Here is a 230,686-nt window from a genome sequence, read left to right as displayed (position 1 = left end):
AGGCGTCAATTGATCAATTAATCATTAGAATCAGCAGCGTATATGGATATTCACAGGCTTTTATCTATGGATTAAGCCTTCTTTATGGTATTTTATGAAGCAGTTAAACAGATTTCTAAATAACTGTAATTGCATTTTTAGTGTATACTGTCTGTTTGATTCTGCAAAGTATATTTCGGGTATATCAACCAAAGTTTATAAGGGGGCATAGTGCGGGAAAGTCGGTTCTACTTTGCTAATCCTGATAAAGTTGGTCGATATATAAATCGTTGGGATTTACTGCTTCTTATTCTTATTTTTTCTATCTTGTTTTTTTTAGGTTGGGCCGGCTCGCAAATGGCTACCCCATATCAACTGGGAGAGCAGATCCCGATTTCTTTAGATCCATCCAATCTTCCTTTTTATGCGTTACGTACTGTGTTGCGTATGTTTATCGCATTATTTTTTCCATAATTTTTACGTTCACTGTCGGTCTTTGGGCTGCTAAAAATCGACGTGCAGAGCAGATAATTATTCCTGCTATTGATATCTTACAATCCATACCTGTTTTAAGCTTTTTATCGATTACCGTAACTGGATTTATTCATTTATTTCCAAATAGTTTGTTAGGTCCTGAGTGTGCTTCGATTTTCGCTATTTTTTGTGCACAGGTATGGAATATGACTTTTGGTTTTTATCAATCCGTAAAAACACTGCCTCATGATTTAAAAGAAGTCGCTTCTATGTTTCGACTGTCGGCATGGCAGCGTTTTTGGAAACTGGAAGTCCCTTTTTCCATGTCGAGTTTATTATGGAATATGATGGTTTCTATGTCTGCAAGTTGGTTCTTTGTGGTCTTATCTGAAGCTATTTCTGTTGCACATCAAAATATCCGCTTACCCGGAGTAGGCTCCTACATCGCTTTAGCCATACAGCAGCGCGATTTACATGCTGTAGGTTATGCAATTTTAACGATGGTTATTGTTATTTTTTTGTACGATCAGATTTTCTTTCGTCCTTTAATTGCATGGTCAGAAAAATTTAAAGCTGAGACTTCACATGATGAAGTGGAATATCAATCTTGGTTGGTGGATTGGATGCGTGGCAGTCGCTTAATGAAGCAATTCGCTGAGATTATTGGCGTTTTTACGGATCATTTTGTGAATGCACGTTGGTTACGCCTTAATGAGTCTAAAGCAATTAAAGAAGTTGATTTAAAAAAGCAACGGCGCCTTGATAGATTTTGGGGGGCGTTTGTATTGTTATGTGTGTGTTCTGGGACATGGTTTTTACTGCGCTTTATTCTTGCTGAGTTGAAAATTGCTGACATTATTCATGTGTTTTTGCTTGGTGCAGCAACAGGGACACGGGTGATATGTTTAATTATTCTAAGTTCATTAATTTGGATTCCAGTAGGTGTATGGATAGGTTTGAGACCAAGAATTGCACAAAAAATTCAACCAGTGATTCAATTCGTTGCCGCTTTTCCAGCTAATTTATTCTATCCTTTATTTGTTATTGCTATTGTTAAATTCCATTTAAATGTAGAAATTTGGGTCACTCCACTGATGATCCTCGGGACTCAATGGTATATTTTATTTAATGTGATTGCTGGTGCATCGGCCATTCCCCGTGAACTTTATCTGGCAGCAGATAATTTTGGTTTGAAAGGATGGCTTTGGTGGAAAAGATTGGCAGCACCGGGGATCTTCCCTTTTTATATTACTGGGGCCATAACTGCCGCAGGTGGTGCATGGAATGCCAGCATCGTGGCAGAATTTGTAAGTTGGGGAAATACTACGCTCAGAGCCACGGGTTTAGGTGAATACATTCAAGCCAGTACAGCAACAGGAGATTTCCCAAAAATTGCTTTAGGTACAGCAATGATGTGTTTGTATGTACTCGCTTTTAACCACTTGATTTGGCGTCCGTTATATCGGTTAGCGGAAGAACGTTTTAATTTTAATTAATAAATCATCATGTCTGAAACCATTATTTCTATAGAAAGTTTAAGTAAGTCATTTAAAAAATCATCAGATCAAAATTTGCTGGTACTTGAGGATGTGAATTTTAAACTGCAAGAAGGTGAAATTGTTGCTTTGTTGGGTAAGTCTGGCTCGGGAAAGTCGACGTTGCTTCGAATTATTGCCGGTTTAGTTGCTCCAACAAGTGGCTCAATCACTTACAGAGGAAAACCAGTTACTCGACCTGTGGATGGGATTGCGATGGTTTTTCAATCTTTTGCGTTGATGCCTTGGCTAACTGTATTAGAAAATGTAGAACTTGGTCTTGAAGCTCAAGGCGTGAGTCGCGAAGAGCGCAGACATCGTGCGATTGAAGCTATTGACATTATTGGCCTTGATGGTTTTGAATCTGCTTTCCCAAAAGAATTGTCTGGTGGTATGCGCCAACGTGTTGGTTTTGCACGAGCTTTAGTTATTAATCCTGATGTTCTCTTAATGGATGAACCCTTTTCTGCCTTAGATGTGCTTACTGCTGAAAACTTAAAATCAGATTTATTGGAATTATGGAAGGAAAAGAAAACCAATACGAATGGAATCTTATTAGTCACTCATAATATTGAAGAAGCTGCTAATTTAGCAGATAGAATCGTTATTTTTGGTAATGATCCCGGGTATATTCGCGCTGAGTTACCCGTAACTTTACCTCAGCCACGCGATCCCGAATCTTCTGAATTTCGAGCTTTAGTAGACAAAATTTATACTTTAATGACCACAGGGCCTAAGGAAAAGGCAAAACGTGCGCAAAGAGAACGACAAATTGGTTTAGGTTATCGTTTGCCTGAAGTAGAGCCTTCAGAGTTAACGGGTTTGATTGAAACAATGACTTCATTTGAAGAGCGTATTGACTTGCCAGAGCTTGCTGATGAGCTCATGATGAACATTGATGATCTATTCCCTATACTTGAAACATTAGAAATCTTGGGTTTTGCTAAAGTTTCTGCGGGAGATATTCAGTTAAGTGATTTAGGAAAGCAATTTTCAGAGGCGGATCTCCAAGAACGTAAGCAATTATTTGCCCAGAGATTATTGGAGAAAGTACCTCTTGCCCGTTACATTCGCAGAATTTTGGATGAAAAAGTAGGTCATAGAGTTTCTGAAGAACGATTTTTAAGTAAACTTGAAGATTACTTAAGCGAAAAAGAAGCCGAGCGTGTTTTACGGACAATGATTGATTGGGGGCGCTATGCAGAGATTTTTGCTTATGATTTTAATACAGGTATTTTAAGTTTGGAGAATCCAGGCATAGGCGCATAGTATGCGTCATTAACGCTTCTTTTCCAAAAAATCAATTTATTTGCTAAAGAATACTTATATTCAACTGATTTATTTATTATTATTTGTTCAAATTGATTTAAGGTTATTTAGCATGGAGCACAAAGAAGAATATGATGAACATATAAAAATAATCCTTCTTGGTGATAATTATGTTGGAAAATCCTGTTTATTAGCAAGTCTTTTTGGCAATCCAGATTTTGATTACTATGTCGACACCATGGGTGTTGATGAGAAAATAAAGTTTCTTAGAACTTATAATAAAACAATAAAATTACGCATTTGGGATGCTTCTGGAGCCCCAAGACTTCAGAAGATTGTTGCATCTTATTTTCATCATGCTGATGGTGCCTTTATTTGTTTTGACCTTACTAACTTGCAATCCTTTCAGAATATAAAAGTCTTAGTCGAGCGTTTTAAGGTAAGTAATCAACAGGCACCCATTCTTCTTGTCGGTTGTAAAGCTGATTTAATTGACTTGAGAAACGTATCTCGCAAAGAGGCCAACGAACTGGCAGACCAATTAGGTCTTACTTATATAGAGGTTTCTGCGCGCAAAGAAATTAATGTTAAGGAGGGATTCAATGTATTAGCGAAACAAATTTACTTTTTGGCACAAGTGAAAAAAATTAAGCCCATTTTGGAAGAACAATATCATAATTATTTATTAACGATGCAGAGATCCCGTCCAGGTTTGTTTTCCGCGTGCAGTCCATATCGTACTAAAGAAGGTTTATTAAAAGAGGAATATCACAGCAGCCTTAAACAGTTTCTTAAAGCCACGGATCCTTCAGCCTTGAATGTATTCTGTATCAAAGTACTAGATCTCATTGAACAGGTGGATCAAGTTTATAAGCATGAAAATCCTTATTGGAGTATCATCTCTCATAGTCCTTTATCTAAAATTTTGAGGCAGGCATTGGATGTTCTATGCAGTATGCCGTTGGAAATTATTGAATTGTCTGATATTAGGGAACTGATAAGCAAGGATAGGGTTTTCTGTAAAACCACACGGTAAGATCCTTAAATTTGCGGAGAAGCCTTGAAACACGGCGAGCATCTCCTTAAGGCGAATTTAGTTTTTTAGTAGGGAACAGATACAAGTCCGTGAGCTTTTTTTATTGAGTGTTTCGACTTGATTTGCTGTGTTTTGGAATTTTTCAAATATGCTATACTCACTAACGCGAGCCGTTTCCGCAATAGGTTTAAAGTCTTCTTTTGATGTTTCTTGATAACTACTTAATTGCTTTTGTGTGGCCATTTGAGCAATATTTTCTTTGATTTTAGGGTATACACAATTATAGAAAAATTTACCATCTACTTCGATACTGCGTTTTTCATCGAGTTTAGTCGCTTGTGCTTCATTCCCACTTTTATATAAAGGGTATTCTTGATTTTTAAAAACAAAACATGGGTCTGATACAGTAGAAAAAGATGATTGTCCATCAACTATAAAAGCAGTCTCATCGCCGAGATGATGCATGCATAAAACTATTTTATTTATATTTTCTTCGTTAATATTTTTAAATGTGATCACCAATCGAGCGTGATCTTCTCCGGGGGCAAGCTGCAATAAGTTTGCAGTGTGAATTTTTACATCAGCTAAAGATAAAATGACATTCCCAAGCAAATCACATTTTTCTGGGGTAATGCGATAAGGAATTAAAAACTCTTTAAATTCTTTATGTAGTCCAGTATTACTGAGAACGGACTCATTGCGGTGATAATGCTCAAATAAAGAAATACTATCCAACAACATTATAAGTTGCGCATATAATTTTTGATTTTCATTAATTTCTTGCACTTGCATAAAACGATTAATTTCTTTTTTGCTATCTACGATATCTACATATAAATGTGGGAAACTCTCTAAATCATGGATACGTCCGGATAAAGTTGATATAAAACTGATGAAGTTTTTTATCGTCAGTGTAAGTGGTGTGTTGAGGTAATTAGCCATTATTATTAGCTTGACCTCATCAAGATGTTTTTCGAGTATATTTTTAGCCTTTGCTTCTAAAAGCGGGGCAGATAGTGCTTTATATCGGGCAATAATTTGAGGTGAGGTTTCTTTTAATGCTTGGAAACGGTTTTTAAAATAAAAAATAAAGTGCTCAATCAAGGTTTCATCGTTGATTGATATCGGTTTGCCATGCAGGTACTTTTCTTCGGGGATCTTAAAGAAATTGAGTATTTTTTTGATCTGAGAAAAATCGAGTCCTGTTGCAATAGAAAATGTTATTTTTTCTCTATCCGTTGTTTCTTCATTGTCAAAAGAAAAGCCTTGATTGAGCTGCTCTGCATTGACGTTAATATCCGCCAATTGATAAGTAATGTAGTTGACTATTCCTGAATTAAGACTTATCCGTTCCTGCTCCAGAAATTGCTGCAGCTCTCTTTTTAGCTTTGATTTCATAATGCATCCCTTCATTATTACGAAAACACCGTTACAAGTTTAAGCTGATTTTCGCGATAGAAAACTTAATATTTCAAGCAAACGATCTGGACTGCCAGCCATTTGTAAATCCGTTTTATATTTATGATTCACAACGAAGGCAGGAACTGCATTAATTTGATAGCTTGCCATCAAGCTCATACCATTTTGTACACGCATGTCAATGGTGGGCGAATTCTCAAAGGCGCTTTTTGCAATTTCTCTATCCACACCTTGTGCTACAAAAAACTGGATCATCGCTTGTTTTGAATCTAATGGTTTTTTGTCTTCTTGTATGGTTTTAAATAATAAAGAATTCATTTTATCTGAAAGAGCAAGAGTTTTTGCCGTGTAATAGGCTTTGGCATAGAGTTCCCAGGAAGGTTTAAATATTACCGGAACACGTTCGAATTGAATGTTTTTTCCTGTTGCGTTTACCCATTCATCTAAAGGTCCTTCGATTTTATAACACCAAGGACAACCATAACTAAAAAATTCTTCAACAACGGGTGTTTTACTTTTGTCATTTGCGGCATTTGGGTTAGTCACAATTTGATAATCTTTACCTTCAACAAATGATGCAGCCAAGGCTATTGCTGGTAAAAGAAAAAATAAAGCAATTAATTTTTAAACATAATTTAGTTTCCTAATGTAAACCTTCAATATAATGTGCTACAGCTTCCATGTCCTCTTGGCTCATTCTACTGCTAATGTCTTGCATAATATGGTTCAAATCGTTTTTCCGTTTGCCCTCTTTAAATGCATTTAATTGTAAGACAGTATAAGCAGCATGTTGGCCAGAGAGAACTGGAAAACCCGCTTGGGCGTTGCCAGTGCCTTTAGGACCATGGCACGCGATACATGCCGTGATTTTTTTGGCAAAATCTCCTCCTCGGTAGATTTGTTCACCCCGCTTCAGATAGTGTTCAGGGGTACTGCCTTGAGCAAGTGGCATTTTAGCATAATATGCAGCCAAGTCATCCATGTCTTGAGTGCTCAATGTAGAAACTAGGGCTTTCATGGTTGGCGCGTCGCGCAAAGAGCTATCCCTCATGTCTTTAAGTTGCTTCAGAAAATACTTAGGGTGTTGCCCCGCAATATTAGGCCATTCGGGATTTGTACTATTACCTTGTTGTCCATGACAAGCGCTACATACAATCGCCTTATTGGCTGTGGATGCATTATCCTCCTGGGCAAAAAGGACGATGGGTATATATAGAATAAAAGCGAGTACAAATTTTTTCATCGATTTCTCATCATAAATTCTCAAGTAATGGTACACTGTCTTGGTTGAAATCCCAAAAAGTATTATGTTCATGTTAGAAAACCCTTATTCTAAAGCAGTATTTCTAAAAAGTGCTGCACGCGTATCTCAGCTGCCTGATGATTCAGGTTATGAAGTTGCTTTTGCTGGACGTTCTAATGCTGGAAAGTCTAGTGCGTTAAATTGTTTAACAGGGATTAAAAATCTTGCTCGGACAAGTAAAACTCCTGGGCGCACTCAGTTGATTAATTTGTTTCAATTGGATGAAGCGCGTCGCCTTGTTGATTTACCCGGTTATGGTTATGCAAAAGTTGCTTTACGAGTGAAGATGGATTGGCAAGAAAATTTAGCGCATTATCTTGAAGTCAGAAAAAGTTTAAAAGGTTTGATTCTCTTGATGGATATTCGGCATCCTTTAAAGGACTTGGATGTCATGATGGTTGACTGGGCTTTAGATCGGGGATTGCCCGTACACATTTTATTAACCAAATCAGACAAATTAAGTCGAAGCGAAATAAAAAACACCCTATTCAAAGTTCGTAAGTATTACGAATTGGCACAACATTTAATTACAGTTCAATCGTTTTCGTCTTTAAAGAAAGCGGGGATAGAGGAGTTGATTGCACTATTAAATCAATGGATGGAGTTCAACTAATCCTGAATTGACCCATTCTTATCGTGATGTAAGGATAATAAATGTTCACTGGGTTAAGTGTTCGATAAAAAACAGGCGTGATTGCGAACGAAGAGAAGCATTCGAGTTCGATACGTGCAGGTTCTGGATTGGATGGCGCAAAGACAAAGGAAACTTTAGCCGAGGACACTGCGTTTAATAGATGTGCAGAGCGCAATCAAAGATTGCTTCTGCACATTTATCAGGATGCTTGAATCATCAAGAGCCACAAAATAATCATCCTTTAATTTCTGAATTTTCCAATACTTTTTCTGCTTGGGCTGCGCGATAATTTTTAATCGCTTCACGGTATTCAGGGTATTTATTGCTCAAGATTGTCGCTGCTAAAAGGGCAGAGTTAATGGCTCCAGCTTTACCCACTGCAAGGGTACCTACTGGAATACCTGCAGGCATTTGCACTATAGAAAGAAGTGCGTCAAGCCCATTAGTAAAAGTAGAGGAGGGCATGGGCACTCCTAAAACTGGCAATAGGGTTTTTGCTGCAACAACACCTGGTAAATGGGCGGCACCACCTGCTGCTGCGATAAATATTTCGACGCCACGTTGTTCTGCTGATTTTAAATAATCAAATAAGGCGTCAGGTGTGCGATGGGCTGATAAGGCGCGCACTTCATGAGGAATATTTAATTTTTCCAGGGCCAAACTGGCCTCTTCCATAATTGTCCAATCGGATTTAGAACCCATTAATATAGATACTAGCTTATTTGACATATCCCCTCCATTATTAATTTGCTATCGCTAAGTGTTATTTAAGATCTACAACGACAAATGGTTTTTATTGCCTCAACCAAGGCTACCCCTTCTAACTCTTGTACCCTGGCTTTTAAAAGCTCTGGCGTATCATTGAGTTTTACGGGACATTTCTTTTGTAAAATAATAGGTCCTGCATCTACTGCTTCAGTGACATAGTGTACGGTGCATCCTGTTTCAATTTCATCTGCGTCTAAAACAGCTTGGTGCACTTCAAGATTCATTAGCCCTGCATAGGCGGGTAAAAGTGACGGGTGGATGTTAATAATTTTATTTTTCCAGGCTAAAACAAACTCGGCGGATAAGATACGCATATAGCCAATGAGCACAATAAGTTCAATTTGATGTTGCTTCAGAATATCGGATAAACAATTATCAAATTCAGCTCGGCTTAAATCGCGTGAATTAACAAACATCGATTTAAGACCAAAATAGGTTGCTTTTTCTAGAATGAGCGCATCTTCCTTATTGCTTAGTACCAATTCAATCGAGGCAGCCAGATTTTTTTGAGCAACAGCTTCAACAAGTGCATTAAGGTTAGTTCCTCGGGTTGAACCTAAAACAGCAATGCGAGTCATAACCCACGGATCCTTAACATCTGCTCAATGCGTTGTTGAATTAAGGGTTTGGTGCCTATATCCTGCCTATGAAATAACGGACCTTCAATTAATGAAATTTCATGTTCGGCTTTTTTTTCTGCTGCAAAAATTGAATCGGCAATACCCACATAAGCGGCTGTTCGAGAGCCTACAGCAATGATTTGCTCATTCACTTGATTGACTGAGGCAAGGTATAAGTTGTTTTGACAACTAATTTTTGAAAAGTTAACAACAAAGTTCTTCTTGGGTGAATCAGGATATCCTTCAGGAACCGTATATTTACAGACGGTAGCTTGTTTGGCAAACGTCACTTTATCTTCCTGCAAATGACCATTTACTTGAGACTGGCAAAGAGTTACAAAATCAGATTCTAAAATCGAGAGCACATTTAAGGCCTCTGGATCTCCAAAACGAGCATTGAATTCAATGACGTAAATTCCATTTTTAGTAGCGATAAAACTTCCATACAAAATGCCAATGTATTGCTCATTACATTCATGGGATAAGGCACGAAAAACGGCATTGTTAATCGCTAAAGCATCGTGTACTTCGTCGGTAGTTAAAAAAGGCAAACTATGATTGGTATCTGAATAACTGCCCATTCCACCAGTATTTGGACCGCGATCGCCATCATAAGCACGTTTGTGATCTTGGACTAACGGCATGGGAATGAGTTGCTTTCCGTCAGCGAAACACATCAATGAAAATTCCTGGCCAATAAGTTTTTCTTCAATGAGGATGGTCTGATTTTGATTAAGAATTTCCTGGCAAAAACTCATGGCTTCCGGGATTGAGTGCAGATGTTCTCCTGCCACTTTTACACCCTTACCACTCATTAAGCCGTTTGCTTTAATTACATAATTACCTTCGCCCAACTCATTAAGAAACGATTCTATATGATTTAGGCTGGTGAATTTTTTATAAAGAGGCAGGCCTGGGATATCGTATTTTTGCATGAGGTCGCGAGCAAATTCTTTTGATGTTTCAATTTGAGCCAAGACCTTTTTGGGCCCGATTGTAGGTATGCCTTCTTGCCATAATGCATCAGCCATTCCTTTTTCTAAAGGTGCTTCGGGCCCTACAATTGCTAAATCAATCCTCCAAAGCTTTGCTTTAGATACGACAGCCGTACAATCCGTAATATCACCAGTACAATATTGGATTGTTAATGGATGAATGCCTGGATTCACTGCAGTACCATAACAAAATAAAGATGGATTTTGTGGCGAGCGATTTAATGCTTTGATGAGAGCATGTTCCCGGGCGCCAGAACCTATAATAAGAATATTCATTCCATCAAGTCCTCTTTTTGTGACGGGTTATCATGTCGTCCTGTTTCGCGTAGTAGTTCCAATTGCTGCATTTTTTCTTGAGTTATTTTTTTGCAGAAATAATCGCCATCCATACATGCCATACATGGTTTTTTGATTTGATGTTCACCACGACGTGTGACGGCTTCGACCAAATCTTCCTGCGTTTGATACATTAAGACGTCAACACCCAAATAATTTGCGATTTCTTCCTCTGTTTGATTTGCTGCAATGAGTTCTTTACGTGAGGGGATGTCAATACCACTGAAACAGGGGTTTTTAAGCGGGGGGGCGGTCGAAGCAAAATAAATTTTCTTTGCTCCAAATTCGCGGACCATTTTGACAATTTCACGAGAGGTAGTTCCTCGTACAATACTGTCATCAACAATCATCACTACTTTATTCTCGATTTCAGTGCGTTGAGGGGTTAATTTATAGCGAATGTTTCGAGTTCGAGCCTTTTGATTCGGCATAATAAATGTTCGGCCGATAAAGGGGTTTTTATACAAACCTTCGGAATATCTTACGCCTAACTCATGTGCAAAAGATAACGCTGCTGTATTTGCAGTAAATGGTGCTGGAATCACCACATCAGGAGTCAAAGTGGGATAATTTTTTTCCATTGCAGGGCTAGATTTTGTCCCATACGCAAGCGGGCTCGGTATACGCTGACATTATTCAATGTCGCATCAGGCCGAGCAAAATAAACATATTCGAAGACACAAGGTCTGAATTGCTCTTCTTTAAGCACACGACGATGCAATTTTCCATTCAGGTCAACATAGGCTACTTCACCAGGTAATATATCTCCTTGTGGCTCGAATCCCAATGCATAGAAGGGTGTTGATTCTGAGGCAAAAATGGTGTCTATTGTGCCATCGGCGTTTTGCCGAGTGCCCCAAACCAGGGGGCGAATGCCATGCGGGTCGCGGAAGGCAACAAGTCCTTTGCCAATGACTACGGAGACAATGGAATAAGCTCCTTCGATTCGTTTAAAAACATAGGACACTGCTTTGGTGAGCAGTTCAAAAAAGCTCTCATAATTCTCTTCAATACTGTAGGCACTACTGGCGAGTTTGTCGGCAAACAGAAGCAATAAAGCCTCTGAATCCAAAGAAGTATTGAGGTGACGATGTTGTTTTAAACGAATTTCATCCGCAAGTTCCTGATAATTTGAGAGATTGCCGTTATGAGCCAGCGCAATCCCGCGTGGACTACCAATCCATAGGGGTTGAACATCAGCTGCGGTATATCCTCCGGCGGTGGGATATCGGACATGACCAATCCCTATATTACCTTCAAGCGATAGGATGTTTTCGGGGGTAAAAATTTCTCGTGCTAAACCTAAGCCATGTTTTGTATAAAATCGCTGATCACAGGTAAGTATACCCGCAGCATCTTGTCCTCGATGCTGCAAGTGAATTAGGCTCTCATACAATTCAGAGGCCACTGGTTCATGACTGTAAATACCCACAATTCCACACATGGATGAGCTTACCTTAGAAAATTAGCAATATGGCGCATAATACGTTGTTCGGCCGGCTCTTTATGCGCGGTAAAATTAAAATTTTTACCGGTAATTCGTTCATAGAGTTGGATATAGCGAGTGGAGAGCTCTATAACCAATTCTTGAGGTGCTTGGGGGAGTTTTTCATCATTGTAAGGGTCTGAATTTTTCGCAAACCATAAACGTAAGAACTCTTTGTCTATGTTTTCAGGTTCTAATCCTGCGGCGATTCGTGTTTGGTAGCTGTCAGCCAACCAGTATCGACTTGAGTCAGGAGTATGAATTTCATCAACGACTCTAATTGTTCCCTCAGCATCACGACCAAATTCGTATTTGGTATCTACTAAAATCAAACCATGATCACGAGCGATTTCAGCACCACGCTGATAGAGTTTAAGTGCTAAGGCACTTACTTCTAACCAATCTTCCTCGCTCATCCATCCTTCAGAAATAATTTCAGCTGGAGAAATAGGGCGGTCATGAATTTTTTCTTTAGTCGTTGGTGTCAAAACAGCTTGTTCCAGTTTTTGGTTCTTTGTTAATCCTTCTGGAAAGCTAATACCACAGTAGTCGCGTATGCCATTTTGATATTGAGTCCACAAAGAAGTGCTTGTTGTGCCGCTAATATATCCTCTCACTACAAACTCAATCGGAAAAACAGTACATTTTTTAGCAATAACCACATTGGGATCGGGAACGGCAATAATATGATTAGGGACAAGATTTTTTGTTTGTTCAAACCACCATGCGCTGGTTAAGTTGAGTACGGCTCCTTTATAAGGAATTAGAGCCAAATGCCTGTCAAAAGCGCTAAGCCTATCTGTTGTCACAAGCATGATGGAATCACCAAGATCATAGGCATCTCTTACTTTCCCTTGATATTTTTCTCCTACAGGCAAGTTTGTTTGGTCAAGGCAAAAAGCCAAAGCTTCTTGAATTTCATCACTATAGTGAGTAGTTGTAGTATTCATGAGCATGTGGGTTCCCAATAATGTGAGTTAACAAAATACGATCAGTAAGCGTCGCTACATCGACTTCATCGCTGGTAAACTGCCATAAAACACCATGATTTATGTTATTGATTTCTGGCGCTGTGTAATGGGTTTTAAGTGTTTGTAAGGTTTGTTTTCCTTTCAAGTCTTCTTGAGGGCGAACGAGATAAGCTGAAGCATTGGGGGCGCGAAACTCGTTTAATAAAATTTCTCGTTCTTTGCGATCAGAATACAAAAGCCCGGTTTTTTTCAATAATTCAAAACTTTCTAGCGAATCACAATCAATTTCCCAATGTTCAAAACGGTGTACTGTGACTGGGAGTCCTAAGCGTCTTAATGTTTTTTGCACGGTTAATGCTTGATTATCAGTAATAATAAGCTTGACTAGACATAGGTAACTATTTGAACCCTTTCTAAAATGATGTAATTTTTGATGTGGTCTTGAAGGGGGGAGGCCTATAATCTGAGATGCCAAGTCATTGGTTTGTACCTTATTTGCATCCAGATAACGCTTATCTTTTATATAATCGCGCATGGAAGTAAAAATGGGGTCTCCATTCACGGTACGCTCAGGGTGTGGCATCATTGCCATCACATTACCTGCCTGGTTTGTAATTGCGGCAATATTGCCAGCAGAGCCATTGGGATTGATGGGGAAATCATCAATAACAGTGCCTTCAGCATTACAATATTGAAAAAGATTTAAGCCTTGCTCTTCGATTTGATTTAATAGAGGGGTTGGCATAAGAAAACGCCCCTGGGCATGTGCGATGGGGAGGTGGATTAAATCAGAGCTTGAAAGATGGCGTGTAAATGCATTATGTTGATGCTTGTCAGACAAGCGCATATGAACCCAAGCATTATAAAAACCGGTTCCTATGATTTTTTGATTCACAATCCGTTTATTTTCGGTAAGAGCCATATGGACATCATGACCCTCAAGCCCGGGCACCAAACCAGATTCAACTAAGATTTGTGCGCCATTGCAAATTCCTAGCACGGGTTTACCTTGTTCGCTTTGGGCTTTGATTTCTTGGATTACAGGATCAAGTGCAGCAATAATTCCGGCCCGAGAACGATCTTCATAAGAAAAACCACCAACAAGGATATAACCATCCAAACGGCGTAATTTTTCTAGAGGTTCATTCCATAGAAATTCAACAGGCTCCATTCCTGCACGTTTTACCGCAAGCGCTGTTTCACGTTCACAATTAGATCCCGGAAATTGGATTAAGCCTATGCGTATCATAAAAGCGTCACCTTTTGCTCTCCCCCTATGACTTGTCCTATTTCATACAGAGGGTAGGATGGAAAATCCCGTAATACTTCGCGAATGGCAGGGAGTGTTTCTGGTGCTATGAAAAGAACTAAACCCGCTCCCATATTAAAAGTGCGGTACATTTGTTCATCATCAAGATGCCCTAATTTGCGTAATAAATTAAATATTGGAAGCTCGGGAATTAATTTTTTGTGGATTTCAACAGCGCAATTTTTAGGTAGAATACGGGGAATGTTCTCGAGTAACCCCCCTCCAGTAATGTGTGCCATGCCCTTAATACGGATGTTTTTTTCCAAAATGCTTAATATAGGGCACGTATAGTTAATATGGGGAGTCAGGAGCTCTTCACCAATAGTGCGGGGAAAATCTTGAAATTGTGACTCTACTTTATAACCAGCAACATCAAACAATAATTTTCTTGCCAGTGAATAACCATTGGTGTGTAAGCCACTTGAAGGAAAGGCCACCACAATGTCCCCTGCATTTATTTCTTTTCCTTCGATTGCTTTATTTTTTTCCACGACTCCAGTGATTACTCCCACTAAATCGTGTTCTCCAGGAAGGTAAGTTCCGGGCATTTCGGCAGTTTCACCGCCCACTAAAGAAATTTGATTTTCATGGCATGCTTTTACCATACCATGAATAATCTGTTCGATAATTTCGGGTCTTAATTTATCATTGGCAATATAATCAAGAAGGGTAAGCGGCTTCGCCCCCAAAACAATAATGTCATTGGCTGTAGCACTCACCAGATCGATGCCGATAGTGTCAAATTTTTGCATCATTTTAGCCACCATCATTTTGGTGCCTACTCCATCAATGCTTTGCACAAGAACAGGGTGCTCATAATGCTGGAGAATGCTTTTAAGGTCATACATGGCCCCAAAGCTGCCGATTCCCGTAAGCACTTGTGGTGAAAAAGTACTTTCTACAGCGTTTTTAATACTGCGAACCGCTTCGTTACCTGCTTCTATATCTACACCTGCAGCTTTATAATCGATAATTGACATTTATATGAGCCTCTCAACTAAACCATTTTTCCAGGCAGTTTTTGCTGCACTAATAGATACATGAACTACGGAATTCATTATCAATGTTGGGGTTGCTGTTGTTTCACCTATTGCTTGAAATGCTATTGAATGATTTTGAAATAGTGCTTCTATTTCGTTTTGATTTTCAGGGGAAATTTCAAGGATAAACCCCCCGCTTTCTGAGAATAGTTTTTTATCGTGAGGCAACTCACCAGGAATAAAAACATCCACCCCAATTTCATTTTTAAAACTCATTTCAGCAAGAGCAACAGCGACTCCCCCCTCGGAAATGTCGTGAGCTGAAAGTATCAACCCTTTTTGCATGGCGAGATGGATGGCGCTAATTTCGTTGGCAAATGAAATAAGATCAGGTTTGGGCAATTGGCTACCGAGGTGATGATGCAATTGGTAATAGACACTGCCCCCGCATTCATCCTTACGTTCCCCAACCATGAGCAGCACAGAATGGGTTTGCTTCAGGTCGTAGGTTATTGCTTTCGAATAGTCACTGAGTGCACCTACACAACTAATAATAGGGCTTGGAGGAATCGCTCCTTGAGCTGATTCATTATAAAGAGATACATTGCCCGAGATAATGGGCAAACAAGCATCATGATCAATCATTTTTACTGCTTTACATGCATCGGTGATGCCTTGTACTGAAGCAACAAACTCCCCCATTTGAAATTCATTCTCTGGATTGCCAAAACAGAGACAATCAGTCAGTGCAAGAGGCCATGCGCCCACTGCAATAATGTTACGGACTGATTCTACAACTGCGTTAACAGCCCCCCAATAAGCATCAATTTTATTGTAACGAGGGTTATGATCAACAGATAATGCAACACCTGTTTGGCGAATTTCTTCAGGATACTTATCTTCATTAAATGGTGCAATCAAACCTGCATCAGCCCATCCTGGTTCAAGAACGGAGCGACCTTGAACTTGCTTATCATAGCTTTCATAAATAGGGGCACGCGAGGCAATGTTTTCATGAGAAAGTAACTGTAATAATTGCTCATTGAAATTATCAATGACAAAAGGTGCTGGTTCTTTATGAGTTGGTTGTTTTATTTGGTAAGGCCTATCGTAGAGTATGCCTTTAGTAATGTCTTTTGCTTGCGCGGATACGATCTCTTTGCCTTGTGATTTAACCACATACAAGCCATCAGTTCTTATTTTTCCTACAACCGTTGCTTGTGCGCCATCACAGATTTCTGGAAGCGCAAAACGTTCGTTGTAATGTTTTAAGAAGGTATCTACAAGTTCTTGAGGAACGACCCACATAAAACGTTCTTGTGTTTCAGAACATAAAATAACCGCGGGAAGCAAATTATCCATGCTGGTAGGGACCAAATCCAGATTAATTTCAGCACCATAATCACTTGCTTCCGCTAATTCAACACTGGCACAAGCAATTCCTCCTGCACCTAAATCTTTAAAACCCACCCGATCAATCAGGTTATTTTCACGTAGAAATTCAAACATGGCATAATTTGCTTTAAGAATATGCCGTTGTAAAAACGCATTAGGTTCTTGTACTGCGCCTTTATTTTGCTCTTGCTGTTCTTCACTGAGGGTCGCTGAAGCAAAAGCCGCACCGCCAAAACCACTATTATCTGTTGGTTTGCCAACTAAGATAAATTGATAGTCTTCTGCGTGAGAGGGTGCATAAGAATGAATAATATGATCCTCGCGTACTACACCTAAAGTGACTACCGTGACCAGGCAATTTTCATTATACGCTTCATCATAATAAGTATCCCCGGCGAGATTAGGAATCCCAAGAGGATTCGCATATCCAGCAATACCCTGAACTACCCCTTGATGAATCCATTTTGTTTTCGCGCGATTAATATCTCCAAAGCGTAAGCTGTCTGCAACAGCAATCACTTCTGCTCCCATGCAACAGACATCACGTACATTACCTCCTACTCCAGTAGCTGCCCCCTCAAAGGGTACAAGTTGAGAGGGATGATTATGTGACTCATGGCTTACAACAATACCGTAACGTCGCTCTTGTTTGTCAGTAGCTACAGCAACAATCCCTGCATCCTCTTTGGGACCTAAGATCACGTGAGGCGCTTGGGTAATGAATTGATTGAGGTGTTTTCGACTGCTTTTATAAGAACAATGTTCCGAACCTTGAATGGACCATAATACGCATTCTGCATAAGTAGGCGGGCGTTTTAATAACGAGTTCTGGATGGTGAGTGCTTCATCAGGAGTTAGGCGCAGGTTAAAACGTTGGAGTAAATGAGCTATTTCATCCAAGGACAATTGAGAAAAATCAAAACAATCCGGTGTTTCTAGCATTTTAAGTAAAGACCATCAGCTAAAACGTCAACGAATTGTAATCGTATTTCTAACAAAAAGCAATAATACTTTTATCATTTAATTGTCAAATTGGTCAAAATTTTTCTGAAAAATAAGATCTATTTCTCCATAAAAATTCAGATGGGTATTTTTTAAACTTAACCTAAATTTATGAATAGAAATAATAAATTTATTAAGAAAAGTTCGTTATTCCTAATAAAGGGTGCAATTGATACTATTGAAACACTTGGCATCACCTGGTAAAACAATAGATGGATTTATAATGGACACTTTGGTTGAAAATAAACAATGTATTTAGATGCTGCGAAGAGGATTTATATTTTCCTATTTTAAAACTTTAAGTGTGTAAGAAGTTTTAATCTTTTAAGGTATAACTGCCTTAGATCACTGCCTCGGATGTAATGGGGTCCCCGTAAGCAGAAATCCCTTTTTATAGGAGCATTGAGTCCTCATCACTACAGTATCTGCTGGCGCGAATACGACTATAAAATTACCTTAAGCCACTGCCAATGGTCTCACCATGGACGCGGTTGCGTTATAGTGAGAATTCTTGGCTCTTTATCTGTTCATGGGGGTGCATGGATTTGTCCCGGTTAAAATTGGGCTGACTCTTCCCATAACTTCGCGACAATCTGAGGGTTTGCTAAAGTCGAAATATCACCTAATTCATCAAGGCTTTGTATTTCTTTTCCTGCAATTTTTCGCAAAATACGTCGCATGATTTTACCTGAGCGCGTTTTAGGTAAATCAAGAGTAAAATGGATAACATCTGGTTTGGCTATAGGGCTTATTTCGTGATTCACTTGTTTGATTAACTCAGCCTTTAAAACATCACTCGCAATGAAACTGTCTCTTAAAATGACAAAAGCATAAATTCCTTGTCCCTTTATCTGATGAGGAATACCAACGACAGCTGCTTCAGCAACGGCGGGATGGCTTACCAACGCACTTTCAATTTCTGCAGTACCTAGGCGATGGCCTGAAACATTAATGACATCATCCACACGGCCGGTGATCCAATAATCTCCATCTTCATCACGCTTCGCGCCATCCCCAGTAATGTAATAGCCATTATGTAAATAGGTAGTACAGTAACGATGGTGATCTCCTGCTATAGTTCTGGCCATAGAAGGCCAAGGATATTTGATAGCCAAGTAACCTGCACCAACCCCAATGATTTCATGGCCATGCTCATTGAGTAACACTGGGACCACTCCCGGAATGGGTTGGCATGCAGCGCCAGGTTTGTTGCTAGGTGCATCTGCTCTGGGGCTAATCATTATCGCCCCGGTTTCGGTTTGCCACCAAGTATCGATTATTGGACATCTCTTTTGACCTACTTTTTGATAATACCATTGCCATGCTTCGGGATTAATGGGCTCTCCTACTGAACCGAGTAAGCGTAACGAACTGCGCCTGCTGGATGCGAGCCAGTTATCTCCTGCACGCATTAAAGCACGTATCGCAGTAGGTGCGGTATAGAAAATATTCACTTGATACTTATCTATGATTTGCCAATTTCTGGAAGGATCCGGCCATGTAGGAATCCCTTCATAGATAAGCGTGGTGATTCCATTGCAAAGAGGGCCGTACACTAAATAGCTATGACCAGTAACCCAGCCCACATCAGCGGTACACCAAAAGATGTCATTATCTTGGCAATTAAAGAGCAGCTGATGGGTATAGGCTGTTTGCACCAGATAACCTGCTGTGGTATGAACTACTCCTTTGGGTTGTCCAGTACTCCCTGAGGTATAAAGGATAAACAAAGGATCTTCGGCATCCATAGGCTCAGGATCGCAATGATCACTTACTTTTTCTTTTAACTCATGCCACCAGTGATCTTTATTTTTATCAAAAGCAACAGGGTCATTACTGGTTTTAATGATAATTCTGGGTAAGGATAAATCCCTGCACGCCTCATCAATATGCTCTTTTAATCCTACTAATTTACCCCCACGGTAAAAGTGGTTTGCAGTAATGATACAGTTGCATTCCGATGCAAGTACGCGTTGTTTTAAAGCTTGGGCAGAAAAACCGGCAAAAATGACGGTGTGTACTGCACCAATTCGAGCACAAGCAAGCATGGCGATTGCCGCTTCGGGAATCATGGGTAAGTAGATAGCGACCTTATCTCCTTTTTTTACATTAAATTGTTTGAGTACATTACTCATGCGACATACTTCAGCATGCAATGTTGCAAAAGTTAATGTCTTGTTTTGGCTTGGATCATCTCCCTCCCAAATAATTGCTGGATGATTTGCTTTATGGGGAAGATGTCTATCCAGACAATTTAAGCTTACATTTAGTGTTCCGCCTTTAAACCACGTCACATCTCCATGGTGCAAGCCACCAGTCAGGACTGTGTCCCAAGGGCGTAGCCAATCCACAGTTTGTTGCGCAATTTCCGACCAGAACTCAGTTAAGGAGTCTTCCGTTTGTGTTAATTGAGGGGTGCGTAAAGGAGCATGCATGTTATACCTCTTTCCCTTGAGCGATTAATTTGATTATGGCTGAAAAATCAGACTCACCAAGACCTTGATCAATAAAATGTTGGTACATTTGAGTAGCTTTCGCACCTAAAGGCGTTTCCAGATTTACTGAGTGCGCCGAATCTTGGCTGAGCAATAAATCTTTAAGCATCATTGTTGCAGCGAACCCTGGTTTATAATCATTGTTAGCGGGGACATTTTCTAAAACTCCCGGAACTGGTGCATATTTAGTCATTGCCCAGCATTGTCCGGAGGAGTTGCTCACTACTTCAAAGAGTTTTTGTGGTGATAATTGTAATTGTTCTGCAAGAACAAACGCTTCTGAGATAGCAATCATTGAGATGCCAAGGATCATATTATTGCATATTTTTGCTGCTTGTCCGCTTCCTGCGCTGCCGGTGTGAATGATTTTTTGTCCCATAGCTGCTAAAAAAGGTTTGGCTGCATGGAATGCGTGTTCCTCGCCACCAACCATAAAGGTTAGAGTAGCTGCTGTTGCCCCGGCTACGCCACCTGAAACCGGTGCATCAACTACTTGGAGAGAGTGTTGGGTTGCTAGATGATGCAGTTCACGTGAACTATTGACATCTATAGTCGAACAATCAATAAATAAAGCGCCTTTTTTAGTTGCCTGGAATAACCCATTATCGTTATGACAAACGCCTAAGACTTGTTGCCCAGTTTGCAGCATGGTAATTAGTACTTCTTTATCATGAGCTAATTCCTGGGTATTCTGAGCGATTAAACCACCAACTTGAGAGAAATGTTGCAGGGCTGTTTGTTGTAAATCATATCCTGTAACTTGGTGTCCTGCTTTAATCAGGTTGATGGCCATAGGTAAGCCCATATGTCCAAGTCCTACAAATCCTATTTTTGCCATTGAATTCTCCATCTTATTAATATGTAGCCTTGTTGAATCGCAGCGAAATTTGGGAAACTGGTTGAGTTTAATAAACCCGGGTTTCACTGTCTTTCATTCAGGCTACCCATTATTTTTGAATCATTTTAATCATGTGTGGGCATAATAAAAGAACTTTCTTTGATCTCACTAATAGGCCATTTACTTGTAACCGTTTTACGTCGTGTGTAAAAATGAATGCTTTCTTGGCCATGCATGTTTGTATCACCAAAGGAAGAATGCTTCCAACCACCAAAGGGATGATTTGCAACTGGGACTGGGATAGGGATGTTTACTCCAACCATACCTACTTGCACACGTTGGCTGTATTCACGAGCGCTAAAGCCATCACGAGTGAAAATTGCAGTTCCATTGCCATACTGATTTCTATTCACTAAGTCTAAAGCCTCCTCAAAACTATTTACTCGAACGATAACGAGAACTGGACCAAAAATTTCATTTTGATAAATAGACATATTTTCATGGACATGATCAAATAAACAAGGCCCCATGAAAAAACCTTGGGGATGATCAGGATGTTGAAATGCTCTCCCATCAATGAGTAATTTAGCTCCTTCATTTATTCCTTGCTCTACAGCAGCCAAGACTTTTTGTCGATGAGCATCGCTAATTAAAGGCCCCATATCTGTTTCAGGACTATCACCGGCATTAATTCGTGTTGCATGAATTTGAGGTGTCATTTTTGCAATAAGTGCGTCAGCAGTATGTGCTCCTACGGCAACAACGACCGAGATGGCCATGCATCGTTCGCCGGCAGAACCATAAGCCGCACCAACAATAGCAGAGGCAGCTTGATCCAAATCTGCATCAGGCATGACCACACAATGATTTTTTGCGCCACCAAAAGTATGAGCACGTTTTCCATAAGATGTGGCTGCAGTATAAATATGCTGGGCTACTGGTGTAGAAGCAACCGCAGTAAACGTGGCAATATCGGGATGAGTGAGCAAATAATCTACCGTTGATTTATCTCCATGGAGGCAATTGGCAACTCCATCAGGCAATCCAGCATCACTTAATAACTCCAGCAAACGAACAGGGGCAGAAGGATCTTGTTCGGAGGGTTTTAAGATGAACGTATTACCACAAGCAATCGCTGGGATAAGCATCCATATTGGAACCATAACTGGAAAATTAAATGGGGAAACACCAGCACAAATACCTAGTGGTTGTCTTAGTGTGTGGCAGTCAATACCCGTAGTCACATCGGCAGAAAAATCTCCTTTCAATTGGTTCACCAGGCCACAATGTAATTCGACTACTTCTATTGCTCGAGCCACAGATCCTTTGGCATCATCCAAAGTTTTCCCATGTTCACGAGTAACAATTCGGGCTAAATCTAATTGATTTTTTTCAAGTAACTCTCTGAACTTAAAAAGAATTCGTGCTCGTTTAATCGCTGGGGTTTGTGCCCAATCTATTCCTGCCTTTTTAGCAGCAGCAATGGCATTGTCGCAAAGAGATTTTGAGGCAAAATAGACTTGGCCGATTACCTCGCCTAAAGCAGGATTATAAATAGAGTGGCATGTCGTATTTGTTTCGTTAAGTAATTGACCATCAATATAATGTTGTACAATGTAGCCCATTAGCAAACTCCTTTTATTATTTTTAGCAATTAAGTTGTTTATTGTAATTGTTTCATGGAATTATTTATACAATAATAGCGAAGAGATTAGGACTAAAATCACCTCATTTTGAATCACTCTATGCTGGAGTAACTTTAAAACTGAGGTAAGCAGTTAAGGAAAATAAGCGATGGGAAAAGGAATTATTGTACGTGTGCCGCATGGCATCGAATTATCATCTGAATTACTGAGTGCCTTAGAAGTTCGCTTTCCAGGTTATGTTCTAGAGACATATTACCAGAAACCTGATTATCACCGTAGTTTTGCACGTCGCGTAGATAGCCTGCACAAAGCGTTTTACTTTCTTATCGACGCTTATCCATTTTCTGCAAAGAACACGCCTTTAACTAAAGAAACTTTAAAAGCGTACGTTGATGAGTGTAAATTAGCCACTAATGAAGCAAAAGGTTCTGTGGATGATTTGCATAAAGAATTGGAGCGATTTACCGCCAAGCTCATTGAGCTTATTGCTTTAAGTTGGGGTTGCTCCGATGTTAAAGAGGCTGTAGAACTGTTGAATGAGGCAGAGCAATATTCGTTGATGCGCGAAGGCCGTTATGATCTGGTTACCTTATTCCCTATGCAGTTGGGTCAAGATGTAGATTATGTTCTTCAGGTAGACGAGTCATTGCCCCCATATTATGATCAATTACTCGATGAGTTAACGTTAATTAAATCTAACAAATATCCGAAAACGCCTGGCTGGTTGCGTGAGCTTGAGGAATATCAACATGCTTATTTTTGTAATTTAGAACAAGGAATTACATCTTATCTTGAAGTGATTCGAGATTTTAATAGTTTTTTACTGAATTGGTCATCCATAAAAAAGAAAGCGCTCAGCTTAAGTACGGATTTGCAGCAAATTGTTAGTGGTTCTCCGCCACTTCCTTCATGGTTTAATGGATTAAGTGTGCATCAACGTGAAATGATGCGAATTTTAGCGGCCGATCCAACCTCATTAGATAAAAAATTAACTCAATTTAAAAAATTTCTCACTGGGGATATTAAGTGGGAGATCTGGGATACAGCGACGCAGATTTCCAGTCTTCCACAGTGGTATTGGGTACTATCTGAACACCAACAGTTTTTCTTGGAGCATGTGCTTAAAGGAGTGGATGACGTAAAAGATGCAGTTTCCTTTTTATCGAGTCGTCATCGTACGCTACCATTGCCTGCAAATTATGCCGCTCACAGTTTGTTAGGGTTGAGTGAAAATGGTCAAATGCGTGAATTATCGGCCAAACGCTATCGTTCCAGCCACATTGCTACTCGAGACGGATTAAATTGGCCTAAAGCGGTACAACAACGGCATAGCGACTCAAATCTGGCTAAGGTAATGGAGTATTCACAACTTGATCAACTTGCGATATTGCAAACATTGATTAGCCCAATACATGCAACAGAATATGTGCCTAACTGGATTACTGATTATTTACCAACTCTGCCTCCTGATTTAGATTTATATAAACTGGCTCGTTCTGCGGTTGAGCGTCGAAAAGAGATTCAATTCGTGCTGCAGAATAATCATCCCTATAATATGGCTAAGCGGCTTTATTATACTCAGGCGTATGATAAAGACAGTCAATCTCTATTAGCTACAGCAAAAAAATATGCTTCTTTTACACCAGGGTTACAAGAGCTCTTGGATCAATACCAATCAGTCCTGGAATCAGCACTAGGCACGGCAACTATTTTTGATTATGCCGGTAGAGAGTTATTTTTGAGCTCTCTTGAACAGTTAATTATCTTGACCATTGGCGGACATTCGTATGGTTCCTGTGTTAGCGGTAAAGATAGAAAAGCTATTGAGCTGATTCATACAGATGCGATGATCTTATATAAGGAGTGCTACGGCAGTTGGCCAGTGTTTGATGAGCTTCCCGATAAGGAAAATCGTATTCGTTTTGTTTCTTTAGTCGCTGATCTGTATATGAGTCGTCATCAGCATGAACATGCAGGGCAAAATGCACCAGGTTCTGAAGGGATAAAAACTCCTGAATGGTATTTACCAGAAGATATTGCAGCGGAAATCAGAAAGCGTTTGGATAGCGAGCGCTCACTTAAAGATGATGACAGGGCAGCAACAGATAATGAAGTAAAGAATATTTTTATCGGGGGTAGTAAAAAACTTAAAGAATATTTACTTCCTGAAAAAAAATTGCTCTGTCGTTTAGTGGCGCGACAATTAGGGGAAAGCAACTGTACGAAACTTTACGATGCCTTACATTCATTGATTAATGAAAGAAATTTATTTACGCCACAAGAACAAAGTTCACGTTGGACGAGTTCATTTTTTTCTTCTGAGAGTAACCCGACTCCTGATGGTATCAAACAGATTCTTGAATTAATGCTGAGCCCTTCATCAGGTAAAGATAATATCATCCGCATTGAAAAAATATTGCAGATTGTCTCAGAACGGCCTGAAAGTGATGGAAGTCGGACTGAAGCAACCAATTCAGTTTACGGACGCTTACGTTCATTTTTAAATTGCAGTGAAACAGGCACTACTTTTTCCGAGTTTGTTTCAACAACCGTAGATGAGTGGACTAAATTATTTGAAGAATCTAAACGAGCACATGTTAAAGAGCTTGAGCCTCATAGATGATAATAGCCTGGATTTTTATAATCCAGGGTATTGTTTCCGGTTATAATAAATGTTCAAGCCCATAGTGCAAGGTAGTCAATCCTAACACTTTTTGACAACACAGGACGATACCAGGCATAAAAGAACGACGATCAATGCAATCATCAGTAATGGTTAATGTTTCGCCTATACTACCAAAAATAACCTGTTGTCGTGCAATTACGCCGGGGATACGTAGGGAATGGATGTTTACATCATAGTGAGACCCGCCACGTGCGCCAGGGATTAATTCTTTGAGATTTAATTTATTTCTAGGTTTTTTTCGCGCTCCAGCGATCATTTCTGCGGTTTTTAACGCAGTCCCCGAGGGAGCATCCAGTTTTTGTTGATGATGTGCTTCGATAATTTCTACTTCCGGAAAATATTCTGCCGCTTTGGCTGCGAAGATCATCATTAAAACGGCGCTAATTGAGAAATTAGGAGCGATAATTCCACCAATATGACGGCTTTCACAAAGTGTGGTTAACTCCTTAATTTGATTGGGAAGCAGGCCTGATGTTCCAATCACAGGGTGTGCTTTATGATTAATGATAGTAAGACAATTTTGGTAAACGCAATCTGCACGAGTTAAGTCAACAACTATCTGTGCATGGGTATCTTTAATGGCTTGAGCTAAATTATCCTCTCTACCCAGTTCTGCCACTAACTCGAATTCATCGTGATTGTTCAGTGTCTCACAAGCAAGAGAACCCATTTTACCTTTGGCCCCATTAACAATAACACGAGTTAACATAATACCCCTTAATGAAGTCTATCGTTTGATTTTTTTGTTTTTCTTGTATTTCTCATTACCATAGTGGGTGTTCCATGCCCATACTGTCGCAAAAGGCCAGCCAATAATCGTAACTTGCATGATTAATGAAATGACGGCACCGCCAGGATTATCATCCGAAAGAAGTAGAAGCCATGGAAAGAACGTTGCAAGAAATAATATAAACAATTTTTTAAAGAAATCCATCATTTGCTCCACAAATTTCGTTATAAAAGTTGATCAATCGACAATTTATTAACGAGCTGTTATTTAAATAATAAGTTAATTTCAAGCAATCTTGAATAATACAATTTTAGTCTAATTATAGGTCTAACATTCACTTTTTTTCTACTTGGATGATTTCCTTTTTATCTCGTACTATGAAGCATCACAGAAGACTTGCAAACAATCAATAAACATTGTACATTGTGCGCTCATTTTTAATATGAATGATTTTACTTCAGATATGACAATCAATGTCTAACCAAGGGTACACTTATGAGAAAACAGGAGCTGCACCCACGCACCGCTGTTATTAATAAAACTCAAAAAAATAAGTCTAAAAAAGCGCGAACAGATGCTTTGTTATGGCTAGCTGCACATTTTCCTGCAGCATTTGATAATTCATTACGAATTCGCCCATTAAAAATAGGTATTATGGATGATATTTTGCTTCATGCAGAAAAAGCTGCGGAAGTTGGTATTTCCAAAAGCAAATTAAGAGAGGCTGTGGTGTTATTTACTCGCCGCCTTGATTATTTAGCTTGCCTCAAGCTTCGAGAAATGCGAATTGATTTGCAAGGCAATGATGTGGGTGAGGTGAGTGCTGAAGAAGCTGAATATGCGGCTGCCAAGATTAAAAAACGTGTTGAAAAAAGTGCTCGTAATGCACGTAAAATTCTCGCAGAAAAAACTGTAAATCCTGCTAATCCTAATCCTCAAGGCATGAGTTATCACTCAAAAATAACGAATCAGTCATCAAATACAACAGAGGATCATTTTCCAATTTATCCAACACGATCTAGTTACAATGCGCTGAATGCAACGACACAACCTGTTCGAACTACTGCTGTAGTGGTAAAGCATAAATCGGCAAAACAATATGATCCTGATGCTGTCGCTCGTTTGAAAGAGAAATTAGGATTGTCTAGGAATTCCGAAGAGAAAAAAGAAATTATTGAAGAGTAAGTTATCTCTAATTAGATAATAATTTAGTTTCACTATGCATGCTTATTTATATGGCACATAATAAAGCTAATTTTGGCCTAAAACTTATTTTAGGACAGTCACTTTAGCATGGGTGAAATGCGTTAAGTTTAGAAAAAGTTGGCTTAGAGTTTTGCATTTGATGCCTCACTTATTAAGTGAGGCTATTCGCTGATAGAAGTTCGGTTTATGAAGTATAAGCATGGCTAAAGGTTTTTTCTGTAGCTTCTGTTTTAGGTGCCAGTTTGAAAAAACGACAAGAGCTGGGTGACTGTTGAGATTTTTCCACGGAACCATTCTTGTTCTTTTCTACAGAATCTGATGATATTGTTTTTGGCTCTGAGTTTTCTTTATCTTCGGTTCTTACTGAGTGATGCTCAAGGTCACTCTGCGTTTTCCATTGTTGTAATACTTTATTCATTCCCAATTGATTTAGGAACTTATGTTGTTGTGTTGTAAATGATAGTTGTTGAGGATCTTTTACGTATTGCTGTAATAGTTCGAAGCATTTATTAACGTAATCATGCTCCTGGGTGCTAATAAACTCGTCCAGCTCACTGTTCTTAATTTTCGCCAATTGTGCCAAAACGACAATAAGCATCATGAATTGAGTAGCATGAGGCTGTGTGGCACGTGAGTTGCTTGCATTGATCACCTGTCGGGTTAATGGGCAAATAACTTCGTCTTTAGTTAAATCTTCGCCACTATCATCACGTAATTTTTTTCGATGCGATTCCAGTTCTACTGCTTGTTGGATAATTAATTCTTCCAGATATTGAGGCAGTAACTTAAATCCAGATGTCTTATCAGATGATTGTAAAATTTTCCAATACTCATCAACCAACGGTGCTACATTGTTGTCACCAATTTGTTTCAGTCTGTTGATGATAGTCATTGCCGCTTCTTCATTTTGTTTGGCCACCATGTGTGCCATTATTAAGCCGCCATTTATGGCATTACAAATCATGCGAATTTGAGCTTTGTCTTTACCATCCTCTACGAGAAATCTTAAAATATTCTTTAGTTCGGCTTCATAAGGCTTATCTGTATTGCTGTTTTGAACAACTAAAGCAATCTCACTTTTGTCTTGTGGTGCTTTGGCGATGTATTGACGGCTTTCTTCCATTTGCTTTGACATTTCTTGCAAGCTATTGGCTGACATCAATCTTAATTGCTCAAATTGTCGATAAGAAACAAAAACAGGATCATCAGGAATCATAAGAGAGGCCGGATCAACAAGATGATTCACAAAATCCTCAATTTGAGCACTAAAACTCGACAAATCGATATTTTCCAGCCATTTATACATACTAATCTCCAATATCATTAAACAAACATTTATTTTTAAATCAGATTCCTATATCTACAATTCGCTTGGTTGGTTTGCCCGTTTCGTTCCATCGAAAATAGGTATTTATCTCTTTGCTATAAAACTCTAACCATCGGTTGGTTGGAGATATTTTTTTCTGGAGTAGGCTCAGTGTTATTACTTTTATTGAAAAAACCTAGTTTAATTTGAAAATTGACCAACGATTCGGCTTTGGTGTCCTTATTTTCTAAATTAAAATCATTAGTAATTTCTTCGACTAAAGTTTTTAAGTAGAGGTTATTAGGAATTGCCAGGTTATATTGCTCCATGCGTGATTTAAAATAAGCTTGTAAGTCTTCCTTGTAAAGACCAAACTGTCTGGGGAGGATATTCATTTTTAACAGTTTAAGCATGGTTTCAATTTCAAAAACATAAGCATTCGCTTCATTATTTTTTAGCTTGCCATAGACGTTAAATGCATGACCTGCTTCATGAACGAGCATCCCGATAATATCAATATTCCTTCTTTTCGGTTCAATCAAATAGGCATGGCTAATAGCAATTGTTATATTAGGAACCCAATCCTCATGAAATTGTTTCAATTTTTTATAAGTAACTTCAGTTACAAAAATTGCAGGGTTACCTTTTGCACCTATAAATGAATTTGGTTTAGGGAAGTTAATTTGGAGTTGGGGAATAATGGCGTAAGTGCCATTTCTTAAACCTTCAAATCCAAGTATTTGACAATACAGTAATATCCTTTTCATTTCTTCGTCACTCATACTCCCTCCTAAATTTATCTATAAGATCACCATCAAAAAATCAATTTATACATTTTGAAATCACATTAATCATGAAAATAACTTGAAGTTTATTTATATGTCAATACATATTGATCATTAATTATTCTCAGTAGAGAAAATAAATCGCAACAGCTGTTAAATTGGCTTGGTTGTATTGTTAATGGGGGGAGTGGGGTGTTAAGGACAAGAGGGTGATGCTTATTGTCATTATCTGTAAGGTTATGCGTCTTTTGGTGAGTGTATCTCAGGATTTGTAACTGCTTACAAGGTATGATATTTTTGAGGTCAGCATAAAAAACAATTAAATCAGGATTTTTCGTGGAATCCAGAGATTGGCTGCATCCCTAGATCCCACTGACAAACCGCAAGACTTATTTAGACGAGCCTTCGCCGGCTATGTTAACATTGCCAAAAGTGCCGCCTGATAATGCTTCAATTTTTACCGTTTTTTGTTTGTTAAGACCGAAGCTATTCACCATGGATAATGCAAAACTTGCTTGTTGGTCGGGTAGTGTACCTTGATGACGAGTGCAGTTCACAATAACTATGCTAGCAATTGGTGCCCCAGTATCGTTATAGGTACAAGAGTAAGTCGCCTCACCTGTAGATAATGTAGTAGATAGGTCCGCAGTAACAATATTTGCAAGACCATTTGCTGTTATATGGCCATTTCCATCAGCATAAAATACCCCGACTTCTGTTAATCTACCAGCCCCAAATACAGTGCTATTGAATTCACCAGCGACTTGATATGCAAAACTGCCTTTAAATACGCCTAACAGGCTTGCTTCTTCAGCAAAAGAGGGCATTGATATTATCGGTAAAGAGGTTAACAAAAGTCCGGTTAATAATTTTTTCATTAATTTCTCCATAAATTATTCTAGATTATCGAGCTTTATGTAATACATAAAAATCCATAGCTCGTGGTTAGTTTAGCATGGTCAAGTATATTTACAAATAGGGTGCTCTACCTTGAAAAAGGTCTCTAAGTGTATGTATGAATTGACAAATTTATTTTTGACGTTACAGGAGGGGTGTTTTCAAAATTGGAGCGGGTGATGGGAATCGAACCCACGCTATCAGCTTGGGAAGCTGAAGTTCTACCATTGAACTACACCCGCAACATAAATGATAACCTTAATAGAGAGCAGTTATTTCATGCAAAGCAAACTTATTATAATCTATAGTTGAATAATCTCCATGCTATTTGTTCCCCCGGCTGAACCAATTATTCGACCTCGTGTTAATAAGATAAACCCTTTTTTCTCAAGATGTCCACGCCTAATTAACTCATCGAGAACTTGTTGATTCAACGTTTCGGATGAGAACTGATGATAATTCATGAACACAGGAAAAACATTATGTGCAAGACACAATCGGCCTATGGTGCGCTTATTAGCAGAAACAGCAACAATAGGAACAGTGCTTTGTTGTCTTGATATCCATAATGCGGTGTCACCTGATTCGGTTAGGGTGATAATGGCCTGGATAGGAAAGTGATTTGCGGCATGCATTGTGGCCATCGCTATTGCTTGATCCGCACGTTTGGAATGGCAAGACTCTTCATTATTATGGTAATAAAAACTGGCATGTTTTTCTGCGCTTAAACAGATTTTATTGACCATGGATATTACTTTGATTGGAAATTGGCCACTAGCGGTTTCTGCAGATAACATGACCGCATCGGTCCCGTCCAGTATGGCATTGGCAACATCGGAAACTTCTGCGCGAGTAGGTTGCGGGGTGTTAATCATTGACTCCATCATTTGAGTTGCAGTAATCACCACTTTATCCAAACGGCGTGATTCTCCAATAATATGCTTTTGAATGGCAGGTACTTCAGCTGCACCTACTTCAACGCCTAAATCTCCCCGTGCTACCATAATTGCATCCGCTTCTTGAATAATTTCTGTTAAATAGTCTAAAGCCTCAGTACGTTCGATCTTTGCAATAATGGGTATTTTTTTTCCAAATTCATTCATAAGTGCACGAGTATGCCTTATATCTTGTGCATCTTTTACAAAAGATAGGCTAATGTAATCCACCTCTGCTTCTATAGCCGTGCGTAAATCGCGTTTGTCTTTATCGGTCATCGTCCTTGCTGCTAATCCTCCGCCTTTTCTATTTAGGCCTTTTAGATCGCTTAATGTTCCTCCTTCAATAACGATGCAGTGAATTTTAGAATCAGTAATGGTCGTTACTTCCAATTCAACCAAGCCATCATTAAGCAGGAGATGATCGCCAAGAGTCAACTCACGAGATAGATTTGGATACGCGATAGAGACTTCATTAGTATCGCCTAATAGATCGGGGGTATTGCAATCCAAAGTAAAACTTTGGCCTTCAACCAAAGTAATTGATTTATTCTTGAAACGTCCGATACGGATTTTAGGTCCTTGTAAATCAGCCATTACTGCTAACGGGTGATTTAATTCTTCACTTATTTGCCGAACTAGGGCAATAAGTTGTAAGGCAGATTCATCTGCATGAGAAAAATTAATTCGGACTACATCAACACCAGCGATTAGCATGGCGCGAAGTTTCTCTGGCGCACTACTTGAAGGCCCCAGAGTAGCAACAATTTTAGTTTGGCGTAGCATCTTTAGCGCGCTCCTGCAATATGGCAACCGCTGGCAAAGTTTTTCCTTCCAAACACTCCAGAAATGCCCCACCTCCAGTGGAAATATATGAAATCTGCTGATTGAGATCATAGAGATCAATAGCCGCTAATGTATCACCCCCACCAGCAATGGAAAATGCATCACTTTCAGCAATCGCAATTGCTAAAGCCCGAGTACCATAGGCAAATTGAGCAAACTCGAACACGCCTACTGGTCCATTCCAAATAATGGTTTTGGCTTCATTGATGATATCAACGTAGTCACTTACAGTCATGGGTCCAATATCGAGAATCATGTCATCAGATGCGACATTTTGCAGTGATTTGTTATAAGCAGGGCAAAGTTCATTAAACGATTTGCCTACTACAACATCAGTGGGTAAGGGTATATGACAACCTTTTGCTTTGGCTAATTGGAGGATTTCGCGTGCTTCATCCAGTAAATTCTCTTCATAAAGAGAAACGCCTATTTCAAATCCTTGTGCTTTGAGAAATGTATTTGCTATTCCTCCACCAGGAATTAAATAGTCAACTAGATTTACTAATTGTCTTAATAAACTGAGTTTGGACGAAACTTTAGCACCACCTACGATAGCAACAATAGGTTTTTTGGGCGCTTCAAGTGCTTTATCTATGGCGTGCAGCTCTCTCACCAGCAATGGGCCTGCAACCGCAATCGGTGCATACTGAGCAACTCCATACGTGGAGGCTTGAGCACGATGTGCGGTTCCAAAAGCATCCATCACAAAGATGTCACATAGTTCGGCAAGTTTTTTAGCCAATTGCTCATCATTGCTTTTTTCACCAACATTAAAGCGTACGTTTTCACAGACAACCAATTCACCTGGTTTTACATCGAGACCATTGAGGTAATTACTTTCGAAACGAACGGGATAATTTAAGTGTTCACTTAAGTATTCCGCTATAGGCTGCATGGAAAAGCGTCTTTCAAATTTTCCTTCTTCAGGACGACCTAAATGAGACAAAACCATGACTGCAGCGCCAGCAGCTAAAGCAGTTTCCAAAGTAGGTAGAGCGGCTTGTAATCGCTGGTCACTGGTAATAATCCCTTCTTTAATAGGGACATTTAGATCCTCACGAATTAGCACCCGTTTTCCTGACAGGTCTATATCGCTCATTTGTATCAGGTTCATCAGTTATCTCCAAATCGGGGTTAGCAACTCATCATTTGCTGTGCTGTATCAAGCATACGATTAGAGAAGCCCCATTCGTTATCATACCAAGCGACTATTTTCACTAGATTCCCAAATACTTTAGTTTGGGTCGTATCAAAAATAGCAGAGGCTGGATTATGGTTAAAATCGCATGATACTAAAGGATCATCGTTGATTTGCAAAATACGGCTTTTCGCTTGTCGAACAATATCATTAACTTCTTTTGCGGTTGTTTCACGTTTTGCTGTAAAGGTTAAATCAATCACTGAAACATTTATCACTGGAACACGCATAGCAAAACCATCAAGTTTCCCGGCGAGTTCAGGTAATACTAATCCTACAGCGGCGGCAGCACCGGTTTTTGTCGGAATAATTGAGTGGGCTGCGGCACGGGCACGGCGCAAGTCTTCATGGCTTCCGTCTAAAAGCATTTGATCGTTGGTATAGGCATGAACTGTATTTAATAATCCGTACTCGATTCCTAAAGCATCATTTAAAGGCTTAACCACTGGCGCCAAACAATTGGTAGTGCAAGACGCATTGGAAACAATGAGATCAGATGATTTAAGTGATTGGTGGTTTACTCCGTATACTATTGTCGCATCGACATTTTTCCCGGGAGCAGAAATTAATACTTTTTTCGCACCCGCATCAATATGTTGCATTGCCTTTTCACGTTCCGTAAAGAAACCAGTACATTCCAGAACTAAATCAATATTGAGTTCCTTCCAAGGAAGATTCGCAGGGTTGCGTTCTGCGATAATTTTAATCGCATGTCCATCGATAATTAACATGTCTCCTTCAACGCTTACATCTGCAGGAAAGCGTCCGTGTGTCGTGTCATAGCGTGTTAGATGGGCGGTAACATCAATCGCTGATAAATCATTGATGGCTACGATTTCAAATTCGTTTTGTTTTTTGGATTCAAAAATTGCTCTTAAAACACAACGACCAATGCGGCCATAGCCATTAATCGCAACACGTATTGTCATATTACTTCTCCAATATTTTAGTAATAACTAGTTACTTTTATTCCAAGAGGTTTATTGTCGCTGGAGTATTAAAGCCTCACTTTGACGTTAGAGAACAACACATCCAAGAAGAGGCTTTATCTTTTACTCTGACTGCAATAATGTATTTAAAGTTTTAACTATTTGCTCCACAGTAATCTCCAGGAATTGATATGCTTGGGCTGCTGGAGCAGATACACCAAAACGATCTAAGCCTATTACTGTGCCGTCTAAACCAACAAATTGATACCAATAGGCAGAGCTGGCTGCTTCAATTGCTATGCGTATGCGGGTATTTGGTGGCAATACCTTATTTTTATAATTTTGGTCTTGCTCCAGGAATCGATCTGCACAAGGCATAGAAATGACTCGCACTTTCAATCCTTGTTTTTGCACTTGTTCAGCAGCAGCAAGCGCCAACTGTACTTCTGATCCTGTTGCGATCAGTAGCGCCTCGGGAGTACCATCACAATCTTTGATGATATAGCCACCTTTTTTAATCAATTCAGCTGCTGATTCACCATGCGGTAATGCCGGTAAGTTCTGTCTTGAAAGCAGTAAAGACGTTGGCCCATTATGATGCTCCAAAGCAGATTGCCATGCAACAGCAGTTTCCATTAAATCCGCAGGTCGCCATACACTCATTCCAGGGGTCATTCGAAGCATGGATGCATGCTCAACTGGCTGATGTGTCGGACCATCTTCACCTAACCCAATAGAATCATGTGTAAAGATATAAATGACGCGCTGTTTCATCAAGGCACTTAAACGTACGGCATTTCGTGCGTAATCTGCGAAGACTAAGAATGTTCCACCATAAGGAATAAATCCCCCATGCACTGCTATGCCATTCATAATCGCTGCCATAGCGAACTCACGAACTCCATAATAGAGATAATTACCCGAGTAATCCTGGGCACGAATTGCTTTACTCCCTGACCAGTCTGTATTATTCGAGCCGGTTAAATCTGCTGAACCACCGAGCATCTCCGGTAATAAACGTGCAAAATATTCGATACATTGTTGCGATGCTTTACGTGTTGCAATCGCTTTCTCATTATTGCGGCATTGTTCAAAAAATGTATGGCTCTGGTTTTGCCAGTCATCAGGAAGATCTCCATTGATACGGCGTAAAAACTCAGCATGCTCTTGAGGATAATGGTGCTGGTATTGATTCAGAAGCATTAACCACTGTTGTTCGTCTTTTTGTCCTTGTTCTGCATGGTTCCATTGCCGATAAATGGGATCAGGAATAACAAAAGACTCATGTTTCCAGTTAAAAAATTCGCGGACATTGGCAACATCTTTTGCACCTAGTGCTGAACCATGGGCTTTCTCACTTCCAGCGACGGAAGAGCCTAATCCAATTACTGTATTGCAAATAATCAATGTAGGCTGTGTTGTATTTGCTTGAGCTTTAAGGATTGCTTGTTCAATCTCATGCATATCATGGCCGTTTACTGCTTCAATGACTTGCCAATGATACGCTTTAAAACGTGTTGCGGTATCGTCAGTAAACCAAGAGTCGATTTTACCGTCGATAGAAATACCATTGTTGTCGTAAAAAACGATCAGTTTTCCTAAGCCTAAAGTACCTGCCAACGAACATGCTTCATGTGAAATACCTTCCATTAAGCAGCCATCGCCAACAAATGTATAGGTATAGTGATCAACGAGATTAAAATTATCCTGATTAAAGTGCGTTGCTAAAACACGCTCGGCTAAAGCCATACCCACTGCATTTGCTAGTCCTTGCCCTAAGGGCCCTGTAGTCGTTTCTACCCCTGGTGTATGACCATACTCCGGGTGTCCTGGTGTTTTTGAGTTTAATTGACGAAAATCTTTCAGATCGTCCAGAGACAGATTATAACCCGTGAGATGAAGTAATGAATAAAGAAGCATGGAGCCATGTCCATTGGATAATACAAAACGATCACGATTAAACCAATGAGGATTTTGTGGATTGTGTTTTAAAAACTTCTTCCATAAAACTGTAGCGATATCTGCCATACCTAGTGGCATTCCTGGATGGCCTGACTGAGCTTGTTCTACTGCGTCCACACTTAAAATGCGAATGGCGTTAGCTAATTCTTTGCAAAGATTCATGGGATCTCTTGTCTGTAACTTGGGAGCATTATTGTCGCTCAGAAGACACAAATCAGCAAGAATACAAGTTCTTTTTTAACCATTATTTTGCAAAAAGACTTTATTTTGAGCGATTATTCTGTTTGGTGAGTATGTTTATGGGGTATCTGCGAAATAAGGTCGTGTTTTTTCCCGATCTCCCTGGATTAGTGATTACTCTTTAGCGGGAGTCCAAGATAAAAACGAAGCACTGTACTAGCACGGTGAGGCCAAGAGAACGACGAGACTTTGGATCTCGGCAAAACCTTATTCATAACTTACGTTATGTCATTACTTAAATCGAGACGGTAGAGCGATATTATTATTTCTTTATACTTAATTTCTGTAAATTTAGCTTTAATTTTTTACTTTTAAATTTATTTATAGACAAAAAAATAATGATCACGATAGAATGCTTGTTTTGTCTTCAAAGTACATTGTAGGGCATTATGACCCCAATAACTCGACGTTTACAAGATATATTATCTGAGCTGCCTGTTCCTCAGGTAGAGAGAAATCTATTAAATGGGACTTTTAGCGAAAGCTTAAAAAAATTGGGTCCTGATTTTTATCGCAAAGTAATCCCTCTTCATTTGGTACTTAGCCTAGAGTACAGCTTGTTGGGTCAACAGCTTAGAGCAAAATTTCTATCCACACACTTGTTTCAGCAAAAGGAACTAGAAGAGCAGTTAATTACTGCTTTAATGATGGCTGAACTTTTGGAGCATATACATCAATACTATCTTAATGTCCCAAGAGAAGTAGTGCGCTTACGGCAGCATCAAAAATTATATCGTGAACTATTGGCAGAGCTCGGTAAACCCTTGCCTGGTGATCCTAAAAAATTAGGAACCACCCCCTCTTTTTCGCAAGATGTTCGCAATACAACAGTCTTTCTGAATTTATATCGATTGTTATTTATTCGTTCTAAACGTGCTTTTGATGTTATTGCTACACTCGGCACTGTTTCTGAATCCTATCGTAATTTTGTCAAAATCCTGGATAAATATACCGATCCCATTTTAGCGGATTTGGCATGGATTTTTTTCTTACCCCGCTTGTCAGTAAATCTCTTTCTACTGGTGAAACATACTTTGCCTGGCCCCTGGATGAGTAATGAAGAAAAGTCTTTAGGTTTAAGTGTACGTTTTAATGCGCAAATGCAGCGTAGGTGGTTTGAGTTAGGTAATGATAGTATTTGGATGACAGCAGGTCTTATTAATCGATTGGTTTTAACAGGCGCTTTAGCTCCATTTGCTATATATGTTTCTATTGCCTGTTTTGCAATGGATATTATTCTCTCTGTAACACGGGCTTATATTGAATTAAGCCGTTTGTATGAATTGCGAAAACAGTATGAAGCCATGCGAAAGCAGACAACCAGTGTAGAGGAAATAAAGAGTATTGAAGAGCATCTTGAAGCAATCAATAAGCAACTCAATTTTGAATGGTTACGGCTTGGTTCGCATATGATGACTACTACTGCTATTTTTCTATCAATGGTGGTAGCCGCACCAATATTGGCGTTTAATCCGCTTATTATTACCATCGGTGCGGTTTGTTTGGTTGCGGTTTGCTTTGTGAATTTTGCATTATTCCAGATTATCGATGAGTCTCGGCCGAAAGATACTCTAGTAATGCCCCAAGGAGGACTATCCAAATTAGGTTTTTTTGCGAAGAAGGTACAGAAAGAACCGATTCCCCAGCCTGCGAAGGAACACGATGTGGAATTAGAGTTGTTATCAAGTTGCTCTATCTAAATTATCATAAATTATTAGGATAGATTGCGATCAACTGACAATCTTTCTCGTAGGTATAGAGGCATGATTAATTGAATGTTATGCTTAATGCTTTATATCTATTTTCGAAGGTAAAGCATGTCAGCTCCAGTTGGATTACCGCAGTTTAGCCATATTGATGTCACTCATTTCCAGTCTCATCTTGATGCGATGCTAAAAAAGCATTTGCAACAAGTAGCGCTCTTACTCAAAGACAACCCTCATTATACCTGGGATAATTTAATGTATCCTTTAGATGATATGGATGATGAGCTAGAGCGCTTCTGGTCGCCTTTGTCTCATTTGCACGGAGTAATGGATTCTCCGGAGTTGCGCAAATGTTATGATGCTTGTTTGCCGTTGCTCTCTGCTTACGAAACAGCAATGGGACATAATCATGAATTATATGAGGCCATTAAATCAATCGATAAACATGCACTTAATCCTGTACAGCAAAAATTGATTGCAGACAATCTGCGTAATTTTGAATTATCCGGGGTTGCTCTTGATAAAGAGCGCAAAAAGCGTTTTGAGGTGATCCAAACACGCCTGGACGAAATAACTAATCAATTTGAGCATAACATCTTAGATGCAACTCAAGCATTTACTTTATACCTTAATGATGCTACACGCTTAGTCGGTTTACCGGAGCATGCATTAAGTACAGCTAAAGAATTAGCTGTCGAGAAGGGCCTTGAGGGATATGTACTTACCTTAGAATATCCTTGCTATTATGCGGTGATGACTCACGCTGAAGATCGTAGCTTACGAGAAGAAATGTACCATGCTTATATCACTAGAGCCTCAGATCAGGGGCCCAATGCGGGAATCTATGATAATACCCCGTTGATTCAAGAAATTTTAGCGTTACGCCATGAAGAAGCCCAGCTTTTAGGCTTTAACAATTTTGCTGAATTATCTTTAGCGACAAAAATGGCGGAATCAACCAACCAAGTTATGGATTTTATGCAAGACTTAGTTAAACGAGCCCATAAGCAAGGTGAAAATGAGTTTAAACAATTGGAGCAATTTGCTGCGGAGCAATTTAAGCTAGATCTTGTAAAACCCTGGGATGTCGGGTATTTGACTGAAAAAAGAAGACAAGCGTTATTTACATTGTCACAAGAAGATTTACGTCCTTATTTTCCTCAGTTGAAAGTGATGCATGGTTTGTTCGAACTTGTTAAAAAACTTTATGGAATGTCCATTGAGGAAATCAAGGGTGCGGATGTGTGGCATAAAGATGTACAATGCTATTGTATTGTTGATGAGCATAATAATGTACGCGGCTATATTTATACAGATTTGTTTTCTAGACCGAATAAGCGCAGTGGTGCATGGATGGACTCGCTGCAAAGCCGCAGAAGATTGGAAGACGGTACCGTACAGCTACCCATTGCCACTTTGACGTGCAACTTTGCAAAGGCGACAGCAAATAAGCCAGCAGTGCTTTCTCATGAAGAAGTGATTACGTTGTTCCATGAGTTTGGCCATTGCCTTCATCACATTTTAACGCAAGTAGATTATTTAGGTGCTTCAGGGATTAATGGTGTAGAGTGGGATGCGGTCGAATTACCCAGCCAATTTTTTGAAAACTGGTGTTGGGAGAAAAGTGGTTTAGCCGTTTTAACTGCTCATGTAGAAACAGGTGAGTCTCTTCCTGACTCTCTTTTCGAGCGTTTAATTGCTGCAAAGAATTTTCAATCAGCGATGGCTATGTTAAGACAAATGGAGTTTTCTCTTTTTGATTTTCGCATTCATAACGAATATGTTCCGAATCAGGCGTCCCTTGTTAATGATATTTTAGCAGACGTGCGCTCGAAGTCTTGTGTCGTGCCTTTGGTTCCTTACAATCGTTTTCCACAGAGCTTTAGCCATATTTTTGCAGGTGGATATGCTGCAGGTTATTATAGCTATAGCTGGGCAGAGGTTTTATCCAGTGATGCTTTTTCTCGTTTTGAGGAAGAAGGTGTATTAAATCCGCAAACAGGGCATGACTTTCTACATCATATTTTAGAAGTAGGGAGTTCCAAAAAAGCAGCAGAAGCTTATAAAGAATTTAGGGGACGTCCTGCGACCATAGATGCCTTATTACGTCATAATGGCATTCAAGGTTAAATAACTTTCCGGGTTAAGAAAAAATAACCCGGAAAGCGTTTTCAAAAGCGACGAAATTTGATAGCAGAAGGCTTATTTTTTAACATTTTATGGTATACTTAAATTGTAGGGGGCGACCTGGCTTCGACGTGGGTTGCAAAACCAGAGGTGCATGCCGAGAATGAGGACTCTCGTAAATCAGACTCAACTAAATATAAATGCAAACGATGAAAACTTTGCTGGTGGGGAAGCTATTGCTGCCTAATAAGCACTTTAGTTAAACCATCACTGTGTACTGGCCAATAAACCCAGTATCCCGTTCGACCGAGCCCGCTTATCGGTATCGAATCAACGGTCATAAGAGATAAGCTAGCGTCCTAATCCATCCCGTATTAAGGCGCGAAACTTAGGGAATCGCTGTGTAGTATCCTGCCCGTCGGAGAATGCACAGTTAAATCAAAAGACACGGCTACGCATGTAGAGCTGAAGGCAGAGGATTTGCGGACGCGGGTTCGATTCCCGCCGCCTCCACCAATTAATTGTTTTATACCATCCAATAAAGTCTAAAAATCATTTAAAATCAACATAGTTAACCTAATAACAAGGCCATTAAGGTCTTTTCTCGTCCGTTGACATCCATCATTTTTGGGGGCAACATTGGGGGCAATTCTAATAACCGTAAATGAGTTGCCCCCAAATGCCTATATCTCCTGTCTCACTTCGTAATATAAAAGCAACAGATAAAACTCAGCGCATTTTTGATGGCGGAGGTCTTTATCTTGAAGTCACCCCTAAAGGAAAAACATGGTGGAGATTAAAATATCGATTCAATGATAAAGAAAAGCGAATTTCATTAGGAGTTTTCCCTGATGTAACTCTTAAGATGGCAAGGGTAAGACGTGATGAGGCAAGGCAATTAATAGCAGATAAGGTCGATCCAAGCGAATATCGTAAGATTACGAAACATGCGAAGCTTGAACGCACAGCTAATAGTTTTGAAATGGTAGCTAGAGAATGGTTTGTTAAACATTCATCTAATTGGGTAAAAAGTCATGCTGATAAAATTATCCAACGATTTGAACGAGATATATTTCCATGGATTGGCAGCACACCTATTTCTGAGCTTAAACCATCAACGTTGTTATCTGTTATAAGACGGATTGAAGAACGTGGGGCATTAGAAACCGCTCATAGAGCACTGAGTAACTGTGGTCAAGTGTTACGTTATGCAGTTGCTACAAATCGTGTTGAGCGAGACTCATCACAAGATCTAAAGGGAGCATTACCCCCGGTTAAAGTAAAACATTTTGCTGCTCAAACTGATCCAAAACGCTTTGGAGAACTCCTTAAGTCATTTGATGGCTATGAAGGTTCGCTTATAGTACGTTGTGCTTTACGGTTAGCACCATTGGTGTTTGTTCGCCCAGGTGAATTGCGACATGCAAAATGGGCTGATGTTAACTTTGATGAAGCGCAATGGAGCTATATTGTCACTAAAACAGGCACAGCGCACATTGTTCCCCTTGCTAGTCAAGCAATAAATATTCTTCAAGAGCTTTATCCTCTTACTGGTAACAGCATTTTTGTTTTTCCTTCTGCTAGAAGTAATACTCGACCCATGAGTGATAACGCTATTTTGGCAGCTTTACGTCGTTTAGGTATCAACAAAGAAGAAGCTACAGGACACGGTTTTCGTGCGACAGCTCGGACATTACTAGATGAAATATTGGGTATACCACCACATCTTATTGAGCATCAACTTGCACATGCTGTGCGTGACCCGAATGGTCGAGCTTATAACCGGACAGCTCATTTACCAGAACGTAAAAAAATGATGCAGGATTGGGCAAATTATTTAGAAGATTTAAAGTGAGATTGAATTGCCAACATAATGTGAGGTAGATACTAATGTTTACTCAAAAACAAACGAAACTTTTCGAAGAATATTTAGATTCAACAACAGTTAATGATTTATTTACACCTGACTTGCCTATTATAGAATTTCCGTCATGGCTGCATCCCGAAATAATTGGCACATTAGAACATAAATTAAATAAGTTAGAGGAACAAAAGAATTCACCAGCTAGGTTGTATTTTGATTTTTATTCAATGTTGGTCTTTAATTTTAAAAGATTAATACCTTTGTTTACTAATTCCCGAATGCAGCCTATATGGGCGGATCTATGTAACCACTCCATTGAAATTACAATTGAATTCATCAGAAGTCTATTCTGTTATGAAAATCATTATGATGGCGGAATAAGGCTGCTTGAAAAGCAAAATGATGAAATTCAATCTTGCAAGAGAATGATCAAACAAACCGAAAAATTACATGATGCAATGGAGGAATATCAATGCCACTATTATGGACATATGATACAAGATAATCACAATGAGCTCATGGAATTATTGGTGAAATTTAAAGATAAAACGGTAAAAAGTTTAGGGGAGTTTAAAGAAAGCCCTTTAGATGGGACCAAATTATTTTCTGAGCATTGGCCAATGACTAGGAAATGCACTGGTGAAAATGCTTTGGCAATATTTTTTTCTAGAAAGATCTATTATTTTTTTCAAACAAAATTTAATAAGCCAATGTACAATTATATCGCTGAAATTGTGGGAGTCATTTTCAATTGTTCGTTCAGTGATAATCAAATCATTAAGCTTTGTAAGGTAATGAAACCTTTTATTTGTGACAATTCAACGTATTAATAAAATTACTGAATCATCATTATATGAACTCCAGATAAGGCCTATATTGGCCATAGAGAATTGGCTCTAATCTGGAGATTACAATGCATCAAATCCCCCCAACTGGTTATTTACGTATTAAACAAATTTTAGGTAATTCTAAAGCAAATCCACCGATTACTCCTTTAATCCCTGTAGGTAAATCCACTTGGTGGGTTGGTGTTAAAACAGGCCGTTTTCCTCAACCAATAAAACTGGGACCCCGCATAACGGTTTGGCGAGTAGAAGACATAAAGTTACTCATTGAAAAGGGATGTTTCTAATAGCTCAGGATGAGGATTGATTATGAAGTTAAATGATCATGAAGAGGTAATAACTCCAAAGCTTCCAAGAAAAATAGCATCGGACGTCAAAGTATTTATTGTATGTTTGGCTAACTACAGAGTAATACCTGGAAAACTTGCTGAGTGTCTCATACGTTGGTTGGGGTTGCGTCATGAATAATTATATCGAACAATTTCGCAGTTCTATGTACCAAACGGGAATAACACCCCCCGAAATATTTAAAACAGATGGCAAAATAGATCGTTTTCATATCCAAGGTGACAAAGCAGGCTCTAAATCAGGTTGGTATGTTATGTTTACAGATAATTTACCATGTGGGGTTTTTGGAAGCTGGAAATCGGGTATTACAATCAGATGGTGTATAAAAAAACGCTCTCAAATGAGTTATCACGAATACGAGGAGTTTAAGAAGCAAATAGCTAATGCACAACGTCAGCATAATGAAGAACGAGCAAAGTTGCAAAAAGCAGCAGCTCAATTAGCTGAAAAAATATGGGGTAAATGTGAAACAGTTAACCCGCATCATCCTTATTTAATTAGAAAACAGATACCACCATTCTATGCCCGTCAATCAGGCACAAGTTTAGTATTGCCGATTATAAATTTTTCCGGTGAATTTTCCAGCTTGCAGTTTATAAGTGAGAGTGGCTCAAAGAGATTCTTAGCAAATGGAAAAATCAGTGGAAACTATATACCTATCCAAAAACGACCTACATCAGATACTCAAATTATGATAGCTGAAAGCTTTAGTACAGCAGGCTCTATAGCTAGAGCATATCCTAATGCCTGCGTTATCGCTGCTTGCCATGCAAGCAATTTAAAACCTGTTGCTATCAATTTTAGAGAACACTTACCAAAATCAAAAATGATCATCTGCGGTGATGATGATAGAGAGCTGCCTATTAATATAGGTCTGATAAAGGCGAGGGAAGCTGCTGTTGCTGCTAAGGCATTATTTACGAAACCTGAATGGCCAGTTGGTGCTCCAAGCTCATTAACCGATTTTAACGACTTAGCTTGTTGGCTTTCTACTATGGGGCAGCAAGATGAGTGATATCAATTTAATTGGTGCTATAGAAGAGCCAACTGATCTAGCCGAGCCGTTGCCTGAACGTAATGCTGCACCAAAGTTTCCTCTTGATGCATTAGGCCCTCTTTTAGGCGAAGCAGCTAGACGTTTAGCTTATCATGTCCAAGTACCAGAGGGTATGGCGGGGCAATCAGTTTTAGCTGTGGCAGCATTGGTTGCACAAGCTCATATCAATGTTCAAAGAGGAACCATAGGTTTAGGTCCTGTATCATTATTTTTTTTAAGTGTTGCAGAGTCTGGTGATCGCAAAAGTAGTGTAGATCGTTTGGCATTAGCTCCTGTTCGAGCTTATGAAGCAAGACGGATTCAAGCTATGGAGGGACAGTTAAAGCGTTATAAAACGGAAATGCAAGCGTGGGAAATGCGTCATGAGTCCATCATAAAGTCTTCTATTAAACGAGGTGTCGAAATGACTAGGGAAGAGCAAGAGACACTTTCAAATAAATTACACGCATTAGAAGCTCAAAAGCCAAAAAGTCCGCCACGACCAAACATAACATTTAGTGAACCTACATCGGAAGGGATTTGGAAGCACTATATTCATGGCGATCCTAGTGCGGGTCTTTTTAGTGATGAAGGTATTTCATTTTTTTCCGGACACGGCATGAATGATGAATCCAAGGGACGTAGCATTCATATGCTATCTAAGCTTTGGGATGGTGATCCTCTTTCTCGTACTCGTGGTGCAGAAGGTGAATCAGGTACTTTAGCAAATCGTCGGTTATCTTCTCATTTAATGATTCAACCAATTGTTGCAACTAAAGTATTGGCCGATCCTTTACTTCAAGGCCAAGGGTTTCTTGCGCGTTTTTTAATATGTCATGAGCCAAGTATTGCTGGGACTCGTTTCTTGCAAGGTCGGGATATTACACAAGGTGCGCAAAATGATTATTTAGTTGGAAAATATTGGGAAAGAATTACACAATTATTGAATCATCCAGTTCAAGTTAATGAAAAAACAGGTGAATTGGTACTAAATGTATCTGTATTAAAAGATGATGCCTTAGAATTATGGTGTGCGCTCCATGATGGAATAGAGGATCAAATTAGAATTGATGGAAAGTACTCAGATGTAAAGGCATTTGCCTCAAAAGCCGCTGAAAATGCTGCTCGTCTTGCCGCAATACTGGCTTTTGTTGAAGGAGATGAACATCCAAATGTAGAGCATATAAAGCGCGCAGGAAAATTAATATCTTATTATTTAGAATCTATGGCTATTAGGACTATGGATGCGCAACAAGATTCTGATTCTTTACTTGCTAGAGACTTATTAAGTTGGATTATAGAACATGGTAATAAATTGTCCTCACCTGATTTCAAAAAGTTACCCAACTCACTAAGGCGATCCTCTATCGCCCGTAAAATTTTAGCATTTCTTGTTGCTAATGGACATTTACGTGTATCTGCAATTAATAGTCGAACTCAAATGCCTAGTGTTTGGGAGGTTACCTAATGACGGATCTAATAGCTTATGGCCTATCTTTAAGAGAAAAGTTAAAAACATCGCAAGAGACCTCTCCGCAAGTCATCCGCGTTGATTCCGCAGATTTAATTCCTTGTTTATTAAAGGGAACCGCAACATCCGCAGAATCCGCAATAAAGGTAAAAATAAATCAAAATAATGATTATTGTAATGAACTTAAAATTGATCACTTTGCGGATATTGCGGATTCTGCGGAAGATCCCTCTGGGCAGGGGCCGTTTATTGCGGATGACTTGCGGAAAAAATGCGGGTTAAAAGTTATGAGTAAAAAATGACGGATGATTATCAGGAAAAGTGTGTATTTATACCAATTAAATTATGCGATTGCGGTTATAGACCCCCATTCTGTTCCTGTGGGCTTTACAAGTTTCAAGGCAAATTAAGGGAGAAAAGCTAATGGAAAAAGATAAGATAGAAGAAAAAAAGAAAATAGCTAGTACAGAGTTATATTTGCATAGTCGTGGTCATGCCACAATAGCACTTAACAAATTACATGGTGGTGGATTTGACGACGTTGCCGCATTTGATCGGCTTTCCAGAAGTGTAGATCGGGTTTGTAATAATGATATGAATGAAATTGAAGCTATGCTTATAACGCAAGCCAAGAGTCTTGAATATATGTTTTATGATGCTCTGGCTAAATTACCTGATTCCAATATGGAACATGCCGAAGTAATAGCTAATATTGCCCTAAGAGCACAGGCTGGATGTAGAAAAACATTATTGGCATTGGTGGAAATCAAACATCCACGCAGGACAACTACTTTCATAAAACAACAAAATAACGCGATTAATCAACAAGTAAATAATAGTGTAAAATCTGACTCTAGCTCAATTGAAAATAATAAAAAAATTGCAAACGAACTGAATGCGAGGGAGCCCTATGAAACAAAGAATATGGACAATCGAACAACGAGCACAACAAGCTCAACGAATACGCCAGCAGAAGCCATGGAAGTACTCGACCGGTCCAAAAACTCCAAAAGGAAAAATTATTTCCAGTGAAAATAGCTTTAAACATGGTGCGAGGTGCAAGGATATTAGAGATAAAGCCCACCAATTGGCTAAGTGGAAAAGAGAGTTAAAGCAGCTAATTCGCTATATTTAAAAATAATAGGGTTATTTATTGCCTATAATTTGATTAAAATAATTTCGGATAATACTTAATGGAAATAAAACAATGGAATGAAATATGTTCTAAATATAAAGACGCTTCTCTCATCTTGGGGAATGGTGCAAGCATAGCTTTTGATGCAATTTTTGATTATCAGTCCTTATATGAAGTGGCCAATCAAACGAATTTGATAGAAGGAAAATTGTTAAATTTATTTGAAAAATTTAATACCGAGAATTTTGAGCTTGTTCTTTATCGATTATGGCAAGCAAAGGAGGTATTAAATGTGCTTGATATATCTACGGAATTTCTAGATGATAATTATTCCTTATGTAGAGAGGCTCTAATAAGTACAGTGCATAAGGCACATATTAAGTATGACAATGAAAATGACGTGTTCATCAAAAAATTAAATCAAGCATATAAATTTTTAATGAATTTTAAAACAGTATTTTCATTAAACTATGATCTTATTCTGTATTGGATTATTGCAAAGGGAAACACAGATTCAGATAAAAAAGGGAATATTTTTAAAGATTGTTTCTGGAAGCCTCTTAATGATTTTAAAGTATTTGATTTCGATGTGAGCTTTTTTAGGAAACCGGATCAAGAGCAAGATAAAGCAGTATTAATTTTTTATCCACATGGAAATTTAACATTAGCTAGATTAAAGCAAGAACAATTTCATGAAATTGATTTAAAAATATGCTCACGAGATCAGGTACATTTAGAAGCTATTTTGATACTTGGAAAAAAGGGAGATTTGAGCCTGTATTTATATCTGAAGGTGATTTTAATGAAAAGAGGAAGAGAATTTTAGAAAGTGAATATTTAAGAACAATTTATAAGTATGGGTTTGAAGAAATTGAGCAAAAATTAGTGATATATGGTTGGAGCCTTTCCAAGCAAGATACTCATCTTTTACAAAGACTGCAGAATATCCAAGATGATAGAAAGAAAACAGGTATGAACATTATAAAAAGTATAGCAGTATCCATTTATCCAAACGGTAAAGAGAACGAATTTATAGAGCATGTAAATAAAAAACTCACACCGTTAACAAACGATATCGATTTTTATTATTCAAATCAGGATTGTTGGTGTTATTAATTTTGTATTATTTTGGATCTTCTTGTTTTAAAGAACTAAGGGGTGGAAAGAGCTCCCCAACTTCTGTGTTTAATGCTGAGGCAATACGAATTAGATTGAGTGTTGCAATGTTCCTTTCTCCGCGCTCAATTCCACCCAAATAGGTTCGATCAACCCCAACTTCATCAGCAAAAGCCTCTTGAGAGAAACCTTTCGATTTACGAAGTTCACGAATTTTTTCGCCTAATTTAATTAATGCTGGATGTTTTTTGCGCATTCATATAGAATATGCGCCTGATGATTATATGACCACGGACTATAAGCATCATTTAATAAAAGATTTCATCAAATAAAAATAATAATAACAAGGATTTGTTTTGCGGATAGAGTAATTCCTTTGTGTTTTTATTTGGAGAAAATTATGATTAAAAATTTAATAAATAAAGTACTAAATAAATTTCATTATGTATTAGAGCATGAAAGTTTTGAGCTAATGTATGCTAATGGCGACCAATACGTCAGTGCCTGTAAATTAAATGGCATTCGAATGTCTTATATGCTTCTTGCAAATCATTTATTTGGCGCTGCAGTTGCTCTTTTAAGTGAAGAGGACGATATAAGTGATAATAAATATATCCACTATTATAATTTAGGTGCTATAGAGCCTCCTGCCACAGCTGCTCTGTTAATGTCTTACATTACAAGCCATCCTGATGAAGGAAAAGATTCTTTGTTTATGCTTATGCTTAGATGTGTAAGAGCAGCTGAAATTCCATTTTCAGGCATGGAAGGTTGAATGTGATTTTGACATTTAGTTAGTTCATATAGTGAGGCAGCTCCATTATCGAACGAAAATTGATATACTGGTTCAATCAATCAATCGGTAGCTTAATGCCAATTTAATGGAAATACTAAATGAGCGTAATATTCGCTTCATTAGTTTATGAAAATCAGACCCAACAAGTTATTCTGCAAGGATATAATTTATTAGATAATCCTAGCTTTAATTTATTCATGAATAACGATGTTGCTAGTCGATTAAATGATGAAAGCGAATCTAATGAATTTAAATCTCTTTTACGTGGGTTACCTCTAACTGGATTTGGAAATAAACACTTAGAGGATATTTTATCTGCAAGCATCCAAGAAGAGCGGGATTGGGCCATTGCAGAGGCATTAGCAGAAACATGGCTTACACATACGCATCAGGTTATTTGGCCCTGGAATATGGAGCGAGATAAACGAAATGCGAGAGCAAGTTTACCAGGTGCAGATTTAGTAGGTTTTATTCAAAGTGGTTCAGATACCTTGCTTGCCTTAGGGGAGGTGAAGTTATCCGGCGAAAAAAAATATCCGCCAAGTGTAATGTCTAGTATGCATCAACAGATTGATAATCTATTAAAAAACCCAGAATCGGTCGCTCAATTATTAAAGTGGCTTTTTTCTCGCTGTAAAGCAAATGAATTTGAGCCTTTATATAAAGCGAGCTTAGCTTATTATTTTAATTCAGGAAAAAGTGCAATAACTCTTTTCGGTGTATTGGTTCGAGAAACTGAAGCTAATGAACTTGATCTTCAATCGCATGGTGAGAAACTAAGCAAAATTTTATCATCTCCTTCATTGTGCAATTTAATCGCACTTTATTTTCCAGGTAAAATTTCTGAGTTTCATACCAGGCTAAAAAGAAGCGAGAATGAATCATGAGCGATTGGTTATTTGATATTTTAGGTGATGCGCATACTCAAGCACTAAAAGAAGCTTCTCGCCATTTGGTTTACAAAGAATTATCAAGCGCTGTTGTAGAAATAGATTTTGATCTGATTCGCCGTGTAGCAGAAGTCTTAGAGCTCGCTGTACGTGATATAATTCTGAATCGCTATAAAGATGATGAAGAGCAAAATAAAGAATTAAAAAAACATGCTGCAAATGCATTTCAATTATATCGAGTACTACCCCCAGCGACTAATCCCTTATCTAATGCAATGCAGTTATTACAAACAAGCTCTTTAGCCGTAATAGGTGATATGGGAGCGGCAGCCTCTCGAATGTTGCGGGAAATTGATTGGCCTAAGTTACCTATGGATTCGTCTAGCTGGCGTGATCGTACATGGGCTGTAATTATAGATGTATGGTTGCGCCTTATTAGAAAACAAGGATGGGCTGATCGAGATGCTGTACTTCAAAATATTGCTGCTTTAAGAGAGGCACAAGAAGAATTTGAGCAGAAATACCTAAATAGCCTCAATCCGGCTACTGCAAAAATAGAGGCATTAGAACTTATAGGTTTGTACCATTTAGCCAAAACCGCTGAAATATTTGCCCTCTATCTCACTGATGGAGCAGTAGATGGAAACTATCAAGTTCAACAATTATTAGATACTCATTTTGACCGAGTTTTTGAAGTATGCAAAATAGCTCCGATGATATACCTTGAACCTTTAAGCTATTTGCTCTCAGCTTGTGCTGCACAAATGGTGGAAAATTCCATTTGGACGGTTACTCGTGCAGTTAATTCACGAGTAACGCAGTTTGTGAGAAATATGGTAGCTCGAGGGAGAGGTCAAGGAGCCATTTTCGAAATGCTCCCTCCTCAAAGACGTACCTTAGCGGACAAGGGTTTATTAGGCTCTAGCAGACGAGCAGTAGTTGTAAGTTTACCTACCTCTAGCGGGAAAACTTTAATCGCTCAATTTCGTATATTACAAGCCCTAAACCAATTTGACTATGAGCAAGGATGGATTGCTTATCTAGTTCCGACTAGAACATTAGTAAACCAGATTACTCGTCAGTTACGTCGAGATTTTTTGCCGCTGGATATTATTGTAGAACAAATTAGTCCAGCATTAGAAATTGATAATATTGAAATGGATTTATTGCAAGAGCATGATCGCAAACAAGCTTTTCGAGTGCTTGTAACAACTCCTGAAAAATTAGATTTAATGTTAAGACAAGGTTGGGAAGAAAAAATTGGACGACCTCTAACGTTAGTTGTTGTGGATGAAGCACATAATATTCAAAGTTCACATCGTGGCTTAAAGTTAGAGTTACTTTTATCAACAATAAATAAAGAGTGTCAGAGAGCACAGTTTCTTTTGCTTACTCCTTTTATCAAAAATGCTAAAGAAATTGCTCGTTGGCTTGGAGGCCCAAACTCCGATGATATTAGTTTATCGTTAGACTGGCAGCCAAATGATAGGGTGATTGGTATTGTCCAACCAGTAAAGGATAAATTAATAAAAAATAAAAGCTATGACTATAAATTAAATTTTGAGTCAATTCATACTTCACGCAATACTTTGGTTATTGATGACCTATTAACATTGCCGAAATCTGATGAGCTTGCTAAAACGTATAGTAAAGTATGCTCTCATAAAATTATGGCAGCAGTTACAGCTCAGTTTTTACATAAACGAGGGCCTGTAATAGTGATGCATGCACGACCTGATTGGGTTTGGTTATTAGCCGACACTCTTAAAATTGAATCTAACCGTACAAAAATTATTTCTAAAAATATTCTACTCGTACAAGAATTTTTGCAGCTAGAATTCGGCAATGAGTTTCCTTTAATTGAACTCTTAACTTATAAAATTGGAATACACCACGCAGGTCTTTCTGATGATGTGCGTGCACTCATGGAATGGTTATTCGAAGAAAATGAATTAAACTTTCTTGTAGCAACAACTACCATTGCCCAAGGAGTAAATTTCCCCGTGACAGGGATTGTAATGGCATCTCATCAATATCCCAGCGATAAGGGAATGACAGATATGCCTCCCGAGGATTTTTGGAATATTGCTGGTAGGGCAGGTCGAATTGGCCAAGAAAGTCTTGGTGTAATTGCTCTTGTTGCAGACTCTAATGCAAAAGCAAAAAATTTAAAGAAATTTATTAATAATCAAACAGGTGATCTAAATTCTGCATTATTAAATTTAGCGATAGAGTCTAAAGATTTTTTAGAGGATCTGGAAGGAATTGTATATCGGACTCCTGAATGGTCAAGTTTTCTGCAATATTTGACACATACTTATCGCCAAATGGGAAAACCAGATACCTTTGTAGATCAAGTCGAGCAAGTATTACGAGGAACTTTTGGTTTTGAGAAGTTACGAATGGAGAATCCCTCTATTGCTAAAAAATTACTAAGTGGAATTCAACGTTATGCAGAGTATTTAAAACGGCCAAATCAACCCCTTAAGTTAGTTGATAGCACTGGGTTTTCTCTGCAAAGTATTAATACGGTACTTAAAAATAAAGGCAACATAGACGCTTCATCTTGGGATCCAACAAGTTTATTTCAAAATAAAAATGCAACTTTACAGGATATGATGGGAATACTTCTGCGTGTACCAGAATTAAGGGAAAATTTTCAAGTAGCTATTGGTGGTGAACATCCTGATGGGGAAAAATTATCTTTAATTATTAAAGATTGGGTTAATGGAGTCTCGATTTTTGACATAACTAATCGTTATTTCCGTAAAGATAATGAAGATCTTACAATAGCAATGACAAAATGTGGTCAAAGTCTATTTGGTAGGCTTACACAAACAGCCTCGTGGGGGCTAGGAGCATTACTATCAATAACTGTAGGCGATTTACCAGAAGAACAATATAAATTACTAAATAATTTACCATCCCGTGTTTATTATGGTGTTAATGATGATTCTGCAATTGCTTTAAGGCTCTTAGGTATTCCAAGAACTGCAGCTATCCCTCTTGCTTCGTCTTTATCTTCAATAATGAGCCAGCCACTTCCAAAGATAAGAGGTTATTTACGTAATTTATCGGAAAAAGACTGGAAGGATGCTTTAGGTGAATCAGGTAAAACATATAGGGATATATGGAGAGTATTAGAAGGATTATCTTAGAACCATTTTACCCTAAGATTCCAATCTTGGGGGCAACTTTGGGGGCAACAAAAAATTTTGTAAATTTAAAATTATTAAATAACAATAGGTTAATGTGGAAATTCAATAGCCGCCGCCTCCACCAACTTATTGATTTATAACGATTTTTTATAGATATATTCCTGCTTATTTTTGTTTTTTTGAAATAAATACTCAAACATAAGTATCTGTTTATATTAATAATATTTTTTAAATTTAATATTGTAATCAATTATTCTCTCTTGATAGTACCTCTTAAAAGTACCCAATTTGTGGCCAATAAGGAGTTTTTCTTAGGACTTGCTAACGAGTATCAAAATAACTAGCAATATTGTACCTAGCATGATTGTTATCCTTGAACTACATGTATATATAACTATAGTAAAAAATTCTGTTTATACTTTAGAGTGAGTTAAAGAATTATTAATTTGCGGTATTCACTCCATTAACTAAAATACAATATTTAAATTTCGCGATGCCTATTGGGTTATTGTTTTGGATTATGATCACAATTCTGATTTTTCACGTTGAACTAGGGTATTGTCAGAGGTACTATATTAATTTTGTTAGCTACATTATGTGGTAGGTATTTGATTCTATACCTCATTGGTGATTAAGGAGCTAACTTCTTTGGAACATGAGTCAAATAATGACATCAAAACCAAGACTACCGAAAGAACCGATACATACACTATCTGAACCTTTATCACGATTTATTCATATTGAAACCAGTTCAGCTCTTATACTTTTGTTATTCGCTATTATTTCGTTAATATTAGCCAACTCTCCTTGGTCAAAATCTTTTTTATCCATTTGGGAAGTTCCCTTGGGAATTTATGCAGGCAATTTGGAATTCTCCCGTCCAATACATGCTTGGATTAATGAAGGGTTAATGACCTTATTTTTCTTTTTTGTCTCTTTAGAATTAAAAAGAGAATTGGTGTTTGGGGAGTTAAGAAATCCTAAAATGTCTGCGCTTCCTGTTATTGCAGCTTTTGGTGGGATGCTTGTACCGGCGCTATTGTACCTCTTACTCCAAGCCGGAGAACCAGGGCAGAATGGCTGGGGTACTGTGATGGCTACTGATACCGCTTTTGTTATCGGTTGCTTGGCAATTTTTGGTAACTTCATTCCTCACAGCTTGCGTATATTCATGTTGTCGTTGGCTATTATTGATGATATTGGAGCAATCTTAGTGGTTGCAATTGGATATAGTCCGGGTATTAATTGGATAGCACTTATTATATCAGTACTAGGGGTTATGTTGGTGTATGTTATGCAATGGTTGGGAGTTCGCAGTATCGCTTTCTTTTTTTCATTGGAATACTTCTGTGGCTTGCAATAGATCAATCCGGTATCCATCCTACTATTACAGGAGTCATTCTTGGCTTAATGACCCCTACAAAGACCTGGATAAATGATAAGCAACTACATAAAATTTTAGAAAATGTGGTTTCATATCCTCCGGGAGAGCACTGGAGCGGTGATACGGAAGATCGTAGAGCATTGCTCATGGGTGGAATCGCGGCGCGTGAAGCAATTTCTCCAGTTGAGCGTTTGGAAATTCTTTTACACCCTTGGATAGGTTATTTAATCCTACCATTATTTGCCTTAGCGAATGCAGGAATACCATTATTTTCCTTAGATTTAACTCATGAAGTAACTATTTCTATATTTTTAGGATTTATTCTGGGCAAGCCCATAGGTGTTTTTTGTTTTAGTTTTATTGCTGAATTTTTAAGGTTGGCGAAACGGCCTAAAGACCTTACCTGGGGATTATTAGGGTGTGCCAGCATCTTGACAGGAATTGGGTTTACAATGGCAATTTTTATTGCGAATTTATCCTTTAATCAAAACCTTATTATCGCAGCACGTTTAGGTATACTACTGGCAAGTATTTTTTGTGGTTTGATTGGCCTTTTTGCATTTATAATTTACAAATATTTTTCTAAATCTATTTTACATAATTATTCTGAATAAATTTTTAATTATCTAATTTCTCGGTTACTTATGTCGCGTCTCCACATAGATTCTTTATCAAATGAATGTGTGAAAATAGATTGATTTCCGGTTCCCTATTCCCTAATTTGGGAAACGTTCTGTACAAGTAATTATGCAGATTTTATATGCTCAACTTTGTCAATTTTTTTCGACTCTAGTGTTTATTAATCGTTGGTCTATTTAAAAATAAGCTAATATAAAACAAAAGGAGAATAAATTAATTTTCTGGAGCTAAAAATGAATCATTACAGATTACGAGTAATAGACAAGGAAACCATAAAAATAATTAAGGATATTGGGGGATATGAAAATCTTCTTGAAAATGGCCAGGATACTTGGGCTAATACTGAAGAAGAAGCTAGATTGAAATTAGCAGAACAAACTGTTTTCTCTAATTTTGGTAGAATACGGGGGGAATTGCATCCGAATAAAGAATGTTATTTGGGATTAAATGATATTTGGACAGACCCCAACAAAGTCGATATAAAGCTTATTTAAATCTTGATTAGGATAGCCCAGATTTTTCTAACGTAGTATGTGGTTTCCTTTTAATGGGAACAAACAAAAAATATAACCAATACATAGATATGGAGCAGTATAGGTGACCTATAGAGAAATAACCATGTGGCTTGATTAAGTATAATATCCTTCAAAGATACCCAATATCTGCCCCAAAAAATCAGCTATAAAATAAATATTAATAATATCAATGAGTTAAATAAAATTGTCGCAGGTTCGATTCCCGACGCTTCCACCATATCGGGTTTATAATAATTTCTTGTAGACTCCTGGCCAGTTAATTTCTATTATTATGTATTAAATAAGCAGACCGCATTAAATATCTATAACAAATCAGTATAAGCATTATAATTAAAATTGATTTTTGAAACCGTCCTCCCTTCATGAAAGTGCCAAACTAACTTTCGTATTTTCTGTAAGAGCTCTTCCATAGTAGAAAATGACTTAGAACCCTAGACTCTCTGCTTTAACCATTGCCAAGATCGTTCAATTGGATTGTATTCAGGTGAGTATGCAGGAAGAAAAAGAAGTTGCACCCAGTCATTCTTTTGAACAAACCTCTGAACCTTCTTACTTTTGTGTATTGGTCCATTATCGAGAACGATCATTAACTTTTTATTGGGATTTGCTTGATGAAGTTGATGCAAGAACAGGATCAATCGCTGGCTATTTCCTGTATCCGCCTGCTTCCAATAAAATCGGCTTGTTCGGATGTTTAATGCGCCAAAAATAGCCTTGCTCAGTCTGGCTTTCACAGTATTGACTACTTTTTTTACCACTTTTAAACCAACCTCGACTGACATATGGTTGGTTTGAAAAATGAGACTCATCCGCGAAAAGTATTTCAATATCCGTTCCACTATCTTTCCTAATCTCCTCAACAATCTCACTTATTCGTGCTTTTTTCTCAGTCGAGGATGGAGCATTTGCAGGTAACGTTTTTGAAAATCGTTTATACACAAAGCCTAATCGATTAAGTGATGTTACCAACGTGTTATCACAAGCAGACACGCCTTGTTTTTCAAACCAATCTCGCAACAAATTAATCTGCCATCCTGCTTCCTGATAACCATATTCCTGAGGTGATTTTCCGAGTAACTCCTCAAGTTGAGATTCAATAATAGGTGCCTTTCTAGCCGGTCGACCCGGTTGACTACGACTCTTAAGTCCTGTAATACCCTGCGTTATATAGCGCTTGAGCCATAATCTGACGGTATGTTCATTGCGACCAGAAATTTTAGCCGTTTCCGATACTGATTTTCCTTCTCCACATAATAATACGTAGTAGGCACGTTCCCCTATATTGGATTTTTGACTTCGTCTTAACCGAATTAAATCTGCTCTTGCTTCTTCGTTGAGGTATATCCTTATCATTTTTCAAAACTTGTCTATAAAAAATCGTCAGAGTACACTAACTGCATTGTTTTTTATAGATATTTAATGCGGTCTGCTTATATAGCCTACTTGATTAGTACTCCAGTAAAACACTGAAACAGGTTGTAGCTATTTCATTTTAATGTATTGCTCAATAACAATGCACATCGCATTGTAAATTACAATTATTAACGAACCATTCAGATATTTTTTCTCCCGAAATGTATCAGTCCTTATCGAATCACACCGAATCTAATCATACCTAAGAATACAGGGGGGCGCAATGAGATCTTAATGGTTAATTAATAATCATAGTGTATCATTGTAGTACTATCCATGTGGCAATTACCCTATTGCCTTAACCAAGTAGTGTTCTATGCTTTATCACGAAAACTTAATTACACTTAATAGCCTGTTTATGAATCCTAAAAAGGGAAAAAGTAAAGGGGTTTGTTATGGTCTTTCATCTAAATATTTAGATGCATTATTTTGTAACGATAGAGATACCCTCTATAAGCGTCTCGAATTGATTGAACAATACCAAGAAAATCCAGAGGAGTTATTGCATAATATTCAAAAGGTATATGATAAAATTAGATTATCAATCCCCCAAAAACCTGTTCTAACTCATGAGGAGCTTGCATGCCTTGAAGTTCGTCCTTTTTTTGAATGCATTACATTACAGCTTCATCCTGATTTTTATCCCGAAATCTATAATCAACATGTAATGCAAAACTACAGTGCAAATCATACAATTTCAGCGCCCAAACAATTAGAAAATGCAGCTCCCCAGCTTTTGCATCGCTCTTATCATGCAAAAAATAAACAAGAACTTATTACTTATTTTGAACAACTAAAGTTGTTACTCCAATCATGTGAACAAGTGGTTGGCTTTATCATAGAATCTGATGAGCATGCAATTGCTTTAAGCTACAATCAACAAAAGGACGTTTGGGAATTATTAAATGCAGATAATTTAATTAAGTCTGAAATCACTGGATTTTATCATCAGGAACTAAATAGTGTTGAGTTGGCAGAGGCATTGTATCAAGCGCTTAATCCGCAGATTGAAATTGATGAAGAAGAGGAAAGTGAATGTGAGCCCTCTGAATTCACAATTTTTAGTATGAGTTGTTTTGGTTTAAAGTCCGATCCAACCCTGGCGTATCAAGTCAACGATATTAGCCTTCCTATTGATAGAAATATATTACGCAGAACAAATGAAGATAATGTATCGATTTTTTTTCTTGCTGCCCAAGCTGGTGATATTGACGCCATGAAAGCAATGCTGCCGCACCTGCACGACATTGATGAGGCGCGATATGATGGCGAAACCCCCTTATCAATTGCTGTACAGGAAGGTCACATTGACGCTGTAACATTTTTAATTCAAAACGGCGCAGATAAAAGTCATTGTAATGAGAAAGGAGAGTCTATGCTGCACTGTGCAGCAGCGATGGGTCATTGTGATATTATAGAATATTTAATTTCATTAGATTTAGATATTGACGAGGAAGACTTAAATTTTAATACCCCGTTAATGAGCGCAATTTATAACAATAAAGAAGAATCTGTGTTTAGTTTATTAAAAAATGGAGCAGATGTTAATGCTCTCGATGGAAATCAATTCTCACCCCTACTTATTGCTGCATATATGGACAATCCTGAGATACTAGTCGCATTAATTCATGCTGGTGCAAATATAGACTATCAAATGGAAGATGGTAGCACAGCACTAGATATAGCATTATCCAGGGATAACCTGGAGTCTGTAAAAATCATACGCTTATTTTTATCAATTAAAGAGCAAAACCATACGCTGAATTCTATTTCACAAAAAGCGTATAAGGAAAGACTGTTAGAAGTTGTTGCATCTAATTCTTATTTAGTTGATGGCCAAGAGAAGCCAACGGCTTTTTTTGAAAAAATGTCTCGGAAACAATTATCTGATATTCGTCCTCAATCTGATATTACTCATAATGAATATGACAACAACTATGGTTTAATTAAATGAATTTAACTTGAGCGTGACGTTTCCTAGAGTAATATCTTAACTTAGTATCCTGAAGGCAGGTCTTGCTTTTTGGGGAAATTAGAGAAGACAAGTTAAAGGCAATCCAAGTGGAGCGTTGTATTAAAAAGTTATCCCGTCTGGATAAAGATGAACTGATTAATGAGCCTCATCTACTTAATGTTTCGTTCTATTATTAAAGAATGTAAAAGAGTTAGGGCATTGAATGCAGAATTATGATTTACGAAAAAAATTATTCACCAATATTCTTCCTTACGATGGAGAGGTTTATTATCAAGGATGCATTTTAACTAAAAATGAGGCAGATTATTATTTTGAACAATTATTCACACAAATTTCCTGGAAACCAGATGAAGCAATAATTTTTGGTAAGCATGTTGTCACTAAACGAAAAATAGCATGGTATGCCGATAAGCCTTTTTCTTACACCTATTCAAGAATTACCCGCCAGGCTCTTCCCTGGACAGACGAGTTATTAATTTTGAAATCTTTAATTGAAAAAGAAAGTGGAGAAACATATAACTCTTGTTTGATGAATCTATACCACGATGGAAGTGAGGGGATGGCGTGGCACAGTGATGGAGAAAAAGATTTAAAAAAAAACGGAGCGATAGGGTCATTAAGTCTTGGAGCTGAACGCAAATTTTCTTTTAAAAATAAGAACTCAAAAGAAGTTATTTCAATTGCATTACCCTCTGGAAGTCTTTTAGTAATGAAAGGTCATACACAAACTCATTGGTTGCATCGTTTGCCACCAACAAAGAGAATACAGGAGCCACGAATCAACTTAACGTTTCGTACTATTGTTTCATCATGACGAACGAAACTGTTTCTATAACTATGTGGCTCCTACTTTAATAGACACTAAAACACGACCAATAAAAGTGTTGATTGGTCTCCAGTATCAGAAGATTGTAAGCATTATTTTCTACGTGTATCAGTTATCGGAATGAAAAAAATACCCTTAAGTGTTTCATTATTCGTGGTTATTGGATTTACCTGATGCATCTTCAGAGGATGCAAAAGCTATTAAAAGGAATGCACCATTCTATACACTAGCGGCTAATTTCCCACAGAATTGTATCTCATGCAGGGAACAATGCACTAAAGGTGATGAGTGTGGTGTTGGCCAAAGCTGTATCGCAACTGCTTGTGGGAATCGATGTGTTAAACAAACCGCAGATTAATTCATGTGTAAAGTCCTGGGTGCAAGCAACTAGGATAGGATTGCTGGAAAATATGCGTCACTAATTGTTTCTCAATTTTTGACGAACTTGATGTGAGTCTTCTGCTTTATTAATTATATTTTCAATGTTTGACTGGTAATGTGTCAAACTTATTGATTATACATTCCGTTGAAAGTCAAATCTATTTATAAAGTCCAATGATAGTGTCAGGCAGCAATTCTGATTTTAAGTGTTGCGTTTGTCTTCCTCATACAGCACTGTTGGGAAGTAATCGCATTACTAGGCTTCCATACTCAGCCATTCTCACTTAATGGCATCTCACGCAAGAGTATTTGATGGTAGAAATATTTTTTCTCTTCATCTAACAAAAAAGAACACTCACTACTATGGAGTGGAACATAAATAAATGTTATCGTTTCTTCAAATATAGTACTTACTCTAGTAACATTAGGTCATTTTTTCAAACAATAATAACCTATTAATTCCATTAGCTAATGATGCCGAATGTCAACACCAGGATTTTGTGAAAAATCTGGCACGGCAATTCTGTCGTTTTTACACGCCGCTTCCATTTTGAGCTTTATTTCTTTTTTCCAATCGCTAGGGTTATCTCCCTGTATGCCTAGAGCTTTTCTTAACCGCTCATTTTTACATATTTCATCCGTTAAATTTTGAGCTGATTTGGTTGATGTAGAATAGGATTGAAAAAGGCCTCTAGTTTTACATACGGTCTTTAATAAGAGATCCACTGCCTCCTCTAATTTTGTAGTCTCACCTTTCATATAGTGGATGTTTATTTTCATTAGATTTTGGTGGATGTAAGCCTCTTTATTATCTTTATTTTTTGAGATGCGGCTACTTGTGAAACTACGATTTGTAGTTACTTGTTTCAACTCTGGATTTTTATGCAATAGTTCTTTTACTTTATCATCTGATAAATTTGCATAGGAATTTTCATTAGATTTTGGGGCTACAACCCTTTGTTGAACTTGGGAAATACCGGATATAGGCGCATGAACAAATTGTTCTTTTTGGCGGGCATATGCGCTCATCATGTTATCCCATCCTTTTTGATATCTTTCTTCAAATTGAGGATCTAATTTCATTTGTTGTTCGTAAAATTGATGGAAATTAGGTGGATTGGCCACAGAATCTTTACTTGGTGGTGATACTTGATAGCCAGGTATTAGATCAAGTGCGTACTGAGCTGGGCCAAGTACCTCATGTATACTATGAAGACCGCCACTTACCATATAGGCAGATACTGCTGCCAGGTAGTTTTGCTTCTCTTCCACACTACCAAAATTGCCGTAATTTTCCATAATTCCCATAAATAGGCTAGTCATGCCTGATGGGCCAGCTGCATAGACTGCATCATTTTGAATCAAGTCTCTGGTAAAGGGAGAGTCTAAATTGGCACCTTGATACTTGGCATCAGGGGTCCAGCTGGATCTGTCTACATCTAAACCCTCTTGGTTTTGACCCACTAACATAACTCCCATTTGGCTGGAAAATGTTTGTGGGAGTGGGCCCTGACGGCCTCTAGTTGGATCAGCAGTAAATAATTCGGAACCGTACATTTTTCTATCTGAAATAAATTTCAATTTCATACTGTCGAAGTTTTCAAAAAATGCCTTAGGATTATCACGATATTCCCCATCATTATATTCCTTAACTAACTCAAGCATTTTTCCTGTGGGCTCATTACGATTAGGAGGGAGCACCGATTCAGGTAAGTTCCGCATTTGCTTTTGAGCAAATAAGAACTGAATAAACATGATTTGATTCAAGTCCTTAGGATCATTTTTTTGTAAAATTTCTTTTACTTGATCCATTGTAATTGGTTCTGGTTGCGAACCAAAACCTGTTTGTTCTTTACGACTAGTCAAGTTTTCGGCGAAAGTCGATAGTATATCATCAAAACCTTGTTCCTCCATTTGCTGAATCACATTAAGCAGGGCTTTTGATACATGTCCCACTGATTCCATCATTTTGTCTGTTGGATTTTTGAGTAAGGCGATTTGCATTTCAGATTCAAAACGCCTTGCTAAGGGGTTTTCATATTTTTCCTGAGCTGTTTGCTCATAAGCACTATTTTGAATGGCTGAAGCAATGTCGCGTAATAGAGTTTGTTGTTCTTCACTCTCAAGTTTGGATGCAAGAGAGGTAAGTAAGATAGCGGCATTTTTAGGATTCTGCTCATGATTTTCAATTAAAATTTTCATTTCCTTAATTGCTTGCTGAACATGTTCATTATCAGTGGTTTTGGCAAGCTCCATTAAGTTGTGCAAAGCAAAAAAGTAGGCTTCGGTTTTGGATTTAAAGGGTGACTTTTCAACTTTAACTTCCTGAGCAATAGCCTGTAATGCTTCTTTTGCTTGCTGAATACCGATACGCAGATCTGTATCAGGATTAGTTAGGCCTTGAATCAATTCTTTAAATTTTTGACCTTTAGGCGATTGAAACACTTCATTATCTAAATTCATAAACGCAGTATGATCTTTTGAGTTCCTCGGAACTTTGCTAATATCGGTACCAGTTATATAGCAATATAAACTTAATCCCATGAGATAGGCATGTTCTTTGTCTGCAGAGAAAGGGTCACCATTTGAATCCCCGTTCTCGAATTGTGGAGAACGAAATCCAAGTGTATATTGTAATAATCCTTCTTTTTGTATTTTATTGGGATGAACGAGACCATCTTCAGTATTTAAGAAGGTTTTTGTATCAGCAATAAGAACCTGATCAAATTCATTGATTAAAAAGTTAGTTGGTTTTGCATCTGGAAAAAAAGCATTATTTTCTTGAAATCTTAAGAAAATATCGGTCATTTGCCCATAAATATTGACTGTATTTAAAATTTGTGTATCTTTTAATTGAGAAAGAATTTTTTGTTTGTCTTCAATGTTAACTTCTTCTTGCCCCGCCAAACCAAATTCTTCATATAATTTGTGTAGTGCTTCCTTATCGGACTCTTCTATAAGTCCAGCTATGTCTTTTTGGATGAGGGAAATTTTATCTTGTACTTTCATGCCATGAGATAACACATCTCCTTTAGCGCAAAACTCAGTAAGTTCCAGGCTGTAGACGTAGCCGGAATTTCCAGGCTGTATGGCATGCTTTGTCGCATATATTTCTGCTATTCCATCTTTAACAGAGGTTTCTTTGATCCGTTCATAAGCTTTTCGGGAGTTACCTTTATTAGGGGTTATTTTTAAAACTTGGCGCGCACCTGTTTCGTTATCAGTAAGTAAATAGTTTTTAGCATTTTCACCACCTAGATATTTTATAGAATATCTATCCAATCCAGGTATAATCTCATCAAATTTTTGATGAAACGTTTCGTCATTAAACTTCCTTGGGTCTGATAGAAACCCTGTAATATCTTGTGCGTTTTCATAACTTAAATTACTCAAGCCTTGTGCTAGATTGGTTCCTAGAGGTGGATATACTTGGGAACGTAATTGAGGATTATTTTCTACAATATTGTGTAGACGATTGTTCACTTTAGCAATGAGATTATTTAATGTTGCTCTATCTGAGTTTGAAATGCTTTCTGAGGCAATTAAATCCCGTAGAGCATGTTTTAACTTAGAAAGTTGAAAATAGTTTTTCTCAGTATTTTCACCTACCAGTCTAGGATCAATTTCACTCAATAAACGAGTTGCTGTTGCAATGGGTGTTGAGACTTGTGAGCCAAACATGCGTGCAATGAAGCCAGGCTTGGTTTCTTCTTTAAATAATAAGGCAGAAGGGATGCTCTCCGTTTTTTTACAATTTTCTAAATCCCACTGATTTATTTGTTTTGCACTATGACCAGGGCAACCAAGATGAGTAAGCTCCTGGTTAATCTGCTGAGATAAATCTTGATAAAATTCAGTGTAATTAAATGAATTCATTATTATTGCGGCAACCGCGCTTGTGCCCCCAACATTGGCATCAATTTTGAGTAATTGTTGACGAACTTGTAATAATGCCTCCGCTTTCTTAGCGAGGGAGGCTTTGTTATATATACCAATTAACCGATTTAATTTTTCTAGGTCCCTATTAATGTCATCGATATATGTATCATGTGGGTCATTTTTATCAAAAAGTTTAACTTTTTTAATCATAGGGCACCCCTGTACTGACATTGTAATTACTGAAGTAATTAATTTTTAAAACTAACAATAGCTCTGCTATCAATGTAGTTTTGTAATGAGTTACCATATTTATCCGTTAACTCAAGTTTAATCCCTGCTTTTAAAAAATCATCGACTAATTCATTAATTATCTGAGATTCAATATCCTCTTTTTTTGTTTCATGTAATAAACTCATTATCGCCGTTCTTCCATACTTATCTTGTTGATTAATATCTATTTCATCTACATTAAATATTAACCATTTGACCAGCTCAGTGTTTAATGACATTACTGCATAATAAAGGACATCTTTTCCATATTGATCCTGTAAGCTCACATCCGCGCCTTTTTGGATCAGAAATTTTACATTATCAATATGCCCTTGGCTTGCTGCGAGCATCAAAGGAGTCTTTAGCTGATTATCTTGAGCGTTTAGATAAGGTTCTTTGGCAAGGTTTTCCAATATAGAGTCTTTACCGGATAAAGCGGCATAATGAATTGGTAATCGACCGACCTTATCTGAGATAGATAATAATGATTCATCTTGAATTAAAACATGGATACACGGATCCTGGTTGCTTAAAATTGCGCGATGAAGGGGGCTGTGCGAAGTTGAATTTTTCAATCTCAGCACGCCAGGGTGATGGGCACGCATGTCTTCCAAAATGGAAGTAAATCCATTGTCTGCTGCGATATGGGCTAGGGTATTATCACTGTCATCAGTTGCGGTTATAATTCCAGGGTTATTTTTTAATATCTCACAAAATATAGCTTCTTTCTTCTCCATGATATCAATCTTATTTACCGCATTAACAGTTGATGGCATGGATAAAGCCAGATGAGCTGGAGATTGTCTCAGGCGAGTCTTCAGCGTAGTGGAGGCTCCGAATTCGAGTAAAATTTGTACCGTAAAATGATGCCCATAAAGTGCAGCAATATGCAATGGGGTAAGTTGTGCACCTGTTGCAAGATTAATGGCTCGATTATCTTTTTCTAAAATGCTTTTCAGATATACATCATATCCCTTTTTGCTGGCATATTGTAGCGCATTCATACCGTCTAGATGGTCAAATTTTTCCGAAGCTTTAGTGGCAGTAATATCAGCAACTGAATTAAGAAAAGTCACAATTTCTTGTTTGAGAAGGGTTAATTTTTTTTCAATAGTCGCAGAACTTTTATAAGGGGGTTGTTGACTGATATTCTGCAAATACCATAATTCTAATTTGCTAACATCGTGTTGAGAAGGTGCATTGATGTTTAATGATAGAGATCTTTGTAGTTCTTCCCATTTAGGCACAGCGTTCTCCCATAAATGTATTTAGGCTTTAATTTATTATAATACACTGAGGCGAAATAAATCAAATTGATTTAAATTTGACGGTCGACTGCTATTTGATAATAGGGTTATGATTAAAAAATGTAAGTAAAATCCCTAGGTAATGGCTTTTTTTGGTGAAAATCGACTTCTTTATAAGCAAAAATGGAATATGTTTTTCAATTTTTCAAATATTCCTTCTTCTTTAGGGGGGGGGGAGTTTTGGATGGGCACAAGATCAGGATATTTTTTGCTCATCCAGTGAATAGTATCTTTCCAGGCAAGATTAATATTTTGGGTGATTGTTTCATTATCTCTAAATAAGCTAAAGAAATCGTTGTAGTTGCCGGCATGGGGTCCATCGATTTTATAGGCATCGAGTAATCCTAATCGCTCATGTGGGACAGTAAGCACTTCGTGAATACTGTGAAGCCCTCCTCCTACAATAAATGACATGATGGCCAAGATGTATTGATGATGCTCTTCCATGCTTTCAAATTGCCCCATAAATAACATGCTTGCACTTAACAGTGATGTCATTCCGGAAGGCCCAGCAACATACGGAATCTCCCGGTTAATAAGGGATTGAGTGTAACTTGAATGAAGATCTGCTTTTTGACAAATACAATCAGGATTCCATGAGGTCTCAAATAACGGGAACTCTTCTCTATCTTCAGGGGTGATACAGATGCCTAATCTTTGAGATTCTTGAGGTATAAATTTATCTCTACCTCTGTCGCTATATAAAGGAAACGATGTATAGCTCCAGAAAAAAGGGCCAATATCGGTATCTATACCTTCATTTTCTAAAATAAACTCTTTTAAGCTCCCTTTGTAGCCAAAGGTTTTGATTTGATTTTGAATCTCTAAATCAAGAGCACTTTGACAATAAACATTTCGCATGAACATGAAATGAATTAACATTATTCTGGCAAGATTTTTTTCTTCCTTTAGTGTTTCAATAATTTGCTTAATATCCGGGGTATTTGGATAACGTCCAAAAGCTAAAGGAAGTTTAGGTTTCCCCGGATTTTCGAGATCAGGTCCTAAATTCTCCAAAAACTTCTTGAAGAGAAACTCATCATAATTTTTTTCTATAAATTGAATAATATTGCTACTTACTTTATTGATACAACTCCATGTTGCGGGGCTTGGATTTTGGAGCATTCTTATTGCAAGATTGGATTCAAAAATTCGAGCTATTCGACAATCTAGGTTTTCTGCACTAATTTTACTTTGTTTAAAGTAATTTTGAAAAGAGGGATTTTTTGTTGCATCAACCACATGATTAATAAATGTTTTAAGAGGGGGGGAAATCCCAGGATTTTGCTTTAAGTGATGCTTTAAAACAAAGGCAAGAGTTATGAAAGAGTGTTCGTGGTTATGAAATAAGTTTTTGATATCGGGAACTATAGATCGGATAAATTGTTTGTCTTGAATTGATTCAGCATTATAACTAGAGAGCTTTGTGATTAATAGAGCGTGCACATTCAGTTTTTCTTTACCAGGAAGCTGGCATACTTCTTGAAAAAAATTGGGCATAAGATTCTAAATATAGACGTATTTTGTAAAATTATATCACATAATTTTCACTTTAAATCAAGCAATGAATGAGTTCAGGCTATAAGAGTCATCTCCTAGAGAATAGGACCGTTTAGGTAAATGCTCAGTTCCAATCTGTCTTGATATGCATTATATAATGAGTTAATTGAACTGTTCTACCACAGTTATCAGATCGGCAGGTATAGGGTTGTATTCGGATACAAATTTCATGTTTTAACAACTTCGTTGCCTTTATAATGAAGGCATATCGCGTCCTTTAACCTGTCGCGTTGGCGAGTGAATTCTGGGGACTCGGATGTCCCAGAATTTTTAACGAGGTAGCGACACGCTTGTTATGAAGATGCAAACTATTGGACTGGATTACGGCAAATAAAACCTATTTTTTACCGGAATTATTATCTCCTGTAAGTTCCAGTTAAAATTAACGTCGCATAATCAAACTTTAAATATTTGTTTAATTATGAGATCAATTTTATAGCTGATAGCCTAATTTAATACCGCTGAAAATTAGGCCAATTAGAGCAATCACACAAAAAAAAGCCCCCATATAAAATGTAATTGATGCTCCAAAGTGCTCCCACAAAAAACCTGCGAGCATACTTGCGACGAACATCATCAACCCACTCGCTAAATTAAAGAAACCAAAAGCGGTTCCTCGTAAATCCACTGGAGAAATATCTGCGACCATCGTTGCCAGTAAGCCTTGTGTCATCCCCATATGAATCCCCCAAAGCGAAACACCTGCTATGAGCGTCGTCCAATGGTGATTTATTGCAAGCAATACATCGGCAATACTTAAAATAACTATGCCCATCATTAATAGTCTAGAATGACTCATGTGATCGGCAAGTTTTCCAAACGGATAAGCAGAAATAGCATAAGTGAAGCTCATAATAACCATTACAATCGGAGCTACAGCAATTGGCATTCCAACATCAATAGCCCGTAACACCAGAAAAGCCTCACTAAAACGAGCAAGCGTGAAAATCGCACCAATAATAACAAGCCACCAATAGGCCATATCTAAACGAGATAAATTTTTACGATTCAGTGGATTGATACGTTTTTCACATGGCACAGGAGTTCGAGGTTCTTTGATTCCAAAAATAAGAAGCATAACGGATACGATGCCAGGAATGACTGCTATCCAAAATACAATTCGGAAATCATTTGCAAAAAGGATCATTAATGCGACTGCCAATAAAGGACCAATTACCGCACCTACAGTATCCAATGCTTGACGAAGTCCAAAAGCACTGCCTCTTAACTCATGGGGTGCAATATCAGCAACAAGCGCATCTCGAGGGGCTCCTCTCACCCCTTTTCCTATTCTATCAAATACACGAGCGCCTAAAACCACACTGCTTGTAGACGCTATGGCAAACAATGGTTTTGATATAGCCCCCATTGCATAACCTATCACAGCAAGAGCTTTTCTTTGTCCCAAATAATCACTTAGCGCGCCCGAAAATATTTTGACAATGAGTGATGTTGATTCTCCTAAACCTTCAATTACTCCGATTACAAAAGTGCTTGTGCCTAAGGCAGTGGTTAAAAACAAAGGGAGTAAACTATGAATAATTTCAGATGAAATATCCATGAGCATGCTGACAAAACCTAAAGTCCAAATACTTATGGGGAGTTGTGATAAAACTGATTTGGATTCATTTTGCATAACGAGTGCTTTTGATCATTTCAAAGAGAGTCATTGCTTGGCCAACTGGCTTAGAATATTAATTTCAGTATTAAATGAAAAAAGCCCTATTGCAAATAGAAAATAAAACAATCCAAAATAGGATAAACGAGAGCTGGTCAATTCACTTTTTTGGAGTAAGAGGTAGAGCCCCCAAATTGATAATAATGTAATTACAGCTCCCCACAAAGACGCCGCATCTAAAATCCATGGTGTAAAAAAGATTCCTAAAGCGCTTGGAATGGTCGCTTGAATCATCATTGCTCCACTAATATTAGCTAAAGCGAGTATTTGTTTTCCTTGGCGAACCCATATTATAGCGTTTAATATTTCTGGAAGCTCTGTAGCTATTGGACTTAATAATAAAGCAACCATCTGGGGAGGCAAGCCTAAAGCTGGTCCTATCGTTCCAAGTTGCTGGACAAAAACATGTGAGCTTATGAAAATAACAATGAGCGACAAAAGAGTTTGCAATAAAGCCCAATTATGTGAAGGACTATCATCATGGGGTCTTATTTTCAGGGGCTCTAAAAAATCCAGGTGTTCTGGATCATCCGTCCCCTGTATTTCCTGCTTTACATAAAAAGCGTAGGCGATCAGAAATCCTATTCCTAACCATGGTTTATAGCTAAAAACAGCGAGCCCAAGTAAAATTTTTACTACAAATATTTTCATAAACCAGATCTGATCATGTCCGAGACGAAGCTCTGTTGTTTTAGATATCAATGGTTTTCTTGAATGGTTTTGGATAAAAAACGTCAATCCAACAATAGAGTAAGCGATGGTTGATAATACTAAAGGCCCGCCGATTGCGGCGCCAATGCCAATTTCCTTTTGTGCCGGCGTATTACCAAATACTACGGCTACGAAAGTGACTACACTTTCAGGTAGGGCCGTCCCAAACGCTGCAAGTATTGTACCGGTAGCATTTTTACTTATGTTAAATTTATGTCCAACCCATTCTATGGCATTAACAAAATATTCACAGGAAATATAGATTGCTATAGCGGACACGAAGAGCAGAAAAAGAGCTAAAATCATTACTCATCCTGGTTGTAATCATTTAACTTTATAAACATTAGATATTGGTGATTATATACTGTTTGTCTATCACAATGTGAGACAATATCTGAATTTCTCTATCTGTAGAACACCCCCAGAATGACATACGGATGAATATGTCCATTTTTAGTAAGTAGTGAGGGTGAAAATCCAGTGACGAATTCCCCCCCGACTACATCGCTGATTATGTCCAGCGGCGTGCCCTTGGATTCGGCGAACAAGCAGTAGAATCCAAGGGAAGCTCGCCCTGTTTTTAGCCTTATTCGAGAGCAACCAGGCAATGTTGACTCAAGACAAATTAAGAATGTGGAATAAGTGTGTAAAAAACAACCCAATTAAATAGGTACTAAGGAAAATCAATTTTTAGGGCACCTGGGAATCAGCGAAATTTAGTCCAATCCGATTGATTTTGGTGGGCACAGATAGGCATTTCCTAAGTTGGTAACGTTTGTTTGTTCCGAGCTGCCACTCATAAAACCACCATGACTATTAAACGCACCGTTCATTGAACCAGTAACTCCGGCACGGTTGGTCACTAATTGAATGTAGTTTGCACCTAATTTTGCTGCTTTATTTTTAAGATCGTTCATGGCACCTTCTTCTAAGTTACGGTTAGAAGTAAAGCTTCCAGTAAAGAAATTACCTTGATTTCCAACAACTTGCCCTAAGTATTTACAGCCTTTGGGTATAGGATTGGGAGAGGCAATAACACGGTTTGCTTGTGGATTAGCTGGAATAGAAGCACAGCTGCTGATCAAAATGGAAAGGACAGTTAGCGACAAAATTTTTTTCATTTTTACACCCTTTGTTTTTGTTATGATCAAATTGCGCACACTTATCTTAGTTTATCTAAGATGTAAATTCAATAAACACCAATCAAGCTGGTTGTACTGTTGCTCACTACCCAAGATGTTTCATTTTTATCGGGTTACTTTTAAACGGGCGCTCTACTTTAAGGTTAAAGATTCAACAAAAGTTATTAAAGACAACTCTCACAAAACTGGATTGGTCAACTCAACACAAACTGATTTAAAATTGCACTAAAAAATGTTAATCTACCTGCTTCTATAAAAATAAGCGATTTCCATGATTCAATCAAAACATACCGATCAATATATGTCATTTTCTTTGCTCCCGCTTCGCCAAGAATTAATAAAAAGCCTTGCTGCTGCAAACTATGAAAATATGACTCCTATTCAAATGCAAAGCCTGCCTCTAATTCTTAGAAATGAAGATATTATTGCTCAAGCCAAAACAGGTAGTGGAAAGACCGCTGCTTTTGCTTTGTCTCTATTAAATAATTTAAAAATTTCTTTTTTTGCCGTGCAGGGTTTAGTGCTGTGTCCTACCCGTGAACTGGCAGAACAAGTAAGCCAAGCTACCCGTCGATTAGCCTGTTTGATGCCTAATGTCAAAATTATTAATTTATCCGGTGGTATCCCTATGAAGCCTCAGCTTGATTCATTAAGACATGGAGCCCATATTATTGTAGGCACACCCGGGAGAGTTCTTAAGCATTTAAAAAACGCCTCTTTAGATTTATCCCAGGTAAAAACTTTAGTTTTAGATGAGGCTGATAGAATGTTGGATATGGGATTTTTTGATGACATTAAAAGCATTATTTCGGTTTGTCCTCAACAACGTCAAACCTTACTTTTTTCTGCGACTTATCCTGAAGAAATCAAACAGATTTCAAAACAATTTATGAGGAACCCGCAAGAAGTTCATGTCGAAACTCCTTCTGGAGAAATTGATATTGAAGAATATTTTTATGAGGTAACGAAACAAGCGCAGAAATTTCCCTTATTAAAGTCATTACTATTACACTATCGACCCGCTTCAACATTAATCTTCTGTAATACCAAGCAACAAACAGTGGAGGTCACAGACCAGCTCATCGAAGAGGGTTTCAGTGCTATCGCTTTAAATGGTGATATGGAGCAAGTTGATCGTGATCTTGCTGTGTTACGTTTTGCCAATCATAGTTGCTCTATTCTTGTCGCCACTGATGTGGCAGCACGGGGACTTGATATAAAGGAACTTTCTGCAGTGATTAATTTTGATCTTGCTTTTGATCACGATGTCCATATTCATCGTATTGGTCGAACTGGGCGCGCAGGAAGTAAAGGCATTGCCTTAAGTATTACCACACCTGCAGATGCACAACGAATTTGTGCCATTGAAGATAACCTACAGCATTCGATTAGCTGGGGAAACATGAGTACATTAGAAAATCACCATACTGCTCGGCTAGTGCCAGAAATGGTTACGCTTTGTCTTTCGTCCGGTAAAAAAGATAAAATTCGTCCCGGAGACATCCTAGGGGCATTAACCAAAGATGCAGGGCTGGCAGGAAATACTGTAGGAAAAATTAACATCACCGCCACGCATTCCTATGTTGCAATCCACCACAGCCAAGCAGATAAAGCGCACCAATATTTACAAAGTGGAAAATTAAAAGGACGTAAAATTAATGTGCGTAAAATTATAACATGTTGAAATAAGATGAGGTTGAGGCACTAGCTCACTCAGTGCATAACGCATTATTTAATACCAGGAAATTACCCAAATGAAAATGCCAGATGGACTTCATGAACGACGAGCTCTTAAACTATCAATAGCTGTTACCTTTCTCTTAGCCGTAGTAGGTATTTTATTTGGTTTATTATCAGGTTCATTGGCTATTGTCTTTGATGGTATGTTTAATATGGTTGATACGGTTATGTCAGTTCTGGCCCTTTTTGTTACCCGTCTTTTAACCAGTAAGGGAAGTCGAAGATTTCAATATGGTTACTGGCATGTGGAACCTATGGTACTTGTTTTGAATGGTAGTATTTTGATACTGCTCTGTGCCTATGCATTAGTAAACGCAATTGGCAGTTTAATGTCTGGTGGGCATGAACTGAATTTTGATTGGGCATTTGTGTTTGCTTTTTTGGTGTTTTTTTTATCGACAGGGATGTATTTTTATTTGATTAAAGAAAACCGCCACATTAAGTCCGAATTTTTACGATTAGATATTCAAAGTTGGTTAATGTCAGCATTAATTTCATCTTCTCTCCTAATCGCATTTGGAATTGCAGCCTTGTTGGATGGGGGAGCCTACGGATATTTTACACCCTATATTGATCCACTCATATTAGCGATTCTTTCTGCTTGTTTGATTTTTGTGCCTATGGGGGCGGTTCGTGATGCGATGCGAGACATATTTCGCATGGCGCCCTTAGGTCTTGATGAAAAAATAAGAGAGTTTTTAGATGAACTTACCAAACAGCGCGGTTTCAAAACCTACACAAGTTACGTTGCAAAAATTGGACGTGCACAATTTATTGAAATACATATCGTAGTACCTAAAAGCTACCCAATTGCAAGCATTGAAGCCTTGGATGAAATTCGTAATGAAATAGCGGCAGCTATTGGAGAAGATACGCCAGAACGCTGGCTAACTATTGCTTTTACTGCAAATGAAAACTGGATTTAGAGAGAAGAGAGTTAGTTTTTATAGAGCACATCTTAATGCAGACTTAAGAAAAATAGACTCAAATTGTGTTCATGGAGTATAGGTGGATGTTTGCTTTAAATAAAAAAATTAAAATGATTTTATCCTCGCATTAGAACGTGATTCATAAAAGGGAGAAGGATTATATTGAATAAACCTGATAAAATCATTACCAGGCTAGCAATCGCACCTTCAGTATTTCCTATTTTACGTGCCTGTGCTGTCCCGGCGGAATGGGCTCCTGCTCCAAAAAGAGCACCTTTAGCTAAGGAGGAATGACATGATACGTATTTGAGTAAAATATCGCCAATAATCGCTCCCAATATACCGGTAATGACGACGAATAATGCAGTGAGTTCAGCGGGGGCGCCAATGCTGCGCGAGGCCTCTAGAGCAAAGGGTGTGCTGATAGAGTGCGGTATTAAACTTAATCGTATTTGCTCATCAAGCCCTATAAGACTGGCTAATAACCAACTTGATGACAGTGAAGTGATACTTCCAGCAATGACGCCAATTAGAAGTATTGGCCAATGCTGGCGAATGAGTGCATGTTGCTCATAAATGGGGATTGCAAAGGCAACTGTAGCAGGTCCAATTAGTTGCACTAACCATCTAGTCCCGCTTAAATAATCTTGATAATTCACATCAAGCAAAGAAACAAGACTTGCAAGAATGAGCGGTGCGAAAGTAAGTGGCATAAGCCACCAAAATGGCCATTTATTGTATAGTTTTTTGGAAATATAATAGATTGTGATGGTTAAAGTTGACCAGAAAAGTGCTTGTATGACTGGCTCAGAGAGAATATGACTTGGCATGGTTATTTCTCCAATGGTAGCAATAATCAACAACTAGGGCAGTGATCAACATTACGGCCAGGGTGCTAAGCACAATAACAAAGAATATTTTAAGCCCTAGGAATCCGATAAACTCTTTATGCTCTAGTACTGCAAGTACCGCGGGAATAAAAAAAAGAAGCATATCTGCCAAGAGTAATTGAGCTCCAGATTTTATGCTGTCTAGTTGTAGATGTTTTGTCATTAAGAGTAGTAAAACAATACCCAAACCCAATACGCCTCCAGACACTGGGAGCTTGATAAGTTTCACAACCAGGTCGCAAGATAACCAAAAAATAAAAACTAAGAGTACTTGAAATAAAGAGTTTTGCCGAATCGTTTTTGCCATATGGAAGATCACTTTGCTTTTTTATTTTTCAATAAAGTTTACACTCTTGTAGATTATGAATAAAATGAATTTATTGACTAATAATCATTCTAATTTGGAATAGTTATGGAATTTAAATTGCTTCGTATATTTATAGAGGTTGTACGTCAAGGTAATTTTTCCAAAGCAGCAGAACTTCTTTTTGCCACTCAGTCCACGGTAAGTAAAGCAATCAAACAGCTTGAGGATGAACTGGGAGTGCCGCTCATTGAGCGTTTTAAACGCCATAATGTACCCACTGCAGCAGGTGAAATCGTTTATCGCCGAGGAATTAAACTTCTTGCAGATCGGGACGATCTTCTTAAAGAGCTTGATGAGATTCGTGGTTTGAAGCAAGGAAAACTTCGGTTGGGTATCTCTCCTGTGGGTAGTTCCACTTTATTTGCACCGCTTTTTGCACGCTACAGCCAACGTTATCCTGGTATTGAAGTAGAACTTATAGAGCATGGCAGTGATAAGCTTGCAGAATGTTTGCGCGCGGGTAGTATCGATTTTGCAGGAACTTTATTGCCTATTTCTGAAGAGTTTGATTGTCAACCAGTTCGAAGTGAACCCATTGTGGCGCTCTTGGCATCTAGCCATCCTTTTGCAGCTCGAGATTCTATTTCATTAAAAGAACTTAAAGATACTCCCTTCATCCTGTTTGGTAGTGGTTTTGCCTTGCATCGATTAATTCTGGACGCATGTGGTCGTGTTGGTTTTCAACCCAAAGTGGTTGCACAAAGCAGCCAGATTGATTTTATGTTGGAACTTGTTTCCTCAGGCCTAGGGGTTGCTTTTCTACCACGAATGATTAGCGCTGAGCGACCAAACCCACAGATTCATTCTCTGTTACTTGATGACGACATGCTGCAATGGAATATGGCTATGACATGGCGCCGCAATGCCTATCTTTCAACTGCGGCAAAAGCCTGGTTGGAGTTGATTCGCGAAGTGGTACAGGTACGTAATTAATTTTCTAATTAAAGTATTAATACAAGTTGAGCGAAATCCATAAAATTGGATTTACAATAAAACTATATGTGTTATATATACTAACTATGTATTTTTATAAAGCATTTAGTCAGGATGGCCAGATTATGCAATCAAAAAAAGAAAAAAATAAGCGTGTTGTATCCATTCCCACCGTAAAAAAAATAGTAGATTTTACGCATGAATTTGAGCTACTTATGCGGACCGATTTAACGCGACAAAATCTTAATAAACCTGCTTCTGCAGCTTATGATCGGGTCAAAAAGGAAATAACTGATGCAGAAGAAGAACTAAATAAAATAAAGACCAAAAAGGGTAACGCCAAAAAGAAAGCGACATTAAACGAAACGATTCTTAAAAAGAAAAAATGGTTAAGTGATGTAGATGATGAGGAAAGTAAAAATTTTTTACCTCTCTGGTCTGCTATGTTTCATGGTTATATGGTGGATTTAGTAGTTAATCACAAAGAGCATGTTAGAAAACAAGGTTTGGTTGTTAAAGCCGCTAGTGAAGAATTTGTAAAACTATTATCAACAGTCCTTGCGCAAGACATTCAAATAGAAGGAAAAACATATACTGCTTCTGAGTTAAAGGAATACAAAAGCGTTTTTAATCGGTTTTCTGAGTCAATTAAAACAATCGTTATCGAAGATAAAAAGGAAATTACTTTAAAAAGAATTCGAAAGACCCTCTATGGTCATGATTTAACAATTGAGCATGACTGCAATGGCCATGCAATCTATACCCAAATATATAAAGAAAAAAATCAATTAATTATTACGCATTGCAATCGTGGTAATGGCCAAAGATCAAATTATAATTTAGTTTATCGCATTAATACCGCTGGCTTAGATTTAAATAAGTTAAGAACAGTAATTGAGACAATTACCGGATTGGGTGTAGTCAATGGTAGTGAAGACAGCTATAAGAGGTTTTACGATCAATATGATAAAACACTAAAAGATTTAGGTTTTAGTTTTAGCTGGGGCAAACATGTAAAATCCCAAAAAATAGGTAATTGTGTGCTGGCAAATTTAAAAGGCCTGTTGAAAGAACGAGTACCTGAAGATGTTTATAAATGGTGCACAACACAAATGAGGGAGCTCAGTACGCTCCAACATGTGATAAATCCCATGTTGGAGTCAGCTAAAAATCTAACAAATAAACCATTGAATATAGATACTGATGGTGAGTTTTTTCACCTCCGACAATTAATCGATTACATTTTTGATAAATCGGTAGAGGGAATAGTCAACAGTTATTTTGGTAATACCAGGAAATCAGAAGCGCTCAAGAAAGCATTCAAAGCGCTCGGAAATTATGAGAATGCCATTAATGAAAATAAAGCTTTGAGTAGTGCATGTCGTGTTGATATTAAAAATTATATTCATTCAAAAATAGATGCATACAAAAAAATATCAATCAAACCTGAAATGCGAAAACCAGAAATATTTTATCAAGTACTTTGGAACGAGGCAGAGAAAATTAGTTCCTCATCTTCCGATGATTCACGTCCTAAAGAGTTTTTTAAACATTTAATAACAAAAGCAGCCAGCAATCCTCATTTTTTTAGCGAAGTTTATGATTCTTTTAACCGAGAGAAAAAAGAAAACAGGGGAGTCCTGCTTAAATTAGTATTTACCCAAGCTATAGAAATCATACCTGATGATTCTATTCTTAATGATCCCGCGAGCATTACGGTCTACCAAGAGTCGTTGAGAAGAATACTTTTAAAAGAATGTGAAAAAACACCCTGTGATCAAGAATTCATAGCCATGTTAACAAATACTCATTTGACCAATATAGATCCAACCTTATTTGTTGCAGCCTCTGATGCAATGAAAGATCGTAAAAACGATGCGAATAAGCATGGAACACTCCAATTATTATTAGATTCGACTTTAAAAAACAGTGAGTTTTTAGATTTCTTTGTGCGAAAAAAGAAGCCCCCAGCTTCCACTTTTTTCAAACCGCAGACACAACCCCAAGAAAGTGTCGCGCTCTCTGCTTTTTTTAAAGCAGCAGCAGAATTTATAATTGATAATACATTGCCGTTGACACAAGAAAAATTGCAGTTGCATATAGGTAAAATTTTTCATAATTTAATTGAACGTAAGACGGACACAGATAAAGTAAAAAGATTTTTAGAACTTTTCTGTTATAAACAGTTAATTGACTCTAAAAAAATCGATGTCAAAAATATAACCCATTGGAAAAATCTGCATGTACTTGCTAATGAATGCAAACAAATCGACTATTGTTTTCCTGACGCACTTGCAGTAGCAGACAGTGTACTTGATGGGTATCATGAATTAAAAATTTTAACTTCCAAACTGACGCCTAAATCGATCGAAAAGCCTCTTTTCGACTTCAGATTTGGTTGGTAAACCTCAATTTTGCATTGAGCTGCCACGCCCGCCCGTATTCGCATCGCTTAATACGGGATTTCCCTATATGGCTGCCATATTACAGCGCTCTTATCCATTAGAGATTATATTTACTCCTTGATTAATCAGTATCTGTTGACAATTGTCCGCTACCTGGATGCGCGGCGTGTAATAAGTTGCCATAGCTGCTTTTGCTATTAATCTCTGGTATAGGTTTAGGCTTAATAAATGATGTTCATTATGGCTAAAGTAAGAATGCTTTAGTGGATGTCCATGCGCTACTGTGGTTTACTAAAAAGCTAAATGCAGTCTATTGTGTAGGAACAGTCCATGACGGAGATATATGTTGCAATTACTGACTTTTTTATCACTTTTGTTTGCCTGGGGTTCACTTGGATGATTTGGCAGTACCGACATGGAAATAGTCCTTTTGTTGGTATATGGATATTATTCTTTCTATCGATTGCCTTTTCATCCTTTTTGGGTGGTGTAGTCCATGGATTTTTTGCTAATGAAGAAAGCCTTTATTACAAATGTCTGTGGATTTTTACATTACTGAGCCTCGGCGTCACCGCTGTGTCTTGTTGGATTTTAGGCGGTTACTATCTTTTCAAAATCGATAGATTATTTATCTGGATTCTTTTTGTTATCCTGCTCTATCTTCCTTACTCAGTCATCGTTATATTTTTTACTCAGAACTATGCTGTAGCTATGTATAATTATCTTCCTGCACTAGTTTTTTTACTCATAGCAAATCTCATCGTGCTTAAAAAAGATAAAAAAGTATTTTGTCTTTGGATAATTGCTGGTATTTGTATTAGTTTTTTAGCTGCTTATATCCAACAGTCGCAAGTTTCATTTTCAGTCAATATTCATTACAATTCTGTGTATCATTTGATTCAGGTAATTGCTTTATTTATGATTTTTAAAGGTGTAACGCTTCAGTTACCTCCCAAAAGGACCTGAGTGATGAAAAGGTATATTTTAAAAATTTTTAAAGCAGTAGTTCTATTTACAGTTTGCGGCATCTCTCAGGCTGCAAACAATCCCGGCCCGGAATTGAATGATATTCATTCAAAACTTAACCTAACCCGACTTGACAGTATTGTCTACCCAACTTCTATTGCTGAAATAAGTAAAATAATAAAACATGCAAAGTCAAAAGGTTTAGCAGTAAGCATCAGCGGCGGTAGACACTCCATGGGAGGACAGCAGTTTGGTGTTGGCACTGTCAATATCAGCATGTCGCATTATAACAAGATTATTAGTTTTGATGATAAAAAGGGTATTTTGGAAGTTGAAGCAGGTATAGAGTGGCCTAAGATTGTCGATTGGCTGCTAAAACATCAGAAAAATAATAAAGCCTGGGGGATAAGGCAAAAACAGACTGGGGCTGATAATTTAAGTATGGGAGGAGCCCTTTCATCGAATATTCATGGGCGTGGGCTCAATATGTCTCCAGTGATTAGTGATGTAGAATCTTTTTCCATTGTAGATGCACAGGGGAACCTGAAAAACTGCAGTCGCACAGAGAACAACGAATTATTTAAATTAGCGATTGGTGGCTATGGTTTATTTGGTGTTATTGCCACAGTGAAATTGCGGTTAATGCCAGTGGTTGTTTTACAGCGGGAAGTAAAAATTATTGACATTAAAAATTTTATTCCCCAAGCCACCAGAAAAATTGCTGAGGGCTACCTGTATGGGGATTTTCAATTTGATATTGATCCACAATCATCGGGGTTTATGGAAAGAGGGATTTATTCTTTTTACAAGCCTGTCTCGGAAAACATTCGACAAGTACCTACAAAACAAAATGAATTATCAACTCAAGACTGGACTTATTTGCTTAATTTGGCTCACACTAACAAGTCAAAGGCCTTTGATGTCTATTCCAAATATTACTTGAAAACTGACGGTCAGCGGTATCGCTCTGATACTAACCAAATGGGGGTATATGTTAATGATTATCATGACAACATCAATAAAAGCTCTTCTGAAGTGATTAGTGAAATTTATGTACCCCGTAATAACTTAGCGACATTATTTAATCAGCTACGCGAGGACTTTCGCAAATACCATGTGAATGTTATCTATGGAACAGTGAGATTAATTAAAAAGGATAATGAAAGTTACCTTTCTTGGGCCAAAAATAATTATGCTGCAATTGTATTTAATTTTCATGTAGATCACTCTCCAGAAGGAATCGAAAAAGCGAAACATGATTTTCGGCTCATAATAGACCGCGCAGAAGCATATGGTGGAAGCTTTTATTTAACTTATCACCGATGGGCCCGCAAAGATCAAATTCTTTTAGCCTATCCACAATTTATAAGTTTTCTGAAACTCAAATTAAAATATGACCCTAATGAAGTGTTCCAATCCGACTGGTATCGATATTATAAAAAAATGTTTAGTAAAGAATTAAGCTGATTATGAATAAACTGAAACATAGTGCCACCGCTGAACTGATTTTAAAAACGGTTTTATTTGGATCAGAAGATAAATCCAGTAAACATTTGGTTTCCTCGGATGCCAGGCATTTAAGTCGAGAGATGGCTTATCATGTAATCAGATATCCTGAAGTGTTTTTATTCGCCATCAAGAATCGATTTATTCGTTGGTCGATACGCTTATTCGAAAAAATACTCAATAAAGGTTTTATTCTTCACGTTATTTCAAGAAAAAATTATATCGAAAAACTGGCCTTGGAAGCACTACGGAAGGGCTATACCCAGATTGTTATCATTGGAGCTGGATATGATACTCTGGGGATGCGTTTGGCAAGGACACATAGAGACATAACCTGTCTTGAGATAGATCACCCAAGTACTCAGATTTTGAAGGAAAACGCACTAAAGAGTCATCTTTCCTCCAATTTTACTTTTATATCAGCAGATCTTTCTGAGACATCTCTCACTGAAGTTCTGCAACATAATGCAAACTTTGATGCGACTAAAAAGACCGTGGTAATTATTGAGGGCGTACTTATGTATTTAACTGAGCATAATGTAACCTCGCTTTTGAACGAATTGTTTCACTTGTTTAAGACACTGGATTTAATCTTCACTTTTATGGACAAAAAACCAGACGGTACTATTAAATTTACATCAGCCCATCCTGCAGTAATCTGCTGGCTTGATAGGGTGCAGGAACGTTTTCTGTGGGGGATTGCCAAGGATGAGATCTTTCTAAAAATGAATACTATTGGATTTTCTAATATTTCTGTTTTTGATAGAACGGCGTTCATCGCTGAGTTTTTTAAAAATATAGAGCCATTCCCAATACTTGCAGAAGGAGAGATGATATGTCATTCCTGTAAGTAAATTATTAATCATTTTATTATACATAACCTTAGATTTGTTTAATCGTATCATGTAAAGAGAGCCCAGGTCTTGAGTTTAGCAAGAGTGTCTCCGGCTATTGGGTCGTTATAATAATCATTTAATTCGTGGTATCTATTTTCAAGAGATGAAAAAGGGATGAGTTCCTTTAGAGTTATAGAAAAGCCCTTTAAATTCATCCGTTAACTCTTCTTATAGATTCTCTAAGTAAATCAAGAATCTTTTTATTTTCCTTGTTCTTATAGTCTCTGATTTGAACTGTACTGATGCTCAATGCTCCGCAGATTTTTGCGACAGAACCTATTTTGAAGCGTACAGAACTGATTGCGAGTCAATATGAAAATATTTTTTCACAGCTCAGTAGAGTGTTAGGCATCAGCAGGGACTTTCCGGATACCTTCTAAGATATCAAATAATTTAATATGTCTTATAAATTACATTGATTGTACATATTTAATTAAAAATGATTAAATTTAAATTGATTTTTGTTACACAAAGATGAAATTTTCGCTTGCTGACCAATTAAAGTCCTTTTCAAATTGATGATGATATCTCGAGTTGAATCAGTCCCTTTTATCATAAATTAGGAACAACTATGTCAAAGTCCAACTTATCAGTTTACGTGCCAAGAAATGATAATGAAATTTATGAAGAGCTTAAAACTAAACTGCTACCCATTGAATTAAAAGAACAATTGCAAATAGTAGATTCATATCCAGAACTCATTGAAAAAAAAATTAAATCAATCATTCAAAGAATTTTTGAAAAAAATTCACTGACAAATACTCTTTGTATGCCCCAATTACAATTATCTGGAAGTGATAATGAAAATGCTTCAATAATTACTACAGGAAAACAACCTGTTCTTATTATAACCAAAGGACTCTTAAAAAATGTTCAAAGTGAGGATGAGCTTGCTGGTGTGATTGCTCATGAATTAGGGCATTTATTACTTTATAAGCAGCATCAAGAAACAGAGCATCACAATAAGATAGAGGAAACAGCAGCAGACAATTTAGGGGTAAAATTATTACACCAAGCAGGATACGATCCTGATGGCATCATTTACTTTTTGCGACGGGCAGGAGGAGATAAGGCCCACCTTATCACTATAGAGGATATAACTCACGCAGATTCATTAGACGAAGGGGCTCATTTAATTCAGACTGTTACCGATCCCCATCCTTCAGATAAGTCACGCATTCGCGCAATGGAAACTAATATTACTTCTTTAAAACGAGATGGAATCCTTACGAACATACCTAAGATTACTTTATTGGATAAAAAATTCAAAAAAGCCGTTAATAATGTGTCCTATACCTCTCCCATTGCTAAGGGGTTAAATGATATAGGTTATGAAAATTTATCTATACTCCAAAAACTAGGCGCTCTTACGACCTTATTAAATGATATTTATCCACCCACAAATAGCACCTCAGCCGAAAGACTTGCGGAAATTGCGGGTTATATTGACCAATTAACCGTTGATTTTGCTCAACCCGATCAATCAGAGGCATTTAAATGCTTAGCTGATGTAACTATGGGACATAAAATATTTGACTCAAAGAGCAAAATCGTCTCACCTAAAGAAATCTCTCCTGGTTCTTATATTGACCGTAAAATTATTGATGCTTTAGAGCATGTTTGGATACGCGGTGGTAAAGATTCACAATGTCTTGCTCGTCGGGAAGACCTAAAAAAATCGTTAGAACAATTTTATGATGCCAAAACAAAAGAAGAGGCAGAGCATTTTGCTAGTGAAATTGTAGCATTATGCAAAAAAATCAATATTTATCGAGTTCCTTCTAAATTTAAAGGATTTTATTCCCCGAGTATTCAAGAGGTAAAAACGGCTATAGAAGTGCACGGCTCATGGAATCCCCCCTACCAAAAGCAGGTTCTTTGGTGTTTAGAAGAGCACTCTGAGAACATAAAAAAAGTCCTTAGTGGCATGAATCTAGATAAAGATCCTTGGGCAAAAAACATTCTTGGATTTATTGAAAACAATGAGAAGTATCAGTTACATTGGATTATTCATAACCCTGATCTTGCTACTACATTATTTGAAGAGGTAACGCTTTGGGCGCAATTTGTAAGAACTAAAGAAGGTGTGGCCACAGAGCTATTAACAGTCTATCCTTATCCATGGAAACATTTTGCTCCTGAGACTACTTTGGAAATGTTAACGCTTTATCATCAACGAGAATCAGAGAATAAGCGTCTTTATGAAGATCAAGTTGTTTCTAATGTTGATTGGGAATTGCTAAAAACGGATTTCTCTCGTTTTATTCTTCAATATGGAAGATTGATATTTAACTATTACTCGGTTGTTCCTGTTGCCTCTCCTTTTGCACGAAAGTTTTTTGATGAATTAACTACGTTTCTTCCTCACGCAGACGAAGATTATATAGCACAAATAAGCGGTTTTTTTGAGAATAATACAACCAGGGATCGAGCAGCCATTCCACATTTTATAGATTTTTATCCTAAAGATAACCAATGGTCTTATCTGTCTGTCTCTAAGCCAAAATATTGGTATCTTAACCATCCCTTCATTCAATTTATATTGAACCCAATATCTTCGACTATGATGACTGATTACTTTAAGTTACGCCACTTAAAAGAGACATCAGGTTTTATAATCCCAGATTCCAATAAAAAATTAAAGGATATATTCTCTATTTCTCTTCGTTCAATACTTTCTCATTATCCTCAATCGATTAAGACCGTAGACGATCTTGACGCTGCAAGTAAAGTAAAACCTGCTTATGAGACAATTACACTCGCCTTGGAAGCAGAACGACTTGCTTATGAATTTGAAACATCAATGACCTTACAAGAGTTCGTTATATTGGATAACTTAAGTAGGTTAGATCGTAATGAGGAGGAGTATGTCAGTAACATGAATACGTTCTTTACACAACTGAAACATAAAACAGTTCAACGCGCTCTTAACATTGGAGATTGTGAAGAACTGATAAAAAATTATCGCTTTGCAGTAGCGCATTATTTATTGCAAGAGATCCCATCAATGAGACATGAAGCTCATGAAAAGATAAAGACTATTCTACCTAAACTTCCAGCGCCGAAACAGTTGGAGTGTCTTAAAGCTTTATTTAAGCCCGAAGTCATTAAACCAAGAGAAATTGGCACACTAGAGTTGGATAAAAAATACGATGGCTATATTGTAAATCCAGAATTTAGAAGCTGGGCGATTGAGCAACTCACGGATTTAATCGTGGCTGATTTAGGAAAAGATGACGGAAGTACCGATTATTTAACACTAATTAAATTAGTAATAGATGATATTGGAGCAAATACAGTTGGAATAACCCAACTCACTATTTTAAGCACCTTAGCAACCAAAATTAATGCACAAAAAGAAGTTGCTTTTCTTATGAGGGACACTTACAACCATAATTCAGTTGCTAGCGCTCTTGCAAAATCTTATGAAGGAGTTGCTATTGAGTTGCTCATTAACGAATCGAACAAGGATCCAGTTTTAAGACAACATCTTCTCGACTTTCTTGCTAAGCCCTTAAACCAGAGTTCTACGAGCACCTTACGCGATTATATCAAATCTAAGTATGGGTATAAATTTCTAAAATTTTCGGAAGAGGTGATTGATGATGTGATTGATGATCAGCTGCAAAACTACTATAAAAACTTTAGAGCCTCTTCTTTAACTATGAGAATCATTTATTTAGAGCCTCTTCTCTTTCCCTTAAGAAGTACAGAAAATGAGCAATTAGATATCATCCAAAAACTCATTGATGAAGTGTTCCCCACCTCAGCAAATACTTCTGTTTTACAGCAAAATACAGCTGATGAAAATGAATACGCCAAAATAATTATCAATGCCTATCTTGGAGTCGCTCAACTAGCAGAACGTCGGTTGCTTACTACAGCACTTTTTGTGGCAACGATGCAAGAAGAGCAGGACACAAAACGTACCCTTGGTCAAAAATTAAATATGGTTTTATCACATATGGGACCAGCGGGTGGTAAATTATTACAAGCAATTCACAGCCATCCACAAACACCGGAGGACTTAAAAAGAGATATAGCTTCCTCAAAAACATTGTTCGACCCGCCATTACGCTGGGAGTTAGTCGAGTATGTTGATAAAAATGGATTATTGGAGCACAGTGAGAATAACCCCAATCCTGTTATAAACATCGGTTCCTTGGTGGGAGCAGGCTCATTTGGTCTCACCGTATTTAATACGTTAAGCGACGGAACAAAAGTGGCAGATACGTTCTTACGTGACCATGCTGCAATAAAAGCGGAGCGCGAATTAACCATAATGAGCGCGGCTACAAATAAAATTGTCGCATTAAAACCTGAACTTAAACCTATAACCAATATGGTTAATGAAGCACAACGTTCAGCGCGCGAAGAGACAAATATGCAATTGGCAGAACAGGCAAACGCTCTCGCGGTACAATCCTACCATAACATCAGGGTTGTGGTCGGTACCAATCAGTTTACTCATGAGGTAACACAACTACAAAAAATTGGGGATAACTTTAAGCGAGTGACTATCGCTCCAGGCGAACATTTCAATGACTTAAAAACTTCACCTTACAAAACCGCGCTTGCCAAAGCCATGGTTGTCACTCAATTATCTTTACGCTTGGCTGGATTCAATACCGATTTGGATCGTCATGGGGGAAATATCAAAATTCAAGGAAATACAATTACCCACTTCGATTTTGGGGCAATGAATCTATCTTCAATAACCGAAGAGGATAAACGCATCACTGGAAAAATTCTGGCGCAAATTTTAATTGCTGTTTTTAAAGGTGATGCATTTTCTGACGCCTTATTGACGACAATACAAAATGCTCAAGTTTCAGAAGTATCTCGCATTTACCTCAATGGACTGAACAAGGATTTTCTAGCTTTAGGAGATTATTTTAAGGAAATCGACAAACAGGAACTGGCCCATCTTGTTGCTCAATGTCTTATCGGAGATACAGTAGATTCTCAAATTAACACTGCGTTTAAAGAAGAGCTTGGCTTAGCACCCTATGTATTGTTTTATTTTAGTGAGATGCTTAATATTTTGATATCTAAAATACAAGGAAATGGCAGCGATATTCTTTTAAATGAGGCGCTCAATAATGGTGAGCAAGTTCAATATAAGCCCAAGAATAAAATGTGCTCACCATTGCGATATCATGGAGCCTTTTTTTCCCATAAGACGAGCGATGAAGTCCTATCATTATCAATAGAACAAACTACAGACTACTCTATTGATTGATTATTGTAGCCAGCTCAAAATATTTCTGAGTTGGCTATTGATTCGATTATCACTTTTCTTTGAAGTCAGAGCTCAAAATGCCAACCATATTGTTCTTAAATACTTATGTAAGCAAAAAGAATCTGCGAAAAGTTATTAGATATGTGGAATGATATGAGTTTGTCGATACTTTTTTAAACTATAATATGGTAGCCATACAAATACTAATGTCTGGATAATATCTTTAACTCCTCAAAATAAATAGTTTAAAATGTTCATGTATTTAATTACTTATCCACCGACTATAATAAGTAGAATTTTATGTTATTAAAATATGATCGTGAGAATAACCCTGAGTCAGTTGTGGAATTGATTAAAGCAGCAAATACAGATAATTTGGTTCTGGAGCAAAAAGTTATCCAAGCGGATAGAATCGCTATTTTTGCAAATAAACCGGTCAACGATGCCCCATTTCAAGTGGCACCATTTTAAAAAAGATATTATATTGATGCTGGTCAGATGGTACTTGGCCTATTCGTTGAGTTACCGTGATGTTGATAAACTGGTGTCAGAGCGTGGCTTGAAAGTAGGCCATTCAACGATTAACAGATGGGTTATCTGTTATGCCCCTGAGCTGGAAGAAGTTTTTCGCAAGCGTCACAAACGCCCCATAGGGATTTCCTGGAGGATGGATGAGAAAAAAGCCAATGGGGCTATCTGTATCGAGCCATTGATAAAGAGGGTCAATCCGTTGATTTCATGCTATCAGAAAAGCGAGATAAGCCTTCTGCTCGAGCATTTTTTGAGAAAGCAATTGGGGTGTTCACTCAAATTACCGTTCGTCAAATCAAATATCTGAATCATATTGTGGAGCAAGACCATCGATTTGTTAAGAAAATTACCAAGCCCATGAAGGGATTTAAAGCGTTTCATTCTGAAGAAGCAATGTTAACAGGAGTAGAATTGCACCATATGTTACGTAAAAAGCAGCAGAACCAATCTGCCAATCAAACTATTTTTGAACAGTTATCTGGTCTCGTGGCATAAACTCGCCCAAAATAACTCGACCTTCTTGGGCGAAAAATATTTTTGCCACAGAACCCACTTACCCTTGGGCTGATAAAAAGCTTTATTTCTGGTCTTTCTTTGCGCAAAAACGATAGCGTGCTTCCTTAGAAACTCGTCTATACTTGAATAAAACTTCACGTTCTTAGAGCTAATAACATGGCAAAAACAAAGGAAGATTATTTAGCTAAAAATCGTAGTTATGATGAAATACGCCATTCAGGCGCGATAGGTGATCTAAATGAAGGAATTGAAATAATACTGCATCATATTCCAACACGATTGATTGCATGGCCTGGCAATGGTTTCCAAACAGAAAGCATACACGTATCAACGCTTTCTCCAGGTATGGAATCACCAATGTACAATTATCCAATTTCAGAGGAAGCATTCTTATGTGTGCAAGGCAAAGGTGAAGTATATCTCCGGGGAAAATGGGTGAGCATTGAACCTGGTGATATGGCATATTTTCCAGAAAATATTACCCATGCTCTGCGTAATCCTGTCAGCAATAAGGACGATTTCATTTTGGTTAACTCTATTACTCCTCCTTTAGTAAGTTTATATGAAGATGCAGGTTTTTATATTCGTGGCATGGGCTCTATTGATTTTGATGCAGCAGAGGAAGCAAAAAAAACAATAATTCGTGGAAAAATCGCTCCTGTTAACTACCTTCGTTACAGGGAAAATCACTCAGAAATGCGTGCTTGGAATTTAAACTCACCTGACATTCGTCGTCATGGTGCTTTATTTAATGTATTTCGAGGCGCTGAGTTTGATGCTAACGGAAGTCCCATGCGATTTATTCTATGGCCTGGCCATGGAACGCGTCAATGTGGCTTCCATTTAACCCGTTGTGCTCCTGGCGATTGTTTTGCTGCTCATACGCATCCCATCTCAGATGAGTGTGTTCCTGTCTGGGCTGGTTCTGCCCGAGGACATCTAGATGGACACTGGTTTGAAATGGGGATTCACGAATGTCTGTTGGCACCGTGCGGTGTTCATCACGGCGGACCTTTAAATATAAAAACTAAAGTTGGTGGTGATTTTGTACAGGACAGAGATACTCTTTGGGGAGGATTTGCATCGCCACCTCAAGGTGATTTGTATTTGAAGGGTGGGTATATTAACAATCAGCTGATTTCAGATCCCCCTTCCGTAAGATTTACCAATATTGAACCATTAGATCGATGAAAGTACTTATATATTCAGTGTAATAGGATAGTCGGGCTTGGGATTATAAAATGTTATTTTTCAACTAATCTTTAAATTATGAACATGTTACATTGTTTAAAAAGCTTTCTTGCTGTTGTTGATTATAAAAATTTTTCAGCTGCAGCAAGAAATCTCCACATCTCTTCATCTAAGATAAGTAAACAAATTACATGGTTAGAAGATGAGCTAAAAATAAAGTTATTGGTGCGCTCAACTACAAGTTTAATTTTAACAGAGAAGGGTTATTATCTTTATAAACAAGCGTTGACTCTATTTGAGCAATTAGGAAAAATCAAAGCAATAGGAAATACTGAAAAATTAGAACTAAAAGGTTCTCTTAGAATATATTTTACTGTGACACCCATGATCCCTTACTTAACTTCGTTAAGTATTGAGTTTATAAAAACGCATCCTAAATTAGAAATAAATATCGATATTGGTTATCAAGCTGTAGACGTTTACTCTTCTGAATTCGATCTGGCCATGACCTTCGATAAAGTTATTAATCAAAGACTGGTATGTACCCAGCTTTTTTCTGTTCAGCGTAAAATATTTGCCTCTCCCGCCTATTTAAAAGAGCATGGTGTTCCTGAGAGATTACAGGATATAGAACAGCATCGTTGTTTGATTAATACATTATACGGCTTACAAAATAAGTGGATTTTCAAAAAGAACGTTATTTCAGTTACCGGTAATTTTAAAAGTAACAATGCTGACTTATTAAAACAAGCGGCAATAAGCGGAATGGGGCTTATCTGGGTACCCTGTTTTTCTGTACGTAATGAGGTAGATGCCGGACTGTTAGTGCCCGTATTACCCGATGAAATATCGCCTGAGATAAATCTTTATGCTATTTACCCCAAACATCTGGCTTATGAAGAGAAAATACGCCAATTATTAACTTATTTTTATGAACAAGCATTGGCTGATGAAATTGCTAATAATTAATACCCCCCAATTGTTACCATGCAAACTTCAATTAATTCGCGTAACTTATTCATTTTAAAAAATTATTCTATAATTTATGAGGATTGAGATAAGCGTCTGGATATAACTTAATCTTTTTTCCATTTTAGAAATAATTACTTTCCTAATTACTGTATTCCCTGGTTGTTACGACAGAATTAAAATTAATCAAGTTAGTCAAATAAGTTGCAAACAAAGGCCGTTGCAACTTATTTATTGGCTAATGAACATTTTGTAAGAAGATTTCGGAGATTAATTTTATGAAGGCGAAACAAGAGCAACACATACCAGGCATGGCCAAAAAAATTACGATTTTAGATTTTGATCAAACAGTCAGTATTCAACACACCTTCAGTGAGCATTGCTTAGAAAATCATCACCATCAATCGGTGACAGACATTTATGAGCTTGGAAAAAATCATGCGGCCCAGAATGTAAAAATGGGTATTGAGGCGGTGTTAAAGCATAATGATAATGATGAGTTGACTGCTATTGCAACCTATCATAATAATCCTGCCTACATTGCCGGATACATTTCACGCATTCTAGGTAAAGAGCTTGTTTTTCAAGAAACATTCTATTCAACTGAGCCAACCACTGCCATTAATGTGTATCAGGTCGCTGGCATAGAAAGACCCTTCTTAATTTCTTATCTTCCTGACCTGGGAGACGCGTTTCAAACAAAGATGAACCAGTTGGCAGGTAAAAATAACCAAATCAATTTTTTAACTCAAGTACTGAATCACAAAAGTCAGATTGATAAAAATTCCATTATTAATTTTTATGACGACACTCAGAAAAACTACACAAATGCGAAAGAATTATCAAAAGTGAACTCCTTTTGGGTTCAAGGGAATAACAGCAGCTTTTCGCTTCAAGAACGGCATTTTTGTGCAGAGCAGGCTTTTGTAAATGTTATCCAGAACAACCAGGTACCTCAAGTATTTGCTCACACTGGTCCTTCGACGCAATCTATTAACCGGGTTAATCCAGATTTGATGAATGGGTCAACCAGAAATCCAGCAATGCTCCATGCACCGGTATTAGCGTTGAATCCTGCTTATGGATATGCTCCGGGGCGTGATGACTCTCACCACCATATAAATGCAACTCCCAATATTAATCCCCCACCTGTTGTTATTTCAACGGCATTGGCTAATGCTTCGCTGCCGTCTGTTGCTACGGCTAATCAGAATCTGACGGCTGGTAATCCAATAGCTTATCCGCCACAACCGGCGGCGGCTCCTAATAATAATCCTCACGGATACGTCACTGGGTACGATGCACACCCTAATCATTATATAAATGCAGCTCCTGCAACACCGGGTATTGATTTAAGCAGTGTTCGGGTGAATGAACGAAGATGGACTAACGACCATATTTCTTGCACGGAAATCTCGTGCCCTAGAGATGATCAAGCACATTTTATTATGATGGAATTGAAAGGGAAAGGCATCAATGTGCTCCAATGCTATACGTATAATAATTTTTGTCGAATTAAAATTGCGAGTAATTTAAACGCTACCGCATTTGTGAATAACCTTATTCAGAATTATAGTATCACCGCGAATAATAATAGGGTTGTCAGTGGGGGTAATTTTTTCAATGCAAGTAATCGCAGCAATATTCCCTCGTTAGACGGTGTTGTGAATCCATTAAAATTATATAGAAATTAATATACTCGGTGCTTTCTTGCTTTGAGCAGGAAAGCACCTCTCGATGTATATCGTCTGACTCAATAAAATGTTCGATTTTTGTTCGGTGGCGACCTAGTCTTGCTTCATTATGTAGATTAAGCAATTCCTATCTATAATTTAATTTAAATCGGGTTTTTCCTTAGGTTGAAAGGGACATATTTTCCACAGCAGCTGCACTGGAGGGAATCAATGATATTACCCACACAATTACAGCCATATTCAGTTATTCTAATCCTATTAATTTCCATGATTTTTTTTATATGGAACAAGTGGTCCTATGCTATTACAGCAATATTTGCATTAGCAGCTGCCGTTATTCTTGGAGCAGTTCCCGCTGATAAAACCTTCGCTGGACTCAACAACCCTGCTGTAATAACAGTTGCTAGTATTATGATTGCCACAAATATTATTGCTAAATCAAATGCTCTTAAATTTATAATCAATAAATTTGAAATGCGTACTCAATCATTAGAGGTATTTTCCTTCAGTATTTTTATTGCATTTATTTCTGCGTTTCTGAACGATATAGGTGCATTAGGGCTTGTACTACCGGTTAGTATATACACTTCTCTTAAGTACAACCGTTCTCCTTCTTATATTTTGATGCCTATCGCAATGGCTTCATTAATGGGAGGAATGGTCACGTTAATCGGTACAGCATCCAATTTGATTATCTCTAATTTTCGTGCTCAGTCTCTTGGTAAACCCTTTAGTATGTTTGATTTTAGCTATGTTGGTTTTTTCACTGCGCTCATTGGGGTTTTATTTATAAGTTTTCTTGGTTGGCGCTTGTTGCCTAAACAGAGAGTACAAAAAACCTCATTTAAACCAATTTATACTATTGAAATTCGTATACCTCCAAAATCAAAGTGGATAGGAAAAACAGTTGGTTGTTTTAAGGAAGAAATCGAATTATTAGCGGAGATTGTGGGACTTATAAGAAGAAAACGAAAAATAAATTTACAAGAAAGTACTGAAATTAAATCAGGAGATCGTTTCATCATTCAAGCCACCTTAACGAGCTTAGAAGAACTGTCCAATTCTATTGAGATCGTTATTTCTAACTTTATAAGGAAAGGGAGTAAAAACAAATCAAATGATATTTTATTAGAGGCTATTGTACCAACCAAATCCAATATTATAGATAAAAAAATTAAAGAAACTAATTTAAGAGCAGCTTATAAAATTTCTTTTATAGCGATATCAAAGGCAACCAGCTCTAAAATCGGAAGAATAAGAAATATAATTATTGAGCCTGGTGATATGGTGCTATTACATTGTAAAGATCCAACGGTGATAGACGCGCTTCCTTCTTATGGTCTGATTCCCATAGAAACATCCACATTGCAATTAAATATGGGATTTAAAAATTTTATACCATTGATAATCTTCACGATTGCAATTTTATTATCAGGATTAATGATTATGCCGGTTCAAATTGTTTTTGCTGCTGCGGCTTTGCTTATGATTTTGATTGATAACACCGCCTTAGCATATGTATATAAACAGTTTGATTGGTCGGTGATTATTTTTCTAGTTGCGATCATTCCTCTAGGGGATGCACTGACTCAAACAGGAGGGGCAGACCTCTTAGCACAATTGATATTAAAATTTTCACAGCATCTTTCTGCTTTTTGGGTAATTGCCCTTTTAATCGGAATTTCCATGTGCATTGCTAATTTTATTCATAATGTTGCAACGGTTATTGTTATGGCTCCGATTGCTATCAGTCTTGCAACTTTTTTAAAAATCCCAGTAGATCCACTCCTTATGGCTGTAGCTATCGGTTCTTCCTGTGCTGTATTAACCCCGATAGGGCATCAAAATAATCTTTTAGTCATGGGGCCTGGAAGATATAAGTTCCTGGATTATATGCGCTTGGGATTGCCGCTGGAAATAATCGTGTTGGTTGTGGCGACTCCTCTAATATATTGGATATGGTATTTGAAATAAGCGCTGAATTTTAAAGCGATAATGTGGATCGATGTGGAGTATTCACTGATGAGGGGGTTCTTTATTTAGCAGACGCTTAAATGTGTCGATACATAAGGGTTTATCTCCTCGGGTTTGAAAATAACTAAGGGGTGTAAGAAGTGCAATATTTATGTTTAAAGCCGGGCATAAGGTCACCCATTCCGCAAAACACCGTTCATCAATTTCATATTTGCCATAACCTGATTGTGAATTACCCAATTTGCAATAAGCAATAGAAGCCATGGCATTTTCAAAGGTTGATGTCTCATTGGTCCAAATATATTGTTCATCAACGTGAAATAAAAATTTGGTACCACAATACAAAAGGGCCATCTTTAAACCAGTTTGGTACCTTTCATTAAACTCTGTTTTGTAAATATCTTCTTGATGAATACGCTCATCCTCTTGTGATAATCGTCCTTGAGCAAAATCCTGGTAAAGCCAAATCAATCTGCGAATGGCAATGCTGGAGTTCCTAACTACTCTTTCTGGGGCTACATAACCATATTTCCCTTCTAGAAAATCCTTGTTATGCCCTCCTGAAGCTAATTTAAAGGCAACAAACAAGCGATCTGCTGAGAGTTGAGTTAGGCCAAAATTAGTTTGATAATTAAATTTAATACCTTTTTTCAAGGTTAGTTTTAAGAGATTTCTCCAACGCTGCAAGTTTGTAATCGGTTTACTTGTAGATATTGAACGGCCACTCATATCGGTGACATTGGTTGGATCACCGCTGCTTTCATGCAGAATCATGGCAAGAACATGAGCATATTTAAGTATCATTTTTTCTTTAAAATAATGGTGTTGGGCATTGGCCATATGTTGATAAATTACAAAGTTTTGAAAAACAACCATCCTTAAGTTATAGTCTATCGCATTACATTTCTTATCTTGTTCTTCTGCCATCACATTAGCAACATGTATAGTTAGGCTTTCAACTTGTTCTTCATTGGGTAAGCCCATAATATCAGGAAGCCAACCACTATCCACAAGCTCTTTTGCCCCTAGCAACTGGGAATGACTCACAGCCTGATGCGAGGCATCTTTTCCAAAGACTGGATATGCTAACGTTATCAATAAAAATAAAAAAACACCCTGTTTTTTCAAATTCATAGTAGCACCTTCTTTCTTGAGTATAGCGCATATGAGTTTGGAGATAAGAAAACAAAGGGGTTCAGTGTTCTTGACATACCGAATTCAAGTTGATTTAATTTATATTAAGAAAATCATTAGGGGATGGTACTCTTTAAGTCATCCTGGCCAACCCTGTCTTTTAAAGATTTTTGGTGATGGCTTTTATTGTTTACACAATAGGAGCTATTGTCATGTTTCAATACGAAAATCCAGAAGTAAGCGCATCCACAAAAATTGTCAGTTTTCCTTTAAATGACAACGGAATACGAGAAAAATATCCTGACTTGGACATAAAGGACATCTCTTTGTTTCTCAATAATTGGAAAAGAGGTGAAAGATGAAAAGTATCACCTGTTCACATACCTTAAAAAAATACGACCTTAATGCACTACAAGCTGATTTAAACCAGGCAGTCCGTAGTTATAACCAAAATGGCATCATTGTTCTTAAAAATTATATTAATCAGGCGGAACTTGCTCGTTTATTAAGTGAAATTGAACTCATACAATATGATGCAGAAGCAGATATTGTTCAAAACTGGAATAATGAAATCGTTTGTTTTTATTCTAAAAATCCTGCGCAACAAGAATCAGAACCTAAAGAGTATGTGACTGAACCTTATTTTCAGGCTTCTAATCAAAAGGGACATGTATTTTATGAAGTGATTGATAATATAAGGGTAATTAACAGAATTGGACATGGTATGCACCTCATAGAAAAATATTCAATGATGCAACAGACCGTTTATCGCAATCCTATGCTGATGACGATTTTGAAAGGTATAGGATATAGAAGGCCAATTTGTCATCTCAGCGTATATATTCCTAAGTTTTCTCATGGTTTGGGGAGCGAAGTACGGCCGCATCAGGAGTCAACGTTTGCTTACACCGAGCCCGCCTCTGTAATTGTTTTATGGTTGGCTTTGGAAGATGCAGGTGTAAAAAATGCCTGTATGTATGGAATTATTGGCAGTAATCATTGGCCTTTGAAATGGGTTTCACATGTTAACCATCAAGAGAAAACCAGGCGATTCAACAAGCTTAATGATGTTTTTATTCCTGACTTTATTAAAGAAAATTATTGCTATACGCCTTTAGAAGTCAAGGCTGGAGATGCATTATTATTTCATGGCCATTTTGTCCATTGCAGTCCAGTAAATTATTCAAATTGCTCTCGCAAAGCTTTATCTTTGCAATTCATTGAAACTTTGGGTGTGAATTACTCCAAGAGCAATTGGCTACAGTCTCCAAATCACATTTATTTATATTAACGCTGACGGATAAGGAAAAAATAAAAGTGTCTATATATGATAGCCGTGAGCTATTTAAAACTTATTTTGCTAATGCCAGTGAAAAATCCATACTGATTGACTTAATGCGCACTCGATTTTCACCAGACTCATTGCAGCTAAATATTTTGGATTTAGGCTGCCATGATGGCCACTTGATAAAAAAAATAATTGATGCTTATGCCTGGGGAATGCCCTCAAAAGTCACTCTAACGGGGGTAGATCCTAGTATGAATGCTTTATTAGAGTACTCAAAAAATAAATTTACTATTCCCGTTCACACAAATACCTTTACTGGTACAGCTGAAAGCTATTTTTTAAGACATTCAGGCGATGAGTATTTTGATTGGGTTATTGCTTCTCAATTTCTTTATTGGTCTTTGGATTTGCCTTATATAGTTAGAAATATAGCAAGGTGCGGAAAGTCCGGCCTCATTGTATTAAGAGGTCATCGTGGAATTTATGAAATTCAATCACGCTTTAAGGCATATATAGGCAATAGGAACGAGCAATTTTATACGGCGGTTGATATAGAATCGGCTCTGCTCCATTTGAATATACCTTTTGAGAAAGAAATTAAAACAACATTTATTCAATTACCTCCTCAAGGAAGCATGGAGATGAAATGGTTAATCGCCTTTTTTTTACAACAAGACGAAAAAAATATAAGTAACAATATCGTGCAGGAAGTAGAATCGTGGATTTTAGCGAAAATCTCGGACAAAATGGTACATGATGTTGGTTTTTTCTGGTTAGGGAAGGCAATGCTCAAAAATAAGTAAGATAATAACTGAATAGCCAAATCACAAAGTTCAAAAGGAGGGGCTCTAATAGCCCCTTTTAGTGCCTGATTTTATTAAGAATACTGCATCTGCAATGTGTGTTGTTCTGAAGGTAAGGAAACAGTGTTTGGTGATGCGAATAAGCTATCACGCGAGTTTCCAATTGAAATGAGAGAGAGGGTAAATGAAGGTAGAATCGCTTTAACGGCACTATCATTAAAGATTCCAGAGGCGACTTTATTGCCTTTATAATCGTTTACTTCGATAATATCTTCATTGTTTACAGCTCTAACCAGTTCAGAAGTTGTAAATATATAATATCCAGGACGCTCACTATAGCGACCTACCGTGTGTTTAAACAGGGTCATCAGTTCACTATAGGATTTGATGTCATTTAATTTAGCTAATGCTTGGGCAATAGTTTTAGTTCCAAAAACTACGGTTGGTTTAATGAGCAGAGTATTTTCATCAGTGTGAATTAATTTTGCAATTAAACCTGCTCGCGCTGCAGATTGAGATTCCCAGTAAGTTAAGAATATATCATCTCTGGGAGCATTTCTGGTATGCGGGAATAGAAAGTTACCGATTTGATTCCAGAATGCAGCAGTAGGATTCATTTGCATTTGTGCCGCTTCCAGCTCCTCTAGAGTCACTGTGTTACAAACAGCTGTGAACGTTAGATAAGCATATTTTTCTGGTTTATAAGCGAGATAGCTTTTATCATCCTGAGGAGTCAGCACATGTTGTTTTCCATTCACACTGAGTAGATATCCAGTTTCTTGAGAGTGGGTTATTTTTAATACGCCAAAGGTTTCCTCTTCAATTTCTTCTACGAGTTGTGCTAGGAATGGAGCATTTTTATTTTCAATAGTTCCGCCATTGACTGTTAGCACAGAGCCGCCGCGAGGTCCTGCCAAAACATAATTTTCGCCATTAATTTTGAAGACAATTTGTAAACCAGTTCCATCTGGAACGATACCTAATTCAGCGGCATTTTGATCATAATATGCTTGAGGTGTTTCCTGGAAACTCAGGTGAATTATTTTTTCAGTCATTAGATTACTCACTTTTTCGTTAAAACGTGTACCATCAAAGTGAATTGACGTTACTACATCGAGAAAAACTCTACGAAAAATTATATCATAGATGAATTGAAAAATAGGGTGCTTTGATACCATACATTTGATGAGCACCAATTAAGTTATCAGTGTTAAATCCTTATCTCTAAAAGCTTACTATCAGTATCAAGCAGGTTCCAGTATTGCAGCTAAAGTACTGCACGCAGTAAAATATGTAGACTCATTTCATAAAATTAATGATATTCAGACTAAAAGAATTTGTTTTATTTCGGAATACGTTTTTTAAAAAGAGATTACAGTAAACTGGAGCAGTTGTGTGTAAAATAGGACCAATTGTTAACAGGTCTTAATAAAACAAGAGGAGCAAAGTATGGATTTTTCATCATCCATTGAAGAAATTGCAGCGTATATTGGTGAAAAAGTATATTTAAAAGGTTTTCCAATTATTGAGCACGAGATGGATGGAGTCCAACTTTTAAACCGTAATAGGATTATGCCCAATAGCCCAGCGAGGGTAACACATGGTTTTGACAATGCTAATCGTTCCGCAGCATTACTTCCTTATATAATTGATCTATTAAACCGCAATCAGAAAGAGCTTCCTGAGCACTTGCAAAAACAATTAGCGGAATTAACCCCTGCACATATTAAAGCCTTGCAAATAGTTGCTTTGATGCGGGCAAGTGGGCGCCACTACCACCCTAATATTACGCCTCACTACTGGAATAATCCTGATTATGGTAGTGGTTCTCTCTATGCAAAATATGGGGAACAGGAATGCTTGGCGATGTTAAAGGAATTAAATGTCCCCTTTACTTTAGATCACCAAAAGTTAGCTTTTGCAGTAACAGGAAATGAATTTGTTACTTGTTTGCATGCGAACTCAAACGATGAGAATACAAAGAATACTCACAATAGAGGTAAAGATGATTTATATTGTTTGCTTATTAATGTGTTGAATGTTTTAGAAACAACACGAGATCGTAAAGATAAGGTAGTTCAATTGGAGTGGATGCCTTTATTTAATCAGTTAGGTAAAGATGGACAGAAAGAGTTCATTAATTTGGCAAAGGCACACGTTGAGTCTATTAGAACTCTTCAAGAATTTTTATGGACCACTACAAAAGTGGGGGAGCAAATCATTGCAGCCCCTGATATGGTTAAAGGTAAAAATTATGATGGTAAAAAGTATACAGCTCAAAAAATGTTTGATCTAATCGCTGCCACTCATGGAGAGAGGACAAAAATAGAAGAAAATGCAGAAAATCAATTAGAAAATGCAAGAGTCACAGCGCAATATTGGAAAGACAATTTGGATGAGAAAAGTAAAAATAATAAAGATGATTCGTCGCCGCAGAATTCAATTAGGTAATTAATTTTTTAAGGAGATTTCAATGAAAAAGAAACTACTTCCTATTTTAATCTCTGTTCCTCTTATCAGTATGATATCAGCAGGAGCGATGGCGCAAAATAATCCAGCGCAAATTAGTAATACTCAATTATCTTTGGATCCATTTGATAACGATCCGTTTTTTCAATCACCTAATGATGTGTTGAAGCAAATGGACAAAATGCAACAAGCGATGGATGAATTCATTAAAAGTCAATTTTCACAAATGCAAAATAACCTTGTAAACCAGCCGAATCAGAATCTTTTTGGCAGTACGGGCACTATTGAAATTAAAGAGAATAAAAATGAGATTGTTTATAAAATAAAGTTACCCAAAGGTGCTGATAGTAAAATTGATGTTTCCGTTAAAGAGGGACAATTAATAGTTAGTTCAAATGTAACGCAAAAAATTACTCGTGAATATGATAACAATAAAAGTGTCCGTTATTCTCAGAGCAATTATAGCCAAGCGTTTCAGTTACCGCATGGATATGATCCAAACTCTATGACCACAAAAATGAAAGACTCAAATTTAATTGTTACTTTTTTAAAAAAATCACCTTTGCCATCCTCCACGCTTTAAAGAGCGGGGAGCTTGTAAATTTAATACAGGAGTATTCTTGGCTTTATAGTAACGCCAGTTTTTATGGCGTTACTATACGAGGCACGATACTAAGACATTTTATTCGCAAAATGTCATTTTTATTGATCCTAATTTATTTTTAAGAGTTATCACTTGCCAATCCATTAAATTGTCCCCCAATGACGGAAGAATCAATAGAAACAGGGCTCCATGATTTTCCAGCATCAGACGTGATATAAAGGCTGGGGCGGATTAACGGTGTAGAAGATAAATTCACCTCACCTCCACCAATCATACACGTAGCAGCGGAACCTAAACCCGAACAATGAGCAGTGGATAAGAATCCAGTGTAGTTACTTGGGGTGATTAAACTCCAAAGTATAGGGGAACTATTAGCAAGGCCTAAATAAATATAAGAAGGATAATCCCCCGTATACAATCCGGCCGAAGCACACACTGCTTGAGACGCATCGCCAGTACAACTTGTTTGGTAAAGTATACTATTGCCTTGGGCAGGTACAGTTAGTGGTTGCTGCTGAGTCCAGGTTTGACCAGCATTCTCGGTATAATACATGAGAGCATATCCTGTATTAACATCCTGACCTGATGCTGTGCATACAGTTTTTACTCCAAGTCCAGAACAGTTGGCATCATTAAAATAAGCATTATCGGATATTGATGCGGTATCAACTGTATTCCAGTTTGTTCCTCCATCTTGACTTAAATAAATTAAGGGATTACCTGAAACATAGTCTTGTCCTGTAGCGATACACACCGCACTTGAGCCATTACCAGAACAACCTGCTCCATTGAGAGCTTGGTTAGTGATTCCTGTATTTACTTGGGTCCAGGTTTGGCCGCCATCAAGGCTTTTCATTAACAAAGATGGCCAGCTAGGGATGGAGAAATTTTGACCAGCCGCAACACAAACAGCTGTATCACCAGAACCAGTGCAGCTACTGTCATTTAGAAAGACTTTCGTAAGTGAGCTGTTAGTGCCTATAAGACTCCAGGAAATACCTCCATTACGAGTAACATAAATAATTGGAGCCCCAGAGCCGCTAACAGACGCAGTTCCGAAATTGCCTACCGCAGTACAAATGCTTGTTTTTCCAGATCCAGTACAACTCACATTAGTAAATCGACCTTGAGCGGTTATACCTGTTTGTACCTGGTTCCAATTCCATGATAGGTTCGTTGAGGGAGTGCCTAAATACAATAAAGGTACATTTCCCTTGTTATCAATTCCCGCTGCAGCACACACTGCATCCATACCAGAACCTGTACAGCTTATAGAGCTAAATGTCCCTGCTTTACTTGGTAAATCAATAATATTCCAAGAGGAGCCATTGTTTACGCTTTGATAAATCAAAGGAGAGGGCGTTATATTTCCAGCAGCAGAACACACCAGAGAATCCCCTATCCCAACACAAGAAACAGCAGCAAAGGTTCCGGGAGAATCTCCTGTAGGTTCCAATGACCAGGTGGCACCACCATCTTTGCTTATGTAAAGTAGCGAATTCCCTTGAGTGATGTTTTGTCCCCCTGCAGCGCAGGTAGCAGTAGTAGCACTTCCAGTACAACTAACACCGTTGAAAATACTGTCCGTGGTTGTTGTCGTTTTTTTGTTCCAAGTGAGGCCTATAGCATTAATTGTACTGGTATATACAAGCGGCAATGAAGCTGCATTATCACGCCCAACAGCAGCACATAGAATAGAGGAATAAGATGTGCCTATACTGCAACTTACATCATTAAAGATGCTATTGTTTTCTGGAAAAGATTGAGGCGTCCAGTTTTGCCCACCATCAATACTTGAATACATTAACGCTTTTTTGGTCGCTAGATTTTGTCCTGCAGCAACGCAAACGCCTAAACTCTTATCACCCACACAACTAATCTTGTTGAACTGGCTATTCGCAGGTGTAGGTTTACCCACCCAAGTTTGGCCTCCATCACGACTCACATAAAGTGCTGCCGGACCCGATCCTGATATTTGAAGACCAGTTGCTACACATAAAGCATTATTGCCAAACCCTGAACAACTAGACCCTAAAAGATTAAATCCTGTTGCCGCTATTGGTACTGGACCCCAAGTGAAGCCTCCATCGGTACTCACATATAAAATGGAGTTGGGAGAGGGGTTAACTAATGATTGACCCGCCGCAATACAAATAGCACTGTTGCCCGATCCAGTACAACTTGTCGTGTTAAATCTACCGCGAGTATTAGGAATATTAGCCTTATTCCACGTGGTTCCCCCATCATGACTGACACTAATCAATAGGTTTTGTTGGCTATCTCGTCCAACTGCGGTACATACGGTGCTACCGAATGAGCCAGAACAACTCGTTCCATAATAGGATGCAGCATTGCTTATGCCCGAAGATGCTTGCGACCATGTAGACCCTCCATTTTGGCTAACAAATACAACCCCTGATGCAATACCATAATAATTTCCTACCGCGGTACAAATGGCCGATGAACCAGTGCCGGAGCAACTAGTGCTCGTCAAAGTATATCCATTCCCAATAGGGAAGTTCCAGTTTCCGCTTGCCCCTTCTTTAACTGCTAACATCCCTGAATTTAAGCTGCTAAGAAAGTTTCCAGCCCCTACTTTGATTTGGGTATTCGCTGTTTTCTTTATAACGAGCTGATTTTCAGCACTTGGTTGATAACATTGGTTCGGATTTCCCCTTTCACATAATATAGGCCCGCCAATAATGTTTCCCGTTAACATGCTGCCGTCAATTGTTAAGGTTAAAGTACAGGATTGATGACTTGGTAATGGATCAGTACATCCCGTAGCTTGAACTCCAACTATGGGTTTCATCCGTAAATTCAGTGCTCTTTTTTTTGATTGATTGGTAACAGCATATTGAACAATGGCAGTATTATTGCTGGGGAGAGAAATATTCGTTTTGGTCAATGGATTAAAAGTCCATACGGGAATTCCCGCATGAATAGGGCTAATTACAAATAATCCACTCGCCCCTATCAGTAGAAAATTTTTTAAATAATTCCCATTCATTCTAAATATATCCTTATGCTAGATAGACACTCCATTAATGTAAAAATAATTAAGATGACAACGTTGTTGTAACCCAAAAACGGATGAATAAAAAAACGAATAATTAACGTTCAAAGCAAAACACAAGGCAAAAAAAACTGTGCCAATCGATAGAGCCCTGATGAGTTGAAATAAGTAAACAGTGACTATTGATTCTGTTGGAAATGCTATGATTGCTAATCATAAGTGGATAATCCTTTATTTTTACTTAATGGATTGATAATTTGAGATAAATACGGCTGTTTCAAATCAAAAGTATGTTCTTGATTTTAAAGAGCAAGCTAGTGATGCGTCGCTCATCCTATCAATATAAACGAAGAACTTTCCCTCTGACAAGAGTTATCTTAGTATTTATAGGGGAGGGTGCTTTCTGGATATTGCGCTTTATCTCTGGGAAATTGTCACAAAATTAAAACACTGAGGAGCCAATTGCTACCTGGAATCGTTTAGCATATGTGCGGCAAACTTGTCTGGTCTTATGTGCCTGATTTAATCGATTGTGGGAATAATTTTGGCTTAAAATATTCCAATTTTTAATTAAATTTTACTCAACTTATGGCCTAAAAATTTCTTCGGTATTTGGTAAAATTTCGAAAAAAATCCCCATATTCTTTCTCTCATTCTCAAGAAAATCCATAAATCCATTATATATTTTTTTATCACCAAACTGAGGATCAGTAACGACAAACTGTCCATGCTCTTTCTTTCCTAACAACGTATGAAGTACTCCTGTATTGATTACAATAAGCAGTGTTATGCCTTCAGGAAAATCAGCTTCGCTTAAATCTGTCAGCGTTAATTTTTTTCTGAGGGGCACATTTTTTTTGAATAGTGAGTAGAGAGAGGTGATCATCGTATCTTTTGAATACTTATTACGTACCGATTTAGATAGCTCTTTTATCTCAATACCAACTACATTGAGGTGATGTTTTTGGAAGTAGGCTACGATCTTTTCGGGTGATGCGACTTTTCCTGGTTCGAGCCAAATTTCTTTATATATTTCTAATTCTTTACTCGGAGTATAATTGTTTTCATCAATATACCCTCTTTCCAGAAGTATCCTTATAATTGCTCTTGCAGTACAAGAGTTTTTAAATTTTTGCTTATCTATCAACGGCTCAATATCGTCAAGCTTTGTTTTTAATTTGGGATTATTGAGTACGAAGTCTGCAACCTCGTCAGAAGTTACTGTTAACTTCAAGAAACTTTTATGATCAAGCATATTAAGGAAATCTTCTGATGTAAGAAGTAGTTTTATGGTATTTGGGGAAACATGTCTCATTGTTCCTAATGTAATAATACCTTTAATAGGCTTATGATGAGTACTATGAATTTTTTTAAATTTATTAACAAATTTAGCCAAAGTAGCTTTATTGATCGCAATATCTGCATCTTTACCAAAATTAAAATCAAGACTTTGATAGATATTTTGGCTGTACTCAATATCACTGAGCGTCACATCTGGAAATTGTGCTGCTGTAATATTTAAAAACATAAGAGTTAAACCTTAGAAATAGTGCGCTTTATTTCCTTTATTATAGAACATTATGCTTTATCGACGAGCGATATTAAAGTTCAATAAAGACGTGCATTTGCAGTAATGCGTCATTAACTTAGCAGATTGTGAAATATCTGTTACACATAAATAAGAAACTCATCTTATTAATACTTGCTTAAGGTGGTTGTATTATCATTGATAAGACATGATTTTTTTAAATCATTTTGAAATAAAAAATGTCTTTGAGATTAAATAGGAGAATTATCATGAGTTTTCAAAAATATAAAGAAAATTTTAAACAATTTTTTCTTGCCCAGATAGAAACTCATTTGCGATCTCCGTTAGACAAAAGCCCAACTGCAAAGCAAAATCAACCTTATAACGTCATAGAACAAAGTAAAAGCAAAACAGCCGGGGAATTTTCTCGCATACTGGATGAATTTAAAATCCCTTTGCCAACTTATGAAGATTTTAAAAAATATGTTCAAGAGCCCAATAGCATAGGTACCTACATGCAATCTTTGCTAAAGGAGATTCTACCTGAAATTTTAAACGAAGATAAAACTGCTTTAAGTCAAAAGTTGATTGACGCCATTAATCACCAAAATAAAGATAATTACAAAAAAATGGTGGAGAGAGCAAATAATGCTCCCCAATTAATTGCAAAATTATTCATTCAAGCAATCGTTATTGGTTACAGCCAACAAATGTTAGATAGTTTGAATGAAAATGACAAATTATCGTGGTTTAATAAAGAAGCAGCAGAGTTTACGTTTATAACGAACTATGTGACGATTGATGGACTTAGTGAATCGGTGCAGAAGCCTATAATTTTAGATCAAGAACAACTGATACTCAGTATAGATAGTTTAAAGAATATATATAATGAGACTAATTCAATAACAGATGATCTAGAAAGGGCTCAAATGTTTCTAGCAATTAATCCTCTAAAAGCACTTGAGGCTTATTTAAGAGCTGTAGAGCTTGCATTAGAAGATGAGAATTTTGATAAATTATCCAATGAGCAACTTCAATTATTATATAAAATACTTAATGAAGATATTTTTTTAATCAAATATGGTCAACTCTTAGAGACTCGAATCGAGTACTTCAAGTCATATATTGAACTAGACAAAACCAACCCCAAAAATCCAGAAGTGAATCAAGCGGTTAAAAACCTTTTAAGTACCGTTCAAAAGCTCAAAGAGAATGGTGATATAAGTACGGGTGATTTGCCAAGAATTACGCAATATTTAAAAGATACAACTACTTTAATTAACAATCCTGATAGCAAAGATGCCTTTAATCAGCATAATAGTAATATTAAAGATGCAATAGGAAAGAACCGACGCTGGGGACCCATAGTAGGGGGCATTTTGCTTTGTATTGCAGGCGCTTTGTTAGCTGCTGCTGCTATTGCGATCACAGTGCTTACATTTGGGGTCTCCTCGCCGCTTACTCTCCCAACCGCTGCTGTGGGTGGGATTATGACTGCTGCCGGTATTGCTATGACAGCGGGAGTTGCTGTTGGTTTAGCTGCTACGGCGGGTATTGGTATTGGGGTTTCAAGTAAAGCAGGGATATTTGCACATAGAGCTGCAAAAGGCCCTATCGCTAATGCAATGGAAGAAGTTAGTAGCAGCATAGAAAAAAGCATGAAACAGGTTTAAAACGCTTGTGTTCTTGCCTGTATTGCCCATAAAGTTAGCGTATGGGCAAGGAAGCACTCTTTCTTGGGAGCGTCTATACTGTATTAAACTCAATATCAGTAAGTAACCTCTCTAACATGTCGAGTTTAATCGGTTTTGTGATATGAAAATCAAAACCAGCTTCTTTGGCGCGGTGCTTATCTTTTTCCAAACCCCAACCCGTAAGTGCGGCTAAAATAATATGTTTCCCCCAAGGTTGTTTTCGGATTTCCTTTGCCACATCATAACCGTTAAGTTGCGGCATGCCGATATCCATTAGAATTAAATCCGGATGAAATGTGCTCGCGGTGTCTATTGCATCTAAACCGTTATATGCAATCTTTATTGTATGGCCCATGAGTTCTAACAATAAAGTCAGGCTGGTTGTTATATCAATATTGTCATCTACAACAAGGATACGACGACAATTTGTATAGTTTATTGATTTATTAGTGCATTTTTTGTATTAACCAGAACTGAAACGATTGGTATCCGGACAATAAACTGAATTTTACCATGACTGATTGGCTAAGATCCAAGAGATCTCCAATGAGACGAGCCATTTGCACAACTTGCCGCTCCATAATGTCCTGTGTTTTTTCAACAATGTGAGCATTATTTTTTGCAAGCCGCATAATCTCTAAGGCATTGAAAAGAGGGACGAGCGGGTTACGTAATTCATGGGCAAGTTATTTTAAATTTAGCAAGAAATAGCATCGAAGCAATGCGAGAGGAAACCAATCTCGCTCCTAAGTTAACGATGCACACAAAAAAATATAACCGGGTATATTGAAATTCATATCCGAGATAATGGTCCAGGCATTACTCCAGAGTTTAGAGACAGAATTTTACATTCATATTTCACTACTAAACCTCAGGGCACTGGTTTAGGGCTTACTATGTGTCGAAATTTTGTTGAAGCATGTGGAGGAACACTGTATGTAAAAGATAGTGAGGTGGGTGCTTGGTTTATTTTTACTTTACCCAAGTAATCAAGTTGGTCGCCCATGCCTTTTATACAAGTCAAAATGAATTATCTGTGTTTTAGATATTCATGCAAATAGGGTCAAATTATCCGAAATTTGAAGGGAATTTTTTTAATTGACCTTCTTGGGGTCACTATATGTCAAGTGCACTTGCCCGTCTTGAGAAACGAAAAAGCTACGGGCACGGTGGTTTTGAATTTGATACTTCTTCTTCGATTACTTTAGTAGATGATTTAAAACGGCGAGACTTGACAATTAATGCGATGGCGTTCCCACTTGAGCAGGAGAAAATGGGTGAGTTAATTGATCCTTACAATGGGAAGTTTGATTTAGAACACCGTATACTCCGACATATATCGCCTGCATTTGTTGAAGATCCTCTACGATTAATACGTACGGCGCGCTTTGCTGCTTGTCTAGGTTTTGACGTAGCTTCAGAAACAATGGAGCTTATGGAGCAAATGGTTCGTGAAAACAAAATCAGCGAACTCAGCAACGAGAGAATTTGGAACGAAATGGAACGGGCATTTATGGGGCCTCATCCAGAAAAATTTTTCAATGTGTTAAAAAAATGCAACGCGGATCGTATTTTATTTCCTTATGTAAAAATACCGGGCCCTGGTATCAAGGCCATGCAACGAGCCGCTGATTATAAGAACTCAGCACCGGTACGTTTTGCTGCATTGATGCTTGAGCTGACTCAAGAAGAAATAACTAAATTTTGTAAACAATTTAATGTATCCAACCAATATCGTGACTTGGCTTTATTAACAATTAAAAATCTGTCACAGTTCCAACGGTTATCTGAGTTAGAGGCACCAGAGTTATTGAATTTATTGACAAATATGGGGGCCTTTCAAAACAAGGAACGTTTCAACGATTGCTTGCATGTCTTTGAACTTTATACCCAAGAATCGAGCTATATTGAAAAAATACGTCATGCTTTTCATGCAGTTACATCAATTAACACTAAAGAGCTCGCTTCGAAATATATAGGGCATGAGATCACCAGAAGAATTAAAATAGTACGTACTGAAGCAATTCAACAATCCATGAATTGTGAGTTAGATGGCGATGGTTTGGATATTTGCAGCTTGAATAAATAAAAAAGTCCTAAACCTGCTATTTTAATCTATTTTTGTTTTGATTCCGATCTAATTGCTCTGGATAAAAACAATGCCATGCAATTTAAATTGATTTTGATGATTTTCAACATGAGGTTGGCGATAATTAAGTAAAAATTTTAGGATGGATGGATGCCACTAGCTGTTCTTATTCTCTTAATGGTTTTAGTTGCTATTGCTTTGCGACATCTTGTTAAAATGACCGTCCCTATCTGGGGGCTCATGACGATAGGTGCTGTAGCATCCATTTTATTTCAACAAATATCTCCACTGCATGCACTTTCTGCTATTGAACCTGATGTGATGTTTTATTTGTTTGGAATGTTTTTGATTTGCCAAGCAGCAGAAGAAAGTGGTTATCTGGAACGTATAACGGATCGTATTTTTTTTCATGCGATAACAGGAAAACATGCTTTATTAATTATTGTTTTTGTTCTTGGGTTCAGCGCTGCTTTATTGATGAATGACACTATTGCTATTGTGGGTACGCCTATTATTTTGCAATTATGCAAATCACAAAAGCATGTAACAAAACCGCTACTCTTTGCTTTAGCATTTGCGATTACAATTGGTAGTGTCATAAGTCCGATAGGCAATCCACAAAACTTACTTATTGCTGTAAAGGGCGGGTTGTCCTCTCCATTTCTGGATTTTATTAAGCCGCTGATTATTCCGACTGTAATCAATCTTATTGTGACTTATTTCTTTATTTATTTTATTTATAAGCACACGCTAAACAAACCGATAGAAAAGCCAGTTCCAGGCCCAATTAATCATTATCCGATGATAATACTTGTGAAAATAAGTTTGGTACTTATGTTGTTTTTAGTATTCGCTAAAATAATTACTGATATGATGCACACCTCTTTACGTATCAATTTTAGTTATATTGCTGTCATTGCTGCGTTACCGATTTTATTCTGCAAACAACGTTGGTTTTTATTAAAACAGCTGGATTGGGGAACGTTACTCTTTTTTGCAAGTACATTTATACTAATACAAAGCGTGTGGGATAGCGGTTTTTTTCAAACTACGATAAATCAATTTCACATAACGGTGACACAAGTCCCGGTAATTGTATTTATTAGTGTAATTCTTAGTCAATTTATTTCCAATGTTCCTTTAGTCGCCTTGTATTTGCCCTTATTAATGAATCATCATGCGGCTGATTCTCAGTATCTTGCGCTAGCAGCAGGAAGTACCATTGCAGGCAATTTATCGATACTAGGGGCGGCAAGTAATGTCATTATTATACAAAATATGGAAAAACGAGGGATGAAAGGATTTGGATTTTTTGAATTTATAAAAGTTGGTGTTCCACTAACTGCAATGAACATGTTAATTTATACTTGTTTTCTTTGACGATGTATTATGAAAAAGAAATTAAATTTTATGATTTTTTATCTCGGGTACTTTCACCGAGTAATTGTGATGCAATACGCTCTGCAATCCTAACAAAAAACTTGAGCTCTTGTTTGATTGCATTGTACTATCAATCGCTTAATGTAGCTTGCTTCAAATTAAGGAATTTAACATGATAAAAAGGATATTGTTGATAGGTATAGCTTTTTTCTTATTCTACGGACCATCGAGTTGGGCTGAAAACAAGAGCTCAATTATCCGTCCTGGAAATTTTTTTAAAGTTTCCACTTACGTCGATACATTAACCGTCACTACTGTGACACCGAATTGGACTTACCCTAAAGCTGGAATTAAAATACTGACCCCGGGATATACTGTGGCTCATATTAATCCAACTAATAATGGTTATTATCTTTTTTCTGTTAGTGACATAGTGCCAGCGAAGCTTACTCTTTCAGGCCCACCCGGGACAGTAAGTGCCCAATTGTGTTTAAGCGGCGTTGGCAAAGGCTCTAGTTGTGAGCTTCAGACGATTACTGTCACGAAACAAAAATATGCATACGTGGCATCAGGTTTCAATCAGATTGTATATAAATGTCAGGTAAACTCCGATGGGACCTTGAGCAGATGTGAGTCGGCGCATTCTCCAGGAGTACCGAGTTGGATCCCTGAGTCTATAGCTTTTGCAACTGTGAATGGTATTCAATATGCTTATGTTGCTTCCTGGCCAAATGGCGTCGTCTATCAATGCACTTTAAATTCAGAAGGTTCATTTGATATGTGTAATGCGTTAACGCCAACAGGGACTTTTTATTCCTATGCAGCAGGAATAACCTTTGCAACAATTAATGGTATCCAGTACGCATACGTATCCGACGATGTTGCAAATGTATATCAATGTACTTTAAATAACGATGGGACGTTTAATACCTGCATTCCAACGCCAACTGCTTCCACACTTGGCTGGATACCTGTATCTACAACTTTTGCGACCATAGGTGGGACTCAATATGCTTATGTAGCGAGTGATAATGGCAATCTATATCAATGCAGTTTAAATTTCGGTGGCTTAACCAATGGTACCTTTAACACGTGTACTATTATTACGCCAGCTTCTGGCTCCCCTAATTGGTTACCTAAATCAGTAACTTTTGCGACATTTGGTGCGAATGCATATGCGTATGTTTCTGATGATAACGGTGATGTATTTCGGTGCAGTTTAAATTCTGATGGAACATTTAATCAATGTTCAGAAACACCAGGTGCTGGAGTACTTGATTGGAGCCCGAGAACCGTCGCTTTTGAAACCTTTGGCGGCACCCAATATGCTTATGTGGCAGATTATGGTACTGCAACTTCTTTATTTGGTGATATCTATCAATGCACTTTAAGTGCTGAAGGCAAATTCACCAGTTGTGTTCCTACTCCGGTGTTTGGGGTGGTTCCTTGGGTTAACTTATGGTGGGTGGCATTTAATTAAATGGAGCCTGCATTTTAATAAACTGAGCATTCGTTCCCCGGGTGATCCCCGGGGCTACTTTGTGCCGTTCACGGCTATTCTCTTTCGCTCACAAAGGCAAATAAAAATAAATGTAACAGGGTAACTGTTCCCCTTCGCTTGATGTCTCCATGTTGTAGGATCAAGTGCTGATTCTAACTCGAGGCGAATACGCTGCGAGAGTTAGGGTGTGATTTTAGCAGTTACTTAAGACTAAACTTTCTATAAATGGAGTTCCATATGAAAAAAGTAGTGGGTTGTATGCTCTTTTTAAGTACATTTTCTTCATGGGCTATCACTCGTGGCATCAATTACGATCCCGCACACAGCAAAGTCTACACAGATGCGCAGATACAAAATAATATTCAGACTATGAAAAGTGAAATGACGAGAGATTTTCAAACGGCCAAGAATAATGGATTTACTGTTGTTAAAACATTTTATTCCATCGTTTCGACCGTAAATGGACAAAATACTGCCACTATGGCTGATATAGCTTGTCCTATGGGTATAAAATTACTGTTAGGCGTTTATGAATTTGATCCCGCACAGGATAACTGCTCCACTTGGTGTGATACTGCTAGAGCACAACAAGTTCAAGCTGCCATTGACAGTTTCAATAAATACGGTAGTAATTGCATTATTGGGATTGTTGTAGGTAATGAAGATATTTACAACTGGAATTTCACTACCCCGAATGACCTGGTACAACAGCATATTTCTAGCGATCTTTCTACGATTAGAGCAAGCTTAGGCTCCTCGGCTCTGCTTTCCACTGCGCAGCAAGATGGAGCTCTTTTAAAGCTCGCTCAGTCTCCTGCTTCTACATATGACCCCTATGGAATCATTCCAAAATTAGATTTTGTAGGCGCCAACATTTATCCTTATTGGTCACCAGAACAACCCGCCTTTCCAGAGCCATCAGAATCACAATTTTATAACAGATATAATGCTGTTAAAGCTGCCTATGCCCAAACCGTGGTCGTCACTGAAGAAGGATGGCCGAGTCAGTATAATGCAGGACAAAATCCTAATGCTTCGTTATCCAATGAACAAGGCTATTATACCTGGTGGCAAAATAGAGCTACTGGTGCTGGCGGTACGACGATGGATACATTTGATTCCTATTATTTCGCTTTATACGACAAACAACCGCTTAATGGAGACGCGAATAACTTTTTTGGATTATGTACTTACAATAGAGGAAATAAAATCCTCACTGCATGTAATTAAAGTTGTCCCATAACAAGGTACACTACGTGACTTAAGAGGCTTGTGTCGTCCTCGCGAGAGCGGGGACCCATGGTTGGTGGCAGCGTAATGCTTGTATCAAAATGGATTTCCGTTTGCACGAAAATGACAAAGTCCTCAAGTCTATGACAATGGTGCTCAGGAAACACGAAGTACTATCGAAATTTTGGTAACACGTACTATTTTCCTAGAAGAAAGGGGCACAACATTATAAGATGTAGTTATGACTAGCTGCTCAATTCTTTGGATAAAAATGATTTCAATGTTTGCAATCCCCAACTGTGATACCGTAAAAAAAGCCCGTCTCTTCCTGGAGAAAAATAAAATTGACTATGAGTTTGTCGATTTCAAAAAAATTCCCCCTACGAAGGAACAAATCAAAGCATGGAGTGATTATTTTGGTGAGCTTCCTATCAACAAAAACGGAATGACGTACCGAAAATATAAAGATCATTATGAAGCATTAAGTCTTCCAGAAAAAATAGACTTTATTATCACAAATTCCTCGCTCATCAAACGACCGGTGTTAATGGAACATGGTAAAACAGTGGCTGTAGGCTTTAATGAAGAACAATATAAAGAACTCTTTGTGACGATCTGAGTTTGACTCGTGTGGAATATTGGCCACAGAATTTGCTAGTGGCCTTCTCCATTTGCAGGTTCTATGAACCAGCAAACTGAAAAATAATATGCTAGGTTTATAATTTATGTTGTTGCAACCAATATTCAAGCAGACCCACTTGCCACAATTTAGAGATTCCCGAAGGAGTAAAATTTTTTGTGGAATGAGTAAATAGGTTTTGAATTGCTTGGGAATTAAAAATTCCTCTTTGCTTTATCTTGTCAGGAGAAAGTACGTCACGCATCAGTTCCAAGGTACTCCCCTCTAAATATTTTAATGCTGGAACGGGAAAATATCCTTTAGGGCGATCTACAATTTGTTTCGGTAGGATTTTCTTTCCCAGTTTTTTCAAAATGTATTTACCTCCCTGAGGCAATTTAAATTGAATGGGTAAAGAAGTCGCGAGTCCAAGCATTTTTTCATCCAAAAAAGGAACTCTTGCTTCAAGGCTTGCTGCCATGGTCATATTATCAACCCGGCTTAACGGTCCATTGGCTAATGCAAAGGTACTTTCATATTTAAGGAGATTATCAACTGGGTTTTTAGAGTTATTATTTTCACAAAGTTTGATTAAAAAATCAGAGGCATGAAATGTTGTTTGAAAATCAAGGGTTATGAGTTGCTGATATTCTTTAAAAGAGCGATCAGCTACTTTGTTAAAAATAATTTGTGCTGATTGTGAGGGTAATGTTGGATTTAAGTGTATATTTTGAAACCAATGATATCCCGCAAAAATCTCGTCTGCACCTTGGCCTGACAGAACCACTTTAACATGTTTGGCAACTTCCTGAGAAAGAAGATAAAAACCAATATTGTCATGGCTTAGCATGGGCTCTGACATTGCAGAAATACAATTTCCCAAAGAGCAAGCTAATTGTTTATTTGAAATAAACAGTTGCTGATGTTGGGTATTGAACTTTGAAGCAACGAGTTTCGAATATAAAAATTCATCTCCTTGTTCCTCTTTCGAGCTATCAAATCCAATAGAAAATGTTTGAATTTTTTGATGTCCCAGTTTGGAAGCCATAGCAACCAGTAATGAAGAGTCCAATCCTCCTGAAAGTAAAATTCCCACGGGGACATCTGCAGCTAATTGGCGCTGAGTTGCTGATTTTAACGCTTCATAAGTTTCTTTTACCCAATAGTTTTCATCATGATAATGATCGGCTTTTGTATTATCAAAGGTTAATTCCCAGTAACGTTTTTCTGTGATTTGACCCTCAGGAGAGACAGTCATTATAGATCCTGGAGGAAGCTTTTTTACACCGGATAAAATGGTCAATGGTTCAGGAACAGCGTGAAACATGAGGTAATAATGAAGCGCAATTTTATCGATCGAGGTATCGATATTACCAAATTCCATTAAAGCAGGTAAGGTAGAGGCGAATTTGAAACCATGATTTACATCTGCGCTGTAATAAAGGGGTTTAATACCTAGACGATCTCGTGCAAGTATTAAATTCCCTGTATCTTGTTCCCAGATTGCAAAAGCAAACATACCACTCAAGCGATGAACACATTCTTTTCCCCATGCATGATAGGCCTTCAGAAGTACTTCCGTATCACTATTTGAATCAAATGAGTATCCTTTCGATTTTAAAACGTCGCGTAATGCTACAAAATTATAAATAGATCCATTAAATACAAGCGCCAACCCTAATTCCGAATTGACCATGGGCTGCATGCCGCGATTAGAGAGATCAAATATTTTCAATCGCCTGTGTCCCAGTGCCATATTTTTAGTAAGATATATTTGGCCATCATCAGGTCCTCGGTTAAGCTGTTTCAACAAAGCCTTTTCTAGATTAAAAAGAGGAATGTTTTTTTTATTGAATTGAAACTCCCCAGCAATACCACACATAGACCCTCCCTTTTTATAATTTTGCAGTTAATGGGTTAGATTTATCGATTAAGGTAACATTTGATTTTAATGGTTTAAAAAATAACAGGCGCGGTTGACCACCAAACTTGGTAAATTCTTCGGGTTCCATCTGTTTTAGTGTTTTTTGTAAAATTCTTTTTGAGCCTTCATTTGAGGGATGAACTGTAGCCGCAATTTCTTTAATGTCTTTTTCTAAAGTATCACTAGCGCTCTCAGAGATAATATGTTTAATAAACTTTTTTCCTAAAATTGCAATTTCAGTTCCATAACCTTTTCCCCAAAATGCCTCATCAAGGATATAAGCAATTTCCGCGACATTTTGATGGCCTATGCCTATATTGGCGAAATCGGTTAAAGAATGTTTTATATGGAGGTAACCGATAAATTCTTGAGTATTCGAATGGTAAATGGAAAATACAGAAAATTTATTACCCGAATTCCAACATTCAGTTTTTTCTTGTATAAATTCTTTTATGGTAGCGGACTGCCAAATTTTTCCTTCACCAAACAGGTTTATATTTTCAGGGTTCTCTAAAAGTTGGGTATATTTATCGATTAAAAAACCTTCTTCATCTTGGTTAAGAGAACGGGCCTCCAATCTGTTTGAGTAAATTGTATATTGATTTAACTTGCTTTTAATGAGTATATTCCCCAACTTGTTTGAGGTATAGGTTATTTGCTTCATCGATGTATTCCCCGACTAGTTTTTAGTGAGAGTCTCTAAGGACAGGTACTCATTGATTCGTGTTTGTATAGAGGTTTTTGCAGTAAGAATTCACTGATGTTGTGTTTCACAATATCTTTAATACAATGATTATGAGAAAATACCTTGCGTTGGCGATCGGAACTGGTACCAGAGTCCATGATAAGCTCAAGGTTAGAAAAATAAGTTTGATAGCCTAATCTTTTAATGTATGGGCTTAGTTTTTCAATCCATTCATTGATATCCTCGCGCATTAATTTCGTTTTGCCTTCCGTATTCATTAATAGCTCAGCATCTAAGCCATAACGAATCGCTCTCCATTTGTTTTCACGAGAAAGCCAATAAGGGGGATAAGCTACTGATTCAAGCCAGCTTCCATTATCAGCAAACCAATGGGCAAGAGCATGAACCAAGGCAACTAGGGCGAGAGTTTCTGATAAGGTTGCTGCACCATCACAAACACGAATTTCTAGTGTCCCAAAACCAGGGCTTGGTCTTAAATCCCACCATAAATCTTTAAGGGAGTTAATTGAGCCGCATAACTTTAATGTTTTATACAGATTTTCAAAGTCTTGCCAGGTTTTTACTTGATAGGGCTGTCCTGCTGTTGGGAGTGCCTCATAAGTGGTTGGTCTATATGAGGCAAGTCCTGTATCTATTCCTTGCCAAAAGGGAGAACTTGAAGAAAGGGCTAATAAATGAGGCAAAAAATACATAAAAAAATTGTTAAACCGAATACAATCTTCGCCGCTAGACATCCCGAGATGAATATGTAATCCATAGACACTCATGCGTCGTGTAAGCCATTGATTGCGATCAATAAGCTCTTGATAACGGGCTGTTGGGGAAACAATCCAATCAGAGTATTTAGAAAATGGGTGAGAGCCTGTTGTTGCAAATAGGACTCCTAATTCCTTTGTTGCAAGTTGAAGTGAAGCAAGTGTTTTATGAAGATCCTCTTCCACTTCCTGAACAGCAATACACTTATCGGTATTTACTTCTATAGTACTCAAATAAAATTCAGGCTTAATTTTTCAAGATGTGCTGTCGCATTTAGCACCTCGGTGGCTCTTGAGCATAGGTTGTAGTCTTTAGCATTAATGAGCTGGAGCTCAATTTCTACGCCTAGCGTTAAAACCCCATTACTTTTAAAATAAATTTCTCCTCTCTCAGAGAGGCATGTCACTTGGGACGTATTTTTAGTTAAATTTAAAAGGTTATTACGTTGATTATCCATTTGATAATCCTCCTTTGTTAATCATCTCGGAGAGTGTTAGTAATTGGTGTATTGAACGTTTTTTCAATACTATTTTTGAGGATATTGCAACAGCTATATTGACTAGTTAGATACTTCAAATAACACTCTAAATAATTTCCATTCAAATTATTTGTATAGAAATTATTTTTTATGGTAACGGTTATATTGTTTCTTTTCAACCGTAACTTTAGCGAAAAGAGTAATCATAATGTGAGGATAGAAGCTAATTAGCCGAAGAATGCAGAGGAGGCGCGGCCTTGCGAGGCAGTATTCGGTGTCGCAAAACAATTAAAATTTGTTGGGCTATTCGGCGCTCAATACTCTGTTACTGCCGATAATTCTTGTTCTTGTAAATTGTTTATTGCCCAGTTATTTAGAAATAAAAGCACTTCTTCTGGGCATTCTAATCCAAGAGAATTGCTTCTTTTTAAGCCTTCACCTAAGCTTGCATTATGAATAGAGAATATACTTTGGTTTAAATAGTTTTTGGCTTTGATACAGGCATTAACGGATGCGCTAATTGCTGATTTTGCGCGACTAAAGTTGCCAGATTTTTGTTCCCATACTGCATAGCGAAAAAAAGCTTCAGCGAGCATCATGTAAGCATAACTACCATATTGGTTTAAGTTTGTTTTACAAAGATTAATTGCTTCGATTAAAATTTTTCCATGTTCAGTGTGAGAACCGATTGTATCTAATTTTTGATATAAAAATTGAATGTAACGCTGGTTTGCATGAATTGATTCAAACTTCATTGCTTGATTTAACCAGTAAAGCTCCAGGGTAGAAAACGCTTTTTCTTTTGCATCGAATGCTTGTTGCGAAAGATGAAAATAATAGGCCCCACGCAACAGCATGAAATGGTTGACTCTCTCTTCATCATGAGCAAAAAAAGCTTTAGCACAAGGTTTATCTTTAGTAATTATTAGTCCTAACGCGGAGTAAAGTTGTTTCCACAGGGTATCATACTCACTTTTCTCACAAACAGTGACAAAACGAACAGAAAATTTAGCGATTTTCACAATAAAAGAGAGTGAGGTAAGCGTCACTTGAGAGAAAAATTCTTGTTCATTAAAATTGTTGCTGTCTAAAGAAGAAATGAAAATTTGGTCAGCAAGATTAGGCTGAGGTTGTAGATCAGGTGGCACTATCTCAACGGAACATCGCAATGTTTACGCTCTCAAAGAGTTGGTTAAATGTACACTTTGATTTGCAATATATTACATTGTACTTAATATTTAAAGAGGGTGAATTGGGATAAAGGATGGTATTGGTGTCATTTAAGCGATATAGAGGGATTAATTGTGATGAAGATAATCGATTGAGCTTCGCTACCTGGCTCAAAAAAAGCGGCGTAAAAGCCGCTTTTCAATACTCTTTTCATATAAAAAAGTTTTATATGAACCGCAAGAAAAAATTAACAATAGGAAAATGCTGTATCCTTGCTATGATCTTTCAAGAAAGGATTCATAACTATGTCAGTTATCCTAAGCATGTCCCTGTTCATAATATCTCTTGCATTATGATTGATTACAAATTTTTCTATTTCTTGTGACTCGGTATCATCAATAAATGGCTTTTCATGGTGAGCCATTGCCGACATAAGCGGGGCAAAAGACGCAGAGGCCTGATAAGCCTTGACATCCGGTAACCCTTTCTTCAATTGGTCTTGATAATAACCTATAATAACCTGTAGATGCTCTTTTAATCTTACGACATCTCCAAACAAAGATCGATAAGGTTTCTCATCTTTCACCGCAGCATTTAATCGAACTAAAATATTATTCATATCATTGATATAAGCTTGATTATCAATAAGATTTTGACGACCTTGACCATAGTGGTGAGATTTCAAAACACTGTTATTTTTATCTACCAATTGATTAAAGTTATAAACTATGGATGAAATATCATGAAGAGCATATGAAGAACTTAATAGGTCATATGCCTCTTGGCTTGTTAATGGTAATTTTTTAGATTTCTCATCGGAGTTAAAAAACGAATCTTTAGGCGAGTTGGAATAATGTTTCATTATTTCCCCTTGTGTGTTAATAAACTATCAAAAAGGGCAAAATTATACCATCCTTATATTAAGGGAGGCTTAATAAAGTTAATTTTTGTGCAAAAAATGGCTAAATTAGATTGATTTATCCATTAGGGTTTGGAACCAAATGTAATGCTACTCCTGTAAACGCCTTATTGAAATGTTCAAAACTGTCATAATACTCTGCGAATGAAGGATACATTTTGACTTCACCATGTTCAGGATCAATGACTTGAAACTGCTCTTGCCATACTCTTGCGAATAAAACATGAAGTCCCTGACTCCGCGAAGAGCGAGAGATAAGAAAGGTAAAGCCCTCTTTAAAAAACGCGTTGTTTATGGAATAAGGATTTTCTATTTTTAGTACACTGTATTGATCTATCTTGTTTTTATTCTGATGAAATAAGGTATATTGATTTATAATATGCTGTGATAATTTAGGGCGACTGTTTTTAATTCTGTTGCTTAAATCTAATAAATCTTCCGTTTTTTCTACAAAATCCAGGCCGATCATTTTTATTTTATATTGGCTCAGATAGAGAATAACTTTTTCAATATCTGCTTGTTGGCCAGGTCCTAGCCAAATGTGCTTATAAATCTCGAGCTCTTGGGTGCGCGTGGGTTCATTAATCAATTTAAGTTCTTTTAGAACCATTAAAATACTACAAGCAAAACAAGAACCAGGAAAAGTTTGTATTAAAGGAATAAACTCAACGTTGGAGAGACCAAATAATGATTTATCAATATTATTTAGTAGATTCGATAATTCACTATCTTCTAAAACATAATCAGCCAACTCATTCGATGAAACAATCATCTATTCAAAACCAGAGACCAGGTGTTTGCAGAGAGTTTTGTTTTCAACCAAAATATATTTTTTAATCTCTTCAGCAATATTTTTTGTCTTATAAAAGCTGAGATTGATAGCCATTTTTTTCTGTTCTAGCTCAAGACAGAGTTCGTTAAGACAGCTTATAATTTCTCGTTGGAGAGAGGTAGGAATATTTTTATCAAAAGTGATAACAATATTCTTTTCCCAATCATCTTTACCTAATGACTCAAGAGACGATCTTATTTTTTTCAGAAAGACCTGTAAAGAAGTTAAAGTTGCGCTACAGTTTGATTGATTAAGATAAATTTTCATTGGTTAAATCTATATAAAATACTTAAATAAAGTATATTTTGGTTGATTATAGAACAAAAACCACTTTAAATGATAGATGTTTTAAACATCGGGCAAGCAATGAAATTATGAACTCAAATCATCAATTAAAAATTGTTCTAGCTAGCGCCTCTCCAAGACGCTTGCAAATAGTGCAAGAACACGGATTGACAGCAGTGGTTATGCCGGCTGATATTGAAGAAATTCGACAAGAAGACGAAGAAGCTAAAGAGTATGTAACTCGCCTTGCGCGAGAAAAAGCACAAACGATTTTGTCTCGAGGAGCAATAAAGAATGCTGCGCTTATTTTGGCCGCAGATACTACAGTGGTTTATCAGAACCATATCTTAGAAAAACCTCGCGATCATGAAGATGCATCGCGAATGTTACATCTGTTAAGTGGTCATTCTCATGAAGTGTATACAGGTTATGCGCTAATTTTTCTACCCGAACAGCAATGGTATGTTAATTATGTGACAACCCATATTACTTTTCATCCTTTAACAGAACAGCAAATAAAAAATTACATCGATTCAGGAGATCCTTTTGACAAGGCTGGAGGATATGGTATTCAACAAGTAGGTGATACCTTTGTTAAAGAAATAAAAGGCTCCTATTACAATGTAATGGGATTGCCTATTGAAGAGATTTTGGAAAAAATATCACTTCGAGACTTTAAATCATGTGCATCGTAACAAAATGGAGCATGGTTTGATTAGTAAATGATTGTTTAACGAACTCCATGTTTTGACTGGTTGCCATGTCACTTAATGATTATTTATTTTTTAATTGCCATAGAGTTAATTGGGCTATGGAATGCTGAAACGTACGCTCAGTTTCACGGATTACGAACGGAATGTCTTCTGTTGCAAGCAAATTAAATCGAGGTTTTAGTAAAGACTTTAAGCCTTCGAGAGTCTTTTGAAATTCTCCATTAACTCTAATCCCCCCAAGCCAATTGGATTTATCAGTGTATTCTTCACGCCAAGTATAGGAAGAGGTTAAAGCCAGGAATCCTTTCGGTTTAAGACGATCGCTGATTGATGTTAAAAAAAGGGTTGGATTATAGAGTTTGTCTATTAGATTACCGCAAAATATGAAATGATACCCTTTAAAAATTGGCTTAAGATTACACGCATCGCCCTGAATAAAATGAACTTTATCAATTAAATCATGATAACCTAAATCGGATAGTTTTAATTCTTTATAATCCACTAAATCACCTTCAGAAGCTAGTGCATATCGAATAATTCCGGCTTCTTTTAAATGCACTCCTTGTTGGATAAAGCGAGTTGAAAAATCAATTGCATCCACATGTTCAAAGTACTTGGCTAATTCAAAGCTAAAACGACCAACAGAACAACCAATATCCAATGCTTTTAAATGGGGGCCTTCCATAAAAAATTCTTTACATCGATTAATACATGCGACAGGGAAATTAGGTACTCCGAAATATTCATTTCCATAATGAAATTCTAAAGATTGAGAAATTAACGGATCAGTTTCATAGCCATTTATTTTTTCTGTTGGTGGTAAAGGCGTTTCACTTTGTACGTAGCGAAAACCTGCATGTTGAAAGAAGTGACGCCTAAACGCGTAACGAGATTTTTTTGTGGCTAAATTACCTGTTGAAATCCAAGAGCCTCCCTTGATTAAATTGTGCTGCCCATCAAAAGTTGGGGTGGAAAAATCATCATATAACTGATGCACTTTAAAACCCGGAAATGCATCTATTGGTGTTTCAGTCCATTGCCACACGTTGCCTATAACATCATAGAACGATCCATTTTTAAATTTATTAATTGGGCAGGATGAAGCATAGTATTCAAGATGAATATTTCCTGGGGCTTTTTGCCAATCAGTGACATTTTCTTCAATTTTATTACGAAGAATAGTCCACTCCTCCTCTGTTGGGAGGCGGATATATTTATTTTCAAGAAGTGATTTCCAATTGCAAAAAGCTTTAGCCTCATGGTAATTTACTTCAACAGGCCAGTTAAGCGGTAAGGGTATTTCTTCAAGTAAGTTTCTTTGCCAAAATTGACCATTTTCAAAGCGCCAAAAGCGAGGCATTTTTGCTTTGGTATACATTAACCATTGTTTTCCTTCAGAAGTCCACCAGTCAAAGTTTTCATAGCCTCCGGCCTCAATAAAGAGTAAAAACTCTTGATTAGAGACTAAAAACTTTGATGCATGAAAATCATTGACTAAAACCTCATTGCTACCATATTCGTTATCCCATCCAAAGAGGGTATTGTCATACCCACGACCTAATAGGAGGTGTTCACCCGTTACGGCGATTAATTCATTTAGTGGGGCATTTCCTACTTCTTGGCAAGATGGCCAGTTTTGGGATTTATGTAAATAAACTAATGGAACCATTCTTAAAATGACAGAGGATGTTTCAAGATGAATTCGTTCGTGTTCAATACCCATTAAAATGAGCCAAACTATAGAATCCTGGTTTATTGGTGTTCCGGCAGGTATTGAATCAATCAATCGTTCAATTAATATTTTTACTCGCTTGCGATAATCAGTAACTTCTTTTACTGTTGGCCAATTATAATGAGCAGTATTCAAATCATCCCAAGACATTTCATCAACACCAACAGCAAACATTGATTCAAATCGTTCATTAATTCTTTTGTCAATGTATTGTCCAAGAATAAGTTTATTGATGAAAAAAGTCGCTGTATGGCCGTAATAGAATATCAAGGGATGCCTTAATGGCTCGGCACGCAGGTAATAGGCGTCCTCATCTGCAATGCAAGCAAATAAGTTTTCATAAATTTCAAAGGTCTTTTGAAAATACTCTTTCAACGCATCTCGTTTTTGTGCAGTTAATGAACCATCCAGCACGAGAGTTTTGCATGTATTTATTGGGTGTGCTTCCATTCTCTAATACCTATTTTTGAATCCATAATAATCTTAAAGTGTATGCATATTTCGCGCCAAAAATGGATAGGCAACGGTTTGTTACACGCTAGGTACAAAAATAATAGTCTATCAGAGTGCTCTATTATAGGTATTTGATAAATAAATTTAATTAATCTATTCTAATAAGCACTTGTCTTAATAAAGTAGTTATCAATATGGATGTTCATGAACTATCTATTGGCTTGGAATTAGAAGCCAATGTGATTGATATAGATACAGGAAAGGCGAGTCTCGACTTTAACAACAGAGCGTTTCAAAAAATTTCAGCCTATTTTCTTTCTCAGGGCTATCCCGCGCTTCAGACGGAGTTTGATGCTGCTACAATTGAACTGTCTACCTTGCCTTATCACAATTTGGATTTGGCGTTTCAGAACCTTTCTACCTATTTGCATGCTGCCAATCATTTTTTATCGCAGCAAGGAAACTTGTTGCTTTTGTTAGGTTTGCATCCGGGAAGAGGTCGTGATGAATTGGTCATGACGGATAGCCCCTATTGTTTGGCATCTTTACCGCTCATGGCGGAACAAGGCGGTCCCTTATTTTATTGCAGTTACCAAATAAATCTCGGGATTGGTGTTAACGACATCGACTATTTGATTCCATTATGTCATTGGCTGCAAGTATATATGTGGCCATGTTCTGTAATCACCCAATCTTCTCCTGTTTTTGCTAATAAAAACACCAATTATAAATCATTTAGGGTTCGCCTTAATGACTCTCTAAGTGGGAGTCGTACCGGTCCATTACCTTTAGACATTCGTAATTTAAGTGAATTGAAGCACTATTGTAATCATTTACCGGATAAAGCAGATACACGACGTCAATATAATGTATGGTATGATATTCTTCCGAAACCGCTTGATCCAGCAAACCCTTTTGCTGGTTACCGTATTGAGATCAGAGTTGCTGATACTACAGCACTTTCAAAGCTTTATGTGTTTACGCAAGCAATGCTTCTCACTTTTATGAGTATTTTACATAAATTAAGAGAAAATGAATTATTACTTCTTCCAGAAAATAGGTGGTTCATTCTTAATCGCGATAGCGTATTAAAAAAAGGAAATGAGGCGAGAATCACGCGAAACGGAGAAGAGTTTTTTTCCATAAAGGAGTACCTTAATCTTATTTGGCGTCCAATAGTTGCAAACTATGCTGACTATTTGAGTATCGATATAGATAAGCTTATTTCTGAGCTGGTTCAGGAGTCTCGTTCTGAGAGTATCTTAAAACAATTTCCAGCGATAACTCCAGATCAAATTGCACTAAATTATGCTTATTCCGATTTCAATCTAAGCGAGTAATGAAGTTATTGATCACGCCATAAAATTGCTGCTATCTCGCCTTGATCCTGAAATACCTCCAACAAATTATCCAATGAGTTAATCGGGATATTATTAACAACTAGGTGAAATACCAAATTATGATTATTTTTACTATGGATATACCCTGCTAAAGCTTGCCCCTTAAGGAGCATTCCAGATTCTGTGCCCACTACATAAGAACCTGGTTTTGCATAAACATTGCCAGCTGCCCCAGCGAGTGTTGGATTTGCTTTGAAATTCTTAACAAAATCTAATGAGCCATCGACTGCAAGGATGGGTAATGCATTAAAAAAGGCATCGAAAGACGTTTTTTGTTGTGACATTATTTCTAACCATTGAGTAACGACTCTACTTGTTGCCGTGGTATCACCTCCGCCGCTGCCATCAACAAAATGATAATCTGAAGTGGTAATACCGTATTTGTCGTGGAGTTGTTTTTTCTCCATAGCTAAACTGCCGGCCATAGTACGCTCCCCATCGGTGAGGCCCAAAAGCATTAGGCTCGTATCGGCACCTATATTGTAACTCACTTTGAGAATAAATTTTGCATGCTCTTGGTATGCTGGTGATTGAAGCGATGCAGCCTGATTCTCCTCATTATAAAAATGGCTAGGTTTGAGTAGATGTGTGGGATTATCTTTTACTTTGGTAATCTTGGACACATCAACCCCTGCTTGTTGCAGCGCCTCAATGAATACTGTTCTTGCGAAATTCGCAGGTTTTGTGATTCTATAAGTTTGAATCAGGGGGTAGCTGTTGGTCAACGGAGGAGAAAAGTTGCTTGGTAAATCTCCTTTGATTAAGCCAAAACAATTGGGTTTTCCGATACACTCAGGCAGGATAGGTTTGAGTTCCAGGGTATATTTTTTATTGGGCTGTACGGTAACGAGCTCATTGACTACACTAAAAGCGTCTGATTTTGGACGCCAGTCCACAAGCGATTTTTCTTTGACTTTACCAGGGTTAATAATGACGTCAACAACATCATCATTAACAAATATAGGAGAGACATAAAATTGATTTCTAAAGTAGAACGCATTAAAAAGCCTGTCATCAATAATAACATCGCCATTTATTGAATTAATACCCGATTTTTTGATTTGTTTTGCTAAATCTTGATATCCTGCCAAAGGATTTGTTTTCGTAAGAATTGCATTACCTAAAGAATCAGCTTCATTATGATCAAATGGAGTAAACGCGATTTTACCATTGGGAAGGGTACGGCCGCCCATCGTCAAATCACCAGATGCAACCAGCACTAGATTACCCTTCAGGTTTCCATCCTCAATCACCCCCTCTTTATGCACTGTAGTTAGAGAGTGATGGCCTGGACCTACCTTATTTAATAATTCACCTACACTAAATATTTTACGAACTGAACCTATAAAAAAATGAGTGTCTGAATTTAAATTTAACACTTCCTTTCCTGTTTCAAGATTCAGAACACGTAACCCCCACGTTGCATTTTTATACATAGGCTTAGTGATGATTGTCTCTATATCCCCAGGGATAACTGTTGATGATGTCGATGCAGTATCAGTGCCTTGAGACATTGTTGTCTTACTTAAAACGGGCATAGATAAGATCATTAACAGTAGAGAAAGCAGTATGGTGGTCGAGTTGTTCTTAAGCATGGGCTTTGTCCTTGTTTGCCATAAATAGGGGCAATATGCATGGAGGCATTTTGTTATGTCGGCCACTAGAATATTCTATGATATGGATGATTTTTTCAAGTATAAATCAACAGCACGAAGTTAATTTTTAGGAAGATTTGAGATGGGCCATAATAAAATCTAATAAGAGTCGGGTTCGTTTGGGTAAGGCGTGCTGATGAGGATATATTGCATACAAATGGTAAAAACCAAAGTCATATTTTGTAAGAATTGGCTGTAGTTGCTGTTGCTGTAGTGCTATTCTGGCATTAAAATCAGTGAATTTACCTACTCCATACCCGTTAATGCAAGCAATAAGCGCACTGTCTATATCATTGCAATGAAATTGGGGTTCAAATGTGATACTTCCCTGTTTGTTATTATACGTATAATTCCATTTTTCGTGATTGATGTGACTTGAGTTCATGCAACTGATTATTCTATGATTTAATAACTCGTCTACTAATTTAGGTTCTCCATGTTTGCGAAGATACTCAGCACTGGCGTATAAACAAATCTTTTCTTTAGTTATTAGCCTCATTTGTAAACTGCTGTCTTTTAACATGGTCTCATCATCCATATAACCTGCGCCACGAATTACTAAATCCAGGTGTTCTTTGACGAGATCCAACTTTTGATTACTGAGTACTAAGTCAATTTTGATATCTTGAAAATCATCTAAAAATTGGCTTAAAAGAGGTGTTAAATAATGCCGTCCAAAATAAAAGGGAGCGCTGACTCTTATTAACCCCTTTGGTTTTTTCGCTGATGATTGGATTAAGGTAAGTGCGGTGTCTAATTCCTGTTGGATGCGGTAAGAATGTTGCCAAAACAGTTTTCCTTCGGATGTTAAGTGCAACTGTCTTGTGGTTCGTTTGAGAAGTGTGACACCAAGCTTAGATTCCAAGTGCGCAATGCGGCGACTTACTAAACCAGCAGATAACCCTAAATGTCTTGCAGCGTGACTAAATCCACCTTGTTGCACTACAGCCACAAATAGTGCTGTATCGTCTAACATTCCCATCGATTATATGCAAATAGTAAAATATGTTGTTCATTGTAAGTCATTGTTTCCTTATAGGAAACAACTTACCCTCGTTAAGGATCGTAGTTCAGAGAGATTTTATTGGAATTTCTTTTATTTTAACCCGTTACCGAGAGTGATCATGGATAACACGCATTTAATTAACCTGCCTGTGATTGATATTTCAAAAACGAAAGATCAACAGTACGGACTTGAAGAATACCGTAAAATGGATGAGGCATGCAAAACCTACGGTGCTTTTTTTCTTAGTGGATTTGCATCAAGAGTACAACTTGATTTACAAGGTCTTTTTTCTGAAGCAGAAGATTTTTTTAATTTAGATATGTCAATAAAAAAAAGCTATATTGCCTCTGCGGATAATCGTTATTTAGGCTATAGAGGAATAGGTAGTGAGTTTAGCGAATTGGCTCATCGTCAACATGAACCGTGTGAACAATATAAAGTGGGTTATTTAAATGATTTAAAGAATAAAACATCGACACTTGGGGGGGAGGCTATTCAGGCGCATCGCTCAATCTTTAAAAAATATTTGCAGGCTGGTTTCTATTCGTTGGAGTATATTGGCGCCTATGTTTTAGCAATAATCGCTAGGAATTTAAATTTAGGGGAACATTATTTTGCTGATTATTGCAATCATCCCAATCATCAATTAGGGCTTAATTGTTATCCTCATTCGTCAAATCCCGGTTATGCTGAACAGTATGGGATGAGTGCCCACAAAGATTTATGCTTAATGACTATTATTGCTCAAGATAAACCTGGATTAATGCTAAAAGATGTCTGTGGCGAATGGAAAATTGTTCCCTACATTCCCAATACGTTATTTATTATGCTTGGTGAGTTTATTGAAATTTGGACGGATGGCTATTATCCAGCACCTCTGCATCAAGTTCTAAAATCAACCACAGAGAGAAGACTATCTATTGTTTATAAATTACGGCCAAATTATGACGCTGTAATCCCGGTGATTAAAGGAATTAATCCTCATTCCAATTCGAGTTCAAGAACGGTCATTCATACAGGTAAGGCGTATGACGATAAATTAAAAAATATTATGTATATCAATTAAAAAAGGATAACGAATTTGCAACCTAAGATTTTATTAGTCAAAGAATCCCGCCATAATGAAAAACGAGTGGCGTTGCTCCCCGGAGATGTGGCGCAATTAATCAATTTGGGTGTGATGGTGTATGTTGAGGATTCCGCAGGCGTAGGGGCAGGGTATAGTAATGCCGATTACATATTGGCAGGAGCTAACATCCGCCATATCAACTATGATGAGGTCGACAGTTATCGTCAGGCATTTAGCGACATCGATATTATTGTGCGTGTCAAACGGCCTGACCGAACGCGAGAGAAAATAGAAAATAGTGTCATAAAGCCGTACACCAAAATGGTAGGTTTATTGGATATTCTTGAAAGAGATTCTGAACATATTGCAGAATATCAACGAGCTAAAATTGAATATTATTCATTGGATCAGTTTCTTTTTCCGGCTAATACGCCAATGGATTCTTTGAAGGATATGAGCCGAATAGCAGGTAGATTAGCCTTGAATCATGCGCTTGAAACCTTTAATGCGCCTGTCCAACATGTTGCAATTATTGGAAGTGGTGAAGCGGGCACAGCTGCATCTCAAGAATGTATGAAACACAACATCCCCCACACCATAATAACGAGTGATGTATCCAAATCTGCATTGCTTAAATTACAAGGCATAAATAATGTCGTTGTTGAGCGGCATTTATCATTAAAGATGAGGCAAGATAAAATTTACCAAATAATTAAGGATGTGGACATCGTTATAACGACAGCATCAACCGCATGGATTGCTGCACCCATGTTAATTCCAGAGTCAACCTTACTAAAACTAAAAAATGGCACAATTATTGTTGATTTAGCGGTATCTGATGGTGGTAATGTGTTTGGTAGTAAACACGATGCGACAGTAACGCTAAAAAATAATGTAAAAATTATTAATGTAAGTGGTTACCCCAAACAGTTACCCATTGAATCCAGTCGCTCCTGGAGCATTGCGAGTTCTTATTTTCTGTACCTGTTATTAACATCGCAAGATACGTTAATAAAACTAAAATATTGCTAGGGTCTGCTGACAATTCAGATTCCTAAGTCTCACGACTTGGTCAGCAGGGTTGTCTATTTGAGAGGATATCATATCGTGGTGGACAATAAATCCCCACAGGGCAAGCCTGAGCTTGCCCTTGTTTCTTAATAACATTTAAATAAAAGTCATCTTCTAGCACTCATGGCACCTCGATGGAGGTGCCATGAGTGCTAGAAGATGCATGTTATATTCTGCTAGTCCTGGCACTAGCTAGCCACACATTTTTTCCAAAGCGTATCAATATTGATTGCTAGTAAAAGTATTTTTTATGGTTTAATGCATTGCTCACTAGCTTTCAAATCATTGGATAATTGTGGATGCTCTTTCATTACAAAATCAAATACTTTTTTTAGATTACTGTTTCGTTCATTTAGAGCATCTAAATGTTCTAGGAGTGTATCAGCAGTTGCCCTCCCAAGAATCACTTCTCTAAGGGCATTAGCGGCGTCAAGTTTTTGTGTTTTGGTAAAGGGAGTGATGATTGCAGAATATAAAAATTTGAACTGAGAAAATTTCGACGTATAAGTGCCTAATTTTTCTCTATTAGAAATATAGTCATCAATTTTTTCTAGGGTATTGTAAAGTGGCAATATTTTTTCTATTTCTTTGAGTTGTATCGATTTGCTGAGTAATTGTTGTCTTGCTGCAACACCCTTGGAAGTACTGGCATCAATATAAGAGCTTCCATTCTTGTCAATCGTAACACTTACGAAAGGAGTTATTTTTTATCAGAGTGAGCTGTTTTACCAACATTTATGGGGTATAGCCTATTAACCTCCTCTAATCTTTTATTAATATGATAGATTGCTTGTGCGATTTCTTCTGATGTTGCATTGTCTTTAAAGTAAATAGTGATGGCGGCCCCGGTTGTTGCTCTTAATTTGGACTCCTCATCAATTGCAACGCCAAGGTTCCCAATATTAGGATTTACCGCTTTAATAGCTCCTACAATACCGATATTTAATTGATTAATAACATTAGCAACTAAAAGACCATTTTCGGGACCTTGCTTTAATGGGATATGAAGTTTTAAGTCATTACTATTCTCTCCATTGTGTTTCAAATATACAAAAAATTGATTATTATCTAAACATATATTTTGCTCACGTAAAACATCAAGGTGACTGTCATGATCTATTTCATAGCTAAATTTGTATCTATCCTTCCTAAAGCTATAATATAGATTGTGACTTGTATCAATAGCTTTTTTTTGTTGTTCTGCCAGTTCCATTATCGACTTATGCATTTCTTCAGTATAAGGCATGATTAACTCCTTCTGTAATTTCGTAATAATCAGCAATAACCGTATACTTTCTATAATACAAATTGGATATTTAGAGAACATGAAATGCACAATCAAAATCAGATTAGTAATTATTCCTATTTAGAATATAGGGTGAGATAAAACCAGTTAAAATATTCTTGCCTCCATTTCAAATACCCCTGCTCATTCTGCGAGATAAAAACCTTCCTTTATCTAAGCATCGCCACCAGAACGCAAAACAATGCCTTTCGTTGGCTCCCTTTTTAAGCATCTTATACCATCCGCCCATTCCTCTGATGTCATTTTCATTTCACCGGGTACTTGCCATTAATATGAGTGGTTAAGGTCATCAATAAGACAAGTTGAATTCAGGAACTCTTGTAAATAGGTAGGAAGATAGTCCATGTTATCCATCATAATCCTTTTCTTGTAAGGACTTGCTTTAAAAGCTGACTCCAAATAGTGCAGGATTACCATTTGCCCCTCTTTGTTGTTGACAGAGAGAATTTGACGAATAAAGTTAGGTTGAGGCCACTTGCCATGTTCGCTCCAAAATAAATTGTGTTTCTCATAAGTATTCGAAAAAAGTAATTCATCTAAAATATATTGCAGCGCTAGCGGAGTTAATTTAAATAAAATATTGTCGACATGGGGATGTACCAATATTTTCATTAGGAACTCTATGCGTTTTTTTTCTGGGATTTGGAAGTATGGGCTAGGTTTTCCGCTATGTAATAGAATAGAGGGGATTGCATCCTGGTAGCAGGGCGTAGTGAATAAAAATGTGAATATCTGTTGTAACACATCAGGGCTCTTTTCCTGCATTATAAATTTCAATAAAGACTCGATTTCATTAGATGAAAAATTAGACACATAACAAATGAGATTATCCATGATCGACTGAAGTAAGTTTGCTTTCTCTGTTGAAGTACATTGACTTTCCGCGATCAATTCCAACAACATAGGAATGTTGTTCATATCCAGCATGGGCCTTTGCATTCGCTCCATTTCACCCTTTTTGAATTCTAGTAACGCATTTTTTTCTATACAGGCGTCAAATTTCCACTCAATCGGGCTTGTGTGGCTCATTGCTTCAGCACATAACATATTAACGAGTAATGAGTGAGACAAGGATATTTTGATTTCTGGATGTATGCGCTTTAATTTAGAAAACAAGTGAATAATACTTTCTGTTTTTACATCGATAATTTGGTCTATATGTTCTATGAAGTAGCTCATCATGCTATTTTTTTCATGGCTGTCCGCTTCTTCCAAATAAAAGTTAAAATGATCGAAAAGAGACATACTGCCAATGATTGCTTTGTTACATGCACCTTGTTCACTAACATAATAGTTAAAATTTTGAGACATATTATCAATAAACGTTTTAAAAAGTTCATAGGTTGACAGGGTCAGCATGGAACGAATGTAGGCTGTAATGTTAAGCGATAGATTCTTCTCTTTAAGGAGGTAATTGCGAAAATCTTGGGTTTCTTTTTTCAATGTTTCCTGATTTTTGTTGGAAAAAACAGCAAGTTTTTTCGATGATATAAATTGATCGTTAACGAGTTCAAACCAGCGATAAAGTGTCGTCAACGAGTTTTTCTGTGCCACTTCTTTCAAGGATTCATAAAAATTCGTTTTCCATGACATGGCCTGATAAAACGGAGTTTTTGCAAAAGATAAGGCTTCTGAAATACTTTGATCGCCAGTCAATAGGTTAATAGATTCTGATACCTCCAAAAATGCTTCTATGGACTGTTGTTGTAAAGGAAATGGGTTAAACACTCGAATAATTTTGTCGGATTTATTTTGTTGATTTTCAAATTCTTCTTTGCTTATTTCTGAATGTGTTCCTTCATCTGGGTGATACATCAGGTATAGTGGGGAACCCGATGCTGGAGGATAATAGGCAATGAGTACTTGATTAAGACCCTGTAAATTCTCGATAAAGTCACTCTCCCTTAGCGCGCGCACGGTACTTTCTTGGCTGCAATTGCTGGCATCCTTCGCTTGCAATGGAATAATGATATCAATCTTTGTCTGATCGGGATTACTATGTGCTGCGAATGTAATAAAACGTGCAGGAGTTGCACCCGTACAGGAGTTAGCTATTTTATTAAAATAGCCAAAATACAGCCCTTGTCCCTGTTTTAAGTCTTTAGGTAGTTTTGAGGAGTCTGCGGGATGAATGAGATCAAATAAATTTTTGTGAGATAAGTCGCGTTCATTAAGATAAATCCCGAGATTTTTTTCCCCAACACCTGTAGAAAGGAAAAGTGATCCAACAACAGTACTAAAGAAAGTACATCTGTGTTGGTGCTGATAATCTAAATCGATATCGTATTCACCAAGGGCAAGAACGCGTTTCTTTGCTTTTCCAATGAGCATCGCAGTAGAGTAATCAAAAAAATGAGGGGTAGGGTAGAGAATGATGAGATCAGCATCAGCAATTTCAGGAATTAAAGTAGATTCATTAAACTCATTAAGCAATTGATGAGGCATATTGCTTTTAAATAATGCCTTAACAGGCTCTACATATTTAGATTTAACATTGACAACCACCTTGATGTCAATTGGCTCACTTTGCCTAGCGAACTCATTTATAATACAGTGCTGTAATTTAGCGGCAGAACTTGGATCACCTAAGGTACCTTGGGGAGCATGGGTGATAATAACAATTTTCTTCATGCTTTTCTCCGAAAAAGAGTTTAGGGGTGCCAAGCACTTTGTTTCTAAGTGGATGAACCATTTTTTGCTGGAGTGATTTTAAAGAGACAATATTAAGGTTTTATTAAGGATTGCGTTTCTGTGCTGTTGTTTGCTTCTGTGGTGTTATGAAGCATGGGTGGGGCTGCGCCATTAATTTTGATTGAAAAATCCGCTGTTGTAATATAAACATCCTATATCAATAGAAGTTCCCTAAGCAATCAAAGAGGACAAAGTGAGAATTATTAAAAACATTACTATTATTTTTTTCATGATTGGATACATACAATGTGCTGCTGCCAACACGGCACAAGTCAACAAATCGGATGATTACTACATGAGAATCGTGATAGAGCTTGCAAAAAAAAATCCTCACGCGCCTTTTGCTGCGCTTATTGTTGATAATAAAACAGGGAAAATTTTGGCTAGAGGACTTAATGCCAGTAAAGTTAATCCGACTTTTCATGGAGAAATGGTTGCAATCAATAATTGCATCAAAAAACATCCGCAAGTAAATTGGTCAAATGTTACTCTATACACTACCGCAGAACCATGTTCCATGTGTCAAAGCGCTGTTGTTTGGGCAAATATTCCAAGGGTAGTATTTGCTACTTCTCTGGATTATTTAAAAAGTCATGGCTGGGATCAAATCAATCTTCAAGCATCAGAAATTAACAAGAAATCTCCTTTTTATCATGGGGTAATTACCGGGGGAGTTCTTGCTGATAAAGCCAATCCCTTATTTGCAGCTCCTTTTCATCATGAATAAAACCAGTTCGCTATAAAACGTGACCGATGTTTTATAGCGAATTCACGTAGTATTAGGGAGTTTGACATATTGGAGCGTGTACCGTTAAGTTTTCGCATACAGTTTCTTTACCCAAGGCCCAATAGTAAGCCCTTGAAATAAAATTGAGAAAATCACTACCATGTAGGTCATCATCAAAATTGCATCGAAAGCAAATTTATTTGTTTTTCCAACTGTGTCACACAAAGAAAGCGCTAGCGCTACGGATATTCCTCCGCGTAGGCCACCCCAAGTGAGGACTTTAATACTATGTGGTGCGAAGCCCAATTGACGTCGCATTAAAGTTAATGGAATTGCGACAGAAATCCATCGCGCCAAAATGACTATCGGAATCGCAATTATTCCAATCAACAGATATTGTTTGTTGATGGTTAATACCAGTACTTCCAGGCCAATTAAAACGAAGAGTACGGCGTTTAGAATTTCATCAAGCAACTCCCAAAAAGTATCCAGGTGCTCGCGAGTTTTATTAGACATCGCAAATTTTCGGCCATGGTTTCCGATAAGTAAACCAGCTACTACCATTGCTATGGGGGCTGAAATATGAATTCGCTCTCCTAATGCATATCCTCCCATCACCAGCGCTAGCGAAATAAGAATTTCAACTTGATAATTGTCAATGGATTTTAGCATTTGATAGGTGATATACCCCGTTACCAGTCCGAATAAAGCTCCGCCAATGGCTTCTGTAGCAAACAGTATTAATAAATGCGAGACACTGACCTCTTGCGTCCCTGTGGCCATTTCAAGAATACCAAGAAAAAGTACAACCCCCACGCCATCATTAAAAAGTGATTCCCCTGCAATTTTCATTTCCAAATTTTTAGGTGCGCCTAAAACTTTCAAAATACTTATTACTGCGATCGGATCAGTAGGGGAAATAAGAGCTCCAAAAAGCAGGCAGTAAATAAAAGAGATTTGAATGTTGAGCGTATGCAGGAGCCAATAGGTTAACAAGCCTACAAGGACGGTGGATATAAGTGTGCCAATAAGGGCGAGTACAGTAACAACGACTTTCTGTTCCGCAAGCTGGCTAATATTAACATGAAGTGCGCCTGCAAAGAGTAAGAAGGCCAACATGCCATGAAGCAGAGCCTCATTAAAATTGACCAGCCCTAAAAAGTCTTTGGCATTTGAAATGATTTCAGGCCATATCATGCCACCGATATTTAAGCTTAAAGAAAACACTAGGGCTATAGCCATTAACCCAATTGTCGGCGGAAGTTGAAACAATTTAAAATTGATATAGCTAAACATCGCCGAAAGCGTGATGAGCACGGCAATGATTTCAAAAAGCGACATAAACATTCCTCTGTTTCAACCGAATTGACATTATAGAGTCCATTTGTTTTTTAATTAAGTCAGTATTAGCACAATATTTATGCGAGCAACAGCAAGCTGGAATTATCCAGGCATTAGCGCAGCTTAATTCCCTCATTATATTTTATGATCTAATATGCCCATCCCCAAGGATTACCCATTTATAGCTTGTTAACGCATCTAAAGACATAGGGCCACGCGCATGCAATTTTTGCGTACTAATTCCAATTTCAGCACCCATACCAAATTGTCCACCATCAGTAAAAGCTGTTGACGCATTAACATAAACAGCAGCGGCATCAATATGAGCTAGAAAATACTGCTGTGTTGCTTGCTCTTCGGCAATAATTGCTTCACTATGGCCAGAGCTATATTCCATAATATGCTTAACGGCCTGTTTCACTGAATCTACTGTTTTGATCGCCATTTTGTAAGAGAGGAACTCTTGGCCAAAGTCATCTGACGTGGCTTTATGGAGCAACTCTTTTGGATAAAATGATTTTATGGCGTCATAACTTAATTGATCTGCAAAAATTTCAACATTTTTATGGGCGAGCGGCTTTATGATTAAGGGCAAATCAGGCAATCGATCTTTATGAATTACTAATGTGTCCAGGGCGTTACAAACGCTCACTCTCCTCGTTTTGGCATTATCAATAATTAAACGGCCTTTTTCTATATCGCCACTTTGATCAAAATAAATATGAACAATTCCAGCACCTGTTTCAATAAAAGGTATTCTTGCATGTTCACGTACAAAATTGATTAATGCTTGACTGCCTCTTGGGATACACACATCGATGAGCTGATTCGCTTTCAAAAGAATATGAGTTGCCTCTCGTTCTAAAGGTAATAAATAAGCAATAGATTTGCTAATGTTGTGAGCAGTGAGTATTTGGTGAATCAATGAAACTAAAAATAAATTGGTGTGATGAGCTTCTTTACCACCCTTTAAAACACAGGCGTTACCTGTTTTAAAACATAATGTAAATGCATCAATAGTTACATTAGGACGTGATTCATAAATAATCGCTACAACCCCTAATGGAACAGACACTTTTTGGATATCTAATCCATTGGGAAGCTTTTTTTGTTCTAAGATTTTTGTTTGTGAGTAGGGTAACGAGACGACTGTTTCAATATCAGATGCTATGGTTTCAATTCGTTCTTTAGATAACAGTAAACGATCGTACTTGGGATCATCTTTACTCATTAATGCCAGATCTTTTTTATTTTCATCGATGATTTGATTTACAGAATCTCGTACTCGTTGGGCAAGTGCCAATAATATTTGGTTTCGCTGTTCTTCATTAACAAATCTTAAGCTGTAGCTTTCTTTTTTAGTTGCTTTAAGCTGGTTAGTGACTTCTTCAATCATGAGAGCACCTTAAAAAATGTGTAAATGATCATAATGAATAAACTCCGGTTTTGCGGAGTGGCCTAAATATTCATTTAATTTAATTGCATCGTATTTAGCAAGCCCAATCCCTATTTTTTCATTATTGGGAGTCAGTATTTCGATTAAGTCGCCTCGCTTAAAATCGCCAGTAAATTTTTCAATGCCTACAGGTAATATACTGATAACTCGCTTATTTTCTTTTATAATTTCCACAAGGCGAGTATTTATAGTGATTGTTCCTAATTTATTTTCACCATAAGCAATCCATCTTTTTATATTGGATCTTTTTTTAGTAGGTAAAATGGTGGTACCCAAAGATTCATCATTAATGATGCGCATAATCACCGCGTGTTGATTGATACTCGCTATGTGTGTTGTTACTCCCAGATTAGACATTCTGCGAGCTGTCCCAAGCTTGCTAATCATCCCACCTCTGCCATGAAGACTTTTTACCGTAGAGACTTCAGGCCAATCATTTTTGGGATGGATCATGGCAATAAGTTCTGAGTCGGCTTCATTGGGGTGTTTGGTGTAGACCCCTTCCACGTTACTCAAAATGATGAGTTTATCCGCATTAATCATTGCGGCTATAAGACCTGATAATTCGTCGTTATCAGTAAACATCAATTCTGCAATCGCAACGCTATCATTCTCATTGATAATGGGTACAATATTCTTATGCTCTAAAATTTCACGGAGTAATCTTGAAATATTCAAATAGTGCTGTCTCGTTTGAAAATCTTGCTTAGTAAGCAACAGTTGTGAGGCAAGCATATTATATTTTTTGAACATCGAAGCATAAATATGCATCAGCTCATATTGGCCCAATGATGCTAAAACTTGTTTTTCTCCTATTGAACTCCCGTACTGGCGATCAAAAAATTGACGTGCAACTTTTCGACCCGAAGCAACCGCCCCTGAACTTACCAATATCACTTGATGGCCGCTTTTTTGGAGTGTGACGATCTGTTCCACTAAATGGAGCATAATAGGCTCAAATGGAGTGCCATCACTTGATAAAATACTTTGGGTTCCGACTTTGATAACTATTTTCATTGTTGACTCATTAATATAGCTTTCCCAATTGATTGGGTTACTCTTTCATGGCTTTTAAGAATCGATCATTCTAATTCTTAAAACATAATACTTAATTTACAGTGCTATTGCTCTTGGCAATTATAAAAAAATGGAAACAAATATAAAAAATAGTCTATAAAAGAAATAAGGGGTTATTAAAAAAAATAATATGATGAATCTTAATAAGAAAAAAAGTATTTTTGCAGGATTATACGGGAATACTTTGGAATGGTTTGATTTTCTTCTCTATGCTAATTTTACTCCCTTATTTGCTGAGTTATTCTTTCCCTCTAAGATGTACTTTGTTTCTCTCCTTCTTACGTTTGGTGTGTTTGCCGTAGGTTTTTTTATGCGTCCCTTGGGTGGGGTGTTATTAGGACATTATGCGGATCATGTTGGAAGAAGAAAAACTTTAATTTTTTCAATGTCTATTATGACTTTTTCTACAGCGTGTATTGCGTTAATCCCTGGTTTTAATACTTTAGGCATCGCGTCACCTATGTTATTTGTTTTTTTTAGGTTAATTCAAGGAATTGCTGTCGGTGGAGAGCTTCCTGGCTCAACCACTTTTCTTATTGAGCATATGGCGGATCATCGACGTGGATTTGCAGGAAGTTTAGTATTAAGCACCGCTTTTCTAGGCATTTTTTTAGGCTCGTTAACTGCTTCTTTTCTTAGTGTTTTATTGCCCGATGATGCTCTTAGAGACTGGGGATGGCGTTTGGCTTATTTGATAGGTGCTCTACTCGGAGTCATAGGAATTTATTTGCGGGTGACCAGTGTGGAACCCAGCACTTTTTTGCATACGAAGCATACTACAGAACTTCCTGTGAAAATTATTTTTTCTGCACACCGCCGCAAATTACTGTTGGCTATTATTTTTACAAGTATAATGGCTATCAGTAATTATTTACTTATTGCTTATATAACAAGTTTTCTTGTCAAATCAGAGGGATTTATATTAAAAGATGCCCTGGTTGTTAACTTTATTGCTTTATTCGTTTTGACGGTGTTAATCCCTTTGATGGGATTATTATCCGATTTCTTTGGTAGGAAACCAATTTTTTTGTGTGGTGCTTTTGGCATTTTAATTTTTATTTACCCTATATTTATTCTTTTTTTCAGTGGTGTTTGGTGGCATGTGCTTGCAGGAGAAATATTGTTAGCCATAATGCTTGCCCCTTTGAATGCTACAGTGCCTACTATCCTGGCAGAAATGTTTCCTACGGCTATTCGAGCCAGTGGCGTATCTATTGGCTACAATATAGGCCAGGCATTTTTTGGTGGGACAATACCTGTAGTCGCCCTGGCTTTAGTTGAGTTAACGGGTAATAAATATGCCCCAGCGTTCTATATTTTATTTTGGGCCATTATCGCGATTATTGCTGCTCGCTATGCGCAAGAGACTTATCTTAATAAATTAGGGTAAGATCAAGAGCTCGGCCCATTTAATTTTTATTATTTATTTCTTTAGTGGTGATTCACATGTTTCTAGGGGACTAACAGCCTCTAATGGAATTCTGGAAGCATTCAGTACGCGGCAAACACAGCTGTAATGCCCGAGAATGGTTAATAACTCCATAATGAGCGCGATGCTATAACGTTCCAGTAACATGTTAAAAGTTTCATCTGTTAACGTGGCCAGATCCTCGAACTCATCGACTACTTGGCAAATAAAATTCTCTTCATTAGATAAAGAGAGAACTTTTTGTTCCGTACAGATAACATCTAATTCTTCAGAACTAATTCCTACTTTTCGGGCCAATGCTTTATGCTGGTGCAGCTCATAAGCTGAATTAGTTTTAAATCCATAACGGCAAATGGCGATTTCACGTAATCTGGGATCAAAATTTCCCTTATAGATACCCGCAACAAAATCCAACCATGGTTTGTGTGTATTTGGTGCTAAAGTAAGCAAACGATGAATATTTAAAGGAGGGAGGCTTTTTAATAAGTCTACCGTTTCTGAAGGTAACTCATCATCTTGAGGTAAAGGGATGTGTTTTGGCATATTCATTTTTTATTTTCCTTAATTCAAATATAAATCGTATCTAATTAGGCTGTATTCTGTTCTCGATAAAATATTCCAGCAGCTAACTCCTCATAAAGCCGAATAACACTGATTAATTGCTCTAATTTACTGAGCGTCAGTTGATATGCCTGTTGGTTAATTTCTATCCTGCTGTAGAGTAAATCATTGTGACTAATAAGACCTTTAGCATAGAGGTCTTGTTGCAAATTATATCTTTTCTTCAAGGCCGCTAAAGAGAGATAGTCTTCATGGTATTTGGCCATTAGTTTTTGGTTGGCGGCAATACTATTGGCAATGAGGCGTAATGCATTTTGGATGACATTATTATATTCCGCCAAACTTCTATTAAAAATGGCTTTGCTGGTGAGAATTTGTCCAAACAAGGAGGGAGACAAGTTAAATGTAGCATATACATCACCATAAGGTGCTGAATGGGTAGGATTGCTCAATGTACCATTTAAGCTTGCCATTCCCCAAAAATAATCTAACGTTAGGGCTGGAAGGAGTTGGGATTCTGTAATATTAATGCCACTACATGCGGCAAGTAGGGACGTTAAGGCTACCATTACATCCGGTCGACGTAAAATCACTTGAGTATTAATCTTGTCCAGCGGCAGCGCCTTACTGGGTAAGTTAATAAATGAGTTACTGGATTTTATTTTTCCGGGCGGCTCATTGATTAAATAATGCAGTGCATTTTCGCTGGCGATGATGTTGTTTTGTGCTTGTTTTTGTAATCCCAGGATACTTTGTAATTGGCTGGTTACAGTTAATAATTGCAAATTATTTGCGAGGCCTTGTTTTTTTGCTACTTTTAAGGAAAATAACAGTTCTTTATTGTCCTCTTCAATTTGTTTCAATAGCTCTAATTGATGATTCCAGGCAAGTAGCGAAAAATAACTGCTTATCACTTCACCAATAACCGTCAAGCGCACCCCAAGATAAAATGCTTTAGTACGTTTTAAGACAAACTCTGCTTTTTTTTGCTGAAAATAAAGCGCAACGAAATTTTGGTAATAGCTAGGGAGAACGCCATAAAATACGCCAGGGTTTCCTAAAGCAGGATCCTGGGAAAATCCCATTAAAACATTCAAGCCAGGCAACCAATTTAAGCGGATCGTTTGCAGCTCTGTCTGCGCAACACGAATTGATCGTTTGGCGATTGTCACATTATTATTGTAACGAAGTGCTTTTTGCACAAGCTGATTTAGCAGCGGATCCCTAAAATCTTCCCACCACGCTTGATAAGGAAGTCGATTTAATGCATCATTGCTTGAGGCTCTTAGATATGTAGGAATATCAATCGACGAAGGTTGTGAATTTTTTGCGCTTGGCATGCATGCTACTAGCGCACTTGTCATGACTAAAATAATTAGTGTTGCCAGGCTGCGCAATTAAATGGTTTCCATAAAAATAACATGACTGATATTAAAAAATGGTAACACAAAAGTTTCGAAAGTTAAAACCTTATACAGTTGTACTTTCCTTGGTCTTACTTGCAGTTTTATATTATTTTTTCTCTTTTTTAATCCCCTTTACTAATAATGCTTTTGTTGTTGCCAATGTTCGCCCGGTAGCTGCGATTGTCAGTGGATATATTACGGATTTATATGTGGAAAACGAACAATATGTTCATAAGGGACAACCCTTATTTACTGTTTTTCAAGAGCCTTACAAACTCACTTACAATAGGCTCATTGAAGAGGTTCATACGGCGAAGGTGGATCTTCAGAGTTTACAGCATCAATTAGAAAAAGATAAACAATTACTGATACAGTATGATCAAGAGTATAAGCGTATCCATTTAAATTATCTTCGAAATAAAGCAGTTTTAAAATCAGGAGCGATATCTGAAATTAACGTTAAAGATTTACACTATGACGATCGTGGTAGTTTCGCCAAAGTGAATATGCAAAAGCAGCAAATTAGCGTTGATGAAAAAAATATTCAGAGTCTAAAGCACAAAATCAAAGCGTTAATTTATAAAATGCGTTATGCCAAAGTTAATTTAGAGCAGACGACTGTTTATGCTCAAAGTAATGGCCGTATTCAAAATATGTATTTATCTTTGGGAGCGCCCATCGAAATTAATAAACCCATCTTTTCTTTTGTGGATACCGATAATTTTTACATACAGGCTAATTTTACAGAAATTGATTTGCGCATGGTCAAAACGGGCGCTAAAGTCTACATTCTTCCTAGAATGTATTTTGCTACAAAATTATATCATGGCACTGTAGTATCTCGAGCTTGGGCCGCTAACCGCCAAATGACAAATCCTAAGACGCAATTACAAACGGTAAGCAATGATACCAATAATTGGATCCTTTTGCCTCAGCGCTTTCCTGTACAAATTAAGATCGATGATTATGATGCCAAACATTATCCGCTCCCTATTGGAGCAACGTGTTATGTCATTATCAAAATATAATTTTCTGAAGGATTAATTTTCTTATGGAAGTGACTTCCGAAAAAACAATAATGGCCGCACGTATGGCCATTAGCATGATTATCGCTTTAATCATTACAACCTATTTTGATATTGTTGAGCCTACGTGGGTTTATATTTCTTTATTTATTGCTTTATTTGAGCAACGAACGATTGGCGCTTCATTAACTCGCTGTTCTATGCGGGCGATTGCCACGATTAGCAGTGCGATATATAGCCTTATTATTATTTTGTTTTTTCATAATGCTTATCTTATGAATATTATTGGATTTGCCGTAGGAATTTTTTTATATACTTATTTATTTTTAGGAACGAAACAAAGTTATATCGGCATTTTGGGTTGCGTCACTCTCGCTATCTGTCTGATTAATTATAATGATTTTACCTTCGTATTTATGCGACCGACTAATGTAATTATTGGGATATTAATCGGTATCTTTACATTACGGTTTTTTTTTCCAACCCGGGCTACAAAAGTGCTCCTTTTAGAGATGCAGAAATTTCTAAACGAATATGCCGGTTTATCTGCTTATCTTGCAAACATAAATGATTCAACAGCCGATCTATCCAAACATTTAATTCAGTGCGAATCAAATGTTTTAGCGCTTATTCTTCGCTTTCAAACATTAATTAATGAGGCGCAAGTGGAAATAAGCAAGGACTCTGAGTTTACTCAAGTCGCTGCGGATATTCTGCAATCATTCCGTCATATTTTTCGGTATTATGCCTCAATAATCGCATTAATCCTTTATGAGGGAGTTAAAATCAATGACAAGGATAAAGAAAGCTTTCTGTTTTTGAGTAACACATTAAATAAACTGGAAGAAAATCTTTTTACTTTAAAGCGGAGACGCAATTTACTTGCTGTTTTTGACAAGACACCGCCACAAGATGAAAATTTATTATCTTTGATGCTTAATTTACTGGTTACAGAATGCAGCTCATTGGAAATGAAGATTAATAAGTTAATCCGTATGGCTAAGGTAGTTAAATTGACGTGAGCTCGAAAATAAACGGTATAGAAATATCTTTTACGTCGTTAATTAGAACTAAATGTTAATTTTTACATTACATTTTTACATCATATGAATATTTTTCATTATAAAAGTCACTGAGGCTCTTAATGAAAACATATGCATTCTTTCTTCTCATAAAACAATTTATTATACCAGTGTGTATTATAATTAAAGTATTATAGACAGAAATTTATAACCCTAGTTAAGCTGTTAAAGGAAAGGGAGCTTAACATGACTACTCCTGTTGATATTTTGTATGTAGAAGATGATGAAGTTGATATTAAGGCAATGCAGCGTGAATTCCTGAAAATGAATAAGCCAATCAATATTGCTATTGCAAAGGATGGAGAACATGCTCTGGATATGTTGTATGGACTTAATGGGCAGCTTGAAATTAAGCCTAATGTAATATTGCTCGATCTTAATTTACCGCAAATGAATGGCATTGATTTTTTAAAAAAATTAAGAGAAGGTTTTACTTTTACCGATGTTAAAGTGTTCGTGCTTACTGGTGCTTATACGACAGAGGAAAAGCTCGCGACAAGTGATTTAAATATCTCCGGTTGTATTATCAAACCCTTGAAGTATGAAGATGCATTAAATATTTTATGGTGTGCTTCCGCAGGCGAAGACATGTCCAAGTTGCTTTTTATGCAGTAAACAGAATCCGAAGAAGTTATAACTCAAGGGAGCAATGCTTATAATTGATCCTGCGTACCGCTAAAATGCTTAAACATAAAGTGAATCAAACTATTTCAGCCAAGGTTGCCGGGTATATTTTTAGAGTGCTTTTTTAGTGCATGGAGGTTGGCTAAGGGGCCAACCTCCAAGAATCTGATTCAACGATTCTTACTGCTTAAGAGAGGCTTTCGATAAGCCCCATAAGATTTAATGGCAGATCATTTCTGCAGGTTTTCCAGGTACGGGCACACACGTTTTGTAATATTTGCCCTTATAGAAGTAGTTATAATAAATGCCATTGATGAAGTATAAATAATATGCGCCATTATAGAAGTAATTGTAATAGCGACCATTATTGTAATAAACATAATAATTATTATTATGGTAGTAATTATAATACCGGCCATTATGATAATAAACGTAATAATTATTCTTGTAATGGTAATTATAATATCTACCGTTATGGTAATAGTTGTAATTCTTTCCTTTGTAATAATAATGTCCTGGTTTTACACCTCCATGAACATTGACATTAACGTTTTTGTTCACATTCACATTATTTACATTGATATTATTGTGCTTAATCACCTTATTTTGGTAATTGTGATGTTCGTAGGGTCGCTCTACGGGCCCATTTCTATAGCGCTCAAAATGCTCTCTGTTCGCATCAGCAATAGAAGGCAAAATAAGGATCATAATGGAATAAACCCAATATGCTTGCCAATTACATTTTTTACTACTCATGATGGTACCCCTCGCAAAATAAAAACCGTTAAAAGTAGAATTTCCCAAAAGTGTTGCGTAGGAGATTCTGTAATCTATTAAGTAGAAGTTGACTCAACTATTATTCATTTTTAATTTTTAAGCAAGTTGAAAATTCAGACTTTAGCTTAAACCCCGTATTTTTTAATATACCATCAAAGACGCAATTTTTATTAATAAAATAAACAACAGGATTGTGAGTTAATTGATTTTTAATTACAATCCATGCTTTTAAATAAAGCAGATCATGTGATGAAATACAAGAAAATTAAAGCACTTATTGAGAAAGCAGGGTTTTATTATGTAGGTGAGGGAAGAGGCTTTGGCTTGGCAGAAGGAAGAAATGTTGCGTATTACCAAAAAGACAATTATGGTGTTGCAAAACAACTGCAAAGTATTTGTCTTGCAACAAACCAAGATGATGAAGAAAACATCTTACCAATTTTTTCGCTTAATGTTCCTGAAAAATTACGTGACGCTGTTTACGAAATTATGAAAGAGCCCTCAGAAGAGTTTGTACCAGCTCAGAATGCATGCATTGGATAATGCATTTAGGCGGTTTTAATCAACATAAAGGCTATATAAAATGTCAAATATAGTCCAGCAAGGAGGATGATAACCCCGGCACTGTAAATGAAGAATTTTGTCAGATGAGAGGGGTTATCAAAGCGGTATTGTCCCAGAGTAATTACTCTGAGAGTCAATTTGCCTGTTGAATAAATAAATGGATCAATAAAAAGATCAAAAATTACGTCCATAATGAGCCATCCTAAAAACCGAAATACTCCTTTTATAAAACCCGAGATTACTTCATCAAACATTTTTGTACTCGAAAAAGAATAAATTTTTGCATAACCTGTATCTTAATCACAAACTCTTGAGCACTGCTAAAATGGTATTTGTGCAGAAAATGCCCTTATAGAAATATAAGCTTCTTTGATGCTATTGCTATAGGGGCTAAATGGAGCTCTTACAGAGATTTTATCATGGATGATTCAGTTCGGGGAAAACTCCCTTTATCCAAAAGAGAAATTATTTCTTCATTCTTTAAAACCTCATCGAGCATACTATGATCTTCTTCGTCTATCCATGTTTCAAGATTTTTTAACAAGCGATCCCTCTTCCCCCATATCGCAGAAGGGCTTTTCTCTGCGGCATGGGTCATAATTTTATCGATCACCTGCTTGACTAACAAGGTAAAATCCTTATCTTCTTCACTCAATTTACTGTTGATGGTTTTAATGTGCTCGTCACAACTCCATTTTGCTTTTAATCTTTTATAGATTAAAGGAGAGATAATAACCGTATGAGAAAGAAGAAATGCTAGTGAGGCACCTAATGCAAATGGTGTAACCCCTCCTTCTTCACTTTTATTCCAGGCTAAAAAACCACCAGCCGCCGTGCATGTAACGACGAAACCTCGCTCCATTAATTCTTGGGATGAGTAGCGGTGATTGCTAAAAAATAAGTTTCCTACCCTGTTCCAATTAATCAAATAATCTGTTTTTTCATTTAAGAAGGATTTTACATTATCCAATGACAGCATATTACTTCCTCTCTGAGTAAAAGAACTTATTATCCTTGGTTTCCTTATGAATGCAATATTGTTTCTTAAGACCGACATTTTGGTTTTATGTTGAACTATCTTGCGTCATTAAATCAAAAATTTTCATAAATTAGGTTTATATTAATAATAAATTTGATAACTATCAGATTCCATATGCATTTATCTATAATTATCAAATCAGACTCGAATTAGGACTAAATGTGCCCAAAATTATTTCTCATCCTGGAAAATATGACGAAGCTGAAGCTGAAAATGTCATGTATCAGGATAAACATATGTCATTTGGCTACTTTGAAATGCAAAATTTTCCTTTTCGCTCAGCCCAGGAAGATGCATTGATATGGGAAATATTGGAACTCTCCTTTGGTGCATTAAATCCAGAAGAAATTGGCAAACGCTTATGGACAACTTATCGAACTTTAGATGAGCAAATTTTAAAAAAAGAATACACTGATGGAAGCACTGCTTCGACTACAGTATTTGATGGACGAGGTAATTTAATTACGGCAACTTTAGCGGATGCTGCATCTTTTGCGGCAATTTATGACAAAGAGGATCATCTCCTGGGAGTGGTCCGATTAAACTCAGTCACTCATAAACCTACGAATCCAGAAGAAGCGCTGAGAATTGAGCAAGCAGGGGGAACTGTTGTGGGGGACAGGGTTGATGGTGTACTTGCTATTTCACGTGCTATTGGTGATAAGTTACTCAAGCGACATGGAGTTTATTCCGAAGCAACAATTGATATTACAAGTATTAGTGATCTTGCAAAAAAATATAACTTAAGTCGCGAGACAATTGGGAAGATACAGATTATTACAACCTGCGATGGGTTTACTGATGGGGCAAATAGTGACACTAAAAGAGATCATGAGCAATTCTTATATCAATCATTGCATGAAATTATGAAATCAAATAAAAAGCAACCGGAAGTAGAAATAGCAAAAGCATTGGCATACAAGGCAAAAACAAATAATTCATACGATAATATTAGTGTTGCCATACAAACGATAACGCATAATACCCCAGCTTTTTTGCTTGGAGTTTATGATGGTCATGGGGGCGCTGAAGCATCAACTTATGTTGCTAATCATATTAGCGATGAATTTAAGAATCAGTGTATTTTAACGCCAAGTGCGTATGCAGAACAGGAACTGAGCGTTGAGAAAAATAAGTTTGTATATCAACGCGATAACTCAGAAGAAGTAAGGAATGAGAGAAAAAGACACGAATCCATGAATTAGGCCATATGAATCGATTGTTAACAGCCTAATATTTTATTGATTCACCCATTGCACAAATCGCGCTGCTTGGTCGCTCCATAATTCTGGATGTAATAAAGTAAAATGACCATACGATAAAGGTGTTCCCTTTTGTATTATCCATTGCCCCTGTTTTACGCGCTTCATTAGTTCGGATGTTTGATAAAATTCAGGTGAATCTAATGCATCATCAGTGAAGTCCAGTGCAAATATCTTTGCTTTTATGGTATGCAACAATGGTTCTGGGTTGTAATCTTTAGACGCTGACATTACATAAATTATGTTATTGGCATCTTGTTTTGTACTGTCTGACATGGCTTTATCAATGTAGTTGGTCGCATCTTTTGTATGAGCAATGGTATGTTGCATATGAGGAACACCATCAACCATCATTGCAACTAACGGCCATATTAATTTTATTCCATAAGGAGGAGTCTTATAGTTCCCGTTAAGCCACGATGGATCATTTTCGATACTGTTAATAACGATTTGTCGCCATAATAAGTTTCGCCCATCGATGGCGTGAGGTAGGGAAACAATAGGCATGACTCCATCCATAAACTCGGGATATAACTCACTCCACATCCAAGAGTGCATGCCTCCCATTGAAGTACCAACAATCATTTTTAGATGAGAGATTTTTAATTGTTCAGTAACTAGGCTATGTTGCAATGCGACCATATCATGATAATTATAATGGGGGAATGCCATGCGTAAGCCATCGCTGGGTTTGCTTGATTGTCCTTGACCTATATTATCAGGGAAAATTAAAAAGTACTTATTTGCATCAAAAGGCTTCCCTGACTCTAATAGTGTTTTTTTAAAATGCTCAAACATTTCTTTCCCACTACCACCAGTCCAGTGTAGAAAGAGAATAGCATTAGTAATTTCGCCTTGATTATTTTTTTGAGGAGTCCCTAATGTAATATAATGTATGCGCAGATTATCTAGGCTTTGACCGTTGGTAAAGTGATATTTAGCGATAATAAAATCATCTTCTTTATAATTAATAATTTTTTGATGATGAAGTGCCACTGGAACCTTATTGTCTGTTTTTCCATAGGCCTGATGCATCTGGGAAAATAAAATACAGCAGAAGAGTAGAGTTTTCATTTGTGCCATGGCGTCCACTTCTTATGTTAATTCTGGCTGTTAAAAGAAAAAAATATTACGGTCTAAGGCAAGTCGTCTTCCAGGATCCGACACCCTATGGTTTATCCCTGGGACGCCGTAAACTGAATTGTCACCAGACCCTAGTCAGTGTCTTCTTAAGCTATCATGTGAAGGTGGAGCCAGACAAGATCACTATGAAAAGATCTTCGTTAACTCGTACCACCTAGTATGAAATACTAGGTGTTTGCACATCGTTTAATAAGAAGGTCTCTTCCAGACTTTTTAGCGAGCCACGATATAATGCCAAGGTTTGCCGGCTTTTTCCTTGTTTTAGGAAAATAAACTCGTGTGAATTAATCCAAAAAGGACTCCATGCGAGCATTCCTTTGGGCGTAATTCGTATGGTTTTTCCTGATTTAAGATCAAGTGTCCATAATGCTGGAGGCGGCCCTTCCCAGGTTTTTTCATGAACTTCTTCATCCATATCTACATCCATAAGCAGTGTTTTTCCATCAGGAGAAACTTGAATTCGAGATGCGCTACTCATGCTCCCGTGAGGGATAAGGGTGTCGAGAGGCCATTTTTTTAGGAGCATGCCTTCGAGATCCATCCAATAGATTGCATCAAGATCATGATTGAAAAAAGATTTTCCATCTTGAGCCCAAGCAGGAGTGTATTTATTTTGAGTATTTTTTAGTAGGCGATAACCACTGCTGTCTGCATTGATGAGGGCCAGATACCAATTATTTTCGATAAAGGTATTGAATAATAATTTTTTACTGTCAGGAGACCATACGGGATTAAAGTTATTTTGGGAGGGTATATGTTGCAATTGGGTCACTTTGCCAGATTTCAGCGCTACTATTGCTAGATAACGATTGGATGATTGATTGTCGGCTGTATTATAGGCAATGTATTTTCCATCCGGTGAAATTTCAGGTACATATCCTGCAGTTATTTTTCTAGCCTTGCTGCCATCAAGATTAGCGGTCCAAATAAACCCGGCTCGTTCAAAAGTGATCACAGGATTGGCTTGGACAAAGACGCAATAAATTAAAGTAAGCAAGAACACATAAGTTCTCATAGAAAGTAACCTTATTTTGAAATAATTTGGAGGGATCATATGTTTCCTATAGGGCCATCTGATGGTGTTAATTGTCTCTGCTCGTTCTCTTTGGGAGCGTTTTCTGTGGATTGTAACGGTGATGGTTTTGAGCGCCAAAAGTGTGGTCTAGAGACCCCTGAGGTTATCGTATGACTTATACTCTCTACTTCTCTTTGAATGAACTGAAGCGGCCAATGCTTGGGATGAGTCTTATTGTAAAAAGCGTTATACTGACTTAAATATTGATAGCCTTCTTGTAATGCGTCCATCATCATGACAACAAGATCATGTTCATTGAATAAATTGATTTCTTCATCACTTAAATCAATTATTTTTAAACTTCTTAAAATACTTAATTCTACTTCTACTTCATTGATAAATAAGGTTGGAGTCAGGTGCGTTTTTGTCGCTGCTCGCAGTAATATTTGTGATTCCATAGCGTATTTATTGCCTATACGTAAATGTTTTCTCGGTAGCTTTTCAGGGATGCCATCTACATAAATAGAGGTGGTGTGCTCGTGCAAAAAGAAAAACAAAGCTGCTTCTACCTTATTTTTCAACAGAGAGTTTTCTTGAAGTGTTTGATCATTATAAATTTGCTCAAACAATAATCCCACTCGTGTAAATCGCTGCCAAAAATCAGATACATCCTTCTGATAATGACGCTTTAAAAAGCCAGCATGAATGAGATCATGTTTTAGCACCTCTAAGGAGCGGGTTTCTCGAGTCACTCCATCTACGCTCAGGGTTTTTACCCCGTCAAAAGAGACATGCTCCCCACAGGCAACGGCAAGAACACGAATACCGCAAAAAGGTAATTGCTCATCAACTCTAAAACTAGTCATTTGATTAATATCTTCTATTTTGACTAGCCCAGACATTGATACATGACAAATGAATTTCGAGTAATCTTGATTTTCTAACTCAGTTTTAATGCTCCAGTCACCCAGTGGATGTACTACGCCATAAACCATAGTTTTTAGCTGTTTCTTATATTCCACATCTAATTGTTCTGGCTCTATTCCTGAAATAAAAGCAGACAAGCAAAAACAGTAATAAGCATGTTCCACAAAACTCATGGTTTCTTTTAATTCCAGATTATCAAAAAAAGCATTTATGTTTTTCTGCGCATTTTGCGAACGTCCAGTGTAAGTTTCCCATTGAGTTAACGCCTGTTTTACATAGGCTAAATCATGATCGAACATTCGTCTGACACTTTTTGATGGAATTACTTCAGGACGAATATCTGGATGTTCTTCCATTAAATTTTTAAACAGCGCAACTCGCTTTTGCAGCGGGAAAGGTTTGCTCAGAGTAGGTAAATCATATTTTGATTCCATAAAAATCTCTAAATATTTAGTCAATTTCAGAATGAGCTGGTCTCTTTAATTTAATGCAAGATTAATTTGAGTGTCTCAAATTTGCTAATTTTGTTATTTATTCCAACAGTTGTCAATCACCTACGGAGTTTATCCTCAAGAGTGGAGTGAGCACAATTAATACTTGAGTTGGTTAGAGCCTCTAGAAGTGAATCGTCTATTTGATTAAACTGGTTGATGAGCTCATTACAATAGTTTAATGCATGCTCGCTAGTACATCTTAAGTGAGGATCAGAATGCATCATTGCCTGCACAAGATTAACAATAGCTTGTTCGGTTATAGTGATCTCAGATTGATGAGTTGCAATGTTTGCCTTTCCATTCTCAAAAGAAACGCTATAAATTTCCGGAAATAAATACATTGTGACAAGACCCATGGCATACAAATCTTTGCAGAAATGATCGCCAAAAGTATGAGGGTCGCTATACGCTGCAGTCCACCCAAATGATTTAGTCGATCCTCTTTTATGAGAGGTTCCAAAATCAATAAGCTTCATTGATTCCTTGTTTAAATTTAGAATAAAATTCTGGCATTTAATATCTCCATGGATGCGATAGTGTTGGTGTAAGGTATTGAGATCAGATAAGCCCGAGCTTAAACAGCGCAATCTTTTTTCCATGGGTATTTGTAATAGCTCATTGGCATCATAATGATCTAAGCTGAGTTCGCGTTGCCATTCAGAAACAATATGTGCCTTTCCTTTTTGGGAGAAATAAAATGCTTCTCTTCCTAATAAACGATGGTATTTAACTTCACGAATTGCCGCTTTTAGAGCTTTGTTCGGATCGGATTCGTTTAATTTTTTAATTCCATAAAGAGGCTCGCCGGAATCGAGAAATGGGTAACCTTTTTTGACTTTACCAAAACCACCGCGTTCATAGGAATCACTATGTTCTTTAAAAAAAGAGTGTTTGTTGTCTAATAAAAACGCAGATCGGGATGTGTTTGTTTCTTTCTTGCTTATTTTGGTTACTACGGATTCAGAAACTGGAGGTAGTTTTTCGGTAACTCTTTGCCATGCTTTTGCAAATGACTGATGATCTAACAGTTCACTTTTACAAAGTCCTGCAAGGACTCCGTAAAATCGGTGCAAATTGGCATCCGATAAAGAAAAAAGAATGTTGAACTCTTCTTGCCTCACATAAAAATGGCTTTTCTCGAATAATTCAAATAAATTAAAAACATCGGTCTTAAATAATTCCCTCTTGGTCTTTATTAACATTAAATTAAAGCATGAAGTGAGCGTGTTTTGGTCTAACAGATTGGCTGTCTTTAAATAACTAATGGCCCTATAGAGTCGGTAGCTATCAAGCTCTTTAGTGATAAGTTTATGAGTTATTTCTTGATTATCCTTTAGCAAGGATTTTTCCGATAAGATTTCTAATATTTGTCCAAATGAAAAAACATCTTGGGTACAAACATGCTCAAATGCTTGGTGGTCAAGTAGGTCATTCTCCAAAAGTAATTTGAAAACCGAATTTTTCCCTATAAAAAAAGTAAAATCTTGTTTTAAGAGTAATGTTACATGTTCCATTTTTAGATGAAAATCTTTAGCGTTCAGTAAGATGGATAGAGAGTCACAGAGAAAATGAAGGTGCTTATTTGTACTTATTCTTTGAATCAGCGCTTCATCAAGCGCAATTTTTGCACGATTTAATAATGAAATTACGGTATCAATCGAATATAGAGATTCTCGAGCCAAAAAATGTTTTAAAGAGTCATCATCGAAACAATTGGCTTTATCAAGCTCTTGAAATAACGTGGCAACTGTAGCTAATTCGTTCGCTTTGCTTGTAAGTAGGTTGAGTGCAGTGGATGTGAGGCGACTTTTACGCTCTAAAAATCTTAAAGATTTCTCAATACTCTCACAATAATGCGGTTGTTGTGCGACGAGTGTTAAAACTGTTGTAAGAATTTCTCGATTTAACCGAATTCGTTGTGATTGCAAGCCACAAAATAAGCGGTGTAAAAGAGAGCGGCCTTCAATGGAAAGAGCGTAAATAGTTGGAAAATTATTTTCATGAATCATTCCTGAACTATTTAAAACCACGTAAATATCCAATAAGTCATGTTTATCAAGCTTTTTTCTTATGGATTGCATGAGTTTTAATTGACTGTTTGTAGCAGTAATTTCAGGAATTTTTTGAAGCAGATTAAAAATATCGACCGGGGTTAATTCAAAAGCATCGTGCTTCGTAGCAAATTTTTTTAAGTATTGTCTTAGTTTTTGGGCCCTCTCATGATCACCATAAATCGGTTTACGTGCATACCATGTTTGATCGTATTCGTTTAATAGTTGCCGTAGCTCATATAACTTCATTCTGACTCCCTTTTAGAATGATTTTCTAAGACATAGTGCTCAAATAGTATCACTTGAATTGAAAAATAAGAATATGGTGCTAATTTTACTAGGGTATGAATTATCAACACACTCTAATAAATTTTAAATAAGTGGAGCTCTATGATACGTTTCAGATATTTTTTGTAAAAATGGAGTCACTTTTTGAAAATGATCATTCCAGGTGGGTATTTTAAAGGACTTTATGCGCTCTAATTGGGATACCCTCATGAAATTATCCTGCTTACTGTATGCTTCAATCATCTCCATCCATTTTAGCGTATCGAGTGGGTGAATATATTCTGGAATATCGCCAGCAATTTCCCGAAACACGGGGATGTCACTTGCAATAACCGGTGTTCCATTCGAAAGAGCTTCTATCAGTGGTAAGCCATAGCCTTCAGTAAAGGTAGGAAAAAGTAATGCTTGTGCGTGATGGAGATAAGTTATTAACTTCTGATCCGAACAAGTGTGTTCTTCAACAATAAACGGTTTTATTTGTTTGCAATGATCTAATAAATCAAGTACTTGTCCGCATCGCCAACCCCTCTTTCCAATAAGAACAAGTTTGGGTGTCGCTGAAGCAAGGTGCTCTACGAAATATCGCCAAATATGCAACAGGGGTAGGTGATTTTTTCGTCCTTCTATAGTTGAAAGCACTACAAAATAGGGTTCAGGAATAATTCGTGATTCAGGGGGAGTCTCTGGTGATAGACCTGATGCAAGAGGCGCTGCAAGAGTATGAGAAAACCGCTTTTGTGCTCCTTTATGGTAGGCGCGGAATTCATTTAATGTGCTTTGAGAGTTAGTAATAATGCCAGCCCCATGATGGATGCAGTTTTCTATAAAATGAGCATGTTTATTTATATATTTCGGAACACTATATTCTGCATAATAAAGAGGGATAAGATCGTGTACCATATACACAATAGGAATGTTTAGTTGTTTAAAGAGAGTCGAATTATAAGGCTCTTGATCAATATGTAAGTAAATACTGTTAGAGAGATCCTGATTGTTCCTTTTACACATCAAAAACTTGGTTATTATTGATTGTTTAAGGGTCTGATTACCTGCCACTACTTCAACTAAATAATCGAATAAAGCAGTCGAAGTTTTTTGTGAGTAAACACAATTAACCGCTCCAAACTTAATAAATGCCTGTGAGTTGCCCCTATAGTTTTGAATATAGGCCAACAAAACCCTATCTACTCCTATTCCGGAGTAGCGTCCTGTAATTAGGGTACCTAACATTCTTGTTATATCAAGAATCAATTTCATAAATATCTACAAGGAGTTAAAGGAGATGAGTAAGAAACGGAGAATATTTTACCCATTCGTTCCCATTCCCATTTTCATCAACTATGTTGTTATAGTAATTTCTTCTGCTAGAAATAAAATTATCTAAATCAGGTCGTTCCAGACTGTTACATACTTCGATTCGAGTATCAAATAGGCTATAAATTTTATCCCACGAGAGAGAGAGTTTGTTTAGCGGATAAAAACTTACTGCATGTCCTGCGTCGCAAGCTGATTTCATAAGATTTAATGTATGTTGAGAAGGTATTTTATTGCCAATAAACAGTAGACGTTTGCAATCACGTTTATGATATCTGGAAATCAATACACTACTGGATGTAAAGCTTGAAAAGTCGGACAAATGCATGAATGTTTGTAGCCAGTGTGCATGTTTTTTATTAAATAGAACAATATTTTTTTTATAGAGAGTACGGGCATATTTTTTTTAATGGCACTGCCTCCCTCAATATGTCCCACCACTATTCTTGGCTCGTAAAGCACTTTGAATCCTGCAAGATTTACTCTCACGCAATAGTCACAATCCTCACAGTAGGCTGGACTGTAGCGTTCATCGAAACCGCCTAGATTTTGAAATAAATGTTTGGGCGTTAATAAAAATAGCCCAGAACAGTAATCCACATGTCTTTGAAAGTTAACCTCAAAAATATCAGGTTTTTTTCCGCGACCATATTGATGAATCCCTTCTTGTGACACGAATACGCCAGCCTCTTGGAGTGAACCATTTGGAAGAATGATTTTACCGCCTATAGCACCAACGTTGCTGTCCCTGTTTAGTGTACTTAATGCAATAGCAAAAGCATCTGGATTTAATTGCCAGATGTCATTATTAAGGAACAACAAATTTTTACCTTTAGCAATTTGAGCCCCTTGGTTAGCGGCCTGCAGAAATCCAACATTTTGAGCGTTTTTAACGACCACGACATTATGACAGCAACTTAACAAGGAATGAGTTAAGTCACTTGATGAATTGTCAATAATAACAATTTCATAGGATATATTTCTTTGTTGTTGTATTAGGCGTAGGCACTCTAGAGTGAATTGTGCTTGATTGTAAAGCACCAAGATAACGGAAATATCAGGTTCAGCAGATACAATAAACTCGAGTTTTTCGTTTTTTAAAAAAAATAGTTTTAACTGCTGATGTAATTTTGAAATTAATTTTTTCTTTTTATAGAAACCTAAAAAATTCAGAGAAAGCTGGTTAATGATAAAATTTTTTTCCATAAAATTTAAGAGTCTTTCCATAGGACAAATACTTATTTTAGCAATTTTTCAAAATTATTATAAAACATTTTGGCCAAGACGAATAGAACCATGAATTCTCATTGTTTTACGCAAATAAACCAATAGAAGATTGGTTAATAATTAATATAGGATTCAAATCGATTTAAAATTGCATCCACAGGTCTTGAGGGAAGTAATTGCGACAATTTGATAAGCCAGTGTAAAGGCAATGGAAAGACAATAGATGCTTTATTCTTTAGTAACCCTTTTTGAATAATTTTTGCAGCTTTTTCGCAGGGAACTAAGAACGGTTTAAGTCCGGTAAGCCTATCCGACATATCTGTCTTTACATAACCAGGACAAATCACATTAACATGGATTTGGTATCGTATAAGCCAGGCACGCAAGGATTGGCCGTATATATGAAGAGCAGCTTTACTGGCACAGTAGCTTGGCGATTGGGGTAGGCCGCGTAATCCAGCAATGGAGCTCATCATGGCGATCTGTCCTTTTTTTCGTGCCATCATTTTGGGAATCAATGGATTTACTGTATTCATAGTCCCTTGCAAATTAATGGCAATTACTTGGCTAACATCCTCTTCCTTTTCAGGTTGCCAATTCGCTTGTAACGTTGAAGAGACTCCAGCATTAGCAATGACCAAATCAATAGGTGTTTTGCTATCGACATCGATAATGAATTCTTTTAACAAACAGGTATCCTGGACATTAATGCTTTCATAAATCGTATGAGCTCCTTGCTCCTGGCAATATTGGGCAACAGGCATCAGTTTTTTAAGATCTCTGGCAATCAGGATTAAATTTACATCTGCTGAGGCATATTGGAGTGCTAATTGCTTGCCTATACCACGACTTGCGCCTGTAATTAATATTGTCTTTTTATTCATTTTAATTAGGCTCTTTTAGACATAAATTAATGTCAGAATAGATAGTGACTGTTATGATTATATCCTTATCCATAACTGATGTTAAATTATTGTAATTATCAAAAAAATCATACACTTTAGCATTAATTATCGAGTAAGTTAACCAATTATCAAACACATCATGAACCTATAAGGAAATAGTTCTTGAAAAATAAATTGTTTCAAAGCAATCTGTACTACGCTACAAGATGACGGTTGTATAATTGTTTGTTATTATCTTACAGTATAAATAGGATGGTTATTTCTCGTGTTGTTATAAAACCGAATCATTTTATATGTTTAATTGGATTTAATCATGATAAAAGAAAAATCACGGGTTTGGCAAAAAACGTCAATGCTTCTCGGTGCGTTTTTTGCAAAATATAGTCCTTTTCCTGCAGGATTTTATACAATAAACTCTTTAATCTTAGCGACAATTGCTGTTTTTTGCTCTTATTATCATTATTACGTTATTGCCATTTTGCTTTTTCTTTTAGCGGGTATTTTTGATGTGATTGATGGTTCAGTCGCACGAGCTCGCAATAAAGCATCGAGCTTAGGAGCATTTGTGGACGGAACGATTGATCGCTTTGTCGATTTCGCAATTATTTTTTCTTATTTTTTTGTAATATTAAAGCCTTTTATTTAAGTTTGGATCAATTAATCTGCATTACCTCCTTTGTTGTGATTTTACCTTCGTTTATCGTGGCTTATGCAAATCACCGTGGGGCAGTATCTGATGATAATGAAACACTAATCTGGCGGGTTATGAATCGAGGAGAAATGCTTTTTTTCATGATAGGAATTTTGATAACCTCTTTATTTAGCTCTTATTGGGCAGGGGTTTTATTAATTCTTTTAATTTCTTTGTCAACACTCACCATAATACAAACAATTTTTTTAACGATTTATCATGCTAACAAACATAAATCAGTGTGAATTGGTATTTGTTTAAGGAGTGTGTCGGCCCTTTGGTGCGTGGGCTTACGTAAATTGTTGCAAGCAAGATGATAATACAAGACCGTTCAATTAGGATTAAGTGATGTTAGTAGTAGCTCTTTTGGTGATTAGTTATGTTCTTATAGCAACTTTTATCTTAATAATATCTAATTCGGAACAAAAAAAATTACGCCATTTTTACATCCTCATAAATTGCTTTATTATTTTATGGGAGGTTTTTCCGTTTTTAAAACCGATTGATTCATATGTTTTAAAAATTGTATACGATTGGCTTCCTTTAATGCTTTTGCCTCTATTTTATAGAGAAACAGAGATACTTACGACTGCATTGAATAAAATTCATTATGATGATCAATTCATCCATTTTGAGCGCAAATATTGTAAGTGGGTGATGAATTTTCATCATAATAATCGTGGAAATTCATTGGTGCTCTCGGAATTTCTTCATTTATGCTATTTATTTTTTTATTTATTTATATATGGCGTACCCTTATTTTTTTATCTGAGACAAGAATTTGTAGCATTCTATGAATGTCAATTTGCTATCCTATTATTACTTTTTTCATGTTATGTCACACACAGTATTATTCCAGTTTGCGGGCCTCGTAATATTTTTGAAAAAATTAAGGATCGACGCAGTCATGGTATTATCTTTAGAGCAACGCATAAATTATTACAGGATGGCTCAGCTACAGGCACAGCGTTTCCTAGTGGCCATACGGGAGTGGCCTCTGTAATCTTGTTAACTACAGGATATTTGCATACCCCACTATTTTATTACATTTTACCTTTTGGAATAGGATTGATAATTAGTACTATTTATGGAAGATTTCATTACGTCATTGATATGGTATTTGGATTTTTGTATGCATTAATTGCTTTTTTAATAGCAACATCGCTAGCATCTTATTATTAATATGTTTAGAAACAATTTTTGTAAATACAAAAAATAGCCGTTTTCTGTCAAAACAGAAGATCCAGGACAACAAGTTTTATGGATAAGGATGTAGGGCCACCAGATCCATCTAGGGTAGTGGTCCGTTTTCTTATTCCGAACTCATGTTCATTTAAGGCGTAGATTATGCTGTTTGCGCAGGACTTTTTTGTAACTTGGGTTTTAGAATTTTTTCCCTCAATAAATTAACGGTCTTGTAAATCTGCTCATCTGTATGTAAGCAATTCACAAATAATCTGATTCTTGCTAAATTCTTTTCAACTGCGGGATAGATAATAGGTAAAGCTAAAATATGATTTTCCTTTAAGTAATGACTTAGTTGTATTGCTGCTAAGTCGTTGCCAACAATAATTGGAATAATTGGGGTGTTATTGCTTAACCCAGTTGGAAGGTTTTGTTCTTTTAATAAAGATAATAAAAGGCTATGTCTGTCATGAAGCAAATCTACGCGCTGGGGTTCTTTTTGCATCACCTCAATCGCGGCTAAGGCTGCGGCTGTGTTTGCAGGCGATATTCCTGCTGAATAAACAAAGCCTGCTGCGGTATACTTAAGATTTTCAATTAATTCATGAGTCCCTGCGATATAACCACCGCAGCTGGCAAACGATTTACTGAGAGTCCCCATCCAAATATCAACGTCTTTAGCATCTAAATGATAATATTCACGAATTCCTTTACCGGTCTTTCCTAACACGCCTATAGAATGTGCTTCATCGATCATTAAAAAGGCATTAAATTGTTTTTTAATCGCGACAAGTCTGGGAACATCAGCAATATCTCCGTCCATGCTAAAGATTCCTTCTGTCACAACTAGTACTTTTCTATAGTGGTCACGATATTTTTCAAGAAAATCAAAGAGAAATTGATAATTGTTGTGTGGAAAGGCAATACGTTCTGCCCCAGAAAATACTGACGCTTGGATAATACTGTTGTGAGCCAGTTCGTCATGAATAATAAGATCATTTTTGCCAAATAAATGAGTAATAACAGTGATGTTGGTTGAATATCCAGAAGGAAATACAAGACAATCCTCAGCACCAATTAAGCGTGCAATCGCCTTTTCTAAGCTTCCATGAAGTGATTTTTCACCAGAAACCAAGCGGCTGGCAGAAACAGAAGTTCCCCATTCTTTTACAGCAGCAATAACCGCTTCGCTAATACGAGGATCACCAGATAAACCTAAATAGTTATATCCCGAATAATTAATATAGGCTTTTCCATCGATTACAGTAGTATTGTTTGATATACCTTCATTAACATTAAAGTAAATGCTTTTTAAAGTGCCAATAAATTCATCATCCAAATTCAAATCAGGATTTTGTATTGCATTTCGTAATCCAAACGTGGATGGAGGATCAATCAACTTAACTGATGCATTGCTTTTAGAGGAGTGATTGTTTAGTAAGCTGTCAACTAATGGCTCCGCAATTGTAATGTTTTGATTCCATTTTAAATCGTTGATAGGAGAATTATCTGACAAAAAGGTGATGAGTTGGTTTAAAGTATATTGTTCAAAGAGAGGCAATAATTCAAATTGTTGGCCTGTTTTACTCTGTAAATCATTAGATAATTCTACTGCAGCAATTGAGTTAATCCCTAAGGCGACGACGGACTTTTCATAATCATGATCTGTCAATTCCATATTAAGACGTCTCATCATCCAATCATTCAACCATTTTTTTATTTCAGTTGTAGATGAGGTTAGAGAAATAGTGCCGGTTTGATTTTTGGAATTCTTCTCCCAACACGCGATGCTTTTTAACGTTTTATCAAGGAATGCCTTGCGAGCAAGCCAACGTTGAATCTTTCCGCTTGATGTTTTAGGTAATGAATAGGGTTTAACTAAAACAATAGAGTAAGGTACCAATCCAAATTGATCGAGCAATAGCGCCTGGATTTCAGAAAATAATAAGTCAGGTTCTATAGTGTTGATGGCTTCGCGTCTAATTTCTTGTATGACAATGAGCTCTTGTCTTTCTTGAATTTCTACCGTGAATGCTGCTGCACTTTGTGTATCAAATGCACGGTGGCTTTGGGTAATTGCTTGCTCGATGTCTTGCGGATAATAATTTTTGCCTCGAATAATGATTAAGTCTTTAATTCTTCCGGTGACGTATAAATCCCCTTGATTGAGGAAGCCAAGATCTCCTGTTCTTAAATAAGTGACACCAGGGGTGTCCTCTAATTGATTTCCAAAAGTGGTTTTTGTGAGCTTTACTTTATTCCAATAGCCTTTGGCAATACTGGGGCCACTTGCCCAGATTTCACCAAGAGTTTGTTCAGGTAATTCAGTTAATGTATTGGGATTAACGATACGAATGGAATGATCGGATTGACATTTACCACAGTTGATTACGCGCACAGTGGAATGCTCCGACTCTTCAAGTGGAATAGATATTTTGCCTAACTCAAAATCAGATTTGATTAGCTTTAAGGAGTTGTTCGCGTCGCAAAATTGCTTCGCTGTTAACATTAAAGTGGCTTCAGCAAGACCATAGCATGAATGTATCGCTTGTGGGGAAAGACCTGCGGAAGAAAATTTATTAATAAATTGCTGCACTGAGTCGAATTGAATAGGTTCAGAGCCATTATAAATACATTGCAAACTACTCAGATCTAATTGCTTTATTTGGGGGTCGGTGATTTTTGATACGCAATAATCAAAAGCAAAATTAGGTACACAGGTTATGGTGATTCGCTCTTGGCTAATCACCTCTAGCCAACGTATGGGTGAGTTTAAAAAATAAGCGGGAGCCATTAAGATAAGCTCAACTCTTTTATACAAAGGAGTGAGAATGCATCCGATCAAACCCATATCATGGTAGGGGGGTAACCATGAACACACTTTGTTCCTGTCACTATCACTGGAAGGAGAAATATTTATTATTGTTTTTATATTTGCTACAAGATTTAAATGGCTTATAAATACACCTTTAGGCGTGTTTGTAGAGCCTGAAGTATATTGCAAAAAAGCAATTTTATTTTGCTCAATAGGCTCAAAAAGATATTCCGTAGATAACTCTTTATCCATTGAGTCAACATCAATAACAGTATGATCAATAAACTCAGGGGCAAGAGAGTTATTCGTAATTATAAATTTTGCTTGAGAGTCTTCAAGAATAGAAAATACTCTATTTTTATGCTGATTTCTTCGTGGAGGATATACAGGAACGGCAATTACACCTGCATAGAGGCAGGCAAAAAAAGCGACAATATATTCTAACCCCGGTGGTAACAGAATTACGGCACATTCGTTATCATAGGTGCCATGTTGCTGTAGCTGATGTGCCAATCTGCGTGCCTGCTGATCGAGTTCTTTATAAGTCAGTATCTCATAGCCCTTTTGAGTCAAAAATTTAATCGCAATAAAATCTGGATATTCTGTTACATGTTCTTTTAGAGCATCAATGATCGAAATAAAGTTTTGCATTAAGTGTTGTCCATCTTATAAATTTTTTTCGTAAATACGATAAGTTTTATAGTGCGTGGCATTAATTAGTTTAAGTCCCGCTTTCATAGCGTGGTTGTTTTCTAGTATCCATGAACATTCAGCCTCAAAAAATTGGGCTTGTGGAGGGATTCTTTTAATATATTCATAATATAACATGGCACCAATGGGAAGATGTTGGTATTTTTTTGACACGCCAAGCAAAGGGATACGAAATTGATTAATCGCTTTTTTTATCTTAATCTGCCAAATTAACTTTAGAAAATGCATGGATAATAACTTTCCAGTACGATTGGGTAATAGTACTTGATTGAGATCTGGAATGCCTACTGAAAAGCCGCAAGGTTCTCCAGCTATTTCCGCTATGTAAATCAAACCAGGATCGATAATGGATTTTAAATCTGAAATTAAATAATGAAACTCCTCTAAATCCAAGGGTAAGTAACCCCAATTTTCACACCAAGCCTCATTATAAATTTTTGAAATTAATTTTATCTCATCCGTAAAAGACTTTATGTTGGCACATCGAATACTAATGTCATATTTTTTTTGTATCGCATTCATGACCCTAATTTTTTTAGGTTCGATCTTTGCTTGATCTACATTGATGCTCCATGCCTGGAGGTCTTGGATTTTTTCATAGCCCTGATTTTCTATTAATGAGATGTAATATTCAGGATTTTGGGGCATCATAAAAAAAGGCTTGGTATCAAAAGCAGAAATTTGCAATCCACATTCATAGTTAATTGATGGATTCATTGGGCCACGAATTTTCCCAACACGGTGAAAAGAGGCCCATTCCTCTATTTTTTTGAAAAGAGCTTGGGTTACTTCATGGCTATTTTCGGCCTCAAAAAATCCCCAAAAAGCAATATTTTCTTTATAAAAATTGTTGTGGGTCTGATTAATGATGCCTGCGATTCTGCCTACAGGAATGTTATTTTTATAAGCAACCCATAAACTAATTTCAGCTTTTTTATAAAAGGGATTTTTTTTATTTAAAATACGTTTTGTTACAATTTGCAGGGGAGGAACCCAATTTTGATCATTTTTATATAATCTATAAGAGACATTTAAAAAATCGCGAAAATGATTGGATTTTTCACAATGTATGACATCCAATGACATGAAATCTCCATATAACAAACTTGAATAACAGTTTTTAAAGTCCTGAACACCAAAGAATAAATTATATTACAATTTGTTTCAATGAAAACAGGCATCTTAATTATTTTGATAAAATTAAAATTTACGTTTATTTATTCTGTGAGTTAAAAATTTTGACTTCAAATAAGCGTAGGCAGATACCCCGTTTCCCTTTAGTACTTCAGAGAAAAAGATTGGATTTTCAACTAAGAACCGATTAGTCTTAAAAAGAGATTTTTCTGCATTATAATAGCCAGGCCATGTGGTTGTAGCGCCAAGATAACCGGCGTTTTTTACGATGTTTACTACTTCGGCATTATAACCTCCGTAGGGATAGCAGAACGTTTCAATGGCAATCCCCAGCTCATCTTCTAAATATTTTTTGGAGTCAGAAATTTCATAAGCAAGATTTTTTGGATCAATCAGATGAAGTTTGGGATGAGAAAAGCTGTGTGAACCAATTTCCATTCCAGCATCTAATAATGCTTTTCTGTGGTTTTTTTGCATATTTTTAAAGGGTATTGTATACCCCGTTTTTTTTACATTACTCCATTTTCTTTTACCTGGATGCACCCAACGTGTTATTTCATCAAACCCTGGGACTACAAAAAAAGTGCCAACAAAACCATATTCATTTAACAAAGGTAACGCATTTTCATAATTATCCAATAAGCCATCATCAAAGGTTAATACGGCATTTTTTTTTGTTGCATCAAAATTTTCTTTAAATAAATCAGCGAGGGTAATTGTGGTATACGCTTGGGCTTTTAATGCATCTAAATGTGCATTAAAATATCGTAAATTTAATGTTTCCGGTCCACTACCACCAATAGAATGATAATAGAAAATAGGAATTTTTTTCTTCATAATGAGTTACCGTTCAAACAAGTGATGAAAAACGCGGTTAAAATTATTTTTATTCTTATTTTCATGCATACATAATCCCATTGAGCGTTTATTTCCGAGAATGATACTTTGCCATCCGGGTAATGAAGGAATCAGAATTCGTCGTATATCTTTTTTCTGTAAATGCCCACTAATCCAGACATCATCTTCAAAAAATGCTTCAGGTAAATTAGGAGGATAATGAAAAATATCTTCTGAAAAGAACATTGGTTTCACCAATACACCGTTATATCCCAGGAGTACATCCACTAAAGTCATTTTTTTAGTTGCTCTATATTCGTAGCGTAGTGAACCGTGCATCACGGTTCCTGCTATTCCAATCGCTGCATTAGGATCCAATTGTTCGTAATGCAATAGATCGCGAATAAAATGAGGAGGATAGATTCTATCGTCATCAATGATAATTAATTTTTTATTTTGTTGTGCAAAAAATTCTAAACAAGGCAATAATTTTGAAGCAGGGCCATAATCATATTCAATGTATTGGATAAAAACGTTGGGGTATTTTTTTATAAAATTAGGGAGCTGAGAAATAGATTGATTTGCAAAGCGTTTAAATCGCTTGGGAATCCACAACATAATTTTTTCAGGTTGTTGCGATTGTAACGCAATGGAGTTTAACGTGGGCCATATTTTATTGATGCGTTTTGGAGTCGTAGTGAGTGTCACAATGACATCTTTTTGAATGTTTGTGCTATTGATTTGGGGGGTGATTTTTAAATGGCATCTTAAAAAATGAAAATAATTGATAAGTCGTGATATCAATGGAGCTTCCTTATAGTTTTTTTCCCTCTGTAAGTGATATCCCTTGAGGATGAGAAGAAATCAATAATCTATAGTAAACAGATAAAGTTTGTTTCGCAATATCCTCCCATTTAAATTTATTGAGTAATGGGTGTGCATTCTCTCCTAATTCAGAGCGTAATGTTTCATCATGAATAAGTTGGATTATTTTTTCTATCATTTCAGGCATTGAGGAAACTAAAAATCCTGCTTTTTCTGAAGAAATTATGTCAGAAATTCCATTATTGGCATAAGCAACGGTAGGAACCTTGTGATAAATTGCTTCTAATATAACCATGCCAAATGCTTCGTGAGGGGAGGTTAAAACAAAAATATCGGTTTGTTGTATTAAATGGAATACGGCAGTTCGGGATATATTTCCAGTAAAAAATAGAGACTCCGCAATGCCTAATTGATTGGCCATTCGTTGTAGTTTTGTACTTTGTGGCCCATCCCCAACTATAAAAAATTTTAGGTTGTTATGCTTTTTAAGCAATTCATAAGCAACCAGGATAAAATGGGAAACTTTTTTTTTGCTCGATAATCGGGATACAGTGCTTATTATGAGTTCATCAGATTTTTTAATTAATGGGGCCGATTTTTCTGCTCCATTAGGAGAAAATATATCAAACCCGTTGGGAATATAGTAAGTGGTCGCATTTTTTTTTAAAGATTTCATATTATCTATAACGGCATGACTGACACAAATCACATGTTTAACTAACAGTGCGAAGCCTCTTATTAAACGATTGTCCAGATTTCGATAGAGGGAATGGCTTGTCAAAACATGTGGTTTTTTTATTTTTTTTGCCAGCAAAAGAGCTTGTACTGCTAATATGGAGCCCAAACTATGAGCATTTATGATATCAAATTGAGCAAAAAACTTATTATATTGACGAGAAAAGCCCAAAAGCGTCATACACATCTGAGTGTATGAAATTCGTTTAATTAATAGAGAACCTTTTCTCTCTTCTAGAGGGTAATGTTTTCTTTTACGCGTGATAATGCATACTTCATGTCCGAGTGCGGCTAAATGTCTTCCTAAGGCATCAACACAATATTCAACTCCCCCTATCTGGGGGAAATAGTTATCAGTAATTAGGGCAATCTTTAATGATTGTGGCTGCATCAAAATAACTCAGTTTATTTTTATTAATCTATGGTGAATTGTTTTTAATTTTTTAAAACAAGGCTCTGGTGTGTATAAGGACACTATCCATAAAGGTATTATTATTTACATCGACTCGTTTTAGTGTAATTCAATGATAGAAACTAGTAAACTTAAGACATCAATAATAAACGCATTGGTTTTAATATAGAACCCTCACAAAAGAGGTAGAGGCTTCTGTCACTCGTTAGAACCAAAAGTATTTTTTAGTTTAAATTGAGTGAGTAACTTCCAGGGACACCTCGATGCACACAAATGATAAAAATAAGAACCCATTGTTTGTACGTTTTATTAGATATCAAGCCCGTATTTGGTCTTATGTCTTTATAGGGATCACCATTTTTATGGTATCTCGTACCTTTATGCTGGCTTATTTTTTTGACTCTCACGCAACCCATTTAATCAAAGATATTCTCACTTTATATGGACTTGGACTGGCTTACGATTTACAGGCAATCACGTTTATATTCTCTCCATTAGTGGTATTAGGCTTGTTTTTGATTGTTTTTAATCAAACTCGGCTTTTTAGTATCTATAATTTACTCGGGGCGTTTTTTCTTTTGTCTATTGCACTTATTTGTGTAGTTAACTTCTTCTATTATCAATACTTTAGCACACAAATAGGGATGAATTTTTTTCATATTCTGTTGGGTCAAGCAGATGCAACCTTTGCTTATATTTTTGAGAGTTATCCTGTTGAGTGGTTTATTTTAGGAGGTGGGCTACTTCTCATTTTAATGCTGGGTTTATTGAGAGCTGTAGAAAAAAATATCCAAAAAATAAACTGGAATCCACGATGGTTTGTCAAATTGACTTGCATCATGCTCTCTATTTTTTTATATATTTCTGCGATGCGTTGTTCCTTTGGCGGATACAGTTTATATCATAATGGGTTTCCAGTAATTGCTTCTTCATCACTGGTGAATCAATTAGTAGAAAATGGTGCTGCTGCTTTGTATGATGCTTATAAGGAAATAGCTACTGCACGGTCGATTTGGACCTCTATTACTCTGCAAGAAGCACTTAACGCATATAACAAATACTTTAATAAAAACATACAATCAGAAGAATTTGGAGTACAACACTTATATTCCCAGACCTCAACGAAGCAGTTTTCTAAGGACCATCCAAAACCTAATGTTGTATTTGTGCAGATGGAAAGTTTTGGGAGACATTTATTACTCTACTCGAATACTCAAAATGACATGGTGGGGAGATTGGGGAGGTACTTTAGCCAAGATTTTTTGTTTAATAATTTTCTCTCTAGTGGAAATGCTACTTATGAATCTTTAGGTTATTTAACATTTAATACGCCACGTCCCGAATTATTAAGTACACAATGTTCTAATATGCTCTCTTCATCTGTAGCAAAACCCTTTAAGATGGCAGGATATAAAACTGTTTTTCTAACTTCAGGCTCAGCACATTGGGCTAACACGGATCATTTTTTATCTACCCAAGGGTTTGATCAAATAATTGGCTTAGAGACGATTTTAGAACACTACCCTAAGGCAGAAAGATCACCTTGGGGGGTTTATGATGAATATACTTTTGCTTATGCGTATCATTTATTAAATGACACGAATGAAAATCATCAACCTATTTTTATTTATATCAATACAGTGACCAATCACCCACCATATAGCATCCCGACTCATTATCAATCTTATCCTATAACGCTACCTGATACACTTTTGCAAATGGTAACCACACCGTTTGAGGAGCTTATTCAAGCAGCGCAGACCTATCAATATGCCAATGATTCTTTAGGTCATTTTCTAGATAAAATAGACCATAGTCATTGGGGTTGGAAAACTATCATTGGCGCTTCAGGAGATCATAATCAAAGGGAATTGATGTTTCACTATAAAGATTATACAACCTTAGGCATAAGATTTGAGGTTCCATTCTTTTTACATGTACCGCCTGTATATCAAAATAACATTCAGTATGATCCAGAACGTATTGGTTCTCATAAAGATATTTTTCCAACCTTATATGAGCTTGCACTATCAGATATACCCTATCTTAAATTAGGGAATAATTTATTATCCCCTGATAATCCAGGCTTTGAGTTTGGATATAATGTGTCTGCTTTTCTTTTCCCTGAGGGAATTATCGTTTCAGAGGAAAATAAACATCGTTTTTACCCTTGGATGGATAAATCAAAAATATTAGTTCGGGAAGGTCTGGAGTTAAGCCCATCGCAAAAAGAACAACTTAACAAGGTGAGGCAATATGAATTGTTGCTCTCTTGGCAACTCAATGAGTCTGCTAAATTGGCTAAATGTACTTAAACATTGAAGAAGAGGGATTAGCGTATCAGGCTGTTGATGTTCGCTCTATAGAACATTTGTAGTCTGATGCAGAATCAGTTCCCTTAACCAGCGATGCCCCGGGTCATTATCCGCTTTTTGATGCCAATATTGATAGCAATGATAACTATCCACCTCAAAAGGCACAGAAGCAATGCGTAATGGGATGAAATGAGATACCTTTTCAGCAACCTGACGGATACTTAGAGTAAGGTAATTGGAGTCCGCTAACACAAGTAAAGGCATGATTCCTTGCCCTAAGCTAATGGAAACCCGTTTGTCGTGCCCAAGCTGATTTAAATAACGATCGAAATAATTATAAAAAGGTGTTTCTTTTAATGAAAATTGGATTAATGGATACTTTAATAACTCGTCCAAGGTGATTTTCCCTTCTTGGATTCCTGGGTGGTGGCTGCCTCCGACTATGACTGCTTCATCTTGAAACAACTTTTGTTGTTTTAAATTCTCCGGAACTCCTTCAAACATACCAATCATCAAATCAATATCTCCGGATTCAAACACTTCTGCAGAATTTAAATAATTAGGATGCTTTATATTTAATTTTATTCCCGGAGCCTCTTGTTCCAATTGGCGAATCAAACCTGGGGTCCATAAAATTGACAATAAATCAGTCATCCCAATTGAAAAAACTCTTTTGGAGATCAAGGGATTAAATGTTTTTGTAGTGTTAAATAACGTTTCAATCAGAGAAAGTGCTTCGCGGGTTTTTCCTATCAATGAATTTGCTAAAGGAGTTAATTGCATGATATTGCCTTGGCCGCGAACAAGAAGATCATCATGAAAATGCTCACGAAGTTGCTTCAAATAAATACTCATGGAAGATTGGCTTATACCCATTTTTTTGCTTGCAAGAGTAAGATGGCGACAGGTTAATAATGCATGCAATGCTCGAAGTAAATTGAGATTAAGTTTATCCATAAAACGCCTCATTGGATCCCATGGACAAGCCGCGGGACGTTGATTTAGGGGCCTTTAAGTTAATGGCAGTGCTCCTCCGTTCAAACGGTTCGAGGTAGAGTCTGGATCCAGATAGATTCTTTATCTGAAAACCACATTAAATTACTTTTTTAACGGCTTCAGTTTGAGGTATAGCTGAGAGTAATTGAGTTTGCAAATGAGCCAAATTTAATTGTGACATAATTCTTACTATCTTAAAGATAGCTCGAAGATTTAAGCCTCGAGCTTTTCGATACGTCAATTTAGAGAATGCTGCATTGCTCTGACAATTTGGGTTTATAACTCATCCTTGTTTCGTCATTTAATTTATTTAAAGCGGTTTGCAAGTAATAATCTATTTCAGATTGATTGCTTATACTTTGTTTGCACGCTTCAATGAATACCTCTTTGACTTGTTCGAACTCAGAAGATGTAATCGCTTGCTCCATATACTCATGGGATCGCAATCTTAATGCTCGGATCCGCGCTGCTTGTTCTACGGTACGGAGTAATTGATGATGCTCCCATGTTCCAACTAGCGTTTCTGTTAAAATTACCATATTGAGACTATTTCCTCGACTGATATGGAAATATTCAATTCCCTGTGGTGATTCAGCATAAATTGATAAATCACCACCTGCTCTATAAATTCCTATCATATAAGTTTCATCGCCGATTAAGTGATCATGATTGATGACTGAACGTTTGCTACTTAATGTTTCTGTTTTGCTATGCATGGACAACTCCAATTAAAAATTAGGTAAAAAGTAATCAGTTCAATTTTGAGTTATTTTTATTCTTGTTGAATTGATTGCGTCCATTTTATGGGTAAAGCCTTAGCATATTCTTAAAATTGCTAATGAAATTTTAATACTCGGTATTAAAATTCTGGGAAGCGGATGCAGTGTTTATTAACGGATGATTTGTCGAGCAGCTTATAAATAGATCCAGCTCTTTTTCATAAAGCTCAGTACTGATATTCATTAAGCCTAAAATTGAATGAAAAAGGTTATCATGAGAGAGCTTTTTAATCAGGGATTCTTTTTTCAAACAACTTTGGGATAAATTTTTTTCTTCGGCGAATGAATCAGATGCCCAGAAAATAAGGGGGACACTCGTTTGCTCCTGGGGGGCAATGAGATATGGCGTGCCGTGTTCATATATTCCTTTTTCGCCAATAGATTCTCCATGATCCGAAGTATAGAGTAGTGCCGTATTCCAAAAGTCATCTTGTTCTTTTAGAAAATTAATGAGTTCATGGAGTACAAAATCAGTATATAAAATACTATTATCATATGCATTTAATAAGGTTTGACGGTCACAAAGTCGAAACTCTTGATTTTGGCAAGCAGGAGTAAATTGATTAAAGTGATTAGGGTAGCGAGTATGATAATTTTGACCATGGCTTCCTTTTAAATGGAGCACAAGAACCGTATCTACTTTTTGAAAATGATGGATTTTATTTTTTAATTCGTTAATTAATTCCCCATCAAAATTATAATCAGTAATTGTTGATGTAACATGTTTGCAAACACCTTGGCAATCACCGGCACCATTATTGTCCAGCCAGAATACATTTACCCCGGTTCGTTTTAAAATATCGAGTAGGTTATCTTGGTTTTCTGCAATTAAATTACTAAACTGAGTTCGTGGAAGATGTGAAAAAATGCAGGGAACCGATACACTTGTAGCTGTTCCACACGATGTCATGTTTGGAAAAGAGATGACACCTTGTTTTTTTGTATATGGATTTGTGGCTCGCTCATAGCCATTTAATTGAAAATTCATTCCTCGAGCAGTTTCACCAACGACCAAAATCAAAAGATTATTTTTCCCATTATGATGCATGCTGTTGTTTTTAGCATCTAGCCCAATTTGTTTGTAAGGATGGTGTTGTGCGATTATTTTATCGTGATAAAAGTTAAATGCTGCATTGAGAAAATTATTTGGAATCATTTCAAACGGAGGTTTTCCGGCGAGTCCAGTTAAGGGGATTAGGGAATAATAGCGAATGGAAAAGGGGAATATAATTATAAAATAAAAAATGGGATATACAAAAACACTTAATAGTTTGATGAGTATTTCTTTTTTAATAGAAAAATGAACGATCTTAACTTTATAGATTAAATAAGATGGGACAACTCCAAATAAGAAGAAACAAATTAAAAATGAAGGAGTAATAAAGGGAAGAACTTCTTTTGTATTCGTTTTTTCAAGTGTAGCGATCATTGCGGAATGTGAATCAAAAACAAATCCATAATACACATGACAGTAACTCAAAACAGATGAAACTAAAGTTACTGTTATAAAAACAGCTTTTTCCAAATACTTGACACTAAAAAGAGAAAATAAAGAGAAAAAGACGCAAAATAAAAAGAGAGGGATAGTCATGCTCAAAAAAACGGTACTCTCAATCGAGATATGTTCCTCTTTTATATGAGTAATTGCTTTAATAATAAATGGGAAATTGAGTACTAATGCAAAATATGCAGTTAAGATTAATGTAAAAGATACAACATTTAATCTCTTAAGCCTCATGAAACCGGTTCCTTATTCTATATGGTCAATAAACCCTATGAATTAACATTTCCTCCTAAAGCTTTATAAAGATTGATTTGCGTGACTTGAAGTCGAACAATATTTTGTAGGTAGGCAAATTCTATATGATTTAATTCTTCTTCTGCACGAAGTACCGTATTAAAATCAGTGTATGACTTTTGATAAACATCCCTGGCTAATTTTAAAGCAAGTCTTTTTTGTTCCACCGCACGTTTAAGATGAATGGTACTTTTTTTATAATGCTGAAAATAGCTGTATTGAGTTTCAACCTCATGTAATGCACGCATCACTGCGAGTTGATATTGTATGACTATCATAGTTTTCTCACGTTTGCGTAATTCAATGGAATTGAATAAAGCGACATTGAATATGGGTGCGGTAAAAGTTCCATAGAAAGTGGATTCGGGATTTTGTACCGTAAGCAGATTACGCGCAGTAAGAATACTCCCTGCAATGGTTTGAGTTTGCCATCCCAGTAGCCATCCTATAGTGATTTGAGGCAACAAATTTGCCATTGTCGCACGAATATTAGCATGTGCAGCAGCGACTCTGCGTTCAGCCGCTTTAATATCCGGGCGGCGTTGTAAAAGTTCAGCGGGTAATCCTAAATTAATATTTTGAGTGAGTTGCGGAATTGGTTTAGGTGGCAATAATTTTTTTGCCAATACGCCGGGATTATTGCCAGTTAGTAGTTCTATTTTGTGCAAGAGAGCAGTTGTTAATGCTTTATTTTGTTCTAATTCCGCCAGTTGAGTTTCAATTAATCCATCTTGTTGCGCAAAATTCAAGTAATTAGCATACCCTTCTTTATAACGGGATTTGATAAATTGCAGTGTTTGTTTGTTGCCTGAAATATTATTATCTAATACCATCCTTCTTGCTTGTGCTTCGCGTAACTCCAAATAAGAGGAAGCAATTTCTGCATATAAATTTATTAATGCAAAATCAAGCTCTTCTTGTTCTGCTTGGAAATTTGCTTTAGCCATTTGTTTTATTTGACGATTCCTGCCAAAAATATCAGGATCTAAATTACCAGTTAAGGCAATAAGTTGATTGATATCAAATCCTGTTCCTGTTGGAGGAGATGCTCCAAGAGCTGCGGTTGGCAGTAATTGGGCTACGGCTACCGCATATTGTGCGCGCGCTACCGTGACTCTGGTTTGTGCTGTTTGTAAATTTAAATTATAAACCGCCTGTTGTTCAATTAAATCATTTAATATGGGATCATGAAAATTCCGCCACCAAGCATCGTCTTTTTTTACTAAAGACTTATGTTGTATGCCATTGCTCCAATTGGATGGCACAGAAGCAGTAGGTGGAACATATTTGGGGCCTATGGAGCATCCGGTCAGCAGAAAAATAAGTAATGCAAAGTACGAAATATAATAGTTCATAGGAAAATCATTTATTTTTAATAGCGATATGGGCATCAAGTTGTCGGCCTGCCACAAGGTTAGGATAATCATCTCTCTTATAAAAATATAAGGCTTCTTGTACTCGTGCATTGAGGCGATCGTTCTGAATAATGTAGCGATCAAGCTGGATAAAAGTTAAAGGGATACTTAGGTCTTCTCCAGTTAAATATGCAGAGGCTTCAGGAGAAAATTTCTTGGTATCTCGTTCTTCTATTGAAACACGTACGATTACTTTTTGAGCGTCTCCTAAGAGAATGATTTGGCTTCCTCCCCCAACAAACTCATCGACATGCGCATTAATTTGTAAAATAATTCCATCTTTTGGCGCTACCACATGCAATTGACTCAGTGCCAATTCAGCATTTTTTACATTTGCTTTTGCAGTGTCTAAAGCATGCTGTAATTGTTCCAGTTGAATGGTTCCCATTTTTACTTCATGTGTTTTTTCTCGCACATCTACTTGATTAATAGCTCGTTTATCAATGCTTTTTAATCGTTTTAACTGTGCTTTAATATGATTTAAATTTTTTGTCTGAATAATGAGATTATTTTCTGCTTGTTTCAGAGCACTCTTATTCACCGCCACATTGTGTTGTCCTATTGTGTCATCCAGCGAAAATAAAACATCTCCTTGTTTTACCATTTGTCCCACGGTGACATTTATCTTTTTAATAATGCCGCTTTGCAGGGTTGGCACATGAGTGATGTCATTTGTCGCATCAATTATGGCAGGAACAATCATTTCCTCATTTACGGCAACTGGCGCAGGCTGAATTTGAGGTAGTGACATTTTGCGAGTGAATAGGAACGAAAAGTATGAGCCTCCAATCAAAAGTACCAACAAACTAAAACCAATAATTTTTCTTTTCATACGGTTTCCTTTCGATAAGTCACTTGGTAATCATTTAATCCTTTGAACTCAAGTACCTTATCTGCATGTGTCATAATCCGATAATCATGAGTAGAAATTAAAAAAGTACACCCATGTCTTTCAGCATACTCTTGTATCAATGAAAAAACTAAATCGCTGCTGTCTCTATCTAAGTTACTGGTGGGTTCATCGCAAAGTATTAAGCGCGGCGCGCGAATTAAGGCACGCCCCATTGCAATTCGTTGTTTTTGTCCGCCAGAAAGAGTTTCCAACTTTGAGTAAATATGAATTTCAAGTCCTAAACGAATCATCAGTTGCTTTGCTTGTTGATAAGCACTCTCAGGTGATACACCATCAATCAACAAGGGCAATGCCAAATTTTCAAGTGCGGAGAGTGCTGGAAATAAATGAAGATGTTGAAACAGAAAGCTGATATGGGCGGCACGAAAAGCTACTTTATCTTTAGGAGACATTTGATACAGGTCATGCCCACATACAGCACAAATACCATGGTCGGGGCTAAGAATACCGCCTACTATCATGAGCAGGGTTGTTTTTCCACATCCAGACGCTCCCATTAACATCCCAATTTCACCCGGATGAAGTGCTAATGAGAAATTATCTAATACTGAAAGAGTGGTAGTGCCTGTTTGGTAAGTTTTGGCAATATTCATACAATTTAAAGTAGGGGCTTCACTGTTATCCATTAATTGGTATCCCGACATAATTCTATTGTATCCAAACGTAAGACTTTTAAGATAGCAAAATAAGAAGAAAAAACAATGACTATTGTTGACCCTAAAGCGCCCAACAAAATAATTTGTTGCGTGAGGTGAAATGCCACCGTTGTGTCATGGAAGATCAAGCCAAAAAGCACCGTCAGTGCCAGGCCAAGAATATAGCCTACGCCCCCAGTAATTGCTGCTTGGAATAATACCATTTTGATTAATGAAGAACTGGAGACTCCTAACATTTTTAACATCCCGAATTGATGAAGATGAGTTAAAACAAAATTAGTAAAGATTTGCCACATCATCACGAGACCAATAATGAATCCAACAATTGCGACAGCGATAAACGCAATAACAATAGGTGTTTTTTCACGAAAAAATTGATTAGAACGATCGACAAACTGATCTGGAGTCAAGGGAAGAAAACCAGTAATTCTTCGAATCTCATAGGCAATTTGTCGTACATCATAAGAAGGCTTTACTTTCACTAAAATAAACGAGTTGCGGTGAGAAACATCTGGAATATGATTGCTGGTCATATACGCTTTAGGTTCATACATATAGGTGCGTAACGGTTTCGTTATGCCGGTGACAATCAATTTATTTCGTCCTTCAAGCATTTTTTCCCCCAACTGGATTGTTCTTCCATTGGGTGCTTCAAACTGCTTTAAAGCATAACCATCAATGATAATTGAATTCGTTTTGTGGATTGAGGAACGTGTGCCGGCAATCATTGTTTTAGGTAACCCAACTAATGATTCCGGGTCGACTCCTATAAGTTCCCACGAGGTAATTTTCCCAGTTCCAGTGTGTATCATGGTATACCAGGTCCGGTATAATTGTTTTGCCCAAAGCACTCCAGGGATACTACGAATACGATAGATATCTATAGGTCTAAAATAGAGGGGATCTGCAAACGAAAAGGAAGTATCTCCCATCACCCATAAATCAACATCGGTAATTGCTCGGATTGGCGCAACAATACGATCGGTTACCCCTTGGTAAATCCCAGGTTGTTGCATGATGATGAAGGCAGAAAAGGTGGCGCCAATGACCATCCCAATAAACTTCCGTTTGCTGTTTACGAGCATTTTAAAAGCAACTGAAAACAAATTGATGTTTTTTGCATCAATTAATGAGCGAACTATTTTACCAATCATTTCTTAGTGCTCTATGGCAATCCTTTAATATACACTCATCCCGAGTGTGCAATCATAGTTCCGTAGTTTAAACGTAGGTTTTAGATATCTCAAGACAATATGAGATTTTTCGTTATTTTTTTAATGAATTACTATATTATACAATAGGTTAATATGATTTAATTATAAAGAGGACTTAACTGATTCTGTATGTATTTAAATTGAATGTTGTTGTATAGTTACAACCTTGGATGTATGTATTTATAGGAAATAAAATGGGTCGTTCTTTATCAAAAAATCACCCTGCACAGATGTTTTTAATGTTATGGCGTCATTATGATCTCATTTTGCAACTGGTCAAACGCGACATTTTAATGAGATATCGTGGTTCTTTTGCCGGGGTATTGTGGCTCATCCTTGCACCTTTACTCATGCTAGGTCTTTACACCCTTGTGTTTAGTGTTTTTATGCATATTCAATGGCCAGGGGTTACCAATAATCTTATGTATTCATTACTGATTTATGTAGGGTTAATCATTTTGAATTTTTTTGCTGAATGTCTGAATCGTTCACCTGCTATGATTGTAAGTAATGCTAACTTTGTAAAAAAAGTGGTGTTTCCTGTAGAGGTTTATCCATGGGTGATCGTCGGAACCGCTCTTTTCCACGCAATAGTGAGTACGTTTATATTAGCGATATTTTGTTTTTTTATCTTGGGAAAAGTAAATGCTACTATTTTGTTACTTCCTGTTTTATTTATACCCCTAATTTTGTTTTCCCTGGGAGTGAGCTGGTTTCTTTGTTCGGCAGGGGTGTATGTAAGAGATATTACTCATCTGATGGTGTTTATTTTGCAAGTGATTATGTATCTTTCGCCGGTTTTTTATTCAATAAGTATGTTGCCAGAGATTTTTCAAAAGATTTTGTTTCTTAATCCATTAACTTTTATCATTGAGCAAGCTCGAAGCCTTGTTATTTTTGGAAATTTACCCCAATGGGAGATTCTCGGACTTTTTTTTATTATTAGTGTTTTTATTGCCTATATTGGATTTTTTGGATTTCAGAAAACAAAGGATGGATTTGCTGATGTTTTATAATCTTTCTGCTTGATCCTAAGCATTTTTATCTGTTAAATCATACATAATCTCTGTTTTGCAGTGATTAGACTTTATAAAGACACAAACGAGGCGATATGTCTTCTTAAATTTGACTTTCTAAAAAAGGATTGGTGAGAGAATGTCTTCTGAAATTGCCATCAAGGTAAACAATCTGAGTAAATGTTATCATATTTATAACAAACCTCAAGATCGCTTGCTGCAGATACTTAGCCCAAGTCGCAAACAATATTATCGCGAATTTTGGGCGCTTAAAGATGTATCTTTTCAAGTGAATAAGGGAGAAACGGTTGGCATTATTGGAAAAAATGGCAGCGGTAAATCAACGCTATTACAAATAATTTGCGGCACACTCACCGCTACAGAAGGTGCGGTACAAACACAAGGTAGGATTGCTGCTTTATTAGAATTAGGCTCAGGTTTTAATCCAGAGTTTACGGGGCGTGAAAATATTTACATGAATGCAACGATGCTGGGGTTGAGTAAAAAAGAAATTGATGAGCGTTTTGAGGATATCGTTGCTTTTGCTGATATAGGGGAGTTCATCGAGCAACCAACGAAAACATATTCTACTGGAATGACGATAAGACTAGCTTTTGCAGTCCAATCCCAAGTAGAGCCAGACATTCTCATTGTGGATGAGGCTTTGGCTGTGGGAGATGCAAAATTCCAAGCCAAATGCTTTGATAGATTGAAGCAATTGAGAAAAAATGGAACAAGCATTCTATTAGTCACTCATTCAAGCGAGCAAATTGTGACACATTGCTCGCAGGCTATTTTATTGAATGATGGCATTGTTATGGAATTAGGTGAACCAAGGCATGTCGTCAATCGGTATTTAGATTTATTATTTGGTAAAGTAAATAGTACAACGCCTTCAGAAGAGCAAGAGCCTGCTATTGAAATACCAGAACCTAAACATGAACTAAGTACTTCTGCTGATCTATTCGCTACTCGGCCGTGCTACAATCCCTATGAATACCGATGGGGAGATGGGGCAGCGCAAATACTTGATTTTTATATGGAAGCAGAGAAGAAGCCCTATCCTTTATCCATTACTACAGGCCAATGGATTACTTTAAAGATTTCAGTAAGATTTTTAAGGGATGTGATTCGTCCAATTTTTGGTATTACCATCAAAACAAAAGAAGGTGTTGCTGTTTATGGAGCCAACTCAGAAACACTTAATGTTGATGAATTTAAAACATTTGGTACTAATGGAAAGATAATTCAATCTGAAGTATCGTTTCAGTGTAAGCTTGCTTCGGGGGATTATTTTGTTTCTTTTGGAGTGGCTTCGCGACAAGGAGAAGACATCATCCCTCATGACAGGCGTTATGACTCAGTCCATTTACATGTTTTGGCTGAAACAAGCTTTTTTGGTCTTGTTGATTTAGGACTTAAACTCTCTGCACAGGAAGTATACACATGAACCCTTTACTTTCTAACCTTGGTTATTCTCTAGATCCTAATACTCGGATATGGTTGAAAGCTGATTGTGAGAGTATTGCTTATAATGATGGTGATGAGGTAGAAAATCGTATTGCCGCCGTAATTTCTAAAGCCCAAGATGTTTCATTATTTTCACCGGAATTAAAAAAACATTGTGTTGACTGGCCTTCTTTGTATCACCTGAGCGCGAGTAGAGCGAATATTTTGCGTCCTTTTCAAAATATTTTACCGGGCTCGGATGTGCTTGAGATCGGTTCAGGTTGTGGAGCAATAACTCGTTATTTAGGGGAATGCGGAGCCAATGTTTTAGCACTTGAAGGAACATTAAGACGTGCGGTGATTACGCGTGCTCGTACCCGAGACTTGAATAATGTAGCAGTGGTCTGTGAGCAATTTCATAAATTTGTTGGCCATGAGAAGTTTGATGTGATTACCTTAATTGGTGTATTGGAGTACGCCAATTTATTTATGCCCGGTGAGTGTCCCGTACAAAGTATGCTTCAACACGTTAAATCTATGTTAAAACCCGAAGGGCGTCTCATTATCGCAATTGAAAATCAGCTAGGGCTTAAATATTTTGCTGGGGCTCCTGAAGATCATCATGGTCAACCTTTGTATGGAATAGAGGGGCGTTATAAAGGCAAACAACCCACAACTTACGGCCGGCATACTTTAAATAATCATCTCCATCAAGCAGGGTTTATAGAAAATGAGTTTTTTGCTCCATTTCCTGATTACAAGTTACCGTTGTCCATCATTACTCAACGAGGCTTCTCCAATCAAGAGTTTGATCCGGGAATGTTAGTAACCCATGGGGTGAGAGCAGACCCTCAATTACCACCTCATTTGTTTTTCTCACCTGAATTAGTTTGGCCTGTGGTTCTAAAAAATGAACTAGGTCTCGATCTTGCGAATTCTTTTTTAATTGTGGCACAAACCTCAAAGACTAAATTATCTTCTTCAGAGATTTTAGCGTATCACTACTCTACACATAGGGCGAAACCATTTTGTAAGGAAACTTTATTCTTAAACACTAAAAAAGGAAATATTGAAGTACAATGCAAGCTGCTTGAATCCGACGCTGTTTCAGACTTAAAAGACCAGGCGCTTTCGCATTCTCTGCAAGAAAAGGCTGTTTACATAAAAGGCAAACTTTTGTCCTGTGACTTTATAGATATTGTAGTACGTGATGGATGGTCTATTAAGGAAGTGAGTTTATATTTTAAAAAATATTTGTTCATTTTAGCATCCCTTACTTTAAAAAATAAACCAATTAACAAAATTAATATTGATACACTTTTACCTGGAAATAGCATTGATCTAATTCCTCAAAATATAATAATTGCCCCAAATGGGAAACCTAGCGCAATAGATCAAGAATGGTCATGGGAGTACCCAATACCTGCAGGATTTCTTATATTTCGTAGTGTGCTTATGTTAAATAACATAATTTCATGCTATGGAAAAGCACAAAGTGCTTTTCCCAACACACTATTAGGATTATTTTTAGCACTGTATAAGGAAATGGGTTATGAAGTGGGTGAGGATAAAATTCACTCTTATTATGAGCTAGAATCTCTATTTCAATGTAAAGTCGCTCAAGATAAAACTGCAGTATCTAATTTATCTTCGCCTCTTCGGTTTTCGAATTGGAATTATGTAATAACTGATTATACTAAGCATATCCAGAGTCTAGAAAAAGCGATCACGGATAAAGATAATCATATTAAGAATTTAGAGCATATACTGGAAGAAGCAGATAAACATATTCATGTCCTAGAAGATAAAGATAGGCATATCTGTAATTTAGAACATATGCTAAAAGAAAAAGAGAATCAAATTGAAATTCTGAAGCATGTAATCGTCGACAAAGACAGGCATATTGGAAATATAGAGTACATGCTTGAGGAAAAAGAGAATCATGTTGCAACCTTGGAGCATGTAATTGCCGACAAAGACAGGCATATTGGAAATATAGAGTACATACTTGAGGAAAAAAGAATCATGTTGTAACCCTGGAGCATGTAATTGCCGACAAAGACAGGCATATTGGAAATATAGAGTACCTGCTTGAGGAAAAAAAGAATCATGTTGTAACCCTGGAGCATGTAATTGCCGACAAAGACAGGCATATTGGAAATATAGAGCACCTGCTTGAGGAAAAAGAGAATTATGTTGCAACCCTGGAGCATGTAGTTGCCGACAAAGACAGGCATATTGGAAATATAGAGCACCTGCTTGAAGAAAAAGAGAACCATGTTTCACCCCTGGAGCATGTAGTTGCCGACAAAGACAGGCATATTGAAAACATAGAATATATGCTTGTTGAAAAAGAGAACCATATTGAAACTATGGCTCGTATGGTTGTGGATAAAGACAGGCATATTGAAAACATAGAATATATGCTTGTTGAAAAAGAGAACCATATTGAAACTATGGCGCGTATGGTTGCGGATAAAGACAGGCATATTGAAAACATAGAATATATGCTCGTTGAAAAAGAGAACTATATTGAAACTATGGCGCGTATGGTTGTGGATAAAGACAGGCATATTGAAAACATAGAATATATGCTTGTTGAAAAAGAGAACCATATTGAAGCTATGGCGCGTATGGTTGCGGATAAAGACAGGCATATTGAGAACATAGAATATATGCTTGTTGAAAACCAGAACTGTTTTGAAACTATAGAGCGTATGGTTGCGGATAAAGAAAAACATATTCGAAATTTAGAAATTCTTTTTTCATCTAAAAATAAAAAAATATTATTTTTAGAACAAACCATAAGATCTCTCAAAAACAAAAAAATACATCAATTGACGCGTAGAGTTAGAAAAAAAATATTAAGAAATCCTCTTAAAATTTGTAGTCGCAGTGTTTTTTTTGATGAGAATTGGTACTTAGATCATTATCCCGATGTCAAAGCTGCAGGGCTAGATCCAGTGATCCATTATGTAAAATATGGTGCGGCTGAAAAGCGCGATCCCGGGCCTAATTTTTCAACCGCATTTTATATAGAGGAAAATCCAGAAGTAGAAAGAATGAGAATTAATCCTTTAGTACATTTTGAGGTTCATTTCTCTTGAGAAAATAACTTATTATGATAATAATTATGCAGAAAAATATTAATAAAATCAGTGTTGTGTTAAGCAGATTAATACACTAAAGTATTACCTGCTCAGATAGACTAACTTTCTGAGAGTGCTCATTCGATTTATGTGAAATAGGGAAAAAAATGTTTCAATTCATGGAGATATGGCGAAAAAAAAAGGCGTTAGGTATAAATAAAAAAGCGATTAAAATTTGTAAAAGGAGTGCCTATTTTGATGCCGACTGGTATTTAGATACTTATCCTGATGTAAAAGCTGCTGGATTAGATCCAGTGCTCCATTACGTACAATATGGTGCAGTAGAAAGACGTGATCCGGGCCCCAATTTTTCAACGGTAGATTATTTACTTGAGAATCCTAAAGTACAACAAAAGGGGATCAATCCTTTAGTGCATTTTGAAAAATCACGGAAGAAAGTCCCAACTACCAAAAAAAACTATCAAACATGGGTTAGTTTATACGATACTTTGACTGATGTAGATAAAAAAAATATTAAAAGAAAAATAGCCGATCTAAAATATAAGCCTACGATTTCTGTGATTATGCCAGTTTATAACACTCCTGAAAAATGGCTAAAACTCGCGATTGATTCCGTTTTAAACCAGCTCTATCCATACTGGGAACTTTGTATTGCCGATGATGCTTCTTCAGCCAGCCATATTAAAAACCTTCTAAGCTATTATGCAAAAAAAGATCCGCGTATTAAGGTAATTTACCGGGAAGCCAACGGCCATATTGCAGAATCAAGTAACAGCGCATTACAACTGGCGACGGGTGAGTTTGTTGCTTTATTAGATCACGATGATGAGTTAACTGAACATGCATTGTATAAGATCGTCGAAGAATTGAATGCTTATCCTAACGCCACCTTAATTTATAGTGATGAAGATAAAATTGATGATCACGGAAGACGCTGCGAACCATACTTTAAATCAGATTGGAATCCAGATTTGTTTTACAGCCATAATTTTATTAGTCATTTAGGTGTTTATAAACGTTCGGTAGTTAATGAAATAGGTGGCTTTCGTAAAGGTTATGAGGGAAGCCAAGATTATGATTTGGCACTTCGAGTGATTGAAGTGATTACGCCAGATCAAATTCGTCATATTCCACACATTTTATATCACTGGCGTATTGTTCCTGCGTCTGTGTCGAATTCAAAAGCATATACCTGTGAAGATGCGGCTCGAAAAGCAATTCAATCTCATTTAGAGCGTCAAAAGGTAGTTGGAGTGCAAGTGACAAAGAACCCTTTATTACCTAATTTTCATAGGGTGACTTACTCCTTGCCTAAGGAGCAGCCTTTAGTAAGCATTATTATACCAACAAAAGATAAGGTTGAAGTTCTTAAATGTTGTATAGAGAGTATTCTTAAAAAAACAGAGTATCAAAATTTTGAAGTGATAATTGTTGATAATCAAAGTCAACAACAAGAAACTCATGCTTATTTTAAGCAGCTCATGCATAATCAAAAAATTAAAATTATTTCCTATAATAAACCTTTTAATTATTCAAAGATTAACAATTTTGCTGTTAGTAAGACGCAGGGAGATATACTTCTTTTTCTTAATAATGATACAGAAGTGATAACCCCCTCGTGGTTAACAGAAATGGTTAGCCAGGTGATAAGACCTGAAGTTGGAATAGTGGGTGCTAAGCTTTATTACCCGGATGACACTATTCAACATGCTGGGGTCATAGGTGGTTATGGGTCAGTGGCGGGGCATATCTTTTCAAGATGGCCTAGAAAACAACATGGATACATGGGAAAAGACTCATTATCCCAAAATTTTTTGGCAGTTACGGCTGCATGCATGGCGATGCGACGTTTAGTATTTGAAGAGTTAAATGGTTTCGAGGAAAATACTCTTGTTGTTGCTTTTAATGACGTAGATCTTTGTTTGCGTGCTTATAAAAAAGGGTACAGAATTTTCTGGACCCCCTTTGCAGAACTATACCATTATGAGTCTTTAACAAGAGGTGTAGCTCAGACTCAAGAGGAAAAAACGCAAGCAGGAAGAGAAATAAATTATATGTTAGAACATTGGGGCAATTTACTTGAAAGGGATCCCTTTTATAATCCTAATTTAAGTTTAACATGCAGTCATTATTCTTTAGCGTTTCCTCCACGAGTTTCTTCCATGTAATATAAGAATCTAAATATATTTTATATTTAGATTCTTAATTTCGAAATTGAAGTGGTCTGGTTATAACTATAACTTACCTGTTACTTTTTTCATGAAAAGAACCCTTTTTTTGATAGAGGATGATCAAACGAGCGGGCATCCAGGAGTAAACAGTTGCTTGCCATCCTCATATTCGTACTTGATGCAAGTCAAGACTCCATTTTTATTATCATGACTTTCCCATGTACTAATACCACTACCCGATATTGATCGAATTTCTCCAGAATTATAAGTAGCATTTGGCACATTAAAATATCGATATTTATTATCTGTCAATTCCAACAATGAAAATCGCTGTGAACGAATAGCTCCATCTAGAGAAAAAAGTTTTAACTCAGCCTCTCCCTGATTCTGTTTTCCATATGTTCCGAACATTACACCTATGCGCTTCAATTTTTGGTTATTTGAACTCTCATTAGGAAGAGAGAGCAGCGATAGTTTGATTGTATTCACATTATTAAGTTGTACACTAGGCTGCATATGTCTCTGCATATCAATACCATCTGGGAATACAATCAGGTCTTTTCTAATGTAATAAGGACGATCATATAACCTCACATATTGTTCATCAATAAACTTTTGAATGCAGCCAGCATAACTGTCCCATGGATATCTGCCCCATACCGTCCACTTATCAATATACATCACCTTGGGGCGGTAGTCTGAAATTTCTTTGCATGCGTTAATACTAATACCAAGTATCGGGTTTTTATTGTATTTTTCTTGCCATGGTAAATAAAAGAAATGGCCTGATGCGGGCAGTCTATCTGCCATTATGTATTGAAAATTTTGAAATGAATAGACGATGATTTTCTCATCTTTAGTTGTAAGCGACGAAGCCAACTGAGCAAATTCGGTCTCTTCAGGGATTTTTTTTGACAAAAATTTTTCGTTATCTTCGGGAAATAAAAATGCAAGTTTAGCAGTACACATTACTGTAAACAACGAGATTATAAGTTGTGCTTGACGTGATTCAACAGCTTCCCTGCCTGTAAATGCTAAAGGAATGGCTAATAAAGAATACAAGAAAGGAAGACCATGAAACCCTAATGCCCCCCTGAGTAACAAACTGAAAATTCCAAGACCAAAAAAGACTGTTCGCCAAGGAAATTTAATTTCACGAGAAGCCATCACTAAGATGGCTAAAGTTAAAATCAAAAGATAAATAAACTGTAATGTATCTCCTGTTAGCATTCTAAATATGTGAAGTATTAATTGGGGATCGATATGTTGCCCGTTGTATAAGGGAAGGATTGTCGAGTTTAAATAAATATGGTAAGCAAAGAAGCCGGAGATAGAGCCAATTTTTATTAAGTAGAAAATACTACCGATTCCACAGATTATTAATGAGATAAAAGATAAAATAATAAAATTTTTTCGTAAGGATGCGAAAAATAAAAGAATAGCAACGGGCAAATAGGTAATTGCAAAAAAGGGTAGCATCGCTATTAGAGCATTTCCGAGTAAAATGTGCCTAGTTAAAAGTTTTTCAGGTTGTAAAATGGCCGGTAGAGTATATTGCGATAAAATTATTATAAGTAGCAGTCCAACTAGAACTTGGTATATGTAGGTATGACCAAAACATCAGGTAAATACAGAAGCATCACACATGTTGCAGTTATGGTGTATAGACGTCTAGAGTAACTACACTTTAAAAGTGGTGAATAATATATAGAGAATAAAGCAATTATTTGAAGTATTGCTATCGGTAAACGATGTCCAGATACTCCAAAACTTCCAAATTTCTCTAATACAATACCAGTAAGAAATGTTAATGGGCCGTGATGATTGAATATCTGGGAATATAATGATTGTCCATTAACAATCATTTTTGCTGTAACAATAGTCTCGGATTCGTCACCCCATTCCATATAATATAGTAGCTTAATTTGATAACGTATTGCGAAAAAAACAAAGATCATAAAAAGGACAATGGAGATATAATCAAACCAGTTTTTTTCTGAGTTTATGTTTTTTAATTCACTATTTTCATTAGAAAACACCACGTTAAACATCTCCTTTGTTTTGTGATTCAATATTGATATTAATGACGCGATTCTGTTAAGGAAAGATTGAAAAACTCTCACTATGCAAATTCGTTATGCGAAAATAAAATGACATGGATGCCTTGGTTGAATTTAGTCGAAATCTTTTGTTTTGTCGATGATTTTAATCAGATATTTATATCAGTTTTATATTGTTAGCAACACAATCTAAATGCTCAGGATAGCCAAGTGAAGATTGGTTCTCCTTGCAATTTTCTGATCTATCTACAGTCTGTCGATTAAGTTTGAACTACTACAGATTCCGATAGCCTGAATTTTTTAATATAAAAATAGTATTGTAATTCATTTTATAATTGCTTTTTTCATTCGTTTTTTCGAGTTGACTTACTTCAATTTGACAGATTAGAATGCTTGTTTTTAAGGACGATACTCAGTAATGAGTATTATAGAGAGCACCGAATGGATTTCTGCCCGATCTTCCTTTCTGTTATCTTTGATTCATGCAACCAGGTAGAGCAAATTAAAAAAATAATAGTGCATTTCCCAAAGATTGTTTTTACCTTTGTTAGTGGATTAAGTGTTTCTGCTAATTTTTTCAACACCCCCAATATTTGTATTTTTATAATCCTTACTGAATAAGGTATTGAAGCACATGTGTTAACTTAACGAGCGAATACTAATACAACCTTTTTAGATAGAGTTAAAGATGATTCCGATCTAGGTCAAGGAACAAAAATGGTAAAAAAAATTTCTTCATATGAGCTATTTTCAGTTGTTATTGGAGCATTGATTATAGGTGCTTTCGCTGTGAAAGTTGTTTTAGGTATCTCCTCACTCCCATTTTATCCAGACTTTATTGTCGGTTATATCACTTGGGAAGAAGATACTAAGTTCCAAGATATTTTAGCCGTCCCAGCCTTTATATTTAGTTTTTTCTTATTTTTTATAGTCACAATTAACACATTAAATAAATATCAACAAATAAAAAAACCAAACCTTGGAGAAGAGTTTTCTGGGCAGATATTAATTTGGTCATTACCATTTTTGGCCGGTTTTTCATCATTGCTCCTCGGGGTTGGTTTGAACTCAGAATTAATATATTTACCTGCGGCAGGTATTTTTTTTATTACAACTATTTTTAGATTACATGCAACACACGAGAAGATAGTGCGTCCGAAAGAGATCGGAATATTGTTATTGGCAGTCTTGATTATTTCATTAATTCCTCTCGAAATTTATATAATATTGAGTAGGGTATCAACTTCCTTAAGTGCCTCTATTAATGAAAAATTTATTTTTATTTCTATGCTAATAGCAATTTTAGGATATTTTATCGCATTGATATATTCATTATACGATCCTACGCAAACAAAAAAACTGTTACCATTCCTGCTTCTTGTCGGGCAGTTAGGGCTTAGTTTATTTTATGTCACACTTTATCCAGCATATATTTTGACCCCTAACCTAGGACTCATGAAATACAATACAACCATATGGTTAAATTTTTTAATAATGGGGTTAATTTTTCTTGCCATTATTGATGTAGTTCGCAGATATAAAAAAAATAGTTATAGCGGCAATATTTCAAAAAATATTTCGCCTTTTGCGCTGTATGGTCTACTAATAGGTCTGAAGTTTAGTAATACATCTCTCCCATACATTTCCACTGATGATTACCACTTTGGCGAGGGTTTGCTTGGATGGTGGTCTTATCTTCAAGGAGCAATACCTTATGTAGGCTATATACCTGCTCATGGATTTATTGATGATGATTTGCCAAGAGCTTTCTCAACAATTTTTTATGATGGTACGGCTAGTACTTTCTATGAATCAAAAAGAATAGCTAATGCACTGTTGGGATTAACAGCATACATTTCAATTTTCTTGTTTAGTGGTAGTTCAATTCTAGCATTTATTGCTATATTTCTTCTTGGAGGCGGGCTTAAGTGGTATTTTCTTACCCTATTTCTTTGTTTATGGTTTAGTAAGATGCTTTGGAAAAATCATGCTAGGTGGGTTGCTATCTGGCTATTAACTGCACCAATTGCAATTTTAGGTGTTCCGCCGCAAGGTATATCAATAGTTATTGCATCAGCTTTGTTGGCTATCTACCATTTATGGTATTTTTTGTTTAAGCAGGATAGGCGAAATTGGTATCCAATAGCCATATCATCACTAATCCTCTTGATTGTAGTGATCATCACACCAATTGGTTGGATGATGGATGGGGCGCTAAAATATGTGATAGAGAATGGTGCAATTAACCAAATTGCTTATGGTCTTCCTTGGGCATTAAGTTTGAGCCAAAAAAATTTTATTTTAGAAATAGTTCGTATGTCATGGGTAGTTGTTCCTCCGATAGCACTCATAACACTCTATTATTTAAGAGTAAGTAGTGTTGATACAGAAAAAAAACTATTACCCGTGCTGGTTTTATTTATATTTATGTTATTTTTAATTCCATATACGCTCGGTAGAATTGACCCCGCAAGCGTAAGTCGACCCGGTGTACTTGCATCTTATGTTTGGACAATTTTATTACCTTTGATTTTATGGAGATTTCTTGCTCCAAAGAATAAAGTCCTTTTGATGGTTGTTATATGTTTTATGGGTGCATCCATAGGTTTTGCCACCTTATCTTTTGAGCAATTAGGTGCAAGTTTCAATCAATTTGTTTATTCACCACCAGTTAAAAGCGGAGCTGCATCGGGTTTATCTAACATAGGAATTGCAATTGTGGACGATGCACATTGGGAGCGATTGACAACATTAAACAATTTGCTTAACAACAATCTTCAGGAAGGCGACACCTATCTTGATTTAACATCTCGTAATGCCCAATATTTCTATATGAATAGAATTCCCCCAATTCCAGTCACAGCCCCTTATAATTTAGTTCCAATATCACAGCAAAAAACAGCTGTGAATCTTCTTAGATCAAAACCTCCAAAAATTGCCTTATTTGAGGGGAATAACATTCGTCATGATGGAAGTGTGCTTGCGCTAAGGAATCCTTATCTTTATCAATTTGTGTTGGACAATTATATACCAAAATATATGGATGGTTTTATTTTGGGTTTTAGAAAAGAAGATTTCCAGCACTCATCGAACGTGGGTATTACTGCAAAGCTCAAATTAATAACTGATGAGAATTGGGAGGGCGGTAGACATCGTTATGAAAATGCTATTGTTATAGATGACCCATATCTTATAAAGTATGTGGCTGTGGGGGATAAATTTGTTTGGAATGGCGACGTACTTTTTGTCTCAAGAGTTTGGCCTGAAGGTTTAGCTATTTGGTTTGAACAAAAGCTTCCTTATCAATCTCCGGATTTAAGTACCGATAAAATTCTATGGATCGGATCAAAGAACGCAATGACTGAATATCAGCGTGAACTTTTACACAGCTCCTTTTCCCAATCTGATTTTAAGAAAATTCCAATATCTTGGGGGCACTCAGCAAGATCGCTGGAAAGTAAAATGAGTAAAGTAAGTGATCTTGATTCCAGGCTTATTAATTCTAATGATTTACTAATGATCAAACCTCATGTATACCAAGTAAATGGCGTTAACCCATTCTTAGTATATGATTTATCCCGGGTTGATTTTTCAGGTAGGGATGGAGGTCTCATTAAATTTAACTTTACCTGTTATGATAAAACTACAGATCCGATGTTACAAATATTCTGGTGGGGGGACGAGGCAAAAAGCCCTTCAGAACTCTATAGCGTAAAATTTACAGGAGGCAATGGCATTTTGATAGTACCCCTTGATGCGTTACCACGCTGGTCTTTGATCAAAAAAATGAATGGTTTTAAAGTTAACCTTACTAATTCTTCTGCGTGCAGCAGGTTAGAAATTAAGGATGTTGCGTTATTTAAAAGAAAGTTTAATTAATAATTTATGTTAACAAATCAGCCCCATAATTCATCAAAACTTATGGGGTAAGTTTGCGACATTCACGAGCATCTTATTTAATTACCTCCGATTGGGAGAATGCCAAAGAATCTGACAGCCACTGTGAAAAGGCTTCTCCTTCAACCGGATGGATTTTTCCTAACTCAACATTCGCTTTTAAAAAGCCGAGCTTACTTCCACAATCATATCGTACCCCATCATAGCGATAAGCGAATACATCTTCCTTTTTTAATAATGTTGCTATTGCATCAGTAAGTTGGATTTCACCAACATAACGGCTAGTTGGTAAGGCTCGAATCTGATCAAAAATGGATGAAGTAAGAATATAACGTCCAACTACAGCAATATTAGAAGGAGCCATGCTAGGCTTAGGTTTTTCTACCAAATTATTCACACGTAACAAACGATCATTTTGAGCTTCACCTTGAACAATGCCATAGTTTTGTGTGAGCTCCCAAGGAACGTCTTGCACAGCTAAGATGCTACATCCATGTTCAGCATAAAGTTCTGTCATTTGTTGCATGATAGGTTTTGAACTCACAATCAGATCATCTGCAAGAAGAACTGCAAATGCATCGGTACCAACTAATTGCTCCGCACATAACACTGCGTGTCCTAAACCTAATGCTTTTGGTTGGCGTACATAGAAGCAATCCATATCTTCTGGTTTTACTGATTGGACTATAGATAAAAGTTCATTTTTTTTGTGATTGTATAATTCTGCCTCTAACTGATATGCCGTATCAAAATGATCTTCAATTGCACGCTTATTATGACCTGTCACAAAAATCATTTGGCGTATTCCTGCTGCATAAGCCTCTTCAACTGCATACTGAATCAAGGGCTTATCCACAATAGGAAGCATTTCTTTAGGAGAAACTTTAGTGGCAGGTAAAAAACGTGTTCCAAGGCCTGCAACAGGAAACACTGCTTTACGGATTGGAAGATAAGTTGAAGTCATTTATGTATGTCCATTTATTAAATTAAATTTTCCTGTTTTTGTCGATTCTTTTTAAATGGTCAAATATTTAAAAAAGATCAGTTGTACTGGCCAAAGCAGGCTAGAAAAAGAACTTTTAAAACAGATATGTTTCCTTTGAATACACTAATTTTTGTAGGTATCTCGCCTACGGGATAGCGTCGAATGGAAGGCAGTTCGATACAGTGATAGCCAAGCTTAGGTATGCGATAGGACAGATAAGCCAATAACTCATAGGTCATAAAAATATCCCGAAAAGGCGCTACTTTAGGATCAAGTAGGACTTTTCGGCTATATGCTCTAAATCCTTGGGTAGTATCTGTCCATTTGAAACCAGAAAATAAACTGAGCATTGGCGCATGAATATAACGTATGGCAAAATCACGTATTTTAGGTGTATTCTCTGCTGTTCCTCCTTGAATAAAACGCGATGCTTGCACAAAATCTATCCCCTGGTTCAGTGCATCTATAAATCTCGGAATGGCCTCAGGATCATCTTTATCATTTCCATCTATGGTTATAATACCTTCATACCCTTGATCCAGCGCAAAGGAATAGGCGCAACGAAGCTGAGCACTCAATTTACCTGGCCCTGATTTAACCAGTAGTCCCCTCACTTCATTTTCTTGTAATAACTCTTGTTGCAATGAACCATCAGTGCTTCCTCCATCTACAATAATGATGTCGGCCATTTGCCAAATTCCTAGGGATTTCATTCGCGAAAGTAGGCTAGAAATTCGAGTGCCTTCATTAATAACTGGTATGATGACACACCAAGGTTGTGAGCGTCCCAACCAGAGTTGTTTTTTAAATGATGGAACTTTCCAAGTAGCACGTACTTTGGGATTAATATCATTCGTCATAGTTGTGCTCTTCTCCTTAAAATTACGCTACTTTGAGGGTGATCATGATTACACCTGTAAGAACAAAAACAATCCCTATTCCTGTAGTCCAATGAAATGGTTCTCCGAATATCAGCACCGAAAATAATGCGACAGTGGCAACAGCTCCAGATGTAAGAATTGGATGAGCTATATTAAGGGGGAGCTGTGTCAAAGATGCTGAATAGAGTAAAAATGCTAACCCGTAGAGTCCCAGACCAAGCAAAAAAGGCCAATTTTCCAAAATTGAAAAAAGATTGCTAAAGGTTGGAAATACTCGTGGCGGCATCATTGCCATTTTAATAAGAACACTCGCCGATGCATTTGAGGCGATACCAAGAATCAAAATAACCCACTTCATTTTTAACTCCTAACTATTTATCCCTATAGTAATGAATAGCGGTTTTTATTGCGCGCTCAATTGCCCCTATGTGAGGTTCATTTTGCGTAGCAAGCATCTCTATTGATACTACATGATTGGGTAATGCTTTTTTTAAGGCAATAGCTATTTGGTTGTGATCGGTGTTGCTATCCCCTAATGGAAGTAAATTTGGTTCACTCGCATGGACATGACCAATAAAAGCCGCACACCCCTCTAACACAATATCAGGATTTTCTTCGTTAATGGTTAAAGCGCCTGTATCAAATTGCATTTTAATCGCTGGATGGGCTATATGTTTTACCATTTGTACTGTTTCAAAACTCGTTGTCATAAAATTAGCACCATAACAGGGGGGATTTGGTTCAAGACAGATTGCGACACCATATGTTTGTGCGATATCACCCAAACGTTGAAAAAAGGAACATGCTAATTCAGATGCTTCATCATCATTCATCCCACTGCGATCTCTATTCTTAGGTGAGCCAAAAACCAGATATTTTGCTCCTAATCCGCTACCAATCCGACATATATGTGTCAGATGGCTTAATAAGTTAATTTGAGATTCATGGGAGGCAAAAATATTTAATCCTGTTGTGCCAAACAATAAGGCTTGCATGCCCGTTATTTCAATACCACGAGTAGTCCACCAATCGAACACATTAGCTATATCAGCGTCTTTAGCCAATGCTGGATTAGGAAAATATTTTCCAGGTGCCACATCAATTGCATTTATTTCATAACGATGCAATAAATGCGCCACCGCATCATCTTCAACTGCATCCCAAGCGATATTTGAAATGGCTAGTCTCATAGCATCACACTGGTTTCAGCATGTATTTGACGAGGTTCTGATTGTGCATATGCTCTTATTGCTTGAATGGTTTCGCGCGCGCTATATTGATAGTTTCCAGAGGCACCAAACAAGGAAGCATATCGAGTACGCATATCATAACGAATAGGGAGATTAGATAATGTCTGAGTAAATGTTTTGCCAAAACCTTCAATAACCATATCACTAACACTAATCGGCTCTGCTGTAAGATGAATTAATTTTAAACCCAACTCCAACGCACGTTGAATGTTGTACCAGAGATTAACCATTGGATAAAATTGAAAAATGCATCGGCTATCAATCATATGTAAGTTATTGTTATTTAAAATATCAAAAATAACATTTTTTCTTAATCCTGGTCCAACAAGACCCGGAAGACGAACAATTAAATAATTGGGAAAAAAACTCGCGACAAATTTTTCCAGTTGAAGTCGGTGTAATCCGTAAGCATGGAGACCTGCTTCATCAATAACGGAATTTTCATCAACTTCAATGGGATTTTGAAATACATCTACGGTGCTTATCAGAATAAATGTTTGGCACTGAATTAATTTTAGGTGGGATATTAAAGAATTAATATTTTGCCAATCATTTGCTGGATCCTTGTTCGCCAGCCACTTTTGGGCGGGAGCTCCAGCACAAACGACGTGATTAAATGAATGTCCCTGAATAGTGCCCATATTATTGGAGCGATAAAGAGAGTGGAATTTTGTTTGTTTCAATAAAGTGCTGCCAACAAAACCAGAAAATCCAATTAAAGCATTAGTCATAAATTACTCCATCGCCACTTGTTCTAGAGGTTTAATTGCCTCAAATTGTTCCATATCCAATTTCTCAAAAACATCATATATATTGTCAATTTTTCCGCCTAATACAGAAAACATTCCTGGCAAATTTAAATGCTTTTCGAATAAAATGGGTCTACCGTCATCGCTTTCATTCTTCACTAAAACCGTTTTAACCTCAAATAATGAATCTATGTATTTAGCGTTGGCTAGAGCAGGAAGGTAGCGACTCACATCCCTAATCATACGGTCAACACGAGATACCTGTTCGTAATTATTAAGACGCTCATAGGGGTCGATACCTTGTTGATCAAGCCAGTTTATATGAGGTGTGTAGCGTACATGTGATAATGAGTGCAAACCAAAAGCAGGAAATGGCATCATAGAAAAGAAAGGCCCATCCATCACTGTGATCCCCAGATTTTCTAGTTCCAAAGGCATTTTCATTAATGCCATCTCAGTTATTTCTTGCTTAAGACGAGATTGAGTACCCGTATAATCCCCATAAAATTGATTAAGTCCGCTATAAGTACAATTAAATACATAATGAGCAGATAAAAGTTCTTCCGTGCGGTTTTCTTTTTGCACAACAACATTTAATAGTTTGTCAGAACCTTTGGATATTGTTGTTACTCTGGATTTAAAACGCAGAGTCACATGAGCTTCATTGAGTTCTTCAATAGCCCATTTTTCTAATTTACTTGTATCAAAAGCGTATTCTTCAACCAGAAATATGCGCTCAACCAGCTGAGGATTGAATAGGGAACTATAATTGGGTTTTGCTAATTGAATTTTTGCACCAATTTCATAACAAAAACGCTCAAACTGTTTTGCGGTAACTTTTGAATTTTGCCGAGCAATAGCATAGAGTTTAGTAAAGTCTTGTTTCACTGCATTTGGCCAATCTCGTACGAACTTGGGGAGATTAACTCTGCTTCTATAAGCTGTCGTAAAGCTACGAGGATAATGATAACCATTATGAACTCGCGCTTGATTATTATGAGAAGCGCGTTTTAAAAGACTATCCTCACGTTCCACAAGAACTATATGTTTGAAACCGCGTTGCTTCGCTAAATAAACTGCAATCGCAGATCCATAAAATCCGCCTCCGATAATAACCGCATCTAGAGCCGTCATCTTTAGACAACCTCTGGAACTTTATTTGATTGGGGAAGCGGTTTTGATATTACTTCTTCAATATTCAGTTTTTCACGGCGAAGTAAGCGAGAACTGGTAAACTCTTGTGCAATATTATAAAGCGGGCCTTCATTGGAAATGCTCGCCATATGGAGGATATATTCTCCGAGAACAAACAAAACAAGAGAAATCAAAAAAAACATTCCTGATTGTTGTAACGAGAGGCTAACCCATCCAGGTGCTACATCTTGCTTAAAAAGGGCAATTAATACTACATACACAGAATAAATAAGATTAGTTCCTGCACCAAATAAAGAAAGCGAAGTTACCAAGCGCATCGGTACTTGCGTGGTTGAGATCAATAATTTTACACCTCTTTTAATACTTTCTCCTAATCGCTTCGTGTGTGAAGTTTTTGGGGGGGTGCTGTAGTTAAGATTAACTCGAGAAAAACCTCCTGTTGCGGGTAGATGTCTATAAGTGATCGTTGGTTGCGGATGTTGCAGGATAAAATTAATAACTCGTTTGCTTAAGATACGATATTGAGGTGCCTCTTTTGCTAAATTAACACGATTAAACCATTTATAAAGACGATGAAACATTGCATTAGCAATGCGATAAGCAACGCTTTGTTTGGGTTTTTGAGCATTATTTGCAAAAACAACATCTGAACCACTCACAGCTTTATCAAGCATTTGAGGTAAAAAACCAATATCATCAACTAATGGATCTATGACCACCACAAAATCACCTAAAGCATTTTCCAGCCCAACCCATGAAGCTGTATCAGGATCAACTCGTTTAGTTAATGCATATACCTGAAGATTAGGCAGTCCATCTGGACCCGTTAGGGTTTTAAGAATAGAAACATTATTATCCTCAGAACTATTATCAATAATGATAAGTTCATAATCACTTACCAAGACAGACAAAGTTTTTGTAAAATCGACTATTATTTTTTTGATTTGCTCTGGCTGGTTACGTGTCACAATGACCGCAGAGAGAAAGATCGGGTAAAAATCCATTTAGCATCCTCACAAATTCTCATTTCTAGTGAGTATTGTCCTGAAAAATAAGATGATTTTAATCTGTCAAAAAAGATTAAGTCAACTGTTACTCAAGAGAATGTCGCGCATGATAAAACCTCCCGTTAGTTATGCGTCATTAGTGTTCAAGTAAAACTAAGTTTATGAACCATCCTCAGGCAGCTATTTTTTTATAGCTTTTAAAGTAGTGGCTGTTTGCAATATTTTTTGATATATGATTTTTTTATCAGATTTGGCTTAAATACGATTATGATTTTTAATCCAACACCGTTCTTATTAAGCCCTCGGTTTTTATATCCTTTTATGATATCTTTTCTTTTTTATATTCTACAAACAAGGCAGTTATATGAATATTTTAGACACAAAAATACCGGAAGTTAAAATTATAGAGCCCCGTATTTTTGGTGATGAGCGTGGTTTTTTTTATGAAACATTTCAAGTGAAGCGGTATGAGGAGCTACTGGGGATAGAGGATAGTTTTGTCCAGGATAATTTATCGCGTTCGCGTAAAGGAGTTTTGCGAGGACTGCACTATCAAAGTCAGCAAACTCAGGGAAAATTAGTGTCTGTTTTAGCGGGTGAAGTTTTTGATGTAGCCGTTGATATTAGACTTGGTTCGCCTACTTATGGTTCCTGGGTTGGTGTGATTCTTTCAGGAGAAAATAGACGCCAATTTTGGGTTCCTAAAGGTTTTGCTCATGGGTTTTACGTGTTAAGCACCACGGCGGACTTTTTTTATAAGTGCACCGATTATTATCATCCAGAAAGTGAGTTATCAATTAATTATCAAGATCCAGAAATTGGTATTGATTGGCCATTAAATGATGACGTCCAACTTTCAGCAAAGGATATGCAAGCTAGGCCTTTGAACTTGATCGATCCTCAATCTTTACCGAGGTATCAATGAAAATCTTAGTCATAGGGGCTAATGGTCAAGTTGGTTCAGAAGTGATTCTGCAATTTGGGTCCACACAGCATAAAGTCATTGCTCTGACAAGAAAAGAACTGGACTGTGTTCATGTTGGCGAGGTGAATTCAGTTCTCTCTTCAATACAGCCGGAGCTGATTATTAATGCTTCTGCATATACGGCTGTAGATAAAGCTGAAGAGGAGATCAGGCTTGCTCATATTATCAATGCAGAATTTGTAGGGCAGTTGGCTCAATATTGTGGCCATAAAAAGATACCCTTAATTCATTTGTCCACAGATTATGTTTTTGATGGCACTAAAGAGAGTCCCTATAATGAAACAGATATTACTTGTCCCCAAGGCGCATATGCCAAGTCCAAACGAGCAGGTGAGCTCGCTATTACCTCCCAACTTAAAGAGCATATTATTTTACGTGTGAGTTGGGTTTTTGGAATTTATGGGAATAATTTTGTAAAAACAATTTTAAAATTAGCTTCCAGTAAAAGTGAATTAAGAGTTGTTGCCGATCAATGGGGTAGACCTACAGCAGCTCGAGATATTGCCAGAGTATTACTCACAATTGTCAACAAAATAGACTCCTCATCTTTTAAGGATTGGGGGATTTATCATTATGCTGGAGCAGGTGTAACTAATTGGTATGAGTTCTCGCGTGTTTTTATTGATCTTGCTCGGAACAAAGGAATGATGTTGCCACTCACCCACTTAAGCCCCATCAAAACAGAAGAGTATGTCACTAAGGCTGCGAGGCCAAAGAACTCGGTTCTGGATACAACAAAAATTGAACAAATACTAGGTATTGATTGTCAAAGTTGGAAAAATTATTTGCCAGAAGTTGTGGATGGTTTCATTGCCCAGAATTTGCCTCTGGTGGTAAACACTTAGCACACGCTTTTATAATTTCTAAAAATGTTATCCTATTGTGAATCAGAAGTAATCGCTTGCTCTCCTAGTTTAAAATTAAACTAGGACGATGCTTTTTCTTCACCTCACGAATTGGAGATCGTTTTGGAAAATCGGTTAATTTGGTGTTGGTTTATACCAAGTTATTAATTGAGGCTAGACCTCCCGCTTACGTTGCAGGTGACGGCGTCTTTAGAGGTTAGGTCTTGCGCTTTCGTTGAGGGGCACGGGATTTTTAAAGGTTAGCCCCCGCATTTGCTTTAAATCTGCATGAGTTAATTTTCGGGTTTTTAAATCATTATGATTTAAGAATCACAGGGTAAAAAAACAAATCAGCAGAGAAATGGTCATTATCAAAAGTTAATCTTTTTTGATAGCTAACAACGAAAAACCTGATTTTGGAAAATTTTTGCGACAGAACCCTATTATGAGTGCTTCCTCTGCGGGTTCCTAGTGGTGGTGATTATGGTGGAGTTATTTTCCGGCGTTGAGACTACTGCTCTTTTTCATCTCAAATGGAGTCTATTTTTAGCTACTTTTCTGATAATAAAATAAACAAAGATGCTATTATTAATACATATAGAGTATAATTTTTGGGAGAGCTATATGTCTGGTGTATTAGAGCGAGCAAAAGCAGCAGCAATGGCTGCTGAGGAGTCGGCAAAAGCGGCAAAAGCAGCCCAAGAATTATTGGAGCTTGCAGCACAAAAATTAGCACGCACAAATATAGAACCAGAAAAAATTCAATCATTGCAAAACATGGTTAGGTCGGCAGACGAATTAGCAAAAAAGGCTGCAGATGCTGCATTAAAAGCAAAAGAACAATTAACCAAAGTAGAAAATGCAGTTGCACAAGCAAAGATACATATTTCTAAAGAAAATAAAGAGTCAGCTAAAAAAGAATTAAAAAAAGCAGGGCAAGCAGCTGGATTAGCAGAAACGTTTGCGCAACAGGCAAAAAACTTTGAGGGGATGGTAAACAATTTAAAAGTATTAGCGGGAGCTCAACTAAAACAACACCGAGAAAACCGAACACACGCAACAACAGAACAAAAGCCAACAGAAGACGTATCTCAAAGATCAATATCAGTGGCATCCACAGCATCCCCTTTATTTGAGCAATTGAAAGGGGCTATTTCAGGATTTTGTTCTGCCATCTCCAATTTTGCAAGCAAGTGGTTTTACAAACAGGAGCAACACAAAGAAGAAAGACAAGAAAACAGTGGACCAAGGTAATAAATATCGCCCGATGGATTGGGCGAGTTGAACTTAATCGGACACAGTTATTTAAACTGAATTAGTTTCGACTTAATCTGACACAAGTACTTGAAAAAGAGAGAGTTTCCGGTTTTGATAGAAGTGCGAACTTGAAACAAAACCAAAAGGAAAACTCTCATGATAGATAATACAGTTAAAATTATTAAACATAAAGTTGGCTTATTAAACCTTGCTGAAGAATTAGGGAATGTATCTAAGGCATGTAAAGTAATGGGCTTATCCAGAGATACATTTTATCGCTATAAGTCGGCAGTAGAATCGGGAGGAGTTGATGCTTTATTCGATCAAAGCCGAAGAAAACCTAATCTAAAAAATAGAGTAGAAGAAGCAATCGAACTCTCGGTAAGGGAGTATGCGCTCGCATTTCCAGCCCATGGTCAGCTTCGTACAAGCAATGAGCTTCGTAAACGGGGTATTTTTGTTTCTCCAAGTGGAGTTCGTAGCATTTGCCTGCGATAGAGCTTGCCAATTTTAAAGACCGCTTAAAAGCATTAGAGGCTAAAGTAGCTTCTGAAGGAATTATATTGACGGAAGCGCAGGTCGTAGCTTTGGAGAAAAAGAAATTTGATGATGAGGCATGTGGTGAAATCGAAACAGCACATCCTGGTTATCTCGGCTCGCAAGATACTTTTTATGTGGGTACGCTGAAAGGAGTCGGTCGCATTTATCAGCAAACTTTTGTTGATACCTATAGCAAAGTGGCATTTGCCAAGCTTTATACGACTAAAACGCCAATTACTTCAGCAGATTTACTGAACGATAAGGTTTTACCCTTCTTCGAACAACACGATTTACCTATACTGCGTATTTTAACAGATAGGGGTACTGAATATTGTGGCAAGGTAGAACAGCATGATTATCAGCTTTATTTGGCAATTAATAACATTGACCATACAAAGACAAAAGCAAATTCACCTCAAACAAATGGGATTTGTGAACGTTTTCATAAAACGATTTTACAGGAGTTTTATCAAGTAACATTCCGAAAGAAAATTTACGAATCAATCGATGAATTGCAAAAAGATCTGGACGAATGGATGGATTACTATAATAATCAACGTACTCATCAGGGTAAAATGTGTTGTGGACGTACTCCAATGCAAACTTTGATAGAGAGTAAACAATTCTGGATGGAAAAATTTATAAACTAAATTTGACCTGACAGACACTTCTTAAAAACCGGTAACTGTCAGATCAAGTTGGAACTACTACATGTAAACAGTACCCTATACGATGGCGTTACGAAAATTTACTCAATATTCTTTTTTGTAAAGCGACACTTTTATCTAAGAGCCCCATCTTAACATACGACTCTCGTGCTTCATCATCCTCAGCTATTTTGTCGAGTACTTCTCCAAAATGGTTTAATTCATTAATGAGTAAATTGATCTTTCGTGTAAAATTGGGTGTAGATTTTCCTTTATTTACCAAAACCTTCATATAGGTAAATTCTTTTTTGTAAGAAGAATCAACTAATGCCATATCTTTAATTAAATTGTGAAAGTCATTAAATTCAGGTTCTAAAGAGCTCAATAGATTAGTAACATCATTCATATTGTTCATTTGTTATCCTTATGCGTTCTATTCATTGTGTGCTCACAGCTTAGGGCTGTTGTCTTCTCGGGTTTCTTCTTTTTGTTGCTCCTGTTTGTAAAACCACTTGCTCGCAAAATTGGATATAGCGCTACAAAAGCCTGAAATAGCCCCTTTCAATTGCTCAAATAATGGTGATGCTATTGATGTCACTGATGTTGGTGCACGTACTACTTGCGTTCTTTGTTGCGCAATTAGCTCACGTTGGGTATGTACTGACTCCAGTATATCCTGCACTGCATAGACTCCTGCCGCATGCGCCTGCTGTTCGGATGTTAATTCTACATCATTGCTCAGTGCTTCCAGCTCTTCTTCCTGGACGGAGTCTAATGCTTCTTTAGACTCTTTTAGTTCTGATGCGAACTCTGATTCTGGAGCACTAAGTGCTATTTTTTTTAATGTGGCTTTAGCTTCACGCTCTTTATTTTCTGCGACACGTTGATTTTCTTCAGCTTCTTTTAATGCATTTTCTAGTTTTTTTGTGGGCTTTGGTGCTTCCAGGAGTGCAAATGCTGCTTGCTCTGCTATTAGCTCCGCCTCTTTTTTGGCTTGAGCTGCCGCCGCAAGCACCTCGATTGCTTCTTTTAGTGCTGTTGGCATGTATCCTCCGAAAAATCATTTCAATTTACGATTTGGTTGTATTAATAATAGCATTTATGTATTTTTATTTCAAAGATAGTTCATTAATTAATCATCTAAATTCGAGGATGGGCGAATGAGTGACACCGTTGAATCTTCAGGATTTGAAACTGTATAACCATGTTAATTTTAAGCACCTGATTAGGAATCAACATGGGGAATTTACGATTTATCATATCACCAATCTATCTTTGCAGTCACTGATGGGATTTCCAATTGCAGCCTATACCCAATAGCTTGTCGCATCGCGGATGGCGACGTTTTTTAAGAACAAGTCTTCTGGTTTTGCGGAAGGTGATGGAGTTTTAGATGTTGGGCCTCCCGCTTTCGCGGAAGGTGACGGTTTTTTTAAGAACAGGTCTTCTGGTTTTGCGGAAGGTAAGTGATATTCTTCTGTATGAGGATTTAATGTAGGTTTAATGTGTTATTGTTTTTTCACACCACCAATTGTTCCACATCAAATTTAATTGGCTTCTTATCGTTTTGATCGACTAGTTGAAGCAAATAAGTCCCATAACTATTTTTACTAAGTTTTTTACCAATCTCCTCAAGCATATCTTTGCTTATCCAACTGTTTTTATAAGCGATTTCTTCTAAACAAGCAATTTTTAATCCTTGACGATGTTCAATCGTTTGTACAAAAGAGCTCGCTTCTAAAAGACTCTCATGGGTTCCTGTATCAAGCCAGGCAAATCCACGGCCAAGCAATTCTACTTGTAGATTACCGCATTCAAGATAAAACTGATTAATACACGATATTTCTAATTCACCTCGATAAGATGGTCTTACTTGTTTGGCGATGTTTACTACTTGATTGTCATAAAAATAAAGCCCAGTCACGGCATAGTGTGATTTTGGATTTTTAGGTTTTTCCTCAATAGAGATGGCTCTCATTTGAGCATCAAACTCCACGACACCAAAACGCTCAGGATCTTTTACCGGATAGCCAAAGACGGTGGCGCCTGTTTGGCGGGCAGCAGCCTCTCGCAACTGTCTGGTAAAGCCATGGCCATAGAATATATTATCACCAAGTACCAAACATACATTATCTTGGCCTATAAACTCTTGGCCAATAATAAAGGCTTGAGCCAAACCATCTGGATTGGGCTGTAAGGCATAGTGTAACTGTATGCCAAACTGTTCTCCGTTTCCTAAAAGTCGTTGATATGCTGGATAATCTTCTGGAGTAGTAATTACCAGAATTTCACGAATTCCTGCTAGCATTAAGACTGACAGAGGATAATAAACCATAGGTTTATCATAAATAGGGAGCAGCTGTTTTGAAATGCCTTGGGTGATAGGATAAAGACGTGTTCCGGAGCCTCCTGCGAGCACAATTCCTTTCATGCTGATAATTCCTTTTCAATAACTTTTGATTGTTTTTGTTGTAGTTTATTTAAAATTGTCTGGCACCAATTTTGATGTTCGAGATACCACGCTACTGTTTTCCTCATTCCTGATTCAAAGGTTTCTTGGGGTTTCCATCCTAATTCGTGTTGAATTTTTGTTGCATCAATGGCATAGCGCCGATCGTGGCCTGGACGGTCTTTAATATATGTAATTAAATTTTTATACGAAGAGATATGGGATGGTTTTTGGGGAGCTAATTCTTCTAATAACTCACAAACTGTATGAACCACTTCAATATTTTGTTTCTCATTGTGCCCGCCGATATTGTAGGTCGAACCAATAATGCCATTTTTTAAAACCAAGTAAAGAGCACGAACATGATCATTGACATACAGCCAATCTCGAATTTGAGCTCCATTGCCATAGACTGGTAAACTTTTTCCAGCTAGCGCGTTGAGAATGATGACTGGGATTAGTTTTTCAGGATATTGGTATGGACCATAGTTGTTAGAACAATTCGTGATTATTGTGGGTAACCCATAAGTTCTGTGCCATGCTCTTACCAAATGATCGGAGCTTGCTTTGCTTGCCGAATAAGGAGAGCTTGGTGCATAAGGGGTAATTTCTGTGAAGAGTTCATTTGTGTTATCCAGATCACCATAAACTTCATCTGTAGAGATGTGATGAAAGCGAAAAGAGTCTCGTCGATTGCTTGGCAATGATTGCCAATAATCCCGAGCCGCTTCAAGCAAGTTATAAGTTCCGATTATATTGGTTTGAATAAACTCAGAGGGGCCATCAATAGATCGATCTACATGACTTTCTGCTGCCAAGTGCATGATAGCATCAGGCTGAAATGTAGAAAAAATATGATTTATTTGATCATGAGAGCGGATGTCGACTTGTTGAAAAATATGACGTGGATCGTTGATAATGTCATTAAGCGATTCTAAATTCCCAGCATAGGTTAGCTTATCTACATTGATGACTGTATCCGTTGTATGCTCAATAAGATAGCGTACCATTGCTGAACCAATAAACCCTGCACCACCAGTAATTAAAATTTTCATATATTAAATTGATTACCTCAGAAACGTCCCTATTATCTTTAAGATCCTTAAAACTTATATCTTATTGATTATTACCAATTATTCTCAATCAAATGGGTTATTGTCAAGAGTCAGATATTTTATTAAAGGATTGTTCATACTGCTTCTATGACTTGATCAAAATGACACAAATTTTCTATATTATACTTGCAGTATGCTGCAGGTTACTACCCTTAAATGCATACTATTTTGGTTCACTTTTGGAATTATCAATAGAAAAATGACACAAACTGACTAGGATCTCAGAATGTCATGGATAATGAGAATTTTGTTGAGTATTTATGAAAAAAGTGCCCATTACTTATGGATGATGAGATAATTTCAACCCAATTATAGCAATGATGATTAAAGCAATGCAGCCAATTCTAATGAATGAAGTAGGTTCTCCTAGAACATAAATGCCATAAATAACAGCACCAACGGCCCCTATCCCTGTCCAAATTGCATAAGCAGTGCCAATGGGTAATGTTTTTAATGATTGAGCCAGGAATGCAAAACTTAACACCATGGCAAAAATGGTTATGAGCGAAGGATAAAGCTTGGAAAAACCTTCAGTATCTTTTAATTTTACGGCCCATACTACTTCCAAAATTCCTGCTAGAAATAAATAAAACCATGCCATGTTTGTTCCTTAACCTATGTGTATGATCTTTGGAGAAATACTATTATTTTTATGAATTCTATTTTTTCCAGGATAATTAGAATTCGACAAATCTCATTATATTTTTAGGTTTGTTGCCAGACAAAATAGCCTGCTTTTCTTCACTATCTACGCTCAATGGTTGAGTTTCAGTGTTAAAAAACCATGTGTAAATGCAATATCTGCATAAAAGCTCTATTTCACATGGGCGACCTAAAGCTAAGGAATAAGATATCACCTTGAATCATTATATGTAAGTCTATAAAAAAATTTTCGAAAATTATCCATTGGGTATCAACACTACAGTAGAGCTTTACTTCATAGTGGACGTGGGAAAGTCATTAACGGAATGCGAAAGACTCCGAGGTTTGGTGACGTTTGTTGCTGTTTTGGAACCGTAACTAAAACGCATTCTAATCAGCATGTCGATTGACTCAAGACACTGATTTTTGAAAAAAGTTGATCAAAATGTCTAATTTTTTTAATAATAAGTGTTATAATTTGCAGCATCCCCATCAAGATGAGTTTTATGTTGTATGGCTACAATTAAAGATCTTAAAGATGCTCTTGATCATTATTTATCAAACCCTCAGCTAAATAATCTTGCTCGATTTAATAGTATATTGACTGAATTATCAAAAAATGAGGTTCAGCGATCGGAACTAACATTATTGATGGAACAAGAAAAATGGCTGGTCCAATTGTCGCAAGCTCAAAAAGATGGTCGCGTAAAGTCTATCTTAGGGGTTTTTAAAAATCATGACTTTAAGATCCCAACAGAGGCGGTGGCAACACCACATTTGTTACCTTTTTATGTTCATCCCAAAAATAGGTCTGATTTAAGGCTTAAAGATTTTATCGACCATCCTCAGACGTCGACTTGGGATGACGTATATTCCGATCATAAACCACAACAAATTAGTTGTAGTACTGAAAAAGGCAATGCACTTGATTTAGTCACTTACAATGTAGCATTAACCGGTCCCTTAATGGTTAATAACATTCGTGATAAAGATAACACCGTGCAAAGCAGTTTGTGGAAGGGGGTTGTTGAGAAAAAATATAATCTTAAAAGCTTTCAAGAAGCAAACGAATCACAATGTAATGATGCCAGGCAAATTATGGGTCGAATGCATGCTGAGCGCGAGCAAAGACTGATTAAAACTTTAAAAAATCAAGCAATGTCCGGTAACCCAATTCTTTTACTACAGGAAACTACAGAAGATTTTGCTAATAGATTGAAAAAAGAATTAGGGGACGGTTGGGGAGTTAAATTTTCGGGTTCTGGTAAAAATATAGCCACTATATGGGATATGAGCAAGCTTGATTTAGCGGATGAACAAGCTGAAGAAAATCCTAAAAATAAAATTAGTTCCACAAATTTTATCTATCAAGGTGAGACTATTACTGTCTCCAATGGTCATATCCCTCATGCAACTACTGCTCTAGAAGGAGAGCCCGTTGTAATTGAAACGTTACTGGAATCTACAAATCATTTCTTTTGTGGTGATTTTAATCGCCGTCTTCCTCCTCTTGATGATGGGTTCCATCATAATGGTACAGTGAATAACAATTTTAATTCCCGTGAAGAATATGATTGTACGGATGGTGGATTTACATTTAAAAATGGGCAAATAGTTCGATTGGAATCACAAATTATCGATGAGCAAACAGGCCGTATTGCCAAACGGCACGACGTAACGGTCGCTGCTGCGCTGGCCAGTGATACTTTTCAGGAATGTATTTTTCCTGAAAATTATTATCTGGATGGATTCCATGAAAAAATTTCCAGATTGAGCATTGAGATGGACTCAATATCACTTGAGAAAAATATTTATAACGTGTCTCGAGTAATGATTAAGTCCAAAAATAATCTCACGAATCAACTTGCAAAAGAATTTCCTTACGTGGAGGGAACTAAAAATAGCGAGGGAGAATTTACTTACGTAATTTATACTAGCCCTTACGTGATGCAGGCTAAACTAATCAATGAACTGAATCAAAATCCAAATAAACCTATTGAGCCATTAATCAAAGCAACGAATCAAGCTCTAGACTCTAATTCAAATGCTTCTTTAAAGCTGCAAGCGCTTAATGATTTGAAATTGGCGACTGAGGCAATGGCTGCTTCAAAAAGTAAACAAAGCACTGGATTTAAAATATCTTCTGTGGTTGCGGCTGTTGCAACTGTAGCGCTAATTGCGTTAGCAATAGTCTTTTTGCCTCCTTTAGGTATTGCTGCTGGAGTGACTGCTTTAATTGCAGCTGGGCTTGGCGCAAAAGGGGTATCAGATGGCAAAAAAGCGAAGCAGATTACAGCGGCAATAACTGCTGGTGAACAGTTAGTCAACAAACAAATGGAACAAGAGAGGCAGCAACGGATGATGAAACCGCTAGACTCTGATTCTCCTTCTGCACGCAAAAAAGCAGAGGAGCAAATTAAAGCATCAAAAAATGAAAGACTGACATTGGCAACGGGAGTTTCTAATCAAGCCCAAATGATGCAGCAACTATTGGCGAAAGATAAGAAAATGTCTGTTTCTAAAGAAGAGAAGCTTGCTCGAATTCATGAAAAAACGAAGGGTGAGTTACGAAATGAGGGAGCTTCACCGGAGCGGATTGAAAATGCTTTAGCAAAATTTACTATGGATACTCCGGATCATTTGGTTAATTTGGCCTACCAATCTACTTTAAGTAATGTATCTAAACCAATATTTGATGCTTATGACAGTGACTCTGAAATGGATATGAGATGGCAAGCGCTCAGTAAAGAACAATGGGATAATATGTCCATACTCGAAGAGTATTTAGAGAGACAGGATTATAAGCAAGCCGCAGGTGTTTTAAAAAAACTTCCACCCGATGTCCGTCAAAATATAGGAATGTATTTTAAGCCGGGATCTGCGACTTTAGAATGTTTAAAACATGCAATGTTAGATAAAACATTTAGAGAAGCAAGAATCAGTAGAGATGTTCCCTTAGAGCGCGCGCAGCAGCAAGAGGATACTGCAGGAATAAATCTAAAACCAGAAGTGCCAGCAAACTCACCCAAGGGTTTAATTTAAACTAAAACTCAGGGTAACACTTCAGCTCTTGACGTCTTGCGGCTTGTCCGCAGGCGTCAGAAAGAGCTGTTTTGAGCAATAGATTTATATATTCACCAAGATTTGTGGATCTCGAGGACAAGCCGCTGGACGTTGTGTTTTGGACGATGAAGTGTCAACAGATCTTTAATTCATCGCTGTTTTTTAACCTGCTACTCAATAAAGAGGGATGTGCCAAACTGTTGCTTATTGTCTAAAAAGTTTTATCCACCCAAGCTTTTGTTTGTGGCGAGACCTTTTTAGTAAAGCAAGATCAAGAATTTTTTAATATCAGATCTTTTTAAAAATTCAATGAGTTCTTTTTTATTGCTGGTATGTGTGATGTCTTTTAATTTTTCCAATCGTTTTTCAACGGCTTTGACCGAAACATAACATGCTTTTGCGATTTGTTTGTAACTCAAACCTTGAAGTAAATAATATCCTGTATGTGCTAAAGTGTAATTCAGATCAAGTTGTTTTCCTGCTACATTAATTGAAATAGACTTGATTTGCGTATTTTCTATAAAGTAATCAATTTCACGATAAAATTCTTGCTGCTTTAGTGCATTTTTTATCATGCCTAAATCACGCAAAAAAATGGCATGATCCAATGCGGCCTCAATAATTTTTTTTGCCTTGTCTTTAAAATAAAGAATAAAGCGCTCTAAAATCTCTTGATGCTGTATGTAGAAGTTATTAATTCCATCATTGTAATTCATAGTAGCAAAGTTAAAGTGCTCTTCTTTTGAATCATAGCTCTTAATGAGGGTCACACCATGAGCGATATTAAAATTTTCTCGCGCATCTTTCAAAATGGTCATCAAAGGACTGTCTTTGGGAAGGCCGTCCCAGAGGATAAAATCATGTTCAGGCTGCATTACAGGAAGATAATTGACGTAATTTTTGTCTATACAATTTTTCAGCCATGCGTAATTATTGGTGAGCAGGATGAATTTATCCCCTACAGATAAACGATATGAAAAAAAAGTTAGGTCAAAAGACTCAAAGAGTGGTTGGGCAATTTTCTCGATAGCACGACAAATGGCTTGAAGATATTTCTCATTTGTCTTGCTAAAATATTTAGTACTCAATTAAGTTCTCAACGATTTTTAATTTAAAAATAGCATGAAATTAGAAATTAGCGCCATCCATAATCGCTACTGCCATACTCTTCTCCAACACCCACATTTTGAGTGTTAGGATTTGAGTTTTTTGCACAAGAGCCGAGAAGTAAGGTGGCTCCTAAAAAATAGATAATTACAGTAATTCTCTTAAATAATTTAATTGCAGTCATTGCTGTTCCTTGTTCCCAAACTAGCGCCATTGACGATCACTTCTCTAACTCTAAGAGAGAAAAAAAATTATGTTCTTAGGGTCAGAATACAACATAGCCAGATAAGCTTCAATTGCATAAATCCAAGCCCATCATGGGGAATAAGAACCGCACCCACGCTTTTGCTTAGAGTGTGCAAATATTTTGAGGAGGAGCAGATTAGTTTTTTAGAATAAGTTATAATAATAGATCTATAAAAACAATGCCTTAAGACATCTCTCTTAACAAGCAAGATATGATTCAATGACTATGAAAAACAGACGTAATGAAAAAACAATGCTGAACCTCATTGTCCAAGTAGCAAAAAATGATGAACGAATCAGAGCGGTGATTATGAACGGCTCAAGAGCAAGCCCATCTGCAAAAAAGGATATTTTTCAAGATTATGATATCGTATATTTAGTCACGGATGTGGTGTCAATTGTTGATGATAAAAATTGGATGAATCAATTTGGTGAGCGACTCATCATGCAAATGCCTGAGGAAATGGATGGAAACTGGCCTCAATCTAAAAATAAATATGTTTATTTAATGCAATTTAAGGATTGGAATAGAATAGATCTCACTTTATTGCACATCAATCAACTCAAAACGATGCCCCAGGATAGTCAAAGTATTTTATTGCTTGATAAAGATCAGTTAATTAATTCTTTTGATCCACCTTCAGATAATGATTATTTACCAAAACCGCCTACAGCAAAGGATTTTTTTGATTGTTGTAATGAATTTTTATGGGTCAGCACTTATGTAGCGAAGGGACTTTGGAGAAAACAGATCACCTACACAAAATATGTTTCAGAGCAGGTAGTAAAAGAAGAACTCATTCGGATGTTAATCTGGTATGTAGGAATTGAAACAGGTTTTAATAAATCGGTAGGTGTTTATGGAAAATACATTGAAAACTATCTTGAACCTAAAGTATGGCACGCATTTTTACAGACCTATGTTGATGCAGATTTAAAAAATATGTGGACTTCATTATTCAAAATGTGTGAATTGTTTTATGATTTGGCAAGCAAGGTTTCAAATTATTTTGATTTCTCTTTTAATCAAGAGGAATTTGAAAATGTGGTGGCCTATTTACATGAAGTCAAAAATAGCCTTTATCAACAGGAACAATCGCTAAATTGTAAAAAATAGTATCTATTTGATAGGTGTCGGTTAATTGATAATTAAAAGCAGTTGACAGCATGGAAAAAATGATTTACGTCTAGTCAATTCCTGCGGAACATTTATAAATATACGTTGAAAATAAGCGCCTTTAATTAGGAAAAACTAAGGGGGGCTGTTGACAATTTGATCCCGATCAAAGAGTGTCAATAAACCCTATAAATTCTAACTTTTAATGAGATCAACTCACTATGTACTTTATAAGACTCATATTTTTATTATCTGTGGTGAATATAGCGTTCGCAAGTCCCTGGTTTACTGGGCCTTTGCTCGCGCCAGCAGGTAAAACAATACCCCTGGGGCATGTTAATATTGAGCCTTATGGTTTTTTTACTGGCTATCCTAAAGGATATAGAAATGTTGAAGGGGTTCCAATTATTAGTGTGGGAATTGCGAGTTTTTTAGACTTACAAACCTCTATTCCTTATGATTATAGTTGGGTTAACGGAGTGCACGGGAATGGCATTGGTGACTACAGTTTAGCTTTAGGCATGCAGGTTTTGAGACAACAAGAAAACTCTTGGCTTCCTGATTTGCGTTTTGTGGTACAAGAAGTTTTTCCTACGGGACGTTACGAAAATTTAGATCCTAAGAAGCTGGGGACTGATCAGACGGGATTAGGTGCTTTTCAAACACTTTTTGGGTTTAATTTCCAAAAATTGATGCAATTAAAAAACGAGCATTATTTACGAACGCGATTGAGCTTGGTTGGCGTAAAATTCAGTGATGTTACTGTCCATGGTCCAAATGTTTTCGGTGGCGGCTCTAAGACCCAAGGTCGAGTAAAACTCAAAAATGCTTATTCTGTTGATGTTGCTATTGAATATACATTAACCCAAAATTGGGTACCTGTTTTTGAAGCTTTGTATGCACATAGCCCAGAAAGTCAATTTGAGGGTAACCCTGGATTCACTCCCGGAGGTACTGCAACGGCGGGTGTAGGAGGGGGGTCTAATGAACAAGTTTCATTGGCTCCTGCCCTTGAGTATAATTTTACCTCAAACTTAGGTGTTATTGGTGGCGTATGGTTTTCTGTAACTGGCCCTAATTCCTCTAAATTCGTATCTGCAGTTTTTGCGATTAACTATTTTATATAAAGTAAAGATCTCAGATGTGTTTGGAGCGGTTCTGACTGCATGCCGCGCTTTATCGCGGCGTTGGTTGCCTCTTGATAAGTGTGTTTTATCAAAATAAAATCGCACATTCTGCAAATTTATTTGCTTCATATGCTAAATTTAGCATAATGAATTATTTTTTGTTTTAAGAGTTTTATGGCCTCAAAATTACTGACACTCAGCTTATTAGAAGATCTGGTTCGCATTGCTGCATTAAACCAGGAAGGTAAAACGGCGGATTACATTCCCGAACTTGCCAATGTGAATCAAGAATTGACAGCGATTGCTGTGCAACCAATCGGCAAAGAATATCTTTCTTATAGTAATAGCACGCTTCATCCCGTAACGTTGCAAAGTACAGCCAAAATGATCCCATTGATAGGGCTCCTTGAGGAATATGGTGAGCAGCAATTGTTTGAATGGGTCAAAGTTGAACCCTCTGGTGATGATTTCGCTTCAATTACTCGCTTAGAACAATTCGGTCCTAAACCATCAAATCCTATGTTGAATGCCGGAGCTATCACTTTATGTTCTCACATTCCTGGCAATGGCGAGCAACAATTTCGATGGTTAGAGAATTGGGTGCGAAAATTATTTAATCAACGCCTGAGCATTAATCCGTTGGTTTTTGCCTCAGAAAAACGAACTGGTGATCGTAACCGCGCACTAGCGTATATTTTAAAGAGCCGAAATAATCTTGGTGCTGATATTCAGGAAACATTAGATTTGTATTTCACTCTATGTTCTTATGAAGCAAAGTTAGAGCAAATGCTATTCTTACCTACTTTGCTCGCGAATGGGGGAGTGAATTTTGAGAGTGGCGAGCAAATTATTTCTGCTGAAACGTGTAAGATTGCTTTGGCCATAATGGCAACTTGTGGCTTATATGACGAAACGGGTACTCATATGGTCAAAACTGGGATGCCTGCTAAAAGCGGGGTGTCTGGCTATACGATTGCAGTTGTACCTGGAAAAGCGGGTATTGTGGTATTAAGTCCAAAAGTTAATGCGAAAGGAAATAGCATCCGGGGTGAAATTATGTTGGAAGGTTTATCTAGGGCATTGAATTGGCATTTTGCCTTGCCTTAATTACTTGATGGGTTATTTGGAGCCCCTTTCTTTTGGACTAAGTAGGTACTGCCTCAATTACTAGCCCCAGGAAAATCCGCGGGGCGTAGTAAAAGAGCTGATCAAGAGACGGCTCTTTTGAGGAAGGCTCCTCAGTTGAGCTGGTAGCGCGACTCTTAAATTGCCATGTAATGCTCTGAAGGAGTAGAGTCTAATGCATCGGATATTAATGCGACAGGATATGTGACAAACATTGATGCGAGCGCAAGGCTGATGCCAAATGAAGCAATTGCAAATGTTATCGAGGTAATAGCTGGTAAAATCGGAACAACTGTTGATAAAAAGAGACACACACCGATTCCTAAAATAAGTTCTTCTTCTTTTGGCTTAGAATCAATGAAAGCGCCCATGGTCAATAAATAAGGATATATGGCTACTTCGCCACATTTCAAAAAGAAAGAACCATAAAAACGGGTTAATGATTTAGTTGCGGACATAAATATTTCTCCAAGGCTTTTGTTTCGGCGCCAGTATACTTATCAATTATTAAGAAAATATTAGGTAAAATCTCCTTTATTTTCAAATTTTTTTCCTTAATTTAATGGCAGTACGGTATCTGGGGAGTAAATGTAAACAAACCCTAATAAAGATGCCTCAATCTTTACAAATCCTGATTTATGTACTTTAATATTTTTAAGGGAATACAAAGTCCATCTTTGTAAAGGTTAATAGCGATGAGAGCCAAAATACTCATTTTGCGCTTAGAGCCTTCTTAAAAAAGGAATTGAATGATGCACTTACTCTTACTTATTATATTAATTTTACTTTTAATCGGTTTGCTGCCTAGATGGCCCTATAGCAGAGAATGGGGATATTATCCAAGCGGTGGAGTGGGTTTACTGCTTCTGATTCTAATTATCTTGTTACTGGTTTGAGCTTAATTTCTAAATAGTACAAGAATTAGAAAAAACAGATTGATAATTATTTTAGTTATTATCCCTTCAAGACTTTTAACTTTTGGGGTAATGATTTGTCAAATTTTATACAAATAGATCTACAATAAAAAGTGAGACAAATAAAAATGATCTCATATTCTTATTTTCCATAAGCTGTTTCTTTTGTTCTGTCTTACGTAAGCTTAGATAGCTCTAATTTGTGATAAGGAGATAATGATGAAAAGGATATTACTGGCTTTATTAACATTATTTATTTTTTCAACCTCAAACGCAGTAGGTGGTGCTGGAGGTGCGGGTGGCGCAGGTGGTGGAGGTGGGGTCGGCGGTAGTTCTGGAAATGGAGCTGGAACTGGCGTGAATGGTGGGGCTGGGACTGGTGTAGATAATGGAACAGGAAGTGGTGTTGATAACGAACCTGGAGCCGGTGGGAATAGCGGAACAGGAACTGGTGGTGGTACTGGAACTAACCAATAAACTGGAAAAAACGATTAAAAATATATCTGAGGACAAGGTTAAAGTACCTGCCTCAGATATTGTATTGATTTAGCCGATAAATGGGCAAGTGTCAGTTTGTATGTGTTTACACCTTATGTACCGAAAATTTTATTTAGCGCAACCCAAATTCAACTCCACCTATTCACCGAGAAACAAGCCAAACTTCTGAATAGATAAGTTCGTTTTATCCTCAAGATGACTTTCGGTTTAGAATAATCATTTTTTCTTGCGACATATCCTTCATGGTTGAGGGTATTCCTCCGATCCCATAACCTGATTGATTTAATCCAGCAAAAGGCATCCAGTCGGTCCGAAAAGCAGTGTGATCATTAATAAGCACTGCAGAGGCATTTAGCCCTTCTGCTGCTCTAAGTGCAGGCGCTAAATTCTCAGAAAATACACTAGCCTGGAAAGCAAAAGGTAATGAATTTGCGACACTGATGGCATGATCGAGATTATCATATTCGTAAACACAGGTTACTGGGCCAAAAATTTCTAATTGCGATACTTTAGTGTCCGCAGGGGGATTGAATAATACGGCGGGTATTAGCGTTGTTTCAGAAAGACGTCCGCCACCAAATAATTGAGCTCCTTTTTCTACTGCTTCATCGATCCATGAAAGAACCCGATCTGTTTCACGTGGATGAATAAGGGGTCCAACATCAGTTTCCTTTAATTGAGGATCTCCAACGCGTAATTTCTTGATCTGCTTAATAAACTCATCCATGAATGAGGAGACAATTTCTTGGTGTACAAAAATCCTCTGTACCGAAACACACACTTGGCCTGCGTGGTAATATCCGCCTTTGACTAGTGATGGAATCGTTTGATACAAGTGAGCACTGCGATCCACAATCACTGGTGCTGCCCCTCCATGTTCCAAAGCACAGCGAGTTCCCGGGGCAAGTTTACTGCGTAAGTACCAACCTACTTTAGCAGAACCAATAAAGCTTAAAAATGAGATACGTTTATCGATTACTAATTGCTCTGATAAATTATTGTCGTCTGTAATAAGCGTTTGACACCAGGGTTCTTCAAGGCCAGCCTGTCGTAATAACTTAACAAATTCTAAACAGGATAAGGGCGTTGGTGCAGCAGGTTTAATGATCACCGGGCATCCTACTGCAATTGCTGGAGCTATTTGATGCACAATGAGATTTAATGGATGATTAAAAGCGGAAATAGCAGCGACAACGCCAATGGGTTCTTTGATTGTAAAAGCCCAGCGATGCTCGCTTGCAGGCGTTAGCCCCATAGGAATTTCTTTACCAGCAAAGTGGCGTAATTCGTCAGCGGCATTATTGATGCCATCAACAGCACGAGACACTTCAATTGCTGCATCAGTAATTGGTTTTCCCCCTTCTTGAGCAATCATTTTTGCGAATCGTTCCTGCTGAGATGCTAATAATTGAGCAGTATGCCTTAATATTTTTATTCGCTCATGCGGCTTGAGCCAGTCATCTCGATTTTTTAGCGCCGACATAGCCGTATTAAGTTTTACTTCAAGGGCTTGAGCATCATCAGTAGGAATTTCGATGATTAATGAGCGGTCAAAAGCGTGCACTATTTGCAGAGTTTTTTTCATCATCATTCCTATTTAGCAGGTGGTAGTCGTTGTTGCAATTCATCTACAAGAACACGTTTATTTTCTGAATAATCAATTGGGAAAACAATAAGATGAACTCCTCCAGTAGTGAATGCATTTTCAAGAATGGATTGAAAGCTTTCAATGGTTTCGACTCTTGTTCCACGTGCTCCATAGGATTCAGCATATTTGATTAAATCAGGATTGCTAAACGTCATACCAAAATCTGGAAAATGATCCACGGCTTGTTTCCAGCGGATCATGCCAAATGCATTGTCTTCTATAACGAGCACCACTAAGTTTAATTTAAGTCGCACCGCGGTTTCTAATTCCTGGCTGTTCATCATAAAACCACCGTCACCACAAACAGCCATCACGCGACGATTAGGATATAACAGAGAAGCCATAATTGCTGAAGGAAGGCCAGCTCCCATCGTTGCTAGCGCATTATCGAGCAAAATGGTATTGGCCATTTGCGTGCGATAATTTCGAGCAAACCAAATTTTATACATGCCATTGTCCAGTGCAAGAATTCCATCATGGGGCATTACCTGTCGGACATCATGTACCATTCGTTGGGGGGTAAATCGATTTTCAGTAGCCCGGGCTGCAATGTTACTCAAAATACCTTCCCGTAAAGGAAGAAGCGCCTTTGCATGAGGAATTTTTCCTTCAACTTTATCTGCGAGTAATTTCAATGATGGACCTATATCACCAATAACTTCTGCTTGTGGAAAATACACTTGTTCCACGGTAGCTGTTTGATATCCTACATGGATTACTTTAAGGTTTGATTGTTCCATGATGAAAGGAGGTTTTTCTACGGTACTGTGTCCAATCGTAATAATGAGATCTGCTTTTTCTATGGCTTCATGCACATAATCTCGAGCGGAGAGTGCTGCAGTGCCCATGTATAATTCTGTTGCTCCAGAAACAGTTCCTTTACCCATTTGCGTCGTAAAATAGGGTAGTTGGGTACGCACAATAAATTCGGCAAGAGCATTAGTTGCTCTTGGTCGTGAAGCTACAGCACCGAGCATGACTAAAGGGTGTTTAGCCTGCATAATCATTTCCGCGGCGCGATTTAGGGCTTTCTCGCTCGCGATGGGGTATTCAATCGGATGAGGTGGAATGAGGGGAATTTTTTACTTTTCTCCGCAGCAATGTCTTCAGGAAGTTCTAAATGAACTGGACCTGGGCTTTCCTCTTGCGCGAGATGAAACGCTTCTCGCACTAGGGTAGGAATCATAGACGGCGAGATAATTTGACGCGACATTTTAGTCAGCGGTTGCATTGTCGCTACCGTATTCACCATCTGAAAACGTGCCTGATGCGAGGATAATACCCCTTTTTGTCCGGTAATCATGATCATTGGCATCCCACCAAGTAGGGCATAAGCGGCTCCGGTTGTAAGATTAAGAGCGCCAGGACCAAGTGTAGTGATACAGACACCTGGCTTTCCTGTTAACCTCCCATAGGTTGCCGCCATAAAAGCCGCTGCTTGTTCATGTCGCGTTAACACGAGTTTGATTGAAGAATTGCGAAGTGCTTCGACTACGTCAAGATTTTCCTCACCAGGAATTCCAAAAATATGTTCTACGCCTTCGTTTTCCAGGGCCGCGATGAGGAGTTCAGAACCTTTGATCATCTCTATATTCCTTATGTATTGCATAAATATTCCATATTTCAATAGTATAACTAAAACTTTCTACCTATGCTCTTTATGGGGTTAATTAATGGTGAATTTTTATAGATTCAGTTATCCTTATTAAAAGAAATATAGGATAAGGACAGGTCTTATGAAATGTGTTGTTTTTTCATTGCTATTGGTGTTTGCTGGTGGAGCAATAGCTCAGGCGTCGCAAAAATCTGTCATATGCCACATGAAAGGCATCCAAGATCCACTCTCTTTTGGCGTCCCCGGTAAAATGGGCGATTTCCCTAAAGTTGATTTTGCTTATCCAGTGAATGTAACACGGTTTAGTATGAGAGGGGGTAATTTACTCTTAGTCGCTATGGACGAAGATGAACGCGATCGCCCGAGAATTTTCATTTCCGCTCAATTTAACCAACACAAGCAAACTTATATTGGGCAATTTATGACAGATTTGGGTGGCAATCAATTGCAATTAGATAACGGCTCAGTTTCTTGCATATTAAAGTAATATTTATTAGGAGCACTGGGGGCTATTGAATGTATGCGGCAAGATAAAATTTCTTGCAAGATTTGTTGCTTTTGCGGAAGATGTCGGTTGGAAAAACACCATTCTCTGTAACGGCAGGAGAGCGCACTAAAAAAACACAAATCCTCGCCTGTGTCGCTGGGCGAGGATGTTAAACAATGGCAAATCGATTAAAATGAATCATGCATCCATGATTATGGTTTAAAGGTTCTCTTTGATAAGACATCCAAGCTGTGTAGATCTTTTGTTCGGGTAGCAGCGGCTGCTGCAAAATCAGAGCCAATGCCAAACTCATCTCGTGATAAGATTTTTTGTTGTGTCGTATCATAAGCAGGTAATACCCAAAATGGCTCATCAAAGGCTCGAATCTTGGCTCCGAGTAATTTTGCCAATTTTTTTCCGAAAGCATCGCTGACAATATCAGAACAGCTATACAACCAGATTTCAGTAGCCGGAACCCAGGCTGTTTTGAGCTTGGCGAGTAATGCTTTAGTGGCCGCTTTTTTGCTGATAGCTGTTATAAGTGCAGAATCCAGCCCCGCTGATTTTACATCATTGCCAAGTACCGCATCCCATTTTCCATTCGTGGTTAATATTCCTTGAAATCCTACGTTTCCATTTTGTGCGTATAAAAACAGATTAAGCCTGAGAACCCTTGAGGCATAAGATGTTCCAAATCCAGCTACCTTGGGCGCAAAATAATTCACTGTATTAATTAAATCTTCTAGAGAGAGAATGACCTGACCAAAAGGTTTGGTTGCTTGATTATTGGCACTAGTAGCAGCAGGACTGATACTGTCAAAATCCTCAGCTGAGGGGAGCCACTTATTATTCACTAAACCTTGTACTTCATCAGCTTCAGTGGCCCATGGTTTGGGAAAATTGGCATAACAGGCGAGTTCATAACTAATGACTGTTCCACTTGTTGAGCCACCACCACTTCCACCACTTTTATCTTCATAACTGGCAGGAAGAATCGAAGCCCCTGATTGTCCTAAACTTCCCCAATTCATCTTGGACAATACTTCATCAGCTCGACTAGTGCCATCAAAGAGACTTCGCACATTATCAGGTACTCCAGGCATGATTGGATCACTCATTCCGGAGCTATTATCTCCAGAACCATTTATAGTGGATCCATCATTTCCTAAACTAGAAGAGGTAGAGGATGGAGAGGTTCTTGGTGATTGCTTATCCATTTCCTTGGCGGTATTTAATAAAGCACCACCTTCAGAAATATTTTTAGTAGAACCTGCATTTGCTGTAGGTAAACCCATAGCCGCTAAGGCGAGTTGGGCTGCGATTTTCTTTTCTTCAATATCTTTTTGAGCTGCAACAGCTAAATTAGCTGCAGCCTGTTTACCGGCCTCAACGCCTGCTGTGGTTGAATTAGAGCCTAATGCTTGTGCTAAGGCTGCAGTTGATGCAAGACCTGCCATGTCACGAAACATGCTACCGTTTTGAACGGCATTTAATATGGCTCCTACACCTGTTGGCTCAGGGAGAGATGTGGGATTCATGATATTTAACACGGGAGACCCGAGCTGTCCTGGGGTAACATCAACAGGTTGAGATCGAGATTCCATCTGAATTGCTGCAATTTCAGGCGGTTGTAGTGGTATAGGAGAATCCTGCCAATTCCAAAAACGAGTAGCATCAAGTAGTTCTGCACAGTTAGAGCGGCCCAGTACTGCTTCAGCAAAAACTCCGCCAGTTGGGATGGGAATCAGTTGTTCTCTTGCTGTATCTGTACCTAAAATTAAACCGCGATCTTTTAACCATCCACGCCAGGTTTTATGGGCTTCATCATCTGTATCAGAAACATTGGTTGTAACTCCTGCTGCTTCAATAAAGCTTGGCATACGAAATACTAAATAATTGCTTGCAACCATCACTGGATTGGGATCGATTAAATCTCCTATGGGTTTGCCTTCGAAGGTATATGAGGATAAAAGAAGAGCAATTTGCGATGGGTCTAGGGCGCGCCAAATTGCTTGGCTATAATGGAGGCGGTTTTGTTCCAGGTGCATTTCTAATTCAGTTTCGTCACTTTGATTCACTAAAAATTGACAAAGTTGTACTTCTACTGCATTAGGACTAATTTCAACGGGTAAGCTAATCGGGAATTTAGCGCTATTGTAACTAAGCTGTAGCGTTAATCGCCCTGTTAAGTAACTTGTATTCGCTGAGGTAATCCTAATTGCAGCAAGCTCTTGAATGGGAATTGCTTCACTGGTAATCCAATTAACGGGACTAATGCTGGTTAATTTAACTATATTGCCAGATTGCAAATCTATGTTCGCTGCAGTAATGGAAATGGAAGAACGATTTTGAGCCGTCAGATCCAGGGAAACTCCATAAAATTCGGTTTCACCAGGCAGTGATACATTGTTCGTGTTTGGTTTTGTTATGCTTGCTAACGTGATGCGGGAGGCTCTGATTAATTCATCATTGATCCAATAAGGCCCACTTACTTGAGGTGATGTAGCCGGTGTTGTTGGCTCCACTTGCGGGGGGGGTACTGCTATCTGGGCTAGCTGTTGTAGTAGACAGACGCATAGAAATACTGCTCATTTTGTCGATTGCTGCTACATTATCAAATATAGTACGTATGGGTCGAAGGGGTAGGGTAGGATGAATCATTACAGAACCGAACTCTCTACTTAATAATTCCCTTGCCCGTTGACTAATTGCTGCATTAGCAAGCACTCCCTGATAACGTTTAATTGTTGCCTGGTTAAATTGGAGTAATTTCATAGGCACAAAAAGACAGCGCTCTACTTGTTGTAATTGCACATTTACCCGATAAATTTCAATCACTTCATAATATTGGATTGTTAAAGCATGCATATGGTTGTAGTTAGCGATGATTCGAGTAGAGACCGCTTGATGTTCCTCTTCTGAAACCTCTTTCACGACTGAGGCGCGACGATCCCGTACGGAGGATGCTGCTTGCTGGGTTGCATCAGCAACCCGTTGATTCATTGTGGCAGCAAGGTTACGAGTGCCTGATGAAGTTGAAAAGCTTTCAGCATTAGAGCTTGAGGTTGCAGAAGATCCACTTCCACCTAAAGTTAAAGGTCCCAAACTTAATCCTAAACCGCCACCGCCTGCAGACGTAGTGGAACTGCCGCTGGTTTTAGAAAATCCCGTTTGAACCTCTGAGGCAACTGCATTTTGTACTTCACTAATTGCACGATTATGAGTGGTCGTATTGGTTAAATTTTCTGTTTCAGTAATAGTCTCTTGGTCTGAGGCTTTAACTTGTCGCGACCAATCCATCACTGCAATACGAGTACTTTCCCCGGGAGCGAGTGCAACGCTATGCAATAAATTACCCAAGGTAACTCCTTGCGCAAACCAAGATTGGGCGAAGGTTAGCATGGCTCCAACTGCCGGGGCTTTAAAACCAAAATCAGAAGAGATGGTGGGGGCAATATCAATTGGACCTGCGCTATTTAAATCAGTGGTTTCCTGGGGACTAACCTGATCAATCACTATCGAACGATAATAATGTCGTTCTGTCGGATATTCACCTAGTCTGGGAACCAATTCACTTCCTTTTTCTTCTCCTTCTTGGTTTAATTCCGGAATTCCAACATCTAATATCACTTGAGAGGCGCAAAAGGGAGGCCAGCGCCCTAGGTCACCGATGGTATCAATTTGCAGATTATTTTTTATTTCATTAGCAAGCGTGGTATTTATATCTCTAAAAGCAGCAATGTCAGCTCCTACTAAAGCATCGGGGGTTTGCGGTGAATCTGGACTAATAATACTTGATGAAATTCGACCTGAGCGAGCAATAATTGAATGACCTTCTCCGTTTGCTGCAGAAGCTATATCTTGGGCCACTAAGAATAGAGGGCAGGTTGCTAAATCGTAAGTTGTTTTAATGCCTAACTTATTTAAAGTTTGTTCTGTTTGATTCGATACTCCTAGTAAAGTTGAAACAGGTTGGCTTAAAGCTTGCAATGCATCCATTTTAGTAAATTGGAATTTTAATCCGTCACGGTATCCCATTTTAGACTCCTTGCCTACTTCCATGTATTAAAATTATACAATACTTTTTATCTTTATTGTATGAAGCAAGGGCTGTCTGAGTAGAATGTTAGGGTTTTATTTTTGAAGATACAGAGGTTTTATTCTGAAATGGCAAGCTGCCTACTTTTGTTGGAACAAGCTATGCTACGGTGATAGAGTTTAAAAGATATTAGGTAGGAATCTCATATGCCAGAATATTGTATACAAGCGGCGATGTTTCAGCTCCCTTTTCTTTTTGTTACTCGTTTTGTACACGACTTTTGGATTTTAAGAGAAGTTGAAAGTAAGAAGGTGGTGGCTCAATTGCATGGGCTTGCTACTTCTAGGAAGACCGGTAGCATAGTACCTATTGGCTATAGTAGCGAGCATAGTTTACAAGCGCATTGCATCACTTATGATGCGCATTTTGCGCACTTACATGGATTAGAATTAGGCTCTTTTGCTCTCCCTATACATGCCTATCATACTGTATACACAAATGAAGATTGCCTACAGCACTGGTTGCGAATAAAAGCAGCAGTAGAGGTAATCAATAACTTGGATCTTGATTATCCTCCTGGTGGATTTAGAATTCCTTGGTCATCTACAATTAACAGTAATTCAATTTATCATACCTTTTCTCAAGTTATGGATATCCCTATGCATGTATTTAAGGGGTTTGTTCAGATTGGGATACAAGCCTCGCTTTATGAACAAATTAAAAATTACTTGTAAGACAAAATGATGCTTTAACGCATAATTATCTATTTTTCAGGTAATATATCAATTTTACTGATAAAACACTTAGTCTCACCACTCCATGGGAGAGTATAGGCGTCACAATGATAGCTAATAATTACATGTTTATTGTTCTCCATGGCAAAATCGGCTTGTTTTACCAGATCGGTGTTAAATTGGCCCAGTGTAAAATGAAAAGCACGGCCACTTGCGCCAGTGGCATTTTCTAGACCACCCAAGATCATTTCTCCTTCATAGGTTCCCCAAAATTTACCTTCTTTTGCAACCTTAACAATAATTCCTGATTTTTGCCCTTTTTGTACCGTCCAGCACCCTGTTAACAGGCTTAAGGTCATAAGCAGAAGGGCAGAAAAGAATATTTTTTTCATAAAAGAATTCCTAGAATGAGATGAAATGAGCTCATATTAATTGTGCTGCTATTATTGTAGAGCAGTTTTACTGTAGAAATAATAATGTGAAGTTCACTTAAGTTAAAGAATTCTTTTTTTATTTTTATAAGCACCAATTTTTTAGTCCAATTGAGAAGTTAGATTGTATCGATGAATTCTTCTATAGATTCAGCACTATGCTCCTTGCCACTCAGTTAAAGAATTTATCTTGCGACTCTAGGATTTAAGAGTCAGTACTTAACTCAATGGCAGTAAGTTTTAGGCTGCTTCCTGATTGGGATATTGTTTAAAAAACTGGATCATCTCAGACAAGACATAAGGTGCGGCTTCTTTATGATCGAGAGAGTCACTAACAGATTTAATAAAGACAGGGCTGTTGTGTTGTCCAAACTGGGTATAGGCTATTTCTGCTCCATGATAAGGCACATCTTTATCTCCTTTTGTGCCAACAAGTAATAAAGGTGCTGTTGGAATAAAATCATAATGATTGAAATAGTGCTTCAGTTTCTCGGAATTGTTTTCAGTATGATTTAAAATGGCATAAAAGAATTCTGCTTGAAAAATTAAGGCGGGATTTTGAGGTAAAGCATTAAGTATCTCATCATTGGAATGCAATCCATCAAATAATTCAGGGATGATGGCATTATAAGGGCTGATAAATATTTGACTTAAATCAGTCCAATAGTTTTTGTAGGTTTGTAGCGAATAGAAAAAATAAGCTAAGTATGCGGTTGCTCTTGGCCCAGGATTGAGCATAATAAATTTCATTGTCTCATCCCAGTCATAGGGTGATGAACCTAAGGCAACAGCGGTAATTGGAAGTTTTGAGTGCTGCGTCGCAAGTGACTCAAACATGACTAAAGAAGAAAAGCCTCCTTCTGAATAACCAGCAATATAAAGCTTATCATTGGTTTCAAAATTTATTTTTTTTGCAAACTCTTTAGCAGCTAAAAGCATATCCACACTACTACTGGCTAATGTCTCATATTGTACATAAGGATGTAACACTAATTCATTATCTCCCAGGCCAAGGTAATCAGGCATCACAGTCAAATATCCGCCATGACTGGCAAACAAGGCGGGATAAATGTAGTCTCCTTCCTTCATTCTAGAAGGAACTTCTTCACGATTAAAACGAGTTCCATGTTGATAGCTGACAATTCCTGTCTTAACCTTTGTTGAAGGTACGGCAACTAAACCCGAGGCAATGGTGATGTGGCCATCTGGTGCAGGAGTTTGATAATGAATTTTATAAAGAGACACATCGTAATTTGCTGTAAATGCATCAAGAGGAAGCGTTTTATTTAATGCTATTTGGGCGATATCTTTGGAGAGCTTACCTATAGGAACATAACTAACCAAGATTGGTTTTTCATTTTCTAGGGACTGACTGTAGGCAACGGTGTTTAAAAAGAAACATAAGAGGAAGAACATTATTTTTCTTAAAGTGAACATGGTCATGTGACTTTTATAAAAGAAGACAACATAAAATTTTATTTAATTTTTACTTAAATATCAATTAATTAATTGTTCATAAAGAAGGTATTTTGAAGAGAAAAATTCCTGTATTTCCCGAGAAAAACAGATAAAGATTCAAGTGACTTTACGAGGAGAGTAACCACATCCATGTGGCAAAGCATTATCCATAATGCTAGTAATTCCCTTTAAGACATCCACTGTCATTCCTCGTTGTTGTAATCATAACAAATCATTATAAATTGTCATCCCTATATTATCTCAAATTCGTGTAAGAAATTTCTCAAAGTGCAGATATCGGTACATGAAACAGAAATACTCTTGGTTTGTATTTTTCAAGAGCATAGCTACACTAAGTATTAACTACCTCAAAAATAACCTAATTAACATGAAGAAACACCATTTCTATACACAGGTTATTCTCTTATTTCTCTCTTTATCTTGTTGTGAAGAGATGGTTTTTGCCCAAAGAGCTCCTATTTTAAATGACTTTTTGCGGATCAAGACGATCACGGAGCCCAATCTCTCGCAAAACGGAGATTGGGTGGTTTATAGTGTAGAGGAGGGTAAGAGTAAGACAGAGGGGATTAAGAATATTTGGCTTGTATCCTATGATGGTACGGTAGCCAAACAGCTCACACACAGTAAGAATAGCAGCAATTACGCTCCTAAATGGAGCCCTGATGGCCACTGGATTGCTTTCTTATCTGAAAGTGGGGATGATAAAACGTCAATATTGAAATTATTTTCCATACGAAGTGGAAAAGTGCATCGGTTAACCAATACGCACTATGACATTAGTGATTTTGTTTGGGCTCCCGACTCTAAAAATATTGTATTTATTGCGAGCAAAGCAAAGGATGAAAGCCAATCAGAAAATGAACCTTTGGTTATTACCCGATATGTATTTAAAAAAGATGAAGAAGGTTATTTAGGTTCAGATAGAAGTCACCTGTATCGTATATCAATCGAAAAGAAGCAAACAGAGTTGCTAACCTCTGGGCCTTATGATGAATGGGCTCCTGCTTGGTCTGCTGATGGCAAATATATTGCTTTCGTCACTAAACGAGGAAAAGATCCCGATAGAAATTTCAATTCAGATATCTATTTAATAAATCCAATTTCGGGAAGTAAGGCCAAACAACTCACTCATTTTCCCGGAACAGATCTGGATCAAGAATGGGAGTCTGTTCCTGCATGGAGTTCGGATAATTCTCAAATAGCATATATACGCAGTGCTAATTCTCAAGCAATGTATTATGACTACGCTCCTACCCAATTAGCTGTCGTTGATGTTGCTACTGGACAGGAGCGAGTTGTAGGACCTCACGATCTGTGGGTTACTGACCCACAATGGTCTGAGGATGGTAAAATAATTTATGTATTAATGGAAACAAGCAGAAATATTCATCTTGGTGCAGTTGATGTTCAAACGGGTACAGTACGAAGATTAACTCAAGGTCCTCGTGTTGATGAGTTTTTTTCGGTAGCACATCAACGAATAGTAGTTGTTTCTTCTGATGATCAACATCCAAGCGAGTTGTTTGCCCTTGAAAAAAATGGACTGAGACAACTAACTCACCATAATCAAAAGCTTTTACAAGAGGTGCGTTTTTCACCCGTTGAAGACATTGAATTTGATAGTTTTGATGGTACTCGAATAGAAGGCTTATTGGTAAAACCTGCACATTATAAACCTGGAAATCGATATGTTGGTATTCTAAATTTACATGGTGGCCCTGTAGATCAATTTACTCATGAGTTTAATTTTGAATGGCAATGGTTAGCTGCTCAGGGATACGTCGTTATTGCCCCTAATCCAAGGGGAAGTTCCGGAAGAGGGTTCAATTTTGCTAAAGCAATTTATGCTGATTGGGGCAATCTGGACGTGAAAGACGTTTTAGCTGCTGTAGATTATGCAATAAAACAAGGCATTGTTGATCCCAATAAATTGGTTGTAGCAGGCTGGAGTTATGGGGCTATGCTTACTGATTATGTTATTGCGAGCACAACCCGTTTTAAGGCAGCGATTAGTGGTGCAGGTACAGGCAATATTTGGGGAAACTATGGGGTAGATCAATATACACTTCAATACGAATTAGAGTTAGGAAAACCCTGGTCTAATCCTCAAACGTATATGAAGCTCAGTTATCCTTTAATGAAGGCAAATCAAATTAAAACACCAACATTATTTATGTGTGCCAGAATGGATTTTAATGTACCTTGCATCGGCTCTGAGCAGCTATATCAAGCGTTAAGGTCACAAAATATACCTACGGAACTCATTATTTATCCTCAACAATCTCATTCATTGGACAGGTACGATTTTGAAATGGATCGTCTGCAAAGAATTAACGCTTGGATAGGGTTTTATGTAAAATAAGACAGGATTTATTTTTAAATAGAAATCATTATATGGATCACTCAGCCTGAGGAGTTCGGCTGAACGATCCGGGTAGAAAATACATTATCAATAGACTTTAGTCCCTACAGATTAGTAACCATAACGTACTGTGCCTTCCTCGATAGGAGGGTATAATAATTCATCTTGAGAGGGAGCAGAGGGTAAATAAACGACATTTCCTGTAGTTGTGTTACCAAAGAAGGTACTATTTCCACTGTAAGATGTCGACACGCTTTGCGCTTTATTTAATACAAGACTCATTACATGTTGCTGCTCTTTCAGTTTTTGATCCAGTTCAACTAAATATTTTTCTGATTTTTCTATCTTGGTATTTAGCTCCGCCATCGTGGTCAAGCTTAATTCATTAGCCTTTTTCCAATCTTTCATAAGCAGGACATCATTTTTCTCCATAACTTGGCTATTTTGTTCCATTTGCGTCTCACTGACATGTTTTTGATACTGAAATCCTAAGGCAACTACTAAAGCAACAAGTGATAGCATCGCCAGAGCTCCTGGAATAGTAAAAAATACAGGACTAATAATTAACGCACTTACTATGCCAGTACTTACTAGACTGCTGCTCATACTAAAAAGGGAGACATAAAGTGCACTTTTTTTGTAACTTGCTGCTGCTTCGCCTTTTAACTGCAAACGTTCGTTTTCTTCAGTAAGTTCTTTATTTTGTTTGACCAGATGAGGCTTAGAGGTAAGATGGTTTTGTAGTTGTCGTGTGCATTCCAGAAGGCTTTTTTGTAATGAGCGTAGTTTATTTTGCTCTTCATCCAATGAGTTTATCAATCCTTTTTCTTTTCCTGCCATCTCTGTTAGATTTTTCATCATGCCTACAATCATCTTTAATGCGGTTTGCTCATTAAACATGATCTGCGGGCTGTTTTCAGAGTGTTCTAATGCTAATTCCAGTTGAGTTAAATAAGTCTTATAACTCATTTCCGTTGCTTCACTCATTAATTGGGTCCGTTGATTATCTAATTCACGGGCTTGGCTTTCGATTTGTTGTTTCAATGCCTCAATGCTTTCAGGAGATAATTGTTGAAGATGAGGATCATAGGTATTTCGGGCTCTGTTTCTGGCGAGACGCTCTTCGTTTCTTAGGTGACGTTGTTGTTCATTTTCAGGGAAAACAATCTCCATTTGATGCTTTATTTCCTGATAACGTCTTTCTGATTCTTTTTTCTCTTGAAGATACTGAGTTAAGTTTTGTTCTTCTTTAGTTCGTTCGCTTTCTTTTGAATTAAAGAGATAAGTCAGTCTTTGACGCTCTTCAACTAATCTATTTTCCTCTTGTAAAAGTCTATCCCAAGTTTGTTGATCCTGTAATGCTACCGTCATTGGGGTGTGAGCATGAATGTTACCCTCGGGGTATCGTATTTGACGCTCATTACGGAGTCTCTCAAGATTGCTATTAACTCGGGAAATACTTATTTTAAATTCATTATATTGTCTATTTATTTGGTTATAGTAGTGCTCTTGTTGCGCGCATTTTGTTTCAAGTTGTTGAAGTGTATTTTGTAAATCATATAACTCTCTTTCGTAATTGATTTTTAGTGCATGTTCATTTTCTTGTTCTCGTTCATCGTTTATGGCTTCTTGAGAATCATGATTTATTTGCGATTCACAGGCACGTTGAGTTAAGTAATTTATCATTGCTTGTTTATCGGAGTTACAGTGTTCGAACAGTAAAGAGCTAATTGGATTAAGTATTCTTAATAGGGGTTTTCTTTCTAGCAGGTATTGCCGAAGAAGGTGGTAATTGGATTCGCTAATGACTGCTTTTGTTTGAGATTGAACTATATCATTGATAACGACTTCTGATAACGCCATGACTCGTGACTCCTCAGTAATAATATTAATTAACGAATTAAATACTAATTTTTGAAGCGATTGCTCAGGATGTGTTCACCTGATAAGACGCAATATTTGCTGTATCAGTGATAGGCCTCCTTTTAAATTTTAGGTTTAAAATTGAGGGCATTATGACAGACAAATGTTAAGGAATTGTTAAGCAATAGTTAAGAAAGTGTTAATCGATTGTTAAGCTGCTGCTAAGATAGCGCTTTATTTTGACTCATGACCTGATAAATTAATGCCAAACTAGTGATTCGATATGACCTTCTATAATCGTTGTCTTATGAATGCTATAGGTTATAATCGAATGTTAGAAGGACTAATAAGAGTTTGAATATGAAAAAAAACATGCTTAGTTTTTTTTGTGGTATTTGTTTTTTTATATTGCAATTGTTGCCCGGGATTACGTTTGCAGGGCAATCCTCCCATTACATTTCGTTATTAAAAGAAATGTTTGCTCAAGTTACTGTAGCAAAAAATGATAAAGCAATTCCTTTATATTACGACAAGGGTTTTAAATTATACTCTAATGGAAATACCATGGAGTACCAGGAGTTTCTGCAACTTCATCAGGCAATCTATAAAACGCCTATTCAATACAAAATTCGATATGATGAGAAATCGTTTGTAGAACAAAGGAATAAAGTTGCTGGGCGATTGTTTATTGCGACTAAAAAGCCTAATGAATCTGAACGAGAAATCGAAGTTATTTTAATTGCTGAATATAAAAAGAATAAGCTTTATCGCGTCTGGGAGCTTACCTATCCAGATTGGTCGAAGATGAAACGTTTTGAAAAGAGTGCTTAGGGTCTGTTGACAGACCCTAATCAAACAATGAAGCTTCATCTTTTTCTAACTCGGCATAAGGCATCCGGTTTTATGCCATAAATATCGATAATATCCCTTAAATTTCAATTTAGCTCCCAACAAACATGGATAAAGATAATTTTTTCGAGTTGCCCTCTTATTTTGTTTTCCAGTTTTTTTTATCCGTGTTGTAAATAAAAATAGGTTCTTTTGTTGCAAATGAGAATCATTATCGTTTATATTCTAATGATAATGATTCTCATTTAAGTCCGTCAGTATGGCAAAGAGCCATTCATTTTGATGAATAACAACTGAAACAGCAAACAAATGGAAGGATGGTGTATCTATGATTTTATCTAATTCTCATTTTGATGAGTTACGCTACCAATTACATTCATTATTATTAGAGACCGGTCTTTCTTTATCGTCCAGGCAAATGGGTCGTTTCCTACTTGTTTCTTATCAGCAGTGTTTTAAGCGGTTACAAAGAGTAGCTTTTTTAGAAGGACTAATTGATAAAAAAATAACATGTCAATCGATTATGTCTTATCTTGATTTTCTACAGATTTGTTCGGCAAATCAAAAAAACTATGCGAAACATTGGCATTTATTATACGAAGAATTAAATGAAAGTATTGCGAATCAGGCTCTAGCTCTTGCTTACCAACATCAATGGGATAAAGGGATTAAGCAGCATGCAAAAAGACATACAAATTTGTGGTCTTGGTTAATCGAACATTTTAATCAGCAACAGATACTTCATTTTTTAGAACAATGGGGGTGCATTGGGCATCCCTCTCATCCTAATTTCCGTGCCAAAATAGGGTTCAATCGCAAAGAGGTTCTGCAGTATTCTCCCGAATTTAATTCTGAAGTGAATATATGTTGGGCTGCAGTTCATTATTCACGTGCATATACCTCTACGACAAAGACAGCTTTTCATTGGATATTTAGCAATCATTTTCCCAAGGAATACGGTTTATGGAGTGATGCGCTTCGATCAAAACAATTAAATCCCGAAGATTATTATCCATTTCCAATACACCCTTGGCAATGGAAAAATAAATTAAAAATGCTTGCTAAACCTTTGCTTGATACACATCAGTTTGTGGTCAATTCTGTATATCAACCCACAAAACCTTCTATGTCGTTTCGTACCATGATGCCATTAACAAAACATGGTCCTCATCTTAAATTAGCTGTTGGTGTGCAGGTTACATCCTCTTTATGTACTGTTTCTCCTGCCTCTGTGAGTAACTCCGCCATACTCTCACAATGGATTAACGAATTACTCGCGCAAAATCAGTACTATAAAGGACAATTATTTTTAGCCCGTGATTTCGCGGGGATTAATACCTCTGATCCATCAATCCCGGATGATGAAAAGAAGCATTTGGCGCTTATAGTACGTGAAAATCCTTTGCAATGGATTAGATTAAACCAGAAGCTTATACCTCTGGCAGCTCTTTTTAAACGGTCTCCACTAAGCAAAAAATCGTTATTGAGTGAACTTATAGCACTTAGCCATGGCAATCCAGTGGATTATTTTTTGGACTATTGTCGTTGTGTTTTGGCAAGCCAACTGCATTTATCATTATGTTATGGGATTGTCTTTGAAGCCCATCAACAAAATACCTTGGTTATTTTTCAAGCGAATCGCCCTTCAGGCCTTGTGATCCGCGATTTAAGCGGTGTTAAAATTTGCAGTCATTCACTTTATGACAAGGTGAGTAAACCCTCACTTCATCCTGATTCAACAATCATTCGTCCTGAGCTTGCCGCATTAACCAATAAATTCATTGATAGCAATTTACTTGGTAATTTAGCTTATGGGATTCAGTGTTTAGCGGTAGATCATCATCTTGCAAAGCCTTTTCTTTGGCAAAAAGTAAGGCAAGTTTTAGAACAAGTGTTAGATGAGTTTAGGAGTGACGCTGATCCGCGAATTCATC

At 37.2% G+C, this 230,686-nt stretch carries 184 protein-coding genes, 1 tRNA gene, 1 other RNA gene and 6 pseudogenes (1 of these 192 running past the window's edge); 87 read left to right on the top strand and 105 right to left on the bottom strand.

Annotation, left to right across the window (positions count from 1 at the left end):
- The first annotated feature begins 210 nt into the window (after positions 1-210).
- The 3 genes and pseudogenes from EL220_RS16865 to EL220_RS16855 all read left to right on the top strand — a co-directional run bounded on the left by EL220_RS16865 (position 211) and on the right by EL220_RS16855 (position 4,293).
- A pseudogene (locus EL220_RS16865) lies at positions 211-1,949 on the top strand (ABC transporter permease).
- Positions 1,950-1,958: 9 nt separating this feature from the next.
- Positions 1,959-3,257, top strand: coding sequence for an ABC transporter ATP-binding protein (locus EL220_RS16860; RefSeq protein WP_027270544.1), 1,299 nt, complete (start codon positions 1,959-1,961; stop codon positions 3,255-3,257).
- Between the two features lie 112 nt (positions 3,258-3,369).
- A complete protein-coding gene (locus EL220_RS16855; RefSeq protein ID WP_027270545.1) occupies positions 3,370-4,293 on the top strand; it encodes a Rab family GTPase in 924 nt (307 codons plus the stop codon).
- Positions 4,294-4,350: 57 nt separating this feature from the next.
- Here the strand turns inward: EL220_RS16855 and EL220_RS16850 are convergent, their stop codons facing one another.
- Genes EL220_RS16850 through EL220_RS16840 form a run of 3 tightly spaced genes read right to left on the bottom strand, consistent with a single transcriptional unit; the run spans position 4,351 to position 6,955 of the window.
- A complete protein-coding gene (locus EL220_RS16850) occupies positions 4,351-5,691 on the bottom strand; it encodes a hypothetical protein (RefSeq protein WP_027270546.1) in 1,341 nt (446 codons plus the stop codon).
- Between the two features lie 39 nt (positions 5,692-5,730).
- Entirely contained in the window at positions 5,731-6,297 is a 567-nt protein-coding gene (locus EL220_RS16845; RefSeq protein ID WP_414973824.1) for a thiol:disulfide interchange protein DsbA/DsbL, read from the bottom strand.
- A 58-nt stretch (positions 6,298-6,355) separates the two neighbouring features.
- Positions 6,356-6,955 (bottom strand): c-type cytochrome, encoded by a 600-nt coding sequence (locus EL220_RS16840; RefSeq protein ID WP_027270548.1) that lies wholly within the window; start codon positions 6,953-6,955, stop codon positions 6,356-6,358.
- Between the two features lie 70 nt (positions 6,956-7,025).
- Between EL220_RS16840 and yihA the strand changes: the two genes are divergently transcribed.
- Complete coding sequence (gene yihA, locus EL220_RS16835) at positions 7,026-7,628, top strand: ribosome biogenesis GTP-binding protein YihA/YsxC (protein ID WP_027270549.1); 603 nt, start codon at positions 7,026-7,028, stop codon at positions 7,626-7,628.
- Positions 7,629-7,883: 255 nt separating this feature from the next.
- Here yihA and purE read toward each other — a convergent pair whose 3' ends face one another.
- The 11 genes and pseudogenes from purE to EL220_RS16780 form a co-directional block, all read right to left on the bottom strand.
- Positions 7,884-8,378 carry a 5-(carboxyamino)imidazole ribonucleotide mutase gene (purE, locus tag EL220_RS16830; RefSeq protein ID WP_027270550.1) on the bottom strand — a complete coding sequence of 165 codons (495 nt, stop codon included), beginning with the start codon at positions 8,376-8,378 and terminating at the stop codon, positions 7,884-7,886.
- 38 nt (positions 8,379-8,416) lie between these two features.
- A complete protein-coding gene (gene purN / locus EL220_RS16825) occupies positions 8,417-8,995 on the bottom strand; it encodes a phosphoribosylglycinamide formyltransferase (RefSeq protein WP_027270551.1) in 579 nt (192 codons plus the stop codon).
- Positions 8,992-10,308 (bottom strand): phosphoribosylamine--glycine ligase, encoded by a 1,317-nt coding sequence (gene purD / locus EL220_RS16820; RefSeq protein ID WP_027270552.1) that lies wholly within the window; start codon positions 10,306-10,308, stop codon positions 8,992-8,994. Before purD ends, purN begins: the two co-directional genes overlap by 4 nt.
- Positions 10,305-11,812 (bottom strand): annotated as a pseudogene (gene purF / locus EL220_RS19710) (amidophosphoribosyltransferase). Before purF ends, purD begins: the two are co-directional and overlap by 4 nt.
- A gap of 8 nt (positions 11,813-11,820) precedes the next feature.
- Positions 11,821-12,810 (bottom strand): phosphoribosylaminoimidazolesuccinocarboxamide synthase, encoded by a 990-nt coding sequence (locus EL220_RS16810; protein ID WP_035905883.1) that lies wholly within the window; start codon positions 12,808-12,810, stop codon positions 11,821-11,823.
- The gene (purQ, locus tag EL220_RS16805; RefSeq protein ID WP_035905885.1) at positions 12,779-14,074 is read right to left on the bottom strand and encodes a phosphoribosylformylglycinamidine synthase I; all 1,296 of its coding nucleotides are present in this window, start codon (positions 14,072-14,074) and stop codon (positions 12,779-12,781) included. The genes EL220_RS16810 and purQ overlap by 32 nt, the downstream gene beginning before the upstream one ends.
- A complete protein-coding gene (gene purM / locus EL220_RS16800; protein ID WP_027270556.1) occupies positions 14,071-15,114 on the bottom strand; it encodes a phosphoribosylformylglycinamidine cyclo-ligase in 1,044 nt (347 codons plus the stop codon). Before purM ends, purQ begins: the two co-directional genes overlap by 4 nt.
- Positions 15,115-17,451: a phosphoribosylformylglycinamidine synthase subunit PurL gene (gene purL, locus EL220_RS16795; protein WP_027270557.1), complete on the bottom strand. Its 2,337-nt coding sequence runs from the start codon at positions 17,449-17,451 to the stop codon at positions 15,115-15,117.
- Between the two features lie 614 nt (positions 17,452-18,065).
- Positions 18,066-19,946, bottom strand: coding sequence for an acetate--CoA ligase (acs, locus tag EL220_RS16790; protein ID WP_027270558.1), 1,881 nt, complete (start codon positions 19,944-19,946; stop codon positions 18,066-18,068).
- A 1-nt stretch (position 19,947) separates the two neighbouring features.
- The gene (mmsB, locus tag EL220_RS16785; protein ID WP_027270559.1) at positions 19,948-20,844 is read right to left on the bottom strand and encodes a 3-hydroxyisobutyrate dehydrogenase; all 897 of its coding nucleotides are present in this window, start codon (positions 20,842-20,844) and stop codon (positions 19,948-19,950) included.
- Positions 20,845-20,969: 125 nt separating this feature from the next.
- A complete protein-coding gene (locus EL220_RS16780) occupies positions 20,970-22,469 on the bottom strand; it encodes a CoA-acylating methylmalonate-semialdehyde dehydrogenase (RefSeq protein WP_027270560.1) in 1,500 nt (499 codons plus the stop codon).
- Between the two features lie 169 nt (positions 22,470-22,638).
- Between EL220_RS16780 and EL220_RS16775 the strand changes: the two genes are divergently transcribed.
- Positions 22,639-25,113, top strand: coding sequence for a hypothetical protein (locus EL220_RS16775; RefSeq protein WP_027270561.1), 2,475 nt, complete (start codon positions 22,639-22,641; stop codon positions 25,111-25,113).
- Positions 25,114-25,153: 40 nt separating this feature from the next.
- Here EL220_RS16775 and dapB read toward each other — a convergent pair whose 3' ends face one another.
- Positions 25,154-25,885 (bottom strand): 4-hydroxy-tetrahydrodipicolinate reductase, encoded by a 732-nt coding sequence (dapB, locus tag EL220_RS16770; RefSeq protein ID WP_027270562.1) that lies wholly within the window; start codon positions 25,883-25,885, stop codon positions 25,154-25,156.
- Positions 25,886-25,903: 18 nt separating this feature from the next.
- Positions 25,904-26,110 carry a hypothetical protein gene (locus EL220_RS16765; protein ID WP_035905888.1) on the bottom strand — a complete coding sequence of 69 codons (207 nt, stop codon included), beginning with the start codon at positions 26,108-26,110 and terminating at the stop codon, positions 25,904-25,906.
- 291 nt (positions 26,111-26,401) lie between these two features.
- Between EL220_RS16765 and EL220_RS16760 the strand changes: the two genes are divergently transcribed.
- Positions 26,402-27,091 (top strand): ProQ/FinO family protein, encoded by a 690-nt coding sequence (locus tag EL220_RS16760; RefSeq protein WP_027270564.1) that lies wholly within the window; start codon positions 26,402-26,404, stop codon positions 27,089-27,091.
- Between the two features lie 205 nt (positions 27,092-27,296).
- Here the strand turns inward: EL220_RS16760 and EL220_RS16755 are convergent, their stop codons facing one another.
- The 8 genes from EL220_RS16755 to tkt form a co-directional block, all read right to left on the bottom strand.
- Positions 27,297-28,418, bottom strand: a complete 1,122-nt coding sequence (locus EL220_RS16755; protein WP_027270565.1) for a hypothetical protein — start codon at positions 28,416-28,418, stop codon at positions 27,297-27,299.
- 116 nt (positions 28,419-28,534) lie between these two features.
- On the bottom strand, positions 28,535-29,200 hold the full coding sequence (locus EL220_RS16750; RefSeq protein WP_027270566.1) for a hypothetical protein: 666 nt from the start codon (positions 29,198-29,200) through the stop codon (positions 28,535-28,537).
- Positions 29,201-29,592: 392 nt separating this feature from the next.
- On the bottom strand, positions 29,593-30,081 hold the full coding sequence (locus EL220_RS16745) for a hypothetical protein (RefSeq protein ID WP_027270567.1): 489 nt from the start codon (positions 30,079-30,081) through the stop codon (positions 29,593-29,595).
- Between the two features lie 187 nt (positions 30,082-30,268).
- Positions 30,269-30,342: transfer RNA gene (locus tag EL220_RS16740), tRNA-Gly, on the bottom strand.
- 60 nt (positions 30,343-30,402) lie between these two features.
- The gene (gene pyk / locus EL220_RS16735; protein WP_027270568.1) at positions 30,403-31,821 is read right to left on the bottom strand and encodes a pyruvate kinase; all 1,419 of its coding nucleotides are present in this window, start codon (positions 31,819-31,821) and stop codon (positions 30,403-30,405) included.
- Entirely contained in the window at positions 31,805-32,995 is a 1,191-nt protein-coding gene (locus EL220_RS16730; RefSeq protein WP_027270569.1) for a phosphoglycerate kinase, read from the bottom strand. The genes pyk and EL220_RS16730 overlap by 17 nt, the downstream gene beginning before the upstream one ends.
- A gap of 20 nt (positions 32,996-33,015) precedes the next feature.
- The gene (gap, locus tag EL220_RS16725) at positions 33,016-34,008 is read right to left on the bottom strand and encodes a type I glyceraldehyde-3-phosphate dehydrogenase (RefSeq protein WP_027270570.1); all 993 of its coding nucleotides are present in this window, start codon (positions 34,006-34,008) and stop codon (positions 33,016-33,018) included.
- 123 nt (positions 34,009-34,131) lie between these two features.
- On the bottom strand, positions 34,132-36,132 hold the full coding sequence (tkt, locus tag EL220_RS16720; RefSeq protein ID WP_027270571.1) for a transketolase: 2,001 nt from the start codon (positions 36,130-36,132) through the stop codon (positions 34,132-34,134).
- A 467-nt stretch (positions 36,133-36,599) separates the two neighbouring features.
- Here tkt and EL220_RS16715 point away from each other — a divergent pair, with 467 nt between their 5' ends.
- From EL220_RS16715 to EL220_RS16665, 12 genes and pseudogenes are all read left to right on the top strand, one after another.
- Positions 36,600-37,910 (top strand): hypothetical protein, encoded by a 1,311-nt coding sequence (locus EL220_RS16715; protein ID WP_027270572.1) that lies wholly within the window; start codon positions 36,600-36,602, stop codon positions 37,908-37,910.
- A 117-nt stretch (positions 37,911-38,027) separates the two neighbouring features.
- Entirely contained in the window at positions 38,028-40,046 is a 2,019-nt protein-coding gene (locus tag EL220_RS16710; protein ID WP_027270573.1) for a M3 family metallopeptidase, read from the top strand.
- Positions 40,047-40,154: 108 nt separating this feature from the next.
- Positions 40,155-40,559: a transfer-messenger RNA gene (gene ssrA / locus EL220_RS16705) on the top strand.
- 163 nt (positions 40,560-40,722) lie between these two features.
- Complete coding sequence (locus EL220_RS16700) at positions 40,723-41,898, top strand: tyrosine-type recombinase/integrase (RefSeq protein ID WP_128130955.1); 1,176 nt, start codon at positions 40,723-40,725, stop codon at positions 41,896-41,898.
- Between the two features lie 35 nt (positions 41,899-41,933).
- Complete coding sequence (locus tag EL220_RS16695) at positions 41,934-42,737, top strand: hypothetical protein (RefSeq protein WP_027270575.1); 804 nt, start codon at positions 41,934-41,936, stop codon at positions 42,735-42,737.
- An 83-nt stretch (positions 42,738-42,820) separates the two neighbouring features.
- Positions 42,821-43,039: a helix-turn-helix transcriptional regulator gene (locus EL220_RS16690; RefSeq protein WP_027270576.1), complete on the top strand. Its 219-nt coding sequence runs from the start codon at positions 42,821-42,823 to the stop codon at positions 43,037-43,039.
- A gap of 22 nt (positions 43,040-43,061) precedes the next feature.
- A complete protein-coding gene (locus EL220_RS18295) occupies positions 43,062-43,220 on the top strand; it encodes a hypothetical protein (protein ID WP_155833966.1) in 159 nt (52 codons plus the stop codon).
- On the top strand, positions 43,213-44,115 hold the full coding sequence (locus EL220_RS16685) for a toprim domain-containing protein (RefSeq protein ID WP_027270577.1): 903 nt from the start codon (positions 43,213-43,215) through the stop codon (positions 44,113-44,115). Before EL220_RS18295 ends, EL220_RS16685 begins: the two co-directional genes overlap by 8 nt.
- Positions 44,108-45,604, top strand: coding sequence for a YfjI family protein (locus tag EL220_RS16680; protein ID WP_051544719.1), 1,497 nt, complete (start codon positions 44,108-44,110; stop codon positions 45,602-45,604). Before EL220_RS16685 ends, EL220_RS16680 begins: the two co-directional genes overlap by 8 nt.
- On the top strand, positions 45,604-45,909 hold the full coding sequence (locus EL220_RS16675; protein WP_128130954.1) for a hypothetical protein: 306 nt from the start codon (positions 45,604-45,606) through the stop codon (positions 45,907-45,909). Before EL220_RS16680 ends, EL220_RS16675 begins: the two co-directional genes overlap by 1 nt.
- 121 nt (positions 45,910-46,030) lie before the next feature.
- A complete protein-coding gene (locus EL220_RS16670) occupies positions 46,031-46,639 on the top strand; it encodes a hypothetical protein (RefSeq protein ID WP_035905891.1) in 609 nt (202 codons plus the stop codon).
- A 161-nt stretch (positions 46,640-46,800) separates the two neighbouring features.
- Positions 46,801-47,858: pseudogene (locus EL220_RS16665) on the top strand (DUF4917 family protein).
- A 7-nt stretch (positions 47,859-47,865) separates the two neighbouring features.
- Here the strand turns inward: EL220_RS16665 and EL220_RS16655 are convergent.
- A complete protein-coding gene (locus tag EL220_RS16655) occupies positions 47,866-48,114 on the bottom strand; it encodes a helix-turn-helix domain-containing protein (protein WP_027270580.1) in 249 nt (82 codons plus the stop codon).
- Positions 48,115-48,258: 144 nt separating this feature from the next.
- Here EL220_RS16655 and EL220_RS16650 point away from each other — a divergent pair, with 144 nt between their 5' ends.
- The 5 genes and pseudogenes from EL220_RS16650 (at position 48,259) to EL220_RS16630 (ending at position 55,219) form a co-directional block, all read left to right on the top strand.
- The gene (locus EL220_RS16650) at positions 48,259-48,633 is read left to right on the top strand and encodes a hypothetical protein (protein WP_027270581.1); all 375 of its coding nucleotides are present in this window, start codon (positions 48,259-48,261) and stop codon (positions 48,631-48,633) included.
- Positions 48,634-48,752: 119 nt separating this feature from the next.
- Complete coding sequence (locus tag EL220_RS16645; RefSeq protein WP_027270582.1) at positions 48,753-49,541, top strand: hypothetical protein; 789 nt, start codon at positions 48,753-48,755, stop codon at positions 49,539-49,541.
- Positions 49,538-52,702 (top strand): DEAD/DEAH box helicase, encoded by a 3,165-nt coding sequence (locus EL220_RS16640; RefSeq protein WP_027270583.1) that lies wholly within the window; start codon positions 49,538-49,540, stop codon positions 52,700-52,702. Before EL220_RS16645 ends, EL220_RS16640 begins: the two co-directional genes overlap by 4 nt.
- Positions 52,703-53,357: 655 nt before the next feature.
- Positions 53,358-54,700 (top strand): annotated as a pseudogene (gene nhaA / locus EL220_RS19835) (Na+/H+ antiporter NhaA).
- Between the two features lie 258 nt (positions 54,701-54,958).
- A complete protein-coding gene (locus EL220_RS16630) occupies positions 54,959-55,219 on the top strand; it encodes a hypothetical protein (protein WP_027270585.1) in 261 nt (86 codons plus the stop codon).
- A gap of 473 nt (positions 55,220-55,692) precedes the next feature.
- On the opposite strand, the gene EL220_RS19830 is transcribed toward EL220_RS16630, so the two are convergent.
- Positions 55,693-55,995, bottom strand: coding sequence for a transposase (locus EL220_RS19830; protein ID WP_164838760.1), 303 nt, complete (start codon positions 55,993-55,995; stop codon positions 55,693-55,695).
- Positions 55,907-56,614 (bottom strand): IS630 family transposase, encoded by a 708-nt coding sequence (locus EL220_RS16620; RefSeq protein ID WP_128130951.1) that lies wholly within the window; start codon positions 56,612-56,614, stop codon positions 55,907-55,909. The genes EL220_RS19830 and EL220_RS16620 overlap by 89 nt, the downstream gene beginning before the upstream one ends.
- 376 nt (positions 56,615-56,990) lie before the next feature.
- Between EL220_RS16620 and EL220_RS16615 the strand changes: the two genes are divergently transcribed.
- The 3 genes from EL220_RS16615 (at position 56,991) to EL220_RS16605 (ending at position 59,833) form a co-directional block, all read left to right on the top strand.
- Entirely contained in the window at positions 56,991-58,628 is a 1,638-nt protein-coding gene (locus EL220_RS16615; protein ID WP_027272556.1) for an ankyrin repeat domain-containing protein, read from the top strand.
- Positions 58,629-58,851: 223 nt separating this feature from the next.
- Positions 58,852-59,463, top strand: coding sequence for an alpha-ketoglutarate-dependent dioxygenase AlkB family protein (locus EL220_RS16610; protein ID WP_027272557.1), 612 nt, complete (start codon positions 58,852-58,854; stop codon positions 59,461-59,463).
- Positions 59,464-59,614: 151 nt separating this feature from the next.
- Complete coding sequence (locus tag EL220_RS16605; protein ID WP_232002518.1) at positions 59,615-59,833, top strand: hypothetical protein; 219 nt, start codon at positions 59,615-59,617, stop codon at positions 59,831-59,833.
- A 491-nt stretch (positions 59,834-60,324) separates the two neighbouring features.
- On the opposite strand, the gene EL220_RS16600 is transcribed toward EL220_RS16605, so the two are convergent.
- The 6 genes from EL220_RS16600 to EL220_RS16575 form a co-directional block, all read right to left on the bottom strand.
- Positions 60,325-63,945 carry a protein kinase family protein gene (locus EL220_RS16600; protein WP_027272558.1) on the bottom strand — a complete coding sequence of 1,207 codons (3,621 nt, stop codon included), beginning with the start codon at positions 63,943-63,945 and terminating at the stop codon, positions 60,325-60,327.
- Between the two features lie 38 nt (positions 63,946-63,983).
- Positions 63,984-65,252 carry an ankyrin repeat domain-containing protein gene (locus tag EL220_RS16595; protein WP_027272559.1) on the bottom strand — a complete coding sequence of 423 codons (1,269 nt, stop codon included), beginning with the start codon at positions 65,250-65,252 and terminating at the stop codon, positions 63,984-63,986.
- Positions 65,253-65,423: 171 nt separating this feature from the next.
- Positions 65,424-66,812: a hypothetical protein gene (locus EL220_RS16590; RefSeq protein ID WP_027272560.1), complete on the bottom strand. Its 1,389-nt coding sequence runs from the start codon at positions 66,810-66,812 to the stop codon at positions 65,424-65,426.
- A 493-nt stretch (positions 66,813-67,305) separates the two neighbouring features.
- Positions 67,306-68,508, bottom strand: coding sequence for an MFS transporter (locus tag EL220_RS16585; protein WP_027272561.1), 1,203 nt, complete (start codon positions 68,506-68,508; stop codon positions 67,306-67,308).
- Between the two features lie 30 nt (positions 68,509-68,538).
- Positions 68,539-69,567 (bottom strand): sodium:calcium antiporter, encoded by a 1,029-nt coding sequence (locus EL220_RS16580; RefSeq protein ID WP_128130950.1) that lies wholly within the window; start codon positions 69,565-69,567, stop codon positions 68,539-68,541.
- A gap of 410 nt (positions 69,568-69,977) precedes the next feature.
- On the bottom strand, positions 69,978-70,382 hold the full coding sequence (locus tag EL220_RS16575; RefSeq protein ID WP_027272563.1) for a DUF4156 domain-containing protein: 405 nt from the start codon (positions 70,380-70,382) through the stop codon (positions 69,978-69,980).
- Positions 70,383-70,674: 292 nt separating this feature from the next.
- On the opposite strand from EL220_RS16575, the gene dbpA reads away from it, so the two are divergent.
- Both dbpA and EL220_RS16565 read left to right on the top strand, forming a co-directional pair.
- Positions 70,675-72,087 (top strand): ATP-dependent RNA helicase DbpA, encoded by a 1,413-nt coding sequence (gene dbpA, locus EL220_RS16570; protein WP_027272564.1) that lies wholly within the window; start codon positions 70,675-70,677, stop codon positions 72,085-72,087.
- A gap of 70 nt (positions 72,088-72,157) precedes the next feature.
- Positions 72,158-73,069 (top strand): cation diffusion facilitator family transporter, encoded by a 912-nt coding sequence (locus EL220_RS16565; RefSeq protein ID WP_027272565.1) that lies wholly within the window; start codon positions 72,158-72,160, stop codon positions 73,067-73,069.
- A gap of 119 nt (positions 73,070-73,188) precedes the next feature.
- Here EL220_RS16565 and EL220_RS16560 read toward each other — a convergent pair whose 3' ends face one another.
- Positions 73,189-73,902, bottom strand: coding sequence for an LrgB family protein (locus EL220_RS16560; protein ID WP_027272566.1), 714 nt, complete (start codon positions 73,900-73,902; stop codon positions 73,189-73,191).
- Positions 73,880-74,269: a CidA/LrgA family protein gene (locus EL220_RS16555; RefSeq protein ID WP_027272567.1), complete on the bottom strand. Its 390-nt coding sequence runs from the start codon at positions 74,267-74,269 to the stop codon at positions 73,880-73,882. Before EL220_RS16555 ends, EL220_RS16560 begins: the two co-directional genes overlap by 23 nt.
- A gap of 105 nt (positions 74,270-74,374) precedes the next feature.
- Here EL220_RS16555 and EL220_RS16550 point away from each other — a divergent pair, with 105 nt between their 5' ends.
- The 12 genes and pseudogenes from EL220_RS16550 (at position 74,375) to EL220_RS16500 (ending at position 93,152) form a co-directional block, all read left to right on the top strand.
- Complete coding sequence (locus EL220_RS16550; RefSeq protein WP_027272568.1) at positions 74,375-75,262, top strand: LysR family transcriptional regulator; 888 nt, start codon at positions 74,375-74,377, stop codon at positions 75,260-75,262.
- Between the two features lie 125 nt (positions 75,263-75,387).
- Complete coding sequence (locus EL220_RS16545) at positions 75,388-77,667, top strand: hypothetical protein (protein ID WP_027272569.1); 2,280 nt, start codon at positions 75,388-75,390, stop codon at positions 77,665-77,667.
- A 330-nt stretch (positions 77,668-77,997) separates the two neighbouring features.
- Positions 77,998-78,633: a DUF6962 family protein gene (locus tag EL220_RS16540; RefSeq protein ID WP_027272570.1), complete on the top strand. Its 636-nt coding sequence runs from the start codon at positions 77,998-78,000 to the stop codon at positions 78,631-78,633.
- A 3-nt stretch (positions 78,634-78,636) separates the two neighbouring features.
- Complete coding sequence (locus EL220_RS16535) at positions 78,637-80,100, top strand: FAD-binding protein (protein WP_027272571.1); 1,464 nt, start codon at positions 78,637-78,639, stop codon at positions 80,098-80,100.
- Positions 80,101-80,102: 2 nt separating this feature from the next.
- A complete protein-coding gene (locus EL220_RS16530) occupies positions 80,103-80,993 on the top strand; it encodes a class I SAM-dependent methyltransferase (RefSeq protein WP_027272572.1) in 891 nt (296 codons plus the stop codon).
- Positions 80,994-81,606: 613 nt separating this feature from the next.
- Positions 81,607-86,277: a M48 family metallopeptidase gene (locus EL220_RS16525; RefSeq protein WP_027272573.1), complete on the top strand. Its 4,671-nt coding sequence runs from the start codon at positions 81,607-81,609 to the stop codon at positions 86,275-86,277.
- Between the two features lie 300 nt (positions 86,278-86,577).
- Positions 86,578-86,748, top strand: a complete 171-nt coding sequence (locus tag EL220_RS18290; RefSeq protein WP_155833986.1) for a hypothetical protein — start codon at positions 86,578-86,580, stop codon at positions 86,746-86,748.
- A pseudogene (locus EL220_RS16520) lies at positions 86,720-87,303 on the top strand (IS6 family transposase). The gene EL220_RS18290 and the pseudogene EL220_RS16520 overlap by 29 nt, the downstream one beginning before the upstream one ends.
- A 177-nt stretch (positions 87,304-87,480) precedes the next feature.
- Positions 87,481-88,515, top strand: coding sequence for a cupin domain-containing protein (locus EL220_RS16515; protein ID WP_027272574.1), 1,035 nt, complete (start codon positions 87,481-87,483; stop codon positions 88,513-88,515).
- 84 nt (positions 88,516-88,599) lie between these two features.
- Positions 88,600-89,484 (top strand): LysR family transcriptional regulator, encoded by an 885-nt coding sequence (locus EL220_RS16510; protein WP_232002517.1) that lies wholly within the window; start codon positions 88,600-88,602, stop codon positions 89,482-89,484.
- A 278-nt stretch (positions 89,485-89,762) separates the two neighbouring features.
- Positions 89,763-91,178 carry a hypothetical protein gene (locus EL220_RS16505; protein ID WP_027272576.1) on the top strand — a complete coding sequence of 472 codons (1,416 nt, stop codon included), beginning with the start codon at positions 89,763-89,765 and terminating at the stop codon, positions 91,176-91,178.
- A 210-nt stretch (positions 91,179-91,388) separates the two neighbouring features.
- Positions 91,389-93,152 (top strand): SLC13 family permease, encoded by a 1,764-nt coding sequence (locus EL220_RS16500; RefSeq protein ID WP_232002516.1) that lies wholly within the window; start codon positions 91,389-91,391, stop codon positions 93,150-93,152.
- A gap of 42 nt (positions 93,153-93,194) precedes the next feature.
- Here the strand turns inward: EL220_RS16500 and EL220_RS16495 are convergent, their stop codons facing one another.
- Entirely contained in the window at positions 93,195-94,286 is a 1,092-nt protein-coding gene (locus tag EL220_RS16495; RefSeq protein WP_027272578.1) for a hypothetical protein, read from the bottom strand.
- Between the two features lie 212 nt (positions 94,287-94,498).
- On the opposite strand from EL220_RS16495, the gene EL220_RS18285 reads away from it, so the two are divergent.
- From EL220_RS18285 to EL220_RS16485, 3 genes are read left to right on the top strand one after another with little or no spacing between them, the layout of a single operon-like run.
- Positions 94,499-94,648 (top strand): hypothetical protein, encoded by a 150-nt coding sequence (locus EL220_RS18285; protein WP_155833987.1) that lies wholly within the window; start codon positions 94,499-94,501, stop codon positions 94,646-94,648.
- Positions 94,645-95,577, top strand: coding sequence for a phytanoyl-CoA dioxygenase family protein (locus EL220_RS16490; protein ID WP_027272580.1), 933 nt, complete (start codon positions 94,645-94,647; stop codon positions 95,575-95,577). Before EL220_RS18285 ends, EL220_RS16490 begins: the two co-directional genes overlap by 4 nt.
- Before the next feature lie 26 nt (positions 95,578-95,603).
- A complete protein-coding gene (locus EL220_RS16485; RefSeq protein ID WP_027272581.1) occupies positions 95,604-96,377 on the top strand; it encodes a methyltransferase in 774 nt (257 codons plus the stop codon).
- Between the two features lie 74 nt (positions 96,378-96,451).
- Here EL220_RS16485 and EL220_RS16480 read toward each other — a convergent pair whose 3' ends face one another.
- The gene (locus EL220_RS16480; protein ID WP_027272582.1) at positions 96,452-97,432 is read right to left on the bottom strand and encodes a hypothetical protein; all 981 of its coding nucleotides are present in this window, start codon (positions 97,430-97,432) and stop codon (positions 96,452-96,454) included.
- A 394-nt stretch (positions 97,433-97,826) separates the two neighbouring features.
- Between EL220_RS16480 and EL220_RS16475 the strand changes: the two genes are divergently transcribed.
- Together EL220_RS16475 and EL220_RS16470 are read left to right on the top strand one after the other, a co-directional pair.
- The gene (locus tag EL220_RS16475; RefSeq protein WP_027272583.1) at positions 97,827-98,828 is read left to right on the top strand and encodes a SidE phosphodiesterase domain-containing protein; all 1,002 of its coding nucleotides are present in this window, start codon (positions 97,827-97,829) and stop codon (positions 98,826-98,828) included.
- A gap of 22 nt (positions 98,829-98,850) precedes the next feature.
- Entirely contained in the window at positions 98,851-99,429 is a 579-nt protein-coding gene (locus EL220_RS16470; protein ID WP_027272584.1) for an Hsp20/alpha crystallin family protein, read from the top strand.
- 139 nt (positions 99,430-99,568) lie between these two features.
- Here EL220_RS16470 and EL220_RS16465 read toward each other — a convergent pair whose 3' ends face one another.
- Positions 99,569-102,460 carry a beta propeller repeat protein gene (locus EL220_RS16465; protein ID WP_027272585.1) on the bottom strand — a complete coding sequence of 964 codons (2,892 nt, stop codon included), beginning with the start codon at positions 102,458-102,460 and terminating at the stop codon, positions 99,569-99,571.
- A gap of 592 nt (positions 102,461-103,052) precedes the next feature.
- Positions 103,053-103,994 (bottom strand): hypothetical protein, encoded by a 942-nt coding sequence (locus EL220_RS16460; protein WP_027272586.1) that lies wholly within the window; start codon positions 103,992-103,994, stop codon positions 103,053-103,055.
- Between the two features lie 269 nt (positions 103,995-104,263).
- On the opposite strand from EL220_RS16460, the gene EL220_RS16455 reads away from it, so the two are divergent.
- Positions 104,264-105,667, top strand: coding sequence for an ATP synthase subunit c family protein (locus EL220_RS16455; protein ID WP_027272587.1), 1,404 nt, complete (start codon positions 104,264-104,266; stop codon positions 105,665-105,667).
- Between the two features lie 73 nt (positions 105,668-105,740).
- Here EL220_RS16455 and EL220_RS16450 read toward each other — a convergent pair whose 3' ends face one another.
- Both EL220_RS16450 and EL220_RS19825 read right to left on the bottom strand, forming a co-directional pair.
- Complete coding sequence (locus EL220_RS16450; RefSeq protein WP_051544805.1) at positions 105,741-106,043, bottom strand: response regulator; 303 nt, start codon at positions 106,041-106,043, stop codon at positions 105,741-105,743.
- Between the two features lie 91 nt (positions 106,044-106,134).
- Positions 106,135-106,320: a hypothetical protein gene (locus EL220_RS19825; RefSeq protein WP_027272588.1), complete on the bottom strand. Its 186-nt coding sequence runs from the start codon at positions 106,318-106,320 to the stop codon at positions 106,135-106,137.
- 141 nt (positions 106,321-106,461) lie between these two features.
- Between EL220_RS19825 and EL220_RS19325 the strand changes: the two genes are divergently transcribed.
- The 6 genes from EL220_RS19325 (at position 106,462) to EL220_RS16415 (ending at position 112,507) form a co-directional block, all read left to right on the top strand.
- Positions 106,462-106,677 carry a HAMP domain-containing sensor histidine kinase gene (locus EL220_RS19325; protein ID WP_330987948.1) on the top strand — a complete coding sequence of 72 codons (216 nt, stop codon included), beginning with the start codon at positions 106,462-106,464 and terminating at the stop codon, positions 106,675-106,677.
- 131 nt (positions 106,678-106,808) lie between these two features.
- Positions 106,809-107,777 carry a CCA tRNA nucleotidyltransferase gene (locus tag EL220_RS16435; protein WP_081779111.1) on the top strand — a complete coding sequence of 323 codons (969 nt, stop codon included), beginning with the start codon at positions 106,809-106,811 and terminating at the stop codon, positions 107,775-107,777.
- A 150-nt stretch (positions 107,778-107,927) separates the two neighbouring features.
- On the top strand, positions 107,928-109,157 hold the full coding sequence (locus EL220_RS16430) for an anion transporter (protein WP_027272589.1): 1,230 nt from the start codon (positions 107,928-107,930) through the stop codon (positions 109,155-109,157).
- 172 nt (positions 109,158-109,329) lie between these two features.
- Complete coding sequence (locus EL220_RS16425; RefSeq protein ID WP_027272590.1) at positions 109,330-110,637, top strand: hypothetical protein; 1,308 nt, start codon at positions 109,330-109,332, stop codon at positions 110,635-110,637.
- Between the two features lie 258 nt (positions 110,638-110,895).
- A complete protein-coding gene (locus tag EL220_RS16420; RefSeq protein ID WP_027272591.1) occupies positions 110,896-111,888 on the top strand; it encodes a glycoside hydrolase family 17 protein in 993 nt (330 codons plus the stop codon).
- A 271-nt stretch (positions 111,889-112,159) separates the two neighbouring features.
- On the top strand, positions 112,160-112,507 hold the full coding sequence (locus tag EL220_RS16415) for an arsenate reductase family protein (protein WP_027272592.1): 348 nt from the start codon (positions 112,160-112,162) through the stop codon (positions 112,505-112,507).
- Between the two features lie 97 nt (positions 112,508-112,604).
- Here the strand turns inward: EL220_RS16415 and EL220_RS16410 are convergent, their stop codons facing one another.
- The 8 genes from EL220_RS16410 to EL220_RS19315 all read right to left on the bottom strand — a co-directional run bounded on the left by EL220_RS16410 (position 112,605) and on the right by EL220_RS19315 (position 119,559).
- The gene (locus EL220_RS16410; RefSeq protein ID WP_027272593.1) at positions 112,605-114,389 is read right to left on the bottom strand and encodes an N-acetylglutaminylglutamine amidotransferase; all 1,785 of its coding nucleotides are present in this window, start codon (positions 114,387-114,389) and stop codon (positions 112,605-112,607) included.
- 13 nt (positions 114,390-114,402) lie between these two features.
- Complete coding sequence (locus EL220_RS16405) at positions 114,403-115,095, bottom strand: GNAT family N-acetyltransferase (protein WP_027272594.1); 693 nt, start codon at positions 115,093-115,095, stop codon at positions 114,403-114,405.
- A gap of 35 nt (positions 115,096-115,130) precedes the next feature.
- Positions 115,131-116,126 (bottom strand): carboxylate-amine ligase, encoded by a 996-nt coding sequence (locus EL220_RS16400; RefSeq protein WP_232002515.1) that lies wholly within the window; start codon positions 116,124-116,126, stop codon positions 115,131-115,133.
- Complete coding sequence (locus tag EL220_RS19320; RefSeq protein ID WP_232002514.1) at positions 116,123-116,350, bottom strand: hypothetical protein; 228 nt, start codon at positions 116,348-116,350, stop codon at positions 116,123-116,125. Before EL220_RS19320 ends, EL220_RS16400 begins: the two co-directional genes overlap by 4 nt.
- Positions 116,351-116,685: 335 nt before the next feature.
- Positions 116,686-117,519, bottom strand: a complete 834-nt coding sequence (locus tag EL220_RS16395) for a DUF5630 domain-containing protein (RefSeq protein ID WP_269147473.1) — start codon at positions 117,517-117,519, stop codon at positions 116,686-116,688.
- Between the two features lie 269 nt (positions 117,520-117,788).
- Entirely contained in the window at positions 117,789-118,403 is a 615-nt protein-coding gene (locus tag EL220_RS16390) for a hypothetical protein (RefSeq protein WP_027272597.1), read from the bottom strand.
- A 115-nt stretch (positions 118,404-118,518) separates the two neighbouring features.
- A complete protein-coding gene (locus tag EL220_RS16385; protein WP_232002513.1) occupies positions 118,519-119,232 on the bottom strand; it encodes a hypothetical protein in 714 nt (237 codons plus the stop codon).
- Positions 119,233-119,559: a hypothetical protein gene (locus EL220_RS19315; protein ID WP_232002512.1), complete on the bottom strand. Its 327-nt coding sequence runs from the start codon at positions 119,557-119,559 to the stop codon at positions 119,233-119,235.
- Positions 119,560-119,666: 107 nt separating this feature from the next.
- Here EL220_RS19315 and EL220_RS16380 point away from each other — a divergent pair, with 107 nt between their 5' ends.
- Entirely contained in the window at positions 119,667-120,272 is a 606-nt protein-coding gene (locus EL220_RS16380; RefSeq protein ID WP_027272598.1) for a Maf family protein, read from the top strand.
- A gap of 79 nt (positions 120,273-120,351) precedes the next feature.
- On the opposite strand, the gene ovoA is transcribed toward EL220_RS16380, so the two are convergent.
- Positions 120,352-122,472: a 5-histidylcysteine sulfoxide synthase gene (gene ovoA, locus EL220_RS16375; RefSeq protein ID WP_027272599.1), complete on the bottom strand. Its 2,121-nt coding sequence runs from the start codon at positions 122,470-122,472 to the stop codon at positions 120,352-120,354.
- Between the two features lie 197 nt (positions 122,473-122,669).
- Here ovoA and EL220_RS16370 point away from each other — a divergent pair, with 197 nt between their 5' ends.
- Complete coding sequence (locus EL220_RS16370) at positions 122,670-123,815, top strand: glutamate-cysteine ligase family protein (protein ID WP_035906737.1); 1,146 nt, start codon at positions 122,670-122,672, stop codon at positions 123,813-123,815.
- Positions 123,816-123,820: 5 nt separating this feature from the next.
- On the opposite strand, the gene EL220_RS16365 is transcribed toward EL220_RS16370, so the two are convergent.
- Entirely contained in the window at positions 123,821-125,470 is a 1,650-nt protein-coding gene (locus tag EL220_RS16365) for a D-alanyl-D-alanine carboxypeptidase/D-alanyl-D-alanine-endopeptidase (protein ID WP_027272601.1), read from the bottom strand.
- Positions 125,471-125,597: 127 nt separating this feature from the next.
- Positions 125,598-126,512 carry a LysR family transcriptional regulator gene (locus EL220_RS16360; protein ID WP_027272602.1) on the bottom strand — a complete coding sequence of 305 codons (915 nt, stop codon included), beginning with the start codon at positions 126,510-126,512 and terminating at the stop codon, positions 125,598-125,600.
- 142 nt (positions 126,513-126,654) lie between these two features.
- On the opposite strand from EL220_RS16360, the gene EL220_RS16355 reads away from it, so the two are divergent.
- Both EL220_RS16355 and EL220_RS16350 read left to right on the top strand, forming a co-directional pair.
- Entirely contained in the window at positions 126,655-127,602 is a 948-nt protein-coding gene (locus tag EL220_RS16355) for a 2OG-Fe(II) oxygenase family protein (protein ID WP_027272603.1), read from the top strand.
- Between the two features lie 15 nt (positions 127,603-127,617).
- Positions 127,618-128,637, top strand: coding sequence for a Rossmann-fold NAD(P)-binding domain-containing protein (locus tag EL220_RS16350; RefSeq protein ID WP_027272604.1), 1,020 nt, complete (start codon positions 127,618-127,620; stop codon positions 128,635-128,637).
- A gap of 287 nt (positions 128,638-128,924) precedes the next feature.
- Here the strand turns inward: EL220_RS16350 and EL220_RS16345 are convergent, their stop codons facing one another.
- The 3 genes from EL220_RS16345 to EL220_RS18385 all read right to left on the bottom strand — a co-directional run bounded on the left by EL220_RS16345 (position 128,925) and on the right by EL220_RS18385 (position 132,613).
- Positions 128,925-129,248: a hypothetical protein gene (locus EL220_RS16345; RefSeq protein WP_128130949.1), complete on the bottom strand. Its 324-nt coding sequence runs from the start codon at positions 129,246-129,248 to the stop codon at positions 128,925-128,927.
- Between the two features lie 128 nt (positions 129,249-129,376).
- Entirely contained in the window at positions 129,377-129,922 is a 546-nt protein-coding gene (locus EL220_RS16340) for a hypothetical protein (protein ID WP_128130948.1), read from the bottom strand.
- A gap of 327 nt (positions 129,923-130,249) precedes the next feature.
- A complete protein-coding gene (locus EL220_RS18385) occupies positions 130,250-132,613 on the bottom strand; it encodes a hypothetical protein (protein WP_035906740.1) in 2,364 nt (787 codons plus the stop codon).
- 253 nt (positions 132,614-132,866) lie between these two features.
- Between EL220_RS18385 and EL220_RS16330 the strand changes: the two genes are divergently transcribed.
- The gene (locus tag EL220_RS16330; protein ID WP_051544806.1) at positions 132,867-133,400 is read left to right on the top strand and encodes a nucleoside deaminase; all 534 of its coding nucleotides are present in this window, start codon (positions 132,867-132,869) and stop codon (positions 133,398-133,400) included.
- 84 nt (positions 133,401-133,484) lie between these two features.
- On the opposite strand, the gene EL220_RS16325 is transcribed toward EL220_RS16330, so the two are convergent.
- The 3 genes from EL220_RS16325 to proB all read right to left on the bottom strand — a co-directional run bounded on the left by EL220_RS16325 (position 133,485) and on the right by proB (position 137,214).
- The gene (locus tag EL220_RS16325; RefSeq protein WP_027272607.1) at positions 133,485-134,741 is read right to left on the bottom strand and encodes a cation:proton antiporter; all 1,257 of its coding nucleotides are present in this window, start codon (positions 134,739-134,741) and stop codon (positions 133,485-133,487) included.
- A 142-nt stretch (positions 134,742-134,883) separates the two neighbouring features.
- Complete coding sequence (locus tag EL220_RS16320; protein ID WP_027272608.1) at positions 134,884-136,137, bottom strand: glutamate-5-semialdehyde dehydrogenase; 1,254 nt, start codon at positions 136,135-136,137, stop codon at positions 134,884-134,886.
- Between the two features lie 9 nt (positions 136,138-136,146).
- A complete protein-coding gene (proB, locus tag EL220_RS16315; RefSeq protein ID WP_027272609.1) occupies positions 136,147-137,214 on the bottom strand; it encodes a glutamate 5-kinase in 1,068 nt (355 codons plus the stop codon).
- Positions 137,215-137,407: 193 nt separating this feature from the next.
- On the opposite strand from proB, the gene EL220_RS16310 reads away from it, so the two are divergent.
- The gene (locus tag EL220_RS16310; RefSeq protein WP_027272610.1) at positions 137,408-138,664 is read left to right on the top strand and encodes an MFS transporter; all 1,257 of its coding nucleotides are present in this window, start codon (positions 137,408-137,410) and stop codon (positions 138,662-138,664) included.
- 33 nt (positions 138,665-138,697) lie between these two features.
- On the opposite strand, the gene EL220_RS16305 is transcribed toward EL220_RS16310, so the two are convergent.
- The gene (locus tag EL220_RS16305) at positions 138,698-139,252 is read right to left on the bottom strand and encodes a carboxymuconolactone decarboxylase family protein (protein ID WP_027272611.1); all 555 of its coding nucleotides are present in this window, start codon (positions 139,250-139,252) and stop codon (positions 138,698-138,700) included.
- A gap of 38 nt (positions 139,253-139,290) precedes the next feature.
- Positions 139,291-140,604 (bottom strand): TolC family protein, encoded by a 1,314-nt coding sequence (locus tag EL220_RS16300; RefSeq protein WP_051544815.1) that lies wholly within the window; start codon positions 140,602-140,604, stop codon positions 139,291-139,293.
- 98 nt (positions 140,605-140,702) lie between these two features.
- Here EL220_RS16300 and EL220_RS16295 point away from each other — a divergent pair, with 98 nt between their 5' ends.
- The 3 genes from EL220_RS16295 (at position 140,703) to EL220_RS16285 (ending at position 143,392) form a co-directional block, all read left to right on the top strand.
- On the top strand, positions 140,703-141,698 hold the full coding sequence (locus EL220_RS16295) for an HlyD family secretion protein (RefSeq protein ID WP_027272613.1): 996 nt from the start codon (positions 140,703-140,705) through the stop codon (positions 141,696-141,698).
- 23 nt (positions 141,699-141,721) lie between these two features.
- The gene (locus EL220_RS16290) at positions 141,722-142,717 is read left to right on the top strand and encodes an FUSC family protein (protein WP_027272614.1); all 996 of its coding nucleotides are present in this window, start codon (positions 141,722-141,724) and stop codon (positions 142,715-142,717) included.
- Positions 142,718-142,963: 246 nt separating this feature from the next.
- Positions 142,964-143,392, top strand: a complete 429-nt coding sequence (locus EL220_RS16285; protein ID WP_027272615.1) for a response regulator — start codon at positions 142,964-142,966, stop codon at positions 143,390-143,392.
- A gap of 228 nt (positions 143,393-143,620) precedes the next feature.
- Here the strand turns inward: EL220_RS16285 and EL220_RS16280 are convergent, their stop codons facing one another.
- On the bottom strand, positions 143,621-144,157 hold the full coding sequence (locus tag EL220_RS16280) for a hypothetical protein (protein WP_027272616.1): 537 nt from the start codon (positions 144,155-144,157) through the stop codon (positions 143,621-143,623).
- 270 nt (positions 144,158-144,427) lie between these two features.
- On the opposite strand from EL220_RS16280, the gene EL220_RS16275 reads away from it, so the two are divergent.
- Positions 144,428-144,721: a hypothetical protein gene (locus tag EL220_RS16275; RefSeq protein ID WP_027272617.1), complete on the top strand. Its 294-nt coding sequence runs from the start codon at positions 144,428-144,430 to the stop codon at positions 144,719-144,721.
- A gap of 424 nt (positions 144,722-145,145) precedes the next feature.
- On the opposite strand, the gene EL220_RS16265 is transcribed toward EL220_RS16275, so the two are convergent.
- Positions 145,146-145,721, bottom strand: coding sequence for a hypothetical protein (locus EL220_RS16265; RefSeq protein ID WP_027272619.1), 576 nt, complete (start codon positions 145,719-145,721; stop codon positions 145,146-145,148).
- A 221-nt stretch (positions 145,722-145,942) separates the two neighbouring features.
- Between EL220_RS16265 and EL220_RS16260 the strand changes: the two genes are divergently transcribed.
- Complete coding sequence (locus tag EL220_RS16260; protein ID WP_232002510.1) at positions 145,943-146,986, top strand: PP2C family serine/threonine-protein phosphatase; 1,044 nt, start codon at positions 145,943-145,945, stop codon at positions 146,984-146,986.
- A 33-nt stretch (positions 146,987-147,019) separates the two neighbouring features.
- On the opposite strand, the gene EL220_RS16255 is transcribed toward EL220_RS16260, so the two are convergent.
- From EL220_RS16255 to EL220_RS16225, 7 genes are all read right to left on the bottom strand, one after another.
- Positions 147,020-148,126 (bottom strand): alpha/beta fold hydrolase, encoded by a 1,107-nt coding sequence (locus tag EL220_RS16255; RefSeq protein ID WP_027272621.1) that lies wholly within the window; start codon positions 148,124-148,126, stop codon positions 147,020-147,022.
- A gap of 214 nt (positions 148,127-148,340) precedes the next feature.
- Positions 148,341-149,201 (bottom strand): TolB-like translocation protein, encoded by an 861-nt coding sequence (locus tag EL220_RS16250; RefSeq protein WP_027272622.1) that lies wholly within the window; start codon positions 149,199-149,201, stop codon positions 148,341-148,343.
- A 35-nt stretch (positions 149,202-149,236) separates the two neighbouring features.
- Positions 149,237-150,562 (bottom strand): hypothetical protein, encoded by a 1,326-nt coding sequence (locus tag EL220_RS19310; protein WP_232002509.1) that lies wholly within the window; start codon positions 150,560-150,562, stop codon positions 149,237-149,239.
- A 116-nt stretch (positions 150,563-150,678) separates the two neighbouring features.
- Positions 150,679-152,922 (bottom strand): protein kinase domain-containing protein, encoded by a 2,244-nt coding sequence (locus EL220_RS16240; RefSeq protein ID WP_027272623.1) that lies wholly within the window; start codon positions 152,920-152,922, stop codon positions 150,679-150,681.
- Between the two features lie 123 nt (positions 152,923-153,045).
- Positions 153,046-154,218, bottom strand: a complete 1,173-nt coding sequence (locus EL220_RS16235; RefSeq protein ID WP_027272624.1) for a glycosyltransferase family 4 protein — start codon at positions 154,216-154,218, stop codon at positions 153,046-153,048.
- 339 nt (positions 154,219-154,557) lie between these two features.
- A complete protein-coding gene (locus EL220_RS16230) occupies positions 154,558-155,502 on the bottom strand; it encodes a glycosyltransferase family 2 protein (protein WP_128130947.1) in 945 nt (314 codons plus the stop codon).
- Positions 155,503-155,615: 113 nt separating this feature from the next.
- The gene (locus EL220_RS16225) at positions 155,616-156,386 is read right to left on the bottom strand and encodes an SDR family NAD(P)-dependent oxidoreductase (protein ID WP_035906743.1); all 771 of its coding nucleotides are present in this window, start codon (positions 156,384-156,386) and stop codon (positions 155,616-155,618) included.
- Between the two features lie 334 nt (positions 156,387-156,720).
- Here EL220_RS16225 and EL220_RS16220 point away from each other — a divergent pair, with 334 nt between their 5' ends.
- A complete protein-coding gene (locus EL220_RS16220; RefSeq protein ID WP_197720970.1) occupies positions 156,721-157,053 on the top strand; it encodes a CDP-alcohol phosphatidyltransferase family protein in 333 nt (110 codons plus the stop codon).
- A gap of 393 nt (positions 157,054-157,446) precedes the next feature.
- A complete protein-coding gene (locus tag EL220_RS16215; protein ID WP_027272627.1) occupies positions 157,447-158,280 on the top strand; it encodes a phosphatase PAP2 family protein in 834 nt (277 codons plus the stop codon).
- Between the two features lie 163 nt (positions 158,281-158,443).
- Here EL220_RS16215 and EL220_RS16210 read toward each other — a convergent pair whose 3' ends face one another.
- The 5 genes from EL220_RS16210 to EL220_RS16190 all read right to left on the bottom strand — a co-directional run bounded on the left by EL220_RS16210 (position 158,444) and on the right by EL220_RS16190 (position 165,731).
- On the bottom strand, positions 158,444-161,749 hold the full coding sequence (locus EL220_RS16210) for an aminotransferase class I/II-fold pyridoxal phosphate-dependent enzyme (RefSeq protein ID WP_051544809.1): 3,306 nt from the start codon (positions 161,747-161,749) through the stop codon (positions 158,444-158,446).
- A gap of 15 nt (positions 161,750-161,764) precedes the next feature.
- A complete protein-coding gene (locus EL220_RS16205; RefSeq protein WP_051544810.1) occupies positions 161,765-162,895 on the bottom strand; it encodes a hypothetical protein in 1,131 nt (376 codons plus the stop codon).
- Between the two features lie 114 nt (positions 162,896-163,009).
- Positions 163,010-163,780 (bottom strand): polysaccharide deacetylase family protein, encoded by a 771-nt coding sequence (locus tag EL220_RS16200; RefSeq protein WP_051544811.1) that lies wholly within the window; start codon positions 163,778-163,780, stop codon positions 163,010-163,012.
- A gap of 6 nt (positions 163,781-163,786) precedes the next feature.
- Positions 163,787-164,584: a hypothetical protein gene (locus EL220_RS16195; RefSeq protein ID WP_027272628.1), complete on the bottom strand. Its 798-nt coding sequence runs from the start codon at positions 164,582-164,584 to the stop codon at positions 163,787-163,789.
- Between the two features lie 10 nt (positions 164,585-164,594).
- A complete protein-coding gene (locus EL220_RS16190) occupies positions 164,595-165,731 on the bottom strand; it encodes a glycosyltransferase family 4 protein (RefSeq protein WP_027272629.1) in 1,137 nt (378 codons plus the stop codon).
- A gap of 284 nt (positions 165,732-166,015) precedes the next feature.
- Here EL220_RS16190 and EL220_RS16185 point away from each other — a divergent pair, with 284 nt between their 5' ends.
- Positions 166,016-168,067: an LTA synthase family protein gene (locus EL220_RS16185; protein ID WP_027272630.1), complete on the top strand. Its 2,052-nt coding sequence runs from the start codon at positions 166,016-166,018 to the stop codon at positions 168,065-168,067.
- Between the two features lie 45 nt (positions 168,068-168,112).
- On the opposite strand, the gene EL220_RS16180 is transcribed toward EL220_RS16185, so the two are convergent.
- From EL220_RS16180 to EL220_RS16150, 7 genes are all read right to left on the bottom strand, one after another.
- Positions 168,113-169,024, bottom strand: coding sequence for a LysR family transcriptional regulator (locus EL220_RS16180; RefSeq protein WP_027272631.1), 912 nt, complete (start codon positions 169,022-169,024; stop codon positions 168,113-168,115).
- A gap of 281 nt (positions 169,025-169,305) precedes the next feature.
- On the bottom strand, positions 169,306-169,779 hold the full coding sequence (locus tag EL220_RS16175; RefSeq protein ID WP_027272632.1) for a hypothetical protein: 474 nt from the start codon (positions 169,777-169,779) through the stop codon (positions 169,306-169,308).
- A 130-nt stretch (positions 169,780-169,909) separates the two neighbouring features.
- Positions 169,910-171,580: a phosphoethanolamine transferase gene (locus tag EL220_RS16170; RefSeq protein WP_051544812.1), complete on the bottom strand. Its 1,671-nt coding sequence runs from the start codon at positions 171,578-171,580 to the stop codon at positions 169,910-169,912.
- Between the two features lie 35 nt (positions 171,581-171,615).
- Positions 171,616-172,995 carry an efflux transporter outer membrane subunit gene (locus EL220_RS16165; RefSeq protein ID WP_027272633.1) on the bottom strand — a complete coding sequence of 460 codons (1,380 nt, stop codon included), beginning with the start codon at positions 172,993-172,995 and terminating at the stop codon, positions 171,616-171,618.
- Between the two features lie 7 nt (positions 172,996-173,002).
- The gene (locus tag EL220_RS16160) at positions 173,003-173,887 is read right to left on the bottom strand and encodes an efflux RND transporter periplasmic adaptor subunit (protein WP_027272634.1); all 885 of its coding nucleotides are present in this window, start codon (positions 173,885-173,887) and stop codon (positions 173,003-173,005) included.
- A complete protein-coding gene (locus tag EL220_RS16155) occupies positions 173,884-174,594 on the bottom strand; it encodes an ABC transporter ATP-binding protein (protein WP_035906746.1) in 711 nt (236 codons plus the stop codon). The genes EL220_RS16160 and EL220_RS16155 overlap by 4 nt, the downstream gene beginning before the upstream one ends.
- Positions 174,594-175,778, bottom strand: coding sequence for an ABC transporter permease (locus tag EL220_RS16150; RefSeq protein ID WP_027272635.1), 1,185 nt, complete (start codon positions 175,776-175,778; stop codon positions 174,594-174,596). Before EL220_RS16150 ends, EL220_RS16155 begins: the two co-directional genes overlap by 1 nt.
- Before the next feature lie 254 nt (positions 175,779-176,032).
- Here EL220_RS16150 and EL220_RS16145 point away from each other — a divergent pair, with 254 nt between their 5' ends.
- The 5 genes from EL220_RS16145 to EL220_RS16125 all read left to right on the top strand — a co-directional run bounded on the left by EL220_RS16145 (position 176,033) and on the right by EL220_RS16125 (position 183,581).
- Positions 176,033-176,854, top strand: coding sequence for an ABC transporter permease (locus EL220_RS16145; protein ID WP_027272636.1), 822 nt, complete (start codon positions 176,033-176,035; stop codon positions 176,852-176,854).
- A 139-nt stretch (positions 176,855-176,993) separates the two neighbouring features.
- Positions 176,994-178,304 (top strand): ABC transporter ATP-binding protein, encoded by a 1,311-nt coding sequence (locus EL220_RS16140; RefSeq protein ID WP_027272637.1) that lies wholly within the window; start codon positions 176,994-176,996, stop codon positions 178,302-178,304.
- Positions 178,301-180,337 (top strand): class I SAM-dependent methyltransferase, encoded by a 2,037-nt coding sequence (locus EL220_RS16135; RefSeq protein WP_128130945.1) that lies wholly within the window; start codon positions 178,301-178,303, stop codon positions 180,335-180,337. The genes EL220_RS16140 and EL220_RS16135 overlap by 4 nt, the downstream gene beginning before the upstream one ends.
- 305 nt (positions 180,338-180,642) lie before the next feature.
- Entirely contained in the window at positions 180,643-181,410 is a 768-nt protein-coding gene (locus EL220_RS16130) for a hypothetical protein (RefSeq protein ID WP_128130944.1), read from the top strand.
- A gap of 149 nt (positions 181,411-181,559) precedes the next feature.
- The gene (locus EL220_RS16125; protein ID WP_197720969.1) at positions 181,560-183,581 is read left to right on the top strand and encodes a glycosyltransferase family 2 protein; all 2,022 of its coding nucleotides are present in this window, start codon (positions 181,560-181,562) and stop codon (positions 183,579-183,581) included.
- A 123-nt stretch (positions 183,582-183,704) separates the two neighbouring features.
- Here EL220_RS16125 and EL220_RS16120 read toward each other — a convergent pair whose 3' ends face one another.
- A complete protein-coding gene (locus EL220_RS16120) occupies positions 183,705-185,063 on the bottom strand; it encodes a hypothetical protein (RefSeq protein ID WP_128130943.1) in 1,359 nt (452 codons plus the stop codon).
- Positions 185,064-186,361: 1,298 nt separating this feature from the next.
- Between EL220_RS16120 and EL220_RS16115 the strand changes: the two genes are divergently transcribed.
- On the top strand, positions 186,362-189,523 hold the full coding sequence (locus tag EL220_RS16115) for a hypothetical protein (protein ID WP_027272639.1): 3,162 nt from the start codon (positions 186,362-186,364) through the stop codon (positions 189,521-189,523).
- A 73-nt stretch (positions 189,524-189,596) separates the two neighbouring features.
- On the opposite strand, the gene galU is transcribed toward EL220_RS16115, so the two are convergent.
- The 7 genes from galU to EL220_RS16080 form a co-directional block, all read right to left on the bottom strand.
- Positions 189,597-190,505: a UTP--glucose-1-phosphate uridylyltransferase GalU gene (galU, locus tag EL220_RS16110; protein ID WP_027272640.1), complete on the bottom strand. Its 909-nt coding sequence runs from the start codon at positions 190,503-190,505 to the stop codon at positions 189,597-189,599.
- Between the two features lie 77 nt (positions 190,506-190,582).
- The gene (locus EL220_RS16105; RefSeq protein ID WP_027272641.1) at positions 190,583-191,386 is read right to left on the bottom strand and encodes a glycosyltransferase family 2 protein; all 804 of its coding nucleotides are present in this window, start codon (positions 191,384-191,386) and stop codon (positions 190,583-190,585) included.
- 22 nt (positions 191,387-191,408) lie between these two features.
- A complete protein-coding gene (locus EL220_RS16100) occupies positions 191,409-191,765 on the bottom strand; it encodes an EamA family transporter (protein WP_027272642.1) in 357 nt (118 codons plus the stop codon).
- A gap of 13 nt (positions 191,766-191,778) precedes the next feature.
- Positions 191,779-192,597 (bottom strand): sugar phosphate isomerase/epimerase family protein, encoded by an 819-nt coding sequence (locus EL220_RS16095; protein WP_027272643.1) that lies wholly within the window; start codon positions 192,595-192,597, stop codon positions 191,779-191,781.
- Positions 192,594-193,388 (bottom strand): NAD-dependent epimerase/dehydratase family protein, encoded by a 795-nt coding sequence (locus tag EL220_RS16090; protein WP_027272644.1) that lies wholly within the window; start codon positions 193,386-193,388, stop codon positions 192,594-192,596. The genes EL220_RS16095 and EL220_RS16090 overlap by 4 nt, the downstream gene beginning before the upstream one ends.
- 3 nt (positions 193,389-193,391) lie before the next feature.
- Positions 193,392-194,540 carry an FAD-dependent oxidoreductase gene (locus EL220_RS16085; RefSeq protein WP_027272645.1) on the bottom strand — a complete coding sequence of 383 codons (1,149 nt, stop codon included), beginning with the start codon at positions 194,538-194,540 and terminating at the stop codon, positions 193,392-193,394.
- 2 nt (positions 194,541-194,542) lie between these two features.
- A complete protein-coding gene (locus EL220_RS16080) occupies positions 194,543-195,565 on the bottom strand; it encodes a glycosyltransferase (protein ID WP_027272646.1) in 1,023 nt (340 codons plus the stop codon).
- A gap of 367 nt (positions 195,566-195,932) precedes the next feature.
- Here EL220_RS16080 and rfbC point away from each other — a divergent pair, with 367 nt between their 5' ends.
- From rfbC to EL220_RS16060, 4 genes and pseudogenes are all read left to right on the top strand, one after another.
- Positions 195,933-196,493 (top strand): dTDP-4-dehydrorhamnose 3,5-epimerase, encoded by a 561-nt coding sequence (rfbC, locus tag EL220_RS16075; RefSeq protein WP_027272647.1) that lies wholly within the window; start codon positions 195,933-195,935, stop codon positions 196,491-196,493.
- Entirely contained in the window at positions 196,490-197,398 is a 909-nt protein-coding gene (rfbD, locus tag EL220_RS16070) for a dTDP-4-dehydrorhamnose reductase (protein ID WP_051544814.1), read from the top strand. The genes rfbC and rfbD overlap by 4 nt, the downstream gene beginning before the upstream one ends.
- Positions 197,399-198,022: 624 nt before the next feature.
- Positions 198,023-198,652, top strand: a complete 630-nt coding sequence (locus tag EL220_RS16065) for a hypothetical protein (RefSeq protein ID WP_027272648.1) — start codon at positions 198,023-198,025, stop codon at positions 198,650-198,652.
- A 159-nt stretch (positions 198,653-198,811) separates the two neighbouring features.
- Positions 198,812-199,870 (top strand): annotated as a pseudogene (locus EL220_RS16060) (IS481 family transposase).
- 63 nt (positions 199,871-199,933) lie between these two features.
- On the opposite strand, the gene EL220_RS16055 reads toward EL220_RS16060, so the two are convergent.
- From EL220_RS16055 to sugE, 5 genes are all read right to left on the bottom strand, one after another.
- Positions 199,934-200,257 (bottom strand): hypothetical protein, encoded by a 324-nt coding sequence (locus EL220_RS16055; protein ID WP_027271894.1) that lies wholly within the window; start codon positions 200,255-200,257, stop codon positions 199,934-199,936.
- 33 nt (positions 200,258-200,290) lie between these two features.
- A complete protein-coding gene (locus EL220_RS16050) occupies positions 200,291-200,887 on the bottom strand; it encodes a hypothetical protein (protein WP_027271895.1) in 597 nt (198 codons plus the stop codon).
- A gap of 474 nt (positions 200,888-201,361) precedes the next feature.
- Complete coding sequence (rfbA, locus tag EL220_RS16045; RefSeq protein WP_051544763.1) at positions 201,362-202,273, bottom strand: glucose-1-phosphate thymidylyltransferase RfbA; 912 nt, start codon at positions 202,271-202,273, stop codon at positions 201,362-201,364.
- Entirely contained in the window at positions 202,270-203,346 is a 1,077-nt protein-coding gene (rfbB, locus tag EL220_RS16040; protein WP_027271896.1) for a dTDP-glucose 4,6-dehydratase, read from the bottom strand. The genes rfbA and rfbB overlap by 4 nt, the downstream gene beginning before the upstream one ends.
- Before the next feature lie 340 nt (positions 203,347-203,686).
- Positions 203,687-204,007 (bottom strand): quaternary ammonium compound efflux SMR transporter SugE, encoded by a 321-nt coding sequence (gene sugE / locus EL220_RS16035; RefSeq protein WP_027271897.1) that lies wholly within the window; start codon positions 204,005-204,007, stop codon positions 203,687-203,689.
- Positions 204,008-204,561: 554 nt separating this feature from the next.
- Here sugE and EL220_RS16030 point away from each other — a divergent pair.
- The gene (locus EL220_RS16030) at positions 204,562-207,090 is read left to right on the top strand and encodes an exonuclease/endonuclease/phosphatase family protein (protein WP_027271898.1); all 2,529 of its coding nucleotides are present in this window, start codon (positions 204,562-204,564) and stop codon (positions 207,088-207,090) included.
- Between the two features lie 278 nt (positions 207,091-207,368).
- On the opposite strand, the gene EL220_RS16025 is transcribed toward EL220_RS16030, so the two are convergent.
- A complete protein-coding gene (locus tag EL220_RS16025) occupies positions 207,369-208,199 on the bottom strand; it encodes a helix-turn-helix transcriptional regulator (RefSeq protein ID WP_128130942.1) in 831 nt (276 codons plus the stop codon).
- Between the two features lie 47 nt (positions 208,200-208,246).
- Complete coding sequence (locus tag EL220_RS16020; RefSeq protein ID WP_027271900.1) at positions 208,247-208,432, bottom strand: hypothetical protein; 186 nt, start codon at positions 208,430-208,432, stop codon at positions 208,247-208,249.
- A gap of 258 nt (positions 208,433-208,690) precedes the next feature.
- On the opposite strand from EL220_RS16020, the gene EL220_RS16015 reads away from it, so the two are divergent.
- The 3 genes from EL220_RS16015 (at position 208,691) to glsA (ending at position 211,815) form a co-directional block, all read left to right on the top strand.
- Entirely contained in the window at positions 208,691-209,581 is an 891-nt protein-coding gene (locus tag EL220_RS16015; protein WP_035906360.1) for an aminoglycoside 6-adenylyltransferase, read from the top strand.
- A gap of 221 nt (positions 209,582-209,802) precedes the next feature.
- Positions 209,803-210,708: a hypothetical protein gene (locus tag EL220_RS16010; protein ID WP_027271902.1), complete on the top strand. Its 906-nt coding sequence runs from the start codon at positions 209,803-209,805 to the stop codon at positions 210,706-210,708.
- A gap of 174 nt (positions 210,709-210,882) precedes the next feature.
- A complete protein-coding gene (gene glsA, locus EL220_RS16005) occupies positions 210,883-211,815 on the top strand; it encodes a glutaminase A (protein ID WP_027271903.1) in 933 nt (310 codons plus the stop codon).
- A 155-nt stretch (positions 211,816-211,970) separates the two neighbouring features.
- On the opposite strand, the gene EL220_RS16000 is transcribed toward glsA, so the two are convergent.
- Positions 211,971-212,291, bottom strand: coding sequence for a hypothetical protein (locus EL220_RS16000; RefSeq protein WP_027271904.1), 321 nt, complete (start codon positions 212,289-212,291; stop codon positions 211,971-211,973).
- 291 nt (positions 212,292-212,582) lie between these two features.
- Here EL220_RS16000 and EL220_RS15995 point away from each other — a divergent pair, with 291 nt between their 5' ends.
- Both EL220_RS15995 and EL220_RS15990 read left to right on the top strand, forming a co-directional pair.
- Positions 212,583-212,729 carry a DUF3309 family protein gene (locus EL220_RS15995; protein ID WP_164480584.1) on the top strand — a complete coding sequence of 49 codons (147 nt, stop codon included), beginning with the start codon at positions 212,583-212,585 and terminating at the stop codon, positions 212,727-212,729.
- Between the two features lie 234 nt (positions 212,730-212,963).
- A complete protein-coding gene (locus EL220_RS15990; protein WP_128130941.1) occupies positions 212,964-213,224 on the top strand; it encodes a hypothetical protein in 261 nt (86 codons plus the stop codon).
- 211 nt (positions 213,225-213,435) lie between these two features.
- Here EL220_RS15990 and EL220_RS15985 read toward each other — a convergent pair whose 3' ends face one another.
- From EL220_RS15985 to EL220_RS19305, 3 genes are read right to left on the bottom strand one after another with little or no spacing between them, the layout of a single operon-like run.
- Positions 213,436-214,830 (bottom strand): aldehyde dehydrogenase family protein, encoded by a 1,395-nt coding sequence (locus EL220_RS15985; protein WP_027271906.1) that lies wholly within the window; start codon positions 214,828-214,830, stop codon positions 213,436-213,438.
- 8 nt (positions 214,831-214,838) lie between these two features.
- A complete protein-coding gene (locus tag EL220_RS15980) occupies positions 214,839-215,936 on the bottom strand; it encodes an acetolactate synthase large subunit (protein WP_232002761.1) in 1,098 nt (365 codons plus the stop codon).
- Positions 215,915-216,478, bottom strand: coding sequence for a thiamine pyrophosphate-binding protein (locus EL220_RS19305; RefSeq protein ID WP_232002508.1), 564 nt, complete (start codon positions 216,476-216,478; stop codon positions 215,915-215,917). Before EL220_RS19305 ends, EL220_RS15980 begins: the two co-directional genes overlap by 22 nt.
- A gap of 151 nt (positions 216,479-216,629) precedes the next feature.
- On the opposite strand from EL220_RS19305, the gene EL220_RS15975 reads away from it, so the two are divergent.
- Complete coding sequence (locus EL220_RS15975) at positions 216,630-216,995, top strand: hypothetical protein (RefSeq protein WP_027271908.1); 366 nt, start codon at positions 216,630-216,632, stop codon at positions 216,993-216,995.
- 212 nt (positions 216,996-217,207) lie between these two features.
- Here EL220_RS15975 and EL220_RS19300 read toward each other — a convergent pair whose 3' ends face one another.
- Together EL220_RS19300 and EL220_RS19295 are read right to left on the bottom strand one after the other, a co-directional pair.
- Entirely contained in the window at positions 217,208-219,520 is a 2,313-nt protein-coding gene (locus tag EL220_RS19300) for a hypothetical protein (RefSeq protein WP_232002507.1), read from the bottom strand.
- Entirely contained in the window at positions 219,462-221,033 is a 1,572-nt protein-coding gene (locus EL220_RS19295; RefSeq protein ID WP_232002506.1) for a hypothetical protein, read from the bottom strand. The genes EL220_RS19300 and EL220_RS19295 overlap by 59 nt, the downstream gene beginning before the upstream one ends.
- Before the next feature lie 207 nt (positions 221,034-221,240).
- On the opposite strand from EL220_RS19295, the gene EL220_RS15965 reads away from it, so the two are divergent.
- Positions 221,241-221,768, top strand: a complete 528-nt coding sequence (locus EL220_RS15965; RefSeq protein WP_027271909.1) for a hypothetical protein — start codon at positions 221,241-221,243, stop codon at positions 221,766-221,768.
- Between the two features lie 29 nt (positions 221,769-221,797).
- On the opposite strand, the gene EL220_RS15960 is transcribed toward EL220_RS15965, so the two are convergent.
- The gene (locus tag EL220_RS15960) at positions 221,798-222,160 is read right to left on the bottom strand and encodes a hypothetical protein (RefSeq protein ID WP_027271910.1); all 363 of its coding nucleotides are present in this window, start codon (positions 222,158-222,160) and stop codon (positions 221,798-221,800) included.
- Positions 222,161-222,439: 279 nt separating this feature from the next.
- Positions 222,440-223,642, bottom strand: a complete 1,203-nt coding sequence (locus EL220_RS15955; RefSeq protein ID WP_027271911.1) for an alpha/beta hydrolase family protein — start codon at positions 223,640-223,642, stop codon at positions 222,440-222,442.
- 403 nt (positions 223,643-224,045) lie between these two features.
- On the opposite strand from EL220_RS15955, the gene EL220_RS15950 reads away from it, so the two are divergent.
- The gene (locus EL220_RS15950; RefSeq protein WP_027271912.1) at positions 224,046-226,040 is read left to right on the top strand and encodes a S9 family peptidase; all 1,995 of its coding nucleotides are present in this window, start codon (positions 224,046-224,048) and stop codon (positions 226,038-226,040) included.
- Between the two features lie 111 nt (positions 226,041-226,151).
- Here the strand turns inward: EL220_RS15950 and EL220_RS15945 are convergent, their stop codons facing one another.
- Positions 226,152-227,903 (bottom strand): hypothetical protein, encoded by a 1,752-nt coding sequence (locus EL220_RS15945; RefSeq protein WP_027271913.1) that lies wholly within the window; start codon positions 227,901-227,903, stop codon positions 226,152-226,154.
- 360 nt (positions 227,904-228,263) lie between these two features.
- Between EL220_RS15945 and EL220_RS15940 the strand changes: the two genes are divergently transcribed.
- A complete protein-coding gene (locus EL220_RS15940) occupies positions 228,264-228,734 on the top strand; it encodes a hypothetical protein (protein WP_035906363.1) in 471 nt (156 codons plus the stop codon).
- A gap of 346 nt (positions 228,735-229,080) precedes the next feature.
- Positions 229,081-230,686: the 5' portion of an IucA/IucC family protein gene (locus tag EL220_RS15935; protein ID WP_027271915.1), read on the top strand. Its footprint extends 125 nt past the window's final position; the window shows 1,606 of its 1,731 coding nt (coding positions 1-1,606); its start codon is at positions 229,081-229,083; its stop codon lies beyond the right edge, outside the window.

This window comes from Legionella sainthelensi (genome assembly GCF_900637685.1).
GTDB lineage: Bacteria > Pseudomonadota > Gammaproteobacteria > Legionellales > Legionellaceae > Legionella > Legionella sainthelensi.
This window is presented reverse-complemented; position numbering and strand designations above follow the sequence as displayed.

Excerpts from the sequence above, each read along its gene's own strand:
- EL220_RS16095 (WP_027272643.1), bottom strand. The coding sequence starts at position 192,597 with ATGAGACTAGCCATTTCAAATATCGCTTGGGATGCAGTTGAAGATGAT.
- EL220_RS16085 (WP_027272645.1), bottom strand. The coding sequence starts at position 194,540 with ATGACGGCTCTAGATGCGGTTATTATCGGAGGCGGATTTTATGGATCT.
- EL220_RS16535 (WP_027272571.1), top strand. The coding sequence starts at position 78,637 with ATGAAAAGGTATATTTTAAAAATTTTTAAAGCAGTAGTTCTATTTACA.
- purN (WP_027270551.1), bottom strand. The coding sequence starts at position 8,995 with ATGACTCGCATTGCTGTTTTAGGTTCAACCCGAGGAACTAACCTTAAT.
- EL220_RS16615 (WP_027272556.1), top strand. The coding sequence starts at position 56,991 with ATGCTTTATCACGAAAACTTAATTACACTTAATAGCCTGTTTATGAAT.
- EL220_RS16580 (WP_128130950.1), bottom strand. The coding sequence starts at position 69,567 with ATGATTTTAGCTCTTTTTCTGCTCTTCGTGTCCGCTATAGCAATCTAT.
- EL220_RS16565 (WP_027272565.1), top strand. The coding sequence starts at position 72,158 with ATGAAAATGCCAGATGGACTTCATGAACGACGAGCTCTTAAACTATCA.
- EL220_RS16715 (WP_027270572.1), top strand. The coding sequence starts at position 36,600 with ATGACCCCAATAACTCGACGTTTACAAGATATATTATCTGAGCTGCCT.
- EL220_RS16050 (WP_027271895.1), bottom strand. The coding sequence starts at position 200,887 with ATGCCAACAGCACTAAAAGAAGCAATCGAGGTGCTTGCGGCGGCAGCT.
- EL220_RS16020 (WP_027271900.1), bottom strand. The coding sequence starts at position 208,432 with ATGGCGCTAGTTTGGGAACAAGGAACAGCAATGACTGCAATTAAATTA.
- proB (WP_027272609.1), bottom strand. The coding sequence starts at position 137,214 with ATGAAAATAGTTATCAAAGTCGGAACCCAAAGTATTTTATCAAGTGAT.
- EL220_RS16120 (WP_128130943.1), bottom strand. The coding sequence starts at position 185,063 with ATGCTACCCTTTTTTGCAATTACCTATTTGCCCGTTGCTATTCTTTTA.
- gap (WP_027270570.1), bottom strand. The coding sequence starts at position 34,008 with ATGACAATACGTGTTGCGATTAATGGCTATGGCCGCATTGGTCGTTGT.
- EL220_RS16105 (WP_027272641.1), bottom strand. The coding sequence starts at position 191,386 with ATGACGAATGATATTAATCCCAAAGTACGTGCTACTTGGAAAGTTCCA.
- EL220_RS16355 (WP_027272603.1), top strand. The coding sequence starts at position 126,655 with ATGGATAACACGCATTTAATTAACCTGCCTGTGATTGATATTTCAAAA.
- rfbB (WP_027271896.1), bottom strand. The coding sequence starts at position 203,346 with ATGAAAATTTTAATTACTGGTGGTGCAGGGTTTATTGGTTCAGCAATG.
- purQ (WP_035905885.1), bottom strand. The coding sequence starts at position 14,074 with ATGATACGCATAGGCTTAATCCAATTTCCGGGATCTAATTGTGAACGT.
- EL220_RS16455 (WP_027272587.1), top strand. The coding sequence starts at position 104,264 with ATGAGTTTTCAAAAATATAAAGAAAATTTTAAACAATTTTTTCTTGCC.
- EL220_RS16300 (WP_051544815.1), bottom strand. The coding sequence starts at position 140,604 with ATGCCAAGCGCAAAAAATTCACAACCTTCGTCGATTGATATTCCTACA.
- EL220_RS16850 (WP_027270546.1), bottom strand. The coding sequence starts at position 5,691 with ATGAAATCAAAGCTAAAAAGAGAGCTGCAGCAATTTCTGGAGCAGGAA.
- EL220_RS16690 (WP_027270576.1), top strand. The coding sequence starts at position 42,821 with ATGCATCAAATCCCCCCAACTGGTTATTTACGTATTAAACAAATTTTA.
- EL220_RS16855 (WP_027270545.1), top strand. The coding sequence starts at position 3,370 with ATGGAGCACAAAGAAGAATATGATGAACATATAAAAATAATCCTTCTT.
- EL220_RS16575 (WP_027272563.1), bottom strand. The coding sequence starts at position 70,382 with ATGAAAAAAATTTTGTCGCTAACTGTCCTTTCCATTTTGATCAGCAGC.
- EL220_RS15990 (WP_128130941.1), top strand. The coding sequence starts at position 212,964 with ATGATGAAAAGGATATTACTGGCTTTATTAACATTATTTATTTTTTCA.
- EL220_RS16190 (WP_027272629.1), bottom strand. The coding sequence starts at position 165,731 with ATGCAGCCACAATCATTAAAGATTGCCCTAATTACTGATAACTATTTC.
- EL220_RS16225 (WP_035906743.1), bottom strand. The coding sequence starts at position 156,386 with ATGAATAAAAAGACAATATTAATTACAGGCGCAAGTCGTGGTATAGGC.
- EL220_RS15955 (WP_027271911.1), bottom strand. The coding sequence starts at position 223,642 with ATGACCATGTTCACTTTAAGAAAAATAATGTTCTTCCTCTTATGTTTC.
- EL220_RS16255 (WP_027272621.1), bottom strand. The coding sequence starts at position 148,126 with ATGGCACAAATGAAAACTCTACTCTTCTGCTGTATTTTATTTTCCCAG.
- ovoA (WP_027272599.1), bottom strand. The coding sequence starts at position 122,472 with ATGGAAGCACACCCAATAAATACATGCAAAACTCTCGTGCTGGATGGT.
- EL220_RS16090 (WP_027272644.1), bottom strand. The coding sequence starts at position 193,388 with ATGACTAATGCTTTAATTGGATTTTCTGGTTTTGTTGGCAGCACTTTA.
- EL220_RS16630 (WP_027270585.1), top strand. The coding sequence starts at position 54,959 with ATGAATCATTACAGATTACGAGTAATAGACAAGGAAACCATAAAAATA.
- EL220_RS15995 (WP_164480584.1), top strand. The coding sequence starts at position 212,583 with ATGATGCACTTACTCTTACTTATTATATTAATTTTACTTTTAATCGGT.
- EL220_RS15950 (WP_027271912.1), top strand. The coding sequence starts at position 224,046 with ATGAAGAAACACCATTTCTATACACAGGTTATTCTCTTATTTCTCTCT.
- EL220_RS16410 (WP_027272593.1), bottom strand. The coding sequence starts at position 114,389 with ATGTGTGGTATTGCTGGGGAGTTTCAATTCAATAAAAAAAACATTCCT.
- EL220_RS16730 (WP_027270569.1), bottom strand. The coding sequence starts at position 32,995 with ATGAACCTGATACAAATGAGCGATATAGACCTGTCAGGAAAACGGGTG.
- dbpA (WP_027272564.1), top strand. The coding sequence starts at position 70,675 with ATGATTCAATCAAAACATACCGATCAATATATGTCATTTTCTTTGCTC.
- sugE (WP_027271897.1), bottom strand. The coding sequence starts at position 204,007 with ATGGCATGGTTTTATTTATTTCTAGCAGGAATTTTGGAAGTAGTATGG.
- yihA (WP_027270549.1), top strand. The coding sequence starts at position 7,026 with ATGTTAGAAAACCCTTATTCTAAAGCAGTATTTCTAAAAAGTGCTGCA.
- glsA (WP_027271903.1), top strand. The coding sequence starts at position 210,883 with ATGGCCTCAAAATTACTGACACTCAGCTTATTAGAAGATCTGGTTCGC.
- EL220_RS16465 (WP_027272585.1), bottom strand. The coding sequence starts at position 102,460 with ATGAATGGGAATTATTTAAAAAATTTTCTACTGATAGGGGCGAGTGGA.
- dapB (WP_027270562.1), bottom strand. The coding sequence starts at position 25,885 with ATGTTAACTCGTGTTATTGTTAATGGGGCCAAAGGTAAAATGGGTTCT.
- EL220_RS16310 (WP_027272610.1), top strand. The coding sequence starts at position 137,408 with ATGAATCTTAATAAGAAAAAAAGTATTTTTGCAGGATTATACGGGAAT.
- EL220_RS16550 (WP_027272568.1), top strand. The coding sequence starts at position 74,375 with ATGGAATTTAAATTGCTTCGTATATTTATAGAGGTTGTACGTCAAGGT.
- EL220_RS16140 (WP_027272637.1), top strand. The coding sequence starts at position 176,994 with ATGTCTTCTGAAATTGCCATCAAGGTAAACAATCTGAGTAAATGTTAT.
- EL220_RS16015 (WP_035906360.1), top strand. The coding sequence starts at position 208,691 with ATGAAAAACAGACGTAATGAAAAAACAATGCTGAACCTCATTGTCCAA.
- EL220_RS16240 (WP_027272623.1), bottom strand. The coding sequence starts at position 152,922 with ATGAAGTTATATGAGCTACGGCAACTATTAAACGAATACGATCAAACA.
- EL220_RS16430 (WP_027272589.1), top strand. The coding sequence starts at position 107,928 with ATGCCACTAGCTGTTCTTATTCTCTTAATGGTTTTAGTTGCTATTGCT.
- EL220_RS19320 (WP_232002514.1), bottom strand. The coding sequence starts at position 116,350 with ATGGATAATCAACGTAATAACCTTTTAAATTTAACTAAAAATACGTCC.
- EL220_RS16765 (WP_035905888.1), bottom strand. The coding sequence starts at position 26,110 with ATGGATTTCTTTAAAAAATTGTTTATATTATTTCTTGCAACGTTCTTT.
- EL220_RS16295 (WP_027272613.1), top strand. The coding sequence starts at position 140,703 with ATGGTAACACAAAAGTTTCGAAAGTTAAAACCTTATACAGTTGTACTT.
- EL220_RS18285 (WP_155833987.1), top strand. The coding sequence starts at position 94,499 with ATGTTTCAATACGAAAATCCAGAAGTAAGCGCATCCACAAAAATTGTC.
- EL220_RS16680 (WP_051544719.1), top strand. The coding sequence starts at position 44,108 with ATGAGTGATATCAATTTAATTGGTGCTATAGAAGAGCCAACTGATCTA.
- EL220_RS16235 (WP_027272624.1), bottom strand. The coding sequence starts at position 154,218 with ATGAAATTGATTCTTGATATAACAAGAATGTTAGGTACCCTAATTACA.
- EL220_RS16160 (WP_027272634.1), bottom strand. The coding sequence starts at position 173,887 with ATGAAAAGAAAAATTATTGGTTTTAGTTTGTTGGTACTTTTGATTGGA.
- EL220_RS16415 (WP_027272592.1), top strand. The coding sequence starts at position 112,160 with ATGATTTCAATGTTTGCAATCCCCAACTGTGATACCGTAAAAAAAGCC.
- EL220_RS16115 (WP_027272639.1), top strand. The coding sequence starts at position 186,362 with ATGGTAAAAAAAATTTCTTCATATGAGCTATTTTCAGTTGTTATTGGA.
- EL220_RS16590 (WP_027272560.1), bottom strand. The coding sequence starts at position 66,812 with ATGCCCAATTTTTTTCAAGAAGTATGCCAGCTTCCTGGTAAAGAAAAA.
- EL220_RS16065 (WP_027272648.1), top strand. The coding sequence starts at position 198,023 with ATGTCTGGTGTATTAGAGCGAGCAAAAGCAGCAGCAATGGCTGCTGAG.
- EL220_RS16280 (WP_027272616.1), bottom strand. The coding sequence starts at position 144,157 with ATGAGTAGTAAAAAATGTAATTGGCAAGCATATTGGGTTTATTCCATT.
- EL220_RS16490 (WP_027272580.1), top strand. The coding sequence starts at position 94,645 with ATGAAAAGTATCACCTGTTCACATACCTTAAAAAAATACGACCTTAAT.
- EL220_RS16505 (WP_027272576.1), top strand. The coding sequence starts at position 89,763 with ATGAAGGCGAAACAAGAGCAACACATACCAGGCATGGCCAAAAAAATT.
- EL220_RS16760 (WP_027270564.1), top strand. The coding sequence starts at position 26,402 with ATGAGAAAACAGGAGCTGCACCCACGCACCGCTGTTATTAATAAAACT.
- EL220_RS16305 (WP_027272611.1), bottom strand. The coding sequence starts at position 139,252 with ATGAATATGCCAAAACACATCCCTTTACCTCAAGATGATGAGTTACCT.
- EL220_RS16030 (WP_027271898.1), top strand. The coding sequence starts at position 204,562 with ATGGCTACAATTAAAGATCTTAAAGATGCTCTTGATCATTATTTATCA.
- EL220_RS16645 (WP_027270582.1), top strand. The coding sequence starts at position 48,753 with ATGAGCGTAATATTCGCTTCATTAGTTTATGAAAATCAGACCCAACAA.
- EL220_RS16130 (WP_128130944.1), top strand. The coding sequence starts at position 180,643 with ATGCTTGTTGAAAAAGAGAACCATATTGAAACTATGGCTCGTATGGTT.
- EL220_RS16510 (WP_232002517.1), top strand. The coding sequence starts at position 88,600 with ATGTTACATTGTTTAAAAAGCTTTCTTGCTGTTGTTGATTATAAAAAT.
- EL220_RS16210 (WP_051544809.1), bottom strand. The coding sequence starts at position 161,749 with ATGCAAAACTTTATTTCGATCATTGATGCTCTAAAAGAACATGTAACA.
- purM (WP_027270556.1), bottom strand. The coding sequence starts at position 15,114 with ATGTCAATTATCGATTATAAAGCTGCAGGTGTAGATATAGAAGCAGGT.
- EL220_RS16685 (WP_027270577.1), top strand. The coding sequence starts at position 43,213 with ATGAATAATTATATCGAACAATTTCGCAGTTCTATGTACCAAACGGGA.
- rfbA (WP_051544763.1), bottom strand. The coding sequence starts at position 202,273 with ATGAAAGGAATTGTGCTCGCAGGAGGCTCCGGAACACGTCTTTATCCT.
- EL220_RS15975 (WP_027271908.1), top strand. The coding sequence starts at position 216,630 with ATGAAATGTGTTGTTTTTTCATTGCTATTGGTGTTTGCTGGTGGAGCA.
- EL220_RS16145 (WP_027272636.1), top strand. The coding sequence starts at position 176,033 with ATGGGTCGTTCTTTATCAAAAAATCACCCTGCACAGATGTTTTTAATG.
- acs (WP_027270558.1), bottom strand. The coding sequence starts at position 19,946 with ATGCATGCTCCTTTACGCACCCCTCAATTAACACAAACGGAAGACTCC.
- EL220_RS16170 (WP_051544812.1), bottom strand. The coding sequence starts at position 171,580 with ATGAGGCTTAAGAGATTAAATGTTGTATCTTTTACATTAATCTTAACT.
- EL220_RS16470 (WP_027272584.1), top strand. The coding sequence starts at position 98,851 with ATGAAAAAGAAACTACTTCCTATTTTAATCTCTGTTCCTCTTATCAGT.
- EL220_RS16165 (WP_027272633.1), bottom strand. The coding sequence starts at position 172,995 with ATGAACTATTATATTTCGTACTTTGCATTACTTATTTTTCTGCTGACC.
- EL220_RS15945 (WP_027271913.1), bottom strand. The coding sequence starts at position 227,903 with ATGGCGTTATCAGAAGTCGTTATCAATGATATAGTTCAATCTCAAACA.
- EL220_RS19825 (WP_027272588.1), bottom strand. The coding sequence starts at position 106,320 with ATGCGGCTTGCAAAAAATAATGCTCACATTGTTGAAAAAACACAGGAC.
- EL220_RS16655 (WP_027270580.1), bottom strand. The coding sequence starts at position 48,114 with ATGCGCAAAAAACATCCAGCATTAATTAAATTAGGCGAAAAAATTCGT.
- EL220_RS16215 (WP_027272627.1), top strand. The coding sequence starts at position 157,447 with ATGTTAGTAGTAGCTCTTTTGGTGATTAGTTATGTTCTTATAGCAACT.
- EL220_RS15940 (WP_035906363.1), top strand. The coding sequence starts at position 228,264 with ATGAAAAAAAACATGCTTAGTTTTTTTTGTGGTATTTGTTTTTTTATA.
- EL220_RS16775 (WP_027270561.1), top strand. The coding sequence starts at position 22,639 with ATGGGAAAAGGAATTATTGTACGTGTGCCGCATGGCATCGAATTATCA.
- EL220_RS16495 (WP_027272578.1), bottom strand. The coding sequence starts at position 94,286 with ATGAATTTGAAAAAACAGGGTGTTTTTTTATTTTTATTGATAACGTTA.
- EL220_RS16405 (WP_027272594.1), bottom strand. The coding sequence starts at position 115,095 with ATGAAGCAAATAACCTATACCTCAAACAAGTTGGGGAATATACTCATT.
- EL220_RS16610 (WP_027272557.1), top strand. The coding sequence starts at position 58,852 with ATGCAGAATTATGATTTACGAAAAAAATTATTCACCAATATTCTTCCT.
- EL220_RS16220 (WP_197720970.1), top strand. The coding sequence starts at position 156,721 with ATGATAAAAGAAAAATCACGGGTTTGGCAAAAAACGTCAATGCTTCTC.
- EL220_RS16695 (WP_027270575.1), top strand. The coding sequence starts at position 41,934 with ATGTTTACTCAAAAACAAACGAAACTTTTCGAAGAATATTTAGATTCA.
- EL220_RS16460 (WP_027272586.1), bottom strand. The coding sequence starts at position 103,994 with ATGTTTTTAAATATTACAGCAGCACAATTTCCAGATGTGACGCTCAGT.
- EL220_RS16840 (WP_027270548.1), bottom strand. The coding sequence starts at position 6,955 with ATGAAAAAATTTGTACTCGCTTTTATTCTATATATACCCATCGTCCTT.
- EL220_RS16205 (WP_051544810.1), bottom strand. The coding sequence starts at position 162,895 with ATGTCATTGGATGTCATACATTGTGAAAAATCCAATCATTTTCGCGAT.
- EL220_RS16370 (WP_035906737.1), top strand. The coding sequence starts at position 122,670 with ATGGATGTTCATGAACTATCTATTGGCTTGGAATTAGAAGCCAATGTG.
- EL220_RS16810 (WP_035905883.1), bottom strand. The coding sequence starts at position 12,810 with ATGCTCATGAATACTACAACTACTCACTATAGTGATGAAATTCAAGAA.
- EL220_RS16755 (WP_027270565.1), bottom strand. The coding sequence starts at position 28,418 with ATGTATAAATGGCTGGAAAATATCGATTTGTCGAGTTTTAGTGCTCAA.
- EL220_RS16180 (WP_027272631.1), bottom strand. The coding sequence starts at position 169,024 with ATGGATAAACTTAATCTCAATTTACTTCGAGCATTGCATGCATTATTA.
- EL220_RS16670 (WP_035905891.1), top strand. The coding sequence starts at position 46,031 with ATGGAAAAAGATAAGATAGAAGAAAAAAAGAAAATAGCTAGTACAGAG.
- EL220_RS15985 (WP_027271906.1), bottom strand. The coding sequence starts at position 214,830 with ATGAAAAAAACTCTGCAAATAGTGCACGCTTTTGACCGCTCATTAATC.
- EL220_RS16435 (WP_081779111.1), top strand. The coding sequence starts at position 106,809 with ATGTCAAGTGCACTTGCCCGTCTTGAGAAACGAAAAAGCTACGGGCAC.
- EL220_RS19310 (WP_232002509.1), bottom strand. The coding sequence starts at position 150,562 with ATGGAATCAAAATATGATTTACCTACTCTGAGCAAACCTTTCCCGCTG.
- EL220_RS16650 (WP_027270581.1), top strand. The coding sequence starts at position 48,259 with ATGATTAAAAATTTAATAAATAAAGTACTAAATAAATTTCATTATGTA.
- EL220_RS16700 (WP_128130955.1), top strand. The coding sequence starts at position 40,723 with ATGCCTATATCTCCTGTCTCACTTCGTAATATAAAAGCAACAGATAAA.
- EL220_RS19295 (WP_232002506.1), bottom strand. The coding sequence starts at position 221,033 with ATGGGATACCGTGACGGATTAAAATTCCAATTTACTAAAATGGATGCA.
- EL220_RS16745 (WP_027270567.1), bottom strand. The coding sequence starts at position 30,081 with ATGAAAAAATTATTAACCGGACTTTTGTTAACCTCTTTACCGATAATA.
- EL220_RS16780 (WP_027270560.1), bottom strand. The coding sequence starts at position 22,469 with ATGGGCTACATTGTACAACATTATATTGATGGTCAATTACTTAACGAA.
- EL220_RS16100 (WP_027272642.1), bottom strand. The coding sequence starts at position 191,765 with ATGAAGTGGGTTATTTTGATTCTTGGTATCGCCTCAAATGCATCGGCG.
- EL220_RS16450 (WP_051544805.1), bottom strand. The coding sequence starts at position 106,043 with ATGGGCCATACAATAAAGATTGCATATAACGGTTTAGATGCAATAGAC.
- EL220_RS16560 (WP_027272566.1), bottom strand. The coding sequence starts at position 73,902 with ATGCCAAGTCATATTCTCTCTGAGCCAGTCATACAAGCACTTTTCTGG.
- EL220_RS16340 (WP_128130948.1), bottom strand. The coding sequence starts at position 129,922 with ATGCCTTATACTGAAGAAATGCATAAGTCGATAATGGAACTGGCAGAA.
- EL220_RS16385 (WP_232002513.1), bottom strand. The coding sequence starts at position 119,232 with ATGATTGTTTCATCGAATGAGTTGGCTGATTATGTTTTAGAAGATAGT.
- EL220_RS16710 (WP_027270573.1), top strand. The coding sequence starts at position 38,028 with ATGTCAGCTCCAGTTGGATTACCGCAGTTTAGCCATATTGATGTCACT.
- EL220_RS16420 (WP_027272591.1), top strand. The coding sequence starts at position 110,896 with ATGAAAAAAGTAGTGGGTTGTATGCTCTTTTTAAGTACATTTTCTTCA.
- EL220_RS16010 (WP_027271902.1), top strand. The coding sequence starts at position 209,803 with ATGTACTTTATAAGACTCATATTTTTATTATCTGTGGTGAATATAGCG.
- EL220_RS16585 (WP_027272561.1), bottom strand. The coding sequence starts at position 68,508 with ATGCAAAATGAATCCAAATCAGTTTTATCACAACTCCCCATAAGTATT.
- EL220_RS16320 (WP_027272608.1), bottom strand. The coding sequence starts at position 136,137 with ATGATTGAAGAAGTCACTAACCAGCTTAAAGCAACTAAAAAAGAAAGC.
- EL220_RS16480 (WP_027272582.1), bottom strand. The coding sequence starts at position 97,432 with ATGACTGAAAAAATAATTCACCTGAGTTTCCAGGAAACACCTCAAGCA.
- EL220_RS16285 (WP_027272615.1), top strand. The coding sequence starts at position 142,964 with ATGACTACTCCTGTTGATATTTTGTATGTAGAAGATGATGAAGTTGAT.
- EL220_RS16675 (WP_128130954.1), top strand. The coding sequence starts at position 45,604 with ATGACGGATCTAATAGCTTATGGCCTATCTTTAAGAGAAAAGTTAAAA.
- tkt (WP_027270571.1), bottom strand. The coding sequence starts at position 36,132 with ATGAATCTTTGCAAAGAATTAGCTAACGCCATTCGCATTTTAAGTGTG.
- EL220_RS16425 (WP_027272590.1), top strand. The coding sequence starts at position 109,330 with ATGATAAAAAGGATATTGTTGATAGGTATAGCTTTTTTCTTATTCTAC.
- EL220_RS16155 (WP_035906746.1), bottom strand. The coding sequence starts at position 174,594 with ATGGATAACAGTGAAGCCCCTACTTTAAATTGTATGAATATTGCCAAA.
- EL220_RS16540 (WP_027272570.1), top strand. The coding sequence starts at position 77,998 with ATGACGGAGATATATGTTGCAATTACTGACTTTTTTATCACTTTTGTT.
- EL220_RS18290 (WP_155833986.1), top strand. The coding sequence starts at position 86,578 with ATGTTATTAAAATATGATCGTGAGAATAACCCTGAGTCAGTTGTGGAA.
- EL220_RS16515 (WP_027272574.1), top strand. The coding sequence starts at position 87,481 with ATGGCAAAAACAAAGGAAGATTATTTAGCTAAAAATCGTAGTTATGAT.
- EL220_RS16750 (WP_027270566.1), bottom strand. The coding sequence starts at position 29,200 with ATGAGTGACGAAGAAATGAAAAGGATATTACTGTATTGTCAAATACTT.
- EL220_RS16080 (WP_027272646.1), bottom strand. The coding sequence starts at position 195,565 with ATGGATTTTTACCCGATCTTTCTCTCTGCGGTCATTGTGACACGTAAC.
- EL220_RS16600 (WP_027272558.1), bottom strand. The coding sequence starts at position 63,945 with ATGATTAAAAAAGTTAAACTTTTTGATAAAAATGACCCACATGATACA.
- EL220_RS15960 (WP_027271910.1), bottom strand. The coding sequence starts at position 222,160 with ATGAAAAAAATATTCTTTTCTGCCCTTCTGCTTATGACCTTAAGCCTG.
- EL220_RS18295 (WP_155833966.1), top strand. The coding sequence starts at position 43,062 with ATGAAGTTAAATGATCATGAAGAGGTAATAACTCCAAAGCTTCCAAGA.
- purE (WP_027270550.1), bottom strand. The coding sequence starts at position 8,378 with ATGTCAAATAAGCTAGTATCTATATTAATGGGTTCTAAATCCGATTGG.
- EL220_RS16000 (WP_027271904.1), bottom strand. The coding sequence starts at position 212,291 with ATGTCCGCAACTAAATCATTAACCCGTTTTTATGGTTCTTTCTTTTTG.
- rfbC (WP_027272647.1), top strand. The coding sequence starts at position 195,933 with ATGAATATTTTAGACACAAAAATACCGGAAGTTAAAATTATAGAGCCC.
- pyk (WP_027270568.1), bottom strand. The coding sequence starts at position 31,821 with ATGCTACGCCAAACTAAAATTGTTGCTACTCTGGGGCCTTCAAGTAGT.
- EL220_RS16230 (WP_128130947.1), bottom strand. The coding sequence starts at position 155,502 with ATGGAAAGACTCTTAAATTTTATGGAAAAAAATTTTATCATTAACCAG.
- EL220_RS16475 (WP_027272583.1), top strand. The coding sequence starts at position 97,827 with ATGGATTTTTCATCATCCATTGAAGAAATTGCAGCGTATATTGGTGAA.
- EL220_RS16860 (WP_027270544.1), top strand. The coding sequence starts at position 1,959 with ATGTCTGAAACCATTATTTCTATAGAAAGTTTAAGTAAGTCATTTAAA.
- EL220_RS16640 (WP_027270583.1), top strand. The coding sequence starts at position 49,538 with ATGAGCGATTGGTTATTTGATATTTTAGGTGATGCGCATACTCAAGCA.
- galU (WP_027272640.1), bottom strand. The coding sequence starts at position 190,505 with ATGACTTCAACTTATCTTCCAATCCGTAAAGCAGTGTTTCCTGTTGCA.
- EL220_RS19305 (WP_232002508.1), bottom strand. The coding sequence starts at position 216,478 with ATGATCAAAGGTTCTGAACTCCTCATCGCGGCCCTGGAAAACGAAGGC.
- purL (WP_027270557.1), bottom strand. The coding sequence starts at position 17,451 with ATGCTAGAAACACCGGATTGTTTTGATTTTTCTCAATTGTCCTTGGAT.
- EL220_RS16500 (WP_232002516.1), top strand. The coding sequence starts at position 91,389 with ATGATATTACCCACACAATTACAGCCATATTCAGTTATTCTAATCCTA.
- rfbD (WP_051544814.1), top strand. The coding sequence starts at position 196,490 with ATGAAAATCTTAGTCATAGGGGCTAATGGTCAAGTTGGTTCAGAAGTG.
- EL220_RS15965 (WP_027271909.1), top strand. The coding sequence starts at position 221,241 with ATGCCAGAATATTGTATACAAGCGGCGATGTTTCAGCTCCCTTTTCTT.
- EL220_RS19315 (WP_232002512.1), bottom strand. The coding sequence starts at position 119,559 with ATGAAAATTTATCTTAATCAATCAAACTGTAGCGCAACTTTAACTTCT.
- EL220_RS16265 (WP_027272619.1), bottom strand. The coding sequence starts at position 145,721 with ATGCTGTCATTGGATAATGTAAAATCCTTCTTAAATGAAAAAACAGAT.
- EL220_RS16525 (WP_027272573.1), top strand. The coding sequence starts at position 81,607 with ATGTCAAAGTCCAACTTATCAGTTTACGTGCCAAGAAATGATAATGAA.
- purD (WP_027270552.1), bottom strand. The coding sequence starts at position 10,308 with ATGAATATTCTTATTATAGGTTCTGGCGCCCGGGAACATGCTCTCATC.
- EL220_RS16200 (WP_051544811.1), bottom strand. The coding sequence starts at position 163,780 with ATGAAGAAAAAAATTCCTATTTTCTATTATCATTCTATTGGTGGTAGT.
- EL220_RS16125 (WP_197720969.1), top strand. The coding sequence starts at position 181,560 with ATGTTTCAATTCATGGAGATATGGCGAAAAAAAAAGGCGTTAGGTATA.
- EL220_RS16620 (WP_128130951.1), bottom strand. The coding sequence starts at position 56,614 with ATGATAAGGATATACCTCAACGAAGAAGCAAGAGCAGATTTAATTCGG.
- EL220_RS16275 (WP_027272617.1), top strand. The coding sequence starts at position 144,428 with ATGAAATACAAGAAAATTAAAGCACTTATTGAGAAAGCAGGGTTTTAT.
- EL220_RS16555 (WP_027272567.1), bottom strand. The coding sequence starts at position 74,269 with ATGGCAAAAACGATTCGGCAAAACTCTTTATTTCAAGTACTCTTAGTT.
- EL220_RS16365 (WP_027272601.1), bottom strand. The coding sequence starts at position 125,470 with ATGCTTAAGAACAACTCGACCACCATACTGCTTTCTCTACTGTTAATG.
- EL220_RS16530 (WP_027272572.1), top strand. The coding sequence starts at position 80,103 with ATGAATAAACTGAAACATAGTGCCACCGCTGAACTGATTTTAAAAACG.
- EL220_RS16055 (WP_027271894.1), bottom strand. The coding sequence starts at position 200,257 with ATGAACAATATGAATGATGTTACTAATCTATTGAGCTCTTTAGAACCT.
- EL220_RS16290 (WP_027272614.1), top strand. The coding sequence starts at position 141,722 with ATGGAAGTGACTTCCGAAAAAACAATAATGGCCGCACGTATGGCCATT.
- EL220_RS16380 (WP_027272598.1), top strand. The coding sequence starts at position 119,667 with ATGAACTCAAATCATCAATTAAAAATTGTTCTAGCTAGCGCCTCTCCA.
- mmsB (WP_027270559.1), bottom strand. The coding sequence starts at position 20,844 with ATGGCAAAAATAGGATTTGTAGGACTTGGACATATGGGCTTACCTATG.
- EL220_RS16150 (WP_027272635.1), bottom strand. The coding sequence starts at position 175,778 with ATGATTGGTAAAATAGTTCGCTCATTAATTGATGCAAAAAACATCAAT.
- EL220_RS16325 (WP_027272607.1), bottom strand. The coding sequence starts at position 134,741 with ATGTCGCTTTTTGAAATCATTGCCGTGCTCATCACGCTTTCGGCGATG.
- EL220_RS16185 (WP_027272630.1), top strand. The coding sequence starts at position 166,016 with ATGCACACAAATGATAAAAATAAGAACCCATTGTTTGTACGTTTTATT.
- EL220_RS16175 (WP_027272632.1), bottom strand. The coding sequence starts at position 169,779 with ATGCATAGCAAAACAGAAACATTAAGTAGCAAACGTTCAGTCATCAAT.
- EL220_RS16360 (WP_027272602.1), bottom strand. The coding sequence starts at position 126,512 with ATGGGAATGTTAGACGATACAGCACTATTTGTGGCTGTAGTGCAACAA.
- EL220_RS16390 (WP_027272597.1), bottom strand. The coding sequence starts at position 118,403 with ATGAAACATTATTCCAACTCGCCTAAAGATTCGTTTTTTAACTCCGAT.
- EL220_RS16135 (WP_128130945.1), top strand. The coding sequence starts at position 178,301 with ATGAACCCTTTACTTTCTAACCTTGGTTATTCTCTAGATCCTAATACT.
- EL220_RS16250 (WP_027272622.1), bottom strand. The coding sequence starts at position 149,201 with ATGAGAACTTATGTGTTCTTGCTTACTTTAATTTATTGCGTCTTTGTC.
- EL220_RS16545 (WP_027272569.1), top strand. The coding sequence starts at position 75,388 with ATGCAATCAAAAAAAGAAAAAAATAAGCGTGTTGTATCCATTCCCACC.
- EL220_RS18385 (WP_035906740.1), bottom strand. The coding sequence starts at position 132,613 with ATGAAGAAAATTGTTATTATCACCCATGCTCCCCAAGGTACCTTAGGT.